This is a genomic window from Streptomyces spiralis, from assembly GCF_014654675.1.
Lineage (GTDB): Bacteria > Actinomycetota > Actinomycetes > Streptomycetales > Streptomycetaceae > Streptomyces > Streptomyces spiralis.
The window spans coordinates 1-164,844 of sequence record NZ_BNBC01000004.1; the positions used below are offsets into that span (position 1 = coordinate 1).

Below are 164,844 nucleotides of genomic sequence, written 5' to 3' on the forward strand. Positions count from 1 at the left end.
GGAAGCTAAGCCTCACAGCGCCGATGGTACTGCAGGGGGGACCCTGTGGGAGAGTAGGACACCGCCGAACAACTCTTGGAGCTCTGGCTCCTGGGCTGCACAGCCCAGGAGCCAGAGCTTTTTTGCGTTGAGGTAAGGTCAGGACGCATCGTCGGTACGTTTGACCAGGAGGCCCCCGCGTGGAGGTCCAGGAGACCCGCGTCCAGACGGACCGGGTCCTCACCATTCCGAACATCCTCAGCATGGCGCGGCTCCTTGGCGTGCCTCTTTTCCTGTGGTTGATCCTCAGGCCGGAGTTCGGAGGGCCCAAGAGCGACGGGTGGGCCCTGCTGGTACTCGCGCTCAGTGGCGTCAGCGACTACCTGGACGGCAAGCTGGCGCGACGCTGGAACCAGATCAGCAGCCTGGGCCGGCTGCTCGACCCGGCGGCCGACCGCCTCTACGTCCTTTCCACGCTCGTCGGCCTCACCTGGCGCGAGATTCTGCCGGTCTGGCTGACCGCGGCTCTCCTGGCGCGCGAATTGATGCTGCTGGTGGCCGTGGGCGTTCTCCGGCGTCATGGCTACCCGCCGCCCCAGGTGAACTTCTTGGGGAAGGCCGCAACGTTCAACCTGATGTACGCGTTCCCGTTGCTTCTGCTCAGCGATGGAAGCGGATGGATCCCGTCACTCGCTGCCGTTTTCGGATGGGCGTTCGCCGGATGGGGTACAACCCTCTACTGGTGGGCAGGAGTTCTCTACGTGGTGCAAGTCCGCCGACTGGTCCGGGCGGACGCCATGGCCGACTGAGTTCGCCCATTCCGGCAGCCGCAGTGGCTCCGATGGCCCGCTTCGGAAAAGTGCGGGACAATCAGGACGGGTGAAGTCGGCTAGATCGTCGTCTCTTGGAGGAGGACGCTTCCGACATGAAGGCCGTCGTGATGGCCGGAGGCGAAGGCACACGCCTTCGCCCAATGACCTCGAGCATGCCCAAGCCGCTCCTGCCGGTGGCCAACCGGCCGATCATGGAGCACGTTCTGCGGCTGCTCAAAAGGCATGGTCTGAATGAGACCGTCGTCACAGTCCAGTTCTTGGCCTCGTTGGTCAAGAACTACTTCGGTGACGGTGAAGAGCTCGGCATGGAGCTCACCTATGCCAATGAGGAGAAGCCACTCGGTACCGCCGGAAGCGTCAAGAACGCCGAAGAGGCGTTGAAGGACGATGCCTTCCTGGTCATCTCCGGCGATGCGCTGACCGACTTCGACCTCACGGACCTGATCCGGTTCCACAAGGAAAAGGGCGCGATGGTCACCGTGTGTCTCACGCGCGTGCCCAATCCGCTGGAATTCGGCATCACCATCGTCGACGAAGAGGGCAAGGTCGAGCGTTTCCTCGAGAAGCCGACCTGGGGCCAGGTCTTCTCCGACACGGTGAACACGGGCATTTACGTCATGGAACCGGAGGTCTTCGACTACGTCGAGGCCGACGTTCCCGTCGACTGGTCCGGTGACGTCTTCCCCCAGCTGATGAAGGAAGGCAAGCCGATTTACGGCTATGTCGCCGAGGGCTACTGGGAGGACGTCGGCACCCACGAGAGCTACGTCAAGGCGCAGGCGGACGTCCTGGAAGGCAAGGTGGACGTCCAGCTCGACGGCTTCGAGATCTCACCGGGTGTCTGGGTCGCCGAGGGCGCCGAGGTGCATCCGGACGCCGAGCTGCGCGGCCCCCTCTACATCGGCGACTACGCCAAGGTGGAGGCCGGCGCCGAGATCCGTGAGCACACGGTCGTCGGCTCGAACGTCGTGGTGAAGAGCGGTGCCTTCCTGCACAAGGCCGTCGTGCACGACAACGTGTACGTCGGGCAGCACAGCAACCTGCGTGGGTGCGTCGTCGGCAAGAACACCGACATCATGCGCGCGGCGCGGATCGAGGACGGCGCGGTCATCGGTGACGAGTGCCTGATCGGCGAGGAATCGATTGTTCAGGGCAATGTGCGGGTCTATCCGTTCAAGACCATCGAGGCGGGCGCCTTCGTCAACACCTCGGTGATCTGGGAGTCCAGGGGACAGGCGCATCTGTTCGGCGCCCGCGGGGTCTCCGGCATCCTGAACGTGGAGATCACTCCGGAGCTCGCCGTGCGGCTCGCCGGCGCCTACGCGACGACGTTGAAGAAGGGCTCGACGGTCACCACGGCACGTGACCACTCCCGGGGTGCGCGTGCGCTCAAGCGGGCGGTCATCTCGGCCCTCCAGGCCAGCGCCATCGACGTACGAGACCTGGAGAACGTGCCGCTGCCCGTGGCCAGGCAGCAGACCGCCCGGGGCAGCGCCGGCGGCATCATGATCCGGACCACCCCCGGGGTGCCGGACTCGGTCGACATCATGTTCTTCGACGGGCAGGGCGCCGATCTGTCGCAGGGCGGCCAGCGCAAACTCGACCGGGTCTTCGCCCGCCAGGAGTACCGGCGTGCGTTCCCGGGCGAGATCGGTGACCTGTACTTCCCGTCCAGCGTCTTCGACTCGTACACCGGTTCGCTCCTGCGCAACGTCGACACGAACGGTATCGGCGAGGCGGGTCTCAAAGTCGTCGTGGACGCCTCGAACGGCAGCGCCGGCCTGGTCCTGCCCAGCCTGCTCGGCAAGCTCGGGGTGGACTCGCTGACCATCAACCCCGGTCTCGACGAGTCCCGGCCCACGGAGACCGAGGACATGCGCCGGAAGGGGCTGGTCCGGCTCGGAGAGATCGTGGCGTCCTCCGGGGCCGCGTTCGGCGTGCGGTTCGACCCGGTCGGTGAGCGGCTGTCGCTCGTCGACGAGAAGGGCCGCATCATCGAGGACGACCGGGCGCTACTGGTGATGCTCGACTTGGTCGCCGCCGAGCGTCGTAGCGGCCGCGTCGCACTTCCGGTGACGACCACCCGTATCGCCGAGCAGGTTGCCGCATACCACGGCACCCAGGTCGAGTGGACGACCACCTCGCCCGACGACCTGACGCGGGTCGGCGGCGAGGAGGGGACGATCTTCGGCGGTGACGGCAAGGGCGGGTTCATCGTCCCGGAGTTCAGCAGCGTCTACGACGGGACGGCGGCCTTCGTACGGCTGATCGGGCTGGTCGCGCGAACCCAGCTGACCCTCAGCCAGATCGACGCCCGGATCCCGCGCGCCCATGTCCTCAAGCGGGACCTGGCCACGCCGTGGGCGGTGAAGGGCCTGGTGATGCGCCGGGTCGTCGAGGCCGCCGGAGAGCGTTTCGTCGACACGACGGACGGTGTGCGGGTCGTGGAGACCGACGGCCGCTGGGTCATGGTGCTGCCCGACCCGGCCGAGGCGGTCACCCACCTGTGGGCCGAGGGTCCCGACGACGCCTCCGCGCAGGCCCTGCTCGACGAGTGGTCGACGGTCGTCGACAGCGCAGGGCGGTAGTGGACCGGTGAGTCCGGACCGTCCGGATGCCGAGAGTCGGACGGTGACATAAGTCAATAAAACGGGCAGGACGCGCGCGTGCCGGACAAGTGCCCCCAAGGGGGCCTGTCCGGCACGCCGGTGGGGCCATTCGGAGGACCCGGCCTCTGCATGCGACGATGTGCGGCATGCCGCAGCAACCCCCCATTCGGAGCACCCCCACGCGGCCTTCCCGTCCGGATGCGTCCATGTCGTTGATCACCAACGTCATGGACCACAGCCTCGACGACGGCTATGCCGAGGCCGCCGCACGGAAGAAGGCCGCTGGTGAGGGCGGTCTGCCCAAAACCGTCCGGGCGCGACTGGGGCTGGCGGTCGGCCTGGTGCTGGCGGCGCTCGTGGTGACGGTGGGAGCGGCGCAGGCGCGTGTGGCGGCCCCGACGGTCGCCAAGGAGCGTCAGGAGCTGATCGACCGCATCGACCGCGAGACGGCGGCGGCCGACAAGCTCGAGCGAGATGTCGACAAACTCCGTGGCGACGTGAGCGAGCGGCAGCGGCAGGCGCTCCGGGAGAGCGGCGGAAACACCCGGGCCGACCTGGTGGGGATCCTGGCGGGCGCCACCGACGTGCACGGACCCGGGGTGAAGCTCGTCGTGGACGACGCCAAGGAGGCCGCCACGGGCGGGGGCGGCAACCCGCGCGAGACCTCGGGTTTCTCCGATACGGGCCGGGTGCGCGACCGGGACATGCAGCGCGTCGTGAACGGGCTGTGGCAGTCGGGGGCCGAGGCGGTCTCCGTCAACGGGCAGCGGTTGACCGCCCTGTCCGCGATCAGGGCGGCCGGGGACGCCATACTGGTCGACAACAGGCCGCTGGTGCCGCCGTACACGGTGCTCGCGGTGGGGGACGGGCAACGGCTGAGCACCCGGTTCCAGGACAGCCCCGACGGGCTGTATCTGCACGCCCTCCAGGACAACTACGGCATCCGGACGAGTATCTCCGTGGAGAGCGACCTCCGGCTGCCCGCCGCACCGAGTGTGATCGTACGTACCGCACAGCCGAGCACTGAGAAGGGCACATCGTGATCGCCGTACTGGGCCTCATCGTGGGAGTGGTGGCCGGCCTGTTGGTCCGGCCCGAGGTTCCGGCGGTTGTCGAGCCTTATCTGCCCATCGCCGTCGTCGCGGCGCTGGACGCCGTCTTCGGCGGACTGCGGGCCATGCTCGACGGGATCTTCGACGACAAGGTGTTCGTGGTGTCGTTCCTGTCGAACGTGGTCGTCGCCGCGCTGATCGTCTTCCTGGGCGACAAATTGGGTGTGGGTGCCCAGCTGTCCACGGGTGTCGTGGTGGTCCTCGGCATCCGCATCTTCTCCAACGCCGCCGCGATCCGACGGCACGTGTTCCGGGCGTGAGACCGATGAACCACAAGGACGAACTGCCGGAGAACGAGCCCGGCGCGGAACGGGACGAACAGGGCGAGAAGCGGGAGGAGCAGCGGGAGAACCGGCTCCGCAAGGAGCTGCCCGCGGAGGTGCCCGCGCAGGCTCCCGGAGCCGCGGAGGGCACCGAGGAGGAGTCCGCCCCCGAGCTCACCGGCCGTCAGCGGCTGGGCAAGGGCCTGTGGCCGCCGCGCTTCACCCGGGCCCAACTCGTCGTAGCGCTGCTGCTGTTCGGCCTGGGTTTCGGTCTCGCGGTCCAGGTCGCCTCCAACAGCGACAGTGACAGCGCGCTGCGCGGTGCCCGGCAGGAGGATCTTGTTCGCATCCTCGATGAACTCGACGACCGTACACAGCGTCTTGAGGACGAGAAGCAGGGTCTCGACAAGCAGCGTCAGGAGCTGGAGAACAGTTCGGACCAGGCCGAGGAGGCCCGCAGGCAGACGGTCGAGAAGGAGAGGCAACTCGGCATTCTGGCGGGCACGGTGGCCGCGCAGGGGCCAGGTATCACGATGACGATCGAGGACACGAAGGGGACGGTCCGGGCGGACATGCTGCTGGACGCGATACAGGAGCTGCGCGCGGCCGGTGCGGAGGCCATCCAGGTCAACGGTGTCCGGGTGGTGGCGAGCACCTACCTGACGGACTCCGGCAAGAGCGTGGACGTCGACGGGAACAAGATCAACGCGCCCTATCGTTTCCAGGTCATCGGCAAGCCGCAGGACCTGGAGCCGGCGCTCAACATCCCTGGAGGGGTGGTGCAGACCCTCGAGAAGGAGCAGGCCACCGTGACCGTCGAGCGATCGGACAAGATCGTCGTGGACGCCTTGCGAGCGGCGAAGCAGCCTGACTACGCTCGGTCGTCCTCGCAGTGAACCGGGGGTGCATGGCGGTCGTCCGGCAGGGGCATGAGGTTGCGGGGGGTCGGCGCACCGATTGGGTGGTGCGTGGTGGAAACTGTCTGGTGGATACGGACGTTGTGAGGATGTCCGGGTCGACCGGTGTATGCAGTCAGGGTTCGTCCTGCCCCACGGGCGGGTCTGTTTCGGTCAAGGGGAATCGCCCGTGAAGTTGTTTGCGAAGTTGTTCGGCAAGAGCGCGCGAGAGGGCGGCGACAACGCGACCGCCCGCCATCGCGCACAGCCCGACGCGGAAGGTCAGCGTCCGCTGTTCCGCGACCAGGTCCCGGGGACGGGTGACATTTCCGGCGCACCGGGCGCGCCGTCGGTTGACCCTGCCCAGGCAGGCGGCATAGGTTTCGGCCAACCGTCAACCTCAGGTACGGGTGGAGGGTTTGCCGCCGGCCCGTACGCGTCCCCAGCCCCGACGGGGCAGCCGCGGCAGGAGGATCCGTCCATGTCGGCCCTGGTCTGTACGAGGTGCGGTCACCGCAACGCGGAGAACAGCCGCTTCTGCTCCAACTGTGGTGCGCCGTTGCGGCCTGGTGCGGTGCCGGAGCGCGCGTCGGAGACGACCTCCACGATCTCCATCTCCGGTCTGGAGGCCTACGACGCCGAGGCCACCGGCCAGACGCCGATGCTGTCTCCGGAGGCGCAGGCGGCCGTCGACGCGCTGCCGGTCGGCTCCGCCCTGCTGGTGGTGCGCCGCGGGCCGAACTCGGGCAGCCGCTTCCTCCTGGACGGGGAGCTGACCACGGCCGGGCGTCATCCGCAGAGCGACATCTTCCTGGACGACGTGACGGTCTCGCGCCGCCATGTGGAGTTCCGCCGCAGCCCGGCCGGGTCGTTCACGGTGGCCGACGTCGGCAGCCTGAACGGCACGTACGTCAACCGTGAGCGGATCGACCAGGTCGCGCTGTCCAACGGCGACGAGGTGCAGATCGGCAAGTACCGGCTGGTCTTCTACTCGAGCCGACAGGGCTACTGACCCTCCCCGGACTCGTCCGGGGAGATCCCAGGGAAGGTCCATGCTTCAAACACCGAGCGGTGGTGCCGGGCACGGCACCACCGCCGCGGACAGTGGGCTGATGAGCATCGGCAGCGTGCTGAACGTGCTGCGCGAGGAGTTCCCCGAGGTCACCATCTCCAAGATCCGTTTCCTGGAGTCGGAGGGCCTCGTCGAGCCGCGGCGGACCCCCTCGGGGTATCGCAAGTTCAGCCCGGACGACGTCGAGCGCCTCGCCCACGTGCTGAGATTGCAGCGTGACCACTACCTGCCGTTGAAGGTGATCCGCGAGTATCTGGACGCGGTGGAGCGCGGTGAGGCCGTTCAGCTGCCGGTGCTCGGCCGGCAGCGTGACGGCGAGGCCGTGCCGGCGCCTGTCGAGACACCCGCGGTGGCCCGGATCTGCCGGGCCGATCTCCTCGCCGCCGCGGAGATCGACGAGGAGGTCCTCGGGGAGTGGGAGTCGTACGGGCTGGTCACTCCAGTGGAGGACGGCGCCTACGACGCGGAGGCGGTCACGGTCGCCTCACTGGTCCGTGAGCTGGGACGTTTCGGGATCGAACCCCGTCACCTGCGGGTGATGAAGGCGGCCGCCGACCGGGAGGCCGGGCTCGTCGACCAGGTGGTGGCCCCGCTGCGGCGCCACCGCAATCCGCAGACCCGGGCCCATGCCGAGGCCCGCACGAAGGAGCTGGCAGCGCTCACGGTGAGACTGCACGCGGCGCTGGTGCAGACCGCGCTCGGCGTGCGGCTGCCCTGAACCGGCCACCCCGAGCCGGTACCGGCCGCGGCGGCCGGATCGACCTCCCGTTTCCGGCCCGACTACCCAAACATCCCGGGCACGGCCTAGGGTTGCTGTGTGAACGAGCTCGATGTCGTAGGTGTCCGGGTCGAAATGCCCTCCAACCAGCCGATCGTGCTCCTGCGTGAAGTGGGGGGCGACCGCTACCTCCCCATCTGGATCGGGCCGGGGGAGGCCACGGCCATCGCCTTCGCCCAGCAGGGGATGGCCCCGGCGCGGCCGCTGACCCATGACCTGTTCAAGGACGTGCTGGAGGCCGTCGGCCAGGAGCTCACGGAAGTGCGCATCACGGACCTGCGTGAAGGCGTCTTCTACGCGGAGCTGGTCTTTGCGAGCGGGGTCGAGGTCAGTGCTCGTCCGTCCGATGCCATAGCGCTGGCGCTGCGCACCGGCACGCCGATCTACGGCAGTGACACGGTGCTCGACGACGCGGGCATCGCGATCCCGGACGAGCAGGAGGACGAGGTGGAGAAGTTCCGCGAGTTCCTCGACCAGATCTCGCCGGAGGACTTCGGTACCAGCAACCAGTGAGGTTCGGGGCTTCGGTTCCGGCGGTGGTTGCGGGGGTCGGGTCCGGCAAGCGGTGAAACGCCGACATATGCCACCGGCCACCGGGAGCGCTCGGCCGTACCTCGCGTGGCATTCGGCTAGCCTTTCCCCACGACGGGGCACGGGAAACCACTCGTAGGGTGATTATCACTCGGCGTGCCGAGTGTGGCGATCGTTGACGCACCCCCGGTGACTGCCTACCGTCGAGGAGGCAGGTCAAGGACGGAGGTCGGCGTGGGCAGCAGCGGCGACGGTACGGCTGGGGGTGCCCCCGGTCGTGAGGTCGGGGGAATGGGTCCGTACCCACCTCCGGGCTCTCGGCTCCGCTCGAGCATGGGCTACGCCCATCGCGTCAGCGCGGCCGATCACGCTCCGCAGCGGCCGACGGTCGTGCCGAGCAGCAAAGGGGCGGCGTCCATGGCGTCCGAGCAGATCGGCTACCGGGGTCCGACGGCCTGCGCGGCCGCCGGCATCACCTACCGGCAACTGGACTACTGGGCGCGTACGGGCCTGGTCGAGCCCAGCGTGCGGCCCGCCTACGGGTCCGGCACGCAGCGGCTGTACAGCTTCCGTGACGTCGTCGTCCTGAAGATCGTCAAACGGTTCCTCGACACGGGTGTGTCGCTGCAGAACATTCGTACGGCTGTCCAGCACCTGCGCGAGCGCGGCTTCCGCGACCTGGAGCGGATGACGCTGATGAGCGACGGCGCCACGGTCTACGAGTGCACCTCGCCCGACGAGGTCCACGCCCTGCTCCAGGGCGGTCAGGGCATCTTCGGCATCGCCGTCGGCGTGGTCTGGCGCGACGTGGAGAGCGCGCTGTCCCAGCTGCACGGCGAACGTGTCGACACCGGCGAGACCCTGGTCGGCCACAACCCCGGCGACGAACTCGCCCGACGACGCAACCGGGCGGTCTGAGCGGCCCGGCGGGGCCGCAGGCCGCTCACCCCGGGCCACGGCGCCCACGGTCTCGTTCCGGCTGGGGCTGTGAGCCGTCGTGGGCGGGGTGCCCGTGACGGCGCGGCGGGTCCCGTTCCGGGGTGTTGTCAGTGGTGTGGTGCAGCATCGGAGGTGTGAGAAGCGCGCCGACGATCCTGCATCTCGACATGGATGCCTTCTTCGCCCAGGCGGAGCAGGCGTCCAAGCCGAGCCTGCGCGGGAAGGCCGTCATCGTGGGCGGCCTCGGGCCGCGCGGGGTGGTCGCCACCGCGTCGTACGAGGCACGGGTCTTCGGAGTCCACTCGGCGATGCCGATGGCCCAGGCGCGGCGACTGGCACCGAACGCCGCGTATCTCGTGCCGCGCTTCGGCTTCTACCGGTCCATCAGCGAGCAGGTGATGGGGCTGCTGCGGGCGCTGTCACCCCTCGTGGAGCCGCTCAGCCTGGACGAGGCGTTCGTGGACCTGGAGGCCGGGGGAGAGGCCTGGGACGCCGATTCCGCGCGACTGGTCGGGATCCGGCTGCGCACCGACATACGCGCGGTCACCGGCCTGACGGGCTCGGTGGGCCTGGCCGCCTCCAAGATGCTCGCGAAGATCGCCTCCGAGCAGGCCAAGCCCGACGGACTGGTCCTCATCGAGCCCGGCACCGAGCGGGCCCTGCTGGGCCCCATGTCGGTGCGGACGCTGCCGGGCGTGGGCCCGGCGACGGGCGACCATCTGCGGCGGGCCGGGATCCACACGGTGAACGAGCTGGCCGAGGCGGGTGAGGACGAGCTCGTACGGCTGCTGGGCAAGGCGCACGGGCAGGCGCTGTACTCCATGGCGCTGGCGCACGACGAGCGGCCTGTGGTCGCCGAGCGCGAAGCCAAGTCGGTGTCGGTCGAGGACACCTACGACGTGGACATCCACGACCGGCTGCGCGTGGGCCTGGAGGTGCAGCGGCTCGCCGACCGGTGCGTACGGCGGCTGCGCGAGGCCGGGCTGTCGGGCCGCACCATCGTGCTGAAGGTGCGGCGCTACGACTTCTCCACGCTGACCCGCTCCGAGACGCTGCGCGGGCCCACGGATGACCCGGCGGTGGTGCGGGAGGCGGCGGCCCGGCTGCTGGACTCGGTGGACACCACGGGCGGGGTGCGGCTGCTCGGTGTGGGCGTGTCCGGGCTCGCCGACTACACGCAGGAGGACCTCTTCGCGCAGGCGGCCGGCGCGCAGACGGACAGCCCTGAGGAGGACCCCGCGGACGAACCTGCCCCGGAGCAGTCCGCGCCCGCCGAGCGGCACTGGCCGGCGGGCCACGAGGTACGCCACACCGAGTACGGGCACGGCTGGGTCCAGGGCAGCGGCCTCGGCCGGGTCACCGTCCGCTTCGAGACGCCCGACTCCGCGCCGGGCCGGGTGCGGACGTTCCGCGTCGACGACCCGGACCTGGAGCCGGCGGATCCACTCCCGCTCGTGCGGCGAAGACCGGACGCCACCGCCGCAAGCCCCGGCGTCACCGACAGCACCGAAGCCACCGACAGCACCGAAGCCACCGACAGCACCGAAGCCACCGACAGGACCCGGTCCACCGGCGGCAGCGAGGCCACCGGCAGCGCGTCCTCGGTGGCCGGCGGGACCCGGCCCGCGTAGAACCCGGCTGGACGCCGCTCGCTCTCAGCCTTCCTCGGAGCCGGATCCCGCGAGCTTGCCGAAGTCGCGGTCCTGGAGGGTGGGCGGAGGCGCCACGTCGAGGCCGTAGTGGTGGTAGAGCTGCAGTTCCTGCTCGGGGGAGAGGTGGCGGCCGACGCCGAAGTCGGGGGCCTCCTTGATGAGGGCCCGGTCGAAGGGGACGTGCAGTTCACCGTCGACCAGCTCGCTGGGTTCGAGCGGCACGAAGGCGTCCCGGGAGAACAGGCCGGTGCGTATGGCGGCCCACTCCGGCACGCCGGTCGCGTCGTCGAGGTAGACCTCGTCCACCGTGCCGATCTTGGTGCCCTTCCGGTCGAACGCCTTGCGGCCGATCAGGTTGCGCGGATCGATGTCGGTCTGCACGGTCCCTCCACTAGGTCGCAACTCATTCGTAAGCACTACGAAAGAGCACAATCGGGACGGCGGCCACTCGAGCCCGCCTCGTCAAGCCCGCTGGTACGCTGGCAAACGGCTGCTGACCCCGTGCGGGAGAGTCCTCCACCACCATCGGAGGCGCCGAAGGAGCAAATCCTCCCCGGAATCTCTCAGGCCCCTGTACCGCACGGACGAGGTCACTCTGGAAAGCAGAGCGGGTGTCGACGGATGCCGCTCTCACCGACGGTGAAAACCGGGTGCCCTCGGGCGGTCCGGTGAAGCTCTCAGGTTGAGATGACAGAGGGGGAGGCCGTCGGGGCACCCGAGCCGTGGTGTCCCTCGAAGGTCGCGTCAGACCAGGAGGCCTCCGCAATGACCGCCCAGCGCATTCCGCTCTCCGAGCTCGAACAGGGCATTCCCTTCGAGCAGCGCCACATCGGGCCCGACCAGGAGGCGCGGGCCAAGATGCTCGCGCAGGTGGGTTACGGCTCGCTCGACGAGCTCACCGCCGCCGCGGTGCCGGATGTGATCAAGAACGCCGACGCGCTCGACCTGCCCGGCGCCCGCACCGAGGCCGAGGTGCTGGCGGAGCTGCGTTCCCTCGCCGACCGCAACCAGGTCCTCGGCTCGATGATCGGTCTCGGGTACTACGGGACGTTCACCCCGCCCGTCGTCCTGCGCAACGTCATGGAGAACCCTGCCTGGTACACCGCGTACACCCCGTACCAGCCGGAGATCTCGCAGGGCCGCCTCGAGGCGCTGCTGAACTTCCAGACCATGGTCGCCGACCTCACCGGCCTGCCGACCTCCGGCGCCTCCCTCCTGGACGAGGGCACCGCCGCCGCCGAGGCGATGGCGCTGTCGCGGCGCATGGGCAAGAACAAGAAGGGCCTTTTCCTGGTCGACGCGGACGCGCTGCCGCAGACCATCGCCGTCATCGAGACCCGCGCCGAGCCGACCGGCGTCGAGGTCGTCGTCGCCGACCTCAGCGACGGCATCCCCGCCGAGCTCGCCGAGCGCGAGATCAACGGTGTGCTCCTGCAGTACCCGGGCGCCTCCGGTGCCGTACGCGACCTCAAGCCGGTCATCGACCAGGCGCACGAGCTGGGCGCGCTGGTCACCGTCGCCGCCGACCTGCTCGCCCTGACCCTGCTGAAGTCCCCCGGCGAGCTGGGCGCGGACATCGCCGTCGGCACCACCCAGCGTTTCGGCGTGCCGATGGGCTTCGGCGGCCCGCACGCCGGCTACATGGCGGTGCACGAGAAGTTCGCCCGCAGCCTGCCCGGCCGCCTGGTCGGCGTCTCCGTGGACGCGGACGGCAACAGGGCCTACCGCCTCGCCCTGCAGACCCGTGAGCAGCACATCCGCCGCGAGAAGGCCACCAGCAACATCTGCACCGCCCAGGTGCTGCTCGCCGTCATGGCCGGCATGTACGCCGTCTACCACGGCCCCGAGGGCCTGAAGGGCATCGCGCAGCGCACCCACCGCTACGCCACGATCCTCGCCGAGGGCCTGAAGGCCGGCGGTGCCGAGGTCGTCCACGGCGCCTACTTCGACACGATCACGGTCAAGACCGAGGGCCGCGCCGCCGAGGTCGTCGCCGCCGCCCGCGAGGCCGGCGTGAACCTGCGCCTCGTGGACGCCGACCACGTCTCGATCGCCTGCGACGAGACCACCGACCGGGCCCAGCTGCGCAGCGTGTGGTCCGCCTTCGGCGTGGAGGCGCGCATCGAGGCTCTGGACGCCGCCGCCGCGGACGCCCTGCCCGAGGCCCTGCTGCGCACCGACGCCTACCTCACCCACCCCGTCTTCCACCAGCACCGCTCCGAGACCGCGATGCTGCGCTACCTGCGCAAGCTGGCCGACCGCGACTACGCGCTCGACCGCGGCATGATCCCGCTGGGCTCCTGCACCATGAAGCTCAACGCGACCACGGAGATGGAACCCGTCACCTGGCCCGAGTTCGGCGCGCTGCACCCCTTCGCGCCCGCCGAGCAGGCGCAGGGCTACCTGACCCTCATCCACGAGCTCGAGGACCGGCTCGCCGAGGTCACCGGCTACGACAAGGTCTCGCTCCAGCCCAACGCCGGCTCGCAGGGCGAGCTCGCGGGCCTGCTCGCCGTCCGCGGCTACCACCGCGCCAACGGCGACGACCAGCGCACCATCTGCCTCATCCCGTCCTCCGCACACGGCACGAACGCCGCCAGCGCCGTGATGGCCGGCATGAAGGTCGTCGTCGTGAAGACCGCCGAGGACGGCGAGATCGACGTCGAGGATCTGCGGGCGAAGATCGAGCAGCACCGCGACCAGCTGGCCGTGCTGATGATCACCTACCCGTCCACGCACGGCGTGTTCGAGGAGCACGTCGCCGACATCTGCGCCCAGGTGCACGACGCCGGCGGCCAGGTCTACGTCGACGGCGCCAACCTCAACGCCCTGGTCGGCCTCGCCAAGCCGGGCCACTTCGGCGGCGACGTCTCCCACCTGAACCTGCACAAGACGTTCTGCATCCCGCACGGCGGCGGCGGTCCCGGCGTCGGCCCGGTCGCCGTACGCTCCCACCTGGCGCCGTACCTGCCCAACCACCCGATGCAGCCGGAGGCCGGACCGAAGACCGGCGTCGGCCCGATCTCGGCCGCGCCGTGGGGCTCGGCGGGCATCCTGCCGATCTCCTGGGCGTACGTCCGGCTGATGGGCGGCGAGGGCCTCAAGCGCGCCACGCAGGTCGCGGTCCTCAGCGCCAACTACGTCGCCAAGCGCCTGGAGCCGCACTACCCGGTGCTCTACACCGGCCCCGGCGGCCTCGTCGCGCACGAGTGCATCATCGACCTGCGGCCGCTGACCAAGGCGACCGGTGTGACCGTGGACGACGTGGCCAAGCGGCTGATCGACTACGGCTTCCACGCGCCGACGATGTCCTTCCCGGTGGCCGGCACGCTGATGATCGAGCCGACCGAGTCGGAGGACCTGGCCGAGCTGGACCGCTTCTGCGACGCGATGATCGCGATCCGCGCCGAGATCGAGAAGGTCGGCTCCGGCGAGTGGCCCGCGGAGGACAACCCGCTGCGCGGCGCCCCGCACACCGCGGCCGCGCTCGGCGGGGAGTGGAAGCACGCCTACAGCCGTGAGGAGGCGCTCTTCCCGGCCGGTGTCTCGGCGGCGGACAAGTACTGGCCGCCGGTGCGCCGGATCGACCAGGCCTTCGGCGACCGGAACCTGGTCTGCTCCTGCCCGCCGCTGGACGCGTACGAGGACTGAGTGGCGTAGAGGCATCCGGCCGGCCGTCTGAGCCGTCAGGAGAAGCACAAGGGGCCCCGGTCCGGTTTTCGGCCGGACAGGGGCCCCTTGTGGCTCAGGCGGGCGGGTTGGGCACGGTGGGCCCGCGTCGGGCCGCCGTGGGTCCTTCAGGCCGGGTAGGCGTGGGTCTGGGCCGCCTTGACCGTCGCCCAGACGGCCGCGCCCGGGTGCAGGTCGAGTTCCGCCGCGGCGACCGTGGTCAGGTCGGCGGCGAGGGCCAGCTCGCCGGTGAGGTCCGCGCGGATCTGGTCGCCGTGCGTCTCCAGGCCCGCGACCTCGCAGCGCCACAGGTTGCGCGCGCTGGAGCCGGAGGGACGGTCCCGGTAGAGGGTGACGGCACCCGGCGGGAACGCCACGAAGGCCGGTCCGGACAGATCCTCGGTGGTGGCGAGGACCAGGCCGCCGGCCAGCCGTACGGTGTGGCCCTCGGCCTGCCCGCGATACAGGTTCAGGCCGACCAGCTGCGCGATGTAGTCCGTGCGCGGACGGCGGGCGATGTCGGACGGGGCACCCTCCTGCACCACGCGCCCGTGTTCGACGACGACGAGCCGGTCCGCCAGCACCATCGCGTCCAGCGGGTCGTGGGTGACCAGGACGGCGACGGCCTCGAACTCGGCGAGGTGCCGACGGAGCTGGGCCCGGACCTCCAGGCGCGTACGGGCGTCCAGCGCGGCGAGCGGCTCGTCCAGGAGCAGCAGCCGGGGCCGGGTGGCGCCTGGCCACCGGAGAGCCTGCGCGGCTTGACGCCGGTGTGGTCGGCCAGGCCCATGCGCGCCAGCCACCGGGAGGCCAGCGCACGGGCCTCGGCCTTGCTCGCGCCCTGGCAGCGCGGTCCGAAGGCCACGTTGTCCAGGGCGGACAGGTGCGGGAAGAGCAGGTAGTCCTGGAAGACCACCCCGACCGGACGCGCCTCCGGTGGCGTACGGTCCAGCGTGGCGCCGTCCAGGCGCAGATGGCCGCCGGTGAGGGGGACCAGGCCGGCCAGAGCGCGCAGGGCCGTGGTCTTGCCGGCGCCGTTCGGGCCCAGCAGGGCCACCACGTCGCCGGGGGCGGCGGTGAGCGCCACGTCGAGACGGAAGGCGCCGCGGTCGACGACGAGCCGGGCGTCCAGCCCGGCACCTGGCGGGTCCTCGGCGCGGACGCCGCTCGTGGTCTCGTCCATGTCGGTCATGAAGTGATCGTCCAGGATGCGGGGTGGGTTCGTGCCGGGGATCCGCGGCGGCCTCATGTGGATGCCGTCGTCCAGCGGTCCCGCAGACCCGCGAGCACCGCGATCGACACCGCGAGGAGCACCAGGCTCAGCGCGATCGCGGCGGCCGGGTCGTTCTGGAGGGCGAGATAGACCGCCAGGGGCATGGTCTGGGTACGGCCGGGGAAGTTGCCCGCGAAGGTGATCGTCGCACCGAACTCGCCGAGCGCCCGCGCCCAGGCCAGCACGGCTCCCGCCGCGATGCCCGGCGCGATCAGCGGCAGGGTGACCCGGCGGAACGCGGTGAAGCGGGACGCGCCCAGTGTGGTGGCCGCCTCCTCGTAGCGCGGGTCCGCGGCGCGCAGTGTGCCCTCGACGCTGATGACGAGGAAGGGCATGGCCACGAACGCCTCCGCGACCACCACACCGGCCGTGGTGAACGGCAGCGTGATCCCGAACCAGGAGTCCAGCCACTGCCCGACGACCCCGTTGCGCCCCAGCGCCAGCAGCAGCGCCACACCGCCAACCACCGGCGGCAGAACCAGCGGAAGCGTCACCAGGGCCCGTACGAGGCCGCGTCCGGCGAAGTCGGTCCGGGCCAGCAGCCAGGCCAGCGGGACGCCGAGGACCAGGCTGACGGCGGTGGCGGCGGTGGCACTGATCAGGGACAGCTGGAGCGCCTGCCACACCTCCGGGCTGGTCAGCTGGCCGGGCAGGCTGCGCCAGGGGGCGCGGATCAGCAGGGCCAGCAGCGGCAGCAGCAGGAACGCCAGGCCCACCAGGGCGGGCACCAGCAGGGGGAGCGGGACGCCCCGGGGGACACGCCGGCGCCGTGGCCCGTTCTCCAGGGTCACCGCGCCGGTGTCGTGGGTCGTGGTCACGGCTTGAGGAACCCGGCCTGCGTCAGGACCTTCTGGCCCTCGGCGGAGCGCACCAGCGCGATGAACGCCTTGGCCGCCGCTGAGTCGCGCGCGTTGTCCAGGAGGGCGATCGGGTAGTCGTTCACGGCCTTGGCCGCCTCGGGGAACTCCACGCCCTCCACCTTGCCACCGGCCGCCTTCACATCGGTCTTGTAGACCACCGCGGCATCGGCCTCCTTGAGCACCACCTTGTTCAGGGCGGACTTGACGTCCTGCTCGTAGGAGACCGGGGTGAGCTCGAGGCCGGCGGCGGTGAGTGCCTTCTGCGCGGCGGCGCCGCAGGGCACCGCTTTGTCGCACAGGACGACCTTCAGCCCGGACCTGGTGAGGTCCTTCAGGGAGGAGATCCTGTCGGGGTTGCCCGGCAGGGTCGCGATCTCGAGCTGGTTGCGGACGAAGGTGGCCGGGGCACCGGCCGTGTCCTTCTGGTCGGTCACGATCTTCATGGTCTTGGGGCTGGCGGCGGCGAAGACGTCGGCGGGGGCACCGCCGGTGATGCTCGCGGCGAGGGTGTCGCTGCCGCCGAAGTTGAAGGTGACCTCGGTGCCCGGGTGCTGCTGCTCGAACTCCTTGCCCAGCGCCGTGAAGCTCTCCTTCAGGGAGGCGGCGGCGAAGACGGTCACCGTGCCGGTCACCTTCTGGGAGGAGGACGCCGCCGATCCGGACCCGGACGACGACGAGCCGTCGGACGACGACGAGGAGGACGCGGAGGAGCAGCCGCTGAGGGCCAGCAGAGCTGCGGCTCCCGCACCGGCCACCTGCAGTGTCCGGGTCCCGGGCACGGAACGGGTCATCACGGTTTCCACTCCTCTGGTAGTGCACGGAAGGTGTCGCGCCCTGCCACGGCCGAACAGCGGCCGTGCCGTGATGATAATGCCGCAAGTGCGAGCCGTGAGTCTCCTGTCACATCGCATGAGCTGGCCTATCTGTATGTGACGCTCGCATGTGCGTTTGCATGGGGCGACTGCTCGGGTACGGAGACCGCGGAGGTGGTGGCCGTGGTGCTCGCGGAACTCGTCCTGAGCGGAGATCTCGCCCGGCCGGCCCGTCTGACCGTGCCGGACCTGCTGAGCCGGCCGCAGCACCGGGCGCGGGTGAGTTTCGACTGCGCCACCAGCGGTGTGCGGCGTCACCGGTTCACCGGACCGCGGTTGTACGACGTACTGGCCGCCGCGGAACCGGCCTTCGATCCGGCCCGGCGCAAGGACCGGCTGCGCTTCCTGATCGCCGTCGCGGGCGCGGACGGGCATCGCACGCTGCTGTCCTGGGCGGAGATCGACCCTGACTTCGCCGACGCCCCGGTCCTGCTCGCGGTGGCCATGGACGACGCTCCGCTGGACCGGGCGGGGCCCCAGCTGGTCCTGCCGCAGGACCGCTGCGGAGCACGGTACGTCAGCGGCATCACGGCGATTCGCGTCGACGGCGGTTACGGCTCGGGGAGTCGCGACAACCGCTCGGCCGGACCTGAAGGTGTGGGACCTGGCGAGGGCCGGGCCTGACGAGGTTTGTCACGTCCGGTCGATATGTACGTTTGTCGACTTAACGCGGGCGGTCGCCTCCATGCCGACCTCCAGCCCCAGTTCCTCGACCGCCTCCCGGGTGAGCAGCGAGACCAGGCGGTGCGGTCCCGCCTGGATCTCCACCTGTGCCGCCACGTCGCCGAGCTTGATGGCCGTCACGATCCCGGGGAAGGCGTTGCGGGCCGAGGTGTAGGAGACCTCCTCGTCACCGCCGCCGGAGCGGGCCAGTTCGACCGAGAAGGCGGCGAGGTCGCGGCCGTCGACGAGCCGCCGTCCGCTCTCGTCACGGTGGGTGGCCACCCGGCCGGCGTCCGCCCAGCGGCGCGCTGTGTCCGGACTGACGCCGAGCAGACGGGCCGCCTGGCCGATCGTGTAGGACTGCATGCCGGTCACGATAGGGCCGTCGGCGGGGCGCTGCGGACGTCGGGTCGGTGACCGGGCGGGTCAGCCCGTGTGCACGCGGGGCCGCCTGGCCCGGTCCGGCTCCGCCTCGCGCAGCACCTCACGGGTGACCGGCGCGACCTCGCCCTGGCCGAAGAGGAAGAAGCGCAGGAAGTTGCGGAACGGGTTGCCCTCGGTCCATTCGAAGTAGATGTGCGGGGTGCAGCCCGTCGCCTCGCGCACGTGCAGGAGGAGGGCGGCCAGGGCGTTGGGGATGGAGGACGACTCCAGGGTCAGCACGCGGTAGCGGTCGTGCAGGACCTCGCCGCGCACCGTGAGACCGGCCTCGAACTCGGAGGGGTCGGTGACCGTCACCTCGACGAAGACGAAGTCCTCCGCCTGCGGGATGTCGTTGTCGGCACGGATCTGCTCGATCTTGTCGCGGTACTCGGCCTTGTCCCGGCGCCCGGGCTTGTTGGCGATGAACCGGATCTTGCGGCTCGCGATGTCCCTGATGAATCGTTCCGCCATCGGATCCAGCGTCACGCTGGTCACGCGCAGCTCGAAGGCACGGGCCAGCCGGGACAGCAGCGAGACCAGAATGATTCCGACGATGAAGCAGGCACCGATCTTCACACCGTCCGGGCGTTCGATGACGTTGACGACGGTGGTGTAGAGGAAGACCGTCGAGATCACCGCGAACGCGATGGTCCATTTGCGCTGGCCGGCCCTGTGGGCGGCGATGGTCACCGCGATCGCCGCGGAGCTGATCAGGACGAGCACTCCGGTGGCGTAGGCGCCGCCCTGCTTGTCGACGTTGGCGTCGAAGATCCAGGTGACCAGGAACCCGATCAGGGTGAAGACGATGACCATGGGGCGCACCGCCCGGGCCCAGTGCGGGGCCATGCCGTAACGGGGCAGGTAGCGCGGCATCAGGTTGAGCAGTCCGGCCATCGCGGAGGCGCCCGCGAACCACAGGATCGCGATGGTGGAGACGTCGTACACCGTGCCGAAGGCGTTCCCGAGGTAGTGGTGGGCCAGGTAGGCCAGCGCACGCCCGTTGGCCTTTCCGCCGGGCTCGAACTCCGGCGCCGGGATCAGCAGCGTGGTGATGAAGCTGGTGGTGATCAGGAAGCCGCTCATGATGAGCGCGGCCGTGGTGAGGAGTTTCTTGGTGTCCCGGATCCGCCCGGTCGGGCGCTCCTCGGTGTCCTGCGGGTCGCCCTGCACGTGCGGCATCACGGCGACGCCGGTCTCGAAGCCGGACAGGCCGAGCGCGAGCTTGGGGAAGACCAGCAGGGCCACACCGACCATGGCGAAGACGCTGCCGTGCTGGGCGGTCAGGGCGCTGGACCAGTCGGTCACCACGTGAGTGGCGGTCGCGACGTGCCACAGGCCGACGAACACCACCACGACGTTGAGGGCGAGATATATGCCGACCAGCGCGACCGCGACCCCGATCGCCTCCAGGAACCCCTTGAGGAACACCGCGCCCAGCAGCGCCACCAGGAAGAGCGTGATCAGCATCTGGTGGCTGTGCAGCGCGCTGGTGAGGTGGGGGTTCTCCACCAGGTGGGTCGAGGCGTCGGCAGCCGACAAAGTGATGGTGATCAAAAAGTCGGTGGCGGCGAAGCCGAGCAGGGTCAGCACGAACAGCTTGCCCTGCCAGAACGACAGCAGTCGCTCCAGCATCGCGATCGAGCCCTGGCCGTGCGGGCTCTCCTCGGCGACCCTGCGGTACACCGGGAGGGCGCCCGCGAGGGTGACAAGGACCAGCACCAGCGTGGCGACCGGCGACAGCAGGCCGGCGGCGAGGGCCGCGATGCCCGGCTGGTAGCCCAGCGTCGAGAAGTAGTCGACACCGGTCAGGCACATCACGCGCCACCACCGCTGCCCCTTGTGCGGGGGCTCCGGGGCGGCGTGCGGTGCCTGCTGCACGCCCTTGCCCATGTCGGACAGGCCCTCCAGCATCCAGGCACGCAGACGACTGGGAGGGTGTTCGGTGGTGGCCATGGGCCCTGCTCCTGATGTGCGGCTCAGCGTGTGGATCAGGCCATCACGCGGACGGGGCACCAGCGTATGCAGAGCGTGACGCATGGGCCCACGCGTACCGGGGCGGGCGGGCGTCAATCTTCCGTTAAGAATGGCCGCGCCGGAGGCGGTGCGGGCCTCAGGAGCAGGTGAGCCGGGCGACTCGTCCGCGTTCGGCCGGCCGGGGCAACCACGGCCCGGAAGCCCGGAGGCAACCGAACCTCCGGAGACGTCATGGCCCGAGCCCGGAGATGCGGAACACCGTCAGCGCGGTCTCGCGGTCGACCTGCCCCGCGAGGTCCCGCAGCGCGCTCGCCCCGCACCGCAGCCGGCCGCTCGCCGCCGATGTCCGCGCGTCCTCCTCGAAGCGGTACCACAGGCCGGGGTTGTCCACCAGGACCCGTGGGTCGATCTCGAGACGGCCGCCGAAGGCGTCCCGCAGGACCAGCCGCCGGGAGACGCCGTCCGTGACACGCACCGACACCAGCAGGTCGGTACGGACCCCGCGGCGGCGCAGCAGCGAACGAGTGGCGAGCCAGCCCTCACCGGCGCACACCCGGGGCGGGCAGAGCACCAGGAAGAGCAGTGCCCCGAGCGTGCACCACAGAGCGCCGCGCGCCCAGGTCAGGTTGCCCGTGCCCCAGTCGAACAGGAGCAGCAGGCCGCACAGCGCCACCGAGGAGCAGACCGAGGTGTGCAGGTCCCGCGCCCAGTGACGGTCGTGCGCCACCCGGCCGGGGCGGTGCGCGGGTGTGCCGGCACCCGGTCGTACGTCGTTGCCGTACTGCCTCATGACATCGACGCTAGAGCCCGCACGCGCCGCGGCAACCGCCGTTGACACGCCCCTGACGCGACGCCGACCGTTCTTGACGCCATGGCAGCGCGGCCGGCCGCACCGCCCCCTTGATCGCTCCCTTGTCCGCCCTCCGCGCCACATCTACAGTGCGACTGCCCATAAACATTCGTCAATAGTTTCGAAATTTTCGACTCGATCGCTTCGCTTCGACCTCCTGGAAGGGGCTCGACTCCCATGCGGACGTACGACAACCCGGTGATCCCCGGCTTCCATCCCGACCCCAGCGTGTGCCGGGTGGGCGAGGACTACTACCTGGTGTGCTCCAGCTTCGAGTACTTCCCCGGTGTCCCGCTGTTCCACAGCCGCGACCTGGTCCACTGGCGCCTGACCGGCAACGTGCTCGACCGCCCCGGGCAGTTGCCGCTGCCGGACGACCTGCCGGCCTCGGCGGGGATCTACGCCCCGACGATCCGTCACCACGACGGCCGCTTCCACGTGATCACCACCAACGTCGCAGGCGGGGGGAACTTCCTGGTCACCGCCGAACGCCCCGAGGGTCCCTGGTCGGACCCGGTCTGGATCGACCTGCCCGGCATCGACCCCGACCTCGCCTGGGACGACGACGGAACCTGCTGGTGCGCCGTGGCCGGAGTGGGGCTGGCCCGGATCGACCCGCGGACGGGAAAGGTGCTGGAGGGACCGCTGAAGGTGTGGTCGGGGACGGGGATGCAGCACCCCGAGGCGCCGCACCTCTACCGCGTCGGGGACTGGTGGTACCTGATGCTCGCCGAGGGCGGCACCGCGCACGGCCACAGCGTCTCGATCGCCCGCGCCCGCTCGCCGCGCGGCCCCTACGAACCGGCGCCGCACAACCCGATCCTGTCCCACCGCAGCACCGACCAGCCGATCCAGTGCACCGGCCACGCCGACCTCGTCCAGGCCGCGGACGGCACCTGGTGGATGCTGCTCCTGGGCACCCGTCCCCGGGGCTACTTCCCCGAGTTCCACGTACTCGGCCGGGAGACGTTCCTGGCCCCGGTGCGGTGGGTGGACGGATGGCCGACGGTCGGCCCGGTGCACGAGAGCCACCCCGCCCCGGCGGCCTGGCACCCGGTTCCGCCCGAGCCCGACCGGGACGACTTCGACGCGCCGGCCCTTGCGCCGTACTGGATCTCCCCGCGCAGCAGGCCGGACGGCTCCTGGTCGCTGAGCCGGCGCCCCGGGTGGCTGACGCTGACCGCGACCGGCGACAGCCTCGACCGTCCCGGCCACACCCTCGTCGGGCGCAGGCAGCAGCACCCGGACTGCCTGGCGGCAGCCCGTGTGGACCCCGGTTCGGGACGGGCCGGCCTGTCCGTCCGCCTGGACGAGGCGCACCACTACGACCTGGAGATCGGCGGGGGAGTGGCGAGCGTCGTCGCCCGGATCGGTCCCGTGCGGCAGCGGATCGCCGAACACCCGGTGCCGCCGGGCCCGCTCACCCTGCACGTGGAGATCCGTACGTCCGAGGTGCCGCCGCCCACCGTCACGGCCGCCGGCGGACAGGCGCCCGGTCTCCGGTCGGGCGGCCCCGACGCGATCGCCTTCTCGGTCGAGACCGGCGAGCGGACCCTGCACCTGGCCGAACTCGACGGCCGCTATCTGTCCACGCAGGTCGCCACCGGTTTCACCGGGCGGGTGATCGGCATGTACGCCACCGAGGGCAGCGCGGACTTCGACTGGTTCGACTACCGCCCGCGGCCCGCCTGATGCCCCGGCGGTGCTCTCAGCAGGCCGCAGGCCGGGCGGAGTTGCCCGCGAATCCGTGCCTGACGAGGGCTTGCCGAGCGTGGGCGCGTGTCCCTATGGTGCACCGCAGCTTTCTGGACATGAGCCGAAAGTTTCGAAAGAGAACGAGGAGTCGCACCATGTCACGGACCACCGTTCGCCTCAGATTCGCCGGGGCGCTCGCCGCCACCCTCGTGGCCGCGGGCGTCGCCACCGGCCCCGCGGCCCAGGCCCAGGAGCGGACGCCCGGCCTCGCCGACCTGGCCCACCGCCACGGCCGCTACTTCGGCAGCGCCACCGACAACCCCGAGCTGACCGACAGCGCCTACACGAAGATCCTCGGCAGCGAGTTCGACATGATCACGCCGGGCAACGGCATGAAGTGGGAGAACACCGAGCCGCAGCAGGGCGTCTTCGACTGGTCCAAGGGCGACGAGATCGTGAAGCTGGCCCGCGCCAACCACCAGAAGGTGCGCGCCCACACCCTGGTCTGGCACAACCAGCTGCCCGCCTGGCTCACCTCGCGCGACTGGACCCCGGCCGAACTGCGCGCCGTACTGAAGAAGCACATCACCACCGAGGTGCGCCACTACCGGGGCAAGGTCTACTCCTGGGACGTGGTCAACGAGGCCTTCAACGAGGACGGCACCTACCGGGACACGATCTGGTACAGGACCCTCGGCCCCGGCTACATCGCCGACGCGCTGCGCTGGGCCCACGAGGCCGACCCGCACGCCAAGCTGTACCTCAACGACTACAACATCGAGGCCGTCGGGCCGAAGAGCGACGCGTACTACAACCTCGTCAAGCAGCTGAAGGCGGAGCACGTCCCGCTGGACGGTGTGGGGTTCCAGGCGCACCTCGCGCTCCAGTACGGCTATCCGACCACGATCGAGGACAACCTGCGCCGCTTCTCGCGCCTCGGCCTCGACACGGCGCTCACCGAGGTCGACGTCCGGATGCAGCTGCCGGCCACGGACGACAAGCTGGCCGAACAGGCCACCTGGTACGCGGATCTGACGAAGGCGTGCCTGGCGGTCCAGCGGTGCGTCGGCGTCACCGTCTGGGACTTCACCGACAAGTACTCATGGATCCCGGGGGTCTTCGCCGGGGAGGGCGCCGCGCTGCCGTGGGACGAGCAGCTGCGGCCCAAGCCGGCCTACCAGGCGCTGCGCGACGCGCTCGGCGGGTGACCGGGTCGCCGGGCGGCTACGGTTCGTAGTCGCCGCGGGACATGCGTCGGGGCCGGCCCTCGCACATCGTGCGAGCCGGCCCCTCGTGGTGCCGGGCGGCTTTCCGGCCCGTCTCCGGCGCACCGGGCGCACCTGGGCCGCGGCTGCCCCTCGTGCTCAGGCGGCGGTCATCACCCGGTCGGCGCCCAGCGGGCGGTGCGGGGCGATGATCTGACCGTCCGGCAGAAGCTCACCGGTGTCCTCGAAGAGAAGAACGCCGTTGCACAGCAGGCTCCAGCCCTGCTCCGGGTGGTGCGCCACGAGGCGGGCGGATTCCCGGTCGGCGGAGTCGGCTGACGGACACGGTGGCTGGTGCTGGCACATGGGTGGGATCTTTCGCTCTGTCGTCTGGTCCGGAATGGTCGGCGTGTGTGTTTCGCGGCTGGTGGCACTCTCCATGGCCGCCCCCCGTTGGATGAGTCGGACTGAAACCAGTGTTGCCCCACGAGCGTGTTTCCGCAGGCATTTCACGGCACCGCTCCTCACAGGTTGGAGACGCCTCACCCGCCTGAGCGGTTCATCCCGGACGCACGGCCTCTTCGGATGGTTCGGCGTGGCCGGATGGGGCTAGTCCGGTCGGGCCATCGGGACCTGGACGACGTCGTACCCCGCTCCCGAAAGATCCGGCAGCGGGGTACGACGAGGTGGCCGATGTGGTCCGAGGCGGCGCGAGCCGGTCGGCGCGCGGTAGGTCAGGCGGGCGAGCCCATGAGCCGTACGGGAGCAGGCGTCAGCCGATGGGTGAGGACCGGGAGCAGTTCGGCGACCGGGTGCGGCACGTGGGCCGGTATCCCGGGCGGGGCCGGCGCCAGCGGTACGAGCAGGTCGCCGGCGGCCGGGTGACCGCCGGCGCCGTCGTCGGTGAGGTCGCCGTGCAGCCACAGGGTGAGCATGTACAGGCTGGGCATGGACAGCAGGCGTGGCTGGTACGGCTGACCGAGGGTCTCCGCCTGGCGCAGCGCGCGTTCCGTCGAGGCGATGTAGGGGCCCTCGAAGAAGTGGGAGAAGGCCCAGCCGTCGGGGGTCAGCCTGGTCTCGGCGGCGGCCACCGCCTGGTCGCCGACGTGGATCAGGAAGCGCCATCCGGCCAGCCGGGTCTCGGAGATCCCCGCGGGGGTGATCCGGTCCAGTACGTGCACCGGAAGCGGGAGTTCGGGGGTGGCCGGGCCCTGGGCGGCGCGGAGTGCGGGTGTGGGTGCCTCACGGACCGCGGTGGGGGAACCGAGTGCCGTGAGGACGGAGCGAAGTGCGGGCGCGGGAGCCGGCGGGACATGCAGCGGCATGGTGGGACGCCTCTCATTCGACAGGCAGGGTGACGCGAGGGCGGGGCGGGTGGGGCGGACGACGCTGTCAGCTCTCTGGGCAGGAGGGGGCGGGGCCGGGGCCTTGCGTACGAGGGGTGTACGAGGAGTTGCGGAGCGCGGCATGCCGGACATGACCCGGACCGCGGGTCCAGGGCCGCGGGCGCCAACCTTCTGCCGTTCAGCAGAGTTTATACGACGAATGTTCAGACGATGTTTCGTCTACCTGTTTCCGGCGTGAACAACAAGTCGCTATTCAGCCGGAGATTCGCGGGATTGATCCCGCTTCCGAACGGGCCGCGCCGCGGTGACCTCGGGTTCTGTCCGAGCAGCGGTCGGCTTGTTGTCGTCGGCGTTTTTCACGAGATCCCCGGGGTACCCGTTCTTGCTCGCTGCCTCATGCCCCGTGAATGTGCCCGACGGTCATTTGGCACCAGAGTAGTCGGTGCGGGGCGGCGATGGGACGTTATCGATCGCGTTCGCGGGGCATCATCCCACCTGACCGGGACCCCGGCGGCCGGATCCTCGGCCCGCCCGAGCGAGGAGGGACGCTGCGATGGGGGAGAAGGTCGTGGCAGGAGAGTTCGACCTGTCGGATCGCAACCGCTACCGCGCCAAGCTCCGGCGGTGTCTGAAGGGGCTGGAGCGGTTGCTGGAGGAGAAGCGGTTCGACCGCCCCAAGAACCTCATGGGGCTGGAGATCGAATTGAATCTCGTCGGTTCGGACGGCATGCCGAAAATGCTGAATGCGCAAGTGCTCGAGCGCATCGCCAGCCGTGACTTCCAGACGGAACTCGCGATGTTCAACCTGGAAGTGAACATCGCCCCGCACCGGTTGGGCGGCCGGGTATTCGACCGGCTGGCAGAGGAGTTGAGGACGTCACTGGCATATGCCGACCGAAAGGCCGGAGAGGTCGACGCGTCGATAGCGATGATCGGTATTCTTCCGACGCTCGACCGGGACGACCTGGTCTCCTCCAACCTCTCCGACGTCGACCGCTACACACTGCTCAACGACCAGATCGTGGCGGCACGCGGTGAGGACTTCGCCCTGGACATCGAGGGCGTGGAGCGGCTGACCTGCACCTCGAAATCCATCGTCCCCGAGGCCGCCTGCACCTCCGTGCAGCTGCACCTTCAGGTCACCCCGGGCCGCTTCGCCGACGTGTGGAACGCGGCGCAGGCGGCGTGTGCGGCGCAGATCGCCGTGGGCGCCAACTCGCCCTTTCTCTTCGGGCGCGAGCTGTGGAGGGAGTCGCGGCCCCCGCTGTTCCAGCAGTCCACCGACACCCGCCCGCCCGAGCTCCAGGCGCAGGGCGTGCGGCCGCGCACCTGGTTCGGCGAGCGGTGGATCTCCTCCGTGTACGACCTCTTCGAGGAGAACCTGCGCTACTTCCCCGCGCTGCTGCCGATCTGCGACGACGAGGACCCTCTCGAGGTGCTCGACGCCGGCGGCGTCCCCAGGCTGGCCGAACTCGTCCTGCACAACGGCACCGTCTACCGCTGGAACCGGCCGGTCTACGACATCGCCGACGGCGTGCCGCACCTGCGGGTGGAGAACCGGGTGCTGCCCGCAGGTCCCACCGTCACCGACGTGATCGCCAACGCCGTCTTCTACTACGGCCTCGTCCGCGCGCTCGCCGAGGAGTCACGGCCCGTGTGGACCCGGCTGCCCTTCGAGGCCGCGGCCGCCAACTTCGACGCGGCCTGCCGGTACGGGATCGACGCCCGGTTCAGCTGGCCCCGGCGCGGCCGCTACTCCGGCACGGTCGAGGTCGACGCCGTCTCCCTGGTCCGCGACGAACTGCTCCCGCTCGCCGCGGCCGGCCTGGACGCATGGGGCGTGGAGGCGGTGGACCGGGACCGCTACCTCGGCGTGATCGAGGAGCGGTGCAGGCACCGGACCAACGGCGCCCAGTGGCAGGCCGCCACCTTCCACCGGGGCGTGGAGAGCGGTCTCCCCAGGGACGAGGCACTGGCCGCCACGACCCGGCGCTACTGCGAGCTGATGTGGCTGGGCGAGCCGGTCCACACCTGGCCGGTCGGCCTGCCGGCACCGGTCCCGCTGGGCTGAGCCGACGGGGGCGCCCGCGCCCCGACGGGGCGGATGGGGCAAGCTGTGACCTCTCAGAACGGTGTACGGGAGGCACAGCGTGCAGGAGGAGATGGGGCCGACCGACGAGGCCGCTCCACGGGAGCGGCTGTCGCGGCGGATGCTCCGTGACGAGACACTGCTCGTGCTCGCCCTCTCTCTCGGGGCGAGCGGGGTCTCGGCCCTGATCAGCTTCGTCGGGTCGGTCACCAAACCGGGCGGCCTCAAGGACCAGGCGGCAACGCTCAACGCCTCCGCCGCACCCGGCCGCCCCTGGCTCGACCTCGCCTGGCAGCTCTTCGGGATCGCCACCGCGCTCGTCCCCGTCGCCCTGGTCGCCCACCTGCTGCTCCGCGAGGGCCAGAGCCTGCGCACGCTCGGCTTCGACCGCACCCGCCCCTGGCCGGATCTCGGCCGGGGCGCCGCGATCGCCGCGGTGATCGGCAGCACCGGAATCGCCTTCTACCTGGCCGCCCGGGGCCTCGGCTTCAATCTGACGGTGGTGCCCGAGGCGCTGCCGTCGGTCTGGTGGAAGTACCCGGTGCTCGTCCTGTCCGCGGTGCAGAACGCGGTCCTGGAAGAGGTCATCGTGGTCGGCTACCTGCTGCGCCGGCTCGGCGGTCTCGGCTGGACGCCGGGGACCGCGCTGGTCGCCAGTTCCGTGCTGCGCGGCTCCTACCACCTCTACCAGGGCATCGGCGGCTTCGTCGGCAACATGGTGATGGGCGTGGTGTTCGTCTGGCTCTACCGGCGATGGGGGCGGGTCGGCCCGCTGGTCGTGGCGCACTCCCTGCTCGACATCGGCGCCTTCGTCGGCTACGCCCTGCTGGCCGGGAAGGTGGGCTGGCTGCCTACGGCGTGAGGCGGGCGGCCGTGGCCCGGGTGAGCGGCCCGCGACGCTCGTGGTGCGAGTGGGGGGCGTACGACGCTGTCGTACGCCCCCCGTGTGAGCGACCCCGTACGCCGGATGCGGGCGCTCAGGCGTGCAGCTCGCCCTCGATGACCGTGACCGCGTGGCCGGTGAGCAGCGTGCGGGCGCCGCGCAGCCCCGTGCGGACCCGGCCGGAGCGCGGCGAGGCCTGGAGGCCGGTGAGGTCCGTCCGGCCGAGACGCTCCGACCAGTAGGGGGCCAGCGCGGTGTGGGCGCTGCCGGTGACCGGGTCCTCGTCGATGCCGACGTTCGGGAAGAAGCAGCGGGAGACGAAGTCGTGGCCGCGGGCGGGGTCCTCGGCGCGGGCGGTGGCGATGATGCCCCGCGACGAGTAGGCGGCCAGCGCCTTGTGGTCGGGGTCGAGGCTACGGACGGTCTTCTCGTCGGCGAGTTCCAGCAGCAGGTCGCCGACGTTCGGGCCGGTGTCGAAGGCGGTGCGGGGCTCGGCGCCGAGGGCCTCGGCGACCCCGTCCGGCACCTCGACCGGTGTGAGCGGGGCGGTGGGGAAGTCCAGGGTGATCGTGCCGTCCTCGGCGGGCGTCGCGATGAGCACGCCGCTGCGCGTGGCGAAGCGCACCGGTCCGGTGTGGGCCCCGGTGGCGTCGAGGACGTGGGCGGTGGCGAGCGTGGCGTGCCCGCACATCGCCACCTCGGTGGCGGGGGTGAACCAGCGCAGCGCCCAGTCGGCCTCGCCGCCCTCGGGCAGCCGGTGCGCGAAGGCCGTCTCGGCGTGGTTGACCTCCAGGGCCACCTTCTGGAGCCAGTCGTCCTCGGGGAAGGCGTCGAGGAGGAGGACCCCCGCCGGGTTGCCGGAGAAGGGACGGGCGGTGAAGGCGTCGACGATTCGAATCCGCATGTCCCGACGGTAGGGCGTGCCGGACGGCGCGGACCAAGGCCAATTCGCGGACGGCGGCCACGAAGTGGGGGAAGCGGCAGCTCGGAAGAGGGTTGTCGGAGCTATGTTTCCGATATATCGTTGAGACATCGCGACAGATCAACGATGGAATGGAGTGGTTGCGATGCACACCCACGGTTTCGAGCATGGACACCGGCAGGACGGCCCCTGGCGCGGCCGGGGCGGCTTCGAGGGACGGCGTGCGGCGTTCGGGCCCTTCGGGCCGGGCGGTCCCGGTTTCGGACCGGGTTTCGGTCCGGGTCCCTGGGGCGGACGAGGGCGCGGCGGACCGCGCGGGAGGGCCCGGCGCGGGGACGTACGGGCATCGATCCTGGCCCTGCTGAAGGACCGTCCGATGCACGGCTACGAGATGATCCAGGAGATCGCCGAGCGCAGCGGCGGTGCGTGGAAGCCCAGCCCCGGCTCGGTCTACCCCACCCTCCAGCTGCTGGAGGACGAGGGGCTGATCACCAGTGAGTCCGAGGGCGGCAAGAAGCTGTTCTCGCTCACCGAGCCGGGCCGCAGCGCCGCCGACGAGGGGCCGGACGCGCCCTGGGAGGAGGCCTCGCGCGGCATCGACTGGGAGGCACTCGGCGAGATCCGCCAGGCCGGTTTCGGTCTGATGGAGGCCTTCGGCCAGGTCTGGAAGACCGGCAGCAAGGAACAGCGCGAGAAGGCGCTCACCGTCATCAACGAGGCCCGCAAGAAGCTGTATCTGATTCTGGCCGACGAGGACTGACCAACCGTCGGATCGCACGGGCACAGGCCTGATCTCCTCCGCAAGGAGGAGATTTCGGCCACCCGCGTCCACTTTCCGTGGGACGCGGAAATGCTTCCCGTCGGGGATGACCGCGGCGCGGGAGGCTGATGGGCTTGCAGATGTGCGACCCCGTATCCCCAGGCCGCCGGCCCACGAGCAGGGCGGCCGCCGTCCGGACGACGACGCCCGGCTCAGCGCCGAACTGGCGGCGGTGGTCGCCGCTGCCCGCAGAAGGGCCGTCCGGGACGGGGACCGGCACATCGACACCGCCCATCTGCTGCACGCGCTGCTGGAGTCCGGCCCCCAGGTGCGCGCCGCCTTCGGTGACGGTCCGCAGATCGCCCGGCTGCTCGGCTACCTCGTGCAGCGCAGCATCGGCTACGGCCTGCGCTGGCAGAGCGGCGTCGAGGACTCCGGCGCGCTGCCCGTGGTGACCGGAGCGACGGCGGCCGAGGCCGACGGCTGCTCGCCCCTGGCGGCGGCCGCCCTGAAGAGCGCCTGCGAGCGCGCCGCACGGCGCGGCGACGACCTGGCCCGCGGCCTCGACCTGCTCGCCGCCCTCGTGGCCGACCCCCAGGCGCGCGCCGTCGAGGTCCTCACCCGCGCGGGCATCGACGCCCGGGAACTGACCGCCCGGCTGGACGAAACCCACGGGCTGGACGAAGCGTTGGGGAGTTCTTCGGGCCCGGGCTGACGCGTCCAGCCGTTGAGACAGGTGTCATCGGGGGTGACGCTCCTGTCGTTGCCTGTCATCATGTGCCGGTGGTTACGTCTGGGATCAGTAAAGGCCAGTCCGGCAAGGGCGTCGGGCTCGGCCTCGCGCTCGTGTCCGCGCTCGCGTTCGGGGGCTCCGGTGTCGCGGCCAAGCCGCTGATCGAGGCGGGTCTCGACCCGCTGCACGTGGTGTGGCTGAGGGTCACCGGCGCGGCCCTCGTCATGCTGCCGCTCGCCGTGCGCCACCGCGCCCTGCTGCGCCGGCGCCCCGCGCTGCTCGCCGGCTTCGGGCTGCTGGCCGTGGCGGGCGTCCAGGCCTGCTACTTCGCCGCGCTCTCCCGCATACCCGTCGGGGTCGCCCTGCTCATCGAGTACCTGGCGCCGGCCCTGGTGCTCGGCTGGGTCCGCTTCGTGCAGCGGCGGCCGGTCACCCGGGCCGCCGCGTTCGGCGTGGTCCTCGCGGCCGGTGGGCTGGCCTGCGTCGTCGAGGTCTGGTCCGGCCTGAGCTTCGACGCCCTCGGACTGCTGCTCGCCCTCGGCGCCGCCTGCTGCCAGGTCGGCTACTTCGTCCTGGCCGACCACGGCGGCGGGGACGGCGAGGGCGACGGCGCGGCGCCCGACCCGCTCGGCGTCATCGCGTACGGACTCCTCGTCGGCGCCGCCGTGCTGACCGCCGTGGCCCGCCCGTGGAGCATGGACTGGACGGTCCTCGCGCACACCGCGCGCATGAACGGCACACCGGTCCCGGCCGCCGCCCTGCTCGTCTGGATCGTGCTGGTCGCCACCGTCCTCGCGTACATCACCGGCGTGCTCTCGGTGCGCAGGCTCTCCCCGCAGGTGGCGGGCGTGGTGGCCTGCCTGGAGGCGGTCATCGCCACCGTGCTGGCCTGGGTGCTGCTCGGCGAGCACCTCTCCGCGCCGCAGGTCGTCGGCGGCGCCGTCGTCCTGCTGGGCGCGTTCATCGCGCAGTCCTCCACACCGGCGAAGGAACCGGCGGAGCCGACGGAGTCCGCGCGGCCGGTGGCGGCCGGCGAGGCGGAAAGAGAGTTGTCGGCACGCGGTACGGCGGCCTAGGGTCCCGATCATGCACACGAGCGCACTCGTTCTTCCGCCCCCGGCCGCCTGAGGCGGGCCCTCCGGTGACCCGAGCCCGGTGCGCGTCGCCGGGCCGAACGGTGCTGCCCGCAGAAGAAGTCCGACGACCCCGCCGAACCGGGGTCCTCATCCGAACTTCTGCGTATTGGCGGAGAAAAACTCGTGTCGCACACTTCCTCCGGCCTGCCCGTCGGGCGTGGCCTCCTCTGTCTGATCGTCGCCGGTGCCGCCTGGGGCACCGCGGGCGCGGCCGCCTCCCTGGTCTACCGGGCCAGTGACATGGGGCCGGCCGCCCTGTCCTTCTGGCGCTGCGTGGCCGGTGCGCTGCTGCTGTTCGCCGTGCGGCTGCTGCGCCCGCGCGTCCGGGCGGCGGCAACCGTGCCGCTCGGCCGCAGGCTGCTGCGGGCCGGTGCCACCGGCGCCGGCCTGGCCGTGTTCCAGACCGCCTACTTCGACGCGGTGGCGGCCACCGGACTCGCGGTGGCCACCGTCGTCACGCTCGGCGCCGGACCCGTGCTCATCGCCCTCGGCGCCCGCCTCACGCTGGGCGAACGGCTCGGCCGGGCCGGCCTGATCGCCGTCGCCGGGGCACTGGCCGGGCTGGGCGTGCTGGTCCTCGGCAGCGGCGGCGCCACCGTGCGTCCGTGGGGTGTGCTGCTCGCCCTCCTCTCGGCGGCCGGCTACAGCGTCATGACGCTGCTCACCCGTCGGTGGGGGCGTGCGGGCGAGGCCGACCGGTCCGCCACGACCGTGGGGGCGTTCGCGGTGGCAGGGCTGTGCCTGCTGCCGTTCGCCCTGGCGGAGGGGCTGGTCCCGCACACCGCCGAACCCCTCCGGCTGCTGTGGCTGCTGGCCTACATCGGGACCGTTCCCACGGCCCTCGCCTACGCCCTGTACTTCGCGGGCGCGGCCGTCGTCCGGTCCGCCACCGTCTCAGTGATCATGCTGCTGGAGCCGGTCGGCGCGGCGGTGCTGGCGCTGACCCTGCTCGGCGAGCGGCTGACGGCGGCCACCCTCGTCGGCACCGCCCTGATGCTCGGGTCGGTCGGCGGCCTCGCCGTCGCGGAGGCACGCGGGGCACGGTCGGCGTCCGTGCGGGAGCCGGTCCTCGTGTGACGAGGGGGGCCGCCGGTTCAGCGGCCCCGCCTCACAGTTCCGCGAGGTAGCCCGGAAGCCCGGTGCCCGGGGCCAGGTCCGCGTCGGCGAGCGGAGTGCCGTACTCCCTGCGGACCGGGACCACACCGGCCCAGTGGGGGAGAGCGAGGTCCTCGGGCTCGTCGTTCACCCCGCCGGTGCGGAGCTTGGCGGAGACCTCCTCCAGGTCGAGACGGAGCACGGCGGTCGCGGCCAGTTCCTTGGTGTTGGCGGGGCGGGAGTCGGCCGCGCGGCCCGGCACCACGTGGTCGACCAGCGCGTCCAGCGCCGCCCGCTTCTCCTCGGGGTCGGTGACCTGGTGGGCGACGCCGTGCACCACGACGGAGCGGTAGTTGATCGAGTGGTGGAAGGCCGAGCGGGCCAGCACCAGGCCGTCGACATGCGTGACCGTGAGACAGACCGCCAGCCCCGGCTCGGCCCGGCCCTCCGGGGCGGCCTGGCCGGCCATGCGCAGCGGGCGGGAGCCCGTCGAGCCGTGCACGTAGAGCCGCTCGCCGACCCGGCCGTACAGCGTCGGCAGCACCACGGGGGCGCCGTCGCGGACGAAGCCGAGGTGGCAGACGTAGCCCTCGTCGAGTATCGCGTGCACCAGCTCCTTGTCGTACGACGCCCGGTCCGCCGAGCGGGTGGGGACGGTGCGCCCGGTGGGGGCGTAGGCGTCGGTGGTCGGCGCGGCGGGCTGCTCGGTCCCCTGCATTGCGATCTCCATTGCACTAGTGCATAATCTGCTTTGTGCTAGGAGGATATCCGATCGAAGGGCGGCGCGCAGCGGAGATCGCGGCGAGCGTCGAGCGCGCGGTGGGGTCCGGTGGCCTCGAGCCCGGTCAACTCCTGCCGCCGATGCGTGAGTTGGCGACCCGACTGGGGGTCAACGCGAACACGGTGGCGGCCGCGTACCGGGTGCTGCGCGAGCGCGGGGTCATCGAGACCGCCGGGCGCCGCGGCAGCCGGGTACGGCCCGCGCCCGCCACCACCGGGCGGGAGAACATCCGCGTGGACGTGCCCGAGGGCGTACGGGACATCTCCAGCGGCAACCCGGATCCGGCGCTGCTGCCGCCGCTGGCACCGGCGCTGGCCGCGGCCGCGGCCCAGGGCGACCGCGAGCCGGTGCTGTACGGGGATGTGGCCGTGGACCCGGAGCTGGCCCGCGACGCGCGTGCCGCACTGGACGCCGACGGCGTGCCGGACGGGCCTGTCGCCGTCCTGTCCGGGGCGCTCGACGGCACCGAAAGGGTGCTCGCCGCCCACCTCAAGCCGGGCGACACGGTCGCCGTCGAGGACCCGGGGTGGGGCAGCGTCCTCGACCTGGTTCCTGCCCTCGGGCTGCGCACACAGCCCGTCGGAGTCGACGACGAGGGCCCTCTTGTCGACGACGTACGCCGCGCGCTGTCCGGCGGCGCCCGCGCCCTGATCGTGACGGACCGGGCGCAGAACCCGACCGGTGCAGCGGTGAGCGGCACGCGCGCGCGTGCCCTGCGGGCCGTACTGAGCGAGCACCCGGAGACCCTGCTGATCGAGGACGACCACGGCCACGGCATCGTCGACCTCCCCCTGCACCCCCTGGCCGGCACGACCCGGCACTGGGCCTTCGTCCGGTCGGTCGCCAAGGCGTACGGCCCCGATCTGCGGCTCGCCGTGCTCACCGGGGACGAGACCACCGTCGACCGGGTCCGCGGGCGGCAGCGGCTCGGGCCCGGCTGGGTGAGCCTGCTGCTGCAACGCGCCGTCGTACGGCTGTGGCGGGACGGGGTGCCGGACACGCGCGCGGTGGCGGCGGAGTACGGAAGGCGGCGCGAGGCGCTGATCGGCGCGCTGGCCGAACGAGGGATCGCCGCGTACGGGCGCAGCGGGATGAACGTGTGGGTGCCCGTGCCGGACGAGACCGGCGCCGTCGCCCGGCTGCTCCACGCCGGCTGGGCGGTCGCCCCGGGCGCCCGCTTCCGGATGAGCGCGCCGCCGGGCATCCGGATCACCGTGTCGACGCTGCGGGACGACGATCTGGCGCCACTGGCGGACGCCGTGGCGGCGGCCCTCGGACCGGCGCCCGCGCGGAGCTACGTCTGACGGGACGGCGCCCCGCCGGTGGCTACGCCTTGCCCGCGGGTTCGGGCCGGGAGGACTTGGCTTCCGGCTGCTCGAGCCGTGCCGCGGGGTTCCCGGCGGGCCGGTCGCCGCTCCGGGGCCGGGCCTGGGTCAGGGCCGCGCCCGCCAGGACGATCACCGCGCCGACCGGGGTCGACCAGGCCAGCTGCTCGCCGAGGACCGCGACGCCCGCGGCGGTGGCGATGATCGGAACGAAGTAGGTGACCATCTGGGCGGTCGTCGGGCCGACCTCGGCGACCAGGCCGTACTGGACGAGCATCGCCACGCCCGTGCCCAGCGCGCCCAGCGCGGCGATGGCGAGCAGCGGCACCACGGACAGATGGCTCGGCAGGTCCGTGAACAGCGGGGTGACCACGGCCAGCTGCACCGTCGCCAGCAGCAGCTGGCCCCCCGTCAGCGACAGATGCGACTCGCTGGAACCCGCCAGGGTGCGCCGGACGTAGATCCAGCCGACCGGGTAGCTCAGCGAGGCCAGCAGCGCCATCGCCGTGCCGCGCGCGTCTAGGCCGTGGAAGCCCTGCCAGGCGCCCAGCACCGTGAGCACCCCGAGGAAGCCCAGGCCGAGACCCGCCACCCGCACCCGGGTCGGGCGGTCCTCCGAGAGGGCCACGAGGGACAGGGCCATGCCCCACAGCGGCGACGTCGCGTTGCAGATGCCCGCGAGCGTGGAGGGGATCGTCAGCTCCGAGTACGCGAACAGCGAGAACGGCAGGGCGTTGAGGAAGAACGCGGCGACCGCAAGGTGCGCCCAGGTGCGGGCGCCGTGCGGCAGCCGCTCCCGCTTCACCGCCATCGCCACCACGAGCACCGCCGTGCCGAACACCAGGCGTCCCAGAGTCACCTGGAAGGGCGCGAAGCCCTCCGTGCCCACCTTCATGAACAGGAAGCTGAATCCCCAGATCAGCGAGAGGAAGGCGAAGCGGACCCGCCAGTGCAGGGGCCGGCGGTCCCGTGCGGCCGGGGCGGAGGGGTGCGGTGACGAGGCGGTCGCGGTGCTCATGGTCGTACCATGCCTGCTCCCGACCTCGTAGCACAATCGAGAATTTTCGCGCGATACCTCGTAGCATCGCTTACATGTTGAATCTGGAGCGCCTGCGCACCCTCGACGCCCTGGCCCGGCACGGCTCGGTCAGCGGCGCGGCGGACGGACTGCACGTGACGACCTCGGCCGTCTCGCAGCAGATGGCCAAGCTGGAGCGTGAGGTCGGCCAGCAGCTCCTGGCCAGGAACGGCCGGGGGGTGCGGCTCACCGACGCCGGCCGGCTGCTCGCCGAGCACGCGGCGCGCATCCTGTCACAGGTCGCCGTGGCCCAGTCCGACCTGGAGGCGCAGCGCGGGCAGGTCGTCGGCGAGCTGCGGCTGGGTGCGTTCCCCACGGCCGCGCGCGGACTCTTCCCCACCGCGCTGTGCCATCTGCGCGCACGGCACCCGGGCCTCGGCGTCACCACCGCCGAGGTCGAACCCGCGCTCGCGGTGCGCGCCGTGCTCCGCGGTGACGTGGACCTGGCGGTCGTCCTCGACTGGTACAACAAGCCGCTGCCCGTGCCCGACGGGCTCACCCGGGCCCCGATCCTCGACGACGCCGCCGACGTGGCCCTGCCCGCCGCGCACCCGTACGCGGACCGTGCCGAGGTCGACCTGGAGGACTTCGCCGACGACGACTGGATCACCTGGCGGGACGCGGAGTTCTGCCACGAGTGGCTGCTGGACACCCTGCGCTCCAAGGGCGTCGAACCGCGCATCGCCCACCGTGCCGAGGAGCACGCCACCCAGCTCGCCCTGGTCGGCGCCGGACTCGGCGTGTGCGTGGCGCCGCGGCTCGGGCGCGGGCCGCTGCCCGCCGGGGTGCGGACCGTTCCCGTGCGGCAGGCGGTGCGGCGGCACGTCTACGCCGTCTGGCGCGCCGACGCCGACCGCCGTCCCTCGATCCGCGCGGCGGTGGACGCCCTGCGGGTGGCGGGGGAGCAGATCGACTGAGGCCCTGGGGATCCGGCCGGTTCACCCCGGGCCCAGCTTGCGGAAGTCCCAGGAGACGGTCTTCTCCGGGGTCAGCCGGACCCACGCGTGCCGCCCGTCGTGCGGCATCTCCTCCAGGCCGAAGTACTTGCGGGCGAACAGCGTCTCGGGGACGTCGAGTTCCGCGCGCAGCTCCCCGATGCGCGGTGCCTCCCCGACGAACTCGGCCCTGCCGGAGAGCTCGACGCCGCGCAGCTGGTCGTACTCCTCGCCCGTGTCGACCACGACCGCCACCCGGGGATCGCGGCGCAGGTCCGCCCAGCGCCTGCTGCGCACCACCGAGTACAGCCACAGCGAGGTGCCGTCCCAGGCGAACCACAGGGCGCTCACGTGCGGTGCGCCGCCGGGCGACACGGTGGCCACCCGGCAGGTGCGCCGGGCGGTGAGGAACGCGTCCAGCTCGCCCGGAGTCATCATGATCTTCCGGCCCCGGCGCTGTGTGACGGTCATGCGGCCGTTTCTTCTCCTCTTCGGCGTGAACAGGTGCTGCTTCGGCGTGAGCTGCCGTTGTGGGCGCGTCAGGCCAGCTTGATCTCGTCGCCCGAGACCGTGATGTTCTTCGCCGGCAGCGGCTGGGTCGCGGGACCCTTCTTCACGCTGCCGTCGGCCGCGGAGAACTGGCTGCCGTGACAGGGGCAGCTGATCACGCCCCCGGCGATCCCGCTCACCGCGCACCCCTGGTGGGTGCACTTCGACGAGAACGCCTTGAACTGCCCCTTCACCGGCTGCGTGACCACCACTCCCTCCTTGGCCAGGATCTTGCCGCCGCCCTCGGGGATGTCGCCGGTCTTCGCGAGCACGGCACCGGAGGAGCCGGCCTCGGCCCCGCCGCCCGCGCCACTGCCGTTCTGGGTGGTGGCCGAACCGGACGACGAGTCGTCCGATCCGCACGCGCTCAGCGCCACGGCGAGTCCCGCCGCGCCCACCGCCGCCACGACGGTACGGCGGGCCGGTGCCCCTTGGGACTGAAGCGATTCGCTGGTCATGCCGACGTCTTCCCTTCGCACGGACTTCATGCTTCGGGGGCGGACCTCGTGATCCGCCCGGCCTTCGTGATCTGATGTGTGATCCGTACAGGGGTACGGCCGCCGGGCGCCGGGCGTTCAGATGACGGCGAGACTTGTGCGAAGACCCCAGTAGCCTGGGGCGATGCTCAAGGAAGTCAACGCGACCCGGTTCATCACACCGCTGCGCGAGGGCGGCTCGCTGCCGGGACTCGTCGAGGCCGACGACTTCGGGACGTACGTCCTGAAGTTCACCGGCGCCGGGCAGGGGCGCAAGACGCTCGTCGCCGAGGTGGTCTGCGGCGAACTCGCCCGCCGGCTGGGGCTGAGGGTGCCCCGCCTGGTGACGATCGGCCTGGATCCCGTGCTCGGGCTCGGCGAACCCGACGAGCAGGTGCAGGAGTTGCTCAGGTCCAGCGGCGGCACCAACCTCGGGATGGACTTCCTCTCCGGTGCGCTCGGCTTCGACCCGCTCGCCTTCCCGGTCGACCCCGAGGAGGCCGGACGGATCGTCTGGTTCGACGCGCTGGTGGGCAACGTGGACCGCTCCTGGCGCAACCCCAACCTGCTCAGATGGCGCGGCGGGCTGTGGCTCATCGACCACGGCGCGACCATGATCTGGCACCACAACTGGCCCGGCGCCGAGGCCTCCGCGGCCCGTCCGTACGACGCCTCCGACCACGCTCTCGCGCCCTTCGCCCCCGACCTCGCCGCCGCGGCGGCCCGGCTCGCGCCCCTGGTCGCCGAGGACCTGCTCGCCGAGGTCACCGCCGAGATCCCCGACGTCTGGCTGGCCGGCGAACCCGGCTTCGACACCCCGGACGAGCTGCGCCGCGCCTACGCCCGACCGCTGCTGGCCCGGGCCGCCGTCATCCACGAGCGCATCACCGGCATCGAGGGGGCCAAGTGAGCGACCACCACATCATCGGCGGCCGCCAGGCGGGCGAGCGCCACATCACCCGGGCCGGCCAGGGCGGCGACCGGGACGTCTTCGAGTACGCCCTGCTGCGCGTCGTGCCGCGCGTCGAACGCGGCGAGTGCATCAACGCAGGCGTGATCGTCTACTGCCGCGCCCGGTCCTACGTCGGCGCCCGCACCCACCTCGACGAGGCCCGTCTGCTCGCCCTGGACCCGGACGCGGACGTGGCCGGGGTGCGGGCCCTGCTGCGCGCCGTGGAGGGCGTGTGCGCCGGTGGGGACGCGGCCGGGCAGGCCGCCCGCGACGACGCCGGACGGCGGTTCCGCTGGCTGATCGCGCCCCGCTCGACGGTCGTGCAGCCCGGCCCCGTGCACACCGGGCTGACCACCGACCCGGCCGTCGAGACGGAGCGGTTGCTCGACCTCCTGGTGAGGTAATGGATCACACCGGCACCCTGTGTCGTTGACACCGCGTGCCAGGGCTTCTAGCGTCACGTTCCACCGAAGGTACTAAGCGGTTGCTCACCGCACACCAGGTTCTCTCAAGGGCGAGGAGAAGCAACAATGTCCAGCACTGAGCAGCGGGTAGCCGTCGTCACCGGTGCCGCGCGCGGTATCGGCGCCGCCACCGCCGTACGACTGGCCGCCGAAGGCCGCGCGGTCGCCGTGATCGACCTCGACGAGGCCGCCTGCAAGGACACCGTGGAGAAGATCACCGCGGCGGGCGGCAGGGCCATCGCGGTCGGCGCCGACGTCTCGGACGAGGCGCAGGTCGAGGCGGCGATCGCCCGTGTCGCCGAGGAGCTCGGCGCGCCGACGATCCTCGTCAACAACGCGGGCGTGCTCCGCGACAACCTGCTGTTCAAGATGAGCGCCTCCGACTGGGACACCGTCATGAACGTGCACCTGCGCGGCTCGTTCCTGATGACCCGGGCCGTGCAGAAGCACATGGTGGACGCGGGCTTCGGCCGCATCGTCAACCTCTCCTCGTCCTCCGCGCTCGGCAACCGCGGTCAGGTCAACTACTCGGCCGCCAAGGCCGGTCTCCAGGGCTTCACCAAGACCCTCGCCAAGGAGCTCGGCAAGTTCGGCATCACCGCCAACTCCGTCGCCCCCGGCTTCATCGCCACCGAGATGACCAAGGCCACGGCCGAACGCGTCGGCATGGGCTTCGAGGACTTCAAGGCCGCCGCCGCCACCCAGATCCCGGTGCATCGCGTCGGCGAGCCCGAGGACATCGCCAACGCGATCGCCTTCTTCACGGGCGACGCGGCCGGCTTCGTCTCCGGCCAGGTGCTCTACGTCGCCGGCGGACCGCTCAACTAAGGAAACGGACACATGACTTCCGTGGAACCGACCGGCAAGGTCGCCCTCGTCACCGGCGCCAGCCGCGGCATCGGCTACGGCATCGCCGAGGCGCTCGTGGCCCGGGGCGACAGGGTGTGCATCACCGGCCGCAACGAGGACGCCCTGAAGGAGGCCGTCGAGAGGCTCGGTGCCGACCGGGCCATCGGCGTCGCGGGCAAGGCCCACGACGAGGCCCACCAGGCCGAGGCCGTCGAACGCGTCATGGAGGCGTTCGGCCGCGTGGACTTCCTGGTCAACAACGCCGGAACCAACCCGGTGTTCGGCCCGATCGCCGACCTCGACCTGAACGTGGCCCGCAAGGTCTTCGAGACCAACGTCGTCTCCGCGCTCGGCTTCGCCCAGCGCACCTGGCACGCCTGGCAGAAGGACAACGGCGGCGCGATCGTCAACATCGCCTCGATCGCGGGCCTCGCGCCCTCGCCGTTCATCGGCGCCTACGGCATCAGCAAGGCCGCGATGATCAACCTGACGCAGCAGCTGGCGCACGAGTTCGCGCCCAGGGTGCGGGTCAACGCCATCGCCCCGGCCGTGGTGAAGACCAAGTTCGCGCAGGCCCTGTACGAGGGGCGCGAGGAGGAGGCAGCCGCGTCCTACCCGCTCGGCCGGCTCGGCGTTCCCTCCGACATCGGAGGGGCGGCCGCGTTCCTCACCTCCGAGCAGTCCGACTGGATCACCGGCCAGACCCTCGTCGTCGACGGCGGCATGTTCCTCAACGCCGGAGTGGGCTGACCGGCCGGGAGAACCCGCCCGGGGCCGTTTCCGTTTCGGCCGGGGATTTCCTTGCCCGAATTCGTTCCTCTTGGTTCCTCTTCGGCAAGGAATTCCTCGTTCCTCTTGACGGAAACGGCCCCGCTGTCATGCCAGGACCGCTGGCAGGGCGGCATGACAACGTAGTCAGTCACACGCTGATCAAGACCATGTTCATTGCGGGTTCAAGGAGGGGAGAGCCGCGGTATGGTCTGCCGACCCTTGGTACGGCGGATCGAGGAGCGTGCGCGTGTTCAACCGGAAGCGATGTCTGCGGCCCGCGGTGGTGATCGCGTCCATATCTCTCGTGGCCGGGTGCAGCGTCTTTTCCGACGGCGACCCCGACAGCGCGGGACCCATCGTCGTGGGGACGACCAGTGCGCCCAGCACGCTGGACCCGGCGGCGTCGTGGGACGGTTCCTGGGAGCTGTTCCGGAACATCTACCAGACGCTGCTGGCCTACCCCAACGGTGCGACCACGCCCCAGCCCGACGCCGCGAGCAGCTGCCGGTTCACCGACGCCTCCAACCGCGTCTACCGCTGCGAACTGCGCCCCGGCATGAAGTTCGCCGACGGGCACCCCCTGGACGCCCAGGCGGTCAAGTACTCCATCGACCGCATCCGGAACATCAACGCGCCCGGCGGCCCCGCCGGGCTGCTCGGCAGTCTGGACCGGGTGCAGGTGGCCGGCGACCGGGACGTCGTCTTCCAGCTCAACAGGTCCGACGCCACCTTCCCGTTCGTGCTCGCCACCCCCGCCATGTCGATCGTCGACCCCGACGACTACTCCGCGCATGCCCTGCGCAACGACGGCAAGGTCTTCGGCTCCGGGCCGTACGCGCTGAAGTCGTACCAGGAGGGCAAGCAGGCCGAGCTGGTCAAGAACGGCAACTACCAGGGGTACGCCGAGCGCAGAAACGATGCGGTGACCATCCGCTACTTCCAGGACTCCGCCACGATGGTCAAGGCGCTGCGGGACAGCAGCATCGACGTGACCTACCGCGGTCTGGCCGCCGACGACATCGTCGCCCTGCAGGGCAAGGGCTCCAAGGACCTGCAGCTCGTCGAGGGCGCCGGCGCGGACATCAACTACCTGGTGTTCAACCCGAAGGACCCCTGGGCGGCCAAGCAGGCCGTGCGCAAGGCCGTCGCCCAGGTCGTCGACCGGCCGGCGATCGCCCACACCGTCTACAAGGACACCGTCGACCCGCTGTACTCCATGGTCCCCAAGGGCCTGACCGGACACACCACGGGCTTCTTCGACGACTTCGGCGACCCGAGCGTGACCAAGGCCCGCAAGATCCTCTCCGAGGCGGGCATCACCCAGAAGGTCCCGCTCACCCTCTGGTACACCACCGACCGCTACGGCTCCGAGACCGCCGAGGAGTTCCAGGAGCTGAAGCGGCAGCTGGACGACTCCGGCCTGTTCACGATCACTCTGAAGAGCCGGCCCTGGAAGACGTACGTCGCGGGCTACCAGAAGGGCGAGTACCCGGTGTTCGGGCGCGGCTGGTCGCCGGACTTCCCCGACGCCGACAACTTCATCGCCCCGTTCGTGGGGCAGCAGAACGCGCTCGGCACCCCGTACCCGACGCCCGAGATCACCAAGGTGCTGCTGCCCGAGTCGCGGCGCGAGAGCGACCGCGCGAACGTGGTGAAGGAGTTCGAGCAGGCCCAGCAGATACTGGTGCGCGACGCACGGCTGCTGCCGCTGTGGCAGGGCAAGCAGTACGTGGCCGCGAGCGACGACATCTCCGGCGGCGAGCGGGCGCTCGACCCGTCGTCGATCATGATGATGTGGGAGCTGTCCCGCAAGACGAGCTGGTAGGGGCGGAAGGGGCGGAACTCCGAGGGCGCGGCGCCGTTGTCAGTGGTCGCCTGTAGGTTCAGTGGCCTGGAAGTGACCGCACATCGTGAGGACGTTGACGTGACCGACATCGCCATGCTGCCCGAGTCCTGGCGCGGGGTTCTGGCCGACGAACTGCAGCAGCCGTACTTCAAGGAGCTGACCGAGTTCGTCGAGGAAGAGCGGGCGAAGGGTCCCGTGTATCCGCCGCGCGAGGAGGTCTTCGCCGCGCTGGACGCCACGCCGTACGACAAGGTCAAGGTGCTGATCCTCGGGCAGGACCCGTACCACGGCGAGGGACAGGGTCACGGCCTGTGCTTCTCGGTGCGCCCCGGGGTGCGGATCCCGCCCTCGCTGCGCAACATCTACAAGGAGATGCACGAGGAGCTGGGCACGCCGGTCCCGGACAACGGCTACCTCATGCCGTGGGCCGAGCAGGGCGTACTCCTGCTGAACGCGGTGCTGACGGTCCGCGGCGGCGAGGCCAACTCCCACAAGGGGCGCGGCTGGGAGAAGTTCACCGACGCCGTGATCCGCGCGGTGGCCGGCCGGCCCGACCCGGCGGTGTTCGTCCTGTGGGGCAACTACGCCCAGAAGAAGCTCCCCCTGATCGACGAGACCCGGCACGTGGTCGTCAAGGGCGCGCACCCCTCGCCGCTCTCGGCGAAGAAGTTCTTCGGCTCCCGCCCCTTCACCCAGATCAACGAGGCGGTGGCCCACCAGGGCCACACCCCGATCGACTGGCGCATTCCGAACCTGGGCTGAGAGCCGGGCGGGGGCCGGGGCGGGGGAGAGCCGGCCGGGCGTGGGGTCCGGGGCCCGGGAGTCCCGGGGTGCCGGAACGGGCGCGGGAGGGCCGGCCGGGCGGGGCCTGTGTCAGGGGTGGCCGCGTCGAGCTGCGGATGCGGCTCGGGCGGTGGCGCGAATCCTGCGGACGTCGGCCGCAAACGGGTCCCCGGCAAGCCCGCGGTGTCTGCCCGGATCGCCGGATGTGGGGTGCCGGGCCCGCGTCTTCGGTGGGTTTCGGCCGGTTGGGCCCTAACGTCGGGGGAGTCGGGTCGGGGACAGCGCTGGAGGCCGTGGTGACGGAACGACAGGAGCAGGCGGCGTCGGACGCCGTGCTGACGCGGATCGGGCAGTGCATCATGCTGCACCACGCCGGGGACCGTGAGGAGGCACGGTTGCGGCTCCTCGATCTGTGGCGCGAGATCGGCGAGGACGGCGATCCGCTGCACCGCTGCACGCTGGCCCACTACATGGCGGACACCCAGGACGACCCCTCCGACGAACTGGCCTGGGACCTCAGAGCGCTGTCGGCGGCGGAGGAGCTCACGGACGACCGGCTCGCCGAGCACGAGGGCGCGCCGGCGGCCCGCGCCCTCTACCCGTCCCTCCATCTGAACCTCGCCGCCGACTACGTGAAGCTGGACCGCTGCGAGGCGGCCCGCAGCCATCTCCTCCGCGCCCGTGGTGCGGCCGACGCCCTCGCCGACGACAGTTACGGTGACGGAGTCCGTGCGGCGATCCACCGGATGGAACTGCGGCTGGGCGAGGGCGATCCCTCCGGCCCCGGGGAGGAACCCGACGGGCCGCCTCGCCGGCGGTTCTAGTACGCCGTCCGGCTGTCCGGCGTTCTGAGGGTCTCAAGGTCTCAACGGCCGTATGTCTGGCCGCAGATGCGCGCCTCGGGGCTGTCCGGGCGCCAGCCGCCGTACTGCTTGCCGAGGGCGCAGACGCCGGGGTCTCTCGGTGCCGAGTGGGTGCCGGAGGGGCCTTCGGCGTGCGGTGTCCGTGGCGGATGCTGGTGCCGGGGACCCGGGTGCCGCTCGTGGAAGTGGTGGTGGGCGGGGGAGCGCGGTTTGCGGGGTTGCGGCTGTGGATCGGGCGGCTCGGGGGTCGCGGAGGAGTGCGGGGGCGCAGGGGGGTGTGTCGGGGTGTCCTGTTGTGCGGTCGGGTGCGGGGATCCGGGCGTTCCGACGCGTTCCAGGGCCTCCTGCGGGGGTGCCTGGACCTGCCGTGGTGCGGCGCTGCCGTCCGGGCGCGGGGCCAGGGGTGGGGAGGGAGTCGCCGCCGGGCCGGACACGGGCGGCCGCTGGACCGTGACACAGCCGGTGAGGGCCGCGACGGCCACGGTGACCAGGAGCGTTGCGGTGGTCGTCGTTCGATGCACCCGGGCAACTCTGCTGGGTCCGGGCCCTCGCCGGCCGGGGGACGGGTCCAGGATGCCCCTCACGGGTGATCTCCGGCCCCGTAGGGGGTGCGGGCGCCACGCGCGGGTGACGTCCCCGGTCGGCGCCGCCGGGCGCATCGGTCGGACGCCGTTCGCTCAGTCCCCGGTCGTCCCGTCCAGGCGCTCGCGGAGCAGGTCGGCGTGGCCGTTGTGGCGGGCGTACTCCTCGATCATGTGGGTGTAGATCCACCGCAGGTTGAACGGCTTGTCGGTGCGCCTGTCGTGGCGCTGGGACAACTCGTCCAGGCCGATGCCGGCGGCGCTGCGCCGGGCGGCCTCGATCTCGGCCTGCCAGGTGGCGTACGCCTCGGCCCAGGTGTCCTTCTCGGTGACGTGGAAGTCGCCGTCGGGGTCCTGCTCGCTGTAGTAGATCGGCCCCGGTTCCTCTCCCGCCAGCACGGCGCGGAACCAGTGCCGTTCCACCTCGGCCATGTGCCGCACCAGTCCCATCAAACACAGGTCGGACGGCTCGGCGGACGCGGTCCGCAGCTGTTCGTCGGTCAGGCCCTGGCACTTCCACGCCAGCGTCTGCCGGTGGTAGTCCAACCAGCCTTCCAGCATGGTGCGTTCGTCGGCGTCCAGGGCGGGCTCTCGGCGTTCCTCCGTCGTCATGCCCCGATCCTGGCGCAGCCCGGCGCCGTCACACCATGCCTTTTCCGGCGCCGGACCGTCCGGCTTCGAGTCATCGGGCGCCGAACATCCCCTCCAGCAGCTCCCGCAGGCTCGCCCGCACCTCGTCGAGCTCCGGCACGCGGGCGTGGAAGGTGCCGGCCACGCACGAGAACATCAGCCCGTCCGCCCAGGCGATCAGGGACAGCACATGCCGGTCCGGCTCGGCTGAACCCATCGCCGTGACCAGTGCGCCGAGCTGCTCGCGGAAGTAGGCGCCCGCCGCGTCGAAGTGGGAGCGCAGTTCAGGACGGCGGGTCGCCTCCAGGGCCAGCTCGTAGCGGGCGAGGGTCAGTTCGCGGTTCCGGGTCAGCGCGCGGTGCGTGGCCAGTGTCAGCCCGTCCACCAGCGAGTCGAGGCCGCCGGTCCGTGGGTCCGGCAGCTCGTGCGGCGCCAGCACCCGTGCCTCCCGCTCGGCCAGCCGTCGCACCGCCAGGTCGAGCAGGGCCTGGCGGGTGCGCGCGAGGTTCGACGTCGAGCCCTGCGGCAGGCCGGCCGCCTCGTCGACCGCCCGGTGTGTCAGGCCGCGCATCCCGCGCTCGGCGAGCAGGGCGAGAGCGGCGTCGGCCACGCGATCGGCGCGCGAGACGTTCGCTGGGGCTGGAGCTGCGGACATGAGGGTCAACCTACCCGGCGACTACGCCCGTAGTGCACCTCACCGCGCGCTTCACTACGCCCGTAGTGCGTCCGCCACTACATCCGTAGTATCTTCGAGCCGTTGCCGCACTACAGGTGTAGTCTCGTTGTGCTGGAGGAGTCATGTCCCCGTCCCGTCCCTCGCGCGTCGTCGTCATCGGCGGCGGCATCGGAGGCCTCGCCGCCGCCGCGGCCCTGCACCGGACCGGCCGGCAGGTCACCGTGCTGGAGCGGGCCCGCTCACTGGAACCCGTCGGCGCGGCCATCTCGCTCTCGCCGAACGCCCTGCGCGCCCTGGACGTCCTCGGCATCGGCGACCGGATCCGCGACCTGGCCGCCTGGCAGGGCGGTGGGGATACCGCCCGCTCGAGCGCAGCCGAGAGTCGGGGAGGGCTGCGTACGCCGGACGGCCGCTGGCTCACCCGGACCGACGCCGCCGCGGCGGCCCGGCGGTTCGGCGGCCCCCTCGTCCTGCTGCACCGCGCCACGCTGATCGACAGCCTGGCCGGACTCCTGCCGCCCGAGACCGTCCGCACGACCGCCGCCGCGAGCCTCACCGACCCCGGCGACGACCACCGCCCCGCCCGCGTGCGCACCCCCGACGGCGAGCTGGAGGCCGACCTGGTCGTGGCCGCCGACGGGATCAACTCCGCGGCCCGCCGGACGCTGTTCCCCGGCCATCCCGGGACCGTCTACTCCGGATTCACCACCTGGCGCGTCGTGATCCCCGTCCCGGGGGTCGAGTTCGCCTCCCACGAGACCTGGGGCAGGGGCTGTCTGTGGGGCACACACCCGCTCAAGGACGGCCGGGTGTACGCCTACGCCGCCGCCATGACACCCGCCGGGCAGCAGGCGGCCGACGACGAGCGGGCGGAACTCCTGCGCCGCTTCGGCCACTGGCACGAGCCGATCCCCGCCGTACTCGCCGCCGCCCGGCCCGAGGACGTGCTCCGCCACGACGTCCACCACATCGCCGAGCCGCTGCCCGCCTACCACCGCGGCCGGGTCGCCCTCCTCGGCGACGCGGCGCACGCCATGCCGCCGACCCTCGGCCAGGGCGGCAACCAGGCCGTCGAGGACGCCGTCGTCCTCGCCCACCACGCCGACGACCTCGCCGCCTACACCGCGGCCCGGCTGCCCCGCACCACCGCCATCGCCCGCCAGGCGGTGCGCGTGGCCCGCGCGAACATGATGAGCAACCGCGCCGCGATGGCCGTACGGAACACGCTGATCGCCGCGCTGTCCAAGGCCCGGCCGGAGCTGCTGCTGCGCGGTTTCGACGGCATCGCCGACTGGCGGCCTCCCCAGTCGCCGTATGCTGCCGTGCACACGGGAACCGTGGGAACAGGCGAGCGATGAGGGAGAGCACGTGAAGGTCGGCTGCATCGGACTGGGCGACATCGCGCAGAAGGCGTACCTGCCGGTGCTCGGCACCCAGCCCGGGATCGACCTGCATCTGCAGACCCGGACGCCCGCGACGCTCCAGCACGTCGCCGACACCCTGCACCTGCCCGCCGACCGCCGGCACCCGACCCTGGACGACCTTCTGGCCCAGGACCTCGACGCCGCCTTCGTGCACGCCCCCACCGCCGTCCACCCCGAGATCGTCACCCGGCTGCTGGAGGCGGGCGTGGCGACCTACGTCGACAAGCCGCTCGCCTACGATTTCACCGACTCCGCACGCCTGGTCGCGCTCGCCGAGGAGCGGAACGTCTCCCTCATGGTCGGGTTCAACCGGCGCCACGCCCCCGCCTACGCGCAGTGCGCCGACCATCCGCGCGAGCTGATCCTGATGCAGAAGAACCGCGTCGGGCTGCCCGAGGAGCCGCGCACGATGATCCTCGACGACTTCGTCCACGTCGTGGACACGCTGAGGTTCCTGGTTCCGGGCCCGGTGGACGACATCACCGTGCGCGGCCGGATGCGCGACGGACTGCTGCACCACGTCGTGCTGCAGCTCGCCGGCGACGGGTTCACCGCGCTCGGCGTGATGAACCGGCTCAGCGGCTCGACCGAGGAGATCCTGGAGGTCTCCGGGCAGGACACCAAGCGCCAGGTGGTCAACCTGGCCGAGACCATCGACCACAAGGGCCAGCCGACCGTGCGCCGGCGCGGCGACTGGGTGCCGGTCGCCCGGCAGCGCGGGATCGAACAGGCCGTGCTGTCCTTCCTCGACGCGGTGCGCGCGGGCAAGGTGCTCAGTGCCCGTGACGCGCTGGAGACGCACGAACTGTGCGAGCGGGTGGTGCGGACGGTGCTGGAGCGCTCCGGCGCGGCCTGAGCGCCCGCGCCCCCTGCGTCACGCAGAACGCGGCCAGTACCAGCAGTGCCGCGTGCACCGGCCAGTCGCCGTAGCGGACGTACGGGGTGACGCCGTGCGCGGTCGGCACGTCGTAGACCTCGGTCGTGCTCGCGTCCGTACCGAGCCAGGGGCCGACGCGCTGCCCGCTGGGGCCGTAGACGGCCGACACCCCGGTCAGCGTGGCGTGCACCATGGGCCGCCCCGTCTCGGCGGCCCGCAGCGCGCCGAGCGAGGCGTGCTGCTCGGGAGCCCAGCTGTGCTGGAACGTGGAGGTCGACGACTGGGCGAGCAGCACCCCGGCGCCGTCCCGCGCCAGGTGCCGGCTCATGTCCGGGAACGCCGTCTCGAAGCAGACCAGCGGGCCGACCCGCAGCCCGTGGCCCACGTCCATCACCACCTGCTCGCTGCCGCGCCTGCGGTCCTCGCCCGCGGCCTTGCCGACGGAGGTCGCCCAGCCGAGCACGGAGCGCGCCGGAATGTACTCGCCGAACGGCACGAGCCGCATCTTGTCGTAGCGGTCACCGGTCGGACCGTTCGGGCCGACGAGCACGGAACTCTTGTAGATGCCCGGCCGGTCGGCGCGCCGGGCGTCCACGTTGACCAGCACGTCGGCGCCCACCTCACGGGAGAGCGCGGCGATCCGCCGCGCCAGGTCCGGCCGCTGGGTCAGGTCGAAGCCGACGCTGGACTCGCCCCAGACGACCAGATCGACGTGCTGCCCCACCAGGGAGCGGGTCAGCTGCTCCTCACGGTCGAAGCGCCGCTGACCGCTCTCCGTGCCGTCGACCAGACCCGGCTGTACGACGGCTATGCGGACGTGGCCGTCGACGTCGGGGCGCGGCGCCCACACCCAGGCCGCCGAGGTCGCCGCCGCCGTGGCCACCAGCCCGGCCAGGGCCGGCACCCGGGCCGCACGGACCGCGACGAGCACGGTGACGGCGACGTTGACCGCCACCACCAGGAAGCTCAGCAGCCACACCCCGCCGACGGAGGCCAGCCGCAGCGCCGGCGCGACCTGCCACTGACTGGCACCGAGCATCCCCCAGGGGCCGCCCAGCCCCTGCCAGGACCGTACGAGCTCGACCGCCAGCCAGCCGGACGGCAGCACGACGAGCGCCGCCGCGCACCGCCCCGGCGAGGGCAGACCGGCCAGGAACCGCCGCACCAGCCACCCCCAGGGCCCCCACAGGGCACCGAGCAGCGCCGCGAGCACCAGCGTGAACACATGCAGACTGGGCAGCAGCCAGTGGTGCACGGCCAGCATGAAGCCCAGCCCGCCGAACCAGCCGTCGCAGACCGCCCGACGCCCGGTCGGAGCGCAGCGGGCGAGCAGGATCCACGGCACCAGCGCCACGTAGGCGAACCACCACAGCGACGGCGCGGGAAAGGCGAACATGGGCAGGGCCCCCGCGAGCGCGGCGAGCACCGAACGCCGCCACGGGGAGCCGAGCCAGCGGTCGAACCTCTGCATGGAACAACGCCCTCCTTCCCCCGCCTACCCCTTGGACGCCTCCACCTGTCCGGGCGGGCGGCTCCAGTGTGCGGGCTCGAACCGCTCCCGCCCAGGCCGCCTCCTCCGCCCGGCGACGGACGGCGGCGCTACTCCACCTCGACGCCGAAATCCTGAACGAGCTCCTCCAGGCCGCCCGTGTACCCCTTGCCGCCCAGGACGAAGTCCCAGTCCCCGTTCGACCTGTGGCGGAAGGAGCCGAGCACCAAGGCGGTCTCGCGTGGCCGCCCGTCGGAGACCTCCAGCCGTCCCAGCTCGGCCAGCGACGGGTCGAGCAGGCGGATGCAGGCATCCGTGAAGCCGGAGAGGTCGGCGTCCGGGTCGGCCTCCGGATCGACGGCGGCCACCAGTACGAACCGGTCGGCCTCGGCCGGCAACGCGTCGAAGGAGACGCAGATCGCGGCCTTGTCGGGTGCGGTGGCCGGGAGGGCGCGCACGGAGCCGTCAGGTGTCCGCGGGTTGTTGAAGAAGACGAAGTGATCGTCGCTGAGGACGCGGTTGCCACGGCAGACGAGAGCACACACGTCCAGCGCTACGCTCCCGGTCCACGACATGCCCAGGATGTTGTAGTCGGCGGGCAGGCGAGTGTCCGTAACGGTCGGCGTCGGCTGCGCTCCGGCCTGTGGGACACCGTCGCCCAGGCGCCCGCGCAGCCCATGACGATGCAGCAGGTCGACGAGTTCGGTTCCCGAGATCAGTTCGAGCGGCTTGCCGTTGGCGAAGGTGTGCGAGCTGGGACCGAACTTCGACGTCGTCACGAGGACACCTTTGTTGGCGCCGGCGTCCTGCACGGTCCCGTACAGGTCGCGCACCGCGGTGGGCGGCACCGTGTTGCGGTAGCGCTTCACCTGTACGACGATCTTGCCGCCTCGGATCGGTGCCGGATCCAGTGCGTCGACGTCCACCCCGCCGTCGTTCGAGCGCTGGGTTGTGACCGCCTGCATCCCCATGGCCCGGAAGAGGTCGGCAACGAGGCCTTCGAAGGCGATCGGATCCATGTCGTACAGATCGGGTTCCTCGTCGCTGCCGTGCGTGACCACACGGTTCCCGACCTCCTGCGGCCGGCGGCTCGGCCGCACAGGTGTGAGCTGGTCGGGACGAGCCGACAGCTGCCCACGCAGTGCCTCGGTCAGACAGCCGCCGGCGTCCACCCGGGCCAAGTGCAGGTCGCGGAACGTCGCGCGCGGAGCCATGACGGTCGCCAGGTGGATGTGGCCCGGCCGGCCCGTCGTGGGGTCATGCCCGTCGACGAACCCGTTCAGGACGACGGAGTCGAGCGCGCCCGGCTCATCCGCGGCGAAGAGTTCGTGCAGGACGAGCAGCATGCACTGCGCGAGAACCTCCCGGTACAGGGCTCGGCGTTGACCTACCGGGCGGGGAGTCTCCTTGTCCTGGTCTGTGCTGGGCATGTATCGAACAGACTTGGCCTCGGGTACGACGCCGTAGGACGGCAGTTCCCAGTCCAGCACCAACTGGCCGGCTGCCGGGTCATAGGCCGCCGCCACCCGACGTGGGAAATCCTCCGGCCACGCAGCCGAGGCGTAGAGGGCGGCCGAGAAGTACTCGACCACCGAGTCGGGATCGCGGCGCCTCACCCCTTCGGTCAGTTCGACGACGCCGGCGTTGTGCCGCCGCACCTCGGCCAGCCGGGCATCGGCCCACTGCTGGTACTCCCGCTGGTACGCCGCCAATTGCTGCTGTCGCTGTGCCTCCGCTGCCTGGGCCGCGTGCCAGTCCCTCTCGAAGCGCGCCCGAGCCTCCGCCTGTGCCTGAGCCCGGCGGCCGGCGGTCCACCCGCCCTGGGCCTGGTAGTGAGCGAAGTCCGGCATGGGGACGGGCTGCGCCAACGGTCCCGGGGAGAAGGGCTCGACCTCTTCGGCGCGCATCAGGGAGGACGCCCTGAAGGCCGGAGCCAGAGAACCCGAGGCGAGAAGACCTTGCAGTGCCGTGACCTGCGCGTCGAGTTCCTCGGTGCGGCGTAGTGCCTCGGCCTGCCGGTACTCTCGGTGACTCTGAGCAGCTCGCCGTTGATAGGCACGTGCCTGCTGCGCTTCTTGTCTCCGTCGTCGGGCCTCGGCCTCCATCTGGCGCTGCTGCTGCCTCTGCATCTCAGCCCAGACGCCGACCAAGCCATTAGAGCGACGACTCATGTGTTGCAGGCCCTCCCCAAGGCACGCTGGTTGTCCCCACAACCAGTTGTAATACGACGACTCTATCCAGTGATGCCGGCCTCGCACATCCGGCCGACCATGGCATCGTGCTCGTGGCGTGGATCATGGAGCGGTGATGAAGTTGACCAAGAAGGCGCCCCAGGTTGAGCGGCCCGTGGGTGAACCGGAGCTCTCCGCCTACCAGAAGGCTCTGCGGGACCGGCTTCTCGCCGCTCCTGTGGTGCCCGCGCCGGCGCCCTGGCAGCCTGTTCTCGAGCCCTGCGTCCCTGTCGGCGGACTCCTCGGCATCGGCTTCACGACGCATCCCGACAGCGGCCACGACCTGGTGATGGTCGTATCGCATGACGGCCACGGTCTCTTCGATGCCGTCACGGGGGAGAAGATCGCCCGGGACCGCGATCCCGCTCCGGAGGACAGCACCCCCGACGCGACTGTCGATCTGACATGCCCTGGATTGGGACCGGTCGCGGGGAGCCGGGTGCATATCGCCGGGCTCTTCGGCGGAGGGCTTCACACCACCACCGCGGACAGTTGGCTTCTGGAGGTCGTCACGCCGGCCTGGCCGAATGATCGGGTGCTGCTGTCCCGCGACGGCGGGTTGCCCCACTCCGGTCCGTACGGGGAGCGCTGGTGGCACATCTTCCACGCCGACCACTCCGAGCTCCGCGCCGTCGGGTTCTCTCCCTCGGGTCGGACCCTCGCCGTTGCGACGAGCAGTGATCTGTCCCTGTGGACCCGCCGGACCGGTCAGGGCCGCGATGGCGGCGGCGAGGCCTGACCGGACTGGACCGGCTCCGGCCCAGGCGTCGGAGGGGGCGTGATCGGTGAGGGCTGCGCTCGCCGCCGAGGTCCGTGCGCTGGTCCGTTCGGGTGAGATGGGGCGGGCGGGCGCGTCGTTTCCCGACGAGCGGCCGTGTCCGCTGCCCGACGAGGTGCTCGGGCATCTGCGGGCCTAGGATGATCATATGAAGCGTCTTGTCACCGTCGTCACCGGCGGCAGCCGGGGTATCGGCGCCGCGATCTGTCGTCGGCTGGCGGCCGACGGGCACGACGTGGTGGTGGGGTACGTCAACGACACGCGGGCCGCGGAGGCCGTCGCGGACGAGGTGCTGGAGTGCGGGGCGCGCAGCGTCACCGTGCGGATGGACACCTCGGTGGAGGCGGACGTCGAGCGGCTCTTCGCCACGGCGGAGGAGCGGCTCGGCCCGGTGACGGGGCTGGTGAACAACGCCGGGGTGACCGGACCGCTGGGCCGGCTTGCCGACACGGACACCGCCGACCTGCGCCGGGTCGTGGACGTCAACCTCCTCGGCACGCTGCTGTGCTCCCGCCGTGCCGCCCAGCTCATGGCGCCCCGGGGCAACGGCGTGATCGTGAACGTGTCGTCCGCGGCGGCCACGCTCGGCAGCCCCGGCGAGTACGTCCACTACGCGGCGGCCAAGGCGGCCGTGGACGCCCTGACGCTGGGGCTCGCCAAGGAACTCGGCCCGGACGGCATCCGCGTCAACGCGGTCGCGCCCGGCGTGATCGACACCGAGATCCACGCGGCGATGGGCGACCCGGACCGGGCCCGGCGCGCCGCCGGCACGATCCCCCTGCGCCGGCCGGGCCGGGCGGAGGAGATCGCCGCGGCCGTGGCCTGGCTGATGTCGCCCGACGCCTCCTACGCGTCGGGAGCCGTACTGCGGGTGTCCGGCGGGCGCTGAGGAGGACGGCCGTGAGGCCGCCGGCGGCAGCCATCGAGGGTGCCGGCGGCGGCCATCAAGGGCGCTGGGGGCGGTCCGGAGGCGGCTGTCGGGGACTTACGCCGCCTCGATCACCTTCTCTCGGATGGCGGCGGCCCACTCGACCACCAGCAGCTCGTACTCCGCGCGCTCCCGGGCCGACAGGGACCCGCCCGAACGCAGCCAGAGCGCCCGGATCTGCTCGTTCAGCTCGGCGGCGGACCGCACGGAACCACGGGCCATGGAATCGGGGAACATGGCCACAAGCCTAGGGCCATGCACTGACGCTGCGCTACCGGACGGCTACGCGAACCGCGGGAAGCCGGTCAGCGCGGCCCCGCCCGGTGACCGTCCGCTCAGCCGGCGGACTCGGCCGCGTGCGGGCTGAGCACACCGGCCGTCACCAGCGCGACGATGACGATCCCCAGCGCCACCCGGTACCACACGAACGGCATGAAGCTCCTGGTGGAGATGTACTTCATGAACCACGCGATGACCGCGTATCCGGACGCGAAGGCGATCACCGTGGCGAACAGCGTCGGTCCCCATGCCACATGGTCGCTCTCCAGCGCGTCCTTCAACTCGAAGGCGCCGGAGGCCAGTACGGCCGGGACGGCCAGCAGGAAGGAGTAACGGGCCGCCGCATCCCGCCGGTAGCCCATGAACAGCCCGCCGCTGATGGTGGCGCCGGAGCGGGAGACACCTGGTACCAGGGCCATCGCCTGGCAACAGCCGTAGATCAGGCCGTCCTTGACGCCCAGGTCCTCAAGGGCCTTGCGCCGCTTGGGCGCTCGGTGCCGGCCGCCCTTCTCGTCCCGCGCCGCCAGCCGGTCGGCGATGCCGATGACCGCGCCGACCACGACGAGCATCGTCGCGGTGACCCGCAGATCCCGGAACGGCCCCTCGATCTGGTCCTTGAGCGTCAGGCCGAGCACCCCGATCGGGATCGAGCCGACGATCACCAGCCAGCCCATGCGGGCGTCGGGATCCTTGCGCATCGTCCTGTCGGCGAGCGAGCGGGACCACGCGGCGAGGATCCGGCCGATGTCCTTGCGGAAGTAGATCAGGACGGCCGACTCGGTGCCGATCTGGGTGATCGCAGTGAAGGCCGCCCCCGGGTCCTTCCAGCCCGAGAACGCCGCGGTCAGCCGCAGATGCGCACTGGAGGAGACGGGGAGGAACTCGGTCAGCCCCTGGACGAGTCCGAGAACGAGGGATTCAAACCAAGACATGGAAGTTCGACAGTCCAAGCGCCGGTCGGGAGGTCGGAGACCGCAGCGTAGCGCCCCGACATGACCGGAACACCACCGGGGCTTTACCGTCTCTTTACGGCACTTGGCGTCCGCGCCGCCGTCGCCCCCGCGGGGTCGTGCCGCGCCGGACCGGAGCTTTCCCGCGGCGGGCCGCTACGCGGTGGGCCCGCGATGCCCGCGCAGATGGTGCCGCTTGCGCCAGGCCACCACCGCGCCGGCCAGCGCCGGTACGGCGATGCAGGCCATCGCGATCAGGAAGGCCGGGGACGTCGGTGCGGCGGCGCGGGCGCCCGCGACGACGTAGGCGGCCGTGTTCGGGACCGAGCCGAGCGCCGTCGCCAGCAGGAACGCGGGCCAGCCCATACGCGAGACGGCGGCGCAGTAGTTCGCCGCCCAGAACGGCACCCCAGGGAACAGCCGGGCCGCCAGCATCGAGCGAAAACCGTGCCGGCTGAGCTGCCCGTCCGCCGCCTTCAGCAGCCGGCCGCGCAGCAGCGGCCGCAGCGCGTCCTGACCCAGCACCCGGCCCAGTCCGAAGGCCACCCCGGCGCCCAGCACCGTACCGGCCAGCGCCGCCGCGAGTCCGAACTGCGAGCCGAACAGGGCGCCCGCGGCGAGGTTCAGCAGCGGCCGCGGCACGAACGCGACCGTGCACAGGCCGTACGCCACCGCGAACACCGCCGCCGCCGCGGCCCCGCCCAGCTGCGGCGGCCAGCCGTGCGCCAGCAGTCGCTGCGGCTGGAAGAGGAGCACGCAGGCACCGGACGCCGCGAGCAGCATCAGCAGCAGCGACAGCCGCGACCAGGGTGACAGCAGCGCTCTCGCGCAGCGGGTGGTCAGGGTGAGCGGAACCGGCGCGGACGCGGGAACGGCGAGGGCCGGCTCCGTGACGGCGGCCCGGGGAGAGACCGCGGCGGTGCCCCCAGAGCGGGTGGTGGCATCGAGCATCTGGTGACATTAACCGACCGGTGTCTCTGATCGCCGCATGGATCGTCTCATGAGTGTCCCGGGCACACATCATGAGCCCCTGAGGCCCCGTCAACCTCCCCGCGCACCGAAAAGCATTCGACCCGCGGCGCGGTCTCGGCAATGATCTACCCCATGTTCCGGCACGCCTTCCTCCTCGCAGCATCCGCCGCCGCGGATGCTCCGAAGGCTGCCGTTCTGATCCTCCTGGCCGCAGTCGACGGCGCCCGAAGCTGACCCTCCCCGGATCGTCCGGCGGACCCCGCAGGGGGAGGGTCGGAGAGTCCTCGGGGTCCCGCATTCCTTCACGGCTGAAAGGCTTCGAGGTACAGCCATGTCCAAGACCGCGTACGTACGCACCAAACCGCATCTGAACATCGGCACGATGGGCCATGTCGACCACGGCAAGACCACCCTGACCGCCGCCATCACCAAGGTCCTGGCCGAGCGCGGCACCGGCACGTTCGTGCCGTTCGACCGCATCGACCGGGCCCCGGAGGAGGCCGCCCGCGGCATCACCATCAACATCGCGCACGTCGAGTACGAGACCGACACCCGGCACTACGCGCACGTGGACATGCCGGGCCACGCCGACTACGTCAAGAACATGGTCACCGGCGCCGCGCAGCTCGACGGGGCGATCCTCGTCGTCTCCGCGCTCGACGGGATCATGCCGCAGACCGCCGAGCACGTGCTGCTCGCCCGGCAGGTGGGCGTCGACCACATCGTCGTCGCCCTCAACAAGGCGGACGCCGGCGACGAGGAGCTCATCGACCTCGTCGAGCTGGAGGTCCGCGACCTGCTCACCGAGCAGGGCTACGGCGGCGACGCGGTGCCCGTCGTACGGGTCTCCGGGCTGAAGGCGCTGGAGGGCGACCCGCGGTGGACGGCGTCCATCGAGGCGCTGCTCGACGCGGTGGACACCTACGTGCCCATGCCGGAGCGGTACCTGGACGCACCGTTCCTGCTGCCGGTGGAGAACGTGCTGACCATCACCGGCCGGGGCACCGTCGTCACCGGCGCGGTGGAGCGCGGCACGGTCCGCGTCGGCGACCGGGTGGAGGTGCTGGGCGCCGAGACGGAGACGGTGGTCACCGGCCTGGAGACCTTCGGCAAGCCCATGACGGAAGCGCAGGCCGGGGACAACGTCGCGCTCCTGCTGCGCGGTGTCCCGCGCGACGCGGTCCGCCGCGGCCACGTCGTCGCGGCCCCGGGCAGCGTCACACCCAGGCGGCGCTTCAGCGCACAGGTGTACGTCCTCTCGGCGCGCGAGGGCGGCCGTACGACACCGGTGGCCACCGGCTACCGCCCGCAGTTCTACATCCGCACCGCGGACGTGGTCGGCGACATCGACCTCGGCGAGGCGGCGGTCGCGCGGCCCGGGGACACGGTCGCGATGACGGTGGAACTGGGACGCGAGGTGCCGCTGGAGCCGGGGCTCGGCTTCGCCATCCGCGAGGGCGGCCGGACCGTCGGCGCGGGCACGGTGACCGCCGTGGAGTGAACGGGGGGTGCTGACGGAGCCGTAGGTGCGGGCCGGGCGAGTCCGGCCCGCACCCGGCGAGGTCACCGGCGGGCGCCGGGTGCGGGGGCGGCGCGCACCGGACGTACGGACCGGCACAATGGACCCGTGACCGAGTCCATACCCGTGACCCGCGCCGTCGATCACGGGACCGCCAAGCTGATGCCCGACATCGACCGCGAACGGGCCTGGCTGCTCACCGTGGACGGGGCGCCGCAGTCGTACGTCGACCTGGACGAGCCCACACACCTGGAGTTCGAGTACGCGCGCCGGCTCGGGCACGTCCTGGACACCGTCGCGGAACCGGGCCGCCCGCTGGACGTCCTGCACCTGGGCGGCGGTGCGCTCACCCTGCCCCGCTACGTGGCCGCGACCCGCCCCGGATCGCGCCAGGAGGTCGTCGAGGCCGACCGCGCCCTGCTGGAGCTGGTCGTCGGCCACCTCCCACTCCAGGAGGACGCGGGGACGGTGCTGCACACCGCCGACGCCCGCGCCTGGCTGGAAGCAGCCCCGGCCGATTCCGCGGACGTGCTGATCGCCGACGTCTTCGGCGGCTCCCGGGTCCCGGCCCACCTCACGACCCTCGCCTACGCCCGTGAGGCCGAGCGGGTGCTGCGCGGCGACGGGATCTACCTCGCGAACCTCGCCGACGCCGCGCCCTTCGCCTTCCTGCGTTCCCAACTCGCCACGTTCGCCACGCTGTTCGAGGAGCTGGCGGTGATCGCCGAGCCCGGCGTGCTGCGCGGCCGGCGCTTCGGCAACGCGGTGCTGATCGCCGCGCACCGCCCCGTGGACACGGCCGCCCTGGCCCGGCGCACCGCCGCCGACGTCTTCCCCGCCCGCGTCGAACACGGCGCCGCCCTGTGGGAGTTCATCGGCACGGCCGCCGCCGTCGGGGACGAGGACGCCGTACCCTCACCCGAGCCTCCGGGCGGGACGTTCAGCGTCGGCTGACCGCCCGTCCCGCCCGCGTGCCGGGCCCGCGCCCGGTCAGCCGGTCGGGTCCCCATGCAGCCGGACCGTGCTGAGGATCTTCAGGATGGTGGCGTCGGACAGCTCGTCCTTCACACCCTTGGCGCCGTAGAGGGTCCAGGAGGTGAAGTCGCCCTGCGAGTTCTTGAAGGCGAAGCTGGTCGCCTTGCCGTCGGTGTCGCACTTGTGCGTCTTCGGCACGCCCGCGGTGAACGAGGTCGCGACGCTGCCCGCAAGGCCGGACTTGGTGGTGTAGGGCTTCGCCTTGCCGATCTTCAGGTACTTCTTGGCGGCGTCGCTCTGGTCGGTGTAGCCGCCGAAGGCGAACGCGGCGGCGTCCCCGCGGGCGATGCTGGCGGTGTCCTTGCCGCCGTTCTCACCCTTGGTCCCGCTGGACGCCAGGGAGCTGGTCTCCTTGTTGCCGTCCTTGTCGTCGTCGGACGTGCACCAGCTCTCCTTCAGGAAGGCGGGCGCGGAGAACACGATGTAGGGAGAGCCGTCGCCCTTCTTCTTGTCCTCGAAGCCGCTGACCACGCCGGGGGAGTCGACCTTCCAGTCGGGCGGGACGTCGAAGGCCGTGCCGTGCTTGGGGTTGAGGACGACCTTCCAGCCGGGGATCACCGGCTTCTCGGTCTGAGTGCCGCGCGGGTTGTCGCCCGCCGCGGTGTCGGACGGGCTCGCGCCGGTCGACGCCGACGCCGACGCTGACTGGCTCGCCTTGCCGTCGGTCTTGCCGCCGTCCGCCTTGTCGTCCTTGCCGCCACCGAGGACCAGGAACCCGGTCACACCGGCCGCCACCACCACGGCCGTCGCGGCGATGATCGCGACGAGCTTGGTCCGGTTGGCGCCGCCGCCACCGCCGCCCGCGCCGGTCGGCGGCTGCGGCCCGCCCACGGGGGTGGGGGCGCCCCACTGCGGCTGCGGCTGCGGCGGCTGGGTATAGGGGTTGGGCTGTTGGTACCCGGGCTGCTGATAGGGATTCGGCTGCTGGTAACCCGGCTGCTGGTACGGGTTGTTCTGCGGGTTCTGCTCGCCCCCGGGCGGCTGCTGTCCTGGCCACATGAGCAGCAACCCTATGGTGCCGGGGACACGATTCGGTCACCGGGCTTTGTCAGGGACGTACCAGATCGGTGGACGCGGCGCCGGGATCGCTCTGGTCAGGCGTGCTACTCGCAAGTAACATGACGCCATGAGCGCAGATCAGATGTCGATCGGCGAGTTGCTCGCCGCCACGGTGCCGATGGTTCGGACCCTGAACCTCGAGTACCTGGAGACCACTCCGGAGCGGGCCGTGCTGTCCCTGCCGGACCAGGGCGAGTACCGCAACCACGTCGGTGGACCGCACGCCGGGGCGATGTTCACGCTCGGCGAGTCGGCCAGCGGGGCGATCGTCCTCGCCGCCTTCGGCGACCAGCTCTCGCGGGCGGTGCCGCTGCCGGTGAACGCCGAGATCGCGTTCAAGAAGATCGCCCTCGGCCCGGTCAAGGCCACCGCGACCCTCGGCCGTCCCGCCGCCGAGGTCGTCGCCGAACTCGACGAGGGGCGGCGCCCCGAGTTCCCGGTGACCGTGCGGATCCAGCGTGAGGACGGCGCCGTCACCAGCGAGATGACGGTCGTCTGGACCCTCCGGCCGAACAGCTGAGCGGCGCTGCACCGCCGCCGGCATCCGCTCCGGTCCCGCACCCGGCGAGGTGGGGGCCGGAGTTGGAGGTTTCGTGTGTCATCCGGCCCCGTCCGTCCACATGTCGGGGTCTTCTGCGTGGTGGAATTTTCGAATGCGGGTGCGGATACTCGCGGTAACTCCCCTGGCATTTCCGGGCATTGTCACTTCGGCCTTTCGAACTCCTTGTTTCCCGTGAGTAGCGTGTGCGAAAGTGAGCCTCCCCTGCGGGAAAGGCGATGACCGGCCTCCCTTTCCCGGTCAGGTGCGCATCCCTCCGGCACCCGCGTCCCTGGACGCGTTCCGTGTGCCGTCCTGCGGCCTGAAAGGAAAAGGTCCAGTGCAAGCCCCCCACCCCCCACGCCCTCCCTATCCGCCCCACTCCGGTGTGACCGCGACCGAGTCCGACCGCCATCTCGTCGCCCGGCTGCGGGACCCCGACGGCGGCCACCACGCCGTCGCGCTGCTGCTCGCCCGGCACTGGCGGGCGACCTACGACTACGCCGCCATCTGCCTTGCGGCGCCGGGCGATTCGGCGGCCATGGTCGCCACCGCCGCCTTCCGGCACGTGCTGCGCCGACTGACCGGTGGCGCGGTCGGCGGCGCCCTGCGCCCGCAACTCCTCGTCGCCGCCCGGGAAACCGTCCGGGAATGGGCCGCCGACGAGGCGGCGTGCGCCGTACTGCCGGAACTGAGCAGACCTTCGGGAGGCCGCGGTCTTCGTGCGGTGAAGTCCATGACGTCCGAAAAACGGCTGCTGGCGGAAAGGGCTTTCCAGGCCCTTCCCGGCGCTTTCCAGTGTCTGTTGTGGCACACCGAGGTCGAGGCCGAACCCATAACCATACCGTCCGGTCTGCTGGCTATGGACGCCGCCGGCGCGGAGGGCACGCTGGAGCAGGCACGGGAGCAATTCCGGGCGGGCTGCGTGCGCGCACACCGGGAACTCGCGCCGAGCGGTGAATGCCGCTACTACAACCGGCTCCTCGACGTTCCCCTGCGCCGTGGCGGGACGCTGCTGCCCGATGTCCGGCAGCACCTTCGCGCCTGCCGGCACTGCCGGCAGGCGGCCGAACAACTCGGTCACTTCGACGGCGGCCTGCACGTCCTGCTCGCCGAGGCCGTGCTCGGCTGGGGCGCCCGCCGCTATCTGGACTCCCGGCCGGCCCGCGCCGCGGCGGGCCCGGCCGCCGCGGTCCCGGGGGCCCACCGTGCGTCCGGGCCGGCCGGCCTCGCGCGCGGCGGACGTCGAGGCATCGCCGGTACCGCCGGCGCCGGCGCGTTCTCCGGACGTACGGGCCCATGGCGCGGGCATGGGCATGCTCATGGGTACGGGAACCGGCACCGCACGGCCCTGGCCGTGGCCGTCGGACTCGCCTCGCTCGTCCTGCTCGCCACTGTTCTGGCGGCCAAGGGCTGGACGGCCGACCGGGCCGCCGCCTCCGCCCCCCGGGTCACCTGGGGAGCGTCCGGCGACCCCGCCCGCCGGGCCGTGGTCGCCCCCGAGGCCCCGTCCGCGTCCGCCTCGGAGAACTCCGGGCGAACCATGGCACACCACCCTTCGGGGCCGAACCGGTAGGCTTCCCGGGGGCGCTCGTCGCGGCGCGCCCGGGAACACGCGGACGCGAAACGGGGAGGAACCGGCGGTGCACGTCCAGGAGTGGCTCGACTCGGTGCCCGCAGGCGCCGTCTACGCCGTGGTGGCCCTGGTCATCGGGCTGGAGAGCCTGGGCATCCCCCTGCCCGGCGAGATCATCCTGGTCTCGGCGGCCCTGATGTCCTCGCAGCACACCGGTGTCAACCCCGTCGTGCTGGGCGCTTGCGCGACCGCCGGCGCGGTCGTGGGCGACTCCATCGGCTACGCCATCGGCCGCAAGGGCGGCAGACCGCTGATCGCCTGGCTGGGGAGGAAGTTCCCCAAGCACTTCAGCGAGGGACATGTCGCCACGGCCGAACGCTCCTTCGAGAAGTGGGGCATGTGGGCCGTGTTCTTCGGCCGTTTCGTCGCCCTGCTGCGCATCTTCGCCGGCCCGCTCGCGGGCGTGCTGCGGATGCCGTACTGGAAGTTCCTCACCGCCAACGTGCTCGGCGGCATCTGCTGGGCGGGCGGCACGACGGCCGTCATCTACTACGTCGGTGTCGTAGCCGAGTCCTGGCTGAAGAAGTTCTCCTGGCTGGGCCTGGTGGTGGCCGTGCTCATCGGCCTGGGGTCGATGCTGGTGCTCAGGCGCAAGGCGAAGAAGGCGCAGGGCGCCGCGCAGGAGGCCGAGGTGGAGACCGTGGGCGCCGCCGAGTAGGCCTCGAGCGGCCGGTCGTGCACCGGCCGCGCGGATCCGTCCGTGCGCTATTCGTGCACGTCTCGGTGGGCGTTCGCCAGCTCCGCGTACATCGTGCCGTTGAGCGTGAGGCCCTGGCGCTCCTCCTCGGTCAGCTCCCGCCGCACCTTCGCCGGCACCCCTGCCACCAGCGAACCGGGCGGCACCACCATGCCCTGCGGCACCAGGGCCTGAGCGGCGACGAGTGATCCCGCTCCGACGACCGCGCCGTTCAGTACGGTCGCCCCCATGCCGATCAGGCAGTCGTCCTCCACCGTCGCCCCGTGGACGACCGCGTTGTGGCCGACGGACACCCGCTCGCCGATGATCACCGGGAAACCGGGGTCCGCGTGCAGGGTGCAGTTGTCCTGGATGTTGCTCCGCGCGCCGACGAGGATGCGCTCGACGTCGCCCCGGACCACCGCGCCGTACCAGATGCTCGCCCCGGCCTCCACCGTCACGTCCCCGATCACCGAGGACGTGGGCGCCACGAACGCCTCCCCGTCGATCTTCGGCTCCTTGCCACCGATGCCCGTGATCAGCGCCTTGTGCGTCATCGCCCTCTCCTCGTCGTCGACACCACGCACCGTACGTCATCCGGTGGGGTGAAGATCACAGGCGTCCGGTCCCATGGGGGCGGCACGGCCTGAGTACGGTGAGCGGGTGCCCAAGCGCAAGAACACGTTCTCATCATGGCGGCGCCGCCTCGCGCAGCGCGCCGTCCACGCGGGCTGGGCCTGGGTGCAGCGCACGGGCTCCGTCACGGCGGAACACCCCGGTCGCTTCCGCTTCGGCGCGATGGGAACAGGTACCAGACTGGCCTTCCCGCTCGGCACGGTCTTCGGTGAACCGTGGATCCATCTCGGCGCGCACTGCATCGTCGGGGAGCAGGTCACGCTGACGGCCGGTCTGATGCCCGACCTCGACCTCGGGCCGGACCCGATCCTGCACATCGGCGACGGAGTCGTCCTCGGCCGCGGCAGCCATGTCATCGCCGACACGACGGTCACCATCGGCAGCGACTGCTACTTCGGGCCGTACGTCTACGTCACCTCCACCAACCACTCCTACGACGACCCGCACCAGCCCATCGGCAAGCAGTGGCCGCGGATGGAGCCGGTGGAGATCGGGCCCGGGTGCTGGATCGGCACCGGGGTGGTGATCCTGCCCGGGGCCCGGATCGGGCGGAACGTGGTGGTCGCCGCCGGTGCAGTGGTGCGCGGCGAGGTGCCCGACCACGCCGTGGTCGCGGGGGCACCCGCCCGGGTCGTACGCCGGTGGACGCCCGCCGACGGCTGGCAGCCGCCACTGCGGACACCGGCACCCGTGCCGATACCGGAGGGTGTGACCCCGGAACAGCTGGCGGCGCTGGCGGACCTGGACCCGGAGAGCGTGGCCGGGCTCGCGCAGCTGGGCGGTGTGGAGGACTCCGGTTCCTCGGCCAGGCCCTAGGGGTCGTCTCTCACCCCGTCGCCAGCAGCAGCGTCCCCACCAGCGCCAGACCCGCTCCGGCCGCCTGGACGGCCCGCAGCCGTTCACTGAGGAAGCCGCGGGCGGCCAGCGCGGTCACCACCGGGTACAGGGAGGCGAGCACGGCGGCCACGGTGACCGGGCCGTGCTGGGCGGCGACCGAGTACGTGCCGTTGGCGGCCACGTCCGCGAGACCGACGAAGGCGAGTGCCGGCAGGGCACCCCAGGGGAATCCGGCCTCCGGCAGCACGGCCCCGCCCCGCCGTGCGGAGAGGTACAGCGCGGCCCCGCCCGTGGCCACGTTGGTCACTCGCTGCACGAACAGCGCGAGGAAGAGCCCGGTGACCGTGGTCGACGCCTCGGCGATCAGCGCGAACACCGTGCCGAAGCCGAGGGCGGCGACGAGCGTCAGCCAGATCGTGCGCCGCTGCACGGCCGCGCCTCCCATCTGCGGCCCGCCCGCGAGCATCACACCGGTGACGGCGACCGCGATGCCCGCGACCTGGAGCAGTCCCGGCCGCTCGCCGAGGACCAGGCCGACCCCGATGGGGACGGCCACGCTCAGGGTGGCGAGCGGCGAGACCACGCCCATCGGGCCGAGGGCCAGCGCCTTGTAGAACGAGAGCATCGCCACCGGCCCGACCAGGCCCGCGGCGAAGGCGAACCACAGCCGCGGCCCGGCCTCGCTCCAGCCGCCGGTGGCGACCACGATCGCGCCCAGCACCGCCGCCGCGATCGCCTGGGAGACCACGACCACGGTCAGCGCCGGGTTGCGTCGCGTGAGCAGTCCGCCGCCGAAGTCGGCCAGGCCCCACAGAAGGCTGGTGGCCAGGGCGAAGAATGCTGTCACGGGACGCCTCGCAGTACAGTTCGGTGAACGATCGGGTGCACCCCATCGTAGTTCAGTGAAGTGAACTATGTCATCAAGAATATTGGACGGAATGTGTCGGACCTCGAACTGCTGACCCAGTCCCTGGCGCGCAACGTCAAGCGCTGGCGCACCGAGCGCGGCTTCACGCTGGACACGCTCGCCGCCCGTTCGGGAGTCAGCCGCGGCATGCTCATCCAGATCGAGCAGGCCCGCACCAACCCCAGCCTCGGCACCGTCGTCAAGATCGGTGACGCGCTCGGCGTCAGCATCACCACCCTGCTCGACTACGAGCAGGGCCCGAAGGTCCGCATCGTCCCCGCCGAGCAGGCCGTCCGGCTCTGGCACACCGACGCCGGCAGCTACAACCGGCTGCTGGCGGGCGTCGAGGCGCCGGGCCCGCTGGAGATGTGGGAGTGGCGCCTGATGCCGGGGGAGCGCAGCGCCTCCGACCCCCACCCGGCCGGCACGGTCGAACTGGTCCACGTCACGGCGGGGGAACTGACGCTCACCGTGGACGGGGCGGAGTACCGCGTGCCCGAGGGCGCGAGCGCGTCCTTCGAGGCCAACACGCCGCACACGTATGCCAACGAGGGTGCCGTGCCCATGGAGATGGTGATGGCCGTGTCGGTGCCGCCCGTGCACTGAGACACCCCCGCGGTGCGCGCCGGGCGGCTGTTACCGTGCGCTCATGCGCGCACCCATCGGAGACTTCGACCGGGCCGTCCCCGCGCCCGACTGCCTCGACGAACTGGTCCGCCCGGTCGCCGACGCCCTACGCCACTGGCGCGGCAGCGTCCCCGCCGACCAGATCGTCTACGTCGAGACCGACCCGCAGTGGGCCGACACGGCGGTCTTCGTCGAGCACTACGGCCAGGACCTGCTGGAGCGGTCCGCGAACTGCGTGGTGGTGGCCGGCAAGCGCGGCGGCGAGAGCCGGCTGGCCGCGTGTGTGGCCCTGTCGACGACCCGCGTCGACGTCAACGGCGTCGTACGCCGCCATCTCGACGCCCGCAAGGCCTCCTTCGCGTCGATGGACGTGGCCACGGGGGAGACCGGCATGGAGTACGGCGGCATCACCCCGATCGGACTGCCCGAGGGCTGGCCGGTACTGATCGACTCCGCCGTCGTCGACCTCCCGTACGTCCTGGTCGGCAGCGGCCGCCGCCGCGGCAAGCTCCTCGTCCCGGGCAAGGCCTTCGCGGAACTCCCGGGCGCGGTGGTGCTGGACGGTCTCGGCGCCTGACACCTGATCAGGGGCCCGAGCCACGCATGCTCAGGGCGATGCGTGGTGGGCGAGGGTGAGGTGGGGGTCGGATTCGCCCGCGGTGGGGGCGGGGTCGGCGTGGACCAGGGCCGCGGTGAGCCTCGGGACGGTGTGCAGCAGGGCGTGTTCGGCGTCGACGGCGACCGCGTGGGCCTGGCGCAGGGTCGCCTCGCCGTCCACCACCACCGCGACCTCCGCCCGCAGCCGGTGCCCGATCCAGCGCAGCCGCAGCTCGCCCACGGCGTGCACCCCGGGCACCTGGCGCAGGGCCCGCTCGGCGCGGTCCACGAGGGCCGGGTCGACGGCGTCCATCATCCGTCGGAACACCTCGCGCGCCGCGTCGCGCAGCACCAGCGCGATCGCCGCCGTGATCGCCAGCCCCACGATCGGGTCGGCCGACTGCCACCCCAGGGCCGCGCCGCCCGCGCCCAGCAGCACGGCGAGCGAGGTGAAGCCGTCCGTTCGGGCGTGCAGTCCGTCGGCGACGAGTGCGGCCGAACCGATCGCCCGGCCCACCCGGATCCGGTAGCGGGCCACCCACTCGTTGCCCGCGAACCCGACCAGGGCCGCCACGGCCACCGCCGGGAGATGCTGCACGGGACGCGGATCGACGAGCCGTTCGACCGCCGCCCACGCCGCGAACACCGCCGACGCCGCGATCGTCAGCACGATCACCAGACCGGCCAGGTCCTCGGCGCGCCCGTAACCGTAGGTGAAGCGGCGCGTCGCGGCCCTGCGGCCCAGCACGAAGGCGATGCCCAACGGCACGGCGGTCAGGGCGTCCGCCGCGTTGTGCACCGTGTCGCCGAGCAGGGCGACCGAGCCGGAACCCACCACCACCAGCGCCTGGACGAGCGCGGTCGCACCCAGCACGGCCAGCGAGACCCACAGGGCCCGCATGCCGCGCGCCGAGGACTCCAGTGCGGAGTCGAGCTTGTCCGCGGTCTCGTGGGAGTGGGGCGTCAGGACGTGCTGCAGGCGGTGCCGGAGGGACGCCGACGCGTGGGAGTGGGGGTGAGGGTGCGCATGATCACGGCTGTGGTCGTGGTGGTGACTGTGGCCGTGGCCGTCGTGGTCGTGGGGGTGGTGCCGGTCGCTCACGTCGTTCCCCTTCCGGTGCGCGGGAGGTGGACGCCAGGCGCCCACGACGCCATTATGTGCGTATGAGCGCACGCATGCACCTATCACCTGCGCACCATGCGCACCCGCACACCCCGGGCGAGGAACAGGTCGCGCTCGCCGCCGAACTGCTCGCCCTGCTCGGCGACCGCACCCGGCTCACCCTGCTGCACGCACTGACCTCGGGCGAGGCCGATGTCACCACGCTCACCGAGGCGTGCGGCGCCGCCCGCCCCGCCGTCAGCCAGCACCTGGCGCGGCTGCGGCTGGCCGGGCTCGTGGCCACCCGCAAGGAGGGCCGCCGGGTGATCTACTCCCTGCACGACGGCCATCTGCGCCGGCTGGTCGCCGAGGCGCTGAACGTGGCCGACCACCGGCTCGGCGACCGGCCGCTCCACGACTGACCCGCGTGCCTCGCGACGGGCATGTCTCGCAACCCGCGTGCCTCGCGACCGTCAACCGGTGACCGGTGACCGGTCACCGGCCCCGGTGTCCGTCCTCAGAAGTGGCCCGCCGCGCCGAGGTACTGCTCGGCGAAGGCGGCCGCCGCGGCCGGCGAGGTGAACAGACGGCGCAGCCGGGCGAGTGTGGTGCCCGCGTGGAACGGATCACCCGACGCGGTGCCGTGATAGACGTCGGAGAGCCACTGGGAGAATTCCTGGTAGTCCCACACGCGCCGCAGGCACGCCGCCGAGTAGCCGGCCAGGCCGCCCTCGTCGCCGCCGGTCATGTATGCGGCGAGCGCGTCACCGAGCAGGAAGGCGTCGTGCAGGGCGAGGTTCATGCCCTTCGCCGCGATGGGCGCCGTCAGATGTGCCGCGTCACCGGCCAGGAACAGCCGGCCGGAGGCCATCGGCTCCACGACGTAGTCGTGCATGTCGAGCACCCGCTGCTCCAGCAGCCGGCCCTCGGTGAGCGGCGGGGCGTCCGCCGCGGCGAGCCGTTGCCGCAGCTCGGCCCAGACGCGCTCGTGCGGCCAGTTCTCCGGGTCGTCGCCGGGCGGGCACTGAAGGTAGTAGCGGGTCACGTCCGCGCTGCGGGCCATGTGCCCGGCGAAGCCGCGCGGGTGGACGCCGAAGAGCACGCAGTCGGAGGACGGCGGTGCCTCGGCGAGCAGCGCCAGCCAGCCGATGCCGTAGTCGTGCCGGGCGATCCGGGCGCGCTCCGGGACGAGCGCGGACCGGCTCACCCCGCGGGCCCCGTCGCATCCGGCGACGAAGTCGCAGTGGATCACCCGTCGTCGCCCCGTCTCGGGGCAGAGGTACGACACCGACGGCCGGTCCGTGTCGGTGTCGTGCAGCGTCACGTCCCGCACGCCGAAGCGGATCTCGCCGCCCCGGACGTCGGCGTACTCGCGCACCAGGTCCGTCACGAGCAGCGGTTGCGGGTACACGAAGTGGTGATGGCCCGTCAGGTCCGTGTAGGGGAAGCGGTGGCCGACGCCGTCGAAGCGGAACTCGCAGGTGGTGTGCCGTCCGGCCCGCTCGAGCAGGTTCGCGGCCAGGCCATGGCGTTCCAGAGCGCGTACGGCCCACTCCTCCAGGACCCCGGCACGGGGCCGCTGTTCGATGAACCGCCGGGACTCGGTCTCCAGGACCAGGCAGTCGACGGAGGCGGCCCGCAAAATGTTGGCGACGGTGAGTCCCGCCGGTCCGGCGCCGACGACGACGACCGGAAAGCGTTCGCGGGAAGGGGAGTTGGGGTGGGGGGAGGGCTGAGTCACCCGGGCATTATGACGGTGTCCCGTCAGGCACGCCCCGGTGGTGGGGGCGCGGCCGACGGGACACCGTACGGGATCGGGATCGGGAGCGGGATCGAGGTGTGACCGTGGTCAGTGCGCGGGCGCGTCGGTGACCACGACCTCCTCGATGCTGCGCTCGATCTCCTCGGACCGGGACGCGGTGGCCTTCGCCCAGTAGTAGATGCCCAACGAGAAGGCCGCGACGACGGCCATGTCCCACCACAGCCCGATGTGACCCTGGCCGCCGAAGCCGCCCTGCCACGAGATCAGGCCCATGCCGAGCAGATAGCCGGGCAGCCACTGGGCGGCCTTGAAGTCCAGCCGGGGCGCGTCGGGGAGCTGCTTGTTGGTGGCGTACCAGGCGTAGCCGCCGAGCAGCAGGTAGCCGAGGACGATCGCGATGCCGAGCCGCCACAGCGTGTCCCAGCCGGCCCAGTAGATGATGAGGTTGGCGACCACGAAGGACAGCGGCGAGATCACCTTGCCCGCGGGCAGGCGGTAGGGCCGCTCGTGGTGCGGCAGCCGGTCGGCGAACACGCCGTAGGCCAGCGGTGCGCCGGCGTACATCAGCACGCTCGCCGAGGTGATGAAGCCGACCAGCTCCTGCCAGCTGGGGAAGGGCAGGAAGCAGACCACGCCGGTCACGAAGGAGATGGCGAGGCCGAACCACGGCACACCGCGCGCGTCGATCCGCTCGAAGAGCTTGGGCGCGTAGCCGTTCTTCGCCAGGCCGTAGGAGACCCGGGAGGTGGCGGTGACGTAGATCAGGCCGGTGCCGCCGGGGGAGATGACCGCGTCGATGTAGAGCACGACGCTCAGCCAGCCGAGGCCCACCAGGGTGGCAACGCCCGCCCAGGGGCCGCTGATGCCGGGGAAGTCCAGCTTGGCCCAGCCGTGCGCGAAGGAGCCGAGCGGCAGCGCGCCGATGAACACGACCTGGAGCAGGACGTAGATGGTCGCGCCGATGGCGACCGAGCCGAGAGTGGCGCGCGGCAGGTCGCGCTTGGGGTTGCGGCTCTCGCCGGCCAGCTGGATCGCCTGCTCGAAGCCCAGCAGGGCGAAGATGATGCCGCTGGAGCTGATGGCGCCCAGCACGCCCTTGGCGCCGAACGGGGCGAAGCCCTGGGCGGTGAAGTTGTGCGGGTGGAAGTTGCCCACCGCGATGATGAAGATCGTGGCCAGCGGTACGGCGATCTTCCACCAGGTGGCGGCGCTGTTGGTGTGGGCCAGCACGCGCACACCCAGGAAGTTGACCACGACGAACACGGCCATCAGCACCACGGCGACGAGGAAACCGCTGGTCGTCAGGGTGCCGTCGGTGTGCTGCAGGCCCTGGGCGAAGTGCCAGTGACCGGCGTAACCGATCATCGCCTCGACCTCGATCGGGGCCACGGTGGCCGCCTGCAGCCAGGAGAACCAGCCGAAGGACATGCCGGCCAGGCCGCCGAAGGCGTAGTGCGGGTAGCGGGCCGTGCCGCCCGCCACCGGGAACATGCCGCCCAGCTCCGCGTGCACGAGCGCCAGCAGCACGATCGCCACGGTGCCGATCAGCCAGGAGATGATCGCGGCGGGGCCGGCCGTCACCACGGCCTTCTCGGCGCCGTAGAGCCAGCCGGAGCCGATGATGGAACCGACCGAGGCCCACATCAGACCGATCAGACCGACGTCACGCCGGAGACCGGTCTGGTCCCGGGTGACGTCGGCGGTTACATGGTCGAGTTTCGCCATGTCAAGGGGCCTTTCACTATCTGAACACCGAATTAACGCCCGACGGCGGCTCAGAGTAGGAATGCTTGCCCCCTCTGCAGAAGGTCGTCGCCCTAAATTTGACTCTTCCAAGGGTGCTTCTTTGGTGCGCCCTTTACCCAGGTCAACGGCCATCGCAGAATGTTGCTATTCAGTTTCGAAATGTCGGAAGAGCTTGTCACAAGCTAGTTCAGGCGCGGAATTTCGATCGCGGGGCAGCGATCCATGACCATCTCCAGGCCCGCGGCCCGGGTCCGCTCATAGGCGGCCTCGTCGACGACGCCGAGCTGGAACCACACCGCCTTGGCGCCCTTGGCGACCGCCTCGTCGGCGACCGGGCCGGCCAGGTCGCTGTTGACGAAGACGTCCACCACGTCCACGTCGAAGGGGATGTCCGCGAGGGAGGCGTAGCCCTGCTCGCCGTGCACGGTCTCCGCCTTGGGGTGCACCGGGACGACCTTCTTGCCGAACCGCTGCAGCACCTGCGCCACGCCGTACGCGGCACGGTCGCGGTTGTTCGACAGGCCCACGACGGCCCAGGTGTCACCGAGTTCGGTCAGGATCTTGCGGACCGTCGCCGCATCGCCGTACACCACAGGTCTCCTCGCGTCCGGGGGAAGGTTGCCGACTGCGCCAACAGTGCCCCTGGTCGGTCGATTCCCCGATCGGCCGAACGCGGCACTCTGTCCGGAATGTGGGCCGCAGGCCTGCGCGCGGCCGGTCGGGGGCCTACGCTCGGGCCGTGCTGCGCATCATCGACGCCCGAACCGGCGAGCCCATGGACGCCGCCCCCGCTCGCCGCGGCCTGACCCGCATCGAGGTGCACGCGTCCGGCTTCGACGCCTCGGGGCTGCGAGTGCTCCTCGTCGCCGACCTGCTCGTCCGCGCCCTGGAGCTGGGCGGCACACCGGTGTGGGCCCTGCTGACCGGCGAGCGCGAGCAGGCGGAGCTGCGGGCGGCCGGCGCGGCCCTCGGCATCCGGCCCTTCGAGGACAGCCGCGGTCTGGGCGCCGCCCTGGGCGAGGCACAGGTCGTGCACGTGGCCGGTGAGGCCGAGGAGACCGCACCCGAGGGCGTCCGGCTCGCCGTCGCATCCGTCGACGCGGCCGTTCCCCTCGCCCCGGCGGCCGACAGCGACCCCGCCACCTGGCGCCTCGCCCTGCTCGCCCGCCGCCGCACCCTGCCCCTGCGGCTCGATGCCGACACACTGGACGAGGCCGGCCGGACCCTCGCCCGCTGGCGTGGCGCGGTCGCCCTCTGGGCGCGGCAGCCCTCGCGGCCCGTCCCCGACGACGTGCGCGGACGGCTGCGCGGAAGTTGGGAGGACGACCTGGACATCCCCGCGACGCTCCGGGTGCTGGAGTGGGTCGAGACCCGGCCGGACCTGGCGGACGGCGCCCGCTTCGAGACGTACGCCTACGCGGACCGCCTGCTCGGCCTGGACCTCACCCGCGACGTCGGGCGGGCGCCATGAGTACGCGCGCGGGAGCCGGCCCGCTGCGCCGCCTGGTGGTCCTGCGGCACGCCAAGTCCGCCCGGCCCGAGGGCGTCACCGACCACGACCGCCCGCTCGCGCCGCGCGGCCGCCGGGATGCCCCCGCCGCGGGCCGCGCGCTCGCCGCGTCCGACTGCCTGCCGGACCTCGCGCTGTGCTCCACGGCCCTGCGGGCCCGCCGGACCTGGGAACTGGCCTCCGCCGAGTGGGGCACCCCACCGCCGGTGCGTCTCGACCCGCGGCTGTACGCCGCCGACGTCCCCACTCTGCTGGAGGCCGTGCGCGAGACGCCGCCGCAGGTGGAGACGCTGCTGCTGATCGGGCACAACCCGGGCCTGGAGGAACTGGTCCTCCATCTCGCCGGGGAGGGCCTGGACGACACACTGGAACGGCTCCGGGTGAAGTTCCCCACCTCCGCGATCGCCGTGCTCGCCTGGCACGGCACCGGCTGGCACGCGCTCGCCCCCGGCACCGCCCTGCTGACGGAGCTGACCGTGCCGCGGGGCACGAAGGGCAGGTCCTAGGGTCGCCGCTCCCGGGCCCCACCTCCCGGACCGGCCGGGACGGGGGCCGCTGGGCGCCGGAGGAGGCCCTAGGCTGGCCGGATGCAGGACGAGTACCGCACAGTCGCCCGCCCGGGCGTGCACGAGACCGAGGTCAACCGCTCCCGTTTCCTGTGCGCGCTCGCCCCGGCGGCCACCGAGCAGGAGGCCCAGGACTTCATCGCGGCCGTCCGCAAGGAGCACGCGGACGCCACGCACAACTGCTGGGCCTACGTCATCGGCGCCGACGCCGGCGTCCAGAAGGCCAGCGACGACGGGGAACCCGGCGGCACCGCCGGGGTGCCCATGCTCCAGATGCTGCTGCGCCGCGACATGCGCTACGTCGTCGCCGTCGTCACCCGCTACTACGGCGGCGTCAAGCTCGGCGCGGGCGGCCTCATCCGCGCCTACGGCGGAGCGGTCGGCGAGGCGCTGGACGTGCTCGGCACCCTGACGCGCCGGCGCTTCCGCCTCGCCACGGTGACCGTCGACCACCAGCGCGCCGGCAAGGTGCAGAACGACCTCAGATCGACCGGGCGGGAGGTGCGGGACGTGCGCTACGGCGAGGCGGTCACGATCGAGATCGGCCTGCCGGACGCCGACGTGGACGCCTTCCGGGCCTGGCTCGCCGATGTGACGGCGGGCACCGCCGGTTTCGAACTCGGCGGAGAGGCCTACAGCGATGCGTGACGAAACGGGCATTTCATCAGTAACAGTCCCGTACTTGACTGCCCATGACGGCTGATACGGGAGTAACCGCCCGTGTTGTCGGACCCTGCCGTTAGTCTCGGGGATCATGAGGCTGCTGCACACGTCCGACTGGCACCTGGGCCGGTCCTTCCACCGGGTGAGCATGCTCGAGGCCCAGGCCGCGTTCATCGGCCACCTGGTGGCGACCGTGCGTGAGCACGACGTCGAGGCGGTGGTCGTGTCGGGGGACGTGTACGACCGCGCGGTGCCCCCGCTGGCCGCCGTCGAGCTGTTCGACGACGCCCTGCACCGCCTCGCCGCCCTGGGCGTGCCCACCGTGATGATCTCCGGCAACCACGACTCCGCCCGCCGGCTCGGCGTCGGCGCGGGGCTCATCGACCGCGCAGGCATCCATCTGCGTACCGAGCCCGCGGCGTGCGCCACACCCGTGGTGCTGGCCGACGCCCACGGCGACGTCGCCTTCTACGGCCTGCCGTATCTGGAACCGGCCCTGGTCAAGGACCACTTCGGGGTCGAGAAGGCGGGGCACGAGGCCGTGCTCGCCGCCGCCATGGAACGAATCCGCGCCGACCTCGCCACGCGCGCGCCCGGCACCCGCTCCGTCGTCCTCGCGCACGCCTTCGTCACCGGCGGCGAGGCCAGCGACAGCGAGCGGGACATCACCGTCGGCGGGGTCGCCGCCGTCCCCGCGGGCGTCTTCGACGGCGTCGACTACGCCGCCCTGGGACATCTGCACGGCTGCCAGACCATCACCGAGCGCGTGCGCTACTCCGGGTCCCCGCTGCCGTACTCCTTCTCGGAGGCCGACCACCACAAGAGCATGTGGCTCGTCGACCTCGACGCCGACGGCCGGGTCACCGCCGAGCGGGTCGGCTGCCCGGTCCCGCGCCCGCTGGCCCGGATCCGGGGCACGCTGGAGGAACTGCTCGCCGACCCCGGCCTCGCCCGCCACCAGGACGCCTGGGTCGAGGCCACGCTCACCGATCCGGTCCGCCCGGCCGACCCGATGGCCCGCCTCACCGAGCGCTTCCCGCACGCCCTCAGCCTCGTGTTCGACCCCGAGCGCGCCCCCGGCGACCCGGACGTGTCCTACGCCCGCCGGCTCGCGGACCGCAGCGACCAGCAGATCGCCGAGGACTTCGTCGCCCATGTGCGCGGCGCGGGACCCGACGCACACGAACGGACCGTGCTGCGCGAGGCCTTCGACGCCGTACGCGCCGACGAGGCGGAACGAGAGGTGGCACGGTGAGGCTGCACCGGCTCGACATCACCGCCTTCGGACCGTTCGGGGGTTCCCGGAGCATCGACTTCGACGCCCTGTCGGCCGCCGGACTGTTCCTGCTGCACGGACCGACCGGGGCCGGCAAGACGTCCGTCCTGGACGCCGTGTGCTACGCCCTGTACGGCTCGGTGCCCGGCGCACGGCAGGGCAGCGGGCAGGGGATCACCCTGCGCAGCGACCACGCCGCCGAGGGCACCCGTACCGAGGTCACCCTCGACCTCACCGTTGCCGGACGCCGCCTGGAGATCACCCGGCAGCCGCCCTGGGCACGCCCGAAGCGGCGCGGCACCGGCACCACCGTCGACAAGGCGCAGACCTGGCTGCGCGAGTACGACGCGGCGACGGGCGCCTGGAAGGATCTCAGCCGCTCCCACCAGGAGATAGGCGAGGAGATCACCCAGCTGCTCGGCATGAGCCGCGAACAGTTCTGCCAGGTCGTGCTGTTGCCGCAGGGCGACTTCGCCCGCTTCCTGCGCGCCGACGCCGAGGCCCGCGGCAAGCTGCTCGGGCGCCTGTTCGACACGCACCGCTTCGCCGAGGTGGAAAAGCGCCTCGCCGAGCGCCGGCGCGCCACCGAGGCCCAGGTCCGCGAGGGCGACGCCGCGCTGCTGGCCGACGCGCACCGCATGCAGCAGGCGGCCGGCGACACCATGGAGCTGCCCGAGCTGGCCCCCGGCGAGCCGGGACTGGCCGAGGCCGTGCTGACCGCCGCCGCCGTCGCCCGCAGCACCGCGCGCGAGCAGCTGACCGTCGCCCACTGCCGGCTCACGGCCGCCGAGGCCGCCCACGCCGCCGCCGAGCGCGCCCTGCACGACGTACGCGAACTGGCCCGGCTGCAACGCCGGTTCGCCGAGGCGCGCGAGCGCGCCGAGCGCCTCGAGGAAGGGGCCGAGGAGCACCGCCGGACGCAGGAGCGGATGGAACGGGGGCGCAAGGCGCAGACCGTGGCACCGGCGCTGGAGCTGCGGGAGGCCGCCGACGCCGCACACCGGAGGGCGGCCGCCGCCGAGACACACGCGCGTGCGCTGCTGCCCGAGACCTTCGCCGACGCCGGCGCGGCCGGACTGGCCGCCGCGGCCCGCCGGGCCGCCGAGGAACTGGGCGGACTGGAGTCGGCCCGCCGCGCCGAGCGGCGCCTGGCCGACCTCGTCGCCGAGCGCGCGGACGTGGACCGCCAGGAGCGCGCCGACGAGGACGTGCTCCAGGAGGCCGAGGCCTGGCTCGCCGGATGGGAGAACACCCGCGCCGGACTCCAGGCCCGTGTCGAGGCCGCCCAGGAGGCGGCCGGCCGGGCGGACCAGCTCGCCGTGCGACGCGAGGGGGCACAGACCCGGCTCGGCGCGGCCAGGCTGCGCGACCAGCTCATCCGGGACACCGACGAGGAACAGCGGCGCGTCCTCGACTCCGCCGAACACGCGGTGCGCGCCAAGGACCACTGGCTGGACCTGAAAGAGCAGCGGCTGAACGGGATCGCCGCCGAGCTCGCCGCGAACCTCACCGACGGCGAGCCCTGCGCCGTCTGCGGTGCCACCGAGCACCCCGCACCCGCGCGCCGGGTCACCGGGCACGTCGACCGCGAGGCGGAGGAGCGCGCCCTGGCCGCCCTCCAGGACGCCGAGGAGCGGCGCACCGACCACGAGCGCCGGCTCGCCGCGCTGCGCGAGCGACTGGCCGCCGCCACCGCCGAGGCGCGTGACGCACCCACGGCGCAACTCGCCGAAGAGGCCGAGGCGTTGGAGCGGGACCTCACGCGGGCACGCCAGGAGGCCTCCGGGCTGCACGCCGCCCGGGAGGAGCTGCGCCGGGCGGAGCAGGAGCACGAGCGACGGCTCGCCGACCGCCGGCAGGCCGAGGTCAGATCGGCCGCCCGGCTGACCCGCAAGGAGAACCTCGACCGCGAACAGAGCACCCTGGAGGCCGAGCTGGCCGAGGCCAGGGGCGCCGCCGCGAGCGTCGCCGCACGGGCCGCACAACTGGAGCGACAGGTGGCGCTCCTCACCGACGCCGCGGAGGCCGCGCGGGCCGCCGAGGAGAGTGCCGAACGGCTCAAGGACGCCGACGGGCGGCTCGCCGAGGCCGCGTTCCGCGCCGGTTTCGACACCCCGCGGGCCGCGGTCGCCGCACTCCTCGACGACGCCGCCCACCGCGAACTCCAGCACCGCCTCGACGCCCGGCAGGCCGAGGAGGCCGCCGTCCGCGCCGTCCTCGCCGAGGCCGACACCGTGGCCGCCGCCGGGCGCGAGCCGGCCGACCCCACGGCGGCGGAGACCGCCGCCGCCACCGCGGGCCTGCGGCTGCGCGAGGCCGCATCCACCCGGGACGCCGCCGCCCGCCGCTGCGCCGAACTCGACCGGCTGTCCGCGCGCGCGGCCACCGGGGTACGCCGTCTGGCACCCCTGCGTCAGGAGTACGACCGCGTGGCCCGGCTCGCCGCGCTCACGGCGGGCACCTCGGCCGACAACGAGCGCAAGATGCGCCTGGAGTCCTACGTCCTCGCCGCCCGCCTGGAACAGGTGGCCGCCGCCGCGACCGCACGGCTGCAGCGCATGTCGTCCGGCCGCTACACCCTCGTCCATTCCGACGACCGGGCCGGACGCGGCCGCAGCGGCCTCGGGCTGCACGTCGTCGACGCGTGGACGGGGCGCGAGCGGGACACGGCGACCCTGTCGGGCGGGGAGACGTTCTTCGCCTCGCTCGCCCTCGCCCTCGGGCTCGCCGACGTGGTCACCGACGAGGCCGGCGGCGTCCGGCTGGACACCCTCTTCATCGACGAGGGCTTCGGCAGCCTGGACGACCAGACGCTGGACGAGGTGCTGGACGTGCTGGACTCCCTGCGCGAACGCGACCGCAGCGTCGGCATCGTCAGCCATGTCGCCGACCTGCGCCGCCGGATCCACGCCCAGCTGGAGGTCGTCAAGGGCCGGTCGGGCTCGACGGTGCGGCAGCGCGGCGTGGACTGACCCGGCCCCGCCGACCCTCTGCCGGCCCCGCGGCCCCTCCGCCGGCCCCTCAGCCCTCAGCGGCCAGAGGGCGGCGGGGCAGGGGCGAGGAGTACACGATGCTCGTGGTCACCGAGCCCAGCGCGCCGATCCTGCCGGACACCTCCTCCAGGTGGCGCATGGAGCGCGCGGCGACCTTGATGACGAAGCAGTCGTCGCCCGTCACATGGTGCGCCTCCAGGATCTCGGGGGTGGCGGCGACCAGGTCGTGGAAGGGCTTGTAGTTGCCGTTGGGGTAGCGGAGCCGGACGAAGGCCAGGATCGGCATCCCCAGCCGCTCCTGGTCGACCACGGCCGCGTACCCCTGGATGACACCCGCCTCCTCCAGGCGGCGCACCCGTTCGGTGACCGCGCTCGGGGACATCGACACCGCCCGCGCCAGCTCGGCGAAGCTGGCCCGCCCGTCCCGCTGGAGGACGTCGAGAATGCGCCAGTCGGTGGCGTCCGGGGAAAACGCGGTCATGAGCGATGGATACCAGGGGAATCCCCGGCCGATCAAGAGGTGCGCCGGGGATCGCCCCTTCATGGAGATGATCTTCGGCCGTAGATTCTCGGGTGCCGAGACCGCCCATGGAAGGGACCCCACGATGACCGCCGCGCCCACCACCGCCGACAGCACCGCGTTCGCCGCCCACCCGGTGCTGCGGGTCCCGCCCGCGCCGCCGGCCGAGGCCGCCGCCTACTTCCGGGCGAGCCTCGCTTTCCACGCCGACGTGTCCGACGTGGCCGCCGCGCTCGCGGCCGGCGGCGACCCCGGCTTCGTCCTGCTCGACTCCCGCTCCACCGAGGCCTGGGACCAGGGACACATCCCCGGCGCGGTGCATCTGCCGACCGCTCTGATCCCCGAGCAGGCGGAGGCATTGCTCGACAGGTCCGTCCCGGTGGTCACCTACTGCTGGGGCCCGGGCTGCAACGGCGGCACCCGTGCCGCCCTGGCCCTCGCCGAACTCGGCTACCACGTCAAGGAGATGCTCGGCGGCTTCGAGTACTGGGTGCGCGAGGGCTTCGCCTACGAGACATGGCAGGGCGGCGACCGCCGGGCCGCCGACCCGCTGACCGCGCCGGTGGAGGGAGAGGACTGCGGCTGCTGACGCACCGCGGACGGGGACGGGGGCGGGCGACCGAGTCGTGTCGGCCGCTCCCGTTCGGGGCGGGCGGTCGAGCTCGGGCCGCGCGCCGCGGGTCGGGGCGGGCGCCGCGGGTCGGAGGGTGGCCGCTCCTGGTCGGGGCGGGCGACCGGGGGCCGGTCACCCGCCCAGGCCGGTTCACAGCTGCGAGAGTTCGTCCACCAGGTCGTCCAGGCCCAGCGACCCCTGGGACAGGGCCGCCATGTGCCAGGCCTTCGCGTCGAACGCGTCGCCGTGCCGCTTCCTGGCGTTCTCGCGGCCGAGCAGCCAGGCCCGCTCGCCCAGCTTGTAGCCGATCGCCTGGCCGGGCATCGACAGATAGCGGATCAGCTCGCTCGCCACGAAGTCCCGCGGACGGCTGCTGTGCGCGCCGAAGAACTCCTCCGCCAGCTCCGGCGTCCAGCGCTCACCGGGGTGGAAGGGCGAGTCCGCCGGGATGTCCAGCTCCAGGTGCATGCCGATGTCGATGATGACGCGGACCGCCCGCATCATCTGCGCGTCCAGGTAGCCCAGCCGCCGCTCGGGGTCGGTGAGGAAGCCGAGTTCGTCCATCAGGCGTTCCGCGTACAGGGCCCAGCCCTCGGCGTTGGCGCTGACGATGCCCACGGTCGCCTGGTAGCGCGAGAGGTTCTCGGCGACGTGCGCCCACTGGGCGAGTTGCAGGTGGTGGCCGGGGACGCCCTCGTGGTACCAGGTCGAGACCAGGTCGTACGCCGGGAACCGGGTCTGTCCCATGGTCGGCAGCCAGGTGCGGCCCGGCCGCGAGAAGTCGGCGGACGGCGGCGTGTAGTAGGGGGCCGCGGCGCCGCCGGGCGGGGCGATGCGCGACTCCACCCGCCGCACCCGCTCGGCGAGTTCGAAGTGGGTGCCGTCGAGCGCGTCGATCGCCTCGTCCATCAGGCCCTGCAGCCAGGTGCGGACCTCGTCCACACCCTCGATGTGCGCGCCGTGGGTGTCGAGATGCGCGAGCGCCACCCACGGGGTCTCGGCGCCCGGCAGGACCTTCTCGGCCTCCTTCTTCATCTCGGCGAGCAGCCGGTGGAACTCCGACCAGCCGTACGCGTAGGCCTCGTCGAGGTCCAGGTCCGTGCCGTTGAAGTAGCGCGAGAAGCGGGCGTAGCGCTCGCGGCCGACCGTGTCCGGGGTGCCCTCGATCGTCGGCGCGTACACGTCGCGCATCCAGTCGCGCAGCTCGACGATGGCCGCGGTCGCCGCCCGGCCGGCCTCGTCGAGCTCGCCGCGCAGGGACTCGGGACCGGCGGCGGCGAAGTCCTGGAACCAGCCGCGGCCCTGACCGTTCGTGTCCGACCACTCGGTGAGCTGCTCGACGAAGGTCCGGGTCGGCCGCGGGCCCGCGTACAGCTTGCGCTCCAGGCCGAGGGCCAGGGACTCGCGGTAGCCGCGCAGCGCGGCCGGCACGGCGCGCAGCCGCTCGGCGACCGCCGCCCAGTCCTCGTCGGTCTCGGTGGGGGTGATCGTGAAGACTTCGCGTACCGAGTGCACGGGGCTGTGGATGTTGCTCACCGCGCGCAGACCCTCGTCGGCGTCGTGCACGGCGAGTTCCGCGGTGAGCCGCTCGCGCAGCAGGCGCGCGCACCGGCGCTCGATGTCACTGTCCGCGCCGGGCCGGCGCTCGGCCTCCTCCAGGCGGGCCAGCGTGGTGCGCGCCAGCTCCGCCAGCGCCTCCTGGCCCGCGGGCGAGGTGTCGGGCAGCCTGCCCGAACTCTCCTTCACGCCGAGGAAGGTGCCGGTGATCGGGTCGAGGGCGATGAGTTCGTCGACATAGGCGTCGGCGACCTGACGGGGAAGCGCGCTGTTGGTCTCTGACATGGCGACCATCCTCGTACGAGGAGGTGTCCCGCGTCAGCCCGGTTTACCTGCCTCTGGTGTCGTCGTTTCCGCGCCCGGCGGCAGCAGGGGGCCGCAGTCCCACTGCTGGAAGATCAGCCGGGTCTCCACCCGGGCCACCTCCCGCCGTGCCGTGAACTCGTCCAGCACCAGTCGCTGCAGATCCGCCATGTCCGCGACCGCGACATGGACGAGGTAGTCGTCCGGGCCGGTCAGATGGAACACGGACAGCGACTCCGGCAGGGCCCGGATCCGCTCCACGAACGGGCCCACCAGTTCCCGCCGGTGCGGTCTGACCTGCACCGACAGCAGTGCCTGAAGGCCCCGGCCCAGCTTGGCGGGGTCGAGCCGGAGGCGATGGCCGAGGATGACGCCCGAGCGGCGCAGCCGGGTCACCCGGTCCAGACAGGTCGACGGCGCCACCCCGACCTGTGCGGCGAGGTCCCGGTAGGTGGTCCGGGCGTCGTTCTGCAGCAGCCGCAGCAGATGGAGGTCCACCGCGTCCAGTTCGACGGATTCGGCCATGCGCCGAACGTAGCACGGAGTTTCCGGCCGGGTCCTCGATCGTTGTTCACCCTTCGGTCATGGACACGCCCTTCGACTCCGCGCGCACCACCGCGTACGACGACGTACGCACCACCGCACCCAGAGCACTGGCCACCGAGGCCGTGCACGCCGGCCGGGACGACCTCGCCCGCCAGGGACTGCACGCCCCGCCGATCGACCTGTCCACCACCTACCCCTCCTACGACAGCCGGGCCGAGGCCGCCCGCATCGACGCCTTCGCCGGCGACGGCGCCGAACTCGACGGCCCGCCCGTCTACGGGCGGCTCGGCAACCCGACCGTCGCCCGCTTCGAGACCGCGCTGGCCCGGCTCGAGGGCACCGAGGCGGCGGTCGCGTTCGCCAGCGGCATGGCCGCGCTCAGCGCCGTCCTCCTCGTCCGGTCGGCCATGGGCCTGCGCCACGTCGTGGCCGTACGGCCCCTGTACGGCTGCAGCGACCACCTGCTCACCGCCGGGCTGCTGGGCACCGAGGTGACCTGGACCGACCCGGCGGGCATCGCCGACGCGCTGCGCCCGGACACCGGGCTGGTGATGGTGGAGTCCCCGGCCAACCCGACGCTGGCCGAGGTGGATCTGCGGGCCGTCGCCCACGCCTGCGGCTCGGTGCCGCTGCTGGCCGACAACACCTTCGCCACGCCGGTGCTCCAGCGCCCGGCCGAGCAGGGTGCCCGGCTGGTGCTGCACAGCGCCACCAAGTACCTGGGCGGACACGGGGACGTCATGGCCGGTGTGGTGGCGTGCGACGAGGAACTCGCCGGACGGCTGCGGCAGGTGCGCTTCGCCACCGGCGGTGTCCTGCACCCGCTCGCCGGGTATCTGCTGCTGCGCGGCCTGTCCACGCTGCCGGTGCGGGTACGGGCCGCCTCCGCGACCGCCGCGGACCTGGCGGCCCGGCTGGCCGCCGACCCGCGCGTGGCCCGTGTGCACTATCCGCGCATCGGCGGCGCGATGGTCGCCTTCGAGGTGCACGGCGACCCGCACGCGGTCATCGGAGGCGTGCGTCTGATCACCCCCGCCGTCAGCCTCGGCAGCGTCGACACGCTGATCCAGCACCCGGCCTCCATCAGCCACCGCATCGTGGACGCCGAGGACCGGCGCGGCGCCGGTGTCAGCGACCGGCTGCTGCGCATGTCGGTCGGCCTGGAGGACGTCGAGGACCTGTGGGCCGACCTGGACGCGGCCCTGGGGGAGCCGCGGCCGGAGTCGCCCGAGGTGAAGAGGCTGCACGAGGCGATGAGCTGACCGCACAGCGGCGCGCGGCCCGGCCGGGACCAAGGGTGCCGGCCGGGCCGCGCGGGGTCGGTCGCTCGAGGTCAGTCGCGCAGGGCGGAGCCGTCGAACTCCTCCCGCCGGCCGGCGTACGGCAGCCGGCAGGACGCCGGGGCGGTGTCGAGGCGGGCGGTGATCACCAGGGTGCGCTCCTCGATCTGGTAGTCCAGCGGCAGGCCCAGGCCGCGCATGGCGGCGACCATCCCGGTGTTCGACGCCTGCGTCACGGCGTACACGCTCGCGCAGCCCGCCTCCACGGCCATGCCCACCAGCCGGCCCAGCAGCTCGGCGCCGATGCCGCGCCGCTGCCAGTCGTCCTCGACCAGGAGTGCGACCTCGGTCTCGTCGCCGTCCCACAGCAGATGGCCGAGGCCGATGATCCGCCCCGACGCGGTCTGCGCGGCGAGCGTGCGCCCGAAGCGCGGGCTGAGCAGGTGGTTCAGATAGCGGTCGGCGTCACGGACCGGCCCGTGGTAGCGCAGGCCGAGCGTCCGCGCCGAGCATCGCTCGTGCATCTGCAGGGCGGCCCTGAGGTCGCTCCTGTCGGCCCGGCGCACGGTGATCGCTTCGCCCTCGGGCAGCGTCAGCACGTCCTGGCTGCGCGGGATGCGCGGTCCGAGCCGGGTGTCCAGTTCCACCAGCGCGCGGGCCCGTGCGAACTCGGTCGGCGTGAAGGGCAGATACGGCCGCTCCACGGTGATCACTCCGCCTTCCGGCGCCCGCAGCCGCAGCACCGTGTCCTCCAGCACCCCCTCGGCCGGTACCTCCGCCGGACCCCGGCCGCCGCCCGCCGGCCGGGCCGGCAGCGAACGGATGGTGCACCGGCCCAGCAACTGCCGCAGGGCCAGCGGGAGTTCTGCCGCGTCCAGCGCGGTACGGGTGGCCAGGCCCAGGACCCGCGTCGGCGCGTCCACCAGGTCGTGCGCGTCGGCACGCTCGATCCAGGTGTCCGCGCCGCCCGCGGACGCGACCGCCCGGGTGATCTGCGACGCCTCGGTCCGGCCCGGGGCGCGCAGCAAAAACTCGTCGACCGTGCCCTCGGCCAGCGGATGCGTCTGCAGGCTCAGGATGTCGACCTGCCGGGCGGCCAGTGCCGCGCAGAGAGCGGCCAGCGACCCCGGCTCGTCCCGCACCGTCGTCCGCATCCGCCACAGTGCGCTCACTGTCGGGACCTCGTCCCGCTCCACCGTGGAGGCGCCGGAGGGCCCGGCCTGCCGCCCTTCGGAGGCGGGCGGCCGGGCACCGGTATCCTCCTGCGGGGGCGCGTGCCCGTGGCGCCGTGCCCACCAGGTGTGGAACGTCGCCGTCGCGAGCAGAGCCAGCGCCGAGATCAGCAACAGGGCCGGCCCGTCGGGCCCGTGACCGATCAGGTTCGCCACGCCGTCCGCCACCGCGACGGCCGTGAACAGCGCGGCCAGTTCCACCACGTCCCGCCGCCAGTGGTGCACCGGGCGGCCATGCCTTCTCCGCGTCACATCAGACATGTCTCGAGTCATGCAACCACTGTGGAGGACCGGTGTTGCGTGATCGCGAACGCTCCGTGTCGTCCGGGTAAAGCGATGATTCGCACCTTTTGTCGGTGATTCAATCGGTGGGCTGTTCCTGCCGACCGCGGCCGGGTGAGGGGACCGATCGTCGGTGCACGTCATGTCATGCGGCAACCTCCACGGGCATCAGGGCGCCGCGCAGGCGGCGGGCCTCCCTGACCAGACGCGAGGCGCCGCGCCGGTCCGCCGTGCACGCCAGATGCGGCAGCTCGCCCCGTGCCCCCGACTGCTCGGCGCACTCGGCCGCGACCGCCAGCAGATCCCCCAGCCCGCGTATCGGGCCGGTGGGGCCGTCGGTCGCGAGATCGGCCAGCAGGACGGGCAGCGCGTGACTGAGCAGACCCCAGATGGTGGCGTTCGCCCCGGTGGCCGCCGCCGTGCGCAGCGACTCCGCGAGCCGTGTCGGCTTCACGGCACCGCGCCGCACCAGCTGCCCGAGGTCCGCTCCGAGCCGGGAGGCGTCCAACTGCCCGCGCGCGGCCAGGACCGGCAGGGCGTCCACGGCGGCGAGCCGGTCCTCCGGGTGCCGGGCGCCGAGCCCGTACGCCACACCGAGGTGCGTCGCCTCGCCGGCCTCGCCGCCGGACTCGGCGAGCAGCGGCAGGACCGAGGCCGTGCCCCGGGTGTCGTCCACGGCCAGGCCGGACAGGTCCCGCAGCAGCCGCACGGCCAGAAGCTCGCGCCGCTCGGGAACCATGGCCGGCCACTGCGCCCGCAGGGCGTTGCTCCAGTGGTAGCAGTAGCGGCTCTCCCCGAAGGCGCTCACCGGCCTGCCCAGCGCCCGGAAGGAGGCCGGGAAGTCCTCCTGCAGCTCCAGGACTTCACCGGACTCCGCCAGGATGCGCGGCCCCGACGTGCGGCGCCGGACCACCGGCGGCAGGGGCTTGCCGGCGGTGAGCCATCGGGCGAGCCGCGTCCCTTCCGCCGTGCCGAGAGCCGAGGCCCGCCGCGCCGCCGCCTCGGCCACCGACCGGTCCTCGCGCCGCACCCTCAGCAGCGCCTGCGCGAAGTCGGCCGCCCCCACCCGGGCGCCCATGCGCCGGTACGTGTCGAGGCGTGTCACCAGCTCGTCCGGCTCCAGCAGGCCCGTGCTCCAGGTGGGCGTCGAGAGCAGGAGCGGCAGCGGTTCGGTGCGGATCCGGTACGCCACCTCCCACACCCGGGCCTCGAAGGCGCGGGAGAGGGCGGCGTGCACGCAGTTGCGGGTCGGCGCGCCCTGCTGGAGTCCCGAGTGCAGAGTGTCGGTACGCGTCTTCTCGCACAGCGTCGCGAGGACGAGGTCCAGGGCGTCCGCCGCCTCGAGCATGCCGTGGCGCAGATCACCGTAGCGGCGGTCCGCTCCCAGGTACCGCGGGTCGGCCCACCAGCGCCGGGCGACCACGGGTTCCAGCGCCTCCAGCAGGTCCTCGCGGTTGCCGTACGCATGGCGGACCAGGCCGTCCAGGGCGCGCTCGAACCCGGTCACGCCGGCGTCGGCGGCCATCGCGGCTCCCACCTCCTCGGCGAGCTCGGTCACCGAGGACGGCGCGGGCGCGAGACGCGCCGGCCGCGGAACCGGCGGCAGGACCTCCTCGTACACCGTGGCCGTCGCGTCCACCGGCGCCGCGCCCAGGGTGGCCACGGCCCGGGCGCGCAGCGCGGGCCCAAGCCGCTCGGCCGCGAGAGCCAGTCCCGTTCGCACCTCGGCGGACCGGACCTTCTTCACATGGCGTTCCATCAGCTTCAGCGCCCGCTCCCGCACGTCGGCGTCCTCGTGCTCGAAGGCCTGCGCGGCAGCGGGCAGCAGCTCGTCCGCCGCGGCGGGGTCCCGGGCGAGCACCTTGCCCAGCAGCACCAGCTGCGCGCGCACCAGCTTGCGCTCCGTGCGGAACAGCACCGCCTCGGACACCTCGGCCAGTTGACGGTACGTCAGCTCGCTGTCCAGGGCCAGGGAGCCCAGCACCGACTGGGCGTGCGAGGCCACCACCGAGGCCGCGTCCGAGGCGAGCGCCGACCAGTCGGCGACCCGCTCCCGTTGCTCCTCGCGCGTGAGCGCCAGGGACCGCAGCACCCGCAGGAACGCGCGCTGATCGGCGGTCGTGCCGCCCCGCAGCAGACGGGCCACGCACGCGTCGACCGTCGCCGCGCGATCGAGGGCGCCCTCGACGGTGAGCCGGGCGAGCGCGTCGGACCAGCTGTTCGGGCCGTCGCCCGCGCCCCACTCCAGCGCGTTGCCGATGTCGTGGGTCTCGAAGAGAGCCGCCACCAGGTCCGTCAGATACGCGTCCCCGCGCAGCCGGTCCAGGATCGTGTCGCCGCGCGGCCATGTGCCGCCCATGTGCTGGACCCAGCCCCGCACATAGGCGTCGGTCGTCGGCACCGGGCAGCCGGACAGCCGCACCAGACCGGCCATCAGCTCGTACGGCACCCAGGCCGAGGCGGGGCGGTCGGCGATGCGGTGCGCCACGTCGGCGAGCCACTCGGCGTCACGGTCACCGAGAACGTGCAGCAGGACCGCCGGGGAGAGTCCCGACCACCGCATGTCGGCCGCCGTGATCCAGCTCGCCGCGGCGGCCGCGCCCGTCTGGCAGGCCGCGCCGGCCGCGTGCAGCGCGGGGTAGGCGCGACGGGACGCCGCGTCCCAGCGCGCCGACCGAAGCTCCTTGCGCAGCGCCTTCAGTCCGGGCGACTGCGCCCTGCGCTCGGCGTCGGTCATCCCGTCGAGGAGCCCCACCACCTCGGCCGTCCGCCCGGCCCGTACCGCCTCGATCAGCTCACTCATCGCGCACCCCCGCCGACCCGCATCCCGCCCCGCTCCACCGCGGCGGCGCCCCGCCGCGCCATCCGCACCGCCAGCGCGTGGCTGCAGGGCCCGCGCCCGCCCCGGTACTTCGCCCACCACAGGCAACTGCAGCTGAGCGTGCCCGCCTCGTCGCGCACCCGGTGCACATGCCCGTCCTCGGCCGTCACCGTCGCCAGGGCGCCGTCCATGCCGACCGCGCCGGCGGCGACCAGCGCCCGGGCCGCCCGCAACCGGGGGTTGTGCCGCTCGGCGCGCCCGGCGTCGTAGGGCAGCTCCCGGCGGAAGTACGCCGCCTCCGCCGTGTCGTAGCCGACGCGGCCAGAGGTGCCGAGCCGGACCAGTGCCGCGCGGACCCGCTCCGGGGTGAGTCCGGAGGCGGCAGCGAGGTCGGCGACGTCGACGCGGGGCGCCCAGGCCAGCAGCACCGCGATCAGCTCGGCGTCCTCGGCCGCCTCGTCCGTGGCCAGCGCGTCCAGCACCCCGCCCTCGCCGGAGAACCCGCGCGAGGCGTCGGGCGACAGCGTCAGCGTCAGCCGCATGCCCGGCAGGACGACCTCCCAGGCACTGGCCGTGGCCTCGGTCGCCGCGCCCGTGACCGCCGGGCCGTACACCCGCAGGGCGGTCGCGTGCCGCAGTACCCGTTGCAGCGCAGCCAGCCGCTCCGGACCCGGCAGGCACACCGCGCCGGGCACCGGCCGGGTCGTCGGCCGCAGCACCCGCCCGGCCGGGACCACCCACCGGGCTCCGCTCCGGCCGCCCCGTGACCCGCTCCGGGGCAGCGAGCGCAGGAACCGCACCGCCTCGGCCGCCGGCAGCTCGGCCCGCAGATCGAAACCGGCCGCTATGACCTGGGCCTCCGCGAAACCGCGCAGCCATCGGTCCGGCAGCGGCACCTTCTTCTCCACCACCGGCCCGTCCAGGGTGGTCACCGTCAGCTCCTCGGGGCCGACACGCAGATGGAGCGGGTCGTCCGCGCCGATCCTCGACAGGGCCTCGCGCAGCGGGTTGTTGACGTCGACGTTCGTCGTGCCGTGCCCCACCTCGCCGCCGTCGAGGCCGGGACCCAGCACGTCCAGGCGCGCATGGACACCGCAGCAGCCGGAGAAGGACTCGAAGCGCAGCCGGTCGCCGTTGCCCGTCACCACCGGGTCGAGGGAGGCGCGCAGCTGCGGCTGGTAGTAGCGGGCCGCCGCCACGTCGGCCACCGCCAGCAGCCCCGCCGAAGCCACCTGAGGTGACGTCAGGAACCCTGTGAAAAAGCGCGGATGGTCCTCGACGCCCGAGGGGGTTGTCCCCCGCGAGGTCTCGAGTCCCAGGCGCTGTCCGTCCGGGGCGGACTCCAGCACGGAGGGTCGGCAATAGGCCACGGCCTGCAAGGATCGCGTCATGGGAAAAACCGTAGAGGCGACCACTGACAGTCACTTTGATCTGCGGAAACGCTGTTTTCGGGGCCAGTTCGAGGCCCGCCGGGAGACCGGGCCGCGCCCCGGGGGATGACGCCGGAGCGCGGCACGGACGAAGAGCGTACGGGACTCAGCTCTCGACGCGCCCCGGCTGGAGCACCTGAGTGAAGAGCACGCTGCCGTCCTGCTCGCGCAGCCGGACCGTCAGCTCGCCGCTGTCGCCGTCGATGTCGACCTCGCCGAAGAACTGGTAGCCCTCGGCGGGCGAGACGTTGGAGGCGGTCGGCGCCTTGACGAACACCCGGTCCGGGCCGAACGTCCCGTCGAGCGCGCTGGCCGGGAAGGCGCCCGCGTTGAGCGGGCCGGAGACGAACTCCCAGAACGGCTCGAAGTCCTTGAAGGCCGCCCGTGACGGGTCGTAGTGCTGGGCCGAGGTGTGGTGGACGTCCGCCGTCAGCCACACCGTGCCGGTGATCCGGCGGTGCTTGACGAACCGCAGCAGTTCGGCGATCTGCAGCTCCCGGCCGAGCGGCGCGCCCGGGTCGCCCTGCGCGACGGCCTCGAAGTTGGGCCTGCCCTCGACGCCGTCGGGCACGACCAGGCCGAGCGGCATGTCGGCGGCGATGACCTTCCACACCGCCCGCGACCGGGCCAGCTCCCGCTTGAGCCACTCCAGCTGCTCGCGGCCGAGGATGCCCTGCGGGTCGGTCGTCTGGTCGTCGGGCGAGTTGGCGTTGCGGTAGGTCCGCATGTCGAGGACGAACACGTCGAGCAGCGGGCCGTGGTGGTGGACGCGGTAGATCCGCCCGTCGGGGCGGCCGCTGATCGTGGAGACGGGGAAGTACTCGGAGAACGCCCGGCGGGCGCGCAGGGCCAGGTCGTCGAGTTCCGTCCCGGCCGGGTAGGGGGTGCCGGCGCCGATGACCTCGCCCGGGTACCAGTTGTTGCGGACCTCGTGGTCGTCCCACTGGATGATGTTCGGCACCTGCGCGTTGAACCGGCGCAGCGCCGCGTCGAGCAGGTTGTAGCGGAAGTTGCCCCGGTAGTCGGCCAGAGAGATGGCGACGTGTGACTTCTCCTCGGTGGTGACGTTGCGGTAGACGCTGCCGTCCGGGAGCTTGGCGGTGGCCTGGATGGGGCCGTCGGCGTAGATGTTGTCGCCGCTGCACAGGAAGAAGTCCGGGTCCAGCTTCGCCATGGCGTCGAAGATCCGGTAGCCGCCGATCGACTCGTTGATGCCCCAGCCCTGCCCGGCCAGGTCGCCGGACCACACGAACCGCACGCCCTGACGGCGTCGCGCGGGCGCCGTGCGGAAGGTGCCGTACGTCGGCTCGCCGGTGCGGCGCGGGTCGTCCGGGTCGGCGAGGAGCACGCGGTAGTGGATCTGCTCGCCCGCGGGCAGCCCGTGCAGCCGGGCCGTGCCCGTGAAGTCGGTGTCCGCGCCGAGCAGCGGGCCGTGCCATCTGCGCGGGGCGCGGAACGACTCGGTCGCCGAGGTCTCGACGATCATCCGGGCCGGGCGGTCCGCGCGCACCCACACCAGACCCGAGTCGGAGGTCACGTCTCCCGCCTGCACGCCCCAGTCCGCCCGTGGGCGGCCGGACAGGGCGAGCGCCGGCGCCGCGCCGAGCGCGCCGGGCAGGGTCAGGGCCGCCGACGCGGCCAGCGAGCCGCGCAGCACGCTGCGGCGGCCGGGGAACGGACGGTGGGACATGGATACGCCTCCAGAGGACGGGATCCGGCCAGTGTTCGGTGCCACACCTACTGGTGCGGTGCGGCGCGCACGGAAACCGCGAGTGAACAACCGGCCGCCGCCGCACCGGAACCGCCGGACGCACGGCCGCCACCGCACGGCAGCCGCCGGACACACGGCCACCGGCGCGGGGGACGGTCACCGGCGCGGGGGACGGTCACCCGCCGACCGCCTCCCGCATCAGCCGTACACCCTTGTGGATCCGCGCCGGCGACAGGTGCGCGTAGCCCAGGACCAGCCGTACGCCGCCGCCCGCCTCCTCCGTGCCGTGGTCCCCGCCCGGGCCACCGGCACGCGCGTGCGTGTACGCCGCCAGCGTGCGCACGGAGACCCCGGCCGCGCCCGTGCGCGCGAGGAACCGGTCCTCCGGGCCGTACCGTCCCGGCAGGTCGGCGATCAGATGCAGGCCCGCCGCGATCCCGGACAGCCGCACACCGGGGAAGTGCTCGCGAAGGGCGCCGACGAGCGCGTCCCGGCGTTCCCGGTAGGCGCGCTGGCAGCGGCGCAGCTGCCGGTCGTAGTCGCCCCGTTCGACGAAGTGCGCGAACAACGCCTGCTCGACGGTCGGATGACCGAGGTCCATGGTCCGCTTGCGCTCGACGACGTCGTCGGCCAGCGAGTCGGGCACGATCATCCAGCCCAGCCGGAGCCCGGGCGCGAGGGACTTGCTGACGGACCCCGCGTAGACCACGTGCTCCGGGTCGAGGCCCTGGAGGGCGCCCACGGGGGCGCGGTCGTAGCGGAAGTCGCCGTCGTAGTCGTCCTCGAGGACGATCCCGTCCACCGACCGTGCCCAGTCCAGCAGTTCGGCGCGCCGGCGGGCGGAGCAGGCGATGCCGGTCGGGAACTGGTGGGCCGGCGTGGTCACCAGGGCCCGTACGCCGGACCGGCGCAGCGGCCCGAGGTCCGGGCCCTCGGCGTCCAGCGGAATCGGAACGGTGCCGATGCCGGCCGACACGTACAGGGCGCTGTGCTGGGGGCTGCCCGGGTCCTCCACGCCGACGGTGCGAATCCCGCGCGCGTGCAGCACGAAACCGAGCAGCGTCGTCGCCTGCGTCACCCCCGAGACGACCACGATCCGCTCCGGGTCCGCGACCACGCCCCGGCGGCGGGCGAGCAGTTCGGCCAGCGCGGTACGCAGCCGGGGCAGCCCGCGCGGGTCGGGATAGCCGAGATCGTGGTGCGGGAGGTCGGCGAGCACGGAGCGGTGCGCGGCCGTCCAGGCGGCCCGCGGGAACAGCGACAGGTCGGGCGTGCCCGGCACGAAGCCCACACGGGCACCGGGGGAGCCGGGGGCGAGGTCCCGCGCGCGCGGGAGCGCCGCCCGCACGGCACCACCCACCCATGTCCCCGCGCCCCGCCCGCTGCGCAGATATCCCTCCGCCACCAGCTGTTCGTACGCCTCCGTGATCAGCCCCCGCGACACGCCGAGGTCCGCCGCGAGGTCCCTGCTGGAGGGCAGCCGGGTGCCCGGGGCCAGCCGGCCCGAACGGACGGCCTCGCGCAGTGCGGCCTGCAGCGAGCGGCCACGCGCGCGTGCCGGTGCCGACGCGGCCGGCAGCAGCAGTTCCCAGGCGGCGGAGCCGGCCGGTCCGCCCGGATTGGTCCCCGATGACGTCATGGAAGTGGACCTTAAACCGGGCCGCCGTGCTCCGTAGCGTCGCCGGCATGAACGCCACCGCCTCGCGCGGCGCCCTGCTCGCCGCGCTCGCCTGCGTCCTCGTCGGAGGGTCCTTCACAGCCAACAGCGTCCTCGGCCACTACCCGTACGCCGGCGGCCAGTTCCTGCGCTACGGCCTGGCCTGTCTGCTGCTCCTGCCCTTGGCCCGGCGGGGAGCGGCCGCGCGGCTGCGCCGGCTGGGGCCCCGGCATTGGGTCCGGCTCGCGCTGCTCGCGGCGGTGGGCATGGTCGGCTTCAACCTGGCGGTGCTGGCCGCCGAGCGCACCGCGGAACCGGCGGTGCCGGGGGTCTTCGTCGGCTGCGCCCCCGTGGTCGTGGCGGTGCTCGTACCGGTGCTGGAAGGGCGCCGGCCGCGACGGGTCGTCCTGTACGGGGCGTGGCTGGTGGCCGCCGGGGCGTTCACGGTGCAGGGATGGGGCCGCACCGACGGCACCGGCATCGCCTTCTCCGCGTGCGCGCTGGCCGGCGAGGTGGGCTTCGCGGTCCTCGCCACTCCCGTGCTGCGCCCGCTCGGGCCGCGGCTGCTGTCGGCCGTGGTGTGCGGCGTCGCGTCCCTGGAGGCGGCGGTCGCGGGGATCTGCCTCGACGGCACCGCCTGGCTCCGGCGTCCCGACACGGACGAGGCCGTCGCGCTGCTGTGGCAGGCGGCCGTCGTCACCGTCGTCGGCTTCGTGTGCTGGTACATGGGCATGCAGCGGATCGGCGCCGAGCGCGCCACGCTCTTCTCCGGCCTGATCCCGGTCGCGGCCGCCTGCACCGCGCCCCTCGTCGGCACCGGCTCCTACGGGGTCGCCCAGGCCGTGGGCAGCGCCCTGGTGGGCACGGGAGTCGCCCTGGGATCGGGGGCGTTGGAACGTGCCGGGCGGCGGTCAGCGGCTGCCGTCGAGGAGCACGCGCGCGACGAGCGCCGGGTCGTCGTTCATCGGGACGTGTCCGCAGCCGGGCAGCCGCACCAGCCGGGCGCGCGGGATCATCTGCTTGGCACGCACCCCCTGCCGGCGGACCAGCAGCCGGTCCCTGGTGCCCCAGGCCACGGTGACCGGTATCCCGGGGACGTCGTCGGTGAACTGGACGTCGACGCCCGCGCGGAGGGTCTGTTCGAAGCCGGTGGCCTGCGCCAGGGCGAGCGTCTCGGCGACCACGGCCTCGGGTGAACGACGGCCCGGCCGCGCGTAGATGGTGCTCGTCAGGACGGTGCGCCCGGCAGCCGTCCGCGCCAGTTGTTCGACCAGCGGCAGCGGAGTCCGCCGCGCGACGGCCCGCATCGCCTGCAGCACACCGAAGGCGTAGCGCCGCTCGGCCTGCGTCCAGAAGCCGGCCGGGGAGAGTGCGGTGACGGACCGCGCGAGCTTCTCGCGGCCCAACTCCAGGGCCAGCAGGCCGCCCAGGGAGTTGCCCGCCACATGGGGGCGGTCTATCTCCAGGGTCTCGCACAGCGCGCCGATGGCGGCGTTCATCGTCGGCAGGTCGTGACGCAGCCCCTCGGGCAGGGCCGGGGAGGCTCCGAAACCGGGCAGGTCCACGTTGATCACGTCGCGCTCGGCCGCCAGGAGATGGACCACCGGGTCCCAGGCCTGCCGGTGGTGACCGATGCCGTGCAGCAGGAGCAGCGGCTCGCCGCTGCCCACGCGCGCGTAGGACAGGGTCACGGTCCGCGGGCCGTGCGGGGAGGGGACCTTGAAGGAGACGGTGGCGGCCATGGGGGCTCCTCGGTGGGCGAATCGTCGGCGAACGCCGGGTAGACAGCTTGTCAGCAATTGCTACTGGCCGGTAGCCCCGGGAAGGAGCCTTTCTCGCCGTCGTCCTGGGCGGCCCGTCGGGCAGCGCCGCCCCGCACACGGTGTCCGTCTGGACACGGCCGCGGGTGTCGGCTGGGATGGTGCGGTGACCACCGAAACGGAGACAGACCCGGAGACGGACCTCTTCGAAGAGCACCGTCCCGTCCTCATGGGCGTGGCCTATCGCATGCTCGGGCGGGTGGCGGACGCGGAGGACGTGGTCCAGGAGGCATGGCTGCGCTGGTCCGGTGCCGACCGGGCCGCGGTGCGCGAGCCGCGCGCCTACCTCGTGCGCGTCACCACGCGTCTCGCCATGGACCGGCTCCGCCAGATCAAGGCGCGGGGCGAGTCGTACGTCGGCCCCTGGCTGCCGGAGCCCCTGGCGACCGACGTCGCGGGCACCGCCCAGGACGCGGAGCAGCGGGCCGTGCTCGCCGACTCCGTATCGCTCGCCGTGCTGGTCGTCCTCGAGTCGCTCTCACCGCTCGAACGCGCGGTGTTCGTCCTCAGGGAGGCGTTCGGCTATCCGTACGCGGAGATCGGCGCCCTGCTCGACCGGGGCGAGGCGGCGGTGCGCCAGCTCGCCGGGCGGGCCCGCAGGCATGTCGAGGAGCGGCGTCCGCGCTACGAGGTCGATCCCGTCCAGCGGCGCGACCTCACCGAGCGGTTCCTGGCCGCCGCGGCCGGCGGCGACCTGGCGGGCCTGATGGCGCTGCTGGCGCCCGACGTCCGCCTGGTCGGCGACAGCGGAGGCAAGTCCAGGGCGCCGCTGCGGGTCCTGGAGGGCGCCGGCAAGGTCGGCCGCTTCCTGGTCGGCGCGGCCGAGAAGGGCGTCGCGGACGTGGCCTTCCGCCTGCTGGAGCTCAACGGCGGCCCCGCCGTGCTCGTCCTGTCCGGGGGCAGGCCCGACAGCGTCTTCCAGGTGGACGTCGCCGGCGGACACATCCATGCCGTCTACATCATCCGCAACCCGGACAAGCTCCGGCTCCTGGCCGCCGCCTGAGGCGCCCGGCCGCGATCACCCACGGCGAAGCCCCCGCCCGTACGGCGGGGGCTTCGCCGTGATGCCACCGCTGCCGCCGACACACCCCTGTGCGAACGCCGTGTGAACCCTGTGCGGCGCGCCGGCCGTGCGTCCGGCACCGGGCCGAGGATTGGTATTGACCAAGGGTGGGGGCGGCCCTATGGTCGCAGATAAGTACAACAACCTTTAATAAACAAGGGCGCTAAAAGCCGCCGGACCAGGGCGATCGCGGAGGACAGGGTGGGGACCACGCAGCTGGAATCGGTGCCGGAGCCGAAGTACTGGCACCTCAAGACCGTGCTCAGTGAGGCACTGGACTCCGAGTTCTCGGTCGGTGAGATCCTGCCCAACGAGCGGGACCTGGCCGCCCGCTTCGGCGTCGCCCGGGCCACGCTCCGCCAGGCCCTGGAACAGCTGGAGCTCGAGGGCCGGCTGCAGCGCCGCCGCGGCGTCGGCACGACCGTCGCGCCGCCGCGCGTGGGCGTGGCCGTCGGCACCGAGGAACAGGCCTGGCCGGGCGCGGCCGGTGACGCGTGGCAGCCCGTGGACTGCGCGGAGGCGGTGCCGCCGGCGGCCGTCGCCGACGCCCTGGAGACCGGCCGCGACGAGCCCGTGCACATCGTGCGCCGCTCCCGGATGAGCCACGGCCAGCCGGTCGCGGCCGAGCTGCTGTACATCCCCGCGTCGTCGGTGCCCGATCTGACCGCGATCGACGCGCCGTCCGGTCCGGCACGCGCGCGTGCCGTGCTGCGCGAGCTGCAGCACCTGGACCTGGAGGGCCAGGACCGCGCCGTCGAACTCGGCTCCGCCCGCGCGGACGACGCCAAGGAGCTGGACAGGCTGCCCGGCGCGCCCGTCCTCGTCGTCACGTCGCGCTTCCTCGCCGGGGGCCGCACCGCCGCCCTCTCCGTGGCGACCTACCGCGCCGACACCTGCCGGCTGACCTTCAAGGAGTCCGGCGGCGTGGAGATCGACCACGGCCCGGAGCGCCGCGCCTCGTGACCACCGCCGGCTGAGAACCGCCGCGCCGGGCGCCTTGGGGGCGGCGCTCGGCGGCGGGCCGTCATCGTGCCGGCTCACCGGCGGGCCGTCACCGCGCCCCAGCTCAGCAGCGGGCCGTCATCGTGCCGGCTCACCGGCGGGCCGTCACCGTCCCGGCTCAGCGGCGGCCGGTCACCGTGCCCTCCACCGCGAACAACTGCTCCTCGACGTGGTCGAGGGCGAGCCGCAGGGCGCCCGTCGCCACGGCCGCCTCGCCGAGCATCGACAGGGTGACCTCCGGCGTCCGCAGGCAGTAGCGCGCCAGCTCGCGGCGCAGCGGCTCCAGGACGCCGTCCAGACCGGCCGCCCAGCCGCCGATGACCACCAGCTCCGGATCCAGCGCCAGCACCAGTGCCGCCACGTCGTGGACGAGCCGCTGGATGAAGCGGTCCACGGCCTCCAGGGCCCGCCGGTCGCCCTCGCGGGCCAGCGCGAACACGGCCGCCACCGCCTGCTCGTCCAGCGGGTGCAGGGGCTGGTCCGTGGTCGACAGCAGAGTCTCCGGGGTCTCCTCGCGGCCCAGCAGGTGCAGCGCGCCGATCTCACCTGCCCCCCCGCCGAACCCGCGGTGCAGCCGGCCGCCGATCAGCGAACCCGCGCCCGGGCTCAGCCCGGCCAGCACGAAGACCACGTCGTCGGACTCGGTGGCCGCGCCCTTCCAGTGCTCGGCGACCGCCGCCGCGTTGGCGTCGTTCTCGACCAGCACCGGGCACTTGAAGGAGCGGCTCAGTCGTTCGCCCAGGTGCAGCCCCGTCCACCCGGGCAGCGCGGTGCCCAGCCGTACGATGCCGCCCGCCTCGACGATCCCCGGCGTGCCGACCCCCACGGCCCGCAGGGAGCTGCGCGGGACACCGGCACGGCGCAGCAGCTCGGCGACCGCGGTGCGCAGCCGCTCCAGGCGCTCGTCCGCGTCGGCCGTCTCGTCCACGTCCTTCGCCTGGGCGCCGAGCACCCGGCCGTCCAGGTCGGACAGCAGCGCGGCGACCCGGTGGGCGCCGATCTCCAGGCCGAGCAGATGCCCGGCCTCGGCCCGGAACCGGAACCGCCGCGCGGGCCGTCCCTGACGCCGGGTGGCGCCCTCCTCGGCCGCCGTCTCGACGACCAGGCCCGCCCCGATGAGGTCCTCGACGACGCCCTCGACCGTCGGCCGGGACAGCCCGGTCACCCGGGTGATCTCCGTGAGCGTCGCGCAGTCCGTGGCGCGCAGCGCGTGCAGCACCACCGCGGAATTGATCCTTCGCAGCAGCGAGGGATCCCCGCCGGTAAGCCGCCCCACCGTCCGTCCTCCCAGCTCGTGCGCGTGTTGGCCGGATCGTACTCGGCACGGCCCGGACCAGCGAGTGCCGGGACACCGGGCCGCCGATGCGGGCCTCGGCGCGCCTCGGCCGACGCCTGGCCTGCGGGGGTTCGCGCCGCCGCCGGGTCCCCGGTTCGCGGGGTCTCGGGCCGCGTGTTCGGGTCTGTGCTGGATCGGTCGAAGTCGCCGGGCCCGCGCGTGCGGGTGTGTGCTTTTTGGCCGGCAGGCCGCAGTCGTCTCGCTCCGCCCTTCTACGGGTGTCTGCCGTCCGCGGTCCCCGAGACGCCTCCCTCAGGTGCCTGCACCACCCGGATTCTGACGCGCCGCCAATTGTCAGTGGCGGCCGGTTTACTGGGAGCCATGGACATCGCGAAGGCTCTCGCCGTGATCGACCGGCTGCGTACCGGGGCGTTCCCCGCCGAGCCGGTCAGAACGGACGTCGGCACGGCCGGACCCGGCTACTCGATAGCCGAGTTGGAGACGAGCGACGGCTTCTGGGAGGACGACGGCACCCTGCGGGAGGAGACGGAGGAGCAGTACGAGTACGACCGGGACGGGCTGGAAGAGCGGCTGACGGAGCGTTGGGGGCCGCCCCGGGAGATCAGCCTGTACAGCGTGCTCCACCGGACGGTGGAGGGGGAGGACCTGCCGGAGCCGTGGGCCTCGCTGAGCGGGCATGTGCCGAACGTCCGGCTCTGGAGGGAGCAGGAGACGGGCCGGTGGATGGCCCTCGGTGTCTCCCAGTGGGACAGGGAGCTGCCGTTCCAGCTGCTCGCGGTCGTCACCGACACGGACCCGCCATGACCGCCCGGCCGGTCCAGGTGCGCCCCGGCCGGTCCTAGGCGGTCTCCGCCGCCACCCGCAGTCGTGCGAACTCCTCCGCCATCGTCTCCGCGGTCCAGTGCGCGTTCAGCCCGCTCGGATTGGGCAGGACCCACACCCGTGTGGCACCGATCGTCCGTTCCTGAGGCCCCACTTGGGCCTTGCGGTCGCCGAAGGCCGCCCGGTACGCGGTGACGCCGACCACGGCGAGCCACCGAGGCCGCAGCCGCGCCACCTTCAGGGCCAGCAGCCGTCCGCCCTCCCGGTACTCCTCTGCCGTCAGTTCGTCGGCGCGTGCCGTGGGCCGGGCCACCACGTTCGTGATGCCGAGCCCGTACGACAGCAGTTCGTCCTGTTCCGAGGGCTTCAGCCGCCTCGGCGTGAACCCCGACCGGTGCAGCACCGGCCAGAAGCGGTTCCCGGGCCGCGCGAAGTGATGGCCCGTCGCGGCCGTCATCAGACCGGGATTGATGCCGCAGAACAGCACGCTCAGGCCGTCCGCGACCACGTCCGGCACCAGGCGGTCGCGGGCTGCCTCGAGGTCTGCCGGGGCGAAGCGGGTCAGAGGATGGCTCCCGGGGTGTAGGCCGCGGCCTCCGGGTGCTGCTTGACGATCTCCTCGATGCGACCGACGACCGTGCCGACCTGGTCGGCGGCCGCGCCGGTGAAGGACAGCTTGTCGGCCATCAGGGCCTCCAGACGCGCGCGGTCGAGCGGGAGGCGGTCGTCCGCAGCGAGCTTGTCGAGCAGCTCGTTGCGCTCGGCGCCCTGCTCGCGCATCGCGAGCGCGGTGGCGACGGCATTCTCCTTGATCGCCTCGTGGGCGACCTCGCGGCCGACGCCGGCCCGCACGGCGCCCATCAGCACCTTGGTCGTCGCCAGGAACGGCAGATAGCGGTCCAGCTCCCGGGCGATCACCGCGGGGAAGGCGCCGAACTCGTCGAGCACCGTCAGGAACGTCTCCAGCAGGCCGTCCAGCGCGAAGAACGCGTCCGGAAGGGCCACTCGGCGCACCACCGAGCAGGACACGTCGCCCTCGTTCCACTGGTCGCCCGCCAGTTCGCCGGTCATCGAGGCGTAGCCGCGCAGGATCACCATCAGGCCGTTGACGCGCTCACAGGACCGCGTGTTCATCTTGTGCGGCATCGCCGAGGAGCCGACCTGGCCCGGCTTGAAGCCCTCGGTGACCAGCTCGTGCCCGGCCATCAGCCGGATCGTCTTGGCCAGCGAGGAGGGGGCCGCCGCCAGCTGCACCAGCGCGGTGACGACCTCGTAGTCCAGGGAGCGCGGGTAGACCTGGCCGACGGAGGTGAAGGCCTGCGAGAAGCCCAGGTGCCCCGCGATGCGCCCCTCAAGATCGGCGAGCTTGGCCGCGTCCCCGCCCAGCAGGTCCAGCATGTCCTGCGCGGTGCCGACCGGACCCTTGATGCCGCGCAGCGGGTAGCGGCCCAGCAGCTCCTCGACCCGTCCGTGCGCCACCAGCAGCTCGTCGGCCGCGGTGGCGAACCGCTTGCCGAGGGTGGTGGCCTGCGCGGCCACGTTGTGGGAGCGGCCGGCCATGACCAGCTCGCCGTACTCCGCGGCCAGCTTGCCCAGGCGCGCCAGCACGGCCACCGTGCGGTCGCGCATCAGCTCCAGCGAGAGCCGGATCTGCAGCTGCTCGACGTTCTCCGTCAGGTCGCGGGAGGTCATGCCCTTGTGCACGTGCTCGTGCCCGGCGAGAGCGTTGAACTCCTCGATCCGCGCCTTCACGTCGTGCCGCGTGACCTTCTCGCGCTCGGCGATGGAGGCCAGGTCGACGGTGTCGAGGACGCGCTCGTAGTCGGCGATCGCCGCGTCCGGCACCTCGATCCCGAGGTCCTTCTGGGCGCGCAGCACGGCGAGCCAGAGCTGCCGCTCCAGCCTCACCTTCTGCTCGGGCGACCAGAGCGTGGCGAGCTCGGCGGAGGCGTAGCGTCCGGCGAGGACGTTCGGGATACGGGGCTTTGCGGGCGCAGCAGTCACGTGCACCGATTCTACTGGCGATTCATGCAGGCCAGCGCCACGGGGGTGTTCGTCGGAAGCTACGAGAGCTCGGCTTCGGCCGCCGGTTGCCCCAGGCCGCCCACGTAGGGCACCAGCTCGGGCCGCTTCGGCGGGCGGCCGTCGCCGGAGGAGCGGCCGGTCAGGCGGCGGCCTATCCAGGGCAGCAGGTGCTGCCGGGCGAAGCGGGCGTCCGCGACCCGGCGGGTGATCCAGCCCGGCGGCGCGGTCGCGGGCATCGGCGTGCGCCACTCGGGGTCCTCGGGCTCGTAGCCGAGCGTCTGCCAGACGGCCTCCGCGACCCGGCGGTGACCCTCGGCCGTCAGGTGCAGACGGTCCACGTCCCACAGCCGCGGGTCGCCCAGCGAGGGCGCGCCGTACAGGTCGACAACCACGGCCCCGTGCTTCTCGGCGAGCTCGTCGATGCAGGCGTACAGCGCCTCCATGCGCGGCCGGAAGCGCTCCAGGACCGGTCCCTGCCGGCCGGGGCTGCGCATGAGCACCAGCTGCCCGCACGACGGCGCCAGCCGTTCCACCGCCTCCGTCAGCAGGCCGCGCACCCTGTCCATGTCGCACTTGGGACGCAGGGTGTCGTTGAGCCCGCCCACCAGCGTCACCACGTCGGCCCGCATGGCCGCCGCGACCTCGATCTGCTCGTCGACGATCTGCCCGATGAGCTTTCCGCGCACGGCGAGGTTGGCGTACCGGAAGCCGGGCGTGCGGGCGGCCATCCGTGCCGCCAGGAGGTCGGCCCAGCCCCGGTAGGAGCCGTCGGGCAGCAGGTCCGACATGCCCTCGGTGAACGAGTCGCCGACGGCGACCAGGCTGGTGTGTGTGGGATTCGTCTGCATGGCGTGAGGGATCGTATCCCGTGGCCCCGCACGCATACCAAGCGGTCGGTTCGACTGCGGGCCGGCCCCGCGCCCCGCGGCACTCCGGGTCGTCCCGCACAGGGCCGACCGAACCGCTTCCCTCACACCGGCTGGCCGAACAGCTCCCGCAGCACGTCCTCCATCGTCACCAGGCCCCCCAGCCGTCCGTCCGCGCCCAGCACGGCCGCCAGATGCGTACGGCTGCCCCGCATCGCGGTGAGCACGTCGTCCAGCGGCGTCCCCTCCCGGACCCGGGCGATGGGACGCATGTCCCGCAGCCGGAACGGCTCGGTGCTCGGCGAGGCGTCCAGCGCGTCCTTGACGTGCAGATAGCCGATGATCCGGCGCTGCTCGTCGACCACCGGGAAGCGCGAGAACCCGGACTCGGCCGACAGCCGCTCCAGCTGCTCCGGGGTGACCCCGAGGCGCGCGTAGACGACCCGCTCCAGCGGGAGCACCACGTCGCGCACGGGCCGGCTGCCGAGCTCCAGGGCGTCGTGCAGCCGCTCCTGCGCACGGTCGTCGATGAGGCCGGCCTGGCTGGCGTCCTTGACGATCTCGGCCAGCTCCCGGTCCGTGAAGGTCGCCGAGACCTCGTTCTTGGCCTCCACCCGCAACAGCTTGAGCAGGGCGTTCGCGAACGTGTTCACCGTGAAGATCACCGGGCGCAGCGCGCGGGACAGCGCGACCAGCGGCGGGCCGAGCAGCAGCGCGCTGCGTACCGGCTCGGCGAGGGCGACGTTCTTCGGCACCATCTCGCCCAGCAGCATGTGCAGATACGTCGCCAGTGCCAGCGCGATCACGAACGACACCGCGTGCCCCGCGCTCACCGGCACGCCCACCGCGTGGAACACCGGCTCCAGCAGATGCGCGATCGCGGGCTCGGCGACCACACCGAGGACCAGCGTGCACAGGGTGATGCCGAGCTGTGCCGCCGCGAGCAGCGCGGACACGTGCTCCAGGCCCCACAGCACGCTCTTCGCCCGCCGGTCGCCCGCCTCGGCGTACGGTTCGACCTGGCTGCGGCGCACCGAGATCAGCGCGAACTCGGCCCCCACGAAGAAGGCGTTGACGACCAGGGTCGCCAGACCGATCAGAATCTGTACGGCGGTCACCGGCCGGCCCTCTTTCCGTCGCTCAGGTGGTGGTCGTGCCGCAGGGGCGGCCCGGTCTCGTCGTTCAGGGGCGCGTGCAGCAGCACGCGGGCGGCGCGGCGTCCGCTCGCGTCCACCACCTCCAGCCGCCAGCCGGCGACGTGCAGCACGTCGCCGTTCTCCGGGATCCGGCCCAGCTCGGCGGCGACCAGGCCGGCGAGCGTCTCGTACGGGCCGTCCGGGACGCGCAGTCCGACGCGCGCCAGCTGGTCGATGCGGGCGGAGCCGTCGGCCGAGTACAGGCCGCGGCCGTCGGCGTCGGCGCCCGCCGGGGCGAGGTCGGGCGTCTCGTGTGGGTCGTGCTCGTCGCGGACCTCGCCGACGACCTCCTCGACGATGTCCTCCAGCGTGGCCACGCCGGCCGTGCCCCCGTACTCGTCGATGACGACCGCCATCGTGCGCCTGCCCGAGAGCCGGTCGAGGAGCCGGTCGACGGTCAGCGACTCGGGGACGAACATCGGCTCGCGCATGATCTCCGAGACCTTCAGGCGCATCCGCCGATGGGCGGGCACGGCCAGTACGTCCTTGACGTGGGCGGTGCCCACCACCGCGTCGAGGCTGCCGCGGTAGACCGGGAAGCGGGACAGCCCGGTCGCCCGCGTCACGTTGGCCACGTCCTCGCAGGTGGCCTGCGCGTCCAGGGCGACGACCTGGACGCGTGGCGTCATCACGTTCTCCGCGGTCAGGTCGGCGAGGTTGAGCGTGCGCACGAACAGCTCGGCCGTGTCGGGCTCCAGGGCGCCCTGTTTGGCGGAGTGCCGGGCCAGCGCCGCCAGCTCCTGGGGGCCGCGCGCGGAGGCGAGCTCCTCGGCGGGCTCCACACCGAGCCGGCGCACCACACGGTTCGCCGTGTTGTTGAGATGGGTGATGAAGGGGCGGAAGGCGGCGCTGAACCAGCGCTGCGGGGTGCCCACCCGCCGGGCCACCGCCAGCGGCGAGGAGATCGCCCAGTTCTTTGGCACCAGCTCGCCGACCACCATCAGGAAGACCGTCGACAGCGCCGTGCCCAGCACCAGCGCCAGCGAGGTCGCCGTGGACCTCGATATCCCCAGCTTCTGGAGCGGTCCCGCGATGAGCTCGGCGATCGAGGGCTCGGCGAGCATGCCGACCACCAGGTTGGTGACGGTGATGCCGAGCTGGGCCCCGGAGAGCTGGAACGTCAGGTTCCGAACGGCCTTGAGGGCACCGGGGGCGCCCCGCTCACCGCGCTCGGCCGCCCGCTCCAGGGCATTGCGCTCGACGGTGGTCAGCGAGAACTCGGCGGCCACGAAGGCACCGCAGGCCACGCACAGCAGCACCGACACGAGCAGGAGGAGCACTTCGGTCATCGGGTCACCCCCTTCTCATCCTCGGGCAGGACCAGGGGGATCGCGCGGCGGTGGGGCCGCGTACTGGGAGGCTCGCCCATGGGCGGACGCTCACAACCTTTCATAGAGGACCGAGTGCTCCTCCAAGGGTAAAGGATGAGCAAAGAAGCCTTGGACGTCTCACTCCGTCAGCGGCTTCACCCAGCGCCGCCAGTGCTCCTCGGGTGCGTAGCCCGCCGCACGCCAGGCGTGGTGCGCGGTCTCGTTGCCGGTCAGCACCATCGCGTCGCCGCGCCGCCCGCCGAGCCGTACGAACCGCTCCTCGGCGGCGGCCAGCAGGGCCGAGCCGATGCCCTGCCGCCGTCGGCCGGGGTGCACCGCGAGCCGGTACAGATGGCAGCGCCAGCCGTCGAAGCCCGCGATCACCGTGCCGACCAGCTCGCCGTCCCGCTCGGCCAGCAGCAGCGCCTCGGGGTCCCGCGCGACCAGCCGCTCCACCCCGTCCCGGTCGTCGCTGATGCTGGAGCCCTTCGCGGCCGCCTTCCAGAAAGCGAGCACGGCATCGAGGTCGTCGGGCGCCGCGGCCCGTATCCGCAGATCACTCATGGGCCGATCCCATCACCTGCCGATGTGCGCGCCGCGGAATTCCGCCATCCGGACACCTGCGCGCCGGCGCGCACCCATGCACCTGCACGCGCCATGCTCCTAGGCGCCCCGCAGCGCCTCCATCACCGGCGCGAACGCCTCCATGTACGGCTCCAGCACGGTCAGGTACGTGAAGCCGTACCGCTCGCGCTGCGCCCGCACCCGCTCGACGATCTGCTCCAGGGTGCCCACCAGCACGACGGGCAGCGCCAGCGCCTGCTCCACGGTCAGCCGCGGCAGGTGCTCCAGCATCGGCCGGAGCACGGGCTCGGGGTCCTCGGTGACGGCCACCAGCTGGATGAGCAGATTGAGTTCGGCCGGCTCCGGGCGGGCCGCCGCGAGCTTGCGGTACAGGGCCACCCGCTCGTCGAGCTCCTCGGCCGTGAGCGGCTCCAGCTGCCCGGATGCGCTCCCCGGCACCGATCGAGCGCCCGTGAAGGCCGCGATGTCCGCGTGCTCGGCGGTCAGCCGCAGCATCCGGTCGCCGTTGGCGCCGACCAGCAGCGGAATCCCGGGCTCCTGCACCGGCCGGGGCTGGTGCTCGGCGGAGCCCAGCAGCCGCTTCAGCTCCTCCACCGTGCGCCGCAGGTGATCGACGCGTTCGCCCGGCGAACCCCACGGCAGCCCGGCCGTCTCGTGCTCCGCCCGTACGTAGCCGGTGCCCAGCCCGAGTTCCAGCCGGCCGTTGGTCAGCGAGTCCGTCGTCGCCACCTCGCGGGCCAGCAGCGCCGGGTTCCAGAAGCCCGCGTTGAGCACGAACGTGCCAAGCCGGGGCCGCTCGGTGGCCTCGGCGGCCGCCACCAGCGCCGGGAACGGCGCGGGCCAGCCGAGGTGGTCGGGGACGAGGAGTACGTCGTAGCCGAGCTGCTCGGCCCGACGGCACTTGGCGCGCCACTCCGGGGCAGGCGCGAGGCTGAGCAGATTGACACCGAAACGGAACGGACGCGACATGAACTCTCCTCCGCTGCGGGCGACTTGAGCACCTGCGGTGATTCCATCACTCGTGCGCGATCGCCGCCAGCACATTCATACGGGACGCGCGCAGCGCCGGCAGCAGGGCCGCCACGATCCCCACGACGGCCGAGCCGATCACGACCGCCACGATCGTGCCCCAAGGGATCGCCAGCGCGGTCATGCCCTGCAAAGCCAGGACCCGCTGGATGCACACGCCCCACACCAGGCCCAGCCCCAGCCCCAGCACCGCGCCGAAGACCGCGATCACCACCGACTCCAGCCGGATCATCCGCCGCAGCTGCCGCCTGCCCAGCCCGATCGCCCGCAGCAGCCCGATCTCCCGCGTGCGCTCCACCACCGACAGCGCGAGGGTGTTGACCACGCCGAGCACCGCGATGACGATGGCCAGCCCGAGCAGCGCGTAGACGAGATAGAGCAGCACCGCGATCTGGTCGTGCACCAGCTTCTTGTAGTCCGCCTGGTCACGGACCTGCACGTTCGGATACGGGACGAGGTTCCGCTCCAGCCGGGAGCGCAGCTGGCCGGCGCTGGTGCCGGGGGCGGCGTTCACGAACACGGCCGCGTCCTCGGTGCCGGGCACGTACTTCTCCAGCGTGCCGATGCCGAGGTACAGCCCGCCCTGCAGGCCGAACCCCTCGGCCTGGTCCTGGTCGGTCAGGGCCGCCACGGTCAGCTCGCCCCGGCGCCCGCCCTGGAACTCGGCGGGCAGCACGCTGCCCAGCCGCACGCCATGCCTCCGGGCGAAGTCGACGTCCATGGACAGGTGCCCGTCGGCCAGCGCCGCCGCGGTGTTCCCCGCCCGGTACGTGATGTGGGCGACCGCGTCCAGCTGCCGGTCGAAACCGGAGGCCGCCGTCTCCACCCGCTTGCCGTCGGGCAGCCGTACCGCGATCGCCGCCAGCCGCTGCCGTACGACCGTGCCCGCGCCCGGCGTGTGGCGCACCGTCTCCGTGATCTCCTGCGGGAAGGGCAGGAAGCTGCGGTTCTGCACGATGTAGTCGGCGCCGAGCGTCTTGTCGATCTGGTTGTCGAAGGAGCGGCTCATGGAGGCGCTGGCCACCGACATACCGCCGACCAGGGCCAGCCCCACCATCAGTGCGGCGGCGGTCGCGCCGGTCCGCCGCGGATTGCGCAGGGCGTTGCGCTGGCTCATCCGCCCGACCGCCCCGAACACCGCCGGGAAGGCCCCGCCCAGCACCCGGATCAGCGGTCGTACCAGCAGCGGCCCGGCGACCACGGTCGCGATCAGCGTGAGGACGACGCCCACTCCCAGCAGCGAGGCGGCGGTCGCGGTTCTGCTCGCGGCGGCGCAGCCCGCGAGCGCCGCCGCGCCGGCCGCCCCCACGGCCGCGCCCACCACCGCACGCACCCGCAGCGGCCGACCCACCCCGGCCACCTCGGCGTCCACCAGGGCCGCCATCGGGGAGACGGCCGCGGCGCGGCGGGCCGGGAGATAGGCCGCCACGAACGTGACGCCGACGCCGACGACGTAGGCCGCGGCCGGGGTGACCCACCCGATGACCATCTCGGTCGTCCTGAGGTTCATGCCGAAGACACCAAGGAGCCGGATGAGGCCGGCCGCGAGGCCGATGCCGGCCGCCAGACCCAGCGTGGACGCCACCACGCCGAGCAGCACCGCCTCGGTCAGCACCGACCGCCGCACCTGCCGCCGGTCCGCGCCCAGGGCACGCAACAGGCCCAGTTCCCGGGTGCGCTGGGCGATCAGCATCGAGAAGGTGTTGACGATCAGGAAGATCCCGACGAGGACCGCGATCCCGGCGAAGCCCACCATCACGTACTTGATGATCTTGAGGAACTCGCCCAGGCTCGCGGCGGCCGACTTGGCCTGCTCACCGGCGGTCTTCACGTCGTACGCCCCGGTGCCGACCGCCGCGGCCACGCGCTGCTTGAGCTGGTCGTCGGTGACGCCCGCGGCCGCGTCGACGGAGATGCTGGTCGCACGGGAGGTGGAGCCGAGCAGCTTGGTCTGCGCGGTCGGGGTGTCGAGGAACAGCAGCGCCGCGCCCGGGTTGGTGGTGGTGAACGTGGCGATGCCGACCACCCGCACCCGGAACGTGCCGGGCTGGGCCTGCACCGTCAGCACATCCCCGATCCGCACGTGCTTGTGCCGGGCGGTGTCGGCGTCCAGGAGTGCCTCGCCGTCCCCGTGCGGGGCGTGACCGGAGGTCAGCTCCACCGGGCTGCGGCCGGTGACCTCCCAGTTGCGGGCGATGGTGGGCGCGCCGGTGGTCGGGCCGACCGGTTCGTTCCTTCTGTCGACCACCACCACGTTCTCGACGGTCGCGTCCACTTGGGTCGCCGCGACGCCCGGCACCTGGGCCACCCGCCGGGCGAGCGCGGCGGGCACGGTCTGCACCGCGCCCGTGCGCACCGGCGACCTCAGGTCCTGCTTCGGCGCCACCGTGACATCGGCCGCCGTCGAGGCGAACAACCGGTCGAAGGTGCGGCTGACGGTGTCGGAGAAGATCAGGCTGCCCGCGACGAAGGCCACGGACAGCACGACCGCCAGCGCCGAGAGCAGCAGCCGCCCCTTGTGCGCGAGGAAGCTGCGCAGTGTCGCCCTGAGCACCTAGGTCAGGCCTCCCCGACGGCGGTGCCGTCCCCACCGCGCAGCGGGGTCCCGAGGGAGGGACCCGCCGCCCGGGTGGCGCCCCCGGCGAACAGGCGCATGCGCTCCAGGACGGCTTCCGCCGTCGGGTGCTCCCGCTCGTCCACGATGCGTCCGTCGGCGAGGTAGAGCACCAGGTCGGAGTGGGCGGCGGCCCCGGGGTCGTGGGTCACCATGACGACCGTCTGGCCGAGGTTGTCGACGGCGTCCCGCAGGAAGCCGAGCACCTCCAGGCCGGCGCGCGAGTCGAGATTGCCGGTGGGCTCGTCCGCGAAGATCAGTTCGGGCCGGGAGGCGAGCGCCCGCGCGCAGGCCACGCGCTGCTGCTGGCCTCCGGAGAGCTCGGAGGGCCGGTGGGTGAGCCGGTTCCTGAGCCCGAGTGTGTCGATGACCTGGTCCAGCCATGCCGCGTCGGGCCCGCGGCCCGCGATGTCCATCGGCAGGGTGATGTTCTCGAGCGCGTTCAGCGTGGGGATCAGGTTGAACGACTGGAACATGAACCCGATCCGGTCCCGGCGCAGCCGGGTCAGCTCGCGGTCCCTGAGCCCCGTGATCTCGGTGTCGCCGATCCACACGCGCCCGGCCGAGACGGTGTCGAGACCCGCCAGGCAGTGCATGAGCGTGGACTTCCCGGAGCCGGAGGGGCCCATGACCGCGGTGAAACGGCCGCGGGCGATGTCGACGTCCACCGCGTCCAGCGCGAGCACGGCGGTCTCGCCTGAACCGTACGCCTTCGTCAGACCGCGGGCGCGGGCCGCGATCCCACCGGACGACGCCCGACCCGGCACCGGAACAGGTGTGGACACGGCGCCCTCCTCGGTGGTCCGTGGACCCTGAACGTGCTGATTCATGACTGCTTTGTCCCCCGTCGAGCGTAGTGTGACCGGGCGCGCAGCCGGTATCCCCCGTTGGGCCGAGCCGATCTCCACCCCCGGCTCCACCCTCGGGTGGGCACCCCGATTCCGGTGTAAGGGGCACCCGCCATCCAGGGACTCCCACCGTCCAGGGGCAGCGCCCTGCGGGGACCGGCGCTTCGGCGCCCAGGCGGGGGCGGGCGGGGCAAGGCGAAGCGGACATCGCGCGGGAGCTGCGCCAGAGGAGCCTGTGAGCCGGTCGTGCGAACAGCAGTTCGCTCAGTGGCCGGAGGGCGACGCGTCCGTCACCGGCCGCCAGGCGGTGCCCAGCGAGCAGTACGAGCTGGGCAGGACCGGCCCGGTCTCCGGCATCATCACCCTCCGGTAGGGGCCGAGTTCGAACCCCGCCCGACGCAGGGCGGCGACCGGGTCGCGGGAGAGATGGCAGCCACCGCTCAGCAGCGGCCACACCGTGCGGTCCAGGACGCGCTGGGCGAGTTCCATCGCCGGGCCGCCGCCCGTGCCGTGCTCGAAGAACCGCACCTCGCCGCCCGGCCGCAGGACCCGGCGCACCTCGGCGAGGGCGCGCGGCAGATCGCGCACACTGCACAGCACCAGCGAGAGCACCACCGCGTCGAAGCCCTCGCTCTTGACCGGCAGCGCCTCCGCACAGCCCGGCACCACATCGACCGGGACGTCGGTGTGCAGGGCCGCCGCCACTGCCTTCTGCCGCAGCAGGCGCTCCGGCTCGATCGCTACGACCTCCGAGACGGTGCCCGGGTAGTGGGCGAAGTTCAGCCCGTTGCCCGCGCCGATCTCGATCACCCGTCCGGTCAGCCCGGCGAGCAGCCGCTCGCGGATCCCGGCCATCCCCATCCTGGTCTCGGCGGCCACGCTGATCCGCGTGTAGCAGCGGGCGAACAGCGGATGGTGCACGGGGTCCCGCGCCACCTTGCCGGAGTCGGTGGACCGCAGCGGCATGACGACCTCCCGGACGCGACGGGCCTACGGGGAGTGTCCCCCGTACTCCTCCGTACGACTCCACCGCACGCACCCGCGTGCCCGCAAGGGCCGTCACCCACCTGCCCGCACGAGCCCGCCCGCACGAGCCTCACGGGCCCGCCGCGCACGCGCGTCAGGCGAACGGCGCCGGCGCCTCCCGCTGTGTGAACGCCGCCGCGTCCCACCTGCCGTTCAGGCGGGGCGCCACCCACCGCGGGGCGGCCGTCCGGAAGTCGGCGGGGGTGAGGGCCCCGGCGCCGTCGGGCAGGGCACCGAGCAGCGGGGCACCGGCCACATGCGGCAGATCGGCCACGTTGCAGCGCGAGGCGAGGTCGGGCTCGGCGGGCCAGCCGCCGATCACCACACCCAGCAGGTCCAGGCCCCGGCCGCGCAGTTCCCGGGCCGTCAGCTCGGTGGTGTTCAGCGTGCCCAGACCGGCCGCGGCGACGACCAGGACGGGGGCCCGCAGCAGTTGCGCCGCGTCGGCGAGCGTGCCGCCCGCCTCGTCGAACCGTACGAGCAGACCGCCCGCCCCCTCGACCAGCACCAGATCGTGGTCGGTGGCCAGCTTCGCGGCGGTCTCGGCGACCTCCTGCGGACGCACCGGCGCCCGCCCGGCCCGGCGCGCGGCCGTGCCGGGCGCCAACGGCTCGGGGTAGCGGGCGATCTCACTCGCCGTCACCGGTCCGGCGAGCCGCACGACCTCGGCCGCGTCCCCGCGCTCGTCCGGGCCCACGCCGGTCTGCGCCGCCTTGAGCACGGCCACGGACCGGCCGGCCGCGACGGCCGCCGCGGCGACCGCCGCCGTCGTGACCGTCTTGCCGACCTCCGTGCCCGTTCCCGTGATCACCAGTACTGGCATCTCATCCCTCCCGTGCCGCCGCGCAGACCGCGCGGGCGATCCGTGCCACGTCGTCGTCGCCCGTGACGTACGGCGGCATCGTGTACACCAGGTCCCGGAACGGCCGCAGCCACACGCCCTCGCGGACGGCGGCCCCGGTCGCCGCCGCCATGTCCACCGCGTGGTCGAGCTGGACGACCCCGATGGCGCCGAGGACCCGTACGTCCTTCACCCCGTCGAGCCCGGCCGCCTCGGCCAGACCCGCCCGCAGTCCCGTCTCGATCCGTTCGACCTCCGCGCGCCAGTCCTGGCCGAGCAGCAGTTCGATCGAGGCACAGGCCACGGCCGCCGCCAGCGGATTGCCCATGAACGTCGGACCGTGCGCCAGCACCGGCACCTCGCCCCGGGAGATCCCGTCCGCCACGCGCGCGGTGCACAGCGTCGCCGCCATCGTCAGATAACCGCCGGTCAGCGCCTTGCCCACACACATCACGTCGGGTGCCACGTCCGCGTGCTCCGCCGCGAACAGCGTGCCGGTGCGGCCGAACCCGGTCGCGATCTCGTCGAACACCAGCAGCACGTCGTGCGCGTCGCACGCCTCGCGCAGCACCCGCAGATAGGCGGGGGAGTGGAACCGCATTCCGCCCGCGCCCTGCACCACCGGTTCGACGATCACGGCGGCCAGTTCACCGGCATGGCGTTCGATCAGCTCGTGCAGACGGGTGGCGTACGCCTCGTCGTACTCGGCCGGTGGCGCCTCGGCGAACACCTGACGCGGCAGCACACCGGTCCACAGCTCGTGCATCCCGCCCTCGGGATCGCACACGGACATCGGCTGCCAGGTGTCGCCGTGGTAGCCGCCCCGCCAGGTCAGCAGCCGCCGCTTGGCCGGGCGGCCCAGCGAGCGCCAGTACTGCAGGCACATCTTGACCGCGACCTCGACCGAGACCGAGCCGGAGTCGGCGAGAAAGACATGCTCCAGGCCGTCGGGCGACATGTCGACAAGGAGCTTCGCGAGCCGGACGGCCGGCTCGTGGGTGAGTCCGCCGAACATCACATGGCTCATCCGGTCCAGCTGGGCGTGGACGGCCTCGTTGAGCACCGGGTGGTTGTAGCCGTGGATCGCGGCCCACCAGGACGACATGCCGTCCACCAGTTCGCCCGAACCGTCGGCGAGCTTCAGCCGCACCCCGCTCGCCGACTCCACGACGAGCGGTTCCTGACGGCCGGGCATCGGGCCGTACGGGTGCCACACGTGCCGCCGGTCGAGCTCCAGCAGCCCGGACACGCTCCGGCCGGGCAGATCAGGCATTGGGTGCGAGGTCCGTTCCGGCGCCCCGGCGGCGTACGGCGACCAGATCCGTGCGGGGCTCGTTCACCGACGGGGCCGCGTCGGCGGCGGTACCGCACACGCCGCCGTCGTGGCAGCCACCGGAGGCGCCGTCGTGGCAGCCATCGGAGGCGTCCTGGTGGCAGCCGCCGGACGCCCGGTGCTCCGGCAGCGTCACCTGGTCGGCGCCCTCCACCTCGAATCCGGCGTCCGCGATCATCTCCAGGTCGGCCTTGCCGGCCTGGCCCTCGCTGGTCAGGTAGTCACCGAGGAAGATCGAGTTGGCCAGGTGCAGCGCGAGCGGCTGCATCGTGCGCAGATGCACCTCGCGGCCACCGGCGATCCGGACCTCCACGTCCGGGCAGACGAACCGGACCATCGCGAGGATCCGCAGGCAGCGCTGCGGGGTGAGGTTCCACTCCTTGGCCAGCGGGGTGCCCTCGAACGGGATCAGGAAGTTCACCGGCACCGAGTCCGGGTCCAGCTCGCGCAGCGAGAACACCACGTCGACCAGGTCCTCGTCGCTCTCGCCCATGCCGGCGATGAGCCCGGAGCAGGCGGACAGCCCGGCCGCGTGCGCCTTGGTCACCGTGTCCACCCGGTCGGCGTAGGTGTGGGTGGTGGTGATGTCGCCGTAGGTCGCCTCGGAGGTGTTGAGGTTGTGGTTGTAGGCGTCGGCCCCGGCCTCGCGCAGCCGTTCGGCCTGGCCGTCGGAGAGCAGCCCGAGACAGGCGCACACCTCGACGCCCTCGTTCTGGTCCTTGATGGCCTTGATGGTCTCCGAGACCCGGTCCACGTCACGGTCGGTCGGACCGCGCCCGCTGGCCACCAGGCACACCCGCTTGGCGCCGCCGGCCAGCCCGGCCGCCGCGGCCTCCGAGGCCTCGTCCGGCTTGAGCCAGGTGTACTTGAGGATGTCCGCCTTCGAGCCGAGCCGCTGGGAGCAGTAGGAGCAGTCCTCGGGGCACAGGCCCGACTTGAGGTTGACCAGGTAGTTGAGTTTCACCCGTCGGCCGAACCAGTGGCGACGCACCTTTCCGGCCGCCGCCACCACATCGAGCAGGTCGTCGTCGGAGGTGGCCAGCACGGCCAGAGCTTCCTCGCGGGTCGGCAGCTCGCGCCGAAGCCCCTTGTCCACCAGCGTGTTCAGCAGGTCCATGAGAGTTGATCCTGTCCTAAGGGAGCGGCCCGGGCCAAGGAGAGTCTGCACAACTACAGACGGTTCGACGTGTGGGTATTGCCACACGATGCCCGGCTGGTCGTCCGGCTAGTGTCTGTGCACTGCCTACAAAAGCCCGGAGGAGCCATGGCGTTCGGCTGGATCGACGAGCAGGCGGACGCACGCCGCCGGGCCGGGCTCGTACGGACCCTGCGCCCTCGCCCGGCCGACACGCCGCTGCTGGACCTGGCGAGCAACGACTACCTGGGGCTGGCCCGCCACCCCGAGGTGACCGAAGCGGCCGCCGCGGCGGCGCGTACCTGGGGCGGCGGCTCCACCGGCTCCCGGCTCGTCACCGGCACCACCGAGCTGCACACGGAACTGGAGCGCGAGCTGGCCGACTTCTGCGGCTTCGAGGCTGCGCTCGTGTTCTCCTCCGGATACGCCGCCAACCTCGCCGCGGTCACCGCGCTCGCGCCGCACGGCTCGCTGATCGTCTCCGACGCGGGCAACCACGCCTCGCTCATCGACGGCTGCCGGCTGGCCCGCGCCACCACACAGGTCGTCGCGCACGCCGACCCGGAGGCCGTGCGCAAGGCGCTCGGCACCCACGCCGGCGAGGCGGTCCTCGTCTCCGACACGGTGTTCTCGGTCGACGGCGACGCGGCCCCGCTCGCCGAGTTCGCGATGGCGTGCCGGGAGCACGGCGCGGGACTGGTCGTCGACGACGCCCACGGCCTGGGCGTCCTCGGCCCCGGCGGTCGCGGCGCCCCGCACGCAGCGGGGCTGGCGGGCGCCGACGACGTGGTGGTGACGGCCACGCTGTCCAAGTCGCTCGGCAGCCAGGGCGGGGCCGTGCTAGGACCCGCCCGGGTGATCGAACACCTGATCAACGCGGCCCGGACGTTCATCTTCGACACGGGCCTGGCCCCCGCCGCGGCAGGGGCGGCCCTGGCCGCCCTGAGACTGCTGCGCCGCGAGCCGGAGCGGGCGGCGCGGGCGCGCACGGTGGCGACCGAACTGCACGCACGCCTGACCGCCGCGGGGCTCGAGGCGGTACGCCCGGACGCCGCGGTGGTCTCCGTGCGCGCGCCGTCCCCGGAGAGCGCCGTGCGCTGGGCGGCCGACTGCCGTGCGGCGGGCCTGGCCGTGGGCTGCTTCCGTCCTCCTTCCGTGCCCGACGGCATCTCACGGCTCCGGCTGACCGCCCGTGCCGACCTCTCCGGGGCTCAGATCGAACGCGCGGTACGGGTGATCGGCGAAACGCGGCCATGAGTCGGCGTGACACGGCCGTGCGCCACCGGATACGGACCTCAGATGCGGTGCACCGCGGCCGTGAAGTCCGCCCAGCTCTCAGGGGAGAAGAGCAGTGCGGGTCCGGCCGGGTCCTTGGAGTCGCGCACGGCGAGCAGTCCTTCGCACGGCCCTGAGGCCGGCCGGGCCGTCTCGACGCAGTTGTTGGCTCCCGTGCTGTAGCTGCTGCGCAGCCACCGCACACCGTGCAGATCGGTAGGGGAAGGTACGTGCCCCAGCAAAGCGGACATGGTGCCTCCTTACGCGGTTGCGTGCCGTGCCGTCACTTGTCGTGGTGTATCGCGGCGATGAAGTCCAGCGAGTCCTCGATCGAAAGCGCGTGGTACCGAAGGGAGTTGAAGGCCTCGGTGTAGGCCTCTAGGTCTTCTTTCCGTTCGAGATGGAGGCTACTCGTCAAGTGGTCGAGAACAACGACGTCCAGATCAGAAGTGTTCGAAAATGAAAAGATTACGAAAGGACCGGTGATGCCGATATGCGCCCCGGCGGCGAACGGCAGTACCTGGAGCCGGACTTGGGGCAGTCGCGCCGCCCTGGTCAGGCGTTCCAGCTGCCGCGCCATCACCTCCGGCCCGCCGACCTCCCGGCGCAGCACCGCCTCGTCGAGCACGGCGTGCAGCTCCAGCGGAGGATCGGCCCGCAGCACGTCCTGCCGGGCCAGCCGCACCTCCACCAGGGCGTCCAGCCGGTCGTCGTCGGGTCCGTCCACGGCCGCCCGGGTCACCGCGCGGGCGTACTCCGGGGTCTGCAACAGCCCCGGGACCACCGAGGTCTCCAGGGTGCGCATCGCGGTGGCCTGTGACTCCAGGCTGATGAAGTCCCGGTACGTCGGCGGCAGTACGCCCCGATAGGCGTGCCACCAGTGCTGCCGTTCGTCGCCGTCGTCGGAGCCCGCCAGCACCATGAGCAGATCGCGCAGCTGGGAGTCGCGGACCGCGTAGGCGTCCAGCAGTAACCGCACATCGGCCGGTTTGACCCCGCTCGCGCCGGTCTCGATCCTGCTCACCTTCGACTGGTGCCAGCCCACCAGTCGGGCCGCCTCACCACTGGTGAGGCCCGCACCGGCGCGCAGCGCGCGCAGTTCGGCGCCCAGCTTGCGGCGGCGCACCGCGGGACCGTGCTGCATCGACTGCTCCTTACTCCGTCCGGGCTCCCGGTGACAGCCTCCGCAAACCCGCGCCAAATCCGCTCTGCCGTCGCACAGTTCACCGCTTCGAGCGACAGATATATGCACATCTTGGTGGATCGCCACCCGTGACCGGCCCTGTGGTGGCAGTCTGACGGCGAAGCACCAGTCCGGGACCGTACTCGAACCATCCGCTCCGTGTCGGACCCCGGTCCCGTGGGAAAGGGACGACGTCGCCATGGCAGACCATCTGGAAGCATCCGTCACTCTGCCGAGCGATCCCGCCTCGGTCGCCGCCGCCCGAACCTATGCGGTGGGCACCCTGACGGAGTGGGGCCTGCCGTCGGACACGGAGACCGCCGAGACCGTACGGCTCATCGTCTCCGAACTCGCCACCAACGCCGTACAGCACACCCTCGGGCAGTCACCCACCTTCACGGTGGACCTGGTCCTGGAACGTGACGAACAGCTGCGCATCGGGGTGACCGACAGCCACCCGCGCTTCCCCAAACGACTGCCGGCCGCCGTCCAGCAGGACAACGGCCGGGGGATGGTGATCATCCGGTGGCTCACCGCGGAGTGCGGCGGCACCCTCACCGTGCGCCCCACTCGTGAGGGCGGCAAGACGGTCTGGATCGAGCTCCCGTGGACCTTCGAGGACCGCCCGGTGACGACGGCGGGCAGACGGGAGTCGTAGAGGGGTCTCGCCCGCCCTCCGGGCGCGGGCAGGGGCCGGCCCGGCGGGCGCGGCCGGCGCGGCTGACGGGATGCGTGGCAGCCCGAGGCGGTGGCGGTGGCCCAACGGCCCCGCCACCGCCTCGGGCTCGTCAGCTGACCCGGCCGTACCAGACGCTCCGGGTCCAGATCTTCTGCAGCCGCACGACGTCCCCGGTCTTCGGGGCGTGCCAGATCTTGCCGCCGCCGGCGTAGATGCCGACGTGGTAGACGTACGAGCCCGAGTGGAAGAACACGAGGTCCCCGGCCCTGCGGCTGCGTGAGGAGATGTGGCGGGTCTTGTTGTACTGCTGGGCGGCCGTGCGCGGCAGCTTCTTGCCCGCCTTCTTGAACGAGTACAGCGTGAGCCCGGAGCAGTCGAACCTGCGCGGACCGGTCGCTCCCCACTGATAGGGGGAGCCCTTCTTGGACGCCGCGATCTTGAGCGCCTTCGTCGCCAGGGTCGCGGCCGAGGCGTCCGGTGCGAAGCCCGGTACCACGATCGAGCCACCCACGGCGGCGATGGTCAGGGCCGAGGCCGTGCCGGCCCGGGCCATGAACGACGGGACACGATTGAGCGCAGTCATGCGCAACCCTTCGTCAGCCGCCTGTGAAGGATGACCTGTCGGATTCGGGCTGGCGAAGTAGCCCGGCCGCGTCGGACGCGGCTTCACCCCAAGGGCTGCTCGACCCGGCCATGGCGTGACCGAACCGGCGACCCGTCGTGCTCGGGTCCTCCACTCCTGCCGATCCACTGCCGTCGACCGGTCGTCCGGGCGGCGGCAGGACTCGGCGTCCGCCCGGACCGCCCCGCCGCTGCGGCGGGGGCTTGTCGTCAGACAGGGATCTTGGCTCACGGATGTCCGAAAATCCCAACGGAACCGGGGATTTGTGTTGTTACTCACCACTCATCCGTTCGGGTGGACACCCATGCCTTCGAACGTCTGTCGCCTTCCGGGGTGAGGCCCGGACCAGCGCCGTAACACCTCATTGCGCCAAGTGGGGCAGGCGCGTTGCGCAACCGCTGCGGCCCCGAGAAAGGAAGGTCGTTTCCACCGAAAGGCGGTACGTCATTTGGTCCGTTCCGGTCTATCTGCGCGCGCCGTGTCCCCCTCGTCCGGCTGTTGTGCGGCTGTGGGGGCGTCAACTCGGGCCGTCGGGGGGCACGGTGACACGGGATGTGCGCCGGTCGCCGTCCAGGATCCGCAGCGCCCGCGCAAGCGTCGCCGCGTGCAGCTCCGTCTCGCCCCGCTGGTGCATCAGCGTCAGCGCGTCGCGCAGCTCGGCCGCCCTGCCGACCAGGGCCTGGGCGGCCCTCAGGCCCCGGTAGGTGTCGCCGGACCGGCCCGGGTTGATCCGGCCGAGCAGGTCCACCACGTCGAGGTAACGGTCGATCAGTTCCGCCTCGGCGCGGGTCAGCGCGGGCAGCGGCGGCAGCTCGGGCGGCAGCATCGACGGCTCATCCCGCGTCCGGTGCGGTCCGTACGGCGTCGCGGCCCGGGACGATCCGGTCCACCAGCCCGTACTCCAGCGCGCCCCGCGCGTCCAGGATCCGCTCGCGGTCCAGGTCCGCGGCCACCTGCTCCGGGGCGCGCCCGGTGTGCCGTACGAGCATGTCCTCCAGGCGGGCCCGCACGCGCAGCAGCTCCTCCGCCCGGACCGTCAGGTCCGACACCTGCCCCTCCACCGGCTCGGGCAGCGACGGCTGCCGCAGCACCATCCGCGCCCCGGGCAGCGCGGACCGCTTGCCCGGCGCGCCCGCGGCCAGCAGCAGGGCGGCGGTGGCGACGGCCTGGCCCAGGCAGACCGTCGCCACGTCGCAGGCGACGAAGGCCATCGTGTCGTGGATCGCCGCCATGGCCTCGAAGGAGCCGCCGGGCGAGTTGATGTACAGCGAGATGTCCCGGTCGGGGTTCTGGTGCTCGAGGTGGACGAGCTGTGCGATGACGTCGTTCGCCGAGGTGTCGTCGATCGGCGTGCCGAGCAGGACGATCCGTTCCTCCAGGAGTTTGGCGTACGGATCCAGCGTGCGTCGTCCGGCGCTCGTGAGCTCGGTGAACTCCGGCAGGACGTGGTGGTCGGACGGTCGGTTCATGGCGCATCCCTCCAGAAAGAGATCTGTAAAAAATGTACAGGACGTACGTGCGTCGATGGGGAATGCAGTCGGGGATGGCGCGGTGATTCTGTCTCCGGTCGTGCTCGGCAGGCTCCTGGAGCAAGCTGGAGATGGAACTCCGGCCGCTCGACGACCCAGGAGATCTCCATGGCGTTCTTCGCGATTTCCCGGTGGCATCCCCTCCAGCCGCTCTCCGTGACCGATCTCGTGCTGGAACACGAGCGGCTGCACGAGGAGATCGGCCAGCTGCGGCACGCCGTGACCTCGCACGCCGTCATCGACCAGGCCATCGGTGCGGTGGTGGCCTTCGCCGGGGTGCCGCCCGACGACGCCTGGCGGGTGCTGCGGGAGGTCTCGCAGCGCACGAACACCAAGGTGCGCACGGTCGCCGAACACGTCCTGAAGTTCGCGCAGGGCGGCGCGCTGTCCGACACCGAGCTGGAGGAGCTGAGGCGGGCGCTCGACCGGCACGCGGAGGGCCTGCCCGTGGGCCGTTCCGAGCCCTGAGGGCGACCGCGAACGCCCCGTAAGGTGGGTGTATGGCCTACGAGATTCCGGTGACGCAAGCCAGGGCTGAGCTCGCCGATCTGATCAACCGCGTGGTGTACGGCGGTGAGCGCGTCGTGGTCACGCGGCACGGCAAGCCTCTGGTCGCCCTGGTCTCCGCAGCCGACCTGGAACGGCTGGAGGGCGAGTGCGAGGAGCCCGCCGGGGAGCAGGTCATCGGCGCCGTCTCCCAGGTCCGGGACGTCGCCCCCGCCCCGCGCGAACAGCACCGCTTCGGCATCACGGCCGAGCACCGGGGACCGGAGCCCCGCTAGCGGATCGCCTTCCGGCCGCACCCCGCGTCGTGGCCGGACCTCCGTCGCGCGCCGCGTATGGGCCGGCTCATACGCCGGTCATGAAATGATCAAGGTCTGGTTAACGTCGACGAAACTCCGGCGAACTAGCCTCGCATTCCACGCCACCTGCGGTTTTTCCGTCCGGGATGTTCGGAAATGGGCCATGCGTCCGTGTGTTAGACCTGTCTCCCGTCGCGGTGGCTGCGGCAACCGGACCCCGCACGGTCCGGAGCGAGGACTGTGAGGTGGGTACGTGCAACTGACCCCGCACGAACAAGAGAGGCTGCTGATCCATGTGGCGGCCGACGTGGCCGAGAAGCGCCGGGCCCGAGGGCTGAGGCTGAACCACCCGGAGGCGGTCGCCCTCATCACGTCGCACATCCTCGAGGGCGCCCGCGACGGCCGTACCGTCGCCGAGCTCATGTCCACCGGACGCAAGCTGCTCACCAGGGACGACGTCATGGACGGCGTGGCGGAGATGATCCACGACGTCCAGGTCGAGGCCACCTTCCCCGACGGCACCAAGCTCGTGACCGTCCACGAGCCGATCGTCTGAGGGGGAGGACCGCCGTGATCCCCGGAGAGATCCTGTTCGCCGACGGCCCGATCGTCTACAACGAGGGCCGCGAGGTCACCCGGCTGACCGTGCTGAACGCCGCCGACCGCCCCGTCCAGGTCGGTTCCCACTACCACTTCGCCGAGGCCAACCCCGGCCTGGAGTTCGACCGTGCCGCCGCGCACGGCAAGCGGCTGAACATCGCCGCCGGGACCGCCGTGCGCTTCGAGCCCGGCATCCCCGTCGACGTCGAACTCGTCCCGCTCGCCGGCGCCCGCATCGTGCCCGGGCTGCGCGGCCGGATCGGGGGTGCCCTCGATGCCTGAGATCTCGCGTGCCGCCTACGCCGACCTGTTCGGCCCCACCACCGGCGACCGCATCCGGCTCGCCGACACCGACCTGGTCGTCGAGATCGAGGAGGACCGCTGCGGCGGCCCCGGACTCGCCGGTGACGAGGCCGTCTTCGGCGGCGGCAAGGTCATCCGCGAGTCCATGGGACAGTCGCGGGCCACCCGCGCCGACGGCGCCCCCGACACGGTGATCACCGGTGTCGTCATCGTCGACCACTGGGGCGTCGTCAAGGCCGACGTCGGCATCCGCGACGGCCGGATCACCGGCATCGGCAAGGCGGGCAACCCCGACACCATGGACGGCGTCCACCCGGACCTCGTCCTCGGCCCGGAGACCGAGATCATCGCGGGCAACGGGCGCATCCTCACCGCCGGCGCCGTCGACGCGCACGTCCACTTCATCTGCCCCCAGGTCGCCGACGAGGCGCTCGCCTCCGGCATCACCACCCTGGTGGGCGGCGGCACCGGCCCGGCCGAGGGCTCGAAGGCGACCACCGTGACCCCCGGCCCGTGGCACCTGGCCCGGACACTGGAGGCGCTGGAGGCGTACCCGCTCAACATCGGCCTGCTGGGCAAGGGCAACACCGTCTCCCACGAGGCGATGCTCTCCCAGATCCGCGGCGGGGCGCTCGGCCTGAAGCTGCACGAGGACTGGGGTTCCACGCCCGCCGTCATCGACGCCGCGCTCACCGTCGCCGACCGCACCGGCATCCAGGTCGCCATCCACACCGACACCCTCAACGAGGCCGGTTTCGTGGGTGACACGCTCGCCGCGATCGCCGGGCGCGGCATCCACAGCTACCACACCGAGGGCGCGGGCGGCGGACACGCGCCGGACATCATGACCGTGGTGTCCGAGCCGAACGTGCTGCCCAGCTCCACCAACCCGACCCGCCCGTTCACCGTCAACACCGCCGAGGAACACCTCGACATGCTGATGGTGTGCCACCACCTCAACCCCGCCGTGCCGGAGGACCTGGCGTTCGCCGAGTCGCGGATCCGCCCGTCCACGATCGGCGCCGAGGACGTCCTGCACGACCTCGGCGCGATCTCGATCATCTCCTCCGACTCCCAGGCCATGGGCCGGGTCGGCGAGGTGATCCTGCGGACCTGGCAGACGGCGCACGTCATGAAGCGCCGCCGGGGAGCGCTGCCGGGCGACGGTCGTGCCGACAACCATCGCGTACGTCGATATGTCGCCAAGTACACGATCAACCCGGCCGCCGCGCAGGGCCTGGACCACGAGATCGGTTCGGTCCGGAGCGGAAAGCTCGCCGACCTGGTGCTGTGGGAGCCCGCCTTCTTCGGCGTCAAGCCGCTGCTGGTCATCAAGGGCGGGCAGATCGCGTACGCCCAGATGGGTGATGCGAACGCCTCGATCCCGACCCCGCAGCCCATCCTGCCGCGCCCGATGTACGGCGCGATCGGACGGGCGCCCGCGTCCAACTCGTTCAACTTCGTGGCTCCGCTCGCGCTGGAGGACGGGCTGCCGGAGCGGCTCCGGCTGGGCAAGCGCTTCGTCGCCATCGCCTCCACGCGTGGGGTGACCAAGGCCGACATGCGGGAGAACGACGCTCGGCCGGACGTCCGCATCGACCCGGACAGCTTCGCCGTCCGCATCGACGGCGAGCTGGTCGAGGCGACACCGGCCGCCGAACTGCCCATGGCCCAGCGCTACTTCCTCTTCTGAGGGTGCCGGTATGTCACGAGCGGCACTTCTCGTCCTGGCCGACGGCCGCTTTCCCGCCGGAGGGCACGCGCACTCCGGCGGGGCCGAGGCGGCCGTCAGGGCCGGGCGCATCACCTCAGCGGCGGACCTGGCGGACTTCTGCCGTGGCCGGCTACAGACGACCGGGCTGGTCGCCGCCGCCCTCGCCGCGGCCGCCGCGCTCGGGCACGACCCGGCCGAACTCGACGCGGCGGCGGACGCGCGGACCCCGTCACCGGCACTGCGGGTGGCCGCGCGCAAGCTGGGGCGGCAGCTGATGCGGGCCGCCCGGGCGACCTGGCCGACGGCCGAACTGGACACCGTGGCACGGGCGTTCCCCAAAGGGGCCCATCAGCCGGTGGTGCTCGGGCTGACGGCGCGGGCGGCCGGGCTGGGGCCCGAGGACGCGGCGCACTGTGCGGCGTACGAGAGCGTGAGCGGGCCGGCCACGGCGACGGTGCGGTTGCTCGGCCTCGATCCGTTCGACGCGACGGGTGTGCTGGCGCGGCTGGCGCCCGAGCTGGACGGGGTGGTCGAGCGGGCGGTGAGCGCGGCGCGGCTTGCCGCCGTCGACGGGGTCGATGCGCTGCCCGCGGCGTCGGCGCCGCTGCTCGAGATCGGGGCGGAGGCGCATGCGGCCTGGCCGGTGCGGTTGTTCGCGTCGTAGGCCCGTTTGGGGTCCGTCCGTCCCGGGGAGTTCGCCCCCGCCGCCCCTTCCCATTCCCGACCCTGGGGGCTTCGCCCCCACAGACCCCCATCGTCCTGAACGGCCTCGTCCTCAAACGCCGGACGGGCTGACATGCCCCGACCGGGCTGCTTGTACTGGAGCCATCTCATGCATCTCGATCACTCCCACCACACCACCCCCGCCCCGAGCGCCGATGCGCATCGGCCCGACGGGAGGCGGCGGGCGCTGCGGATCGGGCTCGGCGGGCCCGTGGGGTCCGGGAAGACCGCCACGGTCGCCGCGCTGTGCCGGGCGCTGCGCGAGGAGTTCTCGCTCGCCGTCGTCACCAACGACATCTACACGCGCGAGGACGCCGAGTTCCTGTTGCGCGAGGCGGTGCTGCCGCCCGAGCGGATCACGGCCGTGGAGACGGGCGCCTGCCCGCACACGGCGATCCGGGACGACATCTCGGCGAACCTGGAGGCCGTCGAGGACCTGGAGGACGCCGTCGGTCCGCTGGACCTGGTCCTCGTGGAGTCCGGCGGGGACAACCTCACCGCGACCTTCTCCAAGGGGCTCGTCGACGCGCAGATCTTCGTCATCGACGTCGCCGGCGGCGACGACATCCCGCGCAAGGGCGGTCCCGGTGTCACCACCGCCGACCTGCTCGTCGTCAACAAGACCGACCTCGCGCCGTACGTCGGCTCCGACCTCGGGCGGATGGCCGCCGACGCGAAGGCCGCGCGCGGCGAACTGCCGGTCGTCCTCCAGTCGCTGCGGAGCGAGACCGGGGCGTCCGAGGTCGCCGCCTGGGTGCGGGCACGGCTCGCGGCGTGGACGGCATGACGGCCGTGGCCCCGAACGCGGCCGCTGCCACCGCCTCGGCAGCCGCTGCCACCGCCTCGGCGGCCGGCGTCCGGGCTGCCGCGCGGATCGTCGCCCGGGACGACGGACGTGGTGGTACCTCCCTGCGCGTGCTGGAGGGCGAGGGACCGCTCGCGCCGCGGCGGACGCGGGGGAGCGGCGCCGAGGCGCACGTCCTGCTCGTCGGCGCGATGAGCGGACCGCTCGGCGGTGACCGTTTCGCCGTCGACGCACGGGTCGGGAGCGGGGCCCGGCTGCGGATCGGGTCGGCCGCCGCCACCCTCGCGCTGCCGGGGCAGGCCCCGGGCGAGGCGCGGTACGACGTACGGCTCACCGTGGCCGACGGTGGCGAACTGCACTGGCTGCCCGAGCAGTTGATCTCCGCACGCGCCAGCGACCTGCGGGTCACCACGCGCGTCGACCTGGCGCCGACGGCTCGTCTCGTCCTGCGCGAGGAACAGGTGCTCGGCCGGGCGGGGGAGACCCCCGGGCGGCTCACCAGCCGTCTCACTGTCCGGATCGGCGGCCGGGCCGTGCTCGACCAGGAGTTGTGCTGCGGCCCCGGCGCGCCGGCCGGCTGGGACGGGCCCGCCGTGCTGGCCGGACACCGGGCCGTGGGACAGCTCGTCGTGGTGCGCCCTGAGTTCGCGCGGACACCGGTGGCGGCCCGCATGCTCGGCGAGGGCGCCGTGCTGGTCCCGCTCGCCGGGCCCGCCGCGCTGGTGAGCGCGGTGGCGCCGGACGCGCTGCTGCTGCGCCGTCTGCTCGACGAGGCACTGGCGGCCCTCGGCCCGGCGACGGCCGGGGAACCGGCGCCGGATCTCCGCTGAGCGGAACAATCCGCGCCGGTTATCGGATTGGCAAAGAAGGTCAACGACCCCTGTTCTCAGGGACCTCACAGCCGGAAGGATCCCCCGTACCCAATTCGTAACGATGTACGGGGAGGTCCTACTTGAGGGACATCAGACCGAAGAGCCGGGTCATGGCGCTCGGTTCGGCCGGTGCGCTGGTCACGGCGACCCTGATAGCCGGCGCCGTGTCGGCCCCCGCGGCCAGCGCGGACAGCCGCCGCGGCCAGGACCGCGAGGCGGTGGGCGCGGCGATCGCCGCCGCCCACGCCGCCAAGACCGGTATCGACTGGCAGGACTGCCCCGCCGACTGGGGACTGGCCAAGCCCATCCAGTGCGGCTACGTCTCCGTGCCGCTCGACTACGCGCACCCCTTCGGCAAGCAGATCAAGCTCGCCGTCGACCGCATCGGCAACACCGGCACCCCGCAGGAGCGCCAGGGCGCCCTCGTCTACAACCCGGGTGGTCCGGGCGGCTCGGGCCTGCGCTTCCCGGCCCGGGTCACCGCCAAGAACCCGGTCTGGGCCAACGTGGCGAAGGCCTACGACTTCGTCGGCTTCGACCCGCGCGGTGTCGGCCACTCGGCGCCCATCTCCTGCATGGATCCGCAGGAGTTCGTGAAGGCACCCAAGATGGACCCGGTGCCCGACTCCGAGGCCGACAAGCTCGCCCAGCGCAAGCTGGCCCGCGAGTACGCCGACGGCTGCCTGGACCGCACCGGCCGGGCCATGCTCGAGCAGATGACCACGCCGAACACCGCCCGCGACCTGGACGTCATCCGCGCCGCGCTCGGTGAGAAGAAGATCAACTACCTGGGTGTCTCCTACGGCACCTACCTCGGCGCCGTCTACGGCACGCTCTTCCCGGGCCACGTCCGCCGGATGATCGTGGACAGCGTCGTCAACCCGGCGAAGGAGAACATCTGGTACCAGGCCAACCTGGGCCAGGACGTCGCCTTCGAGGGCCGCTGGAAGGACTGGGAGGACTGGGTCGCCAAGAACGACGCCAGCTTCCACCTGGGCACCACCCGCGACGCCGTCCAGGCCAAGTGGCTCCAGCTGCGCGCCACCGCGAAGAAGAACCCGATCGGCGGGGTCGTCGGCCCGGCCGAGCTGCTCGGCTTCTTCCAGAGCGCCCCGTACTACGACTCCTCGTGGGTGCCGGTGGCGACGGTGTTCAGCAAGTACTTCGCCGGTGACACCCAGGCGCTCGTCGACGCCGCCGCCCCCGACATGTCCGACACCGCGGGCAACATCTCCTCGGAGAACGGCAACGCCGTCTACACGGCCGTCGAGTGCACCGACGCCAAGTGGCCCACCAGCTGGAAGAAGTGGGACCAGGACAACACGCGGCTGAACGCCAAGTACCCGTTCTTGACCTGGTCCAACGCCTGGATGAACCTGCCGTGCGCCACCTGGCCGGTTCAGCAGCAGACCCCGGTGAACGTCAAGACCGGCAAGGGCCTGCCGCAGGTGCTGATCGTGCAGTCCACGCGGGACGCGGCCACCCCGTACCCGGGCGCCGTCGAACTGCACAAGCGCTTCAAGGGCTCCCGCCTGATCACCGAGAAGGACGCGGGCTCCCACGGAGTCACCGGTCTGGTCAACCCGTGCATCAACAGCCGGGTGGACGCCTACCTGCTCACCGGCAAGGTGGACGGGTCGGACGTGACCTGCACTCCGCACGCGACCCCGCAGCCGTAACGGGCGGACGCACGCGGTGAGGGGCGGCCGGGATGCCCGGGCGCCCCTTCGCCGTACCGCCTCGGCCTAGGTGTGCTGGCCGGACAGGTTGGTGACGCGGCTGGCTGGTGTTTGGCCGATCATGCCGGGCTCGCGGCGCCTGGCACCGCGCCTCGCCGCGTTGTCGTCGGTTGGGCCCGGGTCAACCCAGCGGCGAACGCGGGAACCGGCGCTCCTTCTCGCCCGCGGCGGCGGCCTGCTCGGCCTTGGCCACGGCCGCGTACTGGTCGACGTACTCCTGCTCGGACAGCGTCAGGATCGCGTACATGATCTCGTCGGTGACGGCGCGCAGGACCGCCTTCTCGTCCTCCATCCCGGCGTAGCGGGAGAAGTCCAGCGGCTTGCCGAAGCGGATGACGACCGGGTGGATCCTCGGGACGACCTTGCCCGGGGGCTGGGCCTCGAACGTACCGATCATCGCGCACGGCACCACGGGGACGCCCGCCTTGAGCGCCATGACGGCGACGCCGACCTTGCCCTTGTACAGGCGGCCGTCGTGCGATCGGGTGCCCTCGGGATAGATGCCGAGCAACTCCCCCTTGCTCAGCACCCCGAGGCCCTCCCGGATCGCCGCCTGGCCGGCCTCCTTCCCGGAGCGGTCGACGGGGATCTGCCCGGCGCTGCGGAAGAAGGCGGCCGTGAGGCGGCCCCTGAGGCCCGGGCCCGTGAAGTACTCCGCCTTCGCCAGAAAGGTGATGCGCCGTCTGAGAATCGCGGGCATCAGGAAGTGGTCCGAGAACGACAGATGGTTGCCCGCGACGATGGCCGCGCCGGAGTCCGGCACATGCTCCAGCCCCTCGATACGTGGCCGGAAGACCATCCGGAGCAGCGGTCCCAGCAGCACGTATTTGAGCAGGTAGTAGAACACGGCTCGCTCCTTACTCTTACCAGGACCGCTTCATACCGGCGTCTTCGCAGGTCAGCCACAGGATTGCGGCAGTGGGCGCCAGTGTGACTGTAGTCATCTGTAACCGTGTTCGGCAGGGCCCATGCTGACCCTTTGCCGAGTTCACTGACGGGCGGTCAGTTCCGGTTGCCGCATGCCTCTCGGGGTGGCGCCGATGCACGAAGCCCTCCGTCACTCGTTCTGGAAGACCGGAGCTTGCGCATGGCGAGTACGGTGCCCTCCGGGCTGATGGAGACGACGCCGTTCCATGTGCGGTCCCAGGACGTCCCGCGTCTCTTGGCCCTCCATGCGTGTACGCGTTCCCGGTAGGCGGCCACGTCGGGGTGCCGCTCGGGCTTCTTCCTGGTGACCACGGCAGAGAGGATGCCGGCCGCGACACCGGAGAACGCCTGGACCCTTTCCCCGATGAGTCGGAAGACATGGTCCGTGCCTTCGAATTTCTCGCCCAGCCATGTGTAGCTCTGGTCCTGGTCGCTGCCGGCGGCGGCGTGCGAACCCCCCGGAACAAGTCGCTGCCCTGCCGTGCATTGAGAAGCGCCGCGGTGGATTCGCCATCACCTGCGAAGGCTGTGACGCCTGCGGCCTCGACACGGGCCAATGCGCGCTGGAACCAGGCGTAGTCCTTCGGCCCTACATGGCATCCGGGCTCGACCGAATCGGGGTCCTTACCGCTGCCAGGCTTGAAGATCCCTATGTCGGGATTCTTGTCCTCCAACGACAAACCGATGGCGTCGACGGGCCAGCCGTCGGGTATGTGCAGCCATCCACCGGGCCCCTGGGCATGGAGGGCGTGGACTGTGATCGGCCCGTCCATAGAGCCGGCTGTGCGAGGCGCTCGGCCACCCGGAATGGGCGGACGATCCGCGCTTCGCCACCGACCGCGACCGGGTCACCCACCGCGTCGCCCTCAACGCCGAACTCCAAGCCGCCCTGGCCCGTGACCGTAAGGAGTCCGACCATGCCCTTCCCTGCCCTCGACCCGGCCGACCCGCTCGGCGTGGAGTCCCTCCTCACCGATACCGACAGGGCCGTGCGCGACACGGTCCGCCAGTACCTGGACGACAAGGTGCAGCCGCACATCGCCGGCTGGTTCGAGCAGGGAGACCTCCCCACCCTCACCGAACTCGCCCGCGACTTCGGCGAGCTGGGCCTGCTCGGTATGCACCTCGACGGCTATGGCTGCTCGGGAATGTCCGCTCTCGCGTACGGACTGGCCTGCCGTGAGCTGGAGGCTTGTTCCTCGGACCTGCGTTCCTTCGTCTCCGTACAGGGTTCCCTCGCCATGTTCGCGATCCACCGGTTCGGCTCCGAGGAGCAGAAGCAGGAATGGCTGCTGCGTATGGCGGCGGGCACGGCCATCGGATGCTTCGGCCTGACCGAACCCGACCACGGCTCCGACCCTTCGCCGATGCGCACGCGCGCCCGGCGCGATGGCGGCGACTGGATCCTCGACGGGCGCAAGATGTGGATCACCAATGGCCCGGTGGCGGCGGTCGCCGTCGTCTGGGCACGCACGGCGACGGCATCCGAGGCTTCGTCGTACCGACGGACACCCCCGGCCTCTCCGCGCCCCTCATCAAGCACAAGATGTCGCTACGGGCCAGTGTCATGAGCGAACTCGTGCTGGACGCCGTCCGGTTGCCCGCATCCGCGATGCTGCCCCAGGCCGTGGCGTCTCCGCACCGCTCACCTGCCTCAACGAGGCGCGGTACGGCATTGTCTGGGGGGTCACCGGCGCGGCCCGCTCGGCCTGGCAGGCAGCCGCCGACTGCGCGGCCCAGCGCGAACAGTTCGGCAAGCCTCTGGCAGCCTTCCAGCTCACCCAGCAGAAGCTGGTCGACATGGCCCTGGAACTGCACAAGTCGACCATGACCGCGCTGCGGTTGGCCGATCTGAAGGACTCCGCGGAAGGCGTCCACCCCGCGCAGATCAGCTTCGGCAAGCTGAACAACGTACGCGAGGCCCTCGAGATCTGCCGCACGGCCAGGACGATCCTGGGCGCCAACGGAATCTCCCTCGAATACCCGGTCATCCGCCACATGAACAACCTGGAGTCCGTCCTCACCTACGAGGGCACGACCGAGATGCACACCCTCGCCCTCGGCCAGGCACTGACCGGCGTCGCGGCCTTCCGCTGACACGGTTCGCACAACGTTCGCTGCCGAGCAAACGGGGGCGTTCTCGCAGGTCGACCTCTGTGCCGTGGGGGCGCAAGTGCATGTGCGGGGGCGGCGCGAGGAACCGGGCCCGCGGAACCGGGCGCGCGGCGCCTGCCGGATCCCGCGCGCCCGGCGACGTACGGTGGGCCGTATGGCCCCTCCGCTTCCGGGTCCGCTTCAGGACCTGGCGCCGCTGCTCAGCCACTACGGCTACTGGGCCGTGGGTGGCGTGGTCCTGGTGGAGGACTTCGGGGTCCCCGCCCCTGGCGAGACCATCCTGATCGCCGCGGGCGTGTACGCCGGCGCGGGTGAGCTGAACGTCGTGGCCGTGGGCGTGATCGGGTTTCTGGCCGCCGTCGTCGGGGACAACATCGGCTATCTGATCGGCCACTTCGGCGGGCGCGCCTTCGTCCACCGCTGGGGGAGGTACGTCTTCCTGACACCCGAGCGGTTCGAGGCGGCCGAGCGGTTCTTCACCCGGCACGGCGGCAAGATCGTCACGGTGGCTCGCTTCATCGAGGGGCTGCGCCAGGCCAACGGCATCATCGCCGGCACCACCGGCATGCCCTGGCGCCGCTTCCTCGCCTTCAACGCGCTCGGCGCGGCGCTGTGGGTGGGCCTGTGGGTGACCCTCGCGTACTTCGCCGGCACGCACATCAACGCCGTCTACGACACCATCCAGCGGTACGAGGCATTCGTGCTCGCCGGGATCGGCGTCCTCGTCGCCGCGCTGATCGCCCGGCATGTGCTGCGGCGCAGGCGCCGGCACCGGCACCAGGAGAGCCGAGAGGAACGCCCCTGAGGGGGATACCGGAATACCCCTGGGGGGTATGCTGTTCCGGTGTGGTGCAGGGCTTCGTCAGCAGGCGGGGCCGCATCAGCGCCGACAGGGGAGAGCGACGATGACACACCCGGCAAGCCCGCACGAACACCAGCATGAACACCACGGACACCACCAGGGGCACCCTCACGCGCCGGCCGCTCCGGCCGGCGCGGGTGCCTCCTGGCGCACTGCCGCGCAGGCGACGCTGCACTGCCTCACCGGCTGCGCCATCGGCGAGGTGCTCGGCATGGTCGTCGGGACGGCGGCCGGGCTGCACAACGCGGCCACGGTCACCGTCTCGATCGCACTGGCCTTCGTCTTCGGCTACGCGCTGACCGTGCGCGGGGTGCTCCGCGCGGGCGTCCCCCTGCGGCAGGCGCTCAAGGTCGCCCTCGCCGCGGACACGGTGTCCATCGCGGTGATGGAACTGATCGACAACACCGTCATGGTCGGGGTGCCCGGCGCCATGGACGCGGGCCTCGCCGACGCGCTGTTCTGGGTCTCGCTGGTCCTCTCCCTCGCCCTGGCCTTCGTGCTGACCACTCCGGTCAACCGGTGGATGATCGGCCGGGGCAGGGGACACGCGGTCGTGCACGCCTACCACTGACCTCGCCGGCCGTGACGCCGGTCCTGCCGGCCGGTGTCACGGATGGGGGCGGTCGTCCGGGCGTGTGGTCTCGTTCATCGGGCCGGGGGCCGTACGGCCGTAGCGGCCGGGTTGCCGCGCCGCCCGATGGGCGCGCCGGTGGTGCGTGGCGGCACCGGTCATCAGGGACAGGCCCAGGCAGAAGAGCAGGGCGAGGGCGAGTCCGGCGCTGAAGATCGCCAGGGTGTTCATGGTGACGATCTGGTTGCCGAGCACCGAGACCGTGTAGTCGGGCCCGCCGGACAGGTTTCCGGCGATGGCCAGGCCGGTGAACGCGGCGGTGGCCGCCAGGAGAAGCAGTCCGAAGAGAAGCATGGGAGTCATCTCCTCAAGAAGTCCCGTCTCCCGCCTCGTGTACCCGCATCGCCGCCGCGCCAACGAGCCGGCCCGCGCGGATGCGGCCGCGCGGACCGGGCGGGCATGTGCGGTGCCGCTCGCGCCGGGTACCCGGCCTGAGCAGTGCGGTGAACGGCACCGCAGGACCTGACGAAGGGAGGCGTCATGGCTCAGCACGTACGCGACATCATGACCAGCCGACTGGTGACGGTGGAGCCGCAGACCTCGGTGACGGCAGCGGCCCAGAAGATGCGCGACGAGGACATCGGCATCGTCCTGGTCTGCGAGGGCGACGAACTGCGCGGTGTGGTCAGCGACCGCGATCTGGTGATCCGCTCGCTGGCGGAGGGCGGCGACCAGGAGAAGCGCACGGTTGCCTCCGCGTGCAGCGCCGACCTCTTCACCCTGACCCCGGACGAGGACCTGGACACCGCGGTGCAGATGATGCGCGAGCACGCGGTGCGCCGCATTCCGGTCGTCGACCAGGGTCACCCCGTGGGCATCGTCTCCATCGGTGACCTGGCCATCGAGCGCGACCCGCGCTCCGCGCTCGGAGGCATCAGCGCGGCCGAGCCCAACGAGTAGGCCACGCCGGGACGGACCACGACGGGACGGAACCGGCGAGCCACTGCCGAACCCGACCACTGGGGGCGCCCGCGCGGGCGCCCCCAGCCGTGGGATCCGGGGCCGTCAGGAGGCCAGGACCTTCGCCAAGGAGCCGAGCGCCGAGCGCACTTCGTCCTCGGTGACGGTCAGCGGCGGCGCCAGCCGGATCGTGGAGCCGTGGGTGTCCTTGACCAGGATGCCCTCGCGCATCAGACGCTCGCTGATCTCCCGGCCGGTGCCGATGGCCGGGTCGACGTCGACGCCCGCCCACAGGCCGCGCGAGCGGAAGCCCACCACACCCGCGCCGAGCAGAGCGGTCAGCCCCTCGCGCAGCACCGCGCCCAGTTCGGCCGCCCGGCGCTGGAACTCACCGGTCTCCAGCAGTTCCACCACCGCCGTGCCGACCGCCGCGGCCAGCGGGTTGCCGCCGAACGTCGAGCCGTGCTCGCCGGGCCGCAGCACCCCGAGCACCTCCCGGCTGCCCACGACCGCCGAGACCGGCACGATGCCGCCGCCCAGCGCCTTGCCGAGGAGCACGACGTCCGGCACCACGTCCTCGTGCTCGACGGCGAGGGTGCGCCCGGTGCGGCCGAGACCCGACTGGATCTCGTCGGCGACGAACAGACAGCCGGCCCGGCGGGTCAGCTCCCGCACGCCGGCCAGGTAGCCGTCGTCGGGGACGATCACGCCCGCCTCGCCCTGGATCGGCTCGATCAGCACCGCCGCCGTGGTCTCGTCGACCGCCGCCTCCATGGCCGCCAGATCGTTGTAGGGAACGATCCGGAAGCCCGGCGTGAACGGCCCGAAGCCCGAGCGTGCCGTCTCGTCGGTCGAGAAGCTGACGATCGTCGTCGTACGGCCGTGGAAGTTGTCCGCCGCGACCACGATCGTCGCCCGGTCGGCGGGGACGCCCTTGACCTCGTACGCCCACTTGCGGGCCACCTTGATGCCGCTCTCCACCGCCTCGGCGCCGGTGTTCATGGGCAGCACCATGTCCTGCCCGGTCAGCCGCGCCAGCCGCTCCGCGAACTCGGCGAGCCGGTCGTTGTGGAAGGCCCGCGAGGTGAGGGTGAGGCGGTCCAGCTGCTGGTGCGCCGCGTCGATCAGCGCGGGGTGGCGGTGGCCGAAGTTCAGGGCCGAGTAGCCGGCCAGCATGTCCAGGTAGCGGCGGCCCTCGACGTCCTCCACCCAGGCGCCCTCGGCCCGGGCGACGACGACGGGCAGCGGGTGGTAGTTGTGCGCGAGGACCGGCTCCTCGGCGCGGATCAGCTCGTCGGAGGTGCGGGTGCGCGCGGGTGCGGTCATGAGCGGATCTCCTGGGTGCAGCACTTGATACCGCCGCCGGCCTTGTGGAACTCCGACAGGTCGACGGGAACGGGCAGGTAACCGTGGTCGGCCAGCCGGCCGGCGAGGGCCGTGGCGCCGGGCGAGATGAAGACGTGGCGGCCGTCGGAGACGGAGTTGAGGCCGAAGGCCATCGCGTCCTCGCGGGTGGCGATCACCGCGTCCGGGTAGAGGCGGGCGAGCACCTCGCGGCTGCCGGGCGAGAACGCCTCCGGGTAGTACGCGACGTTCCCGTCGGTGCCGTCCGTGCCGTCGTCGAGGACGAACAGCGCCGTGTCCAAATGGTAGAAGTACGGATCCACCAGGGTCAGGCCGATCACCGGCACACCCAGGTACTCCTGGGCCTCGCGATGGGCCTCCGGGGTGGTGCGGAAGCCGGTGCCGGCCAGCATCCAGCGCCCGGCCGGCACGAAGTCGCCCTCGCCCTCGCACACCGACTCGGGCCGGTAGACGTCGAACCCGGCCGACTTGAACCAGGTGTCGTAGGGGAGGGACTCCGGGCGCCGCTCCGGCGCGCGGAAGAAGGAGCCGAAGACGCGGCCGCCGACCACGACCGCCGCGTTCGCGGCGAAGACCATGTCCGGCAGACCCGGCACGGGTTCCACGGTCTCGACGGTGTGACCGTGGGCGCGGTAGGCGTCGACCAGCGCCTGCCACTGGGCCTGGGCGAGCGGGACGTCGACGGGACGGTCCGGACGCATCCAGGGGTTGATCGCGTACTGCACGGCGAAGTGTCTGGGTTCGCAGACGACGAAGCGCCGCCGGCGCGGCACACGGGACTCGGGCACGAAGGGGTTCCTCCGCTTCCTGGGGGTGTCGACTGAGGGTTGACACCACGGTAGGAAGCGACGGATACGGTCGACAAGGAACGAGAGCTGCGTGTCTGAGCAGCAATGCTGCGTATCCGAGCCGTTCAGCGCACGTCTGCTGCGTCTTCGGGGGCGGGCTGGCTGGCTCCCGCCTCCGGGCTTTCCGGCAGCAGATGCGACAGCACCATCACACTGATCGTCTTGCGGATGAACGGCTCCGTGCGGATCCGCTCCAGCACCTCCTCGAAGTGCTCCACGTCCCGTGCCCGCACGTGCAGCAGCGCGTCCGCGCCGCCGGTCACCGTCATGGCCGCCGTGATCTCCGGATGGTTGCGCACCACCTCGGCCAGCCGCCGGGGCGGTGCCGCCCCCTCGCAGTACACCTCGACGTACGCCTCCGTGCGCCAGCCCAGCGCCGACGGCTTCACGGTGGCCGTGAACCCGGTGATCACACCCGTCTCGCGCAGCCGGTCCACCCGCCGCTTCACGGCCGTCGCGGACAGGCCGATCTCCGTGCCGATCTCGGCGAAACTGCTGCGGGCGTTCGCCATCAGGGCGGTGAGGATCTTCCGATCCAGCTCGTCGAACGGTACCGGCCTGCTGTTCATGTCCGCACTGTATCCAGCACCGTATCCAGCGCGAACGTCCACGCCCGGCACATGTCCAGGCGTGGCTTTCGCCCCTAGACTCCACGTTCATGCTGCGCGCCCTCGCCGTCGACGACGAACGCCCCTCGCTCGAGGAACTGCTGTACCTGCTGAACGCCGACCCCCGGATCGCCGGTGTGGAGGGCGCCGGCGACGCCACCGAGGCGCTGCGCCGCATCAACCGGGCCCTTCAGTCCGGCCCCGACGGGCCCGACGCCATCGACGTCGTCTTCCTCGACATCCAGATGCCCGGCCTCGACGGGCTCGACCTGGCCCGGCTGCTGACCGGGTTCGCCCGGCCGCCGCTGATCGTCTTCGTCACCGCCCACGAGGACTTCGCCGTCCAGGCCTTCGACCTCAAGGCCGTCGACTACGTCCTCAAGCCCGTCCGCAAGGAGCGCCTCGCCGAGGCCGTCCGCCGCGCCGCCCAGCTGCTCGACGCCGCCCCACGGATCACCGTCAGCGAGCCCGACCCCGACCAGATGCCCGTGGAACTGGGCGGAGTGACCCGGTTCGTCGCCGTCGACGACATCACCCACGTCGAGGCCCAGGGCGACTACGCCCGCCTGCACACCACCCGGGGCAGCCACCTGGTCCGCATCCCGCTGTCCACGCTGGAGGAGCGCTGGCGCTCCCGCGGCTTCGTCCGCATCCACCGCCGCCATCTGGTCGCCCTGCGCCACATCGACGAGCTCCGCCTGGACGCGGGCTCGGTGAGCGTGCTGGTCGGCGCCGAGGAACTCCAGGTCAGCCGCCGTCACGCACGTGAGCTGCGGGAGCTGCTGCTGCGCCGGACCGCGCACTAGGGGGTCGTACGCCATGCCGCAGGACGCCGGCGAGCGCCGTGTCACCGTCACCGGCCCGCCCCGCCGCACCCGCCGGGCCCCGGGCCACTACCGTCCCCGCACCGAGATCGACGAGCAGACCACCCTCGGTCACACCTACGTCCGCTCCCTGATCCGCAGTCAGCTGCGCACCGCCCTGACGGTGTTCGCGGTGCTGGTGCTGCTGGTCGCGCCGCTGCCGCTGGTGTTCGCCGCGGCCCCCGAGGCCCGCCGCCTGACCTGGGTGGTCCTCGGCTTCTGCCTCTACGCCCCCTTCGTGCTGCTCGCCCGCTGGTACGTGCGCCGCGCCGAACGCAACGAACGCGACTTCGTACGGCTCGTCGAGGACCGCTGAGGACACGCGCCCGTGAATTCCGCCTACACCGTCCCCGCCGTGGCGCTCGTCGTCGTGGCCACCGTCCTGGTCGGCGCGTTCGGACTGCGCGTGTCCCGGACGACGTCGGACTTCTACGTCGCCTCCCGCACCGTCGGCCCGCGCCTGAACGCGGCCGCCATCAGCGGCGAGTACCTCTCCGCCGCCTCCTTCCTGGGCATCGCCGGCCTGGTCCTGGTCCAGGGTCCCGACATGCTCTGGTACCCGGTCGGCTACACCGCCGGCTATCTGGTCCTGCTGCTGTTCGTCGCCGCCCCGCTGCGCCGCTCCGGCGCCTACACGCTGCCCGACTTCGCCGAGGCCCGGCTCGCCTCGCAGGGCGTGCGCCGGCTCGCGGGCGCCTTCGTCGTCGGCGTCGGATGGCTGTACCTGCTGCCGCAGCTGCAGGGCGCCGGGCTGACCCTGGCGGTGCTCACCGGGGCGCCCGACGCCCTCGGCGGCGTCGTCGTGGCCGCCGTCGTGGTGGCCACGGTCGCCGCGGGCGGCATGCGCAGCATCACCTTCGTCCAGGCCTTCCAGTACTGGCTGAAGCTGACCGCCCTGCTCGTCCCCGCCCTCTTCCTCGTCCTCGCCTGGCAGGGCGACGGCGCCCCCCGCCACGCCTTCGACGAACCGGCCGCCTTCCGCGAGCAGCGCACCGTCCGCGTCGACGGCACCCTCGACCTGCGGCTGGAGCGTCCGCTCACCGTCACCGTCAGCGGCACCGTGGACGGCCGCACCCACCACGACCGGCAGACGACCCTGGCCGTCGGCACCCACCACCTCGAGCGCGGCACCCGGCTGACCTTCGCCCCGGGAACCGCCGTCCCCGAGGCCGCCCGGGGCGGCACCGGCGGCATGTCCACCTCGCTCACGGCGGGCCGCGAAGAACGGCCGCTGTACGCCACCTACGGCCTGATCGTCGCCACCTTCCTCGGCACCATGGGCCTGCCGCACGTCGTCGTCCGCTTCTACACCAGCCCGCACGGCGTCGCCGCCCGCCGCACCACGGTCGCCGTCCTCGGCCTGATCGGCGGCTTCTACCTGCTGCCTCCCCTCTACGGCGCCCTCGGCCGGCTCTACGCCCCGGAGCTGACGATCACCGGGAACGCGGACGCCGCCGTCCTGCTGCTGCCCGACCGGATGATCGGCGGCCTCGGCGGCGACCTGCTGGGCGCGCTGGTCGCGGGCGGCGCCTTCGCCGCGTTCCTGTCCACGGCCTCCGGCCTGACCATGGCGGTGGCCGGAGTGCTCACCCAGGACGTGCTGCCCTCGCGCGGCCCGCTGCCCGCCCGCGGCGTACGGCACTTCCGGCTCGGCACGGTGCTCGCCATGGCCGTGCCGCTGGCCGCGAGCGTGCTGGTCGGCGGACTGCCGGTGGCCGACGCGGTCGGGCTCGCCTTCGCCGTGTCCGCCTCGTCCTTCTGCCCGCTGCTCGTCCTCGGCATCTGGTGGCGGCGGCTCACTCCGCCCGGCGCCGCCGCCGGCATGCTGACCGGCGGCGGCGCCGCGCTCGTCGCCGTCGCCGTGACCATGGCCGGCGTGCCCGGCAGCGGACCGCTGCACGCCCTGCTCGCCTGGCCCGCCCTGTGGTCGGTGCCCCTGGGTTTCCTCACCATGGTGCTGGTGTCCCTGGCCACCCCGGGCCGGGTCCCCGCCGGTACGGCCGCGGTCCTCGCGCGCTTCCACCTGCCCGAGCAGCTGCGGGCGGAGGTGCAGGCGTGAGCGGCTTCCTCGCCGGACTGTGCGTGGCCGTCCTGCCGCTGCTGGCCGCCGGCTTCTGGCTCGGCCGGCGCACCGCCCGGACACCGCACCTCGGCGGGCTCGGCACCCCCGTCGAGCACGCCACCTTCCAGACCCTGCACACCGCCTCCCTGGCCGCGCCCCCGCTGCGGGCCGGGATGACCGAGGAGACCGCCCGCAGGTCGGCCCGCCGGCTGCGCTCCCTGCTCGGCACCGACGCGCTCTGCCTCACCGACGACACCCAGGTCCTGGCCTGGGACGGGGTCGGCGCCCACCACCGCGGCGAGATCATGGACCGGCTCACCGGGCCGCTGGACACCGGCCGCGGCGAGGCCTTCCGCCTGACCTGCGAGATCCCGGACTGTCCGGTGCGCTGGGCCGTCGTCGCCCCGCTCACCGTGGACGACCGTGTGCACGGCGCCCTGGTCGCCTGCGCGCCCCGCGAGTCCGCCGTCCTGGTCCGCGCCGCCGCCGAGGTCGCCCGGTTCGTCTCCGTCCAGCTGGAGCTCGCCGAGCTCGACCGGTCCCGTACCCGGCTGATCGAGGCCGAGATCAAGGCGCTGCGGGCGCAGATCTCCCCGCACTTCATCTTCAACTCGCTCGCGGTGATCGCCTCGTTCGTCCGCACCGATCCCGAGCGCGCCCGCGAGCTGCTGCTGGAGTTCGCCGACTTCACCCGCTACTCGTTCCGGCGGCACGGCGACTTCACCACCCTGGCCGACGAGCTCCACGCCATCGAGCACTACCTGGCGCTGGTGCGGGCCCGCTTCGGCGACCGCCTCGCCGTCACTCTTCAGATCGCCCCCGAGGTGCTCCCGGTCACCCTGCCCTTCCTGTGCCTGCAGCCGCTCGTGGAGAACGCCGTCAAGCACGGCCTGGAGGGCAAGACCGGCACCTGCCGCATCCGCATCACTGCCCAGGACGCGGGCGCCGAGGCGCTCGTCGTCATCGAGGACGACGGCGCCGGCATGGACCCCGAGCTGCTGCGCCGCATCCTCGCCGGCGAGGACAGCCCCTCCGGCGGCATCGGACTGTCCAACGTCGACGACCGGCTCCGCCAGGTCTACGGCGACGACCACGGCCTGGTCATAGAGACCGCGCCGGGCGCGGGCATGAAGATCATCGTCCGGCTGCCGAAGTACCAGCCGGGCGTGCACTCCTCGGGACGGCTCGGACAGCTCGCCGACTGAGGAACGGGGGCCCGGATCCTCGAGGCCCGGTGCTCCGCCGCCCGCTGCTCCGGGGCCCGGGGCTCAGGCGTTGCCGTGGGTGACCACCATGCCGAGGGTGATCAGGCCCAGCACGACCCATCCGAACCACAGCCAGCCATTGCCGCCGAGCGCCACCGAGTAGGCCGTCACGGCGATCAGGGAACCCACGGTGAGCGCTCCCATCGCCTTGGTGGAACCGTCCGTCGAACCGGGCATCGCGACACCCTCCTCGTGGTCCGTCTCCCCTCCATGGTGCCCCGGTTCCGCCGTCCGAGCGGTGGCGGTGCGGGGGGAAGCGGGGGATCGCGGAGGAAAAAGCCCGAGGACGCGAAGAGATGTCCGGTTCGGGTGCTCAGTTCCCGCGTGCCTGGAGCGAGGCCAGGTAGGCGTTGTACGCCTCGAGTTCCTTGTCGCCGTCCCGGTCCGCGGCCCGGTCCTTGCGTTTGGCCTGCCGCTGCTCGGAGCGGTACCACTGGAACAGCAGCGCCAGCAGCACCAGGACGGAGGGGACCTCGCTGAAGGCCCAGGCGATGCCGCCGGCCGCGGACTGGTCGGACAGCGCGTCGATGCCGAGGGAGGCCGGCGGATGCCGGAAGGTGTCCACCATGGGTGTGGACCCCATCATCAGCGCGATGCCGAAGAACGCGTGGAACGGCATGCCCGCGAACAGCTCCAGCATCCGCATCAGATAGCCCGGGCGGTTCGGGCCCGGGTCGACGCCCATGATCGGCCAGAAGAAGGCCAGGCCGACCGCGAGGAAGTGCACCATCATCGCGATGTGCCCCGTCTTCGACCCCATCAGGAAGTCGAACAGCGGTGTGAAGTACAACGCATACAGGCTCGCGATGAACAGCGGGATGGTGAACGCGGCGTGCGTGACGACCCGGACGTAGCGGCTGTGCAGCAGGGCCAGCAGCAGCTCGCGCGGCCCCTTGCGGCCCCGGCCCGCCACCGGCAGTGCGCGCAGCGCCAGCGTGATCGGGGCACCGAGCAGGATCAGGATCGGCGACAGCATGCTGATGACCATGTGCTGCACCATGTGCACGCTGAACATGACCATCCCGTAGTCGTTCAGCCCGGTGCACATCACGAGGCCCACGGTCAGCACGCCCACGACGTAGGCCACGGTGCGGCCCACCGGCCAGGAGTCGCCGCGCCGCCGCAGCCGCAGCACGCCCCAGCCGTACAGGCCGAGGCCGAGCAGACAGGCGGCGAGGAAGAACGGGTCGGCGGACCACTCGAGGCCGCGGCCCAGGGTGAACGGCGGCAGGTCCATGGTCATGCCATGCCCGCTGTGATCCATCCGCCGGCTCCTGATTCGTGGGGGTTGTGCGCTGTCTGACCGCAGCTGTGCGTGTCCGCCGCTGTCTGTCCGCAGCTGTCTGTCCGCACCAGACTAGAACCGCCCCCGGTCGCGACGGCGAGCGGGGGCGGTTGGAGTCCGAGTGTGCCGCGTGTGACCTACAGCACGCACTCCGCCTCGGCGTACCGGTCGGCGGGAACCGTCTTGAGGGTCTCGACCGCCTCGGCCAGCGACACCATCACGATGTCCGTGCCGCGCAGCGCGGTCATCCGGCCGAACTCCCCGCGGTGCACGGCCTCCACGGCGTGCCAGCCGAACCGGGTGGCCAGCACCCGGTCGTACGCCGTCGGCGTGCCGCCGCGCTGGACGTGCCCGAGGATGACCGGCCGGGCCTCCTTGCCCAGGCGGTGCTCCAGCTCCAGGGAGAGCTGCCGGGCGATGCCCGCGAACCGCTCGTGGCCGTAGATGTCCTTGCCGCCCTCGTCGAAGTCCATGGTGCCCGGCAGGGGCTTGGCGCCCTCCGCGGCCACGACGATCGCGAACCGCTTGCCCGCCGAGAACCGCTCGCCGACCTTCTTCGTCAGCTCCTCGATGTCGAAGGGCCGTTCGGGAACGACGACGGCGTGGGCACCGGCCGCCATGCCGGACTGGAGCGCGATCCAGCCGGTGTGGCGCCCCATGACCTCGACGATCAGCACCCGCTGGTGGGACTCGGCGGTGGTCTTCAGACGGTCCAGGGCCTCGGTGGCGACGGTCACGGCCGTGTCGAAGCCGAACGTGACGTCCGTCACCGCGATGTCGTTGTCGATGGTCTTCGGCACGCCGACGATGGGCAGTCCGTTGTCGGAGAGCAGCCGGGCCGCCTTGAGCGTGCCCTCGCCGCCGATCGGGATGATCGCGTCCAGACCGAGCTCCTGGACGTGGCCCCTGGCCCGCTCCACACCGTCCCGCAGGTGCTCGGGGCGGACCCGTGAGGAACCGAGGATGGTGCCGCCGCGCGCCAGGATGCCGCCGACGGCGTCGAGGTCGAGCTTGAGGTAGTCGCACTCCAGGAGGCCCTTCCAGCCGTCCCGGAAGCCGATGACCTCGTCGCCGTGGTCGGCGACGGCGCGGTGCACGACGGACCGGATGACGGCGTTCAGGCCGGGGCAGTCGCCGCCGGACGTGAGGACACCAATGCGCATAGCCCGAATAACCTTCTCCACATGGGCACGGGACCGGACCGCGCTGTCCGGCTCGATCCCCGCCACCCTAGCGGCACCAGGGGGCAGGTCCGAACCATGCGTCCGCCTGCTGGACGGGGCCGCTCACCTGTGCGGACGGCCCGTCAGACGGGCTGATCGCGCCGTGCTGACGGGCCGGTGTACGCGAGCTCGCACGAGCCGCGGAAGTACCGTTTCCCGCGCGCCCCCGGCACGCGCCGAGGCGGGGTCCGGGGGCGCGGAGGCCGCTGAGCGGCTGTCCTGCGCGGGCTGCTGGACGGCTGTCCTACGCGGGCTGCTGCGCGGCCGTGATGCGCTCGTTGCGCAGGGCCTCGTACCAGCGGTCGTCGATCGGCGGCAGCGCGTTGACGTCGAGCGCCAGCTTCAGCAGCAGGTCCGCGATCTGCGGGTTGCGGGCCAGCACCGGCCCGTGCATGTACGTGCCGAAGACGGTGTCGTTGTACGCGCCCTCCGTGCCGTCGCCCGTGCCGTTGCCCTTGCCGATGCGGACCTGCGCGAAGGGGCGGGCGGTCGGGCCGAGGTGGGTGACGCCCTGGTGGTTCTCGAAGCCGGTCAGCGGCGGCAGGCCGAGCCGCGGGTCGATGTCGCCCAGCACGTCGCCGACGCACCGCTCGCCCTCGCCGCGCACCGAGACCACGTCGAGCAGGCCCAGGCCCGGCTCGCGCTGGCCGAGGTCGTTGACGAACTCGTGACCGAGGATCTGGTAGCCGGCGCAGACGGAGAACACGATCGCCCCGTTCTGCACGGCCTGGTACAGGTGCCCGTCGCGGCGCAGCCGCTCCGCCGCCAGCCGCTGCGGCCGGTCCTCGCCGCCGCCGATCAGGTAGATGTCGCCGGAGGTCGGGATCGGCTGGTCGCTGCGCACGTCGAGGCGGGCCACGTCCAGGCCGCGCTGGCGGGCCCGGCGCTCCACGACGAGCGCGTTGCCCTGGTCGCCGTAGGTGCTCAGCAGGTCCGGGTAGATCCACACCAGCCGCAGTTGGTTGTCGCTCATGAAGTGGTCGTCCTCCGTGGTCAGTTGCCGACGCGGCGGCGCAGGTCCTGGAACGCGGTGTAGTTGGCGATGACCTCGATCCGGCCCGGCGGGGCCTGCTGCACGGCCTGGTCGAGGTTCTCGCAGACCTGGAAGTGCTGGTTCGCGACCTCCAGACGCACCGCGAGGTCCAGCTTCCGGTCACCGATCACGAAGAGCGGGTGGCCGGTCAGACGCGTGTAGTCGACGTCCCACAGCCAGGAGGTGTCCGTGCCGTCCGCGCCGCGCGCGTTCACCGACAGGATGACCGGGGTGGGCGGCGGGTCGATGAGCGAGAACGTCTCCAGCCAGCCGGCCGGGTTCTTCGCCAGCAGCAGGCGCAGGTCGCGGCCCTGGAACTGGACGACGTCGTAGCGCCCGGCCACCGCCTGCACCTGGTACATCCGCTCCAGGGCGACCTGCGGCGGCACCCCGAAGACGGCGGCGACGGCCGCGGAGGAGGCGGCGTTGGCCTTGTTGGCGCGGCCCGGGAGCTGCAGGTGGATCGGCCAGGCCGAGCCGTGCGGGTCCAGCACGTGGTCGCCGGAGAGCGCCCAGCTGGGCGTGGGCCGGCGGAAGCCGCACTCGCCGCAGAACCAGTCGTCCCCGGGGCGCTGCATCACACCGCCGCAGGACGGGCACGACCAGGCGTCGTCCTTCCACATCTGCCCGGCGGCCACCCAGATGACGTTGGGCGAGGAGGACGCGGCCCACACCACCAGCGGGTCGTCGCAGTTGGCGACGATCACGGCCTTGGAGCCGGCCAGCCCCTCGCGCCAGTTCTCGGCGAGCATCCGGGTCTCGGCGGCACGGTCGAGCTGGTCGCGGGAGAGGTTGAGCAGCGCGATGCACTTGGGGCCGGTGTCGCGGGCCACACCCGCGAGGTACTTCTCGTCGACCTCTATCACGCCGAACTTCGCGTCCGAGCCGCCCGCCAGCGCGGAGGTGATGCCGGCCGGCATGTTGGCGCCGAGGGCGTTGGAGACGACCGGGCCGGCGGCCCGCAGCGCCTCGGCGATGAGCCGCGTGGTGGTGGTCTTGCCGTTGGTCGCCGAGACCAGGACGACGTCCAGGTTCTGGGCGAGCCGGCCGAGCAGGTCGGGGTCGAGCTTGAGGGCCACCCGACCGCCGATCACCGAACCGCTGCCGCGCCCCGCGGCGCGCGATGCCGCCGCGACCGCCTTGCCCGCGGTCACGGCCAGCTTGGCCCGCGGCGTGAGCGGGTCCGAGTTGCCTGCCATCAGTTCTCGATCCTCCTTGCATACGCGCCGCGCCTGAGCCATCCGGCAACGTGGTGTGGGCCTCAGCCTATCGAGATCCGTTCGCACTCCCGAACCCCGGCACCGTCGCGACGCCCGCGCGCCCTTCGCGCGTGACGACAGGACCGTACCCTTGCCGCCATGCCACACCGCTCGATCCCGGGCGCCCGCGGGCGCGTCCGGCCCCTCAGCCTGCTCTCGGACCCGGTGCTGCACGCGCCATGCCGCGAGGTCACCGGCTTCGGCCCCCAACTGTCGGAGCTCGTGGAGGACCTGTTCGCCACGATGTACGCCGCCCGTGGCGTCGGCCTGGCCGCCAACCAGGTGGGGGAGTCGCTGCGGGTGTTCGTCTACGACTGCCCCGACGACGAGGACGTGCGTCACCTCGGTCACGTGGTGAACCCGCGCCTGGTGGAGACCGGCGGCGTGGTGGTCCGCGGCCCGGAGGGCTGTCTGTCCCTGCCGGGTCTGGAGGCGGGCACCGAGCGCCACGACGAGGCGGTCGTCGAGGGCTTCACGGTGACCGGAGAGCCGGTCACCGTGCACGGGACGGGGTTCTTCGCCCGCTGTCTGCAGCACGAGTGCGACCACCTGGACGGCGGCCTGTACCTGGATCATCTGACGGGGTGGCGGCGGCGCAGGCTGCTCGGGCAGGTGGCGAAGGCGCCCTGGAACCGCGATCAGGCCGGCGGTGGGGAATCCGGGTCCTAGAACCCCGGGCCGCCGATCCTGTCCCCGGCCGCCGCGAGGCGGCCCCAGAGGAGGTCGGCGAGGCTGCGGACCAGTTCCGCGCGGGAGCAGGGGCGCTCGCCCAGCCACCAGTCGCCGGCCGCGTGCATCATGCCGACGATGCCGTGGCCCCACACGCGCGCCAGCTGCTGGCTGTTCGGGCCGAGGTCCAGGCGCTCCTCGATGACCTGGGCCAGCTCCTCGCCCATGCGGCGCAGCAGTGGGGCGGAGTGCTTGCCGACGTCGAAGCCCTGGTCGCCGCCCTGGCCGCCCTCCGCCGGATGCATCAGGAACCGGTACACCTGCGGACGGGCCTCGATGGCCGCCAGATAGGTGTCCAGCGTCGACTCCACCCGTTCCCGTCGGTCCGCGGGGGCGTCCAGGGCGGCCCGCAGCGAGTCGAGCAGGGCGTCGGTGTGCCGCTTGGCGAGGGCGGCGTAAAGGCCGCCCTTGTCGCCGAAGTGGCGGTAGAGGATCGGCTTGGTGATGCCGGCCTCGGCGGCGATGGCGTTCATCGAGGCCTGTGGGCCGTCGCGCAGCACCACCCGGTCGGCGGCCTCCAGCAGCTCGCGCCGTCGGCGGTCGGCGGACCGCTGCTGATCGGTCCGCTGTGTGGTGTCCATGAGCTCTCCCCACCCGTGCTGATTCGGTGACGCCTGCGCAAACTAACACCCACAGGGCCCGGGACATCGAACGGGCTGCCGAGGACGGGCTCGGGATTTGACTTTTCCTACCGGTCGGTAACAAGATACTGTTACCGCAAGTAACACGCAGGTGTGGCACTGGAGGGGACATGGCCGAGTTCACCATGGAGCTCAACGACGAACAGAAGGAGGTCCGGGACTGGCTGCACGGCTTCGCCGCCGATGTGATCCGCCCCGCGGCCGCCGAATGGGACGAGCGTGAGGAGACTCCCTGGCCGGTCATCCAGGAGGCTGCCAAGGTCGGCATCTACTCCCTCGACTTCTACGCCCAGCAGTACTTCGACTCCACCGGCCTCGGCATCCCCATGGCCATGGAGGAGCTGTTCTGGGGCGACGCGGGCATCGCCCTGTCCATCGTCGGCACCGGCCTGGCCGCCGTCGGCGTCCTCGCCAACGGCACCGAGGAGCAGATCGGCACCTGGATCCCCCAGATGTACGGCGACCCGAACGACGTCAAGGTCGCCGCCTTCTGCTCCTCCGAGCCCGACGCCGGCTCCGACGTGGGCTCCATGCGCACTCGCGCGGTGTACGACGAGGCCAAGGACGAGTGGGTGATCAACGGCACCAAGACCTGGGCGACCAACGGCGGCATCGCCAACGTCCATGTGGTCGTCGCCTGCGTCGACCCGGAGCTGGGCTCCAAGGGCCACGCCTCCTTCATCGTCCCGCCGAACACGCCGGGCTGCTCCCAGGGCCAGAAGTTCAAGAAGCACGGCATCCGCGCCTCCCACACCGCCGAGGTGATCCTCGACAACGTGCGCGTCCCCGGCTCCTGCCTGCTGGGCGGCAAGGAGAAGCTGGACGAGCGCCTCGCCCGCGCCCGCGAGAAGGCGAAGCACGGCGGGGAGCGGGTGAAGAACGCGGCGATGGCCACCTTCGAGGCCTCCCGCCCGGCGGTCGGCGCCATGGCCGTGGGCACGGCACGCGCCGCGTACGAGGTCGCCCTCGACTACGCCAAGACCCGCGAGCAGTTCGGCCGGCCGATCATCGACAACCAGGGCGTCGCCTTCCAGCTCGCCGACATGCGCACCCAGATCGACGCGGCCCGCCTGCTGGTCTGGCGCGCCTCCTGGATGGCGATCAACGGCAAGCCCTTCACGGCCGCCGAGGGCTCCATGTCCAAGCTGTTCGCCAGCGAGACCGCCAAGAAGGTCACCGCGCAGGCCATCCAGATCCTCGGCGGCAACGGCTACACCCGCGAGTACCCGGTGGAGCGCATGCACCGCGACGCGGCGATCTACACCATCTTCGAGGGCACCAGCGAGATCCAGCGCCTGGTCATCGCCCGCACGATCTCGGGCATGCCGATCCGCTAGTCGGGCCGACGCCCGCGTGCCCCGTCCATCACGCGTGCCCGTGCCCCGTCCGTCACGCGTGCCCCGTCCGTCACGCATGTCGCGCATGTCGCGCAGTCACGCGTGGCACGAACGTCACGCACGGGCGGGGCACGCTTCAGGGCTCAGCGGTGCCTGAGCGGTGTCAGCTGTTCGATGTCGTAGCGCCGGCGCAGGTCCTCGATGGCCTCGTGGTCCGGCGGGCCTCCGTTGCCCAGGATCTCCAGCAGTTCCTCGAAGTACCGCTCGTGGTCCGGCGGCGGGGAGGCCTGGAAGAACATCTTCGCCGGGGTTTCCGTGGGGTTGGCGAACGCGTGCGGGCAGCCCGGGGGGACCACGATGACCGTGCCCGGCGTCGCCCGTACGACCCGCTTGCCCGAAGAGGACTCCCACTTCTGCCAGCGGTCGGGGGTCCGGATCCGCGGCTCGAAGGCGAGCACGTCCAGCTCGCCCTCCAGCACGTAGAACAACTCCTCGCTGCGCGTGTGCACATGGGCGCCCACGTCGAAGCCCGGCGGGACCTCCACCTCGAAGGTCGAGGCCGTCCGGGAGTGCGAGCCGGTCACCTTGAACGTCACACGCTGGGCGGGCGTCTGGACGACCCGGCCGTGGCCCGGCGGTACCAGCAGCCCCTCGTTCGCGGTGGGCGGGGAATCCCCGGCCGCCGGGGTCGGACCCTCGACGACCGCGGTGAAGTGAGGCTCATTCGTCGCCGTCATCTCGGCTCACCACGTCACGGGCAGGGCCTCGGGCCCGCGGATCAACGCGCCCTTCCTGAAGGTCACCTGACCCGGCGGAACCGCGAGCCGCAGCCCCGGCAGCCGGTCGAGGAGGGCGTCGACCAGCAACTGCGCCTCCATCCGGGCCAGTTGACCACCCGGGCAGTAGTGCGGGCCGAAGCCGAACGCCACATGGGGGTTCGGGATGCGCGAGAAGTCGATCTTCTCGGGTTCCGGGAAGACGTCCGGGTCGCGGTTGGCGGCCAGGTACGACACGTAGACCGCGTCGCCCGCCCGGATCCGCACCCCCTTGATCTCCACGTCCTCCCGTGCGATCCGCGACAGCCCGACCGCGTTGCGGTGCGGGATGTAGCGCAGCAGCTCGTCGATGGCCTGCGGACGGATCTCCGGCCGGGCGCGCAGCTGGTCGGCCAGCTCGGGCCGGGTCAGCAGGATGTAGAACATCTGCCCGCTGTTGTGGGTGACCGCCTCGCCGCCGATCTGGAGCAGCACCGCGAGACCCACGGCCTCCGCCAGGGAGATCTCCCGGCGCCCGACGGCGGCACCGAGCAGCGAGGCCACGTCCTCGGTGGCGCTCTCCGCGCGCGCGTCGATCAGCTCGGTGAAGTACGCGCCCATCTCCTCCTTGGCCCGCTCGCTGACGTCGGCGCCGTGCGAGGAGGACAGGATCAGCTGGGTCCATGTGTGCATGGCGTGCCGGTCGGCGACCGGGACACCCATCAGCTCGCAGATCACCGCGATCGGGAACGGGCTGAGCACCGCACTGGTGAGGTCGGCGGGCGGGCCGGCCGCGAGGAGTTCGTCGACCAGCTCGTCCAGCATGCGCCGGGAGCTCCACCGCACCCGCTCGACCCCGCGTGCGGTCAGCGCGGGAGCGACCGAGCGGCGCAGCCGGGTCTGGTCGGGCGGGTCCAGGAAGCCCACCGCGCCGCGGCTCGGGATGAAGTGCGGGGCGAGCCGGGTGACCTGCCGTTCCATGACGGACTCACGGCTGAACCGAGGGTCGTTGGTGACCAGCCGCACATCCTCCATGCGGGTCACCAGCCACGCCCAGCCCCGGCCGTTGGGCAGCTCGATGCGGGTGACCGGGCCCTCTTCCATGAGGTCGGTCAGCACCGGGTCGAAGTCGACTCCGGGCAGGTCGAGCGCCGGCCAGTGCCGGATCGGGGGGAGGGCCCCGGGGGTGGGGGCGGGGGCGGGGACGGGCTCGGTGACGGGAGGCGGTTCGGTGAGGGGAGGTGGCTGGGTGACCGGTGGGGGCTCGGTGACGGGGAGGGGCTCGGTGACGGGGAGGGGCTCCGTGGAGGGCAGGGGTTCGGTGAGGGGAAGGGGCTCGGCGGGGCTGAGCGTCCCGGTGGCGGTGAGTGTCTCCGTGAGGGTCAGCGCCTCGGAGAGCGTCGCCTCGCTCGCCCCGGCCGAGCGGGCCACGGCTGCCGTTCCGGCCGCCTCGGCGGCCTCGGCCACCCCGGCGGCCTCGGCCACCCCGGCGGCCTCGGCCACCTCAGCCACCCCTGCGGCGTCGGCCGCTCCGGTCACGTCGGGGGCCCCGGTCACGTCGGCTGTGTCGGTCATGACCGTCCCCCGTTCTGCCAGCTGCCGAGGGACATCTCCGCGGTGATGCCGGGCCCGAACCCGGCCAGCAGCCCGCGCGCCCGGTCCTCGACGCCGCCCTCGTCGAACAGCCGGCGCAGCGCGTCCAGGACGACCGCGCTGGCGATGTTGCCGTACTCCGTGAGCGTGGCCCGGCTGAACCGGAACGCGTGCGGCTCGACGTGCAGGAACTTGCTGAGGTCGTCGAGGATGCGCGGACCGCCCGCGTGTATGACGTAGAAGTCCAGGTCGGTCGCGTCCCAGCCGTGCATCGCGGCGAGGTCCTGCAGGGCCGGGGCGAGCGGCTCCATCGTGGTGGGCACCCGCTTGTCCAGCAGGAAGTGGAAACCGGTCTCCCGGACGTCGTACGCGATCCAGTCCTCCGTCTTGGGGATCAGGTACGAGCCGTTGCGCTCCAGCCGGACACCGGTGCCGCCGGTGCCGCGGACCACGGCGGCGGCGATGCCGTCGCCGAACAGGCCATTGGACAGCAGCGAGCCGACGCCGAGGTCGGTCGGCTGGTAGCACAGCGAGCAGAACTCGCAGGCCACGATGAGGGCGTTGGCGTCCGGGTAGGCGGAGCAGAAGTCGTGGGCCCGGTTGATCGCGGCGCCGCCCGCCGCACAGCCCAGCTGGGCTATGGGCAGCTGGCGGGTGGTGGAGTCGAAGTCCATCTCGTTGATCAGCCACGCCGTCAGCGAGGGCATCATGAAGCCCGTGCACGAGACGTAGATGATGACGTCGATGTCGGTGGTCAGGAGTTCGGCGTCGTCGAGCGCTCGCTGGATGACCTCGGGGACCCGGGCCTTCGCCTCGTGCTCGTAGAGCTTGTTGCGCTCCTGGAAGCCCGGGTGCTTCAGGGTCTCCTCGATGGGCTGCACGATGTGCCGGGTGTGCACACCGGTGTTCTCGATCAGCCGGAGGGCCAGCGGGAGTTGCGGGTGGTCCGCGTGACGGGAACGCGCGAGCTCGAGCGTTTCCTCCATGGTGATCACGTGTTCTGGAACGGACACCGAGGGCCTGCACAAAGTCGCCATGATCCGTGCCTGCTTTCGCCTTCCGGAAGGCCGGTAGCCCCCCGGTCAGAGGGTGGTGCACCCAGAAGGGTGGTCCACCCACGATCACCCGGGAGAGCGATGATCTCTCGCGGGACTACTCCAATCCGGCGACGACGGAGCGGGGCCGCAGTGCCCCGGCGCCGTCCGGCGACCGGCGCGCGAGAGGGCGGCGACGAGGAGAGAAGCGCAGATCAGGGGCTTCGGCGGCGAGGCGCGGGGGTCGCGGTTCGCCCGGCCATCGCCGGGGATCGCGGAAGGCACGGCGAGCGGGGGCGCGCGCGCCGCGCCCGGCGGAGGGACGAGGCGGCGGTGGGACGGCTGCGGCCCCTGGGCGCGGAGCGGGGGGCTCGTCGGGCCCGGACGGTAGGGGCTTGTGCGTGGGGGCGGGGCTGTGTGGGCCGGCCCGGTCCGGCGTACGGTCCTCGGCTCGGCGTACGGTCCGCGGACCGGCGTATGCCCCCGCGTGGTCGGCGTGGTCGGCGTGGTCGGCGTGGTCCGAGCGGTCCGCGCGGTCCGCGCGGCTCCGGCGCCGTCGGCGCGGTCCGGGCGTGCGCTGGAGGGGCGCGGCGATGCCTATCCGGAGGCCGCCCCGCTGCTGTGCGCGATGCAGGCCACGTCGATCCGGTCGGCCAGTTTGGCGAGTTCGATGGTCAGCGCGGCCACCGTGTCCTCGTCGAGACCCTCCTGCCCGGCCTCCACCAGGCGCAGCCACCGGCCGCCCACCGTCCGCAGCAGCTTGCTCACATCTGCCGCGGCCACCTGCAAGGTACCGCGGTCGTCGACGATCAGAGGGAGAGTCACTTCGCGGTTCACACAGGGGATCGTAGCCGCGGAACGCTTACGCTCCGTGCCATACGGTGGTGATGTTGCAGAACTCGCGGATTCCGTGCCCGGACAGCTCACGGCCGTACCCCGACCGCTTCACGCCGCCGAACGGGAAGGCCGGGTGCGAGGCGGTCATCCCGTTGACGTAGACGCTGCCCGCCTCCAGATCCCGTGTGAAACGGTCGATCTCGGCCTCGTCGTGCGTCCACACGTTCGAACTCAGTCCGAACGGTGTGTCGTTCGCGATCAGCACGGCCTCGTCCAGGTCGGTCGCGCGGTAGAGGGTGGCGACCGGGCCGAAGGCCTCCTCCCGGTGGATCCGCATCTCCCGGGTGATGCCGGCGAGGACCGTCGGCGGGTAGTACCAGCCGGGCCCGTCGGGGCGCTTGCCGCCGCACAGCACGGTCGCGCCGCCGCGCACCGCGTCGTCGACCAGTTCCTCCAGGTCCTTGCGGCCCTGCTCGCTGGAGAGCGGCCCGATCTGGGTCTCCTCGTGCAACGGGTCGTCCACCTTCAGCGCCTGCATGCCGCGTACGAAGCGTGCGGCGAAGGCGTCGTAGATGTCGGTGTGCACGATGAACCGTTTGGCGGCGATGCACGACTGCCCGTTGTTCTGGCACCGCGCGGTCACCGCGACCTCGGCGGCCCGGGCGAGGTCGGCGGACGGCATGACGACGAACGGGTCGCTGCCGCCCAGCTCCAGCACCGTCTTCTTGACCATCTCCCCGGCGGTGGACGCGACGGCCCGGCCGGCGGGCTCGCTGCCGGTGAGCGTGGCGGCCTTCACCCGCTCGTCACGCAGGATGTCGTCCACCGCGCGGGAGGGGACCAGCAGGGTCTGGAAGCAGCCCTCCGGGAAGCCGGCCCGGTGGAAGAGATCCTCCAGGTACAGGGCGGTCTGCGGCACGTTCGAGGCGTGCTTGAGCAGGCCGACGTTGCCCGCCATCAGCGCGGGCGCGGCGAACCGGATCACCTGCCACAGCGGGAAGTTCCACGGCATCACCGCGAGCACGGGCCCGAGCGGCCGGTAGCGCACCCGCACCTCGGTCGCGCCGGAGTCCTTCACGTCGACGTCGGAGGGTTCCTCGTCGGCGAGGAGTTCCTCGGCGTGGTCGGCGTACCAGCGCATCGCCTTGGCGCACTTCACGGCCTCCGCGCGGGCCTGCCGGACCGGCTTGCCCATCTCGGTGGTCATCATGCGGGCGACGTCCTGCTGGTCCTGGACGAGGAGATCGGCGGCCGCGCGCATCATGCGGGCGCGCTCGTCGAAGGCCGTCGTCCGGTAGGTACGGAAGGTGGCCTCCGCGAGCTGGAGCCGGCGCTCGATCTCCTCCTCGCCCATGGCCTCGTACGTCTTGAGCGTCTCGCCGGTGGCCGGGTTCACCGTGGCGATGGACATGACTGACCTCCCTGGGAGCGCTGTGCTTCGACCTTCCCGCGCCGTGGTGGCCGCCGCAACGCGTAGTGCCTCGTCAGAGCGAGTGCTCCGCCAGTCGGTCGAGAAACGCGGCCTGGGCGGTGACGATCACCTCGCGGGCCCGGTCCAGGCCCAGCCACGCGACCCGGTCGAGTTCCGGGAACTCCTGGGTGCGCCCGGAGCGCGGCGGCCACTCCATCAGGAACGTGCCGGGGGCGATCGCCGCCGGATCGAGATCGCCCTCGACCGCCCAGACGGTCACGATCTTGCCGTTCTTCTGCCGGACCTCGCCGAGCGGCACGGCCTCGCCCTCGGGAGGCTCCACCCCCAGCTCCTCCCGGAACTCGCGGCGGGCGGCCTCCCAGGCGGGTTCGTCCGGCTCGTACTCGCCCTTGGGCACGGTCCAGGCCCCCGCGTCGCGCCGGGCCCAGAACGGGCCGCCCATGTGCCCGAGCAGGACCTCCACGCCGACCGCGCCGTCGCCGGTGCGCCGGAACAGCAGCAGACCGGCACTGTGCCTGCCCCGGCGGTCGCTCACGGCCCGACCTCCGGGTGCGCGGCCAGCAGCGTCTCCACGGTGTCCGCCTCCTCGGGGCGCTTGTCCTCGCGGTAGCGCACGACCCGGGCGAAGCGGAGGGTGACGCCCGCGGGGTAGCGCGTGGACCGCTGCAGGCCGTCGTAGGCGATCTCGACGACCAGCTCGGGCCGTACGAGCACCCCCCAGCCCTTCTCGTCGACGGCCAGCTCCCGCAGCCGCTCCGTCTGCCAGGCCAGCATCGCGTCCGTCATGCCCTTGAAGGTCTTGCCGAGCATGGCGAACCCGCCGTCGGCGGTACGGGCGCCGAGGTGGAGGTTGGAGAGCTTGCCGGTACGGCGGCCGTGCCCCCACTCGGCTGCCAGCACGACCAGGTCGAGGGTGTGGACGGGTTTGACCTTCAGCCAGGACGCGCCGCGCCGGCCCGCGCTGTAGGGGGCGTCCAGCGCCTTGACGACCACACCCTCGTGGCCGCGTTCCAGGGTCCTGGCGAGGAAGTCCTCCGCCGCCCCGACCTCCTGCGGCCCGGACACGACCGTACGTCTGACCCGCATGGGCTCCGGAACCAGCCGGGCCAGCTCGGCGTGCCGCTCGCTGAACGGCAGGTCGAGCAGGTCCCGGTCGCCCACCGACAGCGCGTCGAAGAAGACCGGCGAGACGGGGACCGCCTCGGCGGCCGTGGCCACGTCCACCCGGGAGCCGACGCGCCCGGCGGTCTCCTGGAAGGAGCGCGGGCGCCCGTCCGCCCCGAAGGAGATGACCTCGCCGTCCAGGATGAACCGCTCGCCCGGCAACCCCAGGGCGGCCGCGGTCACTTCGGGCAGCCGGTCGGTGATGTCGTCCAGGGTGCGGGTGTGGATCCGCACCGTGTCGCCGTCGCGGTGCACCTGGACCCGGATGCCGTCGAGTTTCTCCTCCACGGCGCACCCGCCCAGCTTGTCCACCGCCTCGGCCACGGAGGAGGCGCTGTGCGCGAGCATCGGCAGGACGGGACGGCCCACGGTGAGCCGGAAGCGCTCCAGCGCCGCCGGGCCGTCCGCGAGCAGCGCCTGCGCCACGGTCTGCAGAGACCCGGCCAGCATCACCGCCCGCCGCACGTCCGCCGCGGGTGCGCCCGTCGCCGCGGCCAGCCCCTCCACGGCGACGGCGTCCAGTGCCCCCTGCCGGACCTCCCCGGTGAGCAGCCCCCGCAGGAAGCGCTGTTCGCCCTCGGTGGCCGCGCCCATCAACTCGCCGACGATCCGAACGCGTTCCGTCTGCGAGCCGGGCCCGGACACCTTGCCCAGCTCGCTCAGCCGGGCGTCCACCTCGCGCACGGTGAGCGAGGGCGCGGCGGCCGGAGGGACCCCGCGGGCGAGCACCTTCCAGCCCACGCCGAGCCGCCCCTGCGGCAGCCGTCCCGCCAGATACGGGATGACGATCGGCACGTCGTCCGCGTCCGCCTCCCGGAACAGCTCCGCGAGCAGCGCGGTCTTCCGGGACCGCGCCGAGGTCGCCGCGACCTCCCGTGACACCTCCGCCAGCCGCGCGAGCAACATGCAGTCATGGTGCACCGCGAGCCGCCGGTGCACACCCGGGCGGCACGGTCTGTTTCGCGGAGTGCGGTTCGTTCGTGTGTCGCGGTTCGTCCGTGGGGTGCGATCCGTCCCGGCGGGCCGGGCGGGACAGTACAGCGGGGCGGGGCCGGTGTCGGCCGCCCCGCCCGCTCACCCCCGGGCGGTGCTCTGCGTGGCGCTCTGCGCCTCCACCGCCGCGTCGAGGTCGGTGAACAGGAGTTCGCCGTTGATCGCCGCGCCCGCCCGGTAGCCGCGGCTCGCCGCGTTGATCACCTGTTCCGCGAAGCCGCTGGCGTTCCCGGCGGCCCACAGGCCGGGGACGGTCGTCAGGCCCCGCTCGTCGATCACGGGGTAGGTGCCGAACGGCGTCTCGCGCATCTCGGCGCCCAGCCGCCGCAGGAGATCGGTGCGCGGCAGCGCGCGGGGAGCGACGAACAGCACCTCGCGGGCGTGCGTCGTCCCTCCCCCGGAGGGGGTGCCCCCAGCGAGCCGGACGCCGGTCAGCCGGTCGTCCTCGACGACCAGGCCCGCCACCTCGCCCGGCACCACGTGCACCCCCGCCGCGGCCAGCCTGCGCAGATCGTCGTCGGACAGCTCCGCCTCGCCGACCCGGTGCAGGAAGAGCGTCACGTCCTTGGACCACTGGGTGACCATCAGCGCCTGGTGCACGCTCAGCGGAGTCGTGGCGAGCACGCCGAAGGCGCGGTCGCGCACCTCCCAGCCGTGGCAGTACGGGCAGTGCAGCACGTCCCGGCCGAAGCGCTCGGCCACGCCCGGGACCGCCGGGAGCTCGTCCTTCAGCCCGGTGGCGACGACCAGGTGCCGGGCGTGGACGGTGCGTCCGCCCGCCAGGGCGACGTCGAACTCGCCGGCCGCGTCCCGGACGGCGTCCACCGCACGGTCCCGGACCAGTTCGGCCCCGTACCGTGCGATCTCCTCACGGCCGGCGGCCAGGAACCCGGCCGGTGACATGCCGTCCCGGGACAGAAAACCCTGCATGTGCGCGCTGGGCGCGTTGCGCGGCTCGCCCGCGTCGACGACCAGCGTGCGGCGCCGGGCCCGGCCGAGTACCAGCGCGGCGGACAGCCCGGCCGCCCCGCCTCCGACGACGACCACGTCGTACTTGCCGGTCGTCCCGGTCGTCTCGCTCGTCTCACTATTCCCGGTCTTCCCGGTCTTCTCCGTCATGGTGACCACCTCCGCCGACGACGGTCACGCCTCCGGTGCCGGATTGACAAATGCGTTTGCCGAACCTGCAATATCAGGCATGACGACCGACGAGGTACTGGCAGGCGTGGGGCCGAGGCTGCGGCGCGTCCGCAAGGAGCGGGAGGTGACCCTCGCGGCCCTGTCGGAGGCCACCGGCATCTCCGTGAGCACCCTGTCGCGACTGGAGTCGGGCCTGCGCAAGCCCAGCCTGGAGTTGCTGCTGCCGATCGCCCAGGCCCATCAGGTCCCGCTCGACGAGCTGGTCGGGGCGCCGGCGGTGGGGGATCCGCGGGTGCGGGCCAAGCCCGTCGTGCGCGGCGGCCGCACCCACTGGCCGCTGACCCGGCAGCCGGGCGGCCTGCAGGCGTTCAAGGTGCTCGAACCCCAGCGCAAGCAGGAGCCGGAGCCGCGCAGCCACGAGGGGTACGAGTGGCTGTACGTGCTCTCCGGGAAGCTGCGGCTGGTGCTCGGCGAGCACGACGTGGTGCTCACGGCCGGGGAGGCGGCCGAGTTCGACACCCGCGTGCCGCACTGGTTCGGCTCGACGGGGGAGGGGCCCGTGGAGTTCCTCAGCCTCTTCGGACCGCAGGGCGAGCGGATGCACGTACGGGCGCGGCCACGCCGTCCGTGACCGTGAGACGCTTTCCCTATCGGCAAGCAACCGCTTAGTATGCGTTCGATCCCGGTCCGAGGAACGCAGTCCCGTGGAGGCGGCGCATGCAGGCATGGCGAGTGCACGAGAACGGCGAGCCGGGCGAGGTGATGCGCCTGGAGCGGACCGAGCGGCCCACGCCCGGTGACGGCCAGGTCCTGCTGAGGGTGCGGGCCGCCAACATCAACTTCCCGGACGCCCTGCTGTGCCGCGGCCAGTACCAGGTCCGGCCGCCGCTGCCCTTCACCCCGGGCGTGGAGATCTGCGGCGAGACGCCCGACGGCCGCCGCGTGATCGCCAACCCGGCCCTGCCTTACGGCGGCTTCGCCGAGTACGCCGTCGCCGACGCCGCGGCCCTGCTGCCCGCCCCCGAGGCGCTCGACGACGCCGAGGCCGCGGCCCTGCACATCGGCTACCAGACGGGCTGGTTCGGCCTGCATCGCCGGGCCCGCCTGGAGGCCGGCGAGACGCTGCTCGTGCACGCCGCCGCCGGCGGGGTCGGCAGCGCGGCCGTGCAGCTCGGCAAGGCGGCCGGCGCCACGGTCATCGGTGTCGTCGGCGGCGCGGACAAGGCCGCCGTCGCCCGGGACCTGGGCTGTGACGTCGTCGTCGACCGGCGCGGCGAGGACGTCGTCGCCGCGGTCAAGGAGGCCACCGGCGGCAGGGGCGCCGACGTGATCTACGACCCCGTCGGCGGCCAGGCCTACGCCCAGTCCGCCAAGGTGGTCGCCTTCGAGGGTCGGATCGTGGTCGTCGGCTTCGCCAGCGGCTCCATCCCGAGCCCGGCCCTCAACCACGCCCTGGTCAAGAACTACTCGATCCTCGGCCTGCACTGGGGCCTGTACAACACCAAGAACCCGAAGCTGGTCCAGCACTGCCACGAGCAGCTCACCGAGCTGGCCGCCCGGGGCGCCATCAGGCCCCTGGTGAGCGAGCGGGTGCCGCTGGAGGAGGCCGCGGCCGCCGTGCAGCGGGTCGCCGACGGCCTGACGACCGGCCGGGTGGCCGTCGTCCCGACGCTGGAGAACGGAGCCGCCGCATGACCGACGCAGCCGAACTTCTCAGCCGCACCAGGGAGTTGCTGGCCGCACACCCGCCGGCGGCCACCGACCGTCTGGACTTCCTCAAGGCCCGCTTCGACGCGGGACTGGCCTGGGTGCACTACCCGGAGGGCCTCGGCGGTCTCGGCGCCCCGCGCTCCCTGCAGGTCGTCGTGGACGCCGAACTGGAGGCCGCCGGCGCCCCCGACAACGACTCGCGCCGCAACGGCATCGGGCTCGGCATGGCCGCCCCGACGATCCTCAAGTACGGCACGGAGGAGCAGAAGCAGCGCTATCTCCGGCCGCTGTGGATCGGCGAGGAGGTCTGGTGCCAGCTCTTCAGCGAGCCCGGCGCCGGCTCCGACCTCGCGGCCCTCGGCACCCGTGCCGTCCGGGACGGCGACGAATGGGTGGTCAGTGGGCAGAAGGTGTGGACATCGGGCGCGCACAACGCCCGCTGGGCCATCCTCATCGCCCGCACCGACCCGAACGTGCCCAAGCACGCGGGCATCACCTACTTCATCTGCGACATGACCGACCCCGGCGTCGACGTCCGTCCGCTGCGGCAGATCACCGGCGAGGCCGAGTTCAACGAGGTCTTCCTCACCGACGTCCGCATCCCCGACTCCCGCCGCCTCGGCGAGATCGGCGACGGCTGGCGCGTCGCGCAGACCACGCTGAACAACGAACGCGTCGCCATCGGCGGCATGCGGTTGCCCCGCGAGGGCGGCATGATCGGCCCGGTCGCGAAGACCTGGCGCGAGCGGCCCGGACTGCGCACCCACGACCTGCACCAGCGGTTGCTGAAGCTGTGGGTGGAGTCCGAGGTCGGCCGCCTCACCGCCGAGCGGCTGCGCCAGCAGCTCGTCGCGGGCCAGCCCGGCCCCGAGGGCGCCGGCATGAAGCTCGCCTTCGCCCGCCTCAACCAGGAGATCAGCGGCCTGGAGGTGGAACTGCGCGGCGCGGAGGGACTGCTGTACGACGACTGGACCATGCGCCGCCCCGAACTGGTCGACTTCACCGGCCGGGACGCCGGCTACCGGTATCTGCGGGCCAAGGGCAACAGCATCGAGGGCGGGACCAGCGAGGTCCTGCTGAACATCGTCGCCGAGCGGGTCCTTGGCCTGCCCGCCGAGCCGCGCACCGACAAGGACGTCGCATGGAAGGACCTGGCCCGATGAGCACACAGCCGGATCTTCTCTACTCAGAGGAGGAAGAGGCGCTGCGCGCCGCCGTCCGCGACCTGCTCACGGACCACTGCGACCCGTCGGGAGTGGTCGCCCGGGTGGAGTCGGACGCCCCGCACGATCTCGCCCTGTGGAAGGCGCTCGCCGAGAGCATGGGACTGGCCGGACTGCTGGTGCCCGAGGACAAGGGCGGCCAGGGTGCCACGCACCGGGAAGCGGCCGTGGTCCTGGAGGAGCTGGGCCGCGCGGTCGCTCCCGTGCCCTACCTCACCAGCGCCGTCGTCGCCACCGAGGCACTGCTGGCATGCGGCGACCAGGAGCTGATCGCCCGGCTGGCGTCGGGCCGCTCCATCGGCGCCCTCGCGGTCGGCCTGCACCTGGCCCCCGGCGCCGCCTTTCCTGTCGTGGGCTGTGAGAACGGCACCCTGCACGGGGAGCTGACCGGCATCGCGGACGCGGCCGTCGCCGACGTGCTGCTGGTCCCCGCCGGGGACGGCGGCCTGTACGCGGTGGACGCCGACGCGGTCACCGTCACCGGCCAGGTGTCCCTGGACCTGACCCGTCCGGTGGCCACCGTGCGGTTCGACGGCGCCGCCGGACGCCGGATCGGCGACGCCGAGCCCGCAGTACGCCGTGCCCTGCGCGCCGCGGCCGGACTGCTCGCCTCCGAGCAACTGGGGCTCGCCGACTGGACGCTGACGGAGACGGTGCGCTACCTGAAGGAGCGCAAGCAGTTCAACCGGCCCGTCGGCGGGTTCCAGGCGCTCAAGCACCGGCTCGCCCAGCTGTGGCTGGAGGTGGTCAACCTCCGCGCCGCCGCCCGCAACGCGGCCGACGCGCTCGCGCGGGACGAGGACGCCGATGTCGCGGTGGCCGTGGCGCAGGCCTACGCCGCCCCGGTCGCCGTCCACGCGGCCGAGGAGGCGCTGCAACTGCACGGCGGCATCGGCATGACCTGGGAGCACCCGGTCCATCTGTATCTGAAGCGGGCCAAGGCGGACTCGATCGCCTACGGCACGGCGGGCGCCCACCGCGAGGCGCTGGCCCACCTGGTCGACCTCGAGGCACCACAGGCACCCTAACCCGCCACCCTCGGCGCCGACGGCAGAACGCCGCGGGTTCCTACCCACCACCCTCGGCGCCGACGAGGGGTCGCCGCGGGCCCCCTCGCAGAACCACACGTTCGGAGGACACGTCAGCCGCCCGGACGAACCCTCCGCTACGCCACACTTGCGGCCGAAAGCCGCGAGTGGGCGTGGCGGAGGAGGTTCACGGTGGCCATTTCCATCTCTGGGGTGCTGTTGCTCGCGATCCTGGCGATCATCTTCGTGCGCAACGGCGCCCTGAAGTTCTCGCACTGCCTGGTCTGCGTCCTGCTCGGCTTTTTCCTGGCCGGCACCAGCATGGCCCCCACGATCCACGAGGGGCTGGAGGCCACCGCCCAGATCGTCAGCAGCCTGCGGCCCTGAGCCCGCCCCGCGGGAGAAGCTCACGAGGCGGAGAAGACTCCGACCCCGTTCGCCACCGCCCGTTCGGCGCCCCCGCTCGGGTGGTTGAGCACGCTCACCGCGCTCTTCCCGGGCTTGCGGACGACCAGCGTGCTGGAGCCGCCGCCGTCCAGGTTGAATCCCTCCGTGGCACCCAGTTTCCGCAGCTCCGAGGCGAGTTCGGCCACCGTGAGACCGCTGCGGTACTTGGACGCGCCGTCCAGGGCCAGAAGCAGCAGACGGTGGCCGCCGCTCCCGATGCCCACCGCGGTGCGCACCGCCGTCGCCGTGTTGTCCAGACCGGCCAGCGGCGCGCCGTGCCGCAGCACGGGGAACCCGCCGACGGCGAAGGCGTAGGCGGCCCCGGACGCCGCCGCCAGGTGGTGCTCCACCCGCACCGACTCGCCTTTGAACAGCTTGCGCAGCTGCCGCGCTCCCGCCTCGCGGCCCACCAGCACCGTGGTGCCGGCCGGAATGGTGCCGCTGCCGGGCTTGCCGGCCGTGGCGACGACCTGATCACCCTTGACGGTCACCTCGTAGGTGTCCGTGCTGCACGGAGCGCTTCTGCTGGAGTCCGTGCCGCAGGTGGCCCGCGCCCGTGAGGTGCTGCCCCAGTCGGAGGTGTAGGCCCCGATCGAACCGACCGGCAGTGCGTACTGGTTGAGACCGCCGAGCCTCCACACTCCCTCCGGTGTGCTGACCGAGCCGGAGAGGGTCAGCCGGTCCAGGCGTGCGGTGCGGTCCGGGCCCACACCGAGTACGTCCTCGGTCGTCGTGCCCGACGGCAGGGCGGGCCCGAAGCGCTGCCCGCGCGGCACCGCGGCCTTGAGGACGCGCCCGTCGGCGATCTCCGGACCGACGGCCGAGCCGGTCACCGCGACGCCCGGGTGCTGGGTCTCGGAGATGTGGAAGAAGTCGCCGTTGATTCCCGCCAGCGCGCCCCCCGCGTCGGCGAGTTGGGACACCGTGCCCCGCGCCGCCACCGCACGCGGACGCAGCAGGCCGATCCGTACGTGCTTGTTGTCCAGATCGACGCTGACCAGGTGCGCGTGGGTCACGCCGTGGGCCGCGCCGAGGTCGAAGTCGCGGTACTCGACGCCCGGGGCGATCACCTCGGCGCGCCGCGCGCCGCCGGCGCTGGCCGGTGAGGCTCCCACCAGGGCCGTGCCGGCCAGCGAGCCGCAGGCCAAGAGGATGGTCAGCGCCGTTCTGAGCCTTCCGCAGCGACATGTCGCAGTGCCCACCGTGTCCCCTGATGTCTCGTCAACTTCGCCTGAACTCAGGGAAGTGCACCAGAAGCCGGTGCCGCGCGCGGTGTTCGGACGCCGACGACGCCGGAAAGGACGGGAAAACGCACTCCTTCGGGTGCTTCGCGAGACGACGGCGGGGGCTCGGGCGAGTCCCAGCCGTGGCCCGGCCGGACACCGCTCGTGCCGGCCTCAGGAGTGGTGAAGTACGTCGATCACAGGGGTGTTGTGTTCCCGCACGCAGAACCTTCGCGTGGGGGAGGGCGTGGGCCGGCCAGCCCGGCAAGGCGTAGCCCGGCCAGGCGGGGGAGGGGGAGGTCGGTCAGCCCGCCGAGGCGGGGCTGGGCGTCACCGGTCGTCCGCGAGCGGCTGCTCGGTCCAGACCATCTTGCCCGAGTTCACGTACCGCACCCCCCACGACTGCGCCAGTTCCGCGGCGATGAACAGGCCACGGCCACCCTCGTCGGCCACCCGGGCGTGCCGCAGGTGCGGCGCGGCCTGGCCCGCGTCACGCACCTCGCAGGTGAGCATGCGGTCGTGGATCAGGCGGACCTCGATGGGCGGCGCGCCGTACCGCAGGGCGTTGGTGACGAGCTCGCTGACGATGAGCTGCGTGTTGAAGGCCGTCTCGTCGTCCACACCCCACGCGGCCAGCTGCTCGCCGGTACGACGGCGGGCGGTCGCCACCGAGGCATGGTCGTCGCCGAACCGCCAGCTCGCGAACCCCTCGGCCGGGAAGGACCGGGTGCGCGCGATGATCACCGCGGCGTCCCCCGCGCCCAGGCCCTCGGGGAGGCTGTAGACGATGTCGTCGCACAGCTCCTGCAGCGGCCGCTCGGCGTAGTCCGGCGCCGCCCGCAGCGGGCGGGAGGACTCCGCCAGGTACCCGGTGACCAGCGGGTCGCTGGTGAAGACCAGCACGCTGCCGACGGGCACCTCGAACTCGGTGGTCGCGAAGGGCGCGTCCTCCGCCACGCCCAGACACGGCCCGGCCGGGGTGTCGGGAACGCTCATGGTGTGGTCGGGGCGGATCACCACGGGGGCGAGATACCCGGCCGTCGCCAGGCAGCAGGTGCCGGTCAGGGGGTCGTGGATGGCGTACGCGCAGTCGGCGGTGAGCGCCTCCCGGCGGAGGGGGTCCCCCAGCGGCAGATTCGCCCGCTCGAACGCAAGTTCGGCGGCCGTGTCGTGAAGCCGGGCCAGGAGCTCGTCCGGGGAGAGGTCGAACGCCGACAGGGACCGCACGACCGTTCGCAGCTGCCCCATGCTGGCCGCCGCGTTCAGGCCCCGCCCGGAGACGTTGCCGACCACCAGCGCGGTCCGGGCGCTGGACAGCGTCATGGTGTCGTACCAGGAGCCGGGGCCGGCACCGCTCACCGACAGATAGGCGGTCTCCAGCGACGCGTGCGTCTCGGGGCGCCGGGGCAGCAGCTGACGCTGGACGGTCGCGGCGATCGTGTGCTCGCGGATGTAACGCCGTGCGTTGTCGATGGCCAGGGCGGTGTGGGCGGCCAGCTCGACCGCGAGCTGCTGGTCGCCCGTGTCGAACGGCGGCGACTGTCCGGTGCGGTACAGGCTGACCAGGCCCAGCGCCGTGTCGCGCAGCGCCAGCGGCACCACCAGCAGCGTGTGCGACTTCGAGGAGTGCATCGCCTCCACGCGCGGCGGGTCGAAGGGCATCCACGGGTCGGACGCGTGCAGGGGCACCACCCGGGGGCGCAGATCGGCCAGCGCCTGGGTGAAGGGCGTGGGCCCCGGCAGCCGGCGCACCTCGCCCACCGGATACGCCTGCGGCGGGTGCGCCTGGCCGCTGCCGAAGGCGGTGCGCATCAGCGCGGTGCCCGGCGGCAGCGGGGCCGGCGGCGGCTCGTCCCCGCGGATCACCGAGTCCACCACCTCCACGATCGCGATGTCGGCGAACTCCGGAACCAGGGCCGCGACGAGCTCCTCACCGGTCACCGCCGGATCCAGCGCCCGCCCCACCCGCCGCCGCACGGCGTCGAGCACCTTGGTGCGGGCCCGCCCCCGCTCACGCTCCGTGACGTCGACCGCGGTGACGGCCAGCCCGAGCACCTCCGGCTGCGGCCCTCTCTCCAGGCGCATCGCGGTGACCTCGAAGTGACGCTCCTCGGGCGGCTCCCCCTTGATCTGCGCCCGCACGATGCGCTGCCACAGGGGCTCCCCGGTCTCCAGCACCTGGTGCAGCACGGTCTCCATGTCGCCGTCCTCGACCATGTGGTACACCTCGCGGACGGGCCGTCCGACCAGGTCGTCCAGATGCACACCCTGCATGGCGGGCGTCGCGGTGTTCAGCCGCACCACTCGCAGATCGGTGTCCAGCAGATGGAGCCCGACCGGTGAGCTGGTGAAGAGTGCCTCCAGCATGGCGGCCGACGTCTTGTCCACGGGCCGCCCCGGATCGCCGTACGCCACTGGGACCTCCTTCGGACTCGGCCGACGCACCCGGCCCGCCCGGGCACGCGCCCGCCGGCACGCGCCCGAGGGCGCCTCTCCAGCGTGCTCCGCCCGCGGTCGCGCCGCACGCGCAGCTCCCTGGCCGCGCGACCGCCGACGGCGAGTGGGGAGGACGGTGTCCTTCAGGCGAGGTTGACCAGTCTTATGTAGCGGACCCAGTCCCAGTTCGGCCCGGGATCGGTGTGGTCCGTGCCGGGGACCTCGTAGTGCCCGATGATGTGTGCCCGGTCCTTCGGGATGCCGTACCGGTCGCAGACGGCCGAGGTGAGTCGGGCCGACTGCTGGTAAAGGGCGTCGGTGAAGTAGGCCGGCTGGTCCACCCACCCCTCGTGCTCGATGCCGATGCTGTGTGTGTTGTAGTCCCAGTTCCCGGCGTGCCAGGCGATGTCCGCCTCATGGACGCACTGTGCGACGTGCCCGTCGGCGGACCGCACGAGGTAGTGCGCGGACACCTTCTTCTGGGGGTTCTGGAAGATGGCCAGGGTGTTGGCGTACGTCTCCTGGGTGACGTGGATGATCACTCGGTCGATGGAGTAGCTGGTGGGCCGGTCGGACGCCGTGTAGTTGGAGATGCTCGCCGGCTGCCACTCGGCGGGCGGATAGTCGACGGCCTCGGTCCGGGCGCCTGCCCGGGTGGCGGGAAGTAACGCGTAGGGAACGACGGCCAGGGCGGCGCCCTTCAGGATCCGTCGTCTGGTGGGCTGGAGTCCGGCCCGGTCCATGGTCGATGGCCTTTCTCGTGGGGTTGCTCGTCGTCGTGGGCTTGCTCGTCCTCGTGGGGATGCCGGTTGCCGGCAGGGGGTCGGTCGCTCGTGGGATGTCCGGCTTCGGCGATGTGTCCCGATGGCGGTGAGTCTCGCGTACGGCAGGCCGCTGGCCGCGGAGCACGGCCGCACCCGTGTCGTTGGTGTCGCGTCCGACGGCCGGCGTGATGCGGCCGCTCGCTCACGCCTCACCGTCCCGGGCCGGATCGGCGCTCGCGTGAATTACGGTACGGCGCCCAGGGGTTGGGCAGAAGAGCACCGCCGCGTTCAGTGGACAGGCGGGCGGTTGTGGAAAACTTGGCCACCCGAACGAGTGAAGTGGGCCTGTGGTCAGGCCCGTTCGGCGACCGCCGCGGGGTCGTCGAGGACGGCCCGTACCACCGCGTGTGCCGCGCCCAGGAGCGGGCCCTCCGGGCCGAACCGGGACACGGACACGGGGCAGGCCGGTCCGGCGGTGCGCCGGGCCAGCTCGGCCTCCAGCGACGGCAGCAGCCAGGGCGCGAGAGCGGCCAGCGCGCCGCCCAGCACGACGGTCTCGGGATCGAGCAGGTTGACGGCGCCGGTCAACGCGATGCCGAGCGCCGTACCGGCGTCGCTCAGCGCGCGCCGCACGCCCTCGTCGCCGGCCTCGGCGCGGGTGGCGAGCAGCCCGACGCGGCCCTCGCCCGGTTCCAGGCCCGCCGCCCGCAGCACCGCCTCCTCGCCCGCGTACTGCTCGAGGCATCCGCGCCCGCCGCATGCGCATGCGGGCCCCTCCGGCTCGACCGGCACATGTCCCAGCTCACCCGCGAAGCCGCGGGTACCGCGCAGCAGCCGCCCGTCGACCACCACCGCGGCACCGATGCCGATCTCCGCCGACACATGCAGGAAGTCCCGTGGCGTGCCCTCGCCGAGCCAGAGCTCCGCCAGAGCACCGAAGTTCGCCTCGTTGTCCACGGCCGGGGCCAGCTCGTCCGGCAGCAGGGCGGCGAAGTCGGTGTCGTGCCAGTCGAGGTTGGGCGCCCGCACGACCGTACGGCCGTCCCGGCCGATCAGACCGGGCACGGCGACGGCGAGCCCCGCCGGCCACAGACCCTGCTGCTCCGCCTCGGCGACCACCTGGGATATGAGCGCGGTGAGGTCCTTCGCCACCGGTCCGGCGGAGCGTCCCCGGTTCGTGCCGTGCCGCACCGCGCGCGCCCGCACCTGACCGCGCA

Annotated in this window: 155 protein-coding genes, 1 rRNA gene, 6 pseudogenes and 2 riboswitches; of the genes and pseudogenes, 82 read left to right on the forward strand and 80 right to left on the reverse strand. The window is 72.4% G+C overall.

Annotated features, from left to right (window positions below):
• The 11 genes and pseudogenes from rrf to IE318_RS05875 all read left to right on the forward strand — a co-directional run.
• Positions 1-70: ribosomal RNA gene (rrf, locus tag IE318_RS46835) — 5S ribosomal RNA — on the forward strand; the annotation flags it as partial.
• Positions 71-179: 109 nt separating this feature from the next.
• Positions 180-788 carry a cardiolipin synthase ClsA gene (gene clsA, locus IE318_RS05830; RefSeq protein ID WP_030177597.1) on the forward strand — a complete coding sequence of 203 codons (609 nt, stop codon included), beginning with the start codon at positions 180-182 and terminating at the stop codon, positions 786-788.
• Positions 789-904: 116 nt separating this feature from the next.
• Positions 905-3,400 carry a mannose-1-phosphate guanyltransferase gene (locus IE318_RS05835; RefSeq protein ID WP_189897226.1) on the forward strand — a complete coding sequence of 832 codons (2,496 nt, stop codon included), beginning with the start codon at positions 905-907 and terminating at the stop codon, positions 3,398-3,400.
• Between the two features lie 158 nt (positions 3,401-3,558).
• Entirely contained in the window at positions 3,559-4,464 is a 906-nt protein-coding gene (locus IE318_RS05840; RefSeq protein ID WP_189897228.1) for a DUF881 domain-containing protein, read from the forward strand.
• A complete protein-coding gene (locus tag IE318_RS05845) occupies positions 4,461-4,793 on the forward strand; it encodes a small basic family protein (protein WP_006134295.1) in 333 nt (110 codons plus the stop codon). Before IE318_RS05840 ends, IE318_RS05845 begins: the two co-directional genes overlap by 4 nt.
• A gap of 5 nt (positions 4,794-4,798) precedes the next feature.
• A complete protein-coding gene (locus IE318_RS05850) occupies positions 4,799-5,692 on the forward strand; it encodes a DUF881 domain-containing protein (protein ID WP_229903371.1) in 894 nt (297 codons plus the stop codon).
• Positions 5,693-5,822: 130 nt separating this feature from the next.
• A complete protein-coding gene (locus tag IE318_RS05855; protein WP_189897230.1) occupies positions 5,823-6,704 on the forward strand; it encodes an FHA domain-containing protein in 882 nt (293 codons plus the stop codon).
• 40 nt (positions 6,705-6,744) lie between these two features.
• On the forward strand, positions 6,745-7,482 hold the full coding sequence (gene ftsR, locus IE318_RS05860; RefSeq protein ID WP_189897232.1) for a transcriptional regulator FtsR: 738 nt from the start codon (positions 6,745-6,747) through the stop codon (positions 7,480-7,482).
• A gap of 99 nt (positions 7,483-7,581) precedes the next feature.
• Positions 7,582-8,055 (forward strand): bifunctional nuclease family protein, encoded by a 474-nt coding sequence (locus IE318_RS05865; protein WP_004934251.1) that lies wholly within the window; start codon positions 7,582-7,584, stop codon positions 8,053-8,055.
• A gap of 252 nt (positions 8,056-8,307) precedes the next feature.
• Positions 8,308-8,991, forward strand: coding sequence for a MerR family transcriptional regulator (locus IE318_RS05870; RefSeq protein ID WP_189897234.1), 684 nt, complete (start codon positions 8,308-8,310; stop codon positions 8,989-8,991).
• Positions 8,992-9,146: 155 nt separating this feature from the next.
• Positions 9,147-10,752 (forward strand): annotated as a pseudogene (locus IE318_RS05875) (DNA polymerase IV).
• Here IE318_RS05875 and IE318_RS05880 read toward each other — a convergent pair.
• Complete coding sequence (locus tag IE318_RS05880) at positions 10,668-11,045, reverse strand: PRC-barrel domain-containing protein (RefSeq protein ID WP_030177607.1); 378 nt, start codon at positions 11,043-11,045, stop codon at positions 10,668-10,670. The pseudogene IE318_RS05875 and the gene IE318_RS05880 sit on opposite strands and share 85 nt — an antisense overlap.
• A gap of 113 nt (positions 11,046-11,158) precedes the next feature.
• A riboswitch (glycine riboswitch) is annotated at positions 11,159-11,253 on the forward strand.
• 176 nt (positions 11,254-11,429) lie between these two features.
• Here IE318_RS05880 and gcvP point away from each other — a divergent pair.
• A complete protein-coding gene (gene gcvP, locus IE318_RS05885) occupies positions 11,430-14,315 on the forward strand; it encodes an aminomethyl-transferring glycine dehydrogenase (protein WP_189897238.1) in 2,886 nt (961 codons plus the stop codon).
• Between the two features lie 146 nt (positions 14,316-14,461).
• Here gcvP and IE318_RS05890 read toward each other — a convergent pair.
• From IE318_RS05890 to modA, 3 genes and pseudogenes are all read right to left on the reverse strand, one after another.
• Positions 14,462-15,525: pseudogene (locus IE318_RS05890) on the reverse strand (ABC transporter ATP-binding protein).
• Between the two features lie 53 nt (positions 15,526-15,578).
• Positions 15,579-16,424, reverse strand: a complete 846-nt coding sequence (modB, locus tag IE318_RS05895; RefSeq protein WP_189897242.1) for a molybdate ABC transporter permease subunit — start codon at positions 16,422-16,424, stop codon at positions 15,579-15,581.
• Positions 16,421-17,257, reverse strand: coding sequence for a molybdate ABC transporter substrate-binding protein (gene modA, locus IE318_RS05900; RefSeq protein WP_189897245.1), 837 nt, complete (start codon positions 17,255-17,257; stop codon positions 16,421-16,423). The genes modB and modA overlap by 4 nt, the downstream gene beginning before the upstream one ends.
• 195 nt (positions 17,258-17,452) lie before the next feature.
• On the opposite strand from modA, the gene IE318_RS05905 reads away from it, so the two are divergent.
• Positions 17,453-17,962 (forward strand): molybdopterin-dependent oxidoreductase, encoded by a 510-nt coding sequence (locus IE318_RS05905; protein ID WP_189897692.1) that lies wholly within the window; start codon positions 17,453-17,455, stop codon positions 17,960-17,962.
• A gap of 9 nt (positions 17,963-17,971) precedes the next feature.
• Here the strand turns inward: IE318_RS05905 and IE318_RS05910 are convergent, their stop codons facing one another.
• The 3 genes from IE318_RS05910 to IE318_RS05920 form a co-directional block, all read right to left on the reverse strand.
• On the reverse strand, positions 17,972-18,367 hold the full coding sequence (locus tag IE318_RS05910; protein ID WP_030177613.1) for a TOBE domain-containing protein: 396 nt from the start codon (positions 18,365-18,367) through the stop codon (positions 17,972-17,974).
• A 60-nt stretch (positions 18,368-18,427) separates the two neighbouring features.
• The gene (locus IE318_RS05915) at positions 18,428-20,377 is read right to left on the reverse strand and encodes an APC family permease (RefSeq protein WP_189897247.1); all 1,950 of its coding nucleotides are present in this window, start codon (positions 20,375-20,377) and stop codon (positions 18,428-18,430) included.
• A 250-nt stretch (positions 20,378-20,627) separates the two neighbouring features.
• A complete protein-coding gene (locus IE318_RS05920) occupies positions 20,628-21,188 on the reverse strand; it encodes a hypothetical protein (protein ID WP_229903373.1) in 561 nt (186 codons plus the stop codon).
• A 237-nt stretch (positions 21,189-21,425) separates the two neighbouring features.
• Between IE318_RS05920 and IE318_RS05925 the strand changes: the two genes are divergently transcribed.
• Complete coding sequence (locus IE318_RS05925) at positions 21,426-22,940, forward strand: glycoside hydrolase family 43 protein (RefSeq protein WP_189897250.1); 1,515 nt, start codon at positions 21,426-21,428, stop codon at positions 22,938-22,940.
• 158 nt (positions 22,941-23,098) lie between these two features.
• On the forward strand, positions 23,099-24,151 hold the full coding sequence (locus IE318_RS05930; protein WP_189897252.1) for an endo-1,4-beta-xylanase: 1,053 nt from the start codon (positions 23,099-23,101) through the stop codon (positions 24,149-24,151).
• A gap of 156 nt (positions 24,152-24,307) precedes the next feature.
• Here IE318_RS05930 and IE318_RS05935 read toward each other — a convergent pair whose 3' ends face one another.
• Both IE318_RS05935 and IE318_RS05940 read right to left on the reverse strand, forming a co-directional pair.
• A complete protein-coding gene (locus IE318_RS05935) occupies positions 24,308-24,514 on the reverse strand; it encodes a DUF5999 family protein (protein WP_030177618.1) in 207 nt (68 codons plus the stop codon).
• A 368-nt stretch (positions 24,515-24,882) separates the two neighbouring features.
• The gene (locus IE318_RS05940) at positions 24,883-25,473 is read right to left on the reverse strand and encodes a hypothetical protein (protein ID WP_189897254.1); all 591 of its coding nucleotides are present in this window, start codon (positions 25,471-25,473) and stop codon (positions 24,883-24,885) included.
• A gap of 574 nt (positions 25,474-26,047) precedes the next feature.
• On the opposite strand from IE318_RS05940, the gene IE318_RS05945 reads away from it, so the two are divergent.
• Entirely contained in the window at positions 26,048-27,565 is a 1,518-nt protein-coding gene (locus tag IE318_RS05945) for a glutamate-cysteine ligase family protein (RefSeq protein WP_189897256.1), read from the forward strand.
• Positions 27,566-27,656: 91 nt separating this feature from the next.
• The gene (locus IE318_RS05950; RefSeq protein WP_030177622.1) at positions 27,657-28,445 is read left to right on the forward strand and encodes a CPBP family intramembrane glutamic endopeptidase; all 789 of its coding nucleotides are present in this window, start codon (positions 27,657-27,659) and stop codon (positions 28,443-28,445) included.
• A 115-nt stretch (positions 28,446-28,560) separates the two neighbouring features.
• Here the strand turns inward: IE318_RS05950 and IE318_RS05955 are convergent, their stop codons facing one another.
• Entirely contained in the window at positions 28,561-29,370 is an 810-nt protein-coding gene (locus IE318_RS05955; RefSeq protein WP_189897258.1) for a PhzF family phenazine biosynthesis protein, read from the reverse strand.
• 163 nt (positions 29,371-29,533) lie between these two features.
• Here IE318_RS05955 and IE318_RS05960 point away from each other — a divergent pair, with 163 nt between their 5' ends.
• The 4 genes from IE318_RS05960 to IE318_RS05975 all read left to right on the forward strand — a co-directional run bounded on the left by IE318_RS05960 (position 29,534) and on the right by IE318_RS05975 (position 33,094).
• Entirely contained in the window at positions 29,534-30,148 is a 615-nt protein-coding gene (locus tag IE318_RS05960) for a PadR family transcriptional regulator (protein ID WP_189897260.1), read from the forward strand.
• A gap of 142 nt (positions 30,149-30,290) precedes the next feature.
• A complete protein-coding gene (locus tag IE318_RS05965; RefSeq protein ID WP_229903374.1) occupies positions 30,291-30,863 on the forward strand; it encodes a Clp protease N-terminal domain-containing protein in 573 nt (190 codons plus the stop codon).
• Between the two features lie 62 nt (positions 30,864-30,925).
• On the forward strand, positions 30,926-31,957 hold the full coding sequence (locus IE318_RS05970) for an EamA family transporter (protein WP_189897265.1): 1,032 nt from the start codon (positions 30,926-30,928) through the stop codon (positions 31,955-31,957).
• Between the two features lie 183 nt (positions 31,958-32,140).
• Positions 32,141-33,094, forward strand: coding sequence for a DMT family transporter (locus IE318_RS05975; protein WP_189897268.1), 954 nt, complete (start codon positions 32,141-32,143; stop codon positions 33,092-33,094).
• Between the two features lie 31 nt (positions 33,095-33,125).
• Here the strand turns inward: IE318_RS05975 and IE318_RS05980 are convergent, their stop codons facing one another.
• Positions 33,126-33,830, reverse strand: coding sequence for a pyridoxamine 5'-phosphate oxidase family protein (locus IE318_RS05980; RefSeq protein ID WP_189897696.1), 705 nt, complete (start codon positions 33,828-33,830; stop codon positions 33,126-33,128).
• 35 nt (positions 33,831-33,865) lie between these two features.
• Between IE318_RS05980 and IE318_RS05985 the strand changes: the two genes are divergently transcribed.
• Positions 33,866-35,197, forward strand: a complete 1,332-nt coding sequence (locus IE318_RS05985) for an aminotransferase class I/II-fold pyridoxal phosphate-dependent enzyme (RefSeq protein ID WP_189897270.1) — start codon at positions 33,866-33,868, stop codon at positions 35,195-35,197.
• A gap of 22 nt (positions 35,198-35,219) precedes the next feature.
• Here IE318_RS05985 and IE318_RS05990 read toward each other — a convergent pair whose 3' ends face one another.
• Positions 35,220-36,236 carry a DMT family transporter gene (locus IE318_RS05990; protein WP_189897272.1) on the reverse strand — a complete coding sequence of 339 codons (1,017 nt, stop codon included), beginning with the start codon at positions 36,234-36,236 and terminating at the stop codon, positions 35,220-35,222.
• A 74-nt stretch (positions 36,237-36,310) separates the two neighbouring features.
• Here IE318_RS05990 and IE318_RS05995 point away from each other — a divergent pair, with 74 nt between their 5' ends.
• Positions 36,311-37,213, forward strand: a complete 903-nt coding sequence (locus tag IE318_RS05995; protein WP_189897275.1) for a LysR family transcriptional regulator — start codon at positions 36,311-36,313, stop codon at positions 37,211-37,213.
• A gap of 21 nt (positions 37,214-37,234) precedes the next feature.
• Here IE318_RS05995 and IE318_RS06000 read toward each other — a convergent pair whose 3' ends face one another.
• Together IE318_RS06000 and IE318_RS06005 are read right to left on the reverse strand one after the other, a co-directional pair.
• Complete coding sequence (locus IE318_RS06000) at positions 37,235-37,702, reverse strand: pyridoxamine 5'-phosphate oxidase family protein (protein ID WP_189897278.1); 468 nt, start codon at positions 37,700-37,702, stop codon at positions 37,235-37,237.
• 68 nt (positions 37,703-37,770) lie between these two features.
• Complete coding sequence (locus tag IE318_RS06005) at positions 37,771-38,238, reverse strand: Rieske (2Fe-2S) protein (protein WP_189897280.1); 468 nt, start codon at positions 38,236-38,238, stop codon at positions 37,771-37,773.
• 163 nt (positions 38,239-38,401) lie between these two features.
• Between IE318_RS06005 and IE318_RS06010 the strand changes: the two genes are divergently transcribed.
• The 7 genes from IE318_RS06010 (at position 38,402) to IE318_RS06040 (ending at position 44,745) form a co-directional block, all read left to right on the forward strand.
• Entirely contained in the window at positions 38,402-39,166 is a 765-nt protein-coding gene (locus tag IE318_RS06010) for a HipA family kinase (RefSeq protein WP_189897282.1), read from the forward strand.
• The gene (locus IE318_RS06015) at positions 39,163-39,612 is read left to right on the forward strand and encodes a DUF3037 domain-containing protein (protein ID WP_078917321.1); all 450 of its coding nucleotides are present in this window, start codon (positions 39,163-39,165) and stop codon (positions 39,610-39,612) included. The genes IE318_RS06010 and IE318_RS06015 overlap by 4 nt, the downstream gene beginning before the upstream one ends.
• A 126-nt stretch (positions 39,613-39,738) precedes the next feature.
• Complete coding sequence (gene fabG / locus IE318_RS06020) at positions 39,739-40,500, forward strand: 3-oxoacyl-ACP reductase FabG (protein ID WP_030177643.1); 762 nt, start codon at positions 39,739-39,741, stop codon at positions 40,498-40,500.
• Between the two features lie 12 nt (positions 40,501-40,512).
• A complete protein-coding gene (locus IE318_RS06025; protein WP_030177645.1) occupies positions 40,513-41,271 on the forward strand; it encodes an SDR family oxidoreductase in 759 nt (252 codons plus the stop codon).
• Between the two features lie 268 nt (positions 41,272-41,539).
• Positions 41,540-43,117: an ABC transporter substrate-binding protein gene (locus IE318_RS06030; protein ID WP_189897284.1), complete on the forward strand. Its 1,578-nt coding sequence runs from the start codon at positions 41,540-41,542 to the stop codon at positions 43,115-43,117.
• Positions 43,118-43,216: 99 nt separating this feature from the next.
• Positions 43,217-43,900 carry a uracil-DNA glycosylase gene (ung, locus tag IE318_RS06035; RefSeq protein ID WP_030177648.1) on the forward strand — a complete coding sequence of 228 codons (684 nt, stop codon included), beginning with the start codon at positions 43,217-43,219 and terminating at the stop codon, positions 43,898-43,900.
• A 317-nt stretch (positions 43,901-44,217) separates the two neighbouring features.
• The gene (locus IE318_RS06040; RefSeq protein ID WP_030177650.1) at positions 44,218-44,745 is read left to right on the forward strand and encodes a hypothetical protein; all 528 of its coding nucleotides are present in this window, start codon (positions 44,218-44,220) and stop codon (positions 44,743-44,745) included.
• A 41-nt stretch (positions 44,746-44,786) separates the two neighbouring features.
• Here the strand turns inward: IE318_RS06040 and IE318_RS06045 are convergent, their stop codons facing one another.
• The 3 genes from IE318_RS06045 to IE318_RS06055 form a co-directional block, all read right to left on the reverse strand.
• Positions 44,787-45,305 carry a hypothetical protein gene (locus tag IE318_RS06045; RefSeq protein WP_189897286.1) on the reverse strand — a complete coding sequence of 173 codons (519 nt, stop codon included), beginning with the start codon at positions 45,303-45,305 and terminating at the stop codon, positions 44,787-44,789.
• 156 nt (positions 45,306-45,461) lie between these two features.
• The gene (locus IE318_RS06050) at positions 45,462-45,977 is read right to left on the reverse strand and encodes a DinB family protein (RefSeq protein ID WP_189897287.1); all 516 of its coding nucleotides are present in this window, start codon (positions 45,975-45,977) and stop codon (positions 45,462-45,464) included.
• Between the two features lie 70 nt (positions 45,978-46,047).
• Positions 46,048-46,650: a TetR/AcrR family transcriptional regulator gene (locus tag IE318_RS06055; protein ID WP_189897289.1), complete on the reverse strand. Its 603-nt coding sequence runs from the start codon at positions 46,648-46,650 to the stop codon at positions 46,048-46,050.
• 143 nt (positions 46,651-46,793) lie between these two features.
• Here IE318_RS06055 and IE318_RS06060 point away from each other — a divergent pair, with 143 nt between their 5' ends.
• Positions 46,794-48,029, forward strand: coding sequence for an FAD-dependent monooxygenase (locus IE318_RS06060; protein ID WP_189897292.1), 1,236 nt, complete (start codon positions 46,794-46,796; stop codon positions 48,027-48,029).
• Positions 48,030-48,039: 10 nt separating this feature from the next.
• Complete coding sequence (locus IE318_RS06065) at positions 48,040-48,951, forward strand: Gfo/Idh/MocA family protein (RefSeq protein WP_189897294.1); 912 nt, start codon at positions 48,040-48,042, stop codon at positions 48,949-48,951.
• Here the strand turns inward: IE318_RS06065 and lnt are convergent.
• Together lnt and IE318_RS06075 are read right to left on the reverse strand one after the other, a co-directional pair.
• Positions 48,869-50,443 (reverse strand): apolipoprotein N-acyltransferase, encoded by a 1,575-nt coding sequence (gene lnt / locus IE318_RS06070; protein ID WP_189897298.1) that lies wholly within the window; start codon positions 50,441-50,443, stop codon positions 48,869-48,871. The genes IE318_RS06065 and lnt overlap by 83 nt on opposite strands.
• Positions 50,444-50,571: 128 nt before the next feature.
• The gene (locus IE318_RS06075; RefSeq protein WP_189897700.1) at positions 50,572-52,632 is read right to left on the reverse strand and encodes a restriction endonuclease; all 2,061 of its coding nucleotides are present in this window, start codon (positions 52,630-52,632) and stop codon (positions 50,572-50,574) included.
• 136 nt (positions 52,633-52,768) lie between these two features.
• On the opposite strand from IE318_RS06075, the gene IE318_RS06080 reads away from it, so the two are divergent.
• From IE318_RS06080 to IE318_RS06085, 3 genes are read left to right on the forward strand one after another with little or no spacing between them, the layout of a single operon-like run.
• Positions 52,769-53,431 (forward strand): hypothetical protein, encoded by a 663-nt coding sequence (locus tag IE318_RS06080; protein WP_189897299.1) that lies wholly within the window; start codon positions 52,769-52,771, stop codon positions 53,429-53,431.
• Between the two features lie 46 nt (positions 53,432-53,477).
• Complete coding sequence (locus IE318_RS46100) at positions 53,478-53,609, forward strand: hypothetical protein (protein ID WP_268256730.1); 132 nt, start codon at positions 53,478-53,480, stop codon at positions 53,607-53,609.
• 9 nt (positions 53,610-53,618) lie between these two features.
• Positions 53,619-54,359, forward strand: coding sequence for an SDR family NAD(P)-dependent oxidoreductase (locus IE318_RS06085; protein WP_030177658.1), 741 nt, complete (start codon positions 53,619-53,621; stop codon positions 54,357-54,359).
• 96 nt (positions 54,360-54,455) lie between these two features.
• Here IE318_RS06085 and IE318_RS06090 read toward each other — a convergent pair whose 3' ends face one another.
• From IE318_RS06090 to IE318_RS06100, 3 genes are all read right to left on the reverse strand, one after another.
• Positions 54,456-54,635, reverse strand: a complete 180-nt coding sequence (locus tag IE318_RS06090; RefSeq protein ID WP_030177659.1) for a hypothetical protein — start codon at positions 54,633-54,635, stop codon at positions 54,456-54,458.
• A 98-nt stretch (positions 54,636-54,733) separates the two neighbouring features.
• Complete coding sequence (locus tag IE318_RS06095; RefSeq protein ID WP_189897301.1) at positions 54,734-55,609, reverse strand: undecaprenyl-diphosphate phosphatase; 876 nt, start codon at positions 55,607-55,609, stop codon at positions 54,734-54,736.
• Positions 55,610-55,783: 174 nt separating this feature from the next.
• A complete protein-coding gene (locus IE318_RS06100) occupies positions 55,784-56,578 on the reverse strand; it encodes a TVP38/TMEM64 family protein (RefSeq protein ID WP_189897303.1) in 795 nt (264 codons plus the stop codon).
• Between the two features lie 352 nt (positions 56,579-56,930).
• Here IE318_RS06100 and tuf point away from each other — a divergent pair, with 352 nt between their 5' ends.
• Both tuf and IE318_RS06110 read left to right on the forward strand, forming a co-directional pair.
• Positions 56,931-58,100: an elongation factor Tu gene (gene tuf, locus IE318_RS06105; RefSeq protein WP_189897305.1), complete on the forward strand. Its 1,170-nt coding sequence runs from the start codon at positions 56,931-56,933 to the stop codon at positions 58,098-58,100.
• Positions 58,101-58,226: 126 nt separating this feature from the next.
• Complete coding sequence (locus IE318_RS06110) at positions 58,227-59,072, forward strand: spermidine synthase (protein WP_189897307.1); 846 nt, start codon at positions 58,227-58,229, stop codon at positions 59,070-59,072.
• Positions 59,073-59,108: 36 nt separating this feature from the next.
• Here IE318_RS06110 and IE318_RS06115 read toward each other — a convergent pair whose 3' ends face one another.
• Positions 59,109-60,152: a DUF8017 domain-containing protein gene (locus IE318_RS06115; RefSeq protein WP_189897309.1), complete on the reverse strand. Its 1,044-nt coding sequence runs from the start codon at positions 60,150-60,152 to the stop codon at positions 59,109-59,111.
• Positions 60,153-60,294: 142 nt separating this feature from the next.
• Here IE318_RS06115 and IE318_RS06120 point away from each other — a divergent pair, with 142 nt between their 5' ends.
• From IE318_RS06120 to IE318_RS06130, 3 genes are all read left to right on the forward strand, one after another.
• Entirely contained in the window at positions 60,295-60,732 is a 438-nt protein-coding gene (locus IE318_RS06120) for a DUF4442 domain-containing protein (RefSeq protein ID WP_030177669.1), read from the forward strand.
• Positions 60,733-61,138: 406 nt separating this feature from the next.
• Positions 61,139-62,326, forward strand: coding sequence for a hypothetical protein (locus IE318_RS06125; protein WP_189897311.1), 1,188 nt, complete (start codon positions 61,139-61,141; stop codon positions 62,324-62,326).
• 67 nt (positions 62,327-62,393) lie between these two features.
• A complete protein-coding gene (locus IE318_RS06130) occupies positions 62,394-63,044 on the forward strand; it encodes a DedA family protein (RefSeq protein ID WP_030177673.1) in 651 nt (216 codons plus the stop codon).
• A 47-nt stretch (positions 63,045-63,091) separates the two neighbouring features.
• Here IE318_RS06130 and IE318_RS06135 read toward each other — a convergent pair whose 3' ends face one another.
• Positions 63,092-63,619, reverse strand: coding sequence for a gamma carbonic anhydrase family protein (locus tag IE318_RS06135; protein ID WP_189897314.1), 528 nt, complete (start codon positions 63,617-63,619; stop codon positions 63,092-63,094).
• Positions 63,620-63,725: 106 nt separating this feature from the next.
• On the opposite strand from IE318_RS06135, the gene IE318_RS06140 reads away from it, so the two are divergent.
• Complete coding sequence (locus tag IE318_RS06140) at positions 63,726-64,514, forward strand: acyltransferase (RefSeq protein WP_189897316.1); 789 nt, start codon at positions 63,726-63,728, stop codon at positions 64,512-64,514.
• A gap of 10 nt (positions 64,515-64,524) precedes the next feature.
• Here the strand turns inward: IE318_RS06140 and IE318_RS06145 are convergent, their stop codons facing one another.
• Entirely contained in the window at positions 64,525-65,382 is an 858-nt protein-coding gene (locus IE318_RS06145; RefSeq protein WP_189897319.1) for a DMT family transporter, read from the reverse strand.
• Between the two features lie 93 nt (positions 65,383-65,475).
• Here IE318_RS06145 and IE318_RS06150 point away from each other — a divergent pair, with 93 nt between their 5' ends.
• Both IE318_RS06150 and IE318_RS06155 read left to right on the forward strand, forming a co-directional pair.
• Entirely contained in the window at positions 65,476-66,048 is a 573-nt protein-coding gene (locus IE318_RS06150) for a helix-turn-helix domain-containing protein (RefSeq protein WP_189897322.1), read from the forward strand.
• Between the two features lie 43 nt (positions 66,049-66,091).
• Entirely contained in the window at positions 66,092-66,646 is a 555-nt protein-coding gene (locus IE318_RS06155) for a YbaK/EbsC family protein (RefSeq protein WP_189897325.1), read from the forward strand.
• A 30-nt stretch (positions 66,647-66,676) separates the two neighbouring features.
• On the opposite strand, the gene IE318_RS06160 is transcribed toward IE318_RS06155, so the two are convergent.
• Positions 66,677-67,768, reverse strand: a complete 1,092-nt coding sequence (locus IE318_RS06160; RefSeq protein ID WP_189897327.1) for a cation diffusion facilitator family transporter — start codon at positions 67,766-67,768, stop codon at positions 66,677-66,679.
• Positions 67,769-67,830: 62 nt separating this feature from the next.
• On the opposite strand from IE318_RS06160, the gene IE318_RS06165 reads away from it, so the two are divergent.
• Complete coding sequence (locus IE318_RS06165; protein ID WP_189897329.1) at positions 67,831-68,190, forward strand: ArsR/SmtB family transcription factor; 360 nt, start codon at positions 67,831-67,833, stop codon at positions 68,188-68,190.
• A gap of 95 nt (positions 68,191-68,285) precedes the next feature.
• On the opposite strand, the gene IE318_RS06170 is transcribed toward IE318_RS06165, so the two are convergent.
• The 3 genes from IE318_RS06170 to IE318_RS06180 all read right to left on the reverse strand — a co-directional run bounded on the left by IE318_RS06170 (position 68,286) and on the right by IE318_RS06180 (position 71,866).
• Positions 68,286-69,509 (reverse strand): 4-hydroxybenzoate 3-monooxygenase, encoded by a 1,224-nt coding sequence (locus IE318_RS06170; protein WP_189897332.1) that lies wholly within the window; start codon positions 69,507-69,509, stop codon positions 68,286-68,288.
• 108 nt (positions 69,510-69,617) lie between these two features.
• Positions 69,618-71,255, reverse strand: a complete 1,638-nt coding sequence (locus IE318_RS06175) for an APC family permease (protein WP_030177689.1) — start codon at positions 71,253-71,255, stop codon at positions 69,618-69,620.
• 203 nt (positions 71,256-71,458) lie between these two features.
• Positions 71,459-71,866: a CoA-binding protein gene (locus IE318_RS06180; RefSeq protein ID WP_030177691.1), complete on the reverse strand. Its 408-nt coding sequence runs from the start codon at positions 71,864-71,866 to the stop codon at positions 71,459-71,461.
• 149 nt (positions 71,867-72,015) lie between these two features.
• Here IE318_RS06180 and IE318_RS06185 point away from each other — a divergent pair, with 149 nt between their 5' ends.
• The 5 genes from IE318_RS06185 to IE318_RS06205 all read left to right on the forward strand — a co-directional run bounded on the left by IE318_RS06185 (position 72,016) and on the right by IE318_RS06205 (position 78,263).
• Positions 72,016-72,747, forward strand: a complete 732-nt coding sequence (locus tag IE318_RS06185; RefSeq protein ID WP_189897334.1) for a hypothetical protein — start codon at positions 72,016-72,018, stop codon at positions 72,745-72,747.
• Positions 72,744-73,292 carry a SixA phosphatase family protein gene (locus IE318_RS06190; protein WP_030177695.1) on the forward strand — a complete coding sequence of 183 codons (549 nt, stop codon included), beginning with the start codon at positions 72,744-72,746 and terminating at the stop codon, positions 73,290-73,292. The genes IE318_RS06185 and IE318_RS06190 overlap by 4 nt, the downstream gene beginning before the upstream one ends.
• Before the next feature lie 81 nt (positions 73,293-73,373).
• Positions 73,374-74,000 (forward strand): YigZ family protein, encoded by a 627-nt coding sequence (locus IE318_RS06195; RefSeq protein ID WP_189897335.1) that lies wholly within the window; start codon positions 73,374-73,376, stop codon positions 73,998-74,000.
• A gap of 106 nt (positions 74,001-74,106) precedes the next feature.
• Positions 74,107-75,270: an exonuclease SbcCD subunit D gene (locus tag IE318_RS06200; protein WP_189897337.1), complete on the forward strand. Its 1,164-nt coding sequence runs from the start codon at positions 74,107-74,109 to the stop codon at positions 75,268-75,270.
• A complete protein-coding gene (locus tag IE318_RS06205) occupies positions 75,267-78,263 on the forward strand; it encodes an AAA family ATPase (RefSeq protein ID WP_189897340.1) in 2,997 nt (998 codons plus the stop codon). The genes IE318_RS06200 and IE318_RS06205 overlap by 4 nt, the downstream gene beginning before the upstream one ends.
• Positions 78,264-78,312: 49 nt before the next feature.
• On the opposite strand, the gene IE318_RS06210 is transcribed toward IE318_RS06205, so the two are convergent.
• Positions 78,313-78,765, reverse strand: coding sequence for an Lrp/AsnC family transcriptional regulator (locus tag IE318_RS06210; protein ID WP_030177700.1), 453 nt, complete (start codon positions 78,763-78,765; stop codon positions 78,313-78,315).
• Positions 78,766-78,889: 124 nt separating this feature from the next.
• On the opposite strand from IE318_RS06210, the gene IE318_RS06215 reads away from it, so the two are divergent.
• Positions 78,890-79,393, forward strand: a complete 504-nt coding sequence (locus IE318_RS06215; RefSeq protein ID WP_030177702.1) for a rhodanese-like domain-containing protein — start codon at positions 78,890-78,892, stop codon at positions 79,391-79,393.
• Positions 79,394-79,567: 174 nt separating this feature from the next.
• Here the strand turns inward: IE318_RS06215 and IE318_RS06220 are convergent, their stop codons facing one another.
• Positions 79,568-81,259, reverse strand: coding sequence for a DUF885 domain-containing protein (locus IE318_RS06220; protein WP_189897342.1), 1,692 nt, complete (start codon positions 81,257-81,259; stop codon positions 79,568-79,570).
• A gap of 33 nt (positions 81,260-81,292) precedes the next feature.
• Positions 81,293-81,802, reverse strand: a complete 510-nt coding sequence (locus IE318_RS06225) for an Lrp/AsnC family transcriptional regulator (protein ID WP_189897345.1) — start codon at positions 81,800-81,802, stop codon at positions 81,293-81,295.
• A gap of 59 nt (positions 81,803-81,861) precedes the next feature.
• Between IE318_RS06225 and IE318_RS06230 the strand changes: the two genes are divergently transcribed.
• Entirely contained in the window at positions 81,862-83,085 is a 1,224-nt protein-coding gene (locus tag IE318_RS06230) for a trans-sulfuration enzyme family protein (protein ID WP_189897347.1), read from the forward strand.
• A 71-nt stretch (positions 83,086-83,156) separates the two neighbouring features.
• Here the strand turns inward: IE318_RS06230 and IE318_RS06235 are convergent, their stop codons facing one another.
• The 5 genes from IE318_RS06235 to pdxR form a co-directional block, all read right to left on the reverse strand.
• Positions 83,157-84,596, reverse strand: coding sequence for a GNAT family N-acetyltransferase (locus tag IE318_RS06235; protein ID WP_189897350.1), 1,440 nt, complete (start codon positions 84,594-84,596; stop codon positions 83,157-83,159).
• Between the two features lie 166 nt (positions 84,597-84,762).
• Complete coding sequence (locus IE318_RS06240; protein WP_189897352.1) at positions 84,763-87,420, reverse strand: DUF7824 domain-containing protein; 2,658 nt, start codon at positions 87,418-87,420, stop codon at positions 84,763-84,765.
• Positions 87,417-88,829 (reverse strand): SWIM zinc finger family protein, encoded by a 1,413-nt coding sequence (locus IE318_RS06245; protein WP_189897354.1) that lies wholly within the window; start codon positions 88,827-88,829, stop codon positions 87,417-87,419. The genes IE318_RS06240 and IE318_RS06245 overlap by 4 nt, the downstream gene beginning before the upstream one ends.
• A gap of 145 nt (positions 88,830-88,974) precedes the next feature.
• The gene (locus IE318_RS06250; protein ID WP_189897356.1) at positions 88,975-90,558 is read right to left on the reverse strand and encodes an alkaline phosphatase D family protein; all 1,584 of its coding nucleotides are present in this window, start codon (positions 90,556-90,558) and stop codon (positions 88,975-88,977) included.
• Between the two features lie 196 nt (positions 90,559-90,754).
• Positions 90,755-92,218: a MocR-like pyridoxine biosynthesis transcription factor PdxR gene (pdxR, locus tag IE318_RS06255; RefSeq protein WP_189897358.1), complete on the reverse strand. Its 1,464-nt coding sequence runs from the start codon at positions 92,216-92,218 to the stop codon at positions 90,755-90,757.
• 47 nt (positions 92,219-92,265) lie between these two features.
• Between pdxR and IE318_RS06260 the strand changes: the two are divergent.
• Positions 92,266-93,054: pseudogene (locus IE318_RS06260) on the forward strand (EamA family transporter); the annotation flags it as partial.
• Between the two features lie 93 nt (positions 93,055-93,147).
• Here IE318_RS06260 and IE318_RS06265 read toward each other — a convergent pair.
• A complete protein-coding gene (locus IE318_RS06265) occupies positions 93,148-93,978 on the reverse strand; it encodes an alpha/beta fold hydrolase (protein ID WP_189897360.1) in 831 nt (276 codons plus the stop codon).
• A 184-nt stretch (positions 93,979-94,162) separates the two neighbouring features.
• Between IE318_RS06265 and IE318_RS06270 the strand changes: the two genes are divergently transcribed.
• Both IE318_RS06270 and IE318_RS06275 read left to right on the forward strand, forming a co-directional pair.
• Positions 94,163-95,059, forward strand: coding sequence for an RNA polymerase sigma-70 factor (locus IE318_RS06270; protein WP_189897362.1), 897 nt, complete (start codon positions 94,163-94,165; stop codon positions 95,057-95,059).
• 261 nt (positions 95,060-95,320) lie between these two features.
• Complete coding sequence (locus IE318_RS06275) at positions 95,321-96,082, forward strand: GntR family transcriptional regulator (RefSeq protein ID WP_189897364.1); 762 nt, start codon at positions 95,321-95,323, stop codon at positions 96,080-96,082.
• Positions 96,083-96,239: 157 nt separating this feature from the next.
• Here IE318_RS06275 and IE318_RS06280 read toward each other — a convergent pair whose 3' ends face one another.
• A complete protein-coding gene (locus IE318_RS06280; protein ID WP_030178098.1) occupies positions 96,240-97,397 on the reverse strand; it encodes an ROK family transcriptional regulator in 1,158 nt (385 codons plus the stop codon).
• Between the two features lie 381 nt (positions 97,398-97,778).
• On the opposite strand from IE318_RS06280, the gene IE318_RS06285 reads away from it, so the two are divergent.
• On the forward strand, positions 97,779-98,222 hold the full coding sequence (locus IE318_RS06285; RefSeq protein WP_189897366.1) for a hypothetical protein: 444 nt from the start codon (positions 97,779-97,781) through the stop codon (positions 98,220-98,222).
• A gap of 34 nt (positions 98,223-98,256) precedes the next feature.
• On the opposite strand, the gene mug is transcribed toward IE318_RS06285, so the two are convergent.
• From mug to bioB, 13 genes are all read right to left on the reverse strand, one after another.
• Positions 98,257-98,805, reverse strand: coding sequence for a G/U mismatch-specific DNA glycosylase (mug, locus tag IE318_RS06290; protein WP_189897703.1), 549 nt, complete (start codon positions 98,803-98,805; stop codon positions 98,257-98,259).
• Complete coding sequence (purB, locus tag IE318_RS06295) at positions 98,802-100,244, reverse strand: adenylosuccinate lyase (RefSeq protein ID WP_189897370.1); 1,443 nt, start codon at positions 100,242-100,244, stop codon at positions 98,802-98,804. Before purB ends, mug begins: the two co-directional genes overlap by 4 nt.
• 59 nt (positions 100,245-100,303) lie before the next feature.
• Positions 100,304-101,113 carry an SGNH/GDSL hydrolase family protein gene (locus IE318_RS06300; RefSeq protein WP_030178092.1) on the reverse strand — a complete coding sequence of 270 codons (810 nt, stop codon included), beginning with the start codon at positions 101,111-101,113 and terminating at the stop codon, positions 100,304-100,306.
• Positions 101,114-101,235: 122 nt separating this feature from the next.
• Complete coding sequence (locus IE318_RS06305; RefSeq protein ID WP_189897372.1) at positions 101,236-102,249, reverse strand: hemolysin family protein; 1,014 nt, start codon at positions 102,247-102,249, stop codon at positions 101,236-101,238.
• Positions 102,246-103,616 (reverse strand): hemolysin family protein, encoded by a 1,371-nt coding sequence (locus IE318_RS06310; RefSeq protein WP_189897383.1) that lies wholly within the window; start codon positions 103,614-103,616, stop codon positions 102,246-102,248. The genes IE318_RS06305 and IE318_RS06310 overlap by 4 nt, the downstream gene beginning before the upstream one ends.
• A 159-nt stretch (positions 103,617-103,775) precedes the next feature.
• A complete protein-coding gene (locus tag IE318_RS06315; protein ID WP_189897386.1) occupies positions 103,776-104,201 on the reverse strand; it encodes a GNAT family N-acetyltransferase in 426 nt (141 codons plus the stop codon).
• A 99-nt stretch (positions 104,202-104,300) separates the two neighbouring features.
• Entirely contained in the window at positions 104,301-105,191 is an 891-nt protein-coding gene (locus IE318_RS06320) for an LLM class F420-dependent oxidoreductase (protein ID WP_189897389.1), read from the reverse strand.
• A 46-nt stretch (positions 105,192-105,237) separates the two neighbouring features.
• On the reverse strand, positions 105,238-107,805 hold the full coding sequence (locus IE318_RS06325; RefSeq protein WP_189897391.1) for an ABC transporter permease: 2,568 nt from the start codon (positions 107,803-107,805) through the stop codon (positions 105,238-105,240).
• A gap of 5 nt (positions 107,806-107,810) precedes the next feature.
• Entirely contained in the window at positions 107,811-108,695 is an 885-nt protein-coding gene (locus tag IE318_RS06330) for an ABC transporter ATP-binding protein (protein WP_229903375.1), read from the reverse strand.
• 282 nt (positions 108,696-108,977) lie between these two features.
• A complete protein-coding gene (locus IE318_RS06335) occupies positions 108,978-109,679 on the reverse strand; it encodes a class I SAM-dependent methyltransferase (RefSeq protein ID WP_030178080.1) in 702 nt (233 codons plus the stop codon).
• Positions 109,680-109,833: 154 nt separating this feature from the next.
• Positions 109,834-110,562, reverse strand: coding sequence for a dethiobiotin synthase (gene bioD, locus IE318_RS06340; protein WP_189897395.1), 729 nt, complete (start codon positions 110,560-110,562; stop codon positions 109,834-109,836).
• A 1-nt stretch (position 110,563) separates the two neighbouring features.
• On the reverse strand, positions 110,564-111,844 hold the full coding sequence (locus tag IE318_RS06345) for an adenosylmethionine--8-amino-7-oxononanoate transaminase (protein WP_373311085.1): 1,281 nt from the start codon (positions 111,842-111,844) through the stop codon (positions 110,564-110,566).
• 1 nt (position 111,845) lies between these two features.
• Entirely contained in the window at positions 111,846-113,030 is a 1,185-nt protein-coding gene (gene bioB / locus IE318_RS06350) for a biotin synthase BioB (RefSeq protein ID WP_189897401.1), read from the reverse strand.
• A gap of 147 nt (positions 113,031-113,177) precedes the next feature.
• Between bioB and IE318_RS06355 the strand changes: the two genes are divergently transcribed.
• Positions 113,178-114,305, forward strand: a complete 1,128-nt coding sequence (locus IE318_RS06355; protein ID WP_189897404.1) for an 8-amino-7-oxononanoate synthase — start codon at positions 113,178-113,180, stop codon at positions 114,303-114,305.
• Between the two features lie 38 nt (positions 114,306-114,343).
• Here the strand turns inward: IE318_RS06355 and IE318_RS06360 are convergent, their stop codons facing one another.
• Together IE318_RS06360 and IE318_RS06365 are read right to left on the reverse strand one after the other, a co-directional pair.
• Complete coding sequence (locus IE318_RS06360; protein WP_030178071.1) at positions 114,344-114,574, reverse strand: DUF397 domain-containing protein; 231 nt, start codon at positions 114,572-114,574, stop codon at positions 114,344-114,346.
• A 32-nt stretch (positions 114,575-114,606) separates the two neighbouring features.
• Entirely contained in the window at positions 114,607-115,467 is an 861-nt protein-coding gene (locus IE318_RS06365) for a helix-turn-helix domain-containing protein (RefSeq protein ID WP_030178070.1), read from the reverse strand.
• A gap of 238 nt (positions 115,468-115,705) precedes the next feature.
• On the opposite strand from IE318_RS06365, the gene IE318_RS06370 reads away from it, so the two are divergent.
• On the forward strand, positions 115,706-116,164 hold the full coding sequence (locus IE318_RS06370; protein WP_030178068.1) for an ATP-binding protein: 459 nt from the start codon (positions 115,706-115,708) through the stop codon (positions 116,162-116,164).
• Positions 116,165-116,294: 130 nt separating this feature from the next.
• Here the strand turns inward: IE318_RS06370 and IE318_RS06375 are convergent, their stop codons facing one another.
• From IE318_RS06375 to IE318_RS06385, 3 genes are all read right to left on the reverse strand, one after another.
• Positions 116,295-116,768 carry a C40 family peptidase gene (locus IE318_RS06375; RefSeq protein WP_030178066.1) on the reverse strand — a complete coding sequence of 158 codons (474 nt, stop codon included), beginning with the start codon at positions 116,766-116,768 and terminating at the stop codon, positions 116,295-116,297.
• A 3-nt stretch (positions 116,769-116,771) separates the two neighbouring features.
• Positions 116,772-116,908: riboswitch (cyclic di-AMP (ydaO/yuaA leader) on the reverse strand.
• 416 nt (positions 116,909-117,324) lie between these two features.
• A complete protein-coding gene (locus IE318_RS06380) occupies positions 117,325-117,633 on the reverse strand; it encodes a hypothetical protein (RefSeq protein ID WP_189897406.1) in 309 nt (102 codons plus the stop codon).
• Positions 117,634-117,640: 7 nt separating this feature from the next.
• Positions 117,641-118,276 (reverse strand): ATP-dependent Clp protease proteolytic subunit, encoded by a 636-nt coding sequence (locus tag IE318_RS06385; RefSeq protein ID WP_189897408.1) that lies wholly within the window; start codon positions 118,274-118,276, stop codon positions 117,641-117,643.
• A 168-nt stretch (positions 118,277-118,444) separates the two neighbouring features.
• Here IE318_RS06385 and IE318_RS06390 point away from each other — a divergent pair, with 168 nt between their 5' ends.
• From IE318_RS06390 to IE318_RS06430, 9 genes are all read left to right on the forward strand, one after another.
• Positions 118,445-118,804 carry an ANTAR domain-containing protein gene (locus tag IE318_RS06390; RefSeq protein ID WP_189897410.1) on the forward strand — a complete coding sequence of 120 codons (360 nt, stop codon included), beginning with the start codon at positions 118,445-118,447 and terminating at the stop codon, positions 118,802-118,804.
• A gap of 32 nt (positions 118,805-118,836) precedes the next feature.
• Positions 118,837-119,118, forward strand: a complete 282-nt coding sequence (locus IE318_RS06395; protein WP_189897412.1) for a type II toxin-antitoxin system Phd/YefM family antitoxin — start codon at positions 118,837-118,839, stop codon at positions 119,116-119,118.
• A gap of 274 nt (positions 119,119-119,392) precedes the next feature.
• Positions 119,393-119,695 carry an urease subunit gamma gene (locus IE318_RS06400; protein ID WP_030178057.1) on the forward strand — a complete coding sequence of 101 codons (303 nt, stop codon included), beginning with the start codon at positions 119,393-119,395 and terminating at the stop codon, positions 119,693-119,695.
• Between the two features lie 14 nt (positions 119,696-119,709).
• A complete protein-coding gene (locus tag IE318_RS06405) occupies positions 119,710-120,021 on the forward strand; it encodes an urease subunit beta (protein WP_030178055.1) in 312 nt (103 codons plus the stop codon).
• A complete protein-coding gene (locus IE318_RS06410) occupies positions 120,014-121,735 on the forward strand; it encodes an urease subunit alpha (protein ID WP_189897414.1) in 1,722 nt (573 codons plus the stop codon). The genes IE318_RS06405 and IE318_RS06410 overlap by 8 nt, the downstream gene beginning before the upstream one ends.
• Positions 121,736-121,745: 10 nt before the next feature.
• Complete coding sequence (locus IE318_RS06415; protein ID WP_189897417.1) at positions 121,746-122,420, forward strand: urease accessory protein UreF; 675 nt, start codon at positions 121,746-121,748, stop codon at positions 122,418-122,420.
• A 168-nt stretch (positions 122,421-122,588) separates the two neighbouring features.
• Positions 122,589-123,266, forward strand: coding sequence for an urease accessory protein UreG (ureG, locus tag IE318_RS06420; protein WP_189897420.1), 678 nt, complete (start codon positions 122,589-122,591; stop codon positions 123,264-123,266).
• Positions 123,263-124,114, forward strand: a complete 852-nt coding sequence (locus tag IE318_RS06425) for an urease accessory protein UreD (protein WP_189897422.1) — start codon at positions 123,263-123,265, stop codon at positions 124,112-124,114. The genes ureG and IE318_RS06425 overlap by 4 nt, the downstream gene beginning before the upstream one ends.
• Before the next feature lie 152 nt (positions 124,115-124,266).
• On the forward strand, positions 124,267-125,835 hold the full coding sequence (locus IE318_RS06430) for an alpha/beta hydrolase (RefSeq protein ID WP_373311087.1): 1,569 nt from the start codon (positions 124,267-124,269) through the stop codon (positions 125,833-125,835).
• A 181-nt stretch (positions 125,836-126,016) separates the two neighbouring features.
• On the opposite strand, the gene IE318_RS06435 is transcribed toward IE318_RS06430, so the two are convergent.
• A complete protein-coding gene (locus IE318_RS06435) occupies positions 126,017-126,742 on the reverse strand; it encodes a lysophospholipid acyltransferase family protein (RefSeq protein ID WP_189897427.1) in 726 nt (241 codons plus the stop codon).
• A gap of 861 nt (positions 126,743-127,603) precedes the next feature.
• On the opposite strand from IE318_RS06435, the pseudogene IE318_RS46840 reads away from it, so the two are divergent.
• The 4 genes and pseudogenes from IE318_RS46840 to IE318_RS06455 all read left to right on the forward strand — a co-directional run.
• A pseudogene (locus IE318_RS46840) lies at positions 127,604-127,720 on the forward strand (CoA transferase); the annotation flags it as partial.
• A gap of 19 nt (positions 127,721-127,739) precedes the next feature.
• Positions 127,740-128,919: pseudogene (locus IE318_RS06445) on the forward strand (acyl-CoA dehydrogenase family protein).
• 172 nt (positions 128,920-129,091) lie between these two features.
• Entirely contained in the window at positions 129,092-129,742 is a 651-nt protein-coding gene (locus IE318_RS06450) for a DedA family protein (protein ID WP_189897429.1), read from the forward strand.
• Between the two features lie 100 nt (positions 129,743-129,842).
• Positions 129,843-130,370: a DUF4396 domain-containing protein gene (locus IE318_RS06455; RefSeq protein WP_189897432.1), complete on the forward strand. Its 528-nt coding sequence runs from the start codon at positions 129,843-129,845 to the stop codon at positions 130,368-130,370.
• A 36-nt stretch (positions 130,371-130,406) separates the two neighbouring features.
• Here the strand turns inward: IE318_RS06455 and IE318_RS06460 are convergent, their stop codons facing one another.
• Positions 130,407-130,724: a hypothetical protein gene (locus IE318_RS06460; RefSeq protein ID WP_037869204.1), complete on the reverse strand. Its 318-nt coding sequence runs from the start codon at positions 130,722-130,724 to the stop codon at positions 130,407-130,409.
• A 186-nt stretch (positions 130,725-130,910) separates the two neighbouring features.
• On the opposite strand from IE318_RS06460, the gene IE318_RS06465 reads away from it, so the two are divergent.
• Positions 130,911-131,330 (forward strand): CBS domain-containing protein, encoded by a 420-nt coding sequence (locus tag IE318_RS06465; RefSeq protein ID WP_189897435.1) that lies wholly within the window; start codon positions 130,911-130,913, stop codon positions 131,328-131,330.
• Between the two features lie 105 nt (positions 131,331-131,435).
• On the opposite strand, the gene rocD is transcribed toward IE318_RS06465, so the two are convergent.
• The 3 genes from rocD to IE318_RS06480 form a co-directional block, all read right to left on the reverse strand.
• Entirely contained in the window at positions 131,436-132,656 is a 1,221-nt protein-coding gene (rocD, locus tag IE318_RS06470) for an ornithine--oxo-acid transaminase (RefSeq protein ID WP_189897437.1), read from the reverse strand.
• Positions 132,653-133,483 (reverse strand): dimethylargininase, encoded by an 831-nt coding sequence (gene ddaH, locus IE318_RS06475; protein WP_189897439.1) that lies wholly within the window; start codon positions 133,481-133,483, stop codon positions 132,653-132,655. Before ddaH ends, rocD begins: the two co-directional genes overlap by 4 nt.
• Positions 133,484-133,608: 125 nt before the next feature.
• The gene (locus tag IE318_RS06480; RefSeq protein ID WP_189897443.1) at positions 133,609-134,112 is read right to left on the reverse strand and encodes an Lrp/AsnC family transcriptional regulator; all 504 of its coding nucleotides are present in this window, start codon (positions 134,110-134,112) and stop codon (positions 133,609-133,611) included.
• An 89-nt stretch (positions 134,113-134,201) separates the two neighbouring features.
• Between IE318_RS06480 and IE318_RS06485 the strand changes: the two genes are divergently transcribed.
• Genes IE318_RS06485 through IE318_RS06500 form a run of 4 tightly spaced genes read left to right on the forward strand, consistent with a single transcriptional unit; the run spans position 134,202 to position 138,281 of the window.
• Entirely contained in the window at positions 134,202-134,957 is a 756-nt protein-coding gene (locus IE318_RS06485) for a LytR/AlgR family response regulator transcription factor (protein ID WP_189897447.1), read from the forward strand.
• 13 nt (positions 134,958-134,970) lie between these two features.
• Positions 134,971-135,330 (forward strand): hypothetical protein, encoded by a 360-nt coding sequence (locus tag IE318_RS06490; RefSeq protein ID WP_030167081.1) that lies wholly within the window; start codon positions 134,971-134,973, stop codon positions 135,328-135,330.
• A gap of 12 nt (positions 135,331-135,342) precedes the next feature.
• Complete coding sequence (locus IE318_RS06495; RefSeq protein ID WP_189897450.1) at positions 135,343-137,073, forward strand: sodium/solute symporter; 1,731 nt, start codon at positions 135,343-135,345, stop codon at positions 137,071-137,073.
• A complete protein-coding gene (locus IE318_RS06500) occupies positions 137,070-138,281 on the forward strand; it encodes a sensor histidine kinase (protein WP_030167077.1) in 1,212 nt (403 codons plus the stop codon). The genes IE318_RS06495 and IE318_RS06500 overlap by 4 nt, the downstream gene beginning before the upstream one ends.
• A gap of 63 nt (positions 138,282-138,344) precedes the next feature.
• Here the strand turns inward: IE318_RS06500 and IE318_RS06505 are convergent, their stop codons facing one another.
• The 5 genes from IE318_RS06505 to IE318_RS06525 form a co-directional block, all read right to left on the reverse strand.
• Positions 138,345-138,518, reverse strand: coding sequence for a hypothetical protein (locus tag IE318_RS06505; protein ID WP_189897452.1), 174 nt, complete (start codon positions 138,516-138,518; stop codon positions 138,345-138,347).
• Positions 138,519-138,654: 136 nt separating this feature from the next.
• A complete protein-coding gene (locus tag IE318_RS06510; RefSeq protein ID WP_030167072.1) occupies positions 138,655-139,605 on the reverse strand; it encodes a cytochrome c oxidase assembly protein in 951 nt (316 codons plus the stop codon).
• Positions 139,606-139,763: 158 nt separating this feature from the next.
• Positions 139,764-140,789, reverse strand: coding sequence for a 6-phosphofructokinase (locus tag IE318_RS06515; protein ID WP_030167069.1), 1,026 nt, complete (start codon positions 140,787-140,789; stop codon positions 139,764-139,766).
• Positions 140,790-141,093: 304 nt separating this feature from the next.
• Positions 141,094-141,822 carry a type 1 glutamine amidotransferase gene (locus IE318_RS06520; RefSeq protein ID WP_030167066.1) on the reverse strand — a complete coding sequence of 243 codons (729 nt, stop codon included), beginning with the start codon at positions 141,820-141,822 and terminating at the stop codon, positions 141,094-141,096.
• A 20-nt stretch (positions 141,823-141,842) separates the two neighbouring features.
• Positions 141,843-143,081, reverse strand: coding sequence for a MurT ligase domain-containing protein (locus IE318_RS06525; protein WP_030167062.1), 1,239 nt, complete (start codon positions 143,079-143,081; stop codon positions 141,843-141,845).
• A gap of 159 nt (positions 143,082-143,240) precedes the next feature.
• Between IE318_RS06525 and def the strand changes: the two genes are divergently transcribed.
• The gene (gene def, locus IE318_RS06530) at positions 143,241-143,810 is read left to right on the forward strand and encodes a peptide deformylase (protein WP_189897455.1); all 570 of its coding nucleotides are present in this window, start codon (positions 143,241-143,243) and stop codon (positions 143,808-143,810) included.
• Here def and IE318_RS06535 read toward each other — a convergent pair.
• A complete protein-coding gene (locus IE318_RS06535; protein ID WP_030167056.1) occupies positions 143,807-144,451 on the reverse strand; it encodes a TetR/AcrR family transcriptional regulator in 645 nt (214 codons plus the stop codon). The genes def and IE318_RS06535 overlap by 4 nt on opposite strands.
• A gap of 170 nt (positions 144,452-144,621) precedes the next feature.
• Between IE318_RS06535 and IE318_RS06540 the strand changes: the two genes are divergently transcribed.
• A complete protein-coding gene (locus tag IE318_RS06540; RefSeq protein ID WP_189897458.1) occupies positions 144,622-145,848 on the forward strand; it encodes an acyl-CoA dehydrogenase family protein in 1,227 nt (408 codons plus the stop codon).
• A gap of 143 nt (positions 145,849-145,991) precedes the next feature.
• Here IE318_RS06540 and IE318_RS06545 read toward each other — a convergent pair whose 3' ends face one another.
• The 8 genes and pseudogenes from IE318_RS06545 to IE318_RS06580 all read right to left on the reverse strand — a co-directional run bounded on the left by IE318_RS06545 (position 145,992) and on the right by IE318_RS06580 (position 154,775).
• Entirely contained in the window at positions 145,992-146,585 is a 594-nt protein-coding gene (locus tag IE318_RS06545) for a cupin domain-containing protein (RefSeq protein WP_229903376.1), read from the reverse strand.
• Between the two features lie 6 nt (positions 146,586-146,591).
• Entirely contained in the window at positions 146,592-147,770 is a 1,179-nt protein-coding gene (locus IE318_RS06550; protein WP_189897707.1) for a cytochrome P450, read from the reverse strand.
• A gap of 404 nt (positions 147,771-148,174) precedes the next feature.
• Positions 148,175-149,242 (reverse strand): annotated as a pseudogene (locus IE318_RS06555) (type III polyketide synthase); the annotation flags it as partial.
• A gap of 585 nt (positions 149,243-149,827) precedes the next feature.
• Positions 149,828-150,067 (reverse strand): DUF6213 family protein, encoded by a 240-nt coding sequence (locus IE318_RS06560; RefSeq protein ID WP_028423261.1) that lies wholly within the window; start codon positions 150,065-150,067, stop codon positions 149,828-149,830.
• A gap of 25 nt (positions 150,068-150,092) precedes the next feature.
• Positions 150,093-151,478 carry an NADP-dependent succinic semialdehyde dehydrogenase gene (locus IE318_RS06565; protein ID WP_189897461.1) on the reverse strand — a complete coding sequence of 462 codons (1,386 nt, stop codon included), beginning with the start codon at positions 151,476-151,478 and terminating at the stop codon, positions 150,093-150,095.
• Positions 151,479-151,551: 73 nt separating this feature from the next.
• Positions 151,552-152,034, reverse strand: coding sequence for an NUDIX hydrolase (locus IE318_RS06570; RefSeq protein ID WP_189897464.1), 483 nt, complete (start codon positions 152,032-152,034; stop codon positions 151,552-151,554).
• Positions 152,031-153,569, reverse strand: coding sequence for an ATP-dependent DNA ligase (locus IE318_RS06575; RefSeq protein ID WP_189897466.1), 1,539 nt, complete (start codon positions 153,567-153,569; stop codon positions 152,031-152,033). Before IE318_RS06575 ends, IE318_RS06570 begins: the two co-directional genes overlap by 4 nt.
• A gap of 168 nt (positions 153,570-153,737) precedes the next feature.
• Positions 153,738-154,775: an NAD(P)/FAD-dependent oxidoreductase gene (locus tag IE318_RS06580; protein WP_189897468.1), complete on the reverse strand. Its 1,038-nt coding sequence runs from the start codon at positions 154,773-154,775 to the stop codon at positions 153,738-153,740.
• A 79-nt stretch (positions 154,776-154,854) separates the two neighbouring features.
• Between IE318_RS06580 and IE318_RS06585 the strand changes: the two genes are divergently transcribed.
• From IE318_RS06585 to IE318_RS06605, 5 genes are all read left to right on the forward strand, one after another.
• Complete coding sequence (locus IE318_RS06585; protein ID WP_030167029.1) at positions 154,855-155,427, forward strand: helix-turn-helix domain-containing protein; 573 nt, start codon at positions 154,855-154,857, stop codon at positions 155,425-155,427.
• Between the two features lie 86 nt (positions 155,428-155,513).
• The gene (locus tag IE318_RS06590; protein WP_189897470.1) at positions 155,514-156,491 is read left to right on the forward strand and encodes an NADPH:quinone oxidoreductase family protein; all 978 of its coding nucleotides are present in this window, start codon (positions 155,514-155,516) and stop codon (positions 156,489-156,491) included.
• On the forward strand, positions 156,488-157,669 hold the full coding sequence (locus IE318_RS06595) for an acyl-CoA dehydrogenase family protein (protein ID WP_189897472.1): 1,182 nt from the start codon (positions 156,488-156,490) through the stop codon (positions 157,667-157,669). Before IE318_RS06590 ends, IE318_RS06595 begins: the two co-directional genes overlap by 4 nt.
• A complete protein-coding gene (locus IE318_RS06600) occupies positions 157,666-158,757 on the forward strand; it encodes an acyl-CoA dehydrogenase family protein (RefSeq protein WP_189897475.1) in 1,092 nt (363 codons plus the stop codon). Before IE318_RS06595 ends, IE318_RS06600 begins: the two co-directional genes overlap by 4 nt.
• 192 nt (positions 158,758-158,949) lie before the next feature.
• A complete protein-coding gene (locus IE318_RS06605; RefSeq protein WP_030167020.1) occupies positions 158,950-159,144 on the forward strand; it encodes a hypothetical protein in 195 nt (64 codons plus the stop codon).
• Positions 159,145-159,164: 20 nt separating this feature from the next.
• Here IE318_RS06605 and IE318_RS06610 read toward each other — a convergent pair whose 3' ends face one another.
• The 4 genes from IE318_RS06610 to IE318_RS06625 all read right to left on the reverse strand — a co-directional run.
• Complete coding sequence (locus tag IE318_RS06610) at positions 159,165-160,406, reverse strand: phosphodiester glycosidase family protein (protein WP_229903377.1); 1,242 nt, start codon at positions 160,404-160,406, stop codon at positions 159,165-159,167.
• 351 nt (positions 160,407-160,757) lie between these two features.
• Entirely contained in the window at positions 160,758-162,842 is a 2,085-nt protein-coding gene (locus IE318_RS06615; RefSeq protein WP_189897477.1) for a SpoIIE family protein phosphatase, read from the reverse strand.
• Between the two features lie 164 nt (positions 162,843-163,006).
• Positions 163,007-163,606: an N-acetylmuramoyl-L-alanine amidase gene (locus IE318_RS06620; RefSeq protein WP_189897479.1), complete on the reverse strand. Its 600-nt coding sequence runs from the start codon at positions 163,604-163,606 to the stop codon at positions 163,007-163,009.
• 372 nt (positions 163,607-163,978) lie between these two features.
• On the reverse strand, positions 163,979-164,844 hold an 866-nt coding region (locus tag IE318_RS06625; protein ID WP_229903378.1), incomplete at its 5' end, for an ROK family protein.

Bases quoted from the DNA above. Each gene is read 5' to 3' on its own strand.
- IE318_RS06455 (WP_189897432.1), top strand. From the start codon at position 129,843: ATGACACACCCGGCAAGCCCGCACGAACACCAGCATGAACACCACGGA.
- IE318_RS06320 (WP_189897389.1), bottom strand. From the start codon at position 105,191: ATGTCGCGTCCGTTCCGTTTCGGTGTCAATCTGCTCAGCCTCGCGCCT.
- bioD (WP_189897395.1), bottom strand. From the start codon at position 110,562: ATGCCAGTACTGGTGATCACGGGAACGGGCACGGAGGTCGGCAAGACG.
- IE318_RS06365 (WP_030178070.1), bottom strand. From the start codon at position 115,467: ATGCAGCACGGTCCCGCGGTGCGCCGCCGCAAGCTGGGCGCCGAACTG.
- IE318_RS06585 (WP_030167029.1), top strand. From the start codon at position 154,855: ATGACGACCGACGAGGTACTGGCAGGCGTGGGGCCGAGGCTGCGGCGC.
- IE318_RS06430 (WP_373311087.1), top strand. From the start codon at position 124,267: ATGGCGCTCGGTTCGGCCGGTGCGCTGGTCACGGCGACCCTGATAGCC.
- IE318_RS06355 (WP_189897404.1), top strand. From the start codon at position 113,178: ATGGCGTTCGGCTGGATCGACGAGCAGGCGGACGCACGCCGCCGGGCC.
- IE318_RS06055 (WP_189897289.1), bottom strand. From the start codon at position 46,650: ATGTCCGCAGCTCCAGCCCCAGCGAACGTCTCGCGCGCCGATCGCGTG.
- IE318_RS06505 (WP_189897452.1), bottom strand. From the start codon at position 138,518: ATGCCCGGTTCGACGGACGGTTCCACCAAGGCGATGGGAGCGCTCACC.
- IE318_RS06370 (WP_030178068.1), top strand. From the start codon at position 115,706: ATGGCAGACCATCTGGAAGCATCCGTCACTCTGCCGAGCGATCCCGCC.
- IE318_RS06230 (WP_189897347.1), top strand. From the start codon at position 81,862: ATGGACACGCCCTTCGACTCCGCGCGCACCACCGCGTACGACGACGTA.
- IE318_RS06025 (WP_030177645.1), top strand. From the start codon at position 40,513: ATGACTTCCGTGGAACCGACCGGCAAGGTCGCCCTCGTCACCGGCGCC.
- IE318_RS06385 (WP_189897408.1), bottom strand. From the start codon at position 118,276: ATGAACCGACCGTCCGACCACCACGTCCTGCCGGAGTTCACCGAGCTC.
- modA (WP_189897245.1), bottom strand. From the start codon at position 17,257: ATGACCCGTTCCGTGCCCGGGACCCGGACACTGCAGGTGGCCGGTGCG.
- IE318_RS06485 (WP_189897447.1), top strand. From the start codon at position 134,202: ATGCTGCGCGCCCTCGCCGTCGACGACGAACGCCCCTCGCTCGAGGAA.
- IE318_RS05960 (WP_189897260.1), top strand. From the start codon at position 29,534: ATGCACACCCACGGTTTCGAGCATGGACACCGGCAGGACGGCCCCTGG.
- IE318_RS06335 (WP_030178080.1), bottom strand. From the start codon at position 109,679: ATGCCGCTGCGGTCCACCGACTCCGGCAAGGTGGCGCGGGACCCCGTG.
- IE318_RS06225 (WP_189897345.1), bottom strand. From the start codon at position 81,802: ATGGCCGAATCCGTCGAACTGGACGCGGTGGACCTCCATCTGCTGCGG.
- IE318_RS05935 (WP_030177618.1), bottom strand. From the start codon at position 24,514: ATGTGCCAGCACCAGCCACCGTGTCCGTCAGCCGACTCCGCCGACCGG.
- IE318_RS06220 (WP_189897342.1), bottom strand. From the start codon at position 81,259: ATGTCAGAGACCAACAGCGCGCTTCCCCGTCAGGTCGCCGACGCCTAT.
- IE318_RS06425 (WP_189897422.1), top strand. From the start codon at position 123,263: ATGACGGCCGTGGCCCCGAACGCGGCCGCTGCCACCGCCTCGGCAGCC.
- IE318_RS06120 (WP_030177669.1), top strand. From the start codon at position 60,295: ATGTCGATCGGCGAGTTGCTCGCCGCCACGGTGCCGATGGTTCGGACC.
- IE318_RS05945 (WP_189897256.1), top strand. From the start codon at position 26,048: ATGGGGGAGAAGGTCGTGGCAGGAGAGTTCGACCTGTCGGATCGCAAC.
- IE318_RS06215 (WP_030177702.1), top strand. From the start codon at position 78,890: ATGACCGCCGCGCCCACCACCGCCGACAGCACCGCGTTCGCCGCCCAC.
- IE318_RS06520 (WP_030167066.1), bottom strand. From the start codon at position 141,822: ATGAGCGACAACCAACTGCGGCTGGTGTGGATCTACCCGGACCTGCTG.
- IE318_RS06100 (WP_189897303.1), bottom strand. From the start codon at position 56,578: ATGCTCGATGCCACCACCCGCTCTGGGGGCACCGCCGCGGTCTCTCCC.
- IE318_RS06460 (WP_037869204.1), bottom strand. From the start codon at position 130,724: ATGCTTCTCTTCGGACTGCTTCTCCTGGCGGCCACCGCCGCGTTCACC.
- IE318_RS06595 (WP_189897472.1), top strand. From the start codon at position 156,488: ATGACCGACGCAGCCGAACTTCTCAGCCGCACCAGGGAGTTGCTGGCC.
- IE318_RS05910 (WP_030177613.1), bottom strand. From the start codon at position 18,367: ATGCAGTCCTACACGATCGGCCAGGCGGCCCGTCTGCTCGGCGTCAGT.
- IE318_RS05930 (WP_189897252.1), top strand. From the start codon at position 23,099: ATGTCACGGACCACCGTTCGCCTCAGATTCGCCGGGGCGCTCGCCGCC.
- IE318_RS06235 (WP_189897350.1), bottom strand. From the start codon at position 84,596: ATGTCTGATGTGACGCGGAGAAGGCATGGCCGCCCGGTGCACCACTGG.
- IE318_RS06480 (WP_189897443.1), bottom strand. From the start codon at position 134,112: ATGAACAGCAGGCCGGTACCGTTCGACGAGCTGGATCGGAAGATCCTC.
- IE318_RS06315 (WP_189897386.1), bottom strand. From the start codon at position 104,201: ATGAGTGATCTGCGGATACGGGCCGCGGCGCCCGACGACCTCGATGCC.
- bioB (WP_189897401.1), bottom strand. From the start codon at position 113,030: ATGGACCTGCTGAACACGCTGGTGGACAAGGGGCTTCGGCGCGAGCTG.
- IE318_RS06250 (WP_189897356.1), bottom strand. From the start codon at position 90,558: ATGTCCCACCGTCCGTTCCCCGGCCGCCGCAGCGTGCTGCGCGGCTCG.
- IE318_RS06085 (WP_030177658.1), top strand. From the start codon at position 53,619: ATGAAGCGTCTTGTCACCGTCGTCACCGGCGGCAGCCGGGGTATCGGC.
- IE318_RS06575 (WP_189897466.1), bottom strand. From the start codon at position 153,569: ATGTTGCTCGCGCGGCTGGCGGAGGTGTCACGGGAGGTCGCGGCGACC.
- IE318_RS06175 (WP_030177689.1), bottom strand. From the start codon at position 71,255: ATGGCGAAACTCGACCATGTAACCGCCGACGTCACCCGGGACCAGACC.
- lnt (WP_189897298.1), bottom strand. From the start codon at position 50,443: ATGCAGAGGTTCGACCGCTGGCTCGGCTCCCCGTGGCGGCGTTCGGTG.
- IE318_RS06360 (WP_030178071.1), bottom strand. From the start codon at position 114,574: ATGTCCGCTTTGCTGGGGCACGTACCTTCCCCTACCGATCTGCACGGT.
- IE318_RS06245 (WP_189897354.1), bottom strand. From the start codon at position 88,829: ATGACGCGATCCTTGCAGGCCGTGGCCTATTGCCGACCCTCCGTGCTG.
- IE318_RS06590 (WP_189897470.1), top strand. From the start codon at position 155,514: ATGCAGGCATGGCGAGTGCACGAGAACGGCGAGCCGGGCGAGGTGATG.
- IE318_RS05995 (WP_189897275.1), top strand. From the start codon at position 36,311: ATGTTGAATCTGGAGCGCCTGCGCACCCTCGACGCCCTGGCCCGGCAC.
- IE318_RS06390 (WP_189897410.1), top strand. From the start codon at position 118,445: ATGGCGTTCTTCGCGATTTCCCGGTGGCATCCCCTCCAGCCGCTCTCC.
- IE318_RS06395 (WP_189897412.1), top strand. From the start codon at position 118,837: ATGGCCTACGAGATTCCGGTGACGCAAGCCAGGGCTGAGCTCGCCGAT.
- IE318_RS06075 (WP_189897700.1), bottom strand. From the start codon at position 52,632: ATGAGTCGTCGCTCTAATGGCTTGGTCGGCGTCTGGGCTGAGATGCAG.
- IE318_RS06155 (WP_189897325.1), top strand. From the start codon at position 66,092: ATGCGCGCACCCATCGGAGACTTCGACCGGGCCGTCCCCGCGCCCGAC.
- IE318_RS06310 (WP_189897383.1), bottom strand. From the start codon at position 103,616: ATGACCGAAGTGCTCCTCCTGCTCGTGTCGGTGCTGCTGTGCGTGGCC.
- IE318_RS06600 (WP_189897475.1), top strand. From the start codon at position 157,666: ATGAGCACACAGCCGGATCTTCTCTACTCAGAGGAGGAAGAGGCGCTG.
- IE318_RS06515 (WP_030167069.1), bottom strand. From the start codon at position 140,789: ATGCGCATTGGTGTCCTCACGTCCGGCGGCGACTGCCCCGGCCTGAAC.
- tuf (WP_189897305.1), top strand. From the start codon at position 56,931: ATGTCCAAGACCGCGTACGTACGCACCAAACCGCATCTGAACATCGGC.
- IE318_RS06450 (WP_189897429.1), top strand. From the start codon at position 129,092: ATGGCCCCTCCGCTTCCGGGTCCGCTTCAGGACCTGGCGCCGCTGCTC.
- IE318_RS06135 (WP_189897314.1), bottom strand. From the start codon at position 63,619: ATGACGCACAAGGCGCTGATCACGGGCATCGGTGGCAAGGAGCCGAAG.
- IE318_RS05955 (WP_189897258.1), bottom strand. From the start codon at position 29,370: ATGCGGATTCGAATCGTCGACGCCTTCACCGCCCGTCCCTTCTCCGGC.
- IE318_RS05915 (WP_189897247.1), bottom strand. From the start codon at position 20,377: ATGGCCACCACCGAACACCCTCCCAGTCGTCTGCGTGCCTGGATGCTG.
- IE318_RS06415 (WP_189897417.1), top strand. From the start codon at position 121,746: ATGTCACGAGCGGCACTTCTCGTCCTGGCCGACGGCCGCTTTCCCGCC.
- IE318_RS05940 (WP_189897254.1), bottom strand. From the start codon at position 25,473: ATGCCGCTGCATGTCCCGCCGGCTCCCGCGCCCGCACTTCGCTCCGTC.
- IE318_RS05840 (WP_189897228.1), top strand. From the start codon at position 3,559: ATGTGCGGCATGCCGCAGCAACCCCCCATTCGGAGCACCCCCACGCGG.
- IE318_RS05855 (WP_189897230.1), top strand. From the start codon at position 5,823: ATGCAGTCAGGGTTCGTCCTGCCCCACGGGCGGGTCTGTTTCGGTCAA.
- pdxR (WP_189897358.1), bottom strand. From the start codon at position 92,218: ATGACGTCATCGGGGACCAATCCGGGCGGACCGGCCGGCTCCGCCGCC.
- IE318_RS06300 (WP_030178092.1), bottom strand. From the start codon at position 101,113: ATGCAGACGAATCCCACACACACCAGCCTGGTCGCCGTCGGCGACTCG.
- IE318_RS06090 (WP_030177659.1), bottom strand. From the start codon at position 54,635: ATGTTCCCCGATTCCATGGCCCGTGGTTCCGTGCGGTCCGCCGCCGAG.
- ureG (WP_189897420.1), top strand. From the start codon at position 122,589: ATGCATCTCGATCACTCCCACCACACCACCCCCGCCCCGAGCGCCGAT.
- IE318_RS06000 (WP_189897278.1), bottom strand. From the start codon at position 37,702: ATGACCGTCACACAGCGCCGGGGCCGGAAGATCATGATGACTCCGGGC.
- IE318_RS06080 (WP_189897299.1), top strand. From the start codon at position 52,769: ATGAAGTTGACCAAGAAGGCGCCCCAGGTTGAGCGGCCCGTGGGTGAA.
- IE318_RS06095 (WP_189897301.1), bottom strand. From the start codon at position 55,609: ATGTCTTGGTTTGAATCCCTCGTTCTCGGACTCGTCCAGGGGCTGACC.
- IE318_RS05950 (WP_030177622.1), top strand. From the start codon at position 27,657: ATGGGGCCGACCGACGAGGCCGCTCCACGGGAGCGGCTGTCGCGGCGG.
- IE318_RS06200 (WP_189897337.1), top strand. From the start codon at position 74,107: ATGAGGCTGCTGCACACGTCCGACTGGCACCTGGGCCGGTCCTTCCAC.
- IE318_RS06005 (WP_189897280.1), bottom strand. From the start codon at position 38,238: ATGACCAGCGAATCGCTTCAGTCCCAAGGGGCACCGGCCCGCCGTACC.
- IE318_RS06540 (WP_189897458.1), top strand. From the start codon at position 144,622: ATGGCCGAGTTCACCATGGAGCTCAACGACGAACAGAAGGAGGTCCGG.
- rocD (WP_189897437.1), bottom strand. From the start codon at position 132,656: ATGACCGCACCCGCGCGCACCCGCACCTCCGACGAGCTGATCCGCGCC.
- IE318_RS06620 (WP_189897479.1), bottom strand. From the start codon at position 163,606: ATGGACCGGGCCGGACTCCAGCCCACCAGACGACGGATCCTGAAGGGC.
- IE318_RS05835 (WP_189897226.1), top strand. From the start codon at position 905: ATGAAGGCCGTCGTGATGGCCGGAGGCGAAGGCACACGCCTTCGCCCA.
- IE318_RS06195 (WP_189897335.1), top strand. From the start codon at position 73,374: ATGCAGGACGAGTACCGCACAGTCGCCCGCCCGGGCGTGCACGAGACC.
- IE318_RS05850 (WP_229903371.1), top strand. From the start codon at position 4,799: ATGAACCACAAGGACGAACTGCCGGAGAACGAGCCCGGCGCGGAACGG.
- IE318_RS05925 (WP_189897250.1), top strand. From the start codon at position 21,426: ATGCGGACGTACGACAACCCGGTGATCCCCGGCTTCCATCCCGACCCC.
- ftsR (WP_189897232.1), top strand. From the start codon at position 6,745: ATGCTTCAAACACCGAGCGGTGGTGCCGGGCACGGCACCACCGCCGCG.
- IE318_RS06580 (WP_189897468.1), bottom strand. From the start codon at position 154,775: ATGACGGAGAAGACCGGGAAGACCGGGAATAGTGAGACGAGCGAGACG.
- IE318_RS06115 (WP_189897309.1), bottom strand. From the start codon at position 60,152: ATGTGGCCAGGACAGCAGCCGCCCGGGGGCGAGCAGAACCCGCAGAAC.
- IE318_RS06525 (WP_030167062.1), bottom strand. From the start codon at position 143,081: ATGGCAGGCAACTCGGACCCGCTCACGCCGCGGGCCAAGCTGGCCGTG.
- IE318_RS06050 (WP_189897287.1), bottom strand. From the start codon at position 45,977: ATGACGACGGAGGAACGCCGAGAGCCCGCCCTGGACGCCGACGAACGC.
- IE318_RS06330 (WP_229903375.1), bottom strand. From the start codon at position 108,695: ATGAATCAGCACGTTCAGGGTCCACGGACCACCGAGGAGGGCGCCGTG.
- IE318_RS05990 (WP_189897272.1), bottom strand. From the start codon at position 36,236: ATGAGCACCGCGACCGCCTCGTCACCGCACCCCTCCGCCCCGGCCGCA.
- IE318_RS06410 (WP_189897414.1), top strand. From the start codon at position 120,014: ATGCCTGAGATCTCGCGTGCCGCCTACGCCGACCTGTTCGGCCCCACC.
- IE318_RS05980 (WP_189897696.1), bottom strand. From the start codon at position 33,830: ATGCAGGGGACCGAGCAGCCCGCCGCGCCGACCACCGACGCCTACGCC.
- IE318_RS06465 (WP_189897435.1), top strand. From the start codon at position 130,911: ATGGCTCAGCACGTACGCGACATCATGACCAGCCGACTGGTGACGGTG.
- IE318_RS06210 (WP_030177700.1), bottom strand. From the start codon at position 78,765: ATGACCGCGTTTTCCCCGGACGCCACCGACTGGCGCATTCTCGACGTC.
- IE318_RS06535 (WP_030167056.1), bottom strand. From the start codon at position 144,451: ATGGACACCACACAGCGGACCGATCAGCAGCGGTCCGCCGACCGCCGA.
- IE318_RS05920 (WP_229903373.1), bottom strand. From the start codon at position 21,188: ATGAGGCAGTACGGCAACGACGTACGACCGGGTGCCGGCACACCCGCG.
- IE318_RS06190 (WP_030177695.1), top strand. From the start codon at position 72,744: ATGAGTACGCGCGCGGGAGCCGGCCCGCTGCGCCGCCTGGTGGTCCTG.
- gcvP (WP_189897238.1), top strand. From the start codon at position 11,430: ATGACCGCCCAGCGCATTCCGCTCTCCGAGCTCGAACAGGGCATTCCC.
- IE318_RS06165 (WP_189897329.1), top strand. From the start codon at position 67,831: ATGAGCGCACGCATGCACCTATCACCTGCGCACCATGCGCACCCGCAC.
- IE318_RS06380 (WP_189897406.1), bottom strand. From the start codon at position 117,633: ATGCTGCCGCCCGAGCTGCCGCCGCTGCCCGCGCTGACCCGCGCCGAG.
- IE318_RS06565 (WP_189897461.1), bottom strand. From the start codon at position 151,478: ATGTCCATCGCCACGGTGAACCCGGCCACCGGCGAGACGCTCAAGACG.
- IE318_RS06545 (WP_229903376.1), bottom strand. From the start codon at position 146,585: ATGACGGCGACGAATGAGCCTCACTTCACCGCGGTCGTCGAGGGTCCG.
- IE318_RS06240 (WP_189897352.1), bottom strand. From the start codon at position 87,420: ATGAGTGAGCTGATCGAGGCGGTACGGGCCGGGCGGACGGCCGAGGTG.
- def (WP_189897455.1), top strand. From the start codon at position 143,241: ATGCCACACCGCTCGATCCCGGGCGCCCGCGGGCGCGTCCGGCCCCTC.
- IE318_RS06060 (WP_189897292.1), top strand. From the start codon at position 46,794: ATGTCCCCGTCCCGTCCCTCGCGCGTCGTCGTCATCGGCGGCGGCATC.
- IE318_RS06285 (WP_189897366.1), top strand. From the start codon at position 97,779: ATGGACATCGCGAAGGCTCTCGCCGTGATCGACCGGCTGCGTACCGGG.
- IE318_RS06265 (WP_189897360.1), bottom strand. From the start codon at position 93,978: ATGGCCGCCACCGTCTCCTTCAAGGTCCCCTCCCCGCACGGCCCGCGG.
- fabG (WP_030177643.1), top strand. From the start codon at position 39,739: ATGTCCAGCACTGAGCAGCGGGTAGCCGTCGTCACCGGTGCCGCGCGC.
- IE318_RS06510 (WP_030167072.1), bottom strand. From the start codon at position 139,605: ATGGATCACAGCGGGCATGGCATGACCATGGACCTGCCGCCGTTCACC.
- IE318_RS06490 (WP_030167081.1), top strand. From the start codon at position 134,971: ATGCCGCAGGACGCCGGCGAGCGCCGTGTCACCGTCACCGGCCCGCCC.
- IE318_RS06010 (WP_189897282.1), top strand. From the start codon at position 38,402: ATGCTCAAGGAAGTCAACGCGACCCGGTTCATCACACCGCTGCGCGAG.
- IE318_RS06375 (WP_030178066.1), bottom strand. From the start codon at position 116,768: ATGACTGCGCTCAATCGTGTCCCGTCGTTCATGGCCCGGGCCGGCACG.